We start from the raw sequence: 222,565 nt of genomic DNA, 5'->3' as shown, positions 1-222,565 counted from the left end.
CCAGCGCGGCCTATGCCAGCGCCGTCTCCGCCTCGCTGGTCAAGAGCCGCACCGACAACGAGCAGCTGCACCAGACCATCACCGGCCTGATCAACGGCCTGATCCAGGGCAAGCAAGGGGACCTCCGCCATGGCCGATGAGGTGCTGACCCGCATCCTCTATGTCGAGGACGACGCCGATATCCGTTCGGTCGCCGGTTTCGCGCTGGAGGCGGTGGGCGGCTTCGTCCTGGCCGCCTGCGCCTCGGGCGAGGAGGCGCTGGCCCAAGCCCCCGGATTCGCGCCGCAGCTGCTGCTGCTCGACGTGATGATGCCGGGCATGGATGGGCCGGAGACGCTGGCGGCGTTGCGGGCGCTGCCGGGGACCGCGGCGACGCCAGCGGTGTTCATGACCGCCAAGGTGCAGCCGCAGGAGGTGGCGCGCTACCGCGCCCTCGGCGCCATCGACGTCATCTCCAAGCCCTTCGACCCGATGACCCTGTCCGACGAGATCCGCGCCATCTGGGCCCGCAGCGACGGCCGGGGATCATGACCCAGGACGCGCTGCAGGCCCATCTCGACCGGCTGCGGGCGAAATTCGCGGCCGAGCTGCCGCAGAAGCTGGCGGAGGCCGACGCGCTGCTGGCGGCGCTGCGGGCCGGCGACGGCGAAGCGCTGAAGGGGCTGCGATTCATCGTGCACCGGCTGAACGGCACCGGCGGCACCATGGGTTTCGCCGCCCTGTCGGGCGCGGCGGCGGCGCTGGAGGCGCAGCTCGACTCCTGCCTCGCCGCCGGCGGCGTGGGACCGGAAGAGCTGACGGCGATTGCGGCCGGGCTGGCGGCAGTGAAGGCCGCCGCCTGAGCCGGCTCAGGCGGTCTCGACGACCTCGATCTCGGCGGTGATCTCGGCGACCTTGCCGAGCATGATCGAGGCCGAGCAGTACTTCTCCTTCGACAGCGCCACGGCCCGCTCGACCTTCATGCGGTCGAGGCCGCGGCCGGAGACGATGTAGCGCAGATGGATCCTGGTGAAGACCTTCGGGTCGGTCTCGGCGCGCTCGGCCTCGACCTCGACCCGGCAGTCGGCCACCGGCTCGCGCCCCTTCTCCAGGATCATCACGACGTCGAAAGCGGTGCAGCCGCCGAGGCCGAGCAGCAGCATCTCCATCGGCCGGACGCCGAGGTTGCGCCCGCCATGCTCCGGCGCGCCGTCCATGACCACGGCATGGCCGCTGCCGGATTCGCCGAGGAAGGTGCGGCCTTCGACCCAGGTGACGCGGGCTTTCATCTGAACTGCTCCAGGAACCGATTCGAAGCGGCACCCTAGCAGGGGTGCAAGGACCCGTCAGCCGGGCGGCGCCGCTTCGGCCGGCCGTTCGGCGATCTCCAGGATCAGCTTGCGCACCACCGCCTCGGTGAAGCGGGCATCGGCGTCGGCGGTGATGACGAAGGCGCCGGGGCCGCCGATCACCTGGTCGCGGAAGAAATCCTCCAGCGAGCCGCCGGCCCAGCCCGGCCGGCCGCTGCGCGACAGCACGGCGAGGCCGTTGATGGTGATGCCGGCGGCCAGCGCCTCGGCCCGCACCTCGGGCAGCGGCCGGCCGCCGCGCTGGCCGGCATCGGCCGAGACGTCGATCACCTTGCGCAGGCCCTGATGGGCATTGCCCTCGATCAACCGTTTCGACAAGTCGATGGCATTGCTGATCGAGTTCCAGCCGACCGCGCGCCTGGGCGCCGCCGCCAGGGCCGCGCCGAAGGCGGCGGCGCTGTCCGGCCCGTCGATCACGGTCCAGTCGACGATGACGTGCTGCGAGTCCGCCCCGCCCCATTCGACGAAGGCGACCGCGATCCGGCCGGTGACGCCGCCGCGGATCGCCTGCTGCACCCGCGAGTCGGCCAGGGCCTTGGCGTAGCCCTCGCGCTGCAGCCGCAGCTCCTCGTCGTCGATCGAGCCGGAGCCGTCGGTGGCGAAGACCAGCTCGACATCGACGTCGACCTCCTGCGCCGCCGCAGGGGCCGCGCACAGCGCCAGAGTCAGGGCGAGACCGCGATGCAGCACCGGCGCCTCCCGCTTCGATGGGACGCGCCAGCATTCCGGCCGGGGCCCGGCCTGTCAAACGCCAACGGGCCGCACCCCGAATCGGGGGGCCCCTGAATCCAGGCTTTGCATCGCCGTCGCTTTGCAGTATGGTCCGCGCCGCTTCGGGTCCTTGGGCCCGAGTCCATGGCCTGCACTCGTAGCTCAGCTGGATAGAGCGCCGCCCTCCGGAGGCGGAGGTCACAGGTTCGAATCCTGTCGAGTGCGCCATTCTTCCCGGTTCGTCACGACGCCGCGGATCGGCGGAAGGCCGGATGTCCTCCGTTCAATCCTTGTTCTGCGGAATGAAGATGCGCCGCGGGTCGTTCCCGCCGCGGTTGCCGCGGTCCCTGTCGCTATCGCCCGAGCTGCGGCGGACGTTTTCCCAGTTGCTGCGGTTCCGGTTATCGTCCCTGTCCCGCCCGTCAGCCCCGAACAGCCGCCAGAAGCGCTGCTCGGCGTTGCCATCGCTGCGCCGCCGGTCACGGCGCCGGTCGTCATCGTCGTCATCGTCCCGATCCCGGTAGCGATACCGGTCGCGATCGCGGTAGCGATACCGGTAGTCGTCGCGGTAGCGATACCGGTCGTAGCCCCAATAGCGATCGTCGTCATCGTACCAGCTGGAATAGCTGTCGCCGTAATAGCCGCCGCCGTAGTAGCCCGGCCCCGTCTGGCACGACGCCACCAGAGGAGCGGAGGCCGCCATGGCGACCGCGACCAGTCCCGTCCGGAACAGACCACTGCCGTATGCCACGACGCTCTCCCTCGTCGTTGATGCTCCCAGGATCAACACGTGACTTTGTGGCGAAATTCCGTCGCGCCAAGTGCCCCCGGTCAGGCGGCGTGGCGCGGGGCCGCGGCGCCGAACAGCCCGGCCACCACCTCCTCGGCGATGGCGAAGCCGGTGCTCATGCCGGTGCCGCTGGTCACCTGGACCACCCGCGTCGCCTCGTCCGGCGCCTCGGCGAAGGCCTCGGCCGGGCCGGAGGGATAGATGCCGATCCAGCGCTCGGTCACCACCGGATCCGGCACCCGCAGCAGCTCCGCCATGTGGCGCAGGATCAGCCCATCCACCGCCTGGGACGCGAAGGGGTCCGGCGAGTCGCCGTAGTGATGGGAGTCGCCGACCACCAGCGAGCCGTCGGCCGACTGCACTACGATCAGGTGGATGCCGTTGGCCAGCGTCTCCGGCACCTCGGCTGCCAGGCGCGCCTTCAGCGGCGACGCCTCCGGCAGGTCGGCAAAGCCATGGTACCGGCCGAGGCTGAGGTCGCCCATCACCGCCGCCGGCAGCTGCCAGCCCGGCGCGGCCAGCCGCAGCATCTGCAGCTTGCACAGGGTGGTGCGGCGTCGCGCCATGATCTCCGGGAACAGCGACTTCAGGTCCGGGCCGGGGCAGACCACGATGCGGTCGGCCAGGATCGGGCCGTCGCTGGTCTCGACCCGCGGCGCCTGCACCGCGCGCACCTGGACGCCGCGGTGGAAGGCGACGCCATGGGCCGCTTCCAGCCATGCGGCCAGGCGCGGGATCGCCTCGCGCGGCTCGATCCGCAGCTCATGCGGGCTCCAAAGCCCACCCAGCAGACCATCGGCCGCCATCGGCAGCCGCGCGGCCATGCCGGCGGCCGGCAGCAGATCGCAGCCCTCGCCCATCTCGGTGCGGGCAAAGGCCTCCAGCACGGCCACCCCTTCCGGGGTGCGGGCCAGGAGTGCGGTGCCGCGATGCAGCACCGGGATGCCGGCCTGCGGCGCCACCTCGGCCCAGACGTCGCGGCTGCGCATCGCCCGGCGCCAGGTCGGGCCGGCCGACTGGCCGGAAACGGTGACGAAGCCGAAATTGCGGATCGAGGCGCCGATGGCGCGCGCCTCGCGGTCGATCACCACCACCCGGCGGCCCTGCCGGGCGGCCGCGAGGGCATGGGCGAGGCCGAGGATGCCGGCGCCGACGACGGCGAGGTCGTAGCGGCTCACGGCACGTCCCCGGCGGCGATGCGGGCCTCGATCCGCTCGATCGCGGCCGGGACGTCGGCGATGCCGTCGACCACCTCATGCGCGCCGGCGGCCCACAGCCGGCCGGCGGCGGCGCGGCGCAGCTCCGTCTGCCGCTCCGCCGGCAGCGCCGCCCATTCCGCCGCGGTCAGGCCGACCTCGTTGCCGGTGACGGCCAGCGCGATGGTCCACATCCCGGCGTTCAGCCCCTCGGCCACGTCGACCTGCGTGTCGCCGACCTTGACCGCGGCCTGGACCGGATGGATGTCGAGCTCGATCAACGCCTTCAGCGCCATCGCCGGGCCGGGGCGGCCGGACGGGGTCTCGCCGGCGCAGACGATCACCTCCGGCGCGTAGCCCTGCCGTGCCGCTTCCGGGATCACCACCTGCATCACCGGGCGCGGGAAGCCGGTGGTGGTGCCGATGCGGATGCCGCGGGCCTCGAGCGCTGCCATGGTCTCGATCGTGCCGGGGATCAGCCCGGCATGCCGCCTTACCGCCGCGACCTGCAGCGGCAGGAAACGTTCGTAGAGGCCGTCGACATCGCCCGGCGCCGGCGCCCGGCCCTGCGCCCGTTCCCAGGCCGCCGCGACCTGCGGCATCTCCAGCAGCGCCCGGATATGGTCCCGCTTGGCCATGCCCATCGGCAACCGGGCGGTGGCCAGCGGCACCTCGACGCCCATGGCGGCGAAGGCCTCGACCAGCGAGGTGATCGGCGCCTGGCAGCCGAAATCGACCGTGGTGCCCGCCCAGTCGAAGATCGCGGCCCGGACCGGGCCGTCGTAGCGGCGGCGTGGGATGAAGCTCATGGCGCGCTCTCCGACATCGTGGATGGCCGGAGAAGGCCAGAGATTCTAATATTGATCCAATTCATATTCTCCATATGGATCATTGATGAGCTCAACGCTGAGCATCCAGCTCCGCGCCTTCCACGCGGTGGCGACCGAGGGCAGCTTCACCAAGGCCGCGCGGGCCGTCGGCGTGTCGCAATCGACCCTGTCGATCGAGGTCAAGGCGCTGGAGCAGCGCTACGGCGTGCAGCTGTTCCGCCGCTCCGGCCGCACCATCGAGCTGACGCTGCTGGGCGCCGAGTTGCTGACCTACACCAACCGCGCCTTCACCGCGCAGGCCGAGGCGGTGGAGCTGCTGCAGGGCACCAGCCGGGTGCCGACCGGCACGCTGCGCCTGGGCGCGGACGGGCCGTTCCACGCCATGCCGCTGATCGCCGCCTTCACCGCCCGGCACGGCGGGGCGCGGGTGCGGATGACGGTCGGTAACGCCCAGCGGGGGCTGGCCGACCTGGTCGACATCCGCCTCGACGTGGCGGTGCTGGCCCGGGGGCCGGGCGACCCGCAGCTGCACGCCCTGCCGCTGTGGCACGACCCGGTGCATGGGCTGCTGCCGCGCGCCCATCCCCTGGCCCGGATGCGCAGCGTGCCGGCGCCCCTGATCGCGCGGGAGCGGCTGGTGATGCGCGAGGCCGGGTCGATGACGCGGGAGACGGTGGAGCGCGCCTTCGCCGCGGTCGACCTGCCGCTGACGCCCTGGATGGAAGTGGAGGGGCGGGAGGCCTCGCGCGAGGCGATCGCCGCCGGCCTCGGCATCGGCTTCATGTCGGCCGGCGAGCTGACGCCGGACCCGCGGCTGGCCAGCCGCCCGATCGGCGGCTGCCGGGTGGAAATGGACGAATACGTCGTATGCCTGCGCGAACGCCAGCGCCTGGCCATCGTCCGCGCCTTCCTCGACATCGCCGCCGAGGCCAGCCGGGCGCGGCGCGAGGCGGCCGCGCCCGGGTAGGCATCAGCCCTGCTGACTGAAATCCGGCGGCGGCGTGCTGAAATCGACGAGCGGCCGCACCTCGACGAAGCCGATCCGGGCCAGCGGGTGCGTGGCCGCGACCTGCGCCGCCTCGTCGATGTCCCGTGCCTCGATCACCACGAAGCTGCCCAGGATCTCCTTGGTCTCCATGAAGGGACCGTCGACCGCCGAGGTCTTGCCCTCACGCACCTTGACGGTGCGGGCGCCGTCCGGCAGCTCCAGCGCCTCGCCGGCCACGTAGTGGCCGCTGGCCTTCAGCGTCTCGTCATGAGTGGCGCATCGCTCGAGCGCCGCATTGGCCTCGGGGCTGCCGCCGAACAGGGTCTGCGGATCGTAGTAGATGAGGCAGGCATAGCGCATGACGGGCTCCTTCTGCTTGCGCCGTGAATGCCCCTTATCGCCCGGTGCCGGCCGGATTCGACACGCCGCCGCGATTTTCTAGGCCAGGTGGCACGCGACCCTGTGACCGGCCTCCAGCTCCCGCATCTCCGGCGCCTCGGCGCGGCAGCGGTCGGTCGCCAGCGGGCAGCGTGTGTGGAAGCGGCAGCCGGCCGGCGGGTCGGCCGGGCTGGGCAGCTCGCCCTTCAGCACCGTGCGGTCGCGCGGCGTGTCCGGGTCGATCGCCGGGATCGCGGACAGCAGCGCCCGGGTATAGGGGTGCAGCGGCCGGTCGAACAGCGCGTCGCGGCCGGCGGTCTCGACGATCACGCCGAGATACATCACCGCGATCTCATCGCAGAGATGCTCCACCACCGCCAGGTCGTGCGAGATGAACAGGAAGGTGACGCCCCGCTGCTCCTTGAGATCGGAGAACAGGTTGATGATCTGCGCCTGGATCGAGACGTCGAGCGCCGAGACCGGCTCGTCGGCCACGATCAGCTCCGGCTTCAGCGCCAGGGCCCGGGCGATGCCGATGCGCTGGCGCTGGCCGCCGGAGAATTCATGCGGGTAGCGGGCATAATGGTAGGGCGCCAGGCCGCAGATCCGCATCACCTCCAGCACCGCGTCGCGCAGCTCGGCCCGGCGGACCAGGCCATGCGCCAAAAGGGCCTCGCCGATCGCGTCGCCGACCCTGACCCGCGGGTTGAGCGAGCCGTAGGGGTCCTGGAACACGAGCTGCATCTTCGGCCGCAGCGCCCGCCGCTCCCGGCGGCCGATGGCGTTGATGTCGCGGCCGTCGAATCGCACGGTGCCGGCGGTCGGCTCGTACAGCCCCAGCACGGTGCGGCCGAGCGTCGACTTGCCGCTGCCGGATTCGCCGACAAGGCCGAAGCTGGTGCCGCGGCGGATGCGGAGATCGACGCCGTCCACGGCGCGGACATGGCCGGTGACCTGGCCGAACACGCCGTCGCGGATCGGGAAATGGGTCTTGAGGCCCTCGACCTCGAGCAGCGGCGTGTCGCTCATATCGCCCCCGACTGCGCCAGGAAGCAGGCGGCGCGGTGCGGCACGCCGGCCGGCTCCAACCCCGGGATGCCGGTGCGGCAGACATCCGCCGCGGCGAAGCAGCGGTCGGCGAAGGCGCACCAGGCGGGCAGATGCGCCGGGCTGGGCACCTGGCCCGGGATCGACGGCAGCCGGCGCTGGCGCCGGCCCGGCACCGGGCGCGAGGCCAGCAGGCCGCGGGTATAGGGATGCTTCGGCCGCAGCAGGATGTCGCGCACCGGCCCGGTCTCGACCACCCGCCCGGCATACATCACCACCACCCGGTCGGCGAGCTCCGCCACCATGCCGAGGTCGTGGGTGATCAGCATCAGCGCCGTACCCTGCTCGCGCTTCAGCCGGCCCAGCAGCTCCAGGATCTGGGCCTGGATGGTGACGTCGAGCGCCGTGGTCGGCTCGTCGGCGATCAGGAGGCGCGGGCCGCAGCTGAGCGCGATCGCGATCATCACCCGCTGCAGCATCCCGCCCGACAGCTGGTGCGGATAGCCCTCGACGATCCTGTCCGCCCGGGCGATGCCGACCCGGGCCAGGAGATCGATCGCCTCGTCCCAGGCCGCCTTCGGCGCCAGGCCGCGATGCTCGACCAGCGGTTCGACGATCTGCTCGCCGATGGTCAGCACCGGGTTCAGCGCGCTCATCGGCTCCTGGAAGATCATGGCGATCTCGTTGCCGCGCAGGCCGCGCATCTCCTCCTGCTTCAACGCCAGCAGGTCGCGGCCGCGATAGAGGATGCGGCCACCCGCCACCCGGCCGGACGGGCGCGGCAAGAGGCCCATCAGCGACAAGGCGGTGACGCTCTTGCCGCAGCCGGATTCGCCGACCACACCGACGGTCTCGCCCTCGGCGATGCCGAAGCTGACCCCGGTCACCGCCCGGGCCGTGCCCTCCTCGGTGCGGAACTGGACCGACAGGTCCTGGAATTCGACCAGCATGGCGCTACCGCTTCATCCTGGGGTCGAGCGCATCGCGCAGCCCGTCGCCGAGGACGTTGATGGCGACCACCGTCAGGAAGATCGCGACGCCCGGCGGCACCCACAGCCAGGGCCGGCGCTGGAAGTCGACGAAGCTGTTGGCCGTGTCCATCATGTTGCCCCAGGACGGGGTCGGCGGCACCACGCCGAGGCCGAGATAGCTGAGATAGGCCTCGTTCAGGATCGCGTCGGCGACGCCAACGGTGGCGACCACGATCAGGATCGGCACGGTGTTCGGCAGCAGATGGTGGAACAGCCGGCGGTGCAGCGGCAGGCCCAGCACCTCGGTCGCCACCATGAAGTCGCGCTCGCGCAGCGACAGGATCTGCGACCGCACCAGCCGGGCGACGCGGATCCAGTTCGGCAGGCTGAGCATGACGACGACCAGGTAGATGCGCTGGTCCGGCGGTACCTTCAGCTCGGACAGCACGGCACCGAGGATGATCAGGAGCGGCAGGGTCGGGATCGTCATCACGATGTCGGCCACGCGCATGATCACCGCGTCGGCCAGCCCGCCGAGATAGCCCGCCACCGCACCGGCGATGTAGCCGACCACCACCGACAGCAGCACCGAAGCCAGGCCGACGGTCAGGGAGATCCGGCCCGCCGCCATCAGCCGGGCCAGGATGTCGCGGCCGAGGAAATCCGTGCCCAGCCAGTGCCGCAGGCTGGGCGGCCGGTTGGGGCTGAGCGCGTCGGTCGCGTTCAGGTCCCAGGGGCTGACCCAGGGCCCGACAACGCAGACCAGGACGATCAGCAGCAGCACCGCGGCGGCCACCATGGCGGTGCGGTTTCGGCGCAGCCGCCACAGCGCGTCGCCGAGCGGCGAGCGGGTGACGGCGAGGCGGCCGGCGAGCTCCACCAGCTCGGCCTCGCGCGCCCGGCGGCGGCGCAAGGGGTTCAACGAGGCGATCCCCATGGCCTAGCGCCGCCGCAGCCGGATCCGCGGGTCGGCCGCGGCATAGGCGATGTCGGCGATCAGGTTGCCGAGGATGGTCAGCGCCGCCAGCGCCATGGTGAAGCCCATCAGCACCGGATAGTCGCGCGCCGCCAGCGTGTCGATCTGGATGTGGCCGGCGCCCGGCCAGTTGAAGATCTTCTCGGTGACGATGGCGCCGGAGAACAGGCCCGGCAGCTCGAAGCCCAGCAGGGTGATGATCGGCAGCAGGGCGTTGCGCAGCGCGTGCTTCAGCACCACCGTACGCTCCTTCAGCCCCTTGGCCCGGGCGGTGCGGACGAAGTCCATCGCCAGGGCTTCCAGCATGCTGGCGCGGATGTAGCGGGTCAGACTGCCGGCCTGCAGCGCGGTCAGCACCAGCACCGGCAGCACCATGTGGGCGGCGATCTCGACCACCAGCGGCCAGCCGGTCGCCTCGCTGCCGGTGCTGATCATGCCGCCGACCGGCAGCCAGCGCAGGTCGACCGCAAACCATTTGATCAGCAAAAGGCACAGGAAGAAGACCGGGAAGGACATGGCGGCGAACACCGCCAGCGTCACCAGCCGGTCGTACCAGGAATACGGTTTCACCGCCGCCGTCACCCCGGCCAGCAGCGACAGGGTCCAGTAGAGCAGCATGGCCGTGCCGGCGAGGAGGAAGGAGTTCCAGACATACTGGTTCAGCAGGGTGCCGACCGGGATCTGGTACTGCATCGAATAGCCGAGATCGCCGGTCACGAGCCGGCCCAGCCAGTCGAGGTAGCGGTCCAGGACCGGCCGGTCGAGTCCGTACAGCGACTTCAGCTCCGCCGCCCGCTCCGGCGTCAGGTTGATGTTGCCGTCGACGAAATCGCCCGGGGTCAGGGCGAAGACGAAGAAGATCAGCGCCGACGCCCCCAGCAGCATCGGCACCGCCAGCAGCAGGCGGCGGATGACGAAGGTCCTCATGCCTCCCGGGCCGCCGTCTCTCCCAACCTCCCCCTCCCCTTGCGGGAGGGGGAAAGGGGGAGGGGCCTGCGCGCGTCCGCGCGCATATGAGTCAGGATCGTTTCCGTCATCACCGCGGCCTATGGACCGATACCGGCATTCGCCGAGAGAGCCCCCTCCCCCTACCCCCTCCCGCAAGGGGAGGGGGAGAAAAAAAGGGCAAGACCCGGCAGAAGCTCACTGCACGATCTTCAGCTTCGGCAGGCTGGCGATGATGCCGTTGTAGATGTCCGGCTTGAAGCCTTCCACCCGGGCATCGGTCGCCGACAGGATCTTCCGGTAGGCCAGGAAGATCACCGGCGGGTCGTCGGCCAGCGCCTTGTAGAGCTGGTGGTAGATCGGCTTGCGCTTCTCCGGGTCGAGTTCGGCGTTGCCCGCCAGGATCAGCCGGTCGACCTCGGCATTGCGGTAGCCGAGCCGGCCGACTTCGCCGGTTTCCGACAGGAACCGGTCGACCCCGTCATGCGGGTCGTTGATGGTCGAGGTGCGGAAGGTGGCGAGGTTGTAGTCGCCGGACTTGCGCTTGGCCAGGAGGGCGTTGAAGTCCGATACTTCGGGCACCAAGTCGACGCCGATCGCCTTCCAGTTCTCCTTGGCGATCGGAATCAGCGCGTCGTTGAACAGCGACTTGGTGGCCAGGAGGCGCAGCGACAGGCGCCGGCCGTCCTTGACCCGGATGCCGTCCGGCCCCGGCGTCCAGCCGGCCTCGTCCAGCAGCGCCGCGGCCTTGGCCGGGTCGTAGGCGAAGGGCTCGACCGCGCTGGCGTCATAGGCCCAGGAGATCGGCGCCACCGGCTGGGTCGCGACCTGGCCGTAGCCCTGATAGACCACAGTCACCAGGGTCTGGCGGTCGAGGCCGTAGGTCAGGGCGTGCCGCACCCGCACGTCCTTCAGCAGCGGATCCTTCGGATTGAACTCGATCATGCTGTAGTCGCTGGAGCCGTACAGGTTGATCGCGGCGAAGCCCAGGCTCTGCAGCGCGTCGACATTGTCCTGGCTGACCGTGAAGCCGTCATAGTCGGTCTCGCCGGTCTGGAACAGCTGCAGCTTGGTGGCGTCCGAGGTGATCCGGTAGATGAAATGCTCCACCCCAGGCTTGCCGGCGTAGTAGCGCGGATTGGCGTGGAACCGCACCTCCTGGCCGGGAATGAACTTGTCGAAGACATAGGGGCCTGCGCCCAGCGGGTCGCCGCCCAGGGCGCGGATGCCGTCGAGCTGGCCGCGGGCGAAACCCTTGCCGTAATGCGCCTTGGACAGCACCGGGCCGCCGATCAGGTAGAGCGTTTTGGCGCCGGGCTGAGTGGTGGTGACCTGGATGGTCTGCGGGTCGATCACCTTGATGCCGGCGATGCCGTCGGCCTTGCCGGCCTTGTACTCCGCCCCGCCGGCGATCGCGGCCGGCGTGATGTCGGTGTCGCTCTCCAGCGTCGGGTCGTGCAGCACGGTGAGGGTGAAGGCGACGTCCTCGGCGGTCAGCGGCGAGCCGTCGCTGAAGCTCAGGCCCGGCCGCAGCTTGATGGTGTAGACGAGGTTGTCCGGGCTGACCGTCCAGGACTCCGCCTGCTCCGGGATCAGCTTGCCCTGGCTGTCGTAGTTGACCAGCCGGCCGAAGATCACCTCGGTAACGTTCTCATCCCAGCCATTGCTGAAGAAATAGGGGTTGAACACGCCCTGCGGCGCGCTGATCGAGGCGACGACGGTATCCTTGCGGGCCTTCGCCGTGGCCGGGACCGCCGACGGGTCGGCGGCCGGGGTGATGCCGTCGGGCAGGATGTCCTGGGCCATTGCGGGCGGGCCGCCGGCGATGGCGAGCATCAGGGCCAGCGTGGCCAGTCGGGATGTGCGGTGGGAGCGCATCGAAGGGTGTCCTCCTCGGGCGGGAAGCTTCGACGTGACAGGGCGTGAAATGAAAGTCAACTACACAACTAAATAGATGAATTGCGGGCGAAACCGCCGGTGGTCAGCCCTTCGGGCCGCGCTCGATGCGCACCAGCCAGCGGGTCTCGCCGGCATCCTCGGGCTCCACCGACAGCACGCGATGGCCGCTTTCCGTCGCCGAGCGCGGAACATTGATCAGCGGCTCACCCGCATTCAGCCGTATTTCCGCCACCTCGCCGGGCTTCATATCTTCCAGCAGCAGCTTGGTTTTGACGAAAGTGAAAGGGCAGACTTCCGCCGTTACATCGAGAGTCCGGACCGGTGGCTGATTGCTCATGACGCTTTCTCGATTTTCATGTCGATTCGTGTTGCAGTCCAGTAGTGGGCGACTTATATACCCAACAATCGTGCCGCGGGAGTGTGAACATGAGCAATGAAACGCCGTCCAACGATTTGATGAACCTGACAAGCCAAATCGTCGCGGCACACGTAGGAAACAATACCGTTGCGATCTCGGACCTGCCGGGCCTGATCGAGCAAGTCTACCGCGCGCTGAACGGCCTCGGGACTGAGCCGACTCCGGTCGCGGAAAAGCCGCAGCCGGCGGTTCCCATCAAGAAGTCGGTCACGCCGGACTACATCATCTGTCTCGAGGACGGCAAGCAGCTGAAGATGCTGAAGCGTCATCTGAAGACGGCCTACAACATGACCCCGGACGAGTATCGCGAGCGCTGGGGCCTGCCGGCCGACTATCCGATGGTGGCGCCGAACTACGCCAAGCAGCGCAGCAAGCTGGCGAAGCAGATCGGCCTCGGCACCCGCGCCCGGCGGGACTGATCCCGAATCGCGGCGGTCCGTCACCCGGCGGACCGCCCGGTTCCGGCCCGGGCGAGGGGCCGGCGGTCCCGCCCGCGAAATCAGCGCACATTTGTAACCGTTCTGCTTTATAATTGGGCGGGCGCCTTGTGCGGTGACATGAGAATCGCCGCGCGGCGCCTCGGGAGAATTGGAGCGGACGGACGCAGCATGGCAGTCACAACCTTCGTCGATGACCACGGATTCAGCCTGCGCGCAGGCAATCTGGAGGTCCGGCTGGCCGAGACGGAGGAGGAGATTTGGGCGGCCCAGGAGCTGCGCTATGCCGTCTTCTATCAGGAGATGGCGGCCCAACCCTCGGCCGAGATGGCGGCCGCCCGCCGCGACTTCGACACCTATGACGATGTCGCCCACCACCTGCTGGTGATCGACCACGCGCGCGGCAAGGGCCCCCAGGGCGTGGTCGGCACCTATCGGCTGATCCAGCGCGACGGGGCGGCGAAGATCGGCGCCTTCTACTCCGCCAGCGAATACGACATCGCCAAGATCGAGGCCCATCCCGGCCAGATCCTGGAGCTCGGGCGGTCCTGCGTCGCCGGCCCCTATCGCTCCGGCGGCACCATGCAGCTGCTGTGGCGCGGCATCGCCGCCTATCTGTTCCAGCATGACATCGAGATCATGTTCGGCTGCGCCAGCCTGCCGGGGACCGACCCCGACGCGCTGAAGCTGCCGCTGTCCTATCTGTATCACTATCACCTGGCGCCGCCGGCACTGCGGCCCAAGGCCCTGCCCGAGCGCTACACCGACATGCGCCTGCTGCCGCTGGCCGAGATCGACCAGCGCGAGGCGATCGCGGCCCTGCCGCCGCTGATCAAGGGCTATCTCCGCCTCGGCGGCCATGTCGGCGACGGCGCGGTGATCGACCAGCAGTTCGGCACCACCGACGTGGCCATCATCGTCAAGACCGACCTGGTGACCGAGAAATACTTCAAGCACTACGAGCGGAAGCGCGACCAGGGACCGGTCCTGGCCTTTCGCAAGGACTGACCGGCGCGATGGCGGGTACGCGTCTCGGGTCGAAGCTCCGGGCGGTGGCCCGGCTCGCCGTCTATGTGCCCTGGACCGTCATGCTGATGCCGGTGCAGGCCCTGGCCGTGCGCTTCGGCTGGCGGCTGCAGACCAGCCTGCCGGTGTTCTACCACCGGACCTGCTGCCGCATTCTCGGCCTCGACGTCGAGACCCGGGGCACGATGTCGACCGCGGCGCCGACGCTGTTCGTCTCCAACCACCTGTCCTATCTCGACATCGAGGTGCTGGGGTCGCTGATCCCCGGCAGCTTCGTCGCCAAGACCGAGGTCGGCACCTGGCCGTTCTTCGGCGCCCTGGCGCGGCTGCAGCGCACCGTCTTCGTCGACCGGGCCAAGCGCGGGTCGGCCGACATCCAGCGCGACAGCCTGCAGGCGCGGCTCGAGGCCGGCGACAACCTGGTCCTGTTCCCCGAGGGCACGTCGAGCGACGGCAACCGCACCCTGCCGTTCAAGAGCGCGCTGTTCGCCGCCGCCGGGATGCGCATCGACGGCCGGCCGCTGACGGTGCAGCCGGTGTCGCTGGCCTGCACCACGCTGGACGGCATCCCGCTGGGCCGCCGCCTGCGCCCGATCTACGCCTGGTACGGCGACATGGACCTGATGCCTCACCTCTGGAACGTGGTGAAGCAGGGGCATCTGCGGATCACCGTGATCTTCCACCCGCCGGTGACGCTGGAGGATGTGCGGTCGCGCAAGGCCCTGGCGGACCATTGCTGGCGCGCCATCGCCGCCGGCGTGTCCGCCGCCAATGCCGGCCGGCTGCAGGCCCCGGCGGACGAAAGCATAGCCGATCAGCGCCGCGCGGCATGAGCCAAGGCTTGATTTCCGCGCGCGCCGCCGTGATCTATCATCGCAATTCCTCTGAGATCTGGACCCGATCGGACCCGCGCGCGTGACCACAGCCGCCAGCAAGAAGCTGTTCATCAAGACCTGGGGCTGCCAGATGAACGTCTACGACAGCGGTCGGATGGCGGACATCCTGGCGCCGCTCGGCTACGCCCTGGCCGACAGCCCGGAGGGGGCCGACATGGTCATCCTCAACACCTGCCACATCCGCGAGAAGGCGACGGAGAAGGTGTTCTCCGACCTCGGCCGGCTGCGCCCGCTGAAGGAGGCGAAGGCCGGGGACGAACCGATGATCGTCGCCGTGGCCGGTTGCGTCGCCCAGGCCGAGGGCGAGGAGATCGCCCATCGCGCCCCATGGGTCGACATGGTGTTCGGGCCGCAGACCTACCACCAGCTGCCGGAGATGGTGGCCCGCGCCCACCGCCAGGCCGGACGTCCGCTGGTCAACACCGACTTCCCGGTCGAGAGCAAGTTCGACCATCTGCCCGGCGAGCTCGGCGTCCAGGGCGCCTCGGCCTTCCTGTCGGTGCAGGAGGGCTGCGACAAGTTCTGCACCTTCTGCGTCGTGCCCTACACCCGCGGCGCCGAATATTCGCGGGATGTCGCCGGCATCCTGGGCGAGGCCCGGCGCCTGGTCGGGCTCGGCGCCCGCGAGATCACCCTTCTGGGCCAGAACGTCAACGCCTTCCATGGCGACGGGCCGGACGGGACCGTCTGGGGCCTGGGCCGGCTGATCCGCGCCCTGGCCGAGATCGACGGCCTTGACCGCATCCGCTACACCACCAGCCACCCGCGCGACGTCGACGACGAGCTGGTGGCGGCGCATCGCGACGTGCCGCAGCTGATGCCGTTCCTGCACCTGCCGGTGCAGAGCGGGTCGGACCGCATCCTGGCGGCGATGAACCGCAAGCACGACGCCTCGACGTACCGCCGGACCGTCGACCGGCTGCGCGCGGCACGGCCGGACCTGGCGCTGTCCTCCGACTTCATCGTCGGCTTCCCCGGCGAGACCGACCGCGACTTCGCCGACACGCTGAAGCTGGTCACCGAGATCGGCTTCGCCCAGGCCTACAGCTTCAAGTACAGCGCCCGGCCCGGCACCCCGGCCGCGGCGCTGGAGGACCAGCTGCCCGAGGCGGCGAAGGACGAGCGGCTGCAGGCGCTGCAGCAGCTGCTGTGGGAACAGCAGGCCGCCTTCAACCGGGGCATGGCCGGCCGGGTCGTGCCGGTGCTGCTGGACCGCCAGGGCCGCCGTCCCGGCCAGCTGCACGGCCGCAGCCCCTGGATGCAGTCGGTGCATCTCGACGCGCCGGCCCGGCTGCTCGGCACCGTCCAGCCCGTCCGCATCACCGAAGGCAAGCTGCTGAGCCTGACCGGCACCGTCGTGCTGGCGGATGCGGAGGAGGCGGCGTGACCGCCCGCGGCCCCGACGGCCCGGGCGTGATGCCGGCCCGGTCCAAGCCCGCGACCCAGCGTGCCGAGATCAGCTTCGACGACAACCGTCTGCTGCCGCTGCTGTATGGCGAGCACGACACGCATCTCCTGCGGATCGAGCACCAGCTCGGCGTGTCCCTCGCGTCGCGCGGCAACACCGTCACCATCAAGGGCCCGGCCGAGCCCGTGGAGCAGGCCCGGCTGGTGCTGGAGACGCTGTGGCAGCGGCTGTCCCAGGGCCAGGGCGTCACCGGCGCCGACATCGACGGCGTGATCCGGCTGGTGCGCGACGCGCCCGCCGCCGACGGGACGCCGCTGCGCAGCGCGCTCCTGAAATCCGACGGCGCCATCGTCACCCGGCGCAAGCGGATCGGCCCGCGCTCCCCGACCCAGGCGGAGTACATCGAGGCGCTGGCGCAGAGCGAGATGGTGTTCGGCGTCGGCCCGGCGGGCACCGGCAAGACCTATCTCGCCGTCGCCCAGGCGGTGTCGATGCTGATCGCCGGCCGGGTCGACCGCATCGTGCTGTCGCGCCCCGCGGTCGAGGCCGGCGAGCGGCTGGGCTTCCTGCCCGGCGACATGAAGGAGAAGGTCGACCCCTATCTCCGCCCGCTCTACGACGCTCTCTACGACCTGCTGCCGGCCGAGCAGGTGGCCAAGCACATGGAGACCGGCGTGATCGAGATCGCGCCGCTGGCCTTCATGCGCGGCCGCACCCTGGCCCATTCCTTCGTCATCCTGGACGAGGCGCAGAACACCACGGTGATGCAGATGCGCATGGCCCTGACCCGGATGGGCGAGGCCAGCCGCATGGTGGTCACCGGCGACATCAGCCAGGTCGACCTGCCGCGCGGCGAGAAGTCCGGCCTGGTCGACGCGCTGGAGATTCTGGACGGGGTCGAGGGCATCCGCGTCGTCCGCTTCAGCGACCGCGACGTGGTGCGCCACCCGCTGGTCGCGCGCATCGTGCGCGCCTACGAGGCGGCGGACCGCGCCCGGAAGCCGAAGCCGTGATCGACCTCACCGTCAGCATCGACGCGCCCGGCTGGTCGGCGTTGGGGCCCGGCTTTGCCGACGAGGACGCCCTTGCCGCCGCCATCGAGTCTCTGGTCGAGGCCACGGTCGCCGCGGGGGCGGGCTCAAGCGTCGCGATCGAGCCCGGCCGTCCGGCCGAGCTGTCGATCGTGTTCGCCGACGATGCCACGGTGCAGCGGCTGAACCGCGACTATCGCGGCAAGGACGCGCCGACCAACGTGCTGTCCTTCGCCCTGACCGAGGCTGATGAGCCCGACTTTCCCGGCGCTCCGCTGGTGCTGGGCGACGTCGTGCTGGCGCTCGAGACGGTGCTGGCCGAAGCCGAGCGCGACGGCAAGGCCCCTGTAGACCATGCCCGCCACTTGGTGGTTCATGGTATCCTGCATCTGCTGGGCCATGACCACATGACCGACGACGAGGCCGAGGCGATGGAGCGGATCGAGACCGCGATCCTGGCCCGCTTCGGCATCGCCGACCCCTATTCCGATCCCGCCTGAGGCCATGTCCGACACATCTTCCGGCCGACCTTCCCGCTCCTCCGACGCCAACCCGTTGCGCAGCTGGCTGCGAGGCCTGCTGCGCGGCAAGAGCGAGGAGGACTGGCGCGAGACCATCGAGGAGCTGATCGAGGACGGCGACGAGGGCGAGGACATGGCCTCGATCGCCCGGCACGAGCGCATGCTGCTGGGCAACATCCTGCGGCTGCGCGACCGCACGGCGATCGACGTGATGGTGCCGCGGGCCGACATCGTCGGGGTCGAGGTCGACACGCCCCTGCCCGGCGTGCTCGACATCCTGGCGCGCGAGGCGCACAGCCGGATGCCGGTCTATCGCGACAACCTGGACGACGCGCTGGGCATGATCCACGTCAAGGACGTGGTGGCGGCGCTGAGCCGAACCCGGGCCGGCGACGTCGACGCCCCGAAGTCGCTGACCGAGATCCTGCGCCCGGTCCAGATCGTCGCACCGTCGATGCCGGTGCTCGACCTCCTGCTGCAGATGCGCGAGAAGCGCCAGCACATGGCGCTGGTGATCGACGAGTTCGGCGGCATCGACGGTCTGATCACGATCGAGGATCTGGTCGAGGAGATCGTCGGCGAGATCGAGGACGAGCACGACATCGACGAGCCGCCGCAGCTGGTCGAGAAGCCGGACGGCACGCTGATCGCCGATGCCCGCCTGCCGATCGAGGCCTTCGAGGCCAAGGTCGGCACGGTGCTGGAGGAGGACGAGCGCGACGACATCGACACGCTCGGCGGCCTCGTCTTCGCGCTCGCCGGCCGGATTCCGGCGCGGGGCGAGCTGTTGACCCACCCCAAGGGGTTCGAGTTCGAGGTGATCGATGCCGATCCGCGCCGGATCAAACGCCTCCGCATCCGCCGCCGCGACGGCGCCGAGGCTGGCTGAGACAGCCGGGCCGCAGCCCGGCGGAATCCTCGATCGCATCGCCGCCCGCCTGATGGGGCTGAGCCGCTGGCGGCGCTTCGGGACCGCCATCGGCCTCGGCGTCCTGGCCAGCCTGTCGGTGCCGCCGCTCTACGCCGCGCCGGCGCTGTGGCTGGCCTTTCCCGGCCTGTTCTGGCTCCTGGCCGGCGCCCGCGGCGGCTGGTCCGCCTTCCTGACCGGCTGGGCCTTCGGCTTCGGCTTCTTCGTGCCCGGCCTGTACTGGGTGTCCTGGGCGCTGACCGTCGACCTGCCGCGCTTCTTCTGGATGATCCCCTTCGCCCTGGCCGGGCTGCCGGCGCTGCTGGGGATCTTCACCGGCCTCGCGGGACTCGGCTTCCATGGGCTGCGCCGCGCCGGCTGGGGCGGTCCCCTGGCCCTGGCCGCCGCCTGGGGCCTGGCGGAATGGCTGCGCGGCCATGTCCTGACCGGCTTCCCCTGGAACCTGATCGGCTACACCTGGGTCGGCTGGTTGCCGGTGCTGCAGGGCGTCTCGGTGATCGGCATCTACGGGCTGAGCGCGCTGACCGTGGCCGCCGCCACCCTGCCGGCGACGCTGGCCGGGCCGCGGCAGGGCTGGGCCGCCACCGCCGCCGGCATCGCCCTGTTCCTGGCGATCGGGGCCTGGGGCGCCGGGCGCCTGTCGGGCGACGACGGCGCCACGGTGCCCGGCGTCACCCTGCGCCTGGTGCAGCCGAACATCTCCCAGGCCGACAAATGGTCCGGCGACAAGCTGGTCGAGAACTTCAACAAGCAGCTGGCGATGTCGACCGGGCCGGGGATCGAGCGCGTCAGCGCCGTGATCTGGTCCGAGACCGCGGTGCCCTTCACCCTGTCCTGGGAGCCGGAGGCGCAGAAGGCGCTGGGGGCGATCCTGCCGCCCAGCGCCCTAGCCCTGGTCGGCGCCACCCGGGCCACGCCCTACGGCACCCAGCCGCTGCAGGCCTGGAACAGCATCTATGCGCTGGACCGTTCCGGCACGATCCTCGCCACCTATGACAAGGCGCATCTGGTGCCGTTCGGCGAGTACGTGCCGTTCCATGCCTTCCTGAAGCAGTTCGGCATCGAGAAGATCACCGCCGGGTCGCTCGACTTCTCCGCCGGGCCAGGGCCGCGCACCATCGACCTGCCCGGGCTGCCGCCGGTCAGCCCGCTGATCTGCTACGAGGCGATCTTCCCCGGCGCCGTGCTGGACCCCGCCGGTCCGCGGCCGGGCTGGCTGCTGAACGTCACCAATGACGGCTGGTACGGGCTGACCAGCGGGCCCCACCAGCATTTCGCCATCGCCCGGACCCGTGCGGTGGAGGAGGGGCTGCCGCTGGTGCGCGCCGCCAACACCGGCATCAGCGGCGTGGTCGACGCCTATGGCCGGGTCACGGGGGAGATCGCCCTCGGCACGGCCGGCATCCTCGATACCCCCCTGCCGGCGGCGCTGCCGGAGACGCCCTATGCCCGCTGGGGCGAGGCCGGCTTCTGGCTGCTGCTGGTCCTGGGCCTTCTGGCCGGACGGATCGGACGGCCGGCGCGACCGATCCCGCCTCCGTCCGCCGCCGGACTGCCTTGAAGTTGCCCGGCTTCGCGCATTAGGATGCGCGCCTCGCGAAATGATCGCACCCGGCCCCTTGCGAATTGCTGCGGAGTGATGCGTGGCCGCACCCGACGCCCCGAAACGGCCCCGCGGTCGTCCGCGGAATGACGAACCCAGCCCGCTCGACGTGCATATCGGCGGCCGCATCCGCCTGCGGCGGACCCTTCTCGGATATAGCCAGGCCAAGCTGGCGACGGCGATCGGCCTGACCTTCCAGCAGATCCAGAAATACGAGCACGGCTCGAACCGCATCGGCGCCAGCCGGCTGCACCAGCTGAGCCGGGTGCTGGAGGTGCCGGTCGACTTCTTCTTCGAGGATGCGCCCGCGGTCGACGGCCTGCCCGCGGCCGGCCTGGCCGAGGAGGCCGAACCCTACGACGCCGGCCCCGACCCGATGCAGCGGCGCGAGACGCTGGAGCTGATCCGCGCCTATTACCGGGTCGAGGACCAGGCGACCCGGCGGCGCGTTCTGGACCTGCTCAAGGCCATGTCGGGGACCCGTAGCGACGAGGGCGGCAGCGACGCCGCCTGAGCCCCGGACGGCGCCGTACTTGACCGCGCCTCTGGCCCTTGCGAAAAAGCCCGGTCGCCGCCGCACGATGCTTTCCACCATTTTCAGCGCAGCCAGGGGTTCGACGTGGCCAAAGGCAACTACATCTTCACCAGCGAATCGGTCTCGGAAGGGCACCCCGACAAGGTCTGCGACCGGATTTCCGATTCCATCGTCGATCTCTATCTCGGCGCCGATCCCGAGGCCCGGGTGGCGGTCGAGACCCTGGCCACCACCAACCGGGTGGTGATCGCCGGCGAGGTCCGCGGCCCGGCCTCGATCACCCCCGACCTGCTGGAGAGCACGGCCCGCCAGGCGGTGCGCGACATCGGCTACGAGCAGGACGGCTTCCATTGGCGCAACGCCCAGGTCGACGTGCTGGTGCACCAGCAGTCGGCCGACATCGCCGTCGGCGTCGACGCCGCCGGCAACAAGGACGAGGGCGCCGGCGACCAGGGCATCATGTTCGGCTACGCCTGCCGCGAGACCGAAGCGCTGATGCCGGCGCCGATCCAGTTCTCGCATCAGATCCTGAAGAAGCTGGCCGACGCCCGCCATTCCGGCAAGGCGCCGCAGTTCGGCCCCGACGCCAAGGCCCAGGTGTCGCTGCGCTACGAGAACGGCAAGCCGGTCGCCGCCACCTCGGTCGTGGTCTCGACCCAGCATGCCGACGGCCTGGACCAGGCCGAGGTGCGCGAGATCGTCCGCCCCTATGTGCTGTCGGTCCTGCCCGAGGGCTGGATGTGCGACGAGCCGCATTTCTACGTCAACCCGACCGGCCGCTTCGTCATCGGCGGCCCGGACGGCGATGCCGGCCTGACCGGCCGCAAGATCATCGTCGACACCTATGGCGGCGCGGCCCCGCATGGCGGCGGCGCCTTCTCCGGCAAGGACCCGACCAAGGTCGACCGCTCGGCCGCCTATGCCGCGCGCTACCTGGCCAAGAACGTGGTCGCCGCCGAGCTGGCCGACCGCTGCGTGATCCAGCTCAGCTACGCCATCGGCGTCGCCCATCCGCTGTCGGTCTATATCGACACCCAGGGCACCGGCCGGGTCGACGAGGACAAGCTGTCCGACGTGCTGCAGCAGCTGGTCAATCTCAGCCCGCGCGGCATCCGCACCCATCTCGGCCTGAACCGGCCGATCTACGCCCGCACCTCCTCCTACGGCCATTTCGGCCGCGCGCCGGAGGCCGATGGCGGCTTCTCCTGGGAGCGGACCGATCTGGTGGACGACCTGCGCTCGGCTTTCGCCTGACCCGATGACTGAACCGGACGGCGGCGCCGAGAAGCGCCGCCATTTCCACGGCCGGCGCCATGGGCGAAAGCTCCGCGCCGGCCGCGCCGCTTTGATCGAGACCCTGCTGCCGCGGCTGACCGTGGCGCTGCCCGAGGAGGGCGGCGCGCTGGACCCGGCCGCCCTGTTCCCGCGCCCGCCGCGCGAGCTGTGGGTCGAGATCGGCTTCGGCGCCGGCGAGCACCTGGCCTGGCAGGCGGCGCATCACCGCGATGTCGGCTTCATCGGCTGCGAGCCATTCATCAACGGCATGTCGACGCTGCTGGCGATGGTGGAGCGCGACGGCCTCGACATGGTGCGGGTCTGGCCCGACGACGCGCGGCCGCTGCTGGACCGGCTGCCGGACGGCTCGGTCGGCCGCCTGTTCCTGCTGTTCGCCGACCCCTGGCCGAAGCTGCGCCACCACAACCGCCGCTTCATCCAGGACGACACGGTGGCCGATCTGGCCCGGCTGCTGAAGGACGACGGCGAGCTGCGCATCGCCACCGACGACGCGCCGCTGCTGGACTGGTCGCTGGAGCGCGTCCGCCGCAACCCGGCCTTCGCCTGGACCGCGGAAGGCCCCTCCGACTGGCGCGAGCGGACGGCGGACTGGCCGCCGACCCGCTACGAGGAGAAGGCCCTGCACGGCCGGCCCTATTATCTGCGCTTCCGCCGCCGGCCGAGGGGATAGCAAGAGGTTGCGGCCTATATCCGTTTGGATATACTTTTCGAATGAAGCCGCTCCGCTTCCTGGGGGATTCGCTCGAAGAACTGCGTGCGTTCCCGGCCGAAGCCCGCCAGGACGCCGGCTATCAATTGGACAAGGTGCAACGCGGGCAGCAACCCGATGACTTCAAGTCGATGCCGTCGATCGGCAAAGGCGTCGAGGAAATCAGGGTGTGGGACGATTCCGGGACCTTCTGGGTGATCTACACCGCCCGGCGGGCCGAGGCGGTCTATGTGTTGCACTGCTTCCAGAAGAAGAAGACGCAGGCGACCAGCAGGCGCGACATCGAGTTGGCCCGATCCCGCTTCACCGATCTTGTGCGAGGTGCCCGATGACTGAATCCGAGACCTTCGCCAGCGTGTGGGACGCCATCGCCGACACGCCTGGGGAAGCGGCCAATCTGCGGACCCGGGCCGAGCTGATGATGAAGATCACCGAGATCATCCGAGAGAAGGGTTGGACGCAGATCGAGGCAGCCGCACATTGCGGCGTCACCCAGCCACGGATCAACGACCTGCTGCGGGGGCGAGTCTCCCGCTTTTCCCTGGATGCCCTGGTGAACATCGCGACGGCCCTCGGTCGGCGCGTCCATGTCGAGTTGGACGCCGCATAGCCGACGCCTACTCCTTCGTCGCCCCCGCCATCATGCCGCTCATGAAGAAGCGCTGCAGGGCGATGAACAGCACCAGGATCGGCAGGCTGGACAGCACGGCCATGGCCAGGAGCCGCGGCCAGTCGATATCCCACTGGCCGACATAGTTGGCGAGCGCCAGCTGCACGGTCCAGCGCGACTGGTCGTTCACCACCAGGAACGGCCACAGATAGTCGTTCCAGCGCCAGACGAAGGTGAAGGCGGCCAGCGTCGCGATCGCCGGCTTGCACAGCGGCACCACGATCCGCCACAGGATGCGCCATTCGCTGGTGCCGTCGATCCGCGCCGCCTCCAGGAGGCTGTCCGGGATGCCGCGCATGTATTGCCGCATCAGGAACACGCCGGTCGGCGTCGCCGCGGGCGGGATGATCAGCCCCCACAGGCTGTCCAGGAGGCCGAGCCCCTTCAGCACCATGAACATCGGGATCAGCACGACCTGCAGCGGGATCATCATGGTCGCCATGATCAGCATGAAGCACAGCCCGTCGCCCGGGAACCGGTACTTCGACAGGGCGAAGCCGGCCATGATGCTGATCACCACCGACAGGACGCTGGAGCCGACCGCGACCACCGCCGAGTTGGTGAAGAACAGGTCGAAGCGCGCGGCGCCGAGGGCGCTGGCGAAGTTGTCGAGCGTCCAGTGCTGCGGCAGCAGCGTCGGCGGCCAGGCGAAGATCTCCATCGGCGGCTTCAGCGAGCTCGCCACGATCCACAGCGGCGGGAACAGGAAGAACAGCAGGACCAGGGCGACCAGGCTGCCCCTGAGGCTTTTCGCGCCCATGCTCACCGCTCCTTCGCCATGCGCAGCTGCAGGACCGTCAGCGCCATCAGGATGGCGAACAGCGCCATCGACTGGGCGGCGGCGAAGCCGGCCGAAGCCGGCTTGGTGAAGCCGGTCTCGTAGATCGCCTGGATCAGGTAGACCGTCGCCCGGCCGGGACCGCCATGGGTCAGCGACACCACGACCTCATAGACCTTGAACGCCTCGACCGAGGCCAGGACCAGGGCGATCAGCATGGTCGGGCGCAAGAGCGGCAGGGTGATGCGGCGGAACATCCGCCAGGGCGACGCGGCGTCGATCGCCGCGGCCTCGTAATAGTCGCCGGGGATCATCATCAGCCCGGCGATGAAGATCATCATGTAGAAGCCGGCATTGGCCCAGACCCAGACGAAGACCAGCGCCGCCTGGGCCAACAGCTCGTTCTCCAGCCACGGCACCGGGGCGATGCCGGCGAGGTCGAGCATGAAGTTGATCAGGCCGGAGTTGTAGCCGAGCAGCCATTTCCAGACGATGCCGACGATCAGCAGGCTGGTCATGTAGGGGAAGAACACCACGGCGCGGATGGCGCCGACGCCGCGGAACGGTCGGGCCAGCAGCAGGGCGAGGGCCAGCGACACCGCGATCACCAGTGGCACCGCCACGCAGACGAAGCCGACGGTCTTGATCAGCGTGCCGGTGAATTCGGGGTCGCTCGCCAGCGCAAGGTAGTTGTCGAGCCCGACGAAGACCGGATGGGTGGCCGGGGCGCGCGGCGCCACCACCAGCCCGCGCTTGAAGAAGGAGGTCCAGAAGCCCTGGACCAGCGGGAACAGGGTGAAGACGGCGAGCAGCAGCAGGGTCGGCGCCACCAGCGCATAGGGGAACAGCCGCGCCCCCAGCCCGCGGCCCGCCGCGCCGGACCGGTCGGGCCGCGCCTCGCCCCGACCCGCCGTGTCTGCCGCGCTGGTCACTGCTCCGCCTTCAGCGAATCCTCGGCCGCCTTGGCGATCATGTCCATTGCCTGGGCCGAGGTGATCTGGCCGGCGACGCGCTGGATCACCGCCTGCTTGATCGGGTCCCAGACATACTGCATCGCCGGGTTGCCCTGGTCGGTGCCGGCATAGAGCGGGCTGTCCGCCAGCTCCTTCTGCAGCGCCGCCAGCGCGGCGCTGGCCTTGGCGTCGCCGTAGTCGATCGGGCCGGTCTTCAGGCTGGCCGGGATCATCATCAGCGGCGCCGCCCATTTGGCCTGCACCTCCGGGGTCGAGAACCAGCGCAGCACCTCGAGCGCCTCCTCGACATGCTCGCCGGTGTTGAAGGCAATGATGTAGTCGCCGCCGACCACGCTGGAGGCCACCTCGCCATGCGGCGTCGGCCCGGCCTGCCAGTCGAAACCGGCGTCCGAGACCAGGCTGCTGATCTGCCAGCTGCCCGACATCCAGGCGACGGCCTGGCCGTGCAGGAACAGCTGCTTCGGGTTCTCGGCGCTGGAGCCCTTCCACAGCCCGGGCGGCATGTGGGTCTCGGTGATCTTGACGAAGTCGTCGAGGATCTGGGCGCCGCGCGCCTTGTCCAGCACCACCTTGTAGGGCGGCGCCTCGCTGAAGACGTGCTGGCCGTTGTGGTAGAGATAGGTGATCCAGCGACTGGCCGAGACGTCCCAGACCAGCGGGTAGCGCACTCCCGCCTTCTCCGACACCGTCTTGGTCGCGGCCAGGAACTCGTCCCAGGTCCAGCCTTTGGCCGGGTCGGGGATCGCCACCCCGGCCTTCCGGAAGGCGTCGGCGTTGAGGAAGATGCCGGTCGCGGTGACGTCGAGCGGCGCGGCGATGATCTGGTCGCCCAGCTGTGCGCCGGTGGCCCAGGCCTTCACGAACTGGTCGAGATAGTCCTTGCCGAAATCCGGGGCCAGGTCGGTCAGGAAGGGCCGGATCACCGGCCGCATGCTGGTGGTCTTGGCGAGGTCCGGCGCGGTGCCGGAGGCCGCGCCCTGGGCCAGCTTCTGGTCGTAGCCGTCATAGGGGACGAGCTGCAGCTTGAAGGTGGTGTCGGGGTGCTGGGCCGTGTATTCGGCCAGAAGCCCGCGCAGCACCTGCTCCTCCTTGTCGCTGTTGGTGGTCCACATCACCGTCAGCTCCGCCGCCATGGCGGGGCCGGCCAGGGCCGCCAGCGCGGCGCCGGCCAGGAGCGCGGTGCGGATGGGTCGTGCGAGCGTCATGTCGATGGCCTCCCGTTGCGGCCGGTTCACGGCCTTTGGTGAGTCCCCGCCTGCCCGGCGAGGACCTGCGATGCGAATTCCAGCGCCACCCCGGCGGGAACGCCGCTCCAGCCCTGCAGCAGCGAGCCGCGGCCGAAGGGCGGGCTGAAATATTCGACGGCGCCGAGCCAGCCGTTCTCCAGGCAGCTCTCCCACCAGCGCAGCAGCGGGTAGCGCCAGCCCGGCAGGCCGCGGCGCAGCAGCTCGCGCGCCAGCACGCCGTCCCAGTAGGGCCAGTCGGAGCCGTTGTGGTAGCGGAAGGCGAAGGCCGATTTGCCCCGGGTGTCGCGCCGCCGCTTGTAGGGCGGGAAGGCGCAGAGCACGCCCCAATCGCCATAGGGCTGGTCGGCATTGGCGCCGCTGTACAGCCGGCGCTGCATCGCCTTCAGCGTCGCCTCGGCCCGGTCCGGCGGCAGCGCGTCGGCGCGCAGCAGGGTCAGGCTGTCGATGGCGAGGTGGTCCTCGGTGAAGCCGTCGTCGTTGCGGTATTCGGCGTACCAGCCGCGGTCCGCCAGCCACAGCCGTCGGTCGATCGCCTCGCGCGCCCGGGCTGCGATCTCCGCCGCCTCGGCGGCGAGATTCGGGTCCCGGTCGTGGCCCAGCCCGGCGATGGCGTCGAGCGCGCCGACCCACAGGCCGAGGTCATAGGCGACCAGCCCCTGGCGGTAGACGTTGTCGGCCCAGTCGCGCTCGTGGTTCGGCTTCACCGGCAGCCCGTCGCCGGCCGCGTCGAAGCCGCGATAACGGGTATAGATCGTACGGATCATCGGCCAGTGCCGCTCCGCCGGGCCGGCGTCGCCGGTGGCGCGGACATAGTCGGCGATCATCAGGATGAAGACCAGCGGGCTGTCGAAATGGTCGCTCCACCAGTCGCCCGGCCGCAGATGCTCCTTCGAGATGAAGGGGTCGGTGCGCCGGAACACCTCCCAGGCCGCCGATTGCTGCGGGCCGGACAGGATCACGGCGCTCGGAGCCTCCCCGTCGGGCTGGATCCCGGCCGCGAGCATGTCGATCTCGTCCCGCACCGCCTCCGGCGCCAGGGCCAGCAGCGGCTGCACCGTCCAGTAGCCGTCGCGGTAATAGGTCCGGGCCGGGGCGGAATAGGCCTGGCCGGCGGCGAGGCCGGCGAAGCGCCCGGCCGGGTCGCGGCGGATGCTGGACAGCGCCGCATGCGCCCCCTGCTGCACCATGCTGCGCAGCACCGGATCGGCCGTCGGCAGGCGGTCGGCGGCGCGGATATGGGCCTCGGCCTCGGCCATGATCGCCGCGGCCGGCAGCGCCAGCGCCGCCTCGGCCTCCGCCCGGTCGGCGCCGGCGGCGACGACCAGGTCGCCGCCGCGCGGCTGCAGCACCACGCAGCCCCAGGGCAGGTCGACGATGCGGCGCCCGTCCTCGCGCCGGACCGTCCCCGGCCGGCCGGCATCGCGGTGCCACCAGGCGCAGCGCGGCGCCGGCGTCACCCGTGCCGCGTCGGGCACGCCGCGCAGCAGCAGCGCCGGCGCGCTCTGCGCCACATGCAGCGACCAGCCGGCCCCCTCCGCCCGGTTCGGACCGTAGATCACCGGCCCGGGCAGCGCGCCGAGCGACAGCGTGGCGAGATGGCCGGCGCCCCAGATCGAGAGGCTGAGCCGACCGTCGGGCAGCAGGTCGCCCTGCAGCCGCGGTGCCATGAAGGGCAGATGCACTGACGTTTCGGCCCGCAGCAGGCCGCTGGCGAGCGGCGAGAGCGGGGCGGCCGGACGGTCGAGCTCAGCGGCGACCATGATCACGCCGCCTCCGCCAGGGGGGCCAGCGCGCGGCCGTCATCCTCACGGAAGACATGGCAGCGCCCGGGCGGCAGGGACAGCGGCAGCACCGATCCGATGGCGACCGAGAGCTGGTCCGGCACATGCAGGATAATGCTGTCGGCGGCGCCTTCGACCGTGCCGTAGACATAGGTCTCGGTGCCGACATTCTCGCTGTGCTGGACCAGCAGCCGCACCGGCCCGTCATCGCTGAGCCGCAGATGCGAGGGCCGGATCCCGACCGACACCGCGGCGCCCGGCGCCAGCCCGCCGGCATCGACCGGCAGCGCGACGGTGCCGAGTCCGGGCGCGTCGATCACCGCCCCCGCCTCCGACCGCCCCGCCAGCGTGCCAGCGAACATGTTGATCCGGGGCGAGCCGATGAAGCCGGCGACGAACTTGTTGGCCGGGCGATTGAACAGCTCCAGCGGCGGGCCGAACTGCTCCAGCTTCCCGTCGCGCAGCACGGCGATGCGGCCGGCCATGGTCATCGCCTCGACCTGGTCGTGGGTGACATAGATCATGGTGGTGCCCAGCTCGCGGTGCAGCTTGCTGATCTCGGCCCTCGTCTGCACCCGCAGCGCGGCGTCGAGGTTGGACAGCGGCTCGTCGAACAGGAACAGCGACGGGTTGCGGACGATCGACCGGCCGATGGCGACGCGCTGGCGCTGGCCGCCCGACAGCTCCTTCGGCCGGCGGTCGAGATAGGGCTCGATCGCCAGCATCTTCGCCGCCGCCAGGATGCGCCGGTCGATCTCCGCCCGCGCCATGCGCAGGTTCTCCAGCCCGAAGGACAGGTTCTGCCGCACCGTCATGTGCGGGTACAGGGCATAGGACTGGAACACCATGGCGATCTCGCGCGCCGCCGGGCTGGCCGCGGTGACGTCCTTGCCGCCGATGCGGATGGTGCCTTCGGTCGGCGTCTCCAGCCCCGCGATCAGCCGCAGCAGGGTGGACTTGCCGCAGCCCGAGGGACCGACGAAGACCACGAACTCGCCGTCGCGGATCTCGAGGTCCATGCCGTGGATCACCGGGACGGGACCGAAGGTCTTCTTGATGCGCTCGAGGGTCAGGGACGCCATTCCGTCAGCTCCGGCTGTCAGGGGCCAGGTCGGGGGTGATGGTCACGTGCCGCAGCACCATCGCCGCCCGGTTCCAGCCGGGCGGCAGCAGCGTCGGCCGCCGCAGCCGCAGCTGGGCCAGGCCGAGATCGTCGACATGCCGCGCGTAGAGCGCCGGCATGCCGCCCTCATAGGGCACCAGCCCGACGATCTTCCCATCGGCGCCGCGCACCCAGGCATTCTTGCGGCCCTCCTGCCCTGGCTCGGGCGCAAGGTCGGCGGTGGTCGGGCGCAGGTCGTAGTGCCCGACCGGGTCCAGCCGCCCCACCACCTGCCGCAGGTCGATATCGGCGAGGGTGACCGGGCCGACCGGCCGGTCCGGCAGGCCGACCAGCACCACGGCGCCTTCGGCCCGCCCGGACAGGCCGTCGACGACCACGTCTCGCACCGCGCCTGGCTCGACCCCGGGATGGCGGCGGGCGATGGTGATCGTCACCGGCTCGCCGCAGCCCCAGAAGCCCTCCGGCGTCTGGTGGCAGTCCACCGTCACCCCGCTCACGCGGATGCGCTCGATCACCCCGCCGTCGCGCGAGAAGATGCCGAACGCCCGGTTCGAGGCGGCGACCACGCAGTCGGCGAAGACCACGTCGCGGATGTCGGCCCAGGTCTCGGTGCCGATCTTCAGCGCGCAGCTCTCGCTCTCGATCACGCAGCCGGTGACCACGATCCGCTCGCAGGGGCGCAGCCGGGCGGGATCGCGGCGCGTCGTCTTCAGGCAGATGCCGTCATCCGCGGCGCTGATGAAGCAGCCCTCGATCCGGGCATCGGCGCAGCCGTCGAGGTTGATCCCGTCGGTGTTGGGCATGCGCTTGTCGTTGCGGATCTCGACATTGCGCACCACCGCCCGGCGGCAGCCGGCCAGGTGGATCGTCCACATCGGCGAATCCTCGATGCCGATATCGGCGATCTCGACCCGCTCGCAATCCTCGAACACCACCATGCGCGGCCGGCGCTCGACCGGCACATGTGTCCCCAGGCTGCCGGCCCCGGGGACGCGCCAGTGCCGGCTGTCGCCGATCAGGACGCCATGGCCGCCGATGCCGATGTCGCGGGCGCCCGAAGCCGCGATGAAGGCCCGGTCGGACTCCTCGGCGATGCTGTCGACCGCGGTCCCGGCATAGCGGTCCCAGCCCGGCGCCGCCGCCAGTCGGGCACCCGCCGGCAGATGCAGCCGCACCCCGTCGAGCAGGCGCAGCCCGCCGCTGGTCCAGTCGCCCGCCGGCACCGTCACCACGCCGCCGCCCCGGGCATGGGCCGCGGCGATGGCGGCGCGGATCGCCTCGGTCAGGTCGTTGCCGGCCTCGGGCGGGACGATCGCGACGGTGCCGGGGGTGGGGTCAGGCGGCATCGGTCAGCATCCTCAGGGTGACGGGCAGCGGCAGCTCGCCCGGCAGGTCATGGGCGCCGAACAGCGCGTTGTGCAGCCGGTTCAGCCCGACCGCGAGCGCCCCGATCAGCGTGGCGCGATTGCCCAGGCTGCTGCATTCGACCGGCGGCGGCTCGATCAGGCAGCGCTGCAGCGCCGGCTCGATCAGGTCCCGCATCTCGGGCCGGATGCCGATGCTGCCGCCCAGCACCACCCGCTCCGGATCGACCACGGCGCAGATCGCGGCGATGGCGAGGGCCAGGAGGCGCGCCGTCTCCGCCAGCGCGTCCCGGGCCGGGGCCTCGCCGGCGGCGGCGCGATCGAAGATGTCGCGCACCGACAGCCCGGCCTCCCCGCCCGCCGCCTCGTACCGGGCGACGATGCCGCCGGCGGCCGCGGCGGCCTCGAACACGCCCTTGGCCCGCAGCTCCGGATCGAAGGGGTCGCCGCCGAGCGGCAGGTAGGAAACCTCGCCCGCCGCGCCGCGGGCGCCGCGCAGCAGCTTGCCGTCGACCAGAACCCCGGCGCCGATGCCGGTGCCGATCGCCATGAACACCAGGGTGGCGGCGTCCCGGCCGCGGCCCTGCCAATGCTCGCCGATGACGCCGAGATTGACGTCGTTCTCGATCCGGACCGGACAGCCCAGCGCCGCCTCCAGCGCGCCGCGCACGTCGAAGCCGTCGAAATCCGGGATGTTGGGGGCGAGGCGGATCGCGCCGGAAGCCGGGTCGAGCACGCCGGGGCTGCCCAGCACCGCGACCTTGATGCGGCCGGAATCGATGCCGCTGCGGGCGACCAGCCGGTCCCGCAGCGCCACGATCTGGGCCAGGATGGCCTGGCCGCCGGAGAGGTCGGTGGGCTCCACCACCTCGTCGACGATGCTGCAGGCCAGGTCGGCCAGGGCGACGGCCACCTTGCTGCCGCCGAGATCGATGCCGAGGACGAAGGCGGCGTCGGGCCGGACCTCGTAGGTCACCGCGGCACGGCCGATCGCCCCGTGTGTCCGGCCGGTCTCGCGCACCCAGCCCGCCTCCTCCAGCACCCGCATGACCTCGGAGATCGTCTGCTTCGACAGCCCCGTCTCCCGCGCGATCTGGGAGCGCGAGATCGGCCCGCGATGAAGGACCGTCTCCATCACGGCGCGGAGGCTGAGCTGGCGCGTCAGCGGCACGGGGTTGTCGAGGCGTTGCATCGTCCCCATTTGTTCGGCAGGTTGACGAACTAAGCCTGACGCGAAAGACCGGACCCTGTCAACGATCGATTCGGGCCGGGCGGCAGAGGTCTGCCCGGCACGCCGCGGCAGCCGCGCCGAATCGCACCGCGGCCATCGAGGGCGAATCAGGTTGCGTATCGCTGGCGGATGGCTATATATCAGCGCAGTTACCCATAGCGTTTGACTTGACTATGGTTCGGTCAAACGATTGAGAGGGTGGGCTGCGGCCCGCCTTTTTTCGTTGTGGTGACGGCTTTCCAAGGCTCTGGACGCGGGGAATGCCGGAGAGGATGACGCAAGTGGATCAGGTGCGCGCGATCGTGGCGCCGTCGCTGGAGGCGATGGGCTATGAGGTCGTGCGCGTCCTCATGACCGGTGGCGAGCACCGGCCGCAGCTGCAGATCATGGCCGAGCGGATCGACCGCCGCGGCATGACCGTGGACGACTGCGCCGAGATCAGCCGCGCGGTGTCGGCGATCCTCGATGTCGAGGATCCGATCCCGACGGCCTACACGCTCGAGGTCTCCTCCCCCGGCATCGACCGCCCGCTGACCCGGCCCGCCGATTACGAGCGCTTCCTCGGCCACGAGGCGCGGCTCGAGACGCGAGTCCCGGTCGACGGCCGCAAGCGCTTCCGCGGTGTCCTGGCCGGGATCGAGGGCGAGACGGTGCTGCTGCGGTCCGAGGAGATCGGGGAGGAGCCGGTGCGGCTGCCCTTCGCCGAGATCCAGCGGGCGAAGCTGATCCTCACCGACGCCCTGATCGAAGCCGCCGCCGCAGAGGTCGAGCAGGCCGAGGCGGCGGCCGCAGCCGCCGCCCCGCAGCCCGACACCCCCCAGGCCGACGCCCAAGACGCATAGGAACGACCAAGGCTATGGAACTGCTGCACGTTGCCGATGTCGTGGCCCGCGAGAAGAGCATCGATCGCGACGAGGTGCTGACCGCGATGGAGCAGGCCATCCAGAAGGCCGGCCGCTCCAAATACGGCCACGAGCATGACATCCGCGCCCATATCAACCGCAAGTCGGGCGATATCGAGCTGCGCCGCTACCGCCAGATCGTCGAGGCGGTCGAGGACGAGGCCACCCAGCTGGACGCCAAGGATGCCGCCAAGCGCTGGCCGCATCTGAAGGTCGGCGACTTCGTTATCGACGACCTGCCGCCGATCGACTTCGGCCGCATCGCCGCCCAGACGGCGAAGCAGGTGATCGTGCAGAAGGTGCGCGAGGCCGAGCGCCACCGCCAGTTCGAGGAATACAAGGACCGGGTCGACGAGATCGTCAACGGCTCGGTCAAGCGCGTCGAATACGGCAACGTCACGGTCGACCTGGGCCGGGCCGAAGGCGTCATCCGCCGGGACGAGCTGCTGCCGCGCGAGCATTTCAAGGTGGGCGACCGCGTCCGCGCTTACATCTACGACGTGCGCGAGGAGCCGCGCGGGCCGCAGATCTTCCTGTCCCGCACCCACGGGCAGTTCATGGCCAAGCTGTTCGCGATGGAGGTGCCGGAGATCTATGACGGCATCATCGAGATCAAGGCCGTGGCCCGCGACCCGGGCAGCCGCGCCAAGATCGCGGTGATCTCCAAGGACAGCTCGATCGATCCGGTCGGCGCCTGCGTCGGCATGCGCGGCAGCCGCGTCCAGGCCGTGGTGGGCGAGCTGCAGGGCGAGAAGATCGACATCATCCCCTGGTCCTCGGACGCCGCCACCTTCGTGGTCAACGCGCTGGCCCCGGCCGAGGTGGCCAAGGTGGTGCTCGACGACACCCAGAACCGGATCGAGGTGGTGGTGCCGGACGACCAGCTGTCGCTGGCGATCGGCCGCCGCGGCCAGAACGTCCGCCTCGCCTCGATGCTGACCGGCTGGGACATCGACATCCTGACCGAGGCCGAGGAGAGCGAGCGTCGCCAGGAAGAGACCCGGCAGCGCAGCGAATTGTTCATGGAGGCCCTGGACGTCGACGACGTCATCGCCCATCTCCTGGTGGCCGAAGGCTTCCGTCAGGTCGAGGAGATCGCCTACACGCCGCTCGAGGAGCTGGCGGAGATCGAGGGCTTCGACGAGGGCGTGGCCGGCGAGCTGCAGGAGCGCGCGCTGCGCTGGCTCGAGGAGCGCGACCGCCAGCTGACCGAGCGGTATAAGGAGCTCGGTGTGGCCGACGACCTGGCGGCGCTGGAGGTGCTGACCCCGGCGATCCTGGTCAAGCTGGGCGAAAGCGGGGTCAAGACCCTGGACGATTTGGCGGATCTGGCCGGCGACGAGCTGGTCGAGATCCTCGGTGAGAAGACGATTTCCCTCGACGATGCCAACGCCCTGATCATGCAGGCGCGGGCCCATTGGTTCGAGGAGGAGGAGAAGGCCTGAGCGACCCGACTGCCATCACCCCTGAGGACGCAGACCTGCCCGAGGCCGCAGGGCCCGAGCGGCGCTGCATCGCGACCGGCGCCGTGCGGCCGAAGGCGGAGCTGATTCGCTTCGTCGCCGGCCCCGACGGTCAGGTCGTGCCCGATCTGGCGGAACGGCTGCCGGGCCGTGGCCTGTGGGTGAGCGCCGAGCGCGAGGCCATGCTTCGGGCCCAGGCCAAGGGCCTGTTCGCCAAGGCGGCGCGCCGGCCGGTCCGCGCCCCGGACGACCTGGTCGATCGGGTCGAAGCGCTCTTGCACAAGAGCTGCATCGATCTCATCGGGATGGCACGCCGGGCGGGACAGGCGGTGGCCGGATATGAGAAAGTGCATGCGTGGCTGGCCGAGGGCCGCGCCGCGGTGCTGCTGGCGGCATCGGACGGTGCGGCGGATGGTCGAGCCAAGCTGGCGGCTTTGGCCGCCGCGGTCCGGCCGGCGCCGGCACTCGTGGAGATCTTCTCCGCCGACGCGCTCGGGATGGCCTTTGCCCGGGACCGCATGGTACACGCTGCGATCGCTCGCGGCGGGCTGGCGGAGCGGCTGGTCGCGGAAGCGGCACGGCTGGACGGAATTCGTGGTCGAGCCGACCGGGTCGGACCGGCTGGACGTGGTGTGGTCGACGGGGCATCGGGTGCCGCGCCGGCCTTCTCTGTGCAGGGATAGCGGCGGATCACGCTGGACGATATGACGGATAGCAAGGAACAGGATCGCAAGACGCTGTCGCTGGGCAGTGCGAAGCCCAAGCTCACCCTCGGTGGGAAGCCGGCCGATTCATCAGGCCAGGTGCGCCAGCAGTTCAGCCACGGCCGCTCCAAGGCGGTGACCGTCGAGGTCAAGCGCCAGCGCGGCGGCACCAACACGGCCCTTGCCGATGGCGGCGCGGCTGCAAGGCGGGCGGCCGAGGGCCAGCCCGGCCGCAGCGCCCGCGGGGGCGGCGGCGGCATGCTGGGCGGACGGGTGCTCTCGCAGGCCGAGCGCGAAGCGCGGCAGCGCGCCCTGCAGGTCGCCCTGCGCGAGGAGGAGGCCCGCCGGCATCTGCCGGAGCCGGCCGAGCCCGAACCGGCGCCGGAACCCGAGGCCGTCGAGACTGCGCCGGAGCCGGCCGCGCCGCTCGACCCCGAGGCGCTGCGCCGGCGCGAGCTGGAGGAGCTGGCCGCGATCGAGAGCGAGGCCAAGCGCAAGGCCGAGGAGGAGCGTTTCCTGCTCGAGGAAGAGCAGAAGCGCCGCGACGCGGAGCGCGCCGCCGAGGACGCCCGCCGCAAGGCGGTCGCCGATCGCTCCGGCCAGGCCGCCGCGGCCCGGGCCCCGGCCGAGCCGGCCGGCCTGCGCGGCGTCCCGGCCACGGCCGACGACGAGGATGACGGCCGCCGTCGCGGCGGCGGCGGGCGCGGTGCGCCCGGCCGTGGCGCCCTGCCGGGCCGCGGCCCGGTCCCCGGCCCGGCCAAGCGCGCCCCCGGTGCCGGCAAGTCCGAGCCGAAGCGCCGGTCCGGCAAGATGACCGTGGTCCAGGCGCTGAGCGACGACGGCAGCGAGATCCGCGGCCGCAGCCTGGCGGCGATGCGCCGGGCCCGCGAGCGCGAGCGCTTGGCGATGCAGAGCCAGAACCAGGAGAAGATCGCCCGCGAGGTGATCATCCCCGAGGTCATCACCGTGCAGGAGCTGGCCAACCGCATGGCCGAGCGCGGCGGCGACGTGGTCAAGACGCTGATGCGCATGGGCGTGATGGCCACCATCACCCAGTCGATCGACGCCGACACCGCCGAGCTGGTGGTGGCGGAGTTCGGCCACAAGGTGAAGCGCGTCGCCGAATCCGACGTCGAGATCGGCCTGCGCGGCGAGGAGGATACGGCGGAGGAGCTGCAGCCGCGGCCCCCGGTCGTCACCATCATGGGCCATGTCGACCACGGCAAGACCTCGCTGCTCGACGCGCTGCGCCACACCAATGTCGTGTCCGGCGAGGCCGGCGGCATCACCCAGCACATCGGCGCCTATCAGGTGCAGGTGGAGTCGGGCGACCGCGTGACCTTCATCGACACGCCGGGCCACGCCGCCTTCACCGAGATGCGGGCCCGCGGCGCCAACACCACCGACATCGTCGTGCTGGTGGTGGCCGCCAATGACGGCGTCATGCCGCAGACGATCGAGGCGATCCGCCACGCCCGCGCGGCGGAGGTGCCGATCATCGTCGCCATCAACAAGATCGATCTGCCGGACGCCAAGCCGGAGCGCGTGCGCACCGAGTTGCTGCAGCACGAGATCGTGGTCGAGGAGATGGGCGGCGAGACGCTCGACGTCCCGGTCTCGGCCAAGACCGGCCAGGGCCTGGACAAGCTGGTCGAGGCGATCCTGCTGCAGGCGGAGGTGCTGGACCTCAAGGCCAACCCGAACCGCCCGGCGGAAGGCACCGTCGTCGAGGCCAAGCTGGAGCGCGGCCGCGGCTCGGTCGCGACCGTCCTGGTCCAGCGCGGCACGCTGAAGGTCGGCGACATCTTCGTCACCGGCGGCGAATGGGGCCGCGTGCGCGCCCTGCTCGACGACCGCGGCCAGACCCTGAAGTCGGCAGGCCCGGCCCAGCCGGTCGAAGTGCTCGGCCTCAACGGCACGCCGCTCGCCGGCGACGACTTCGTGGTCGTCGACAGCGAGGCCCGGGCCCGCGAGATCACCGAGTTCCGCAACCGCAAGCGGCGCGAGGCCTCCCATGTCGCCACCGCGCGCGGCTCGCTCGAGCAGATGTTCGAGAAGATCCGCGAGGGCGAGGCGAAGGAGCTGCCGGTCATCATCAAGGGCGACGTGCAGGGCTCGGTCGAAGCCATCGCCGGGTCGCTGGAGAAGGCCGCAGGCGACAATGTCGAGGTGAAGGTGCGGGTGCTGCACTCCGCGGTCGGCGCCATCACCGAGAGCGACGTCACCCTCGCCGCCTCGACCGGCGCCATGCTGATCGGCTTCAACGTCCGCGCCAACCCGCAGGCGCGGGAGATGGCCAAGCGCGACGGTGTGGAGATCCGCTACTACTCGATCATCTACAACGTGATCGACGACGTGAAGGCGGCCCTGACCGGCCTGCTGGCGCCGAAGATGCGCGAGAACTACATCGGCAACGCCGAGATCCGCGAGGTGTTCAACATCACCAAGGTCGGCAAGGTCGCCGGCTGCATGGTCACCAACGGCGTGGTCAAGCGCGGCGCCGGCGTCCGCCTGCTGCGCGACAACGTCGTGATCCACGAGGGCACGCTGAAGACCCTGAAGCGCTTCAAGGACGAGGTCCGCGAGGTGCGCGAGGGCTACGAATGCGGCATGGCCTTCGAGAACTACGACGACATCCGCGCCGGCGACGTCATCGAGTGCTTCGAGCTGGTCGAGGAGGTCCGCGCGCTCTAACGCCCGGTCCCTCCTGCCCCAGCGCCGCCGGGCTTCGGCCCGACGGCAGTTCCTTCCCCGGTCCGGCCGGGCGGCCTCCCCGCCCGCCGGACCGGCGCCGTTTCGAGTACAGACCATGCGACACACCCCTGCCAACGGCCCGAGCCAACGCCAGCTGCGCGTCGGCGAGGAGCTGCGCCACGCCCTGGCCGCGATCCTGATGCGCGATGAGCTGCACGACCCGGACCTGGCCGGCGTGTCGATCACCGTCTCCGAGGTCCGGCCGAGCCCGGACATGAAGCACGCCACCGTCTTCGTCACCACGCTGAACGGCGCCGGGATGGACACGGTGCTGCCGGCGCTGCGCCGCGCCGCGCCGTTCCTGCGCGGCCAGGTGGCCCGGGCGGTGCGGCTGCGCTACACGCCGCAGCTGAGCTTCCAGGCCGACACCAGCTTCGACTACGCGCAGAAGATCAACACCCTGATGCACCAGGACGCGGTCGCCCGCGACCTGGCCGAAGACAAGGACTCGGACGACGAAGATGGCGCGTAGGAAGCGCGGCCGCCCGGTCCATGGCTGGGTGGTGGTCGACAAGCCGGTCGGCGTCACCTCGACCCAGGTGGTCGGCCGCATCCGCCGGATCTTCGACGCCGAGAAGGCGGGCCACGCCGGCACGCTGGACCCGCTGGCCAGCGGCATCCTGCCGATCGCGCTGGGCGAGGCGACCAAGACCGTGCCCTACGCCATGGACGGCGAGAAGACCTACCGCTTCACCGTGCGCTGGGGCGAGGCGCGCGACACCGACGACGCCGAGGGCCGGATCACCGCGACCAGCGACGTCCGCCCCGAACCCGGCGCCATCGCCGCGGTGGTGCCGCGCTTCGTCGGCGAGATCAGACAGGTGCCGCCGGCCTTCTCCGCCATCAAGGTCGACGGCGAGCGCTCCTACGACCTGGCCCGCGCGGGCGAGGCGGTGCAGCTGGCGCCGCGGCTGATCCGGATCGACGACCTGAGCCTGGCCGAGATCCCGGACCGCGACCACGCCACCTTCGACGTGCAGTCCGGCAAGGGCGCCTATATGCGCGGCTTGGCCCGCGACATCGCCCTTGCGCTCGGCACGGTGGGACACATCGTCGCATTGCGCCGCACGCGAGTCGGTCCCTTCGGCCTTGACGACGCGGTTCGCTTGGAGCATATCGACGCGCTAGCCAAGCAGCCGGGGGCCGAGCAATCGGCCCTCGACGGCATTCTGCTTCCGGTCGAGACCCCGCTGGACGACATCCCGGCGGTGGCCCTGACGGAAGCCGAAGCGCAACGGATGCGGCACGGCCAGTCGGTCGCGCTGCTACGGCGCTCGGATCGGGAGCGGATCGCCGCCCTCGATCTCGATCCGGACAACCCGGACGCCATCGTTCTGGCCATCTGCGGGGACGCCCCCGTGGCCCTGGCCCGCATCGACGGCGGCGAGATCCGGCCGGTGCGCATCCTCAACCTCTGATTCAGGAGACCACGATGTCGATTACGCCGGAGCGCAAGCAGGAAGTCATTGGCACCTACGCCCCCAAGGCCGGGGACACCGGTTCGCCGGAGGTGCAGGTCGCGATCCTGTCCGAGCGCATCGCCAACCTGACCGAACACCTGAAGACCCACTCGAAGGACTTCCACAGCCGCCGGGGTCTTCTGATCATGGTCGGCCGCCGCCGCCGCCTGCTCGACTATCTCAAGCGCAAGAACGCCGCGCGCTACGAGGACATCGTCAAGCGTCTCGGCCTGCGTCGCTGATCACCCGCATGCCCGTCCGGTGTCTTTGCCCAGGTCCGTCGACGGTCGGACTCCGACCGTCCCGACGGACCGCCGCGGCAACGGGCTGCGCCGGACCCATGCGAATCAGCGGTTTCGTTTCGTGACATCGGCGCCGCCGGCCCCCCAGCCGGCGGCGCTTGTCGTATTTCGCCCCCGGGCCCGGCGTGGAGCGGCCCGACCCCGACAGGCCCCTGCGGCACGGGGTGTCCGATGAAGGAAAAAGCGATGTTCAACATCTATCGCAAAGAGATCAACTGGGGCGGCCGCAAGCTGGTCCTCGAGACGGGCAAGATCGCCCGCCAGGCCGACGGCGCCGTGCTCGTCACCTATGGCGAGAGCGTCGTGCTCTGCACCGCGGTCGGGTCGAAGCAGAAGTCGAAGTTCGACTTCTTCCCGCTGACCGTGAACTATCAGGAGAAGGCGTTCGCCGCCGGCAAGATCCCGGGCGGCTTCTTCAAGCGCGAAGGCCGCCCGTCCGAGAACGAGACGCTGGTCAGCCGCCTGATCGACCGTCCGATCCGCCCGCTGTTCCACCCCAGCTACCGCAACGAGACCCAGGTCGTCGCCACGGTGCTGAGCCATGACCTGGAGAACGATCCGGACATCGCGTCGATGATCGGCGCCTCGGCCGCGCTGACCATCTCCGGCATCCCGTTCCTGGGCCCGATCGGCGCCGCCCGCGTCGGCTACATCGACGGCCAGTACGTGCTGAACCCGACCCTGGCCCAGACCGCCGAGAGCCAGCTCGACCTCGTGGTCGCCGGCACCGACGAAGGCGTGCTGATGGTCGAGTCCGAGGCGCATGAGCTGACCGAGGAGGTCATGCTGGGCGCCGTCGCCTTCGGCCACGCCGCCGCCAAGCAGGTAATCCAGGCGATCATCGAGCTGGCCGAGATGTGCGCCAAGGAGCCCTGGGCGCTGAGCGAGGAGCCGGCCGAGGTCGCTTCCGTCAAGGCCAAGTTCCAGGCCGTCGCCGGCGAGCTGCGCGACGCCTACAAGATCGTCCGCAAGCAGGACCGCTACGCCGCGGTCGACGCGGTCAGGGAAAAGGCCATGGCCCTGCTCGAGGGCAACGAGGCCGAGCTGGCCGTCGGCCCGGGCGTGTTCAAGGACTTCGAGAGCGAGATCGTCCGCGGCAACATCCTGGACACCGGCCTGCGCATCGACGGTCGCGACACCAAGACGGTCCGCCCGATCGTCGCCGAGGTCGGCGTCCTGAAGCGGGCCCATGGCTCGGCCCTGTTCACCCGCGGCGAGACCCAGGCGCTGGTGGTCACCACCCTCGGCACCGGCCAGGACGAGCAGGTCATCGATGCGCTCGAGGGCGAGTACCGCGAGAACTTCATGCTGCACTACAACTTCCCGCCCTATTCGGTCGGTGAAGCGGGGCGCATGGGCAGCCCGGGCCGCCGCGAGATCGGCCACGGCAAGCTGGCCTGGCGCGCGGTGCACCCGATCCTGCCGTCGAAGGAGCAGTTCCCCTACACCATCCGCGTGGTGTCGGAGATCACCGAGTCGAATGGCTCGTCCTCGATGGCCACGGTCTGCGGCTCGTCGCTGGCGCTGATGGATGCCGGCGTGCCGCTGGCCAGCCCGGTGGCCGGCATCGCCATGGGCCTGATCAAGGAGGGCGACCGCTTCGCCATCCTGACCGACATCCTGGGCGACGAGGACCATCTCGGCGACATGGACTTCAAGGTGGCCGGCACCGAGCGCGGCGTCACCAGCCTGCAGATGGACATCAAGATCACCTCGATCACCGAGGAGATCATGAAGATCGCGCTGGAGCAGGCGCGCGAGGGCCGCATCCACATCCTGGGCGAGATGGCCAAGGCGCTGTCGGCGGCCCGCGGCGAGGTCAACAAGAACGCGCCGCGGATCACCACCTTCTCGATCCCGAAGGACAAGATCCGCGAAGTGATCGGCACCGGCGGCAAGGTGATCCGCGAGATCACCGAGACCACCGGCGCCAAGATCGACATCGAGGACGACGGCACCATCAAGGTGGCGGCGGTCGACGAGAGCGCGGCCGAGGCGGCGATCAACTGGATCAAGGGCATCGTCGCCGAGCCCGAGGTCGGCAAGATCTATAACGGCAAGGTGGTGAAGACCGTCGATTTCGGCGCCTTCGTCAACTTCCTGGGCAGCCGCGACGGCCTGGTCCACATCTCGGAGATGCGGCCCGGCCGCGTCGCCAAGGTGGCGGACGTCGTCAAGGTCGGCGACGAGGTCAAGGTCAAGGTCCTGGGCTTCGACGACCGCGGCAAGATCAAGCTGTCGATGAAGTTCATCGACCAGCAGACCGGCGCCGAGCTGCCGCGCGAAGAAGCGCAGCGCCAGACGGACGCCGCCAACTGAGGCATCGCCTCGGTGGAAGGGACAGGGCGGCCTTCGGGCCGCCCTTTTTCTTTGCGCCTACGCCGCCCGGGTGAAGCCGGCGGTGTCCAGCGGCAGCTTGCGGACCCGCTTGCCGGTGGCGGCGAAGACCGCGTTGCACAGCGCCGGGATCACCGGCGGCAGCGCCGGCTCGCCCAGGCCGGTCGGCGGGACGTCGCTGGCCACGAACTCGACCGCGATGTCCGGCGTGCCCGGGATCCGCGGCAGGGGGTAGGTGTCGAAGTTCTCCTGCTCGACCCGGCCGCCGGTCAGCCTGATCGACAGGCCGCCGAGCGCCTGGCCGAGCCCGTCGATCACCGATCCGCGCACCTGGTTCTCGGCGCCCGACGGGTTGACGATCTGGCTGCCGATGTCGCCGGCCACCCAGACCCGCGGCACCGTGATCGTGCCGTCCTGCGCCACCGCCGCCTCCACCACCTCGGCGAAATAGCCGAGATGGCAGAAGTAGAAGGCGAAGCCCTTGCCGCTGCCCGCCACCGGCCGGACCGGCCAGTTCGACATCGCCAGCGCCTTCTCGATCACGCCGCGGGCGCGGCCGGTGTGGAACTGCGCCTGCGATCCTGGCCGCGGCGGCAGCGCCCGGGGCTCGCCGAGCAGCCCGAGCAGCAGCGTCGGCAGGTCGGTGCCGGACGCCTGCGCCACCTCGTCGAGGAAGGACTGGTAGGCCCAGGCCAGACCGTTCGACCGCGGCGCCCGCATCGGCCCGGTCGGCACCACGCTGTCGATGCCGGACTGGGCGAACAGCAGGTTCGGCACCATCAGCGCCGGCAGCTCCTGAAAGTCGAACTCGCCGCCCGACACCGGCTTGCCGCCCCGGGTCAGGGTGACGAAATGGGCGGCGAAGGCGGTCGGCTTGCCGGCCGCGTCGAAGCCGGCGGTGAAGCGGTGCCAGCCGGCCGGGCGATAGAAATCGTGCTGGATGTCCTCGGTCCGCGACCACACCAGCTTGACCGGCGTGCCCGGCACCTGCCGCGCGATCGCCGCCGCCTGCATCACATAGTCGTTCATCAGCCGCCGGCCGAAGCCGCCGCCGATGCGCGGCATGTGCATGGTGATGGCCTCGGGCTTCAACCCCAGCGCCTCGGCCACCAGGCCGCGGCCGCGCTGCGGCATCTGGCTCGGCGCCCACAGCTCCAGCGTTCCGTCCTCGCGCCAGAGCGCGGTGCAGTTCTGCGGCTCCAGCGGCGCGTGCGACAGGTAGGGATAAGCGTAGTCCGCCGAGATCCGCCTGGCCGCCCCGGCCAGTGCGCCCTCGACATCGCCGGCGCGGAACAGCTCGACCTGCGGCGTGCCGTCGAACAGGGCCTTGGCCTGGGCGTCATAGCCGTCGCTGCTCTGGGCGGCGCCGGGCCCCTCGTCCCATTCGACCTTCAGCGCCTGCCGCGCCTGGTTGGCGAGCCACCAGTTGGTCGCCAGGATCGCGATGCCGTCGACCAGGCTCTCCGGCCGGCCGTTGCCCTTGACCGCGAACACCTGGCGCACGCCCGGCTGGCCGCGGGCGGCGTCGAGATCGGCGGATTTCAGGGTGCCGCCGAATACCGGGCAGCGCTCAAACACCGCGTACAGCATGCCCGGCAGCCGGGTGTCGATGCCGAAGATCGGTTCGCCCCGCACCACCTTCGGGCTGTCGCAGCCGCCGATCGGCTTGCCGATGACGCGGAACTCGGCCGGGTCCTTCAGCCGGACCTTGCCCGGATCGGGCATCGGCAGCGCCGCGGCCTCGGCCGCCACCTCTCCATAGCCCAGACTCCGCCCGCTGGCGTCATGCAGCAGCCGGCCCGACCGGGTGGTGATGCCGTCGGCCGGCACGCCCCAGCGCCGGGCCGCGGCGTCGACCAGCAGCGCCCGCGCCGCCGCGCCGGCCTGGCGCATCGGCATCCAGTTGGCCGGCGTGGCCCGGCTGCCGCCGGCGGTCTGCGGGCCGTAGGCGGCCTCGTTCACCATCGCCTGGGTCACGGTGACCTGGTCCCAGTCGACGTCCAGCTCGTCGGCGATGATCATCGGCAGCGACGTCTTGATGCCCTGGCCGATTTCCGGGTTCTTGCCGGTGATCGTGACCCGTCCGTCCGGCGCGATGGCGATGAAGGCGCCGAGCGTCCCGCCGCCCTCCCCCGTCGCCGCGCCGGCGGGAATGGGGAGGGTGGCGTCGATCAGCAGGCCGCCGCCGGCCAGCAGCGAGGCCTTGAGGAAGGCGCGCCGCCCCAGACTGCCGTTCATGGGGCCGGTGTCGGGAAGGATGTGTCCCATCAGCCGGCACTCCCTTCCGCCGCCTTCCGTTCGGCCGCCTTGTGGATGGCGGTGCGGATGCGGGTATAGGTGCCGCACCGGCAGAGATTGCCGGCCATGGCGGCATCGATGTCGTCGTCGCCGGGCGCCGGCGTGGTCGCCAGCAGCGCCGCGGCGGACATGATCTGTCCCGCCTGGCAGTAGCCGCACTGCATCACGTCGAAGGCCAGCCAGGCCTGCTGCAGCCGGGCGCCGATGTCAGTGGCGCCGATCGCCTCGATGGTGACGATCTTGCCGCTGCCGACATCGCCGATCGCGGTCTGGCAGGCGCGCACGGCGGCGCCGTCGAGATGCACGGTGCAGGCGCCGCACAGCCCGGCGCCGCAGCCGAATTTGGTGCCGACCAGCCCGAGCTCGTCGCGCAGCGCCCACAGGAGGGGCATCTCCGGCGGCGCGTCGATGCGCTCGGTCCGGCCATTGATGTTCAGTTCGACAGCCATGGACAGCTCCGTCTCTGCGACCGGCCATGCACGGCGGACCGCCGCCTGCGCGCCGGGTCCAGGAATCCGGGAAGGAGAAGGATACGATCCGTTTGTCGTACGACTGTGCCAGGGAATCCGGTGACCGTCCTATGCCGCCGGGCCACTGCGGCATCCGGTCCCATCCGGATGCTGGACCGGGTCTCGCGGGCCGGCGCCGTTCACCGCGCGATAGCGCGACGGGGCCATGCCGGCGACGCCCCGGAACACGCGGGCGAAATGGCTGGGGCTGACGAAGCCGCAGCACAGCGCGATCTCGGCCATCGAGCCGCCGCCGGTCTCCAGCAGCCGCATGGCGCGGCGGATCCGTCTGTCGTTGATGAAGGCCAGCGGCGTCTGCCCCGTCGTCGACCGGAACGCCCGGTGCAGTCCGCCGGGCGAGAGCCCGACGAGCTCGGCCAGATCGGCGATCCGGATCTCGGCGCCGAGATGGGCGTCGACATAGTCGGCGATGCGGCGCAGGCGCCAGGGCGGCAGCGCCCAGCGGCGCGGGCCGCCGGTGGACGTCACGCGGCCGTAGCGCCGGAGGAGGTGATGGGCCAGGGCCCAGGACATCGCCTCGCCATAGGCCCGGTCCAGCCCGCCCTCCGTGGCGAGACGCGCGGCCTCCGCCACCATGCCGGCCAGGAACGGCGCCTCCTGGTTGGTGAAGGCGGCGCCGTCCAGCGATCGCCCCGCCGGCTCGAACACCTCGTCCTGCAGCAGCGCGGGGTCGAGCGAAATCGAGGCCCATTCCGACTCGACCCCGCGCAGCCGCAGCCGGCGCTCGCAATCGGCCGGGACGAAGGACACCGCGCCCGGCCGGTCGCTGCCGACATAGCGGTGGCCGCAGGACGAGACCACCTCCTGATGGCGCGCCCCGCCGGCGAGGGTGACGAGCACCAGGTGATGCGGGATCAGGATCGTGCCCTCGACCGCCTCGGTGTAGGGCCGGCGCGCCGTATCGAAGACGCCGCCGGCCCAGGCGAAGCTGCGCCAGCCGGTGGCCCGCGGCTCGATCCTGCGCTCATAGGCCATGCGGTGCTCCGCTCTCGACCGACGCGCCGAGGATAGGCGCGGCTGCCTCGACTGTCAGTGTGCCCCGCCGACGCATCCCGCCCCCGCGGATCGGGTCAGGATCCAGCGCAGGCGGGTCAGGATCCGGCGCATCCCCCTCGGGGGCGGCCGCTAGAGTCCGCATCGCACATATCCGGAACGGATCACGGCGATGCGACAGGACCCTTTCCTCCCCACCGACCGGCGCGGCCTGATGCGTGGCGCGCTCGGCCTCTTCACCGCGGCGCCGGCGCTGCTCGGCTCCCCAGCCATCCGCGCCCAGCAGCCTGCGGCCGCAGACGGCATCATCACCCGCACCGTGCCGCGCACCGGTGAGGTGCTGCCGGCGATCGGCCTCGGCACCTTCCTCACCTTCGACACCCTGCCGGGCGCGCCGCGCGACCATCTGCGCGAGGTGCTGCGCCGGTATTGGGAGGGCGGCGCCCGGGTGGTCGACACCTCGCCCCTCTACGGCACCGCGGAGACCACGGTCGGCGATTTCGCCACCGCGCTCGGCATCGGCGACCGGATCTTTGTCGCCAACAAGATCTGGGCGACCGGCGACTTCCTGGCCGATGAGAGCCACGCCCTGCGCAGCCTGCGGCTGTCGGAGGACCGGCTGTGGCGCGGCCGGATCGACCTGATGCAGTGCCACAGCCTGGTCAATGTCGACGTCATCGTCCCCTATCTGCGTGCCTGGAAGAAGGAAGGGCGGATCCGCCTTCTCGGCGTCACCCATTACGAGAGCGCCTATCTCGAGCCACTGGCCGGCTGGGTCGAGCGCGGCGATCTCGATGTCGTCCAGGTCAACTACTCGATCTTCAACCGGCGCGCGGAGGAGCGGGTGCTGCCCGCCGCCGCCGACCGCGGCACCGCGGTCCTGACCAACATGCCGTTCGAGAAGGCGCGCCTGTTCAAGGTCGTCGAAGGCCGGGCCCTGCCCGATTTCGCTGCCGAGCTCGGCATCCGCAGCTGGGCGGCGTATTTCCTGAAATGGGTGATCGCGCACCCGGCCGTGACCTGCGCCCTGCCGGCGACCGCCGACCCGGACCACGCCGCCGAGAACATCGCCGCCCTGCGCGGCCCCCTGCCCGACGCGGAGATGCGCCGCCGCATGCTGCGGCACATGGAGACCATCCCCGGCTTCGACCGCATCGCCGCGATGCCGTGGTATCCGGACAAGCGCTATCCCGGTATCATCGGCCGCGCCCAGGCCGAGCTGCGCGCCCGCAGCTGAGGACGAGACTCCGGATTTTTAGCGGCCATCGGCAGAGAGCTCGCACGTCATTCTGTCTTTTGCATCTGCCCGGTCGCTTCGCTGCGTCATTTCGCGAAATTGGACGGAGATCAAATGTCAATCCTCGCAAGCTACCGCGCGATCCCATGAAATAGATCCGCGCCGCTTATTGTGTTATTGTTGTCGAGACGGGCTACAATTTGGAACTCTGCCCTTGGTGTTCATATCAGGTTGAAATTCCCTTTGGGGGATTATTTTGCCACCATGGCCGGAGAATCTTCCACGAGCATCCGCGAGCGATCAATCATGACACCGGCCGGCGCGCCGCCCGTCGTCCACGCCGTCTTCGACCCGCGGACCTGCAGCATGCAGTACGTCGTGGCCGATCCCGGGACCGGCGACTGCGCGATCATCGACCCCGTGCTGGACTTCGACCTGAAATCCGGCACCGTCTCGACCCGCAACGCGGACCTGATCCTCGACCATGTCGCGCGGTCCGGGCTGCGGGTCGCCTGGATCCTCGACACTCACCCGCATGCCGATCACTTCTCCGCGGCGGCCTATCTGAAGGAGAAGACCGGCGCGCCAACGGCGATCGGCAAGAAGGTCGCGGGCGTCCAGGCGCTGTGGCGCGAGATCTACAACCTGCCGGACCAGCCGGCCGACGGCTCGGGCTGGGACCGGCTGTTCCGCGACGGCGACCGATTCCGCATCGGGTCGCTGGAGGCGGAGGTAATGTTCTGCCCGGGCCACACGATGGCCTCGATCACCTACCTCGTCGGCGACGCCGCCTTCATCCACGACACCCTGTTCATGCCCGATGGCGGCACGGCCCGGGCCGACTTCCCCGGCGGCGACGCGCGCCAGCTCTGGGCCTCGATCCAGCGGATCCTGGCTCTGCCGGACGACACCCGCCTGTTCACCGGGCACGACTACCAGCCGGACGGGCGCGAGCCGCGCTGGCAGAGCACCGTCGCCGACCAGAAGGAGCGCAACATCCATGTCGCCGCGGTGTCGGAGGCCGAGTTCGTGGCGCTGCGCCGGGACCGCGACCGGACGCTGCCGCTGCCGGCGCTGATGCTGGCGGCGCTGCAGGTCAACATCCGCGGCGGCCGCCTGCCCGAGCCCGAGGGCGACGGCCGGCGCTACCTCAAGATCCCGCTCGACGCCTTCCCCGGCGCGCCGCAGGGGTGACCGGCCGGCCCGGCATGGGCTACCGCTTCAGAATGAGGGAACTTGCTGGCATGCTGCCGGGATGCCCCGCGTTCGGCGATACACCAGTCTGCTGACCGATCGAAAGAGCTCCGTCCTCCCGGAGGTGCTCCAGCAGCTCGTCCAGGAGATCTCCGCGAGACTCATTCGGAACGAGCCCATCAATGACGATGCCCGGCGCTTCAGCGAGATGACGGCCGCGGTGCTTCCGGCCGCCATCGCGAGCGCAGCGAGCGAAATCCCTCTGCTCGGCCGATTCTATTATCGGCAGCCGATCAGCCGGCGTTTCTGGCGGTCGGTCTCCCCCATCGGGATCGAGCGCGAGGCGTTGGACGCCACCCCTGGCCTGACTTGGCTCTACATCTTTCATGGCGACGGACGGCTGCGCGAAGCGGCTCTACACCGGATCGGCGATCCGCCGCCCACCGCCTTTCTGTTCGCCGCCCTCGCGTATCGCCTGAACGACTGGGCGGAGCCGGTGCGGATCGCCGCCCAGGCCTGCGCGCGGCGTGTCTTTCCTCGAACCCCGCCATCCGTTGTTGCGACCGCCGCCCTCTATCTCCTGACGCAAAGACAGCATTGGAAGCGCTGGGGTGCGGAAGCCGCCGCGCTCGACGTCGCCCTGTTCCGGCCGGATGTCGTGGACCAGCTCGCGTTGATCTTCCGGACCGAAGCCGCCGGCGCCCTAAGCAGCGCCATGAGACAGGCCCTGCGGTCGCCCGACATGGACCGACACCTCCCGGCCCTCCTCGAGACCGCGGTGCAACCGGCCATTCGGGCGATCGCCCTGCAGTCCCTGGTCGAGAGACGCGGGATCTGGCCGGTCGGCTTCAGGCAGGAATGGCTCGACAAGTCGCTGGGGCGCAGCCGGCGCGTCCTGGCGTTCGAGGAGCGGCCCATCGAGCACGCGGTCCCGCTGACCGATCTCGTCTCCGTCGGAGCGGCCGATCGGTCGGTCGTGGTCAGGAAGCTGGCCGCCGATGCTTTCATCAAGCATGCGGACGCGCTTGCGGGGCTGCAGGAGACGGCGAGCAGGATGCTGCACGATCCGTCGCCGGCCGTCCGGGAGCGCATGGATTTCTACATGCGCCGGACCAGGGGCGAGGTCGCCTGGACCGCGGCGGCGGCTACCAAGCCCTCCTAGTTGCGGCGCCCTTGCCGCCTTCCGGCCTTGATCTCCGGGCACTTTGCCGCGACGTTCACCGATTGATTCGGAAATCGCGGAGAAGGCCCATGTCGATGACCACGCGGATGGCGGTGCTGGCCGGGGTGGTGCTGCTGGCCGGCTGCCAGAGCTCGGGCCAGGGCCAGCCGGTGGTGCCGACCCCGACGCCCGGCGCCTCGGCGGCCTTCCCGGCCCAGTCCGAGGCGCAGGGATTCCAGCAATGGGTGGCGGCGTTCCGGGCCGAGGCCGCGGCGCGTGGCATCAGCCAGGCGACGCTGGCTACCGCCTTCGACACCGTGCAGTTCCTGCCCAGGGTGATCGATTCCGACCAGTCGCAGTCGGAATTCACCAAATCGGTCTGGACGTATCTCGACAGCGCCGTCTCGCCCGACCGCATCCGCAACGGCCAGGCGATGCTGGCGCAATGGTCCTCCACCGCCAATGCGGCGGAGCAGCGCTATGGCGTGCCGAAGGAGATCATCACCGCGATCTGGGGCATCGAGAGCAATTACGGCCAGAACTTCGGGTCGACCGAGGTGATCGACGCCCTGGCCACGCTGGGCTATGAGGGCCGCCGCCAGGACTGGGCCAAGGAGCAGCTGTTCGCCGCGCTGCAGATCCTGCAGCAGGGCGACATCAGCCGCGACCGCATGCTGGGCTCCTGGGCCGGCGCCATGGGCAACACCCAGTTCCTGCCCACGGTGTTCCTGAGCTCCGCCGTCGACGCCGATGGCGACGGCCGCCGCGACATCTGGGGCAGCATCCCCGACGTCATGGCCTCGACCGCCAACTACCTGGCCCAATCGGGCTGGCAGCGCGGCCAGCCCTGGGGCGTCGAGGTCACCCTGCCGCCCGGCTTCGACTATTCGGTGGCGGAGTTGAGCACCAGGCGGCCGGTGGCGCAATGGGCGGCGCTGGGCGTGAAGCCGGTCTCCGGCCGCAGCCTGCCGGCGCTGGGCGACGCTTCGGTGATCACCCCGGCGGGCGCCCGCGGCCCAGCCTTCCTGGTCGGCCCGAACTTCGGCGTCATCATGAAGTACAACAACTCCACCAGCTACGCGCTGGCGGTCGCCACGCTGTCCGACCGGCTGGCCGGCGGCGGGCCGATCGTCGGGTCCTGGCCGCGCGACGAACAGCCGCTGTCGCGCAGCGAGGTGATGGAGCTGCAGTCGCTGCTGGCGGCCCGGGGCTTCTCCACCGGCGGCAACCCGGACGGGCTGATCGGGCCGGCGACGCGCGGCGCGATCCGGGCCTGGCAGACCTCCAAGGGCCTGGTCCCGGACGGCTTCGCCACGACGACCCTGCTGCAGCAGGTGCGGGCGGGTTAGCCAATGCCGTAGGTTGGGTTCGCGTGCCGCGAACCCAACCTACATGGCCGCCAGGTCGATCATTCGCTGCATCAGCACCTGCACCGCCGGCCGGGCGCCGCCGGTGCGGGTCAGCAGGTGGTAGGCCAGCGGGCTCGGCGCCTCGTGCCCGCCCAGCCGTATCAGGCCGCCCGCCTCGACCGCGCGGTCGGAGAAGGGCGCCCGCGCCAGGGCGATGCCCAGCCCGGCCTGCGCCGCCGCCAGCACCAGCGTGTAGTCCTCGAAGCGCCGGTCCTGCGGCCGCGGCTTCAGCGTGATGCCGCAGGATCCGAACCAGGCGCGCCAGCCGGTCAGGTCGGAATCGTGCAGCAGCGGCGCCTGCAGCAGCCCCTCCGGCGACGGGCCGAACCGCCGCGCCAAGTCGGGACGGGCCACCGGATACAGCCGCTCGGGCAGCAGGCGGACGGCCTGGACGCCGGGCCAGGTGCCGGCGCCGTAGCGCACCGCCAGGTCGACCTCGCCGCCCTCGACATCGGCGTTGCGCCCCTCGACCGCGATCTCGACCCGCAGCGCCGGGTCGCCCTGCTCCAGCGCCGCCAGCCGCTCGAACAGCCAGAGCTTGGCGAAGCCCGGCACCACGCTGATCCGCACCACCTCCGGCCCGCGCCGGCGGCGCCAGCGCACCGCCGCCTCGTCGATCAGCCGGAACGCCGCCTCGACCCGCGACACGAAGCGCTGCCCGTCCGGGGTCGGGCGCACGCCGCGGCCGTGGCGCTCGAACAGGGCGGTGCCGAGCCAGGCCTCGACCGCGGCGACGCGCCGGCTGACCGCGCCATGGGTCAGGCCCAGCGCCTCGGCCGCCGCGCTGAAGGAATCGTGGCGGGCGACGACGCAGACGGTGTCGAGGCTGTCGAGCGGCGGGCGCTGTGGCGGCGAGCTGTGATCCATGCACACAGCTCGCGCTCGATCGGTGCCCTATGTCAACAACCCGGCCGGTGCCAGAACGGAAGCCTGCGTCGACCGAGGTGCCCTCCGTGTCCAGCCGAGCCCCCCTGGCCCCCTATGCCGCCGTGGCCGTCACCGTCCTGTCCTGGGCTGCGGCCTTCCCGGCGATCCGCCTGGCGCTGCGCGAGCTGCAGCCGGTGCCGCTGGCCGCCGCCCGCTTCGCCGTGGCGGCGCTGCTGGTGCTGGGCTGGCTGGCTTGGCGCCGGCCGCAGCGACCGGCGCTGCCCGACCTGCTGCGCTTCGCCCTGTGCGGGCTGATCGGCATCGCCGCCTACAACATCCTGCTGAACACCGGTCAGCGGACCGTCGCGGCCGGCGCCGCCAGCTTCATCGTCAACACCGCGCCGATCCTGACCGCGCTGCTGGCCCGGCTGGCGCTGGGCGAGCGCTTCGGCGCCCGCGGCTGGGCCGGCACGCTGGTCAGCTTCGCCGGGATCGCGCTGATCGCCTCGGCCCAGCCCGGCGGCTTGGCCTTCGGCGCCGGCGCCAGCCTGGTGCTGGGGTCGGCGCTGTGCATGGCCTGCTACGTCGTGCTGCAGAAGCCGCTGGTGGCGCGGCACGGCGCCCTGGCCTGCACGGCCTGGACGCTGCTGGCCGGCGCGCTGTGGCTGTCGCCCTGGCTGCCCGACGCCGCGGGCGAACTGCCGCAGGCCGGCGCAGCCACGGTCGCGACTGTGATCGGGCTCGGCGTGCTGCCGGCGGCGATCGGCTATGCCACCTGGACCACTGCGCTGGGCCATTTCGGCGCGGCGCGGGCGACCAACTTCCTCTACCTGGTGCCGCCGGTCGCGACCGCGATCGCCGTGCCATTGCTGGGCGAGACGCCGGGGCCGCAGACCCTGCTGGGCGGCGCCGTCGCCATCGCCGGAGTGGTCCTGGTCAATACCAGAGGACGGGCGGGATCGGCTTCGGCCGAGCCGCCGGCGCCGCGGCGCGTGCCCTCCTAGAGAAGCCCAAGCTGGTCGCGCGGCGGGCCGGGGAAGTCGGCGAAGGCCGGGGCGCCGTCGGGCGTGCCCAGCAGCTCGCGCACCGCCCGGGTGGCCTGGTCGATCGCCGAATGGACATAGGCATAAGCGCCGGAATCGGCGTTGGCGATCGCGACCCGGCCCCAGGGCTTGCGCGCCGCCACGATCGGCAGCGGGCCGTCCGGCCAGAAGGCATCCCAGGGCCGCATGTACTCATAGGCGTAGCCATGCGACCAGCGGTTCGCAGTGATCGCCTCGATGTCGCGCGCCGGGTCGAAGCCGCCGTCGGACAGGGCCCGGCCCAGCAGATCGCGGATCTGCCGCTCCATCTCCTCGAAGGTCAGCTGGGTCAGCTGGATGCGCCCGGCCAGGGACTGTTCGCGCGAGGACAGGCCGGGCTGCAGCGGGATCTTGCTGAGATGCAGCAGCACCGGGTCCTCCGGCGTGTCGGCGAAGCTGTAGCCGCCCATGCTGACTGGGAAGTCGATCTCCGCCCCCGACCAGAAATGGCCCGGCGCCTCGAAGCCGTCGATGCCGAGCTTCGAGAAGGCGGTCCAGTTGCGGATCAGCACATTGGTGTAGATCAGCGGCACCTTCTGCTGATCGCGCAGCGCCTCGATCTGCGCGGGCGGCAGCTCGTCGGTCAGGAACGGGATCACCCGGTGCCAGCAGGCCAGCACCACATGGCCGGCCTCGACCGTGCGCAGCCTGCCGTTCTGGACGTAGGACACCTCGACCGACTTGGCGGAGGCCGGATCGCCCCGGTGCTTTACCTTCACCACGGTGGAGCTGAGCCGGATCCGCACCGGCTGGCCGTCGACATCCAGCTGGCCGTAATCGGCCCGGGCGAGAACCAGATCCTCCATGGTATTGCCGGGGATGGCGGCCGGGATCAGCGACCGCACCAGCGCCCGGGCGACCCCGGCGTTGCCGTCCGGGAAGTGGTAGATGTAGTCGTCCGGGTCGGTGCGGGCCAGGCGGCCGCTGGGGCTCATGGTCCGATAGGCCCCGTCGCCCAGATCCATGCCGTCGAAGCCGGGATTGCCGTTGGCCCAGGCATCGACGCAGGTGACCGCGTCGATGCCGGCGCCGAAATAGGCCTCGGTCGAACCCTGGAAATAGGCGACCAGCTGCGGATCGGCCTTGACCAGATCGGTCAGGAACTGAGCGTAGGTGGTCTTCGACAGCCGGTCCAGCTTCTCCGCCCGCGACAGGCTCGGCAGGTAGTCGGCCGGCGAGTCGACCAGGGCGATCAGGTCCTGCTTGGCCTTGTCGGTCAACGGCGTCTGCGGCACCCAGTCGGCGGCGGCCTCGGCCTCCTTCACCAGCGCGTCGGCGCCGAACACCTCCTTCGGGAAGAACACGGCGCGGCCGAGGCCGCGCGCCTCGGCCCAGCCCTGGTCGTAATACTGCTCGAACCGCTTCGGCTCGATTCCGATATCGGCCAACAGCGCGTTCACCGCCGGGCTGAAATAGCTGGGGGTCTGCAGCGACTGCGACCCGCCATAGCCGAGGATCGTGCGGCCGCTCGCGCTGGTGAACTCGTTGCGCTTGGCGTGGCCGCCGAAATCGTCATGCGGCTCGATCACCAGGATCTTCGCATCCGCCCCAGCCTGCTGGCGGTACAGCACCGCGGCGGCGAGGCCGGAGATGCCGCCGCCGACCACCACCAGGTCGTAGCGCTCGCCGGTCGGCTCCGGCGCCCCGGCCTTGTCCCAGAAGGTGCCGTCGCGCACCGAGTGCATGACGGCGTAGGAGCCTTCGTGATGGCCGCGCAGGCCGGTTAGCTTCGGCGGATAGGCGGCCGGTCCGGCGGCGAAGGCGCTGCGCGCGAAAGGCCCGCCCAGCGCCGCCGCGCCCACGGTCAGGGCGACGCCGTCGAGAAAATCGCGCCGGCTGATCGGCCGGCCCATTCCCAGATCGCGATCGGATGACATGGTTGTTCCCCCTCCCTGGCTGGGTCCGATTCAGGGGGACCAAGGTGGCGGAATTGCGGTGCGAAGCGGGACGGATCAAGCCGCCGGCTTGATCCCGATCAGCCGAAAGATCTCTACCTCGCCGTTGCGGCCGCGGACCCGGCGCGGGCCCAGGCTCTCCATCTCGAATTCCGGGCCCAGCAGCGCCGCGGTCTCGGCGCTGATCAGGATCGTCGTCTCCTCGTCGCGCGACAGCACCTTGCCCAGCTGCTCCAGCCGGTTGCCGATGTTCACCGTGTCGCCGACGATGGTGTAGTTGGTCCGGCCCGGCGCGCCGATGTTGCCGACCACCACCGGGCCGCTGTGCAGGCCGATGCGCAGCTTCAGCCGCGGCCGGCCGGCAGCGGCACGGCGGTCGTTCTCGGCCTGCATCCCCGCGGCGATGGCCAGCGCCGCCCGGGCCGCCCGCGGCGCATGGTCCTTCAGCTTCTCCGGCGCGCCCCAGAACGCCATCAGGCAGTCGCCGATGAACTTGTCGATGGTGCCGGATTCGGCCTCGACGCAGCGCGCCAGCATGGCGAAATGCTCGTTCAGATAGGCCGCGATCCGCGCCGCCGGCAGCCGCTCCGCCGCCGCGCTGAAATTGGCGATGTCGGTGAACATCACCGTCATGATCCGCTCGATCGAGACCACGTCCTCGCCGTCGCCCTTGACGATCAGGCGGCGGACCAGGCTTTTCGGCACATAGGTCTCCAGCCAGCGCAGCCCCACCAGCATGGTGTTGAAGGCCTGGGCGCCCTCGTTCAGTTCCTTGAACACGCTGCCGGGCAGCGGCTTCAGCTGGCTGAACTCCAGCGTCCCCACCGCCCGCGCCTGGTCGGAGAAGGCGCGCACCGGCCGCGCGATCATGCGGCCGACGAAGACGCCGACGATGATCGCCAGCACCATCACCGCCAGGCCCGCCAGGCCGGCGCGGATCACCCGCCAGACCTCCGCGCCGATCGCGTCGCCCGGCACATGGATGCCGAGGATCAGCTGGGTCGGGCCGAAGCCGTAGATGGTGCGGTAGAGGAAGATCTCATCCTGGTCGCCGATCTGGACCTCGCGGATCCGCACCCGCGGATTGCGCACGGTGACCGGCGCCCCCTTGGTCCACAGCGCCGCGAGCAGGTCGTCGCCGACCTGGTCGAGCCGCGGCAGAGGCTCCTCCACCGAGGCCGGCGGCGGGTCGGCGGCCATGCGCGGATGGGCCAGGACCCGATCCTCGCCGTAGAGGATGAAGGGCACCTGCGACGGGTCGCTGGACACCCGCGCCAGGAACTTCGACAGGTCCTGCACCGTGACCACGGCGAACAGCACGCCGACCAGCTGGCCGTTCCGCCGCACCGGCTGGCGCAGGTTCATCACCGTCGCGTGCGGCCCGTCCCGCAGATACAGGATCTCGCCCCAATAGGCGTCGACCTTGCCGGCCGCCTCGGCCAGCGCCTCGTGGCTCTGCTCGGTCTCGTTTTGCTGGTCGAAGGTCTCGTAATTGCCGTCCTGCTGGCGGGTGACGCCGCGGATGCGCGCATCCTCGGTCAGATAGGCGATCGAGCGCACCTGCGGCGAAGCCGCCAGCGCGCCGGTGAGCATGGCCGAGAACTGCCCCGTGTCGCCGGGGTCGAGCCGCCCCTGCTGCAGCAGCAGGGCGAGGTTGCCCAGCTCGTTCGACACCGGCTCGAGATGCTGGCGCAGCTGCGCCTCGACCGAGGCCACGCCGATCTCGGCCTGGTTGGTCAGCAGGTCGAAGGTGGTGCGCGCCGCCGTGGTCCAGTAGATCGCGAGCACCGCCGCGACCGCGATCGCCACCAGGCCGCCGATGGCGACCGCGAGCGTCCGGGCCAGGGTGACGGTGCGCCGGCGCGGCCTGCCGGAACGGCTGGCCGGCGCCGAGGCCTCGGCGGAGACCGGCAGGGTCATGGGGCGATGGCGGGATCCAGCATGCGGCCGAGCGGCCGGCCGCCGAAGATGTGGATGTGCAGGTGCGGCACCTCCTGGTGCCCGTCGCCGCCGATATTCGACAGGATGCGGTAGCCGGGCGCGGCCAGGCCGAGGTCACGGGCGACCCGGCCGACCGCCCGGGTCAGGGCCGCGATCTCCGCATCGCTGGCGCGCTCCGAGAAATCGTCCATCGAGACATAGGCGCCCTTGGGGATGACCAGGACATGCACCGGCGCCTTCGGACCGATGTCGTGGAAGGCCAGGACGTGGTCGTCCTCATAGACCTTCCTGCATGGCAGCTCGCCGCGCAGGATGCGGGCGAAGACGTTGTTCGGATCATAGGCCATCGGTCGTCCTCTCCACGGTCTTCGCTGATGGATGATGACACATGCTGCTGAATCGGGGCGAAATTCAGCCGCCATCCAGCGACGCTTGTCATGCCGGCGGCGACGTGTTGTCGCGGCCCCTGTCCCGCACGGGCGGGCGCGGTCACTCCGTCGGCCGCGCCGCCTTCTCGGCGATGCCGCTGGTGCCCTCCCGCGCCTCCAGCACCGCCCAGACCGCTTCCGGCGCCACCCCGGCATCGGCCCACAGCACCAGCAGGTGGTAGAGCAGGTCGGCGCTCTCCGCGGCGATCGCGTCGGGGTCGCCGCGCATCGCCTCGATCACCGTCTCGACCGCCTCCTCGCCCAGCTTCTGGGCGATCTTCGGCCGGCCGCGGGCGAACAGCTTGGCGGTGTAGCTGGAGGCGGGGTCCGCGCCCCGCCGCGACCGGATTACGGCCGCGAGCCGGTCCAGCACCCGGGCGTCGACCGTGCTCATGCCGCCATCCGCACCGGCAGCCCGGCCTCGGCCAGGTGCCGCTTGGCCTGGGCGATCGAATAGGTGCCGAAATGGAAGATCGAGGCGGCCAGCAGCCCCGTCGCGCCGCCGACCAGCGCCCCGTCGGCCAGATGCTGCAGCGTGCCGACGCCGCCCGAGGCGATCACCGGGATGCCGACCACCTTGCGGATCGCCTTGAGCAGATCGAGGTCGAAGCCCTCCTTGGTGCCGTCGCGGTCCATCGAGGTCACCAGCAGCTCGCCGGCGCCGGCCTGGGCCATCCGGTCGGCCCAGCCGACCGCGTCGATGCCGGTGCCCTTGCGGCCGCCATGGGTGAAGATCTCCCACTTCCCCGGCGACACCTGCTTGGCGTCGATCGCCACCACCACGCATTGCCGGCCGAACTTGACCGCGGCCTCGGTCACCAGCTCCGGCCGGGCCACGGCGGCGGAGTTGATCGACACCTTGTCGGCCCCGGCCAGAAGCAGAGCCCGCACGTCGTCGACGCTGCGCACGCCGCCGCCCACGGTCAGCGGCATGAACACCTGCTCGGCGGTGCGGCGGACCACGTCGAACAGCACGCCGCGATTCTCGTTGGTCGCGGCGATGTCGAGATAGACCAGCTCGTCCGCGCCCTCGCGGTCATAGTGCCGGGCCTGCTCCACCGGGTCCCCGGCGTCGACCAGGTTCTCGAAGTTGACGCCCTTGACCACCCTTCCGTCCTTGACGTCGAGGCAGGGGATGACCCGGACCTTGAGCATGCCTCAGGCCTCCACCGGCACCGGACCGGACAGGATGGCCAGCGCCTGCTTCGGGTCGATCCGGCCGTCATAGAGGGCGCGGCCGCAGATCACCCCGGCGATGCCCGACTTCTCCTCGCGCTTGATCACCCTGAGGTCGTCGAGCGAGGAGGCGCCGCCCGAGGCGATCACCGGCGTGGTCAGGGCGAAGGCCAGGTCGGCCGTGGCCTCGACGTTCAGCCCGCCCATCGCGCCGTCGCGGTTGATGTCGGTGTAGATGATCGCGGCGACCCCGGAATCCTCGAAGCGCAGCGCCAGATCCAGCGCCTTGACGGTCGAGGTCTTGACCCAGCCCTCGATGGCGACGAAGCCTTCCCGCGCATCGATGCCGACGGCGATCCGGCCCGGCCAGCGGCGGCAGGCCTCGCGCACCAGCTCCGGGTCGCGCACCGCGACCGTGCCCAGCACCACCCGGGCGACGCCGCGTTCGAGCCAGAACTCGATCCGCTCCAGGTCGCGGATGCCGCCGCCCAGCTGCACCGGCAGCGAGGTGGCCTTGAGGATGCCGCCGATCGCCTCGGCATTCACCGGGTGTCCGGCGATGGCGCCGTTCAGGTCGACCACATGGATCCAGCTGAAGCCCTGCTCGGCGAAGGCCTTGGCCTGTTCCGCGGGATCCAGGTTGAACACCGTGGCTTCGCTCATCTCGCCGCGGACGAGACGGACACAGTGGCCGTCCTTCAGATCGATGGCCGGATAGAGGATCATGGCGTCGGGTCCAGCCCCGCCTCGGTCAGCGGGATCAGCGGTTTGTGGAAGTAGCAGCCGCCGATCAGGCGGCCGTTCACGCGGGCATAATACGGGTTCGTCGCCCAGCGGACGAATCCCAAGCGTCCGAACAGGTGGATCGCCGCGGTCTGGGTCTCGCGCACGTCCAGGGTCAGCAGGCGGTAGCCGCGCGCCCGCGCCTCGGCCTCCGCCGCCTCGGCCAGCATCCGCGCCAGCCCGTGGCCGCGGGCCCAGGGGGCGACGAACATGCCGGTGACGCCGGCGGCGAAGGACTGCGCCTCGTTGTTCGCCGGCGGCTCCACCAGCTGGATGGCGCCGGCGATGACCTCGTCCAGCCGGCCCACGAACAGGTGCCGGCCCGGCATCACCACCACGCCGCCCCAGTAGCGCTCCATGGTCTCGCGCGGCGGCGGCTTGACCCAGCCGAAGCCGCCGCCTTCGAGGATGGCGAGCTCGGCCGCGTCGCAGAGATCGTGCAGGTCGCTGCTGCGGAACCGCTCGAGCCGGCCGACCGACACTGCGGGCACGGAGGCGGCCGTGTCGGTCATGGCGTCCAGGTCACGAAATTGCCGAGCAGCCTGAGGCCGGCGGCCTGGCTCTTCTCCGGGTGGAACTGCACGCCGATCCAGTTGTCGCACCCGACCGCGGCGGTCTGCGGCCCGCCGTAATCGACCGTCGCCAGCACCTCGGCCGGGTCGGCCGGCACCATGACGTAGGAATGGGCGAAATAGACGTCCTGGCCGGCCAGCCCGTCCAGCACCGGATGCTCCTCCTCCACCGCCAGGCTGTTCCAGCCCATCTGCGGCACCACGAGATCCGGGTCGGCCGGGGCCAGCGGCACCACGGCGCCGTGGATCCAGTCGAGGCCGAGGAAGTCGCCATGCTCGTGGCCGACGCCGGCCATCACCTGCATGCCGACGCAGATGCCGAGGAACGGGACGCCGGCCTTCTTCACCCGTTCGTCCAGCACCTCGCGCATCCCCGGCAGGGCGCCCAGCGCCTGGCTGCAGTCACCGAAGGCGCCGACGCCCGGCAGCACCAGCCGGTCGGCCCGGCGCACCACCTCGGCATCGGCGGTGACGATGATCTCCTGCGCCGCCCCGCGCTCCGCCGCGGCGCGTTCCAGCGCCTTGGCGGCCGAGCGGAGATTGCCGGAGCCGTAGTCGATCACGGCGATGGCCATTGCGGGAGTCCCGGGGCTAGAGGGAACCGCCCAGCGTGCCCTTGGTCGAGGGCACGGCGTCCGGGCGGCGGCTGTCGATCTCGGTCGCGGCGCGCAGGGCCCGCGCCAGCGCCTTGAAGCAGCTTTCGACGATGTGGTGGTTGTTCTCGCCATACAGGTTGGCGACGTGCAGCGTCAGCCCGGCGTTCTGGGCAAAGGCGTGGAACCATTCGCGGAACAGCTCGGTGTCCATCTCGCCCAGCTTGTCGCGGGTGAAGCGGACGTCCCATACCAGGTACGGCCGGGCCGAGATGTCGACGGCGACGCGGGACAGCGCCTCGTCCATCGGCACATGCGCCTCGCCGTAGCGCTGGATGCCGCGGCGGTCGCCCAGCGCCTTGGCGAAGGCCTGGCCGAGGGTGATGCCGACATCCTCGGTGGTGTGGTGGAAGTCGATATGGAGGTCGCCCTCGGCCCGCACCGTGATGTCGAACAGGCCGTGCCGGGCCAGCTGGTCCAGCATGTGGTCGAGGAAGCCGACACCGGTCTGGATGTCGGAGCGGCCGGTGCCGTCGAGATCGACCGTGGCGCTGATCCGCGTCTCGCGGGTGGCGCGATCGATGGTGGCGGAGCGCGTTGGGGCCGAGCGGGTGGCCGCCGTCTGGCTGGGTTTCACAGGGGTTCCGTCCATGGCCCAGGTGTCTTATCAGGAAGCCCGGCGCATCGCCAGAGAAGGAGCCATGCCCGGAGGGCAGGGAACGGTCGCCGAGACTTGATCCCCCCGCCGGATGGCCCAATCTAGGCGGTGCGGGCCGGACGGCCCGTTCCAACTCCAGCGTTTCCGGATTTCTGCATGTCGTCTTCCGAGAGTGCCGCCTGGCACGGCACCACCATCCTCGCCGTGCGCAAGAACGGCCATGTCGTCATCGCCGGCGACGGCCAGGTCACCGCCGGCAACACCGTGATGAAGGGCACCGCCCGCAAGGTGCGGCGCCTGGGCGACGGCAGCGTCATCGCCGGCTTCGCCGGGGCCACCGCCGACGCCATGGCGCTGTTCGAGCGGCTCGAGGCCAAGCTGGAGAAGCATCCCGGCCAGCTGGCCCGCGCCTGCGTCGAGCTGGCCAAGGACTGGCGCACCGACCGCTACCTGCGCCGGCTGGAGGCGATGATGGCGGTGTGCGACCGCCAGGTCTCGCTGATCCTGACCGGCACCGGCGACGTGCTGGAGCCCGACGACGGGCTGATCGGCATCGGCTCCGGCGGGCCCTTCGCCCTGGCCGCCGCCCGGGCCTATATGGAGCACCCGGAATTCGACGCCGAGACCATCGCGCGCAAGGCGATGAAGATCGCCGGCGACATCTGCATCTACACCAACCACAACATCACGCTGGAAAGCCTGTGATCGCGGCCCTGCCCGCCGACCGACCCGAGGCCGCGAAGGACCCAAGATGACCGACACCGCCAATTTCAGCCCGCGCGAGATCGTCTCCGAGCTCGACCGCTTCATCGTCGGCCAGCACGACGCCAAGCGCGCCGTCGCCATTGCGCTGCGCAACCGCTGGCGCCGCCAGCAGCTGCCCGAGGCGCTGCGCGAGGAGGTGCTGCCGAAGAACATCCTGATGATCGGCCCGACCGGCGTCGGCAAGACCGAGATCGCGCGCCGCCTGGCGAAGCTGGCCAACGCGCCGTTCCTGAAGGTCGAGGCCACCAAGTTCACCGAGGTCGGCTATGTCGGCCGCGATGTCGAGCAGATCGTCCGCGATCTCTTGGAGATCGCGATCAAGATGACCCGCGACACGCTGCGCAAGGAGGTCGCGGCCAAGGCCGAGATCCGCGCCGAGGAGCGGGTGCTGGACGCGCTGGTGGGCGAGAGCGCCTCGGCCGAGACCCGGCAGAAGTTCCGCAAGATGCTGCGCGAGGGCCAGCTGAACGACCGCGAGATCGAGATCCAGGTCGCCGACACCGGGGGCGGGCTGCCGACCTTCGACATCCCGGGCATGCCGGGCGCCCAGATGGGGATGCTCAACCTCAACGACGTGTTCGGCAAGGCCTTCGGCACCCGCACCAAGCCGCGCCGCATGACGGTGCAGGAAAGCCACGCCGTGCTGATGGCGGAGGAGTCGGACAAGCTGCTGGACCAGGAGAAGGTGACCGCCGAGGCGATCCACCTGGTCGAGCAGAACGGCATCGTGTTCCTGGACGAGATCGACAAGATCACGGCGCGGTCGGAGCGGCAGGGCGCCGATGTCAGCCGCGAGGGCGTGCAGCGCGACCTGCTGCCGCTGATCGAGGGCACCCAGGTGGCGACCAAGCACGGCACGGTGCGCACCGACCACATCCTGTTCATCGCCTCGGGCGCCTTCCAGCTGGCCAAGCCGTCCGCCCTGCTGCCGGAGCTGCAGGGCCGCCTGCCGATCCGGGTCGAGCTGCAGCCCCTGTCGCGCGACGATTTCCGCCGCATCCTGACCGAACCGGAGCACAGCCTGATCAAGCAGTACAAGGCGCTGCTGGGCACCGAGGAGGTGACGCTGGACTTCGCCGAGGACGCGATCGATGCGCTGGCCGACCTGGCGGCGGAGATCAACCGGTCGGTCGAGAACATCGGCGCCCGCCGGCTGCACACGGTGCTGGAGCGGCTGCTGGACGAGGTCAGCTTCACCGCCTCCGACCGCTCCGGCGAGACGGTGCGGATCGATGCCGACTACGTCCGCGACCGCGTCGGCGTGCTGACCAAGAACGCCGATCTGAGCAAGTTCATCCTGTAATAGCAGACCACCGGTCTCGGCACCTTCCGCTCCGTCGTCGCCCGGCTACCCTGGCGATGATGGGGCGAGCCCGGGCGGGCAGACAGCCCCTCCGCCGCGAGGAACCGACATGTCCGCTGCTGCCAGGCGCTTCGGCCGTTATGACCTGACCGTGCTGCTCGACGGCATTTTTGAGGCCCCGAAGACCGTGCTGATCCATGCCGCCGGCGAGGACGCCAGCCGGCGCCTGATCGACGGCTGGCCCGGCGACAAGATCAGCATCGACGTGAACTGCTATCTGCTGCGGGGAGAGAACGGGGTCTCGCTGATCGATGCCGGCACGGGCGACCATTGGGGCCCGGCGCTCGGCAAGGCGCGCGCGGCCCTGGCCGCGGCGGGGGTGCAGCCCGAACAGGTCGACCGCGTGCTGCTGACCCATCCGCACGGCGACCACGCGCTCGGCCTGCTCGACGGCGACCAGGCCTGGCTGCCGCGGGCCGAGATCCTGTTCCCGGAAGGGGATTTCGCCTTCTTCAGTGATCCGGCCAAGGCCGAGACCTTTCCGCCGAACCGGCGCGGCAACTTCAAGGCCGTCGCCACCCTGACCCAGGCCTATGCCGGCCGCATCCGGACCATCGCGCCAGGGCCGGTGGACGGCATGCCGGGCGTCGAAGCCGTGCCGCTGCCCGGCCACACGCCCGGGCAGAGCGGCTATCTGATCGGCGAAGGCCGCGACGCCCTGCTGATCTGGGCCGATGCCATCCATCTCGGCGCACCCCAGATCGAGGACCCGGAGGTCGGCCTGACCTACGACCTCGACCCGGCGCTGGCGGTTCAGACCCGGCGGTCCCTGCTGGAGCAGGCGGCCACGCATGGCTGGCGGGTCACCGGCAGCCATGTCAGCCCGATCGGCCGGATCGAGGCGGGCGACCGGGGCTGGCGCTTCGTCGAGGGCTGAGCTCCGCCAACCCCCGCCTCCCTTCCTGTCATGCCCGGGCTTGACCTGGGCATCCAGGGACTATCGATGCCGCTCCGGGTGGCCCCTGGATCGCCGGGTCAAGCCCGGCGATGACAGAGGGGGATTGCGGAGCACCGCTTACTTCGCGTTCAGCAGTTCGGTGACCTTGAGCAGCACGAACTCCTCGTCGTCCTGCCGGTCGACCGCGCGGCCGGAGGAGAAGGGCAGGTTGTTGTCGTTGGCGACGATGATGTGGTCGGCGTCGACTCGCGCGACGTTCTCGATCGTCACGAAGGGGAAGCTCAGCACCCCGTCATGCCCGCCCTGGCGCGCCTTGTGGTCGGGGTCCTGGATCGCCAGCAGGTCGATCGAGCCGATCTTGCGCAGGAAACCGTCGGCGTCCGCATCGGCCAGGTCGACCAGGAAGACGCGCTTGAACCTGGCCGGGGTGGCGAAGCAGCCCGGCTTCGGCGCGCCCTGGCAGGCCTTGGCCGTATCGCCCTCGCCCTGGTCGCGCTCGATGATCAGGCCCCGGGTGCCGCCGATCAGGTTGAAGTCGCCGATCGAGTTGCCGTTGGCCTCGAGCCGGTACTTCCACGACTTGCCGGTGTAGCTCTTCGATGCGACGTCGAACTCGAGCACGCGGAGCACCTCATGGCCCTGGGCGTCGGTTTCCGGTGCGCCCTTGGCCGCGTTCCACAGCCCGCCTTCGAGCAGCGGGTACAGGGTCTTGCCGTCCTCCGACGCCGCCATGCCCTCGAAGCCCTTGCTGCGGCGCGATTCGAACGCCACCGGGCCGGGGGCGCCCGGCATGGTGATGTAGGGATTGTCGGGCGAGCGCACCGGCTTGCCGTCGACCGTGGTGTCGACGACGGTCAGCACCCGGCCGGCCGCGTCGGTCTCGATCAGGAAGGGGCCCAGCTCGTCGCCGAACCAGTAATGGTCGCCGGCCATCTGCACCGATTCGATGTCGAAATCGGCGCCGGTCAGATAGCGCTCCTTCGTCGCCTCGGTGACGATGCGGAACGGCACCTTCCTGTCCGGGTCGCTGAGGAACAGTGTGTTCAGCACCGAGACCCGCCCGGTCTGCCAGTCCGGCTTCACCCGGTGCACCATCAGCATCGCGTCCGGCGAGTTCGCCTTGGACCCGAAGCCGTTGTCGGTGATGATGACATATTCGCCGTTGCCGACCGGCTTGATGCCGCTGAAGCCCTGCACCGCCTGGCCGACGAAGGGGAACAGCACCCCGGTCTCGCGCACCGCGTCCTTGCTGCCGGTGGTGCCCACGGTGCTGAACGGCCGGTCGATCCGGGCCAGGGTCGGGCCGGCGAACTTGCCGGAGGTGGCGAACATCGCCGGCGCGTCGGCCGGCGGCGCCGCGAAGGTCATCGCCTGCAGCACGGCATGGCCGGCCAGCACCGCCGGATAGCTCTGCGGAGCCGGGTCGTCGGCGGCCAGGGCGCCGGCGGCGGACAGGGCCAGGACCAGCAGGGACGCGGCGGCGCTGCGGAACGGAAGCATGGATCCCCCTCTCGAACGGAAAGCGGCGAGAGAGTGGGGTTGGCCGATGACGGCCGGATGACAGCTGAGTGAAAGTCTCGGGTCGCCGGGAAGCTTCCAGTTTCCCCCAAACTGTCATGCCCGGGCTTGACCCGGGCATCCAGAGGCTGTCGAGACTTTCTGGATTGCCGGGTCAAGCCCGGCAATGACAATCAGAGTCAGGCAGCCACGGCCTCCGCCATCATCCGCGCCACCAGCCGGTCGATCTCCGCCTCCGCCGCCTGCAGCGACTGCCGGATCCGCTCGTCGGCGAACTCATCGTATTCCGCCGCGATCGACACCGTGTCGGTGATGCCGATGTAGCGGAACACCGTCTGAAGATGCGGCTCGACGTGGTTGAGGCCGGCGATGCGCCCGCCCGGGTCGTATCCCCAGTCGCCGCGGGCGCCGAGCAGCACCGCGCGCTTGCCCGACAGCATCGGCCAGTAGGGCTCGCCCGGCCGGCTGCGGTCGAAGCCGAAGGGGCGGCCGACCCGGACGATGTTGTCGACCCAGGCCTTCATCTGCGCCGGCAGGCCGAAATTGTACATCGGCACGCCGGCGACGATCAGGTCCGCGCGCTCCAGCTCGTCCACCAGCGCGTCGCTGACCGCCAGGGTCGCGCGCATCTCCGGCGTCCGCCGCTCCGGCTTGGTGAAGGCGGCGGCGATCCAGGCCTCGGTCACCGGGGGCGGCGGCTCCAGCCCGACATCGCGGCGGATCACCGTGTCGTCCGGCCGGCGGGCCAGCCAGGCCTCGATGAAACGGGCGGACAGGCGGCGCGTGTGAGAGCGGCCAAGGCGGGCGCTGGAATCGATGTGCAGGATCGTGGTCATGGCTGAGCTCTGTACTGTTTCCGGCCCAGGAGATGTGCGCTTTCCGGCTTGCAGACAAAGGCAAATCCCTCATCTTATGGCTGAGGTCAATTCATCTGTATGGACCGCCATGCGCCGCCTTCCTCCGCTCGCCGCCCTGCGCGCCTTCGAGGCCGCCGCCCGCCATCTCAGCTTCAAGCGCGCCGCCGAGGAGCTGCTGGTGACACCGACGGCCGTGAGCCACCAGATCCGCCTGCTGGAGGAGACGATGGGGCTGCGGCTGTTCGAGCGGCGGACCCGGCAGGTGGTGATGACCGAGGCGGCGCAGCGCCTGTACCCGGTGCTGCGCGACGGTTTCGACGCCTTCGCCCGCGCCATCGACGGGCTGTCCGCCAAGGCCCGGCCGAGCACCGTGCCCCTGCCCGCCCCCCGCGCCTTCCCCGCCCGCCTCTTGGTGCCGCGCGTCGCGTCGTTCCAGGAGCGGCGGCCGGACGTCACCCTGCGCCTGCTGGCGGCGGACGAGCCGGTGGACCTGGCCGCCGGCACCGCCGACCTGGCCATCCGCTACGGCGGCGGCGCGTATCCGGGGCTGCGGTCGGAGTTGCTGGGCACCGACCGGCTGGCGCCGGTGGCGCACCCCTCCCTCGGCCTGACCGCGCCGGAGCAGCTGGCGCAGCACCGGCTCATCCATTTCGAGTGGCGCGTGCCGCATCCGGAGAAGCCGTCCTGGCCGCGCTGGTTCGCCGCCGCCGGGCTGCCGGAGCGCGCCGCCTCGGCCCTGCACTACACCGACGAGAGCCACGCCATCCAGGCGGTGGCGGCCGGCCACGGCGTCGGCCTCCTGAGCCTGACCCTGGTGGCGGCGGAGTTGGCGGCCGGGACGCTGGTGCAGCCCTTCGGTCCGGTGATCGAAGGCATGGGCTTCCACCTGGTCCGACGCCCGGGCCCGGAGAGCGAAGCTGTGGCGGCGGTGCGGGAGTGGATCCTGGCGGAGTTCGGGACGATCAGTCGCGCCGGCTGACCCACGGCTTGCCGGCTTTGCGATCGATTTTCGGTTCCTTCCCCGTCATGGCGAGGCGCGCAGCGCCGTGGCCATCCAGGGATCGGTGCCGCTGGATGGCCACGCCCCTTCGGGGCTTGCCATGACAAGTGAATGTTTCGGCCGTTACCGTCGATCCGAACCGCCTACCCCTCCCGCCGCCGCTTGAGCACGATGTAGAGCGCGCCGGAGCCGCCGTCGCGGGGATGGGCCGGGGTGATGGCCAGGATCTTGTCGCGCAGCGGCGGTTCGTTCAGCCACAGCGGCACGTTGGCGCGCAGCACGCTGTCGCCGTTCGAGAAGCTGCCCTTGCCGGTGATCACCAGCAGCGTCTTCTTGCCCGCCCGCTGGGCCGAGGCGACGAAGCCGATCAGCGCGTCATGCGCCTCGACCTGGCGCATGCCGTGCAGGTCGAGCCGGCCCTCGATCCCCTCCTTGCCGCGGCGCAGCCGGTCGGCGCGGTGGCCGTCGATGCCGGTCAGGTCGCCGCTGCGCAGCCGCTTCGGCGCCGCCGGCGGGACGGCCGGCTTCGGCGCGGCCACGGCAGGCCGCTGGCCGGGCGGCGCCGGGCGCGGCGGCGGCGGGGATGGCGCGGGGTCAGGCGGAGGCGGCGGAGGCAGGGGATCGCGCGGCCGCAGCGGCACGACGTCCTGCATCACGAGACGCCAGAGGCGGCGCTCTTCCTCGCTCGGTTTGCGGGTCTTGGCCATGCCGGATCAGCGGTCGGCATCCTCGGCCGAACGGCCGCGGCCCGGACAGGGCCGGGCCGGACGGGTCAGGAGCGACGGCATCGGCGGGTCAGTGGGATTCGCGGGTCTCGACCAGCGCCCAGTTCGGGTCGGTGGCGCGAGTGTTGCGGGCGAAGGTCCAGATGTCGGTGACCTCGACCGTCTGGTCCGGGCTGCCCTCGATCACCTTGCCGTCGGCGTCGCGCAGCACGCTCTTCTGGCGCGAGGCGAGGCGCACGGTGACGAAGGCGGTGCGCCCGTCCATCCGGGCGTCGACGATCTCGGCGCGGTCGACCGATTCCACCGTCTCCTCCAGCACATGGCCGGCGGCCAGGCGGTCGCGGATCGCCCCGCTGAATTCGTCATACAGCTCGTCGGACAGGAGCGGGCGCAGCGTCGCGGTGTCGCCGCGGGCGAAGGCCTCGACGATCATCTTGAAGGCGGCGCGGGCGCCGCCGAGGAAGCTGCTTTCGCTGAAGCTGCGGTCGGCGATCTTGATCTGGGTCAGGCCGCCGGCCGGGCTGGAATCGCCGTTGCCGGCGGCACGCGGCCGCTCCGGCATGCTGACGACATTGTCGGGCGAGCGCGCCTCGGGCCGCGCCGGCTGCTGGGCGATCGGGTTCGGCCGCCGCTGCTCCGTCCCCGTCCGCCGGCCGAGCACGCTGCGCAGCCGCAGGATCAGGAACCCGGCGATCACCGCCAGAACCAGGATATCGAGGAAAGAGCCTTCGCCCATCGCTCCCTTCACTTGTCGCGCGCCCGTGCCGGCGCCGAATGCATCGCTCTGGACCCGGGCGCCGCGCGACACTACCTCTTGGTCGGCCCGTCCGGATGAAGCGAACCTTCGGCGGACGGCCGCCCGGGCCAGGATGCGCGGTCAGGAACGACGCCTGCCCCCGACAGATAGGCTGCCGCCCCCCAAACGGCAAGGGAAACCGATGCCCCTCCTCGCCCTGCTGCTTCTTGTCCCGGTCCTGGCCGAGATCACGGTGTTCATCGTGGTCGGCCGCTGGATCGGCGTGCTCGCCACCCTGGCGCTGTTCATCGCGATCGGCGTGATCGGCTCGCTGCTCTTGAAGCGGCAGGGGATGCGGGCGCTGCGCGAGATGCAGGCGGCGCTGGCCCGCGGCGAGCCGCCGGCCGAGCCGGTGGCGCATGCCGCCCCGCTGGTGCTGGCCGCGCTGCTGCTGGTCTTCCCCGGCTTCCCCAGCGACCTGATGGCGCTGCCGCTGCTGGTGCCGACGGTGCGGCGGATGGTCATTCGCTGGCTCGGCGTCCAGGCCAAGCGGCGCGGCGGCTTCACCGTCTGGCCCGGCGGGCGCAGCCCCGCCGGGGGCACGGTAATCGACGCCGACTACACCGAGGTGAAGCCCGAGGGCGGCCGCGACCCGTCGCTGCCGCGGATCGAGGATTCGCGCTGGGGCGGTCCCGACCAAGGCGACGGCCGCCGGCCGTCCTGACGGCTGGTCCTGCCCGGTTGTGGCCGCCACGAGTTCCGTGCTAGCGAGACCCCCGTCTTTCGCCGGCCAGCACAGCCAGAGTTTCCAGGGAGATTTTTCATGTCGGACGACAACCAGCAGCCCGACGCCGCCCAGCAGTTGCAGCCCTCGCTGCAGATCTCGGCGCAGTACGTCAAGGACCTGTCCTTCGAGAACCCGAACGCGCCGCGCAGCCTGACCCAGCAGGCGACGCCGCCGCAGGTGACGGTCAATGTCGACGTCCGCACCCAGCAGCTGGCCGAGAACGCCTTCGAGGTGGTGCTGCACATCAAGGCCGAGGCCAAGACCGGCGACGCCGCCACCTTCCTGTGCGAGCTGAGCTATGGCGGCGTGGTCGCCCTGGCGAATGTGACCAAGGAGCAGACGGCGCCGCTGCTGCTGATCGAGGCGCCGCGCCTCCTGTTCCCCTTCGCCCGGTCGGTGATCGCCGAGGCGACACGCAACGGCGGCTTCCCGCCGCTGCTGATCCAGCCGATCGACTTCACCGAGCTGTTCCGCCGCCAGCTGGCCGCCCTGCGCGCCCGCTCCGAGGCCGAGGGCCAGCCGAGCGTGAACTGAGGGGCTCCGCCCCTCCCTGTCATTGCCGGGCTTGACCCGGCAATCCAGAGAGCGTCGAGACCTTCTGGATGCCCGGGTCAAGCCCGGGCATGACAGTTTATGGGGCTGGATTTCGCGGCGACGGCGGCAGCCCGTCCAGATAGGCCACGATCCGGTCCGCCGCCCGCTCCGGCGCGAGGCGGGTGTTGTCGACGACCATCCAATCCTCGGCGTCATCGACGATCAGGTGGTACTCGCTGCGCCAAGCGATCAGAGGCTCCGGATCCGTCAGCTTGCGGTTGTCGGCGCGGCCGGCACCGCTGATGCGGACGACGTTCTCGTCGAGATCGCAGTCCAGCGTCACGGCGACCAATCGGTCCCCGCGGCTGGCCGCGAGATCCTTGATCCGGCCCCAGGCCTCGACGTCGCGGGGCGTCTCTCGCAGGAAGGCGTTGGTCATCACCAGGACCGCGTCCGGCGGCAGGACGCGGATGCGCTCATAGGCCAGATCCCGCACCTGCCCGTACAACGACCAGTACGCATCGGTGCCGCGGTCGCAGAGGGCGGCCGCCACATTGTGCAGCGTATGGTTGTCGAGCAGCCTGGCCCCGAGCTTCCGGGCAAGCACCCGCGCCACCGTCAGCTTTCCCGCCCCGGGCCAGCCGTTCAAATGGATGATCACGCGGCGCCCTTTTCGGCCGCCTCGGCCTCCTTCAGCCAGAGCGGGTCGGTCAGGCCCTTGATGAAGGCGAGATGGGCCGCCAGCTCCGCCTCGGTCGGCGCGTGCGGCCGGGCCGGGCGGGCGACGCGTTCGACCACCACCGTGGTCTCGGTGACCTCGACCGTGGTGGTGATGGCGAGCCCGGGCTCGCGGCCACCGCACATCTCCAGCCAGACCTCGGCCAGCAGCTGGGCGTCGAGCAGCGCCCCGTGCAGCGTGCGGCCGGAATTGTCGATGCCGAAGCGGCGGCACAGCGCGTCGAGCGAGGCCTGGGCGCCGGGCCAGCGCCGCCGGGCCAGCGCCACCGTGTCGATCGCCCGCGCCATCGGGATCGGCGGCAGGCCGAGCCGCCCGAGCTCCGCATTCAGGAAGCCCATGTCGAACTCGGCGTTGTGGATGACCAGCTTGGCGTCGCCGATGAAGTCGAGGAAGCCGCCCGCCACCTCGGCGAAGACCGGCTTGTCGGCCAGGAACTCGTCGGTCAGCCCGTGCACCCGCTGGGCCTCCATCGGCACCGGCCGCTCGGGGTTGATGTAGACGTGGTAATGCGCCCCGGTGGGCACATGGTTGATCATCTCGACCCCGCCGATCTCGACCAGGCGGTCGCCGCCCATCGCATGCAGGCCGGTGGTCTCGGTGTCCAGGACGATCTCGCGCATCACACCACCTTCAATGAGGGCCGCCAGCGCCGTCCCGGCCGGGCCAGAACCTGCCGGCGCAGCGCCCGCAGGGCCAGCCGCGTCGGCCGGCGGCCGAGGCCGGTCGGCACCACATGATCCGCCCGCCGCCGCTTCTCGCGGTCGGGCATCTGCGCCGCCAGGATCGCGGCGAACTTCTCCCGGGTCATCCCCGGCCGGGCCAGCACCCGCTGCCGCTGCAGCAGGCGCGGCGCGCTGACCACCGCGACGGCGTCGCAGAAGCGCTCGCCGCCGGTCTCGAACAGCAGCGGGATGTCCAGCACCACCAGCTTGTCGCCGCGCCGCCCGGCCTGCTGCAGGAACCGGCGCATGCGGCGGCGCACCAGCGGGTGCAGGATGGCCCCGAGCCGGCGCAGCGCCTCGGGCCTGCCGAACACCAAGGCGCCCAGCGCCTTGCGGTCGACCGCGCCGCCGTGCACCGCCTCCGGGAACGCCTTCGCCACCGCCGGCACCGCGGCGCCGCCCCGGCGCAGCAGGTCGTGCACCGCGGCGTCGGCGTCGTGCACGGCGATGCCGTCGCGCCGGAACATCGCCGCGGCGGTCGACTTGCCCATGCCGATCGAGCCGGTGAGGCCCAGGATCCGCATCAACCGCCCCCCAGCACCGCGGAGCGGAGGGCGGCATCGACCGTCGGCGCCACGCCGAACCAGGCCTCGAAGCCCGGCCGGGCCTGGTGCAGCAGCATGCCGAGGCCATCCACCACGGGGTTGCCGCGCGCCCGCGCCACGGCCAGCAGCGGCGTCTCCAGCGGCGCATAGACGATGTCGTTGACCAGCGCGTCCGCCGGCAGCGCGTCGAGCGGCATGTCCAGCGCCGGCCGGCCGACCATGCCCTCGGTCGTGGTGTTGACCAGCAGGGCGGCGCCGTCCAGCGCCGCGGCGCGGTCGGCCCAATCGACAACCGTGATCGGGCCGCCCAGCTCCGCCGCCCCCAATTCTGCTGCCAACTTCTCGGCCCGGGCCCGGGTGCGGTTGGCCAGGCGGATCTCCGGCGCGCCGGCATCGGCCAAGGCGACGATCACCGCCCGGGCCGCGCCGCCGGCGCCCACCACCACCGCCGGGCCGCTTCCCGCCGACCAGCCGGGCGCGCCGGCCTGGAGGTTGGCCAGGAAGCCGAAGCCGTCGGTGTTGGTGCCGAACAGGCTGCCATCCTCGCGTACCACGATGGTGTTCACCGCGGCGATACGCCGGGCCGGCGGGTCGAGCTCGTCGACCAGCGCCATCGCCGCCTCCTTGTGCGGCACGGTGACGTTGCAGCCGCGGAAGCCCAGGGCGGCCAGGCCGCGCAAGGCCGCCTCCAGCCGCTCGGGCGGCACCGCCATCGGCACATAGGCGCCGTCGATGGCGTAGCGGGCCAGCCAGTGGCCGTGCAGCTGCGGCGAGCGGGAATGCCCGATCGGCCAGCCGATCACCCCGGCCAGGCGGCCCTTCGCGGTCAAGGTCACGACGGCAGCACCCCGTGGTCTCGCAGGAAGCCGAGCAGCGGCAGCAGCGGCAGGCCCAGCACGGTGAAATGGTCGCCCTCGACCTTGGCGAAGAGCTGCGCCCCGAGGCCCTCCAGCTGGTAGCCGCCGACCGAGGACAGCACCGCGTCGCCGACGGCGTCGAGATAGGATTCGAGGAAGACGTGGCTGAAGGACCGCATGGTCAGCTTCGCCCGGTCGGTCGCGTGCCACACCCGCTGGCCGTCGCGCACCGCGACCGCAGTCGAGGTCAGGGTGTGGGTGCGGCCGCGCAGCGCCAGCAGCTGGTCGCGGGCCGCCGCGCGGTCGGCCGGCTTGTCGTACCAGACGCCGTCGCAATCCAGCATCTGGTCGGCGCCGATCACCAGATCGCCGGCGAAGCGGCGCGAGACGCGCTGCGCCTTCAGCACCGCCAGCGCCTCGGCGACATCGGCCGGGGTCGCGCCCTCGGCCTGCATCGACGCCTTGACCTCGGCCTCGTCCACTGCGGCCGGGCTGGGAATGACAGGGACGCCGGCGGCGGCGAGCATGGCCCGCCGCGTGGCGCTGCCGGAGGCGAGGATCACCCGGGTCACGGTCGGAGCTCCCTCAAGGCAGGCCGGCGCTGCGGCCCCGCCGGGCCAGCAGCGACAGGATCTCCGCCGCCGTCTCCTCGATGGCGCGGCGGGTGACGTCGAGCACCGGCCAGCGGTGCTTGGCGAAGTAGCGCCGGGCCTCCGCCACCTCCGACCGCACCTGCTCGGGGTCGACATAGTCGGTGGTCTGGGCCTGGTTCAGCATCTGCATGCGGTTGCGGCGCAGCTGGATCAGCCGTTCCGGATCCTTGGTCAGCCCGACGATCAGCGGCCGGCTGATCTTGTGCAGGTCGTCCGGCAGGGGCAGGCCGGGAACGAAGGGCACGTTCGCCGCCTTCACCCCGCGATTGGCCAGGTAGAGGCAGGTCGGCGTCTTCGAGGTGCGGGACACCCCGACCAGGATGACATCGGCCTGGTGCAGCTCGCCCGTCAGATGGCCGTCGTCATGCGCCAGGGCATAGTCCATCGCCTCGATGCGGTGGAAATAGGCGGCGTCCATCGCGTGCTGCCGGCCCGGCCGGCCGTGCCCCGCCATGCCGAGCTGCTGGGCCAGCGCCGCCATGATCGGGTCGAGCACCGAGATGCAGGGCACGCCGAGCGTGCCGCAGACATCCATCAGCCGGTGGCGCAGCCCGTCATCGACCAGGGTGAAGACGACGACGCCGGGATGGTCGCGGATCTCCTCGACCACCATGTCGAGCTGGCGGTTGGTCCGCACCAGGTTCCAGAAATGCTCGATCGGCTCCGCCCCCTCGAACTGCGCGAGGCAGGCCCGTGCGACGCTATGAATGGTGTCGCCGGTCGAATCCGAAACGAGATGTAGGTGAAACGTCTTCGTCTGCGCCATGCCTTCCTTGTATCGCGGAGGCATGGGGATTGTCTGTGGGCAAATTCGGGATGAGGGACGGATTCGTGAGGCTTGACGCGATCTGTGCCCGGACCGCGGGTGAGTCGTCGACTCTTCCGTCCGGCTGGGGACGAGAGTCCCGTCCTCGACAGCGCGGCGGCGAGGCCCGACGATGCGACCCCGAGTCCTCCCGCCCGTTATGGACAGGGGCGATGGCGAGGGTGTAGCGAGTCGGGCGCGTCTTCCCCGCTTTCCACAGGGAGGGGCGGGCCGCCGGGCAAAACCCTGTGGATGGATTGGGGAAGAGTCACAATCCCCGTTATCCACAGCGATTCACCACATCCTCCAAACAAGGATTCCTTTTCATGGTTAGGGATGGTCAGAGCCGGGAAGAGACGACAGCGACGCCGGCGAAGCCGTTCCTGCGCGCCCTGGCCGGCGAGACCCTGGCCCGGCCGCCGGTCTGGCTGATGCGCCAGGCCGGGCGCTACCTGCCGGAATACCGCGCCGTCCGGGCCCGGGCCGGCAGTTTCCTGGATCTCTGCTACAACCCGGAGCTGGCGGCCGAGGTGACGCTGCAGCCGATCCGCCGCTATGGGCTGGACGCGGCGATCCTGTTCTCGGACATCCTGGTGGTGCCCCACGCGCTGGGCCAGGCGCTGGACTATGTCGAGGGCGAGGGCCCGAAGCTGGAGCCGGTGACCGACGCGGCCGGCATCGCCCGCCTGTCCGCCGGCCGGCTGCACGAGGTGCTGGGGCCTGTCTACGAGACGGTCGCACGGGTGGCGGCAGCCCTGCCGCCCGAGACCGCGCTGATCGGCTTCGCGGGGGCGCCCTGGACCGTCGCGACCTATATGGTCGAGGGCGGCGGCAGCAAGGAGTACGGCGTGGTCAAGCGGCTGGCCTATGGGGAGCCGGAGACCTTCCGCCGGCTGGTCGATCTGCTGGTCGAGGCGACATCCGCCTATCTGCTGCGCCAGATCCAGGCAGGCGCCCAGGCGGTGCAGCTGTTCGACAGCTGGGCCGGGGTGCTGCCGGAGGTGGAGTTCGAGCGGTGGGTGATCGCGCCCACCAAACGCATCGTCGACGCGGTGCGGGTCGGGGCGCCCGAAGTGCCGGTGATCGGCTTCCCGCGCGGCGCCGGGCTGCTGTACGAGCGCTATCTCGCCGGCACGGGGGTGGACGCGGTCGGGCTGGACACCACCGTGCCGCCGGGCTGGGCCGCGACGGCCCTTCAGCCCAAGGCCGCGGTGCAGGGCAATCTCGACCCGGTGCTGCTGCTGACCGGGGGCGAGCCGATGATCCGGGCCGCCGATGCGATCACGGGCGCCCTGGGGCGCGGCCCCTTCGTGTTCAACCTGGGCCACGGCGTGCTGCAGAAGACGCCGCCCGAGCATGTCGCGGCCCTGGTCCGCCATCTGCGCGGAGACACGGCATGAGCCGGCGGATCGCCGTCGTCCTGTTCAACCTGGGCGGCCCCGACAATCCGGATGCGATCCGGCCCTTCCTGTTCAACCTGTTCGCCGACCCGGCGATCATCCGCATCCCGAACCCGGCGCGGGTGATCCTGGCCTGGGCCATCGCCAGGAAGCGGACCCGCCAGGCCAAGGACATCTATGCCGAGATCGGCGGCGGCTCGCCGCTCTTGCCCAACACCGAGGCGCAGGCGCGGGCGCTGGAGGCGGCGCTGGCCGATCTGGGCGAGGTGAAGGTGTTCATCGCCATGCGCTACTGGCACCCGATGAGCCAGGAGACGGCGATGCTGGTGAAGGATTTCGCCCCGGACGAGGCGATCCTGCTGCCGCTGTACCCGCAGTTCTCCACCACCACGACGGCGTCGTCGCTGCGGGTATGGCGCGACGCCTGCAGGATCGCCCGGCTGGACGCGCCGACCCGGATCGTCTGCTGCTACCCGACCGAGGACCGCTTCATCGCCACGATGGCCGCGGGGCTGCGAGCGGCGCATGAGGAGGCGGCGCGCTACGGCCGGCCCCGCGTTCTGTTCTCGGCGCACGGCCTGCCGGAGAAGATCGTCAAGGCCGGCGACCCCTATCAGTGGCAGTGCGAGCGCACCGCCGCGGCCTTGGCCGAGGCCTCCGGCATTCGCGATCTCGACTGGGTCTCGACCTATCAGAGCCGGGTCGGCCGGCTGAAATGGATCGAGCCGTCGACCGAGGCGGTGATCCATGAGGCGGCCCATGCGAAGCGGCCGATCGTGGTGGTGCCGATCGCCTTCGTCTCCGAGCATTCCGAGACGCTGGTCGAGCTCGACATCGAATACCGTAAGCTGGCTGACGAATCGGGCGCGCCGTGCTACCTGCGGGTGCCCACCGTCGGCGCCGAGGCGGGCTTCATCGCCGGCCTGGCGGATCTGGTGCGGGCCGGCCATCGGCGCGGCACCGCCTGCGAGGCGGGCGACGGCGGCCGGATCTGCCCGGCGGCGTTCACGGGGTGTCCCAGCAAAGCGGCTTAGAGCGAGGACGGAATGGCGGCTCTCTACCCCTGGATCAAGGCCCTCCACGTCTTCTTCGTGATCTCCTGGATGGCGGGGCTGCTGTACCTGCCGCGGCTGTTCGTCTACCACTCCCAGACCACGCCGGGGACGCCGGAATACGAGCGGTTCGCGGTGATGGAGCGGCGGCTGATGCGCGGCATCATGCTGCCTTCGGCGGTGCTGACCTGGGTGTTCGGCATCGCCATGCTGTGGCTGACCGACTGGGCCTTCTTCGCCGAGGGCTGGTTGCATGTGAAGCTGACGGGGGTTGTCATCCTGACCGTGCTGCACCACATGTGCATCCGGTGGCGCCGCGGTTTCGCCGAGGGCCGCAATCCCCACAGCGAGCGCTTCTACCGCATCGTCAACGAAGTGCCGGCGCTGCTGCTGCTGGTGATCCTGATCATGGTGATCGTGCGGCCGTTCTGAACGGGTGGGGCTCTTCTTGGCTGTCTACTGGCGGGCTTGACAGTGGAGTGGAGGGGCTTTCTTCACCCGGAAGCCTCAAAGCCGCCAGCCACGATTGACTTGCGGCAAGTCATTCGATAACCATCTCGTGTTCTCAGCGGTCATCCGGGGCTCATTCGAAGCGCCGGCGCGGTCGAGCCCTTCGTGCCGTGGACCGAGGCTTCCAGCGAGACACCAATCCAAAGACGCCGCGCCGCCGGCGCTCTGCCCACGCCCATCAGGGTCCCCATGCATCTGCAAGAACTGAAAGAGAAGTCTCCCAGCGAGCTTCTCGCCTATGCCGAAGAGCTCGAGGTCGAAAACGCGAGCATGCTGCGCAAGCAGGACATGATGTTCGCCATCCTCAAGCAACTGGCTGAAAACGACGTCGCTATTTTTGGATCGGGTGTGCTCGAAGTGCTGCCCGACGGGTTCGGATTTCTGCGGTCACCGGAATCGAATTACCTTCCCGGACCTGACGACATCTACGTCTCGCCGCAGCAGATCCGCCGCTTCGGCGTCCGAACCGGCGACACCATCGAGGGCGAGATCCGCGCCCCGAAGGACAATGAGCGCTATTTCGCGCTGACCAAGGTCAACAAGATCAATTTCGAGGAGCCGGAGACGGTCCGGCACCGGGTCACCTTCGACAACCTGACCCCGCTCTATCCCGACGAAGCGCTGCGGATGGAGCTGATCGACCCGACCAAGAAGAACATGACCGGCCGGATCATCGATCTGGTCTCGCCCCTCGGCAAGGGCCAGCGCGCCCTGATCGTGGCGCCGCCGCGCACCGGCAAGACGGTGATGCTGCAGAACATCGCCAACTCGATCGCCGAGAACCACCCGGACGCCTTCCTGATCGTGCTGCTGATCGACGAGCGGCCGGAGGAAGTGACCGACATGGACCGGTCGGTGAAGGGCGAGGTCATCTCCTCGACCTTCGACGAACCGGCCACGCGCCACGTCCAGGTGGCCGAGATGGTGATCGAGAAGGCCAAGCGCCTGGTCGAGCACAAGAAGGATGTGGTCATCCTGCTCGACAGCATCACCCGCCTGGCGCGCGCCTACAACACCGTGGTGCCGTCCTCCGGCAAGGTGCTGACCGGCGGTGTCGACGCCAACGCGCTGCAGCGGCCGAAGCGCTTCTTCGGCGCCGCCCGCAACATCGAGGAAGGCGGCAGCCTGACCATCATCGCCACCGCGCTGATCGACACCGGCAGCCGGATGGACGAGGTGATCTTCGAAGAGTTCAAGGGCACCGGCAACTCCGAGATCATCCTCGACCGCAAGCTGTCCGACCGCCGCACCTTCCCGGCGATCGACATCGGCAAGTCCGGCACCCGCAAGGAGGAACTGCTGGTCGACAAGGCCACCATGTCGAAGATGTGGGTGCTGCGCCGCATCCTGATGCCGATGGGCCCGACGGATGCGATGGAGTTCCTGATGGACAAGCTGAAGCACAGCAAGTCGAACGCGGATTTCTTCGAGAGCATGAACCAATAGCGCCTCGGGGCATCGTCAGGCGAAGGGCCGCCGGTCGCAGGACCGGCGGCCCTTTCCGTTTCTCAGGTTGAGGCCGGCGCTACGCTGCGGCCCGGTTGACCGGGCGCGCCGGAACCACCATTTCGCTGGCGAAACCAGCATGGGGATCGGCATGGCCAAGCTTCATTCCAGCCTCGCCCTCGTCCTGTCGCTGTCGGGCTGCGCCGGTCTGGTCCCGCCCTCGGCAACGCCCGATCCGGCGCTGGCCGAGAAGGTCCGCACCCAGATGGGAAACGACGCCTGCTCCGGCCGCGTCGCCGGCGCGCTCGCGGCCTATCACCTCACGGCGGGCGGCATCTCCAGCATCGACATCGCGCCGGTGACGCCCGGCTCTCCGACCGAGTACAGCCTGGCGGCGCGCCAAGCCTGGGTCCGGCAGCCGGGCCAGCCCGGCGCGATCGTGGTCCAGTACGATCCGCGGGGCTGCCGGATCGCCCAGGTCTATGCCCGGGACGGCGCGGCGCTGCCCGCGATCTGACGTTCAGTGCCCGCCACCACCGCCGCCGGGTCCGGCCGGCTTCGGCGCGCGCAAGAGCGGCATCAGCAGCAGCCCGGCATAGAACAGGAGCGCCATCAAGAGGAAGCAGTCGGCGAAGGTCAGAACCTGCGCCTGCTTCAGCACCATGTTGTCCAGCATCTTCACCGCGGCGAGATCCGGGTTGCCGAGGCCGGCCGAGGTGAACATCTGGCTGAAATTGTCGACCGTCGCCTGCACCTGCGGGTTGGTCAGGGTGACGTGCTCGGCGATGCGCGAGCCGTGCAGCGCCGCGCGGTCGATCATCACCGTGTTGATGCCGGCCAAGCCGAAGGCGCCGCCGAGATTGCGCATCAGGTTGTAGAGGCCCGACGCGTTCTTGATCTTGTCGGGCGGCAGGGTGCCGAGTGCCAGTGTGTTGATCGGCAGGAAGAGCAGCATCAGCGACACGCCGCGGACCGCCTGCGGCCAGAACAGCTCCCAGAAGCTCCAGTCGGCGGTGATCCAGGTCATCATGTAGACCCCGGTGCCGAAGGCGACGAGGCCGATGGCGAGCATCAGCCGCAGGTCCAGCTTCCTCGACAACGCGCCGGCCAGCGGTGCCGAGATGAACTGGAACACGCCGGTGACGAACATGATCTCGCCGATCTGCAGGCTGTTCAGGCCGCGCACCCGGGCGAGGAACAGGGGCACGATGTAGACCGCGCCGTAGAGGCCGACGCCGATGATCAGGCTGTACAGGCAGCCGAGCGAGAAGTTGCGGTCGGCGAAGGCGCGCAGGTCGACGATCGGGTTCCGCGCGCTCAGCACCCGGGCGAAGAAGCCTAGCCCGGCGATCGTCCCGATCACCGCGAAGGTGAAGATCGACCGGTCCTCGAACCAGTCCCAGCGCGGCCCTTCCTCGAACACGTATTCGAGGCTGCCGAGGAACAGCGCCATCAGCGCCAGCCCGGCGAAGTCGAAGCCCTTGAGCAGCTCGAGATTCGGCCTGTCGAATTTGACCAGGAACCACACGCCGGTGGTCACCAGCACGCCCGGCACGATGTTGATCAGGAACAGCCAGTGCCAGGAGAAGGCCTGGGTCAGATAGCCGCCCAGCGTCGGCCCGATGGTCGGCGCCATGGTCGCGACCAGGCCGATCAGCACCGAGATGCCGGCCCTCCGCTCAGGCGGGAACAGGATGAAGGAGGCGGCGAAGACGGTCGGGATCATCGCCCCGCCCAGGAAGCCCTGCAGCGCCCGGAACACGATCATGGATTCGATGTTCCAGGCCAGGGCGCAGGCCAGGCTGGACAGGGTGAAGCTGGCCGCGGAGATTGCGTAGAGGATCCGGGTCGACAGCAGGCGGGAGAGGAACCCCGAGAGCGGGATCATCACCACCTCGGCGATCAGATAGGCGGTCTGCACCCAGCTGATCTCGTCCGGGCTGGCGGCGAGCCCGGCCTGTATCTCGCTGATCGAGCTGGAGACGATCTGGATGTCCAGGATCGCCATGAACATGCCGACGACCATGGTGAAGAACCCGATCGTCTCGCGCGTGCCGGCGCCGGCGCGCTTCGGCGCCGCCGGGCCAGCGGCTGAGGCCGGGGCCGGGGCCGGCAGCGCGTCGGCGGTGGTGGTGCTCACCGTCGGAACTCGGCAGCCATGGCGGCGCCGAAGATGCCGCTGGCCAGCAGCGGGCCCGTGCCCTCCTCGCGCGTGTCGACCGCGACGCCGACCGACAGGCCGGGCCGCAGCAGGCCGCTCAGCTGGTTGTCGGCCGGCACCGCGATGCGCACCGGCACGCGCTGCACGATCTTGGTGAAGTTGCCGGTCGCGTTCTCCGGCGGCAGCAGGCTGAACTCGGCGCCGCTGGCCGGGGCGAAGCTCTCGACCTTGCCGGTCAGGGTCTTGCCCGGAAAGGCGTCGATCGACATCGTCACCGTCTGGCCGACCCGCATCTCGGACAGCTGCGTCTCCTTGAAGTTGGCGACGACGTAGACGCTGGGCAGCGGCACGATCGACAGCAGCTGCGTGCCGGGCCGGACATACTGCCCGACCTCGACCCCCTTGTTGCCGACGACGCCGGCGACCGGCGCGTGGATCACGGTGCGGTCGAGGCTGATCTGGGCGAGATCGACCGCGGCGGTCAGCCGCTCGATCTGGGCCTCGGCCTGCCGGCGCGAGGCCTGCAGGATTGCGGTCTGGCCCTGCTGGTTGGTTAGGGCCGCCCGGGCGCTGGCCAGCGCCGCCTCGGCACGCTTGTGGTCGGTGTCGGCGGTCTCGAAAGCCTGCTGGCTGCCGTTGCGCGTTTCCCACAGCCGGCGCGCCCGCTCCAGGTCGTTGCCGGACTGGGTCAGGGTCGCCTCCGCCTGGTCGACGCTGGCCTTGGCCTGGGCGATCAGCGCGTCCTGCAGCGCCAGCTGCTGCTCGATCGAGGCCAGCGCCGCCTGCTGCGCCGACAGCTCCGCCTTCGCCTGCGCCAACTGGGCGCGGTAGTCGCGGTCGTCGATCCGTACCAACGGGTCGCCCGCCTTGACCATCTGGTTGTCGGTGACCAGAACCGCCGTCACCGCGCCCTCGACCTGCGGGCTGAGCGTGGTGGTGTCGCTCTGCACATAGGCGTTGTCGGTGGTCTCGAAGAACCGGTCGACGGTCCACCACCGGTAGCCGAAAAAGCCGGCGGCAGCGATGGCGGCCACGGCCGCGACGACGATGATGGGCTTGCGCATGGGGGCAACCGAGGGTGAACTGAACCGTTCAGTCTTGTTGCCGGAAGGTGCGATTTGCCCTATCTCTTGTCAAGACGAAACTGAACGGTTCAGTTTAGCTCAAACCTCCCGTATCCATGTGCCGATGACCTGCCCCTTCACCGAGATGCTTCCGCCGCCAGCCGCCGCCGGCCGGAAGCCGGACCAGATCCTGAAGGCGGCGTATGGCGTCTTCCTGGAGCAGGGCTACGGCGCGGCCAGCATGGATGCGATCGCGCGCGAGGCCGGCGTGTCCAAGGCCACGCTCTACGCCCATTTCGCCAGCAAGGAGGAACTGTTCGCGGCCATCGTCGGCAGCGCCTGCCGCGCCTTCGAGCGACTGGCGGCGATGTCGCCGCCGCCGGACGACCTGCGGGCCGCGCTGATGGAGGCCGGCGGCACGCTGCTGCGCTTCATCCTGCACCCGGACGTGATCAAGGTGTATCGCAACGTGCTGGCGGAGGCCGCCCGGTTCCCGGAGCTCGGCCGGGCGATGTACGAGGCCGGCCCGGGCCAGGGCAAGGCGCATCTGACGACGTTCTTCGCCGCCGCCAATGCGCGCGGCGTGCTGGCGATACCGGACCCGGAGCTGGCGGCCGAGCAGTTCGGCGCGATGATCCTCGGCCACATGAAGATGCGGCTCGAGCTCGGCATCGAGATCCCGAGCGAGGAGCGGATCGAGCGCGGCCTCAGGAGCGGCGTCGACGCCTTCCTGCGTGCCTACGCCGTCCCGGCCGCGCCGACGGTGTGAGGAGATCGGCTAGGACTTTGCCCAATCGAGGCGATGCCTGGACCGAATTCCCGCGGGAGAAGCGCCCTGAAGCACCTGTATCGGCCGAACGGATGACGCGCGCCCCGACACGAATGTGGATGATCTAGTGCCCGGCGCCAGACGCGGACTTTCCCGACTGGATGGAAGCCGCGGTCACCGAGGAGATTCACATGCCGTGGGGACCGATCATCGATTCACAGATACTCGCCATTCACGCTGCGCTGGTGGCAACGGAGGACGTCGGAGGTCGTCGCCCGCGGAGAGGTGGAGAGATTCTCTATTTCGGTGGCGATCAGCACTGGCAGCAGAACAACATCGAGCATCTGGTCGATGCATCTCGCTGTTTTGCCTGTGATGCACCGAACGGACAACATGCGATCGATTATGTGAAATCCCCGACAGACGATGTGTTCTGCTCGGGCCACGCTTTCCTGGCGGATGGCCGGCTCATGGTCTGCGGCGGGACACAGCTATTCCCGCCCGATGCGGTCGGAGGTCCGCACGGCCATGGCGAAGCGAACCATTTCCCCGGCCATCGCCATTGCTGGGTTTACGACCCGCAATCGCGAAAGTTCGCAGAGGTCGCATCACTCAATCCGCAATTCGATGGCCGACACCTCAAGCCGGGAGCATGGGTATCACCGGTCTTCGAGCAGAGCCCCGGCGTCTTCGCCGCGCTGACGATAGACAAGCTTGGCGCGATGAACGTGGTCTGGTTGGACACGACCGCCGAGCCCGTCGGTTGGAACGGCCCGGTTGCATTCGGCGGCCGGGACCTTGTCCCCGGCGCGTGGGTGACCCCAGTGTTCGAGCAGAGCCCGGGCGTGTTCGCTGCACTGACGATTGGCCGTCGCGGTACGATGAACGTGGTGTGGCTGGATATGAATGTTCAGCCTCTGCGCTGGCAGGGACCGGTGTCCTTTGGCGACAACCATCTCCAGCCGGGGGGATGGGTGTCCCATGTCTTCGAGCAGAGCCCGGGCGTGTTCGCCGCGCTGACGGTGGACAAGCGCGGCGTGATGAACGTGGTGTGGCTGGATACGAACGTCCAGCCTGTCGGATGGCAAGGACCGGTCGGGTTCGGCGGCCGGCACCTGATGCCCGGGGCGCCGATATCGCCGGTGTTCGAGCAGGCTCCTGGCGTGTTTGCCGCCCTGACGGTGGGCAGGCGCGGTGCCATGAACGTGGTGTGGCTCGAGATGAACGCCCAGCCGGTCGGATGGAAGGGCCCCGTCGGCTTCGGCGACCAGCATCTGGTTCCCGGGTCGCACATGTCGCCGGTGTTCGAGCAGGCCCCAGGCGTGTTCACCGCGCTGACGGTGGACCAGCGGGGCGTGATGAACGTGGTGTGGCTGGACACGAACGTCCAGCCTGTCGGATGGAAAGGTCCGGTCGGGTTCGGCGGCCGGCATCTGGTCCCCGGAGCGCCTGTGTCGCCGGTGTTCGAGCAGAGCCCCGGCGTGTTCGCCGCCCTGATGGTGGGCAAGCGCGGCGCCATGAACGTGGTCTGGCTGGACATGAACGTCGAGCCGATCGGATGGAAGGGCCCCGTGGGCTTCGGCGACGAACATCTGGTTCCCGGAGCGCATGTATCGCCCACCTTCAAGCAGAGCCCCGGCGTGTTCGCCGCGCTGACGGTGGACCAGCGGGGCGTGATGAACGTGGCGTGGCTGGACACGAATGTTCAGCCTGTCGGGTGGAAAGGTCCGGTTGGCTTCGGTGGCCCGCACTTGGTGGCCGGAGCCCCGGTATCGCAGGTTTTTGAGCAGAGCTCCGGCGTGTTCGCCGCGCTGGCGGCAGGCAGGAGCGGCGCCATGAACGTGGTCTGGCTGGATATGAATATCGAGCCCGTCGGATGGAGAGGTCCGGTCGGCTTTGGTGCCCTGGGGGGAGGGCGATGGTATCCGACGCTCGTGACATTGCCTTCGGGTGAGCTGTTCGTCTATGCGGGGCACCCTCGAAACGACGATAGTCGGCACAACCCGGGCACGTCGGAGCGATATGATCCGATCACCGACTCCTGGGCTTTGCTGACGCCCACCAATGGGGCCGGTGAGGGTTTCCCCGACCTCTATCCGCGATTGTTTCTTCTGCCGAATGGGCGCGTGTTCAGCGCATCTGCTCTCGCCGGCTACAGCCGCTGCGTGCACTTCGATGCATCGACCGGCAGTGCGGCAGAGACGGTCGTACTTCCTGACAGCCACTATCACGGCTTCAGCGCCCCTGCCGTGATGCTCCCCCTTCTTCCCAATGACGGCTACCGGCCGCGTGTATTGGTGTGTGGCGGTGTCACGGCCCAATACGTCAATCTGGAACCTGCTGCCGGCACCTCCCCATCCTGGCGATCGGCCGGCATCCGGCAAGGATCCGCTGCCGGAAGAATCCGACGCCATGCTTGCGCCGTTCTTCTTCCAACGGGCCAAGTTCTGATGACGGGAGGCGTGGAGGATCCGCCTTCTGACGAAGTGGGTGTCAACGAACCGGAAATATACACTCCACCGATAGACTGGGTACTGCCAATAGTCGGCCCAATGAACACGAGATCCGCTGGGATCTACCTGGACATCGCCGATAGTAAGCAAACGGGGAGTTGGGTGACGATCGAGGAGCCGTCACCGGTTGTTCGGAACTACCATTCGACGGCGCTGCTGATGCCGGATGGGCGCGTGTGGACCGCGGGCTCGAGCATCAAAGGTGCGCCGGGCGACCCAGCAACCCAAGGTCAACTCAAGATCGCGATTTTTACTCCGCCCTACCCCGCCGGAAGACGGCCCAGGCTGACGAAGGCCCCGCGCAATGTAGGGTATGGACAGCCATTCGAGATCGAGACACCAGACGCTGTCGGCATTGCCCGCATCGCCCTCATCCGCTGTGGATCCGTTACTCACGCCTTCGACGCGGATCAGCGATACATCGGCCTTTCCTTTATGCGAGTTGGTCGAAACAAGCTGCAGGTGCAGTCGCCACCGACACCTTCAGTCGCTCCGCCGGGAGAATACATGCTCTTTCTGATTGACAGGAAAGGACGCCCTTGTATCTACGCCAAGTTTATTCGGCTTCATCGAAGCTAGAGCTGTCCTGAGGAGAGGTGCGGCTTTCGGGAGCCGGAGTGCAAGGGACATGGAGGTCCGCAGGCGCCGGACGCGCCGAGAGCCGCACCAGATGGCGAGTTCTACGGCAGCAGCACCGTCGACCCCGTGGTCTTCCGCGCCTCCAGGTCGCGATGGGCCTGGGCGGCCTCGCGCAGCGGGTAGGTCTGGGCGATCGAGATCTTCACCGCGCCCTTCGCCACCACGTCGAACAGCTCCGTCGCCGCAGCCTCGTATTCCGGCCGGGTGGCGATGTAGCTGCCGAGCGTCGGCCGGGTCAGGTACAGCGAGCCCTTCTGCGACAGCACCAGTGGGCTGATCGGTGCCACCGGACCGGAGGCGTTGCCGAAGGTCACCATCATGCCGCGCGGCGACAGGCAGTCGAGCGACCCCTCGAAGGTGGTCTTGCCGACGCCGTCATAGACCACCGGCACGCCCTTGCCGCCGGTGATGGCGCGGACGCGGGACACGAAGTCCTCGGTCGAATAGTCGATCACATGGTCGCAGCCGGCGGCGCGGGCCAGCGCCACCTTCTCCGGCCCGCCGGCGGTGCCGATCACGGTGGCGCCGAGATGCTTGGCCCATTGCGCCGCGATCTGGCCGACGCCGCCGGCCGCGGCGTGGAACAGGATGGTCTGGCCCGGCTGCACCGGGAAGGTGCGGCGCAGGAGGTACCAGGCGGTGAGGCCCTTCAGCAGGATCGCGGCCGCGGTGCGGTCGGTGACGCCGTCCGGGATCTTCACCACCTTGTCGGCCGGGATCACCCGTTCCTCGGCATAGCCGCCGGTCGGGCCGTTGCCGTAGCCGACCCGGTCGCCGGGCTTGAAGTCGGTGACGTCCGGGCCGACCGCGACGACCTCGCCGGCCGCCTCCTGGCCCAGGACCAGCGGCAGCTGCGCCTTGTAGAGGCCGCCGCGGATATAGGTGTCGATGTAGTTCAGGCCGATGGCAGTGTGGCGGATCCGGATCTCGCCGGGGCCAGGCGCCGGCACCTCGACGGCCTCCCAGCGCATTGTCTCGGGGCCGCCGTTCTCATGGATGCGGATGGCGTGGACCATGGGGGCTCCCTCAGCCGAGATGGGTTTTCAGGAAGGCGGCGGTGCGGTCGTTCGCCAGCGTGGCGCCGGCCGCGTCGTAATGCTCGCCGCCGATGCGGGCGAAGGCGTGGTCGAGGCCGGGATAGGCGTGCACCGTGACCGTCGGCAGCGACGCCATGCGGGCACGGATCTCGGCCTGGGCCTCCGGCGGCACGAAACGGTCCTTCTCGGCGATGTGCAGCATCAGCGGCCGGGTGATCGCGCTGGCCTCGCCGAGCAGCTTGTCGATGCCGACGCCGTAATAGCTGACGGCGCAGTCGGCGTCGGAGCGCGTGGCCATCAGGAAGGCCAGGCGGCCGCCCAGGCAGTAGCCCAGCGCCCCGGCGCGGCCGGTGCATTCCGGCAGGTCGCGCAGCGCGGCCAGCGAGGCGATCAGGTCCTCGACGCCGGCGGTCTCGTTGAAGCCGTTGAACAGGGCGAAGGCCTTGTCCCACTCCGCCTGAGACTTGTCGGTGATGTCGACGCCCGGCTCCTGCCGCCAGAACAGGTCGGGGCACAGCGCGACATAGCCCTGGGAGGCGAGGTCGTCGCAGATCTGGCGCATCACCGCGTTGACGCCGAAGATCTCCTGGATGACGAGGATGCCCGGCCCGGAGCCCGAGGCCGGCCGCGCGAGATACGCGTTGAAGCGGCCGCCATCGGCAGCGGTGATGGTGACTGTCGCCATGGAGTCGCTCTCCCTCGAGCGTTGCGGTGGACGAAGCAATCGAAGCAAGGGCTGGACGATAACCGGAGCCCGGCGGGCTTGTCACGGCGGCCGAACAGCCTTTGCGAGGCGGCTGTTGGATCGATTCAATTCGCCGAGAATTTGCCTGGATATCCCTCGAATTCCAGCAGCCTGCGCTTGCGCTCCAGGCCGGAGGCGCTGCCATAGCCGCCGAGGGTGCCGCCGGCGCCGATGACGCGGTGGCAGGGCACCAGCAGCACCAGGTCGTTGCGGCCGCAGGCCTGGCCGACGGCGCGGGGGCCGCTGTTCAGGATATGCGCCACGCCGCCATAGGACGCCGCCTCGCCATAGGGGATGTCTATGATCGCCTGCCGCACCCGGGCCTGGAACGGGCTGGCGGCCGGCGCCATCGGCAGGTCGAAGCGGCGCCGCTTGCCGGCGAAGTATTCCTCGATCTGCCGGACCGCCCGGCGCAGCAGCTTGTCCTTCGGCAGCGCTTCGTCGGGCGGGTCCTGGACATGGTCGACCGCGGCCACAACCCCGCCGGCGACGGTGATCCGCACCGGGCCGACCGGCGTGTCGATGGTGGCGGTGGCCCGGTCCACCGGGATACGGTTTCGGGCGGTCACGATCCGATCAGCTCCAGCAGCGCCTGCGGCGTGGTGACCGGGGCCTGGCACACCGGCCCGCGGCAGAGATAGGCGGTCGGCTGGCCGTCCAGCATCGCCTTGCCGGCGGCGGGGTGCTCGTCCGGCAGCGCCGCGCCGGGGTCGAGCCGCAGCAGCATCCGGCCGGGCAGGGAGCGGCCATGCACCGCCCGCAGCAGCGCCCGGGTGGCGGGATCGTCCCTTGGACCGATGATCACGATTTGCAGCGGCTCCATCCGGTCCTCGGCCCGGTTCAGCCAGGTGGCGAGCGGGATGAAGTTGCGCTGCAGCTCGCCGGTGAAGGCGGCGATCAGGGAATCGGCGCGCAGCGCATACAGCCGGTCGCCGGTCAGATGGTGCAGCCGCGTCAGCACCCCCAGCATGATGCCGTTGCCGGACGGGACCGCGGCGTCATAGGCGCTCTTGGTGCGGACGATCAGGGCCTCGCCGTCATCCGCGGTCAGGAAGTAGCCGCCGCGGCCGCCATCCCAGAAGTGCCGGTCGAGCACCACGGTCCACAGCTTGGCGTGCTCGAGATAGGCCGTGGTCTCGGTCGCCTCGTGCAGCGCCAGCGCCGCCGCCGCCATGTCGGCATAGTCCTCGAGCAGACCGGGCGCGGTCGCCTTGCCGCGCCGCCAGGCATGCGCCAGGCGGTCGCCGTGGCCGAGCTGCCGGACCACGGCGGCGAAGGCGGTCTCGGCCAGCCTGATCCATGCTGGCCGGTCGAAGGCCTGGCCGGCATGGGCCAGGGCTGCGATCATCAGCCCGTTCCAGTCGGCCAGCACCTTGTCGTCCCAGCCAGGCCGTACGCGTCCGGCCCGACGTTCGAGGAGTACGGCCCGGCCCGCCGCCAGCGCCGCCTCGGTCCCGGCATCTCGCAGCACTGGGTCGCGGCGGCGGTTGAGGATGGTCTTGCCCTCCCAGTTGCCGCCCGGCGTGACGTCGTACGCCTGCTTGAACGCGGCCGAATGCTCGCCGAGTACGGCGTCGATCTCGGCCTCGCTCCAGACGTAGAAGCGGCCCTCCTCGCCCTCGCTGTCGGCATCCAGCGTCGCGGCGAAGGCGCCGCCCTCGGCGATCATCTCGCGCTCGATCCAGGCGACCGTCTCCTCGACCCGGGCGGCGTACAGGGGATCGCGGGTCTCCTGCCAGGCCAGGGTCAGCAACTCGATCAGCTGGGCGTTGTCGTACAGCATCTTCTCGAAATGCGGCGCCAGCCACTCCTCGTCGGTGGAGTAGCGGGCGAAGCCGCCGCCGAGATGGTCGTAGATCCCACCCTGGCTCATCGCGGTGAGCGTACGCAGGACGGCATCGCGCCACGGCGTACGCCGCGACCGGCGCCAGCCGCGCCACAGCAGCTCCAGGAGTCCCGGCTGCGGGAATTTCGGCGCGCCGCGCAACCCGCCCCACACCGGGTCGAACTGCCCGGCCAGTCGTTCCGCCACCTGGTCCAGCACCTCCAGGCTCAGCCCGGCGCCCGGCTGGTTCTCGGACTGCTTGGCCAGGGCCTCGGCGAGGGCGGCGACGTTGCTGGTCACCTTCTCCGGCTCGTCGGCATAGGCGGCGGACAGGGCGCGCAGCACGTCGGTAAAACCTGGACGGCCCCAGCGGCTGGTCGGCGGGAAATAGGTGCCGCCCCAGAACGGCGCGCCGTCCGGGGTCAGGAACATGGTCAGCGGCCAGCCGCCCTGCTGGCCCAGCATCGCCAGCGCCGACTGGTAGATGGTGTCGACATCCGGCCGTTCCTCGCGGTCGACCTTGATCGCCACGAACAGCTCGTTCATCACCGCCGCGGTAGCGGGGTCCTCGAAGCTCTCATGCGCCATCACATGGCACCAATGGCAGGCGGCGTAGCCGACCGACAGCAGCACCGGCTTGTTCTCGGCCCGGGCCCGGGCGAAAGCCTCCGGGCCCCAGGGCTGCCAGTCCACCGGGTTGTCGGCGTGCTGCAGCAGATAGGGGCTGGTCTCCTGGGCGAGGCGGTTCGGCATCTCGATATCCCGGTTTGTGTTGGGACCGCGGCCAGCGGCTATACTCTTCTCGACACGATAACGCCGCCGGAGGATCCCGATGAAGGTTTCGATCGATATCGACTGCACGCCGGAGGAGGCGCGCGCCTTCTTCGGCCTGCCGGATGTCGGCCCGATGCAGCAGGCGCTGCTGAAGGATCTGGAGGACCGGATGCGCGCCAACCTGGCGGCGATGGAGCCGGAGGCGATGCTGAAGGCCTGGCTGCCGGCCAGCATCGAGGGCTTCGAGACGCTGCAGCGCGCCTTCTGGCAAGGCATGACCGGCGGCAAGGGAGGCAAGAGCTAAGCGTGCACGTTTCACGTGAAACACCGCCCACCCCCTTTGTTCCATGACTAGCCGTGACACCATATTCGCCCCGGCGACCCCTGCCGGACGTGGCGGAGTGGCGGTGCTGCGGATCTCCGGCCCCGGCGCCGGGACGGCGCTGCGGGCGCTGACCGGCCGCCCCCTCCCCGTCCCTCGCCTGGCGACGCTGGCGGAGCTGCGCGACCCCGCCGACGGCGCGCCGCTCGACCGCGGCCTCGTTCTCTGGTTCTCCGGTCCCGCCAGCTACACCGGCGAGGACGTCGTCGAGCTGCATCTGCATGGCGGCCGGGCCGTGACCCGGGGCATGGTCGAGGCGCTGTCCCGGATGCCGGGGCTGCGCCCGGCCGAACCGGGAGAGTTCACCAGGCGCGCCTTCCTCGCCGGCAAGCTCGACCTGACCGAGGCCGAGGCGGTGGCCGATCTGGTCGATGCCGAGACGCGGGCCCAGCGGCTGCAGGCGCTGCGCCAGCTCGGCGGGGCCCTCGGCGCGCTCTATGAAGGCTGGCGCTCGGCCCTGATGCGGGCGCTGGCGATGACCGAGGCGGCGCTCGACTTCCCCGACGAGGGCCTGCCGCCGGACCTCGCGGCGGAGGCCGAGCGGATCGTGGCCGAGGTCTCGGCGGCGATCGCCGTCCATCTCGACGACGCCGGCCGCGGCGAGCGGCTGCGCGAAGGCGTGCACATTGCGATCCTGGGCCCGGTCAATGCCGGCAAGTCGAGCCTGCTGAACGTCCTGGCGCGGCGCGACGCCGCCATCGTCTCGGACCGGCCGGGCACCACGCGGGACGTGGTCGAGGTCGCGCTCGACCTGCGCGGCTTTCCTGTGGTGCTGGCCGATACGGCTGGCCTGCGCGAGACCTTCGATGAGATCGAGGCCGAAGGCATCCGCCGCTCCCACCGGCGTGCGGCCGAGGCCGATCTGCGCCTGGTGATTCGCGACGCCGCCGATCCGGCCTCCGGCGACCCGGCTCTCGGCCCCGGCCCGGATACGATCCGCGTGGTCAACAAGATCGACCGGTCGCCCGACGCGCCGCGGGCGGAGGACGAGATCCCGATCTCCGTCCGCACCGGCGCCGGGCTCGACCGGTTGCTCGACGTGCTCGCCGGGGCTGTGGAGCGGCGGCTGACCGGCGACGGCTCCCCTGCCCTCACCCGCGCCCGCCACCGCGCGGCGCTGGAGGATGCACGCGATGCCCTCGCCCGGGTCCCGTCCGCGCCGCTGCCGGAGTTGGCGGCGGAGGATCTACGCCTAGCCCTGCGCGCGATCGGCCGGATCACCGGCCGGGTCGATGTCGAGGACATGCTCGACGTGCTGTTCGGCAGCTTCTGCATCGGCAAGTGAGCTGTTTCACGTGAAACAACGCTCAGTTGAAGCGGTCCAGCACCGCGTCGGCCAGCGATCGGCCGGATGAAGTCCGCCCGGCGCTCAGCAGGAGCGCGAGGTCGTTGGCCTCGGCAGCGGTCATCGAGCCGCTGATCTGGACCCGGCCGCCGAGGATGGGCTCGCGGATGATCGGGGCTGTGATCAGCGTCTCGTCCACCAGCACGGCCAGGATTCGGCCGACATTGTCGGTGGTGGCCCGAGCCAGGCGATCGCGGCCGGCCAAGGTCAGTGTCAGCTCGACGACCGGGGTCGCCGAGACGGGATCGGTCCGGGCCGTGGCCGAGGCGATGTCGGGGGTGGACAGCACAGCCTCCGGCCGGAGATAGAGAACCCGCCCGGCCGCATCCTCGAATCGGGTCAGGCCTGGTTTCGGGTCGCTCTCGGCGAAACGCAGCTGTACATCCGGCGCGGCAGCCTGAGCTGCCGACGGCGTCTCTATCGGCGTCGTCATCGCGGTGGCCACAACTGCCGCGGCCGCGGCGAGGGTCGAGACGATAGAGAGCACGATCGACTCCTTCCTCCAGCCGCATGTTTCACGTGAAACACCGGGTTTCGTGAGCCCGCATTTGACCCTGCCCCCTCGCCTCCGTAAAGTCCGCCGCCATGGAGCAGTATGACGTCATCGTGGTCGGCGGCGGCCATGCCGGATGCGAAGCGGCCGCAGCCGCGGCGCGGTTCGGCGCGCGCACCGCGCTGGTCACCCAGCGGCTCGACTCGATCGGCGAGATGTCCTGCAACCCGGCCATCGGCGGCCTCGGCAAGGGCCATCTGGTGCGCGAGATCGACGCGCTGGACGGCATCATGGGCCGGGTGATCGACCGCGCCGGTATCCAGTTCCGCATCCTCAACCGCAGCAAAGGCCCGGCCGTGCGGGGGCCGCGCGCCCAGGCGGACCGCAAGCTGTACCGGCAGGCGATGCAGGCGGTGCTGGCCGAGCAGCCGGATCTCGCCCTCGTCGCCGGCTCGGTCGAGGACCTGGTCTTCGATTCGGCCGGCGCCGCCTCCGGCGTCGTCCTGGCCGATGGCCGAACGCTGCGGGCGGGCGCCGTGGTCCTGACCACCGGCACCTTCCTCAACGGGCTGATCCATATCGGCGAGGAGCAGCGCCCCGCCGGCCGGGTCGGCGACGCACCGTCGATCGGCCTGGCCGCGACGCTGCACAGGCTCGGCCTCAGCCTCGGCCGGCTGAAGACCGGCACGCCGCCGCGGCTCGACGGCCGCACCATCGACTGGGCGGGGCTGGAGGAGCAGAAGGGCGACGACCCGCCGGTGCCCTTCTCCGACCTCACCGACCGGATCACGGTGCCGCAGGTCTCCTGCTTCATCACCTACACGACGCCGGCGGCGCACGCGCTGATCCGCGCCAACCTGCACCGGGCGCCGATGTATTCCGGGCAGATCGACAGCGTCGGCCCGCGTTACTGCCCCTCGATTGAGGACAAGGTGGTGCGCTTCGCCGATAAGGAGCGGCACCAGATCTTCCTCGAGCCCGAGGGGCTGGACGACCCGACGGTGTATCCGAACGGCATCTCCACCTCCTTGCCCCGCGACGTGCAGGAAGATCTGGTGCGCGGCATCCCAGGGCTGGAGAAGGCCGTGATCCTGCGCCCCGGCTATGCCATCGAATACGACTTCGTCGATCCGCGGCAGCTCGACCGGTCGCTGATGCTGCGGGCGGTGCCGCGGCTGTTCCTGGCGGGGCAGATCAACGGCACCACCGGTTATGAGGAGGCGGCGGCCCAGGGGCTGATGGCCGGGCTGAACGCCGCCCGCGCCGTCGCCGGCAACGACCCGCTGCTGCTCGACCGCGCCGAGGCCTATGCCGGCGTGATGATCGACGACTTGGTCACCCGCGGCGCGCCCGAGCCGTACCGCATGTTCACGTCGCGCGCCGAGTACCGGCTGGTGCTGCGCGCCGACAACGCCGACCAGCGCCTGACCGCCCGCGGCATTGCCGCCGGCTGCGTCGGGGCGGATCGGCAGGATCTCTTCGCCCGCAAGTCGGCGGCGCTGGAGGCGGCGCGGCGGAGGATCCGGTCCTTGTCGCTGACCCCGACCGAGGCGCGCCGCCATGGCTTGGCGGTGAACCAGGACGGGGTGCGCCGCGACGGCCTGGACCTGCTGCGCTACCCGGGAATCGACCTGGCCGCCCTTGCCGCCATCTGGCCCGAGCTGGCCGAGTGGCCGGAGGCGGTGGCGGAGCAGATCGAGACCGAGGCGAAATACGCCGGCTATCTCGACCGGCAGGAGGCCGACATCCGGGCCTTCCGCCGCGATGAGGGGCTGGCCCTGCCGGCGGAGTTGGATTTCGACGCGATCGGCAGCCTGTCGACCGAGATCCGGCAGATCCTGAAGCGGTCACGGCCGCCGACCTTGGGCGCCGCGGCGCGGCTGCCGGGCGTGACCCCGGCGGCGCTGGTCGCCCTGTTGAAGCATGTCCGGCGTGAAGGAGACGGGGGCGCGCGTGCCATCGCCTGAGGCGGCCTTCCCCTCGCCCCCGGATCTCTCGGAAAAGCTCGACCGTTATGAGGCGCTGCTGTGGAAGTGGCAGGGAGCGATCAATCTGATTGCGCCCTCGACCCTGCCGGAGCTGCGGCGCCGGCATTTCGAGGATTCGCTGCAGCTGGTGCCGCTGATCCCGGCTGGCGCCAGGACGCTGGTCGATCTCGGCAGCGGCGCCGGCTTCCCTGGGCTGGTGCTGGCGCTGGCCACCGGGCTGGAGGCGCATCTGGTCGAAAGCGACCAGCGCAAGGCCGAGTTCCTGCGGGCTGTTTCACGTGAAACACAGGCGCCGGTGACGGTGCATGCGAAACGGATCGAGCAGGTGCCGCCCTTCCCCGCCGATGTGGTGACAGCCCGGGCGCTGGCCGCCCTGCCCGTCCTGCTCGGCTACGCCGCCCGATTCGCCGGCCCTCGCACCGTCGCGCTCTTTCCGAAGGGCCGCGCGGCCGAGGCCGAATTGACCACCTTGCCCCCATCGCCGAAGATGACCATCGACCTCCATCCGAGCCGGACCGATCCCGACGCCGTGCTCATCCGCATCGAGGGGTTCGCCCGTGGCTGACGACGCCCAGTTGACAAGCTTGAGCGCGGCGGACGACACGCCCCGCGTCACCCGCACAATCGCCATCGCCAACCAGAAGGGCGGCGTCGGCAAGACCACCACGGCGATCAACCTGGCCACGGCGCTCGCCGCCGTGCGCAAGCGCGTGCTGGTGATCGACCTGGACCCGCAGGGCAACGCCTCGACCGGCTTCGGCCTGCCGCGGGCGAAACGCGGCGTCGGTTCCTATGACCTCTTGTTCGGCACCACCACCGTGGCCGAATCGGCGGTGGCGACCGAGGTTCCGGGGCTGGACCTGATCCCGGCCTCGGTCGACCTGGCCGGCGCCGAGGTGCAGCTGGTCGAGGCGGTGCGGCGCGAATACCGGCTGCGCAGCGCCCTCAGGCCCCATGCCGACGGCTACGACTATGTGCTGATCGACTGCCCGCCTTCGCTCGGCCTCCTCACCCTCAACGCGCTGACTGCGGCCGATGCCGTGCTGGTGCCGCTGCAATGCGAGTTCTATGCGCTGGAGGGGCTCAGCCACCTGATGCGGACGATCGAGCGCGTCCGCAAGGCCTTCAACCCGGCGCTCGAGATGCAGGGGATCGTGCTGACCATGTATGACCGGCGGAACAACCTCTCCGACATGGTGGCGCGCGACGTGCGCCAGCATCTCGGGGCCAAGGTGTACGAGACGGTGATCCCGCGGAACGTCCGCGTCTCCGAGGCGCCGTCGCATGGCAAGCCGGTCCTGGTCTACGATCTCGCCTCCTCCGGCGCCCAGGCCTATGTCCATCTCGCTTCGGAAATGCTGAAGCGCGAAGAGCAGAGGAGCGCTGCATGAGCGCGGCCGAGAGCAGCTCCCGCCGCCGCCCCAGCCTGGGCCGCGGCCTCGACGCCCTGTTCGGCGAGGCTGACGAGGCCGACATCGCCGCCGCCGGCGAAGGTGGCGAGCCACGGGCGCCGCGCAGCCTGCCGATCGAGTTCCTGAGCCCGGGTCCGTTCCAGCCGCGGCGGAAATTCGACGAGACCGAAATGGACCGGCTGGTCGAGTCGATCCGCACCCAGGGCGTGCTGCAGCCGATCCTGGTGCGTCCGGTCGAGGGCAAGGCCGACCGCTACCACATCATCGCCGGCGAGCGCCGCTGGCGCGCGGCGCAGAAGGCCAAGCTGCACGAGGTCCCGGTCGTGGTCCGGCCGATGTCGGACCGCGACGCGCTGCAGATCGCGATCATCGAGAACGTGCAGCGCCAGGACCTGACGGCGCTGGAGGAGGCCGAGGGCTATCAGCGGCTGCTGACCGAGTTCAGCCTGACGCAGGAGGATGTGGCCCAGGCGGTGGGCAAGAGCCGCAGCCACATCGCCAACACGCTGCGCCTCCTGGACCTGCCGCCGACGGTGCTGGCCCAGCTGCAGGAAGGCCTTCTGACCGCCGGCCATGCCCGGGCGCTGCTGGGCTGCCCGGATCCGGAGGCGGCGGCGAAAATCGTGATCTCCCGCGGGCTGAACGTCCGCCAGACCGAGCAGCTGGCCCGCGAGGTTCGCGAGGCGCCCGCCCCCACCCGTCCGTCGGCGCGCGACCCGAACATCGTGGCGCTGGAGCAGGACATCGAGACCCGGCTGGGCTTCAAGGTGAAGATCGACACCCGCGACAACAGCAGCGGCACGATCCACATCCAGTACAGCAACCTCGACCAGTTCAGCGCCGTGCTGAAGCGGCTGCAAGGTACGAAGGAGAGGTGGTAGGAGGCACGGCCGCAGGCCCCCTTCCCCTCGTTGTCATGCCCGGGCTTGACCCGGGCATCCAGACGGTCTCGAGACTCTCTGGATTGCCGGGTCAAGCCCGGCAAATGACAAAAAAGATATGCAAAATCCTCGTAACCGGCTGAAAACGCTCAGTTTTTCCGCGCCACCGCCCGCGCGATGCGCAGCAGTGTCGCGGCGCAGACGGTCTCCGGCGGACGGCCGGTACGCTTGCATTCGGCCTCGGCCTCGATCAGGCGGCGCAGCGCCTCGCCGATTTGGGCCTGGTTCCAGCGGCGGACCTGGCCGCGGATCGCCGCCTTGGCCTTGAAGAACACCGGCGGCCGCAGCGCCGCCATGGCGGCGTCCGGCGCGTCGCCGCTGTCGATCATCACCGCCAGCTGGTGCAGCCGCAGGAAGTGGCGCTGCACCGCGCGCAGGATGCCGATCGCCTCGCCCCCCTCCGACAGCAGCCGGTTCAGCGCGCGGTCGAGCCCCGGCAGGTCGCCGTCGGCCACCGCCATGGCCAGGTCGTCCAGCGACCGCTCGGTGGCGTCGCCGATGCAGGCGCGCACCGCCTCGAGATCGACGCGGCCCCCCTCCCCCACGTAGGAAATCAGCTTCTCGACCTCGCGCCGCGCGATCTGGCGGTCGCCCACCAGCGACGCGGCCAGCAACTGCTCGGCCTCGCCGTCCGCCGAGATCTTGGCTTCGGAAAGCAGGCGGTGGATGAAGCGGCCGATCGCCTCCTCGTCCGGCATGTAGCAGGCGATGGCGGCCGCGCCCTCCGCCCCTTCCGCCAGCTTGCGCAGGGCCGAGCGCGGCGTCAGCTCATCCGCCTCCAGCACCACCAGCGTGTCGGTCTCCCCGCCCGCCAGCACGGCCTCCAGCGCCGGCGCGACCGCATCGGTGGCGTCGCGCACCCGCACCAGGCGGCGGCCGCCGGTCAGCGACAGGGCGAAGACCTCGTCGACCAGCCGGGCCGGGTCGCGGCCGATCTCGACCGATGCCATCTCGGCGACGCGGAACGGGTCGGTCGGCGGGTCGATCACGCCGCGGGCCAGCGTGTCGGCGTAGTCGCGCACGGCGCCGGCATCCGGGCCGTACAGCAGCACCGCGCGGATGCCGGGATCGGGCCGCCGGACGAAGCTGTCGATCCGGTTCGGCGGCAGCTTCACGGATGCCGGTCGAAATAGAGCGCGAGGCGGGTGCGGATGTCCTCGCCGAGCGACCGCAGCGCCCGCTCGCGGGCGTCGCGCTCGCCCACCAGGGTCGTGTACTGGTCGGCCAGGATGTTGAAGCTGGTGATCTCGCTGACCGAATCGGAGAAGACCGGCTGGCCGGTCTTGCGGTCGGTCAGCACGAAGCTGGCCGTCATCGTCAGGTTCTTGCGGGTCGTGGTCAGGTCGCTGATAAGGTTCACGTCCTGCTGCGATTCGGCGAGCGTCACGCCCAGGTCGTAGGCCGGCTGGGCAGGCCGGCCCTGCGGGTTGAGCGTGCGGATCAGCTCGGTCCGCAGGATCTGGCCCGACCGGTCGCCGATGATGCCGACATTGACCTGCGCCAACCGGTCGGACATCGCCGTGCCGACCGAGTTGGTGCCGTAGAGCGGCCGCAGCCCGCAGGCCCCGAGCGCGAGGATCAGCAGCAGCGGCGCAGTCCGTTTAACCCACGACATTGACGATCCTGTTCGGGACGACGATGACCTTGCGGACGGTGCGGCCCTCCAGCGCGCGGGCGACATTGGCGTCGGCCAGCGCGGCCTCGCGCGCGGTCGTCTCGTCCGCGTCGCGCGGCAGCACGATGGTGGCGCGCAGCTTGCCGTTGACCTGGACCGCGACGGTCGCGGTGTCCTCGACCAGCAGCGCCGGGTCGGCCTTCGGCCAGGGCGCGTCGGCCAGCAGCCCGTCATGGCCGAGATGCTGCCACAGCGCCTCGCCGATATGCGGCACCATCGGACCGATCAGCCGGACCACGCCGTCGAACGCCTCACGCAGCGCCCAGGCCTCGCCCTGCCCTGCCCCATCCACCTTGCCGATCAGGTTGGTCAGCTCGCGGATGCGGGCCACGGCCTTGTTGAAGTGGAACCGCTCCAGGTCTTCTCCGACCCCGGCGATGGTCTTGTGCAGCGCCCGGCGCAGCCCCTCGGCCGCGGGGCTGAAGCCGTTCGGCGGCGGCGACCCGGCCGCGGGCAGCGCCGCCGGGGTCTCGGTGACCAAGCGCCACAGCTGCTGCAGATAGCGCCAGGCGCCCTCGATGCCGGCCTCGGTCCACTCCATGTCGCGGTCCGGCGGGCTGTCCGACAGGATGAACAGCCGCGCCGCGTCGGCGCCGTAGGTGTCGATGATCACCTGCGGGTCGACCGTGTTGCGCTTGGACTTCGACATCTTCTCGATACGGCCGGCGGTGACCGGCGCGCCGTCGGACAGCTTCGTCCAGTTGCCCTGGTCGTCGCGGCTGACCTCGGTCGGGTACAGCCAGGCGCCGTGGGCGTCGCGGTAGGTCTGGTGCGTGACCATGCCTTGGGTGAACAGCCCGGCGAAGGGCTCGTCGATGCCCAGATAGCCGCAGCGCTTCAGCGCCCGGACGAAGAAGCGCGAATACAGCAGGTGCAGCACCGCATGCTCGATGCCGCCGACATACTGGTCCACCGGCAGCCAGCGGTCCACCGCGGCGCGGTCGAAGGCCCCGGCGCTGCGCGGCGAGCAGAAGCGTGCGAAGTACCAGGAGGATTCGAAGAAGGTGTCGAAGGTGTCGGTCTCGCGCCGGGCCTCGCCGCCGCAGCTCGGGCAGGCGACGTGCTTCCAGGTCGGGTGCCGGTCCAGCGGGTTGCCCGGCTGGTCGAAGGTCACGTCCTCCGGCAGCGTCACCGGCAGCTGGTCCTCCGGCACCGGGACGATGCCGCAGGTCTCGCAATGGATGATCGGGATCGGGCAGCCCCAGTAGCGCTGGCGCGACACGCCCCAGTCGCGCAGCCGGTAGCGCACCGTCCCCTCCCCCGCCTGGCGCTGCTGCAGGGCGGCGATGGCGATGTCCTTGGCCTCGTCGACCGAGACCGGGCGATCCGGCGTCAGGGGGCCCAGATCGTAGGCGTAGGCGCCGTCGGTCAGGACCATCGCCTCGGCCAGGGCGGCGCCGTCGGGCCGGTCCCCGCCGGCCGGCCACAGCACCGGCGTGATCGGCAGGCCGTAGGCGCGGGCGAAGTCGAAGTCGCGCTGGTCGTGCGCCGGGCAGCCGAAGATGGCGCCGGTGCCGTATTCCATCAGCACGAAATTGGCGACATAGACCGGGACGGTGAAGTTCGGGTCCAGCGGATGGACGGCGCGCAGCCCGGTGTCGATGCCGCGCTTCTCCTGCGTCTCGATCGCCGCCTCGCTGGTGCCGCTGCGGCGGCATTCGGCGACGAACTCGGCCACCGCCGGGTTGGCGCGGCCGATCTCGTCGGCCAGCGGGTGGTCGGGCGAGACGGCGCAGAAGCTGGCGCCGAACAGCGTGTCCGGCCGGGTGGTGAAGATCTCCAGCCCGTCGTCCCGGCCCTGCAGCGGGAAGGTGACGCGGGCGCCGACCGACCGGCCGATCCAGTTCTCCTGCATCAGCCGCACGCGCTCGGGCCAGCGCTCCAGCGTCGGCAGCGCCGCCAGCAGGTCGTCGGCGTATTCGGTGATGCGCAGGAACCACTGGTTCAGGCGGCGCCGCTCGACCGGCGCGCCGGAGCGCCAGCCGCGGCCGTCGATCACCTGCTCATTGGCCAGGACGGTGTTCTCGACCGGGTCCCAGTTGACCCAGGATTCCTTGCGGTAGGCCAGGCCCGCCGCCAGGAAGTCCAGGAACATCTTCTGCTCGTGCCGGTAGTACTCCGGGTGGCAGGTCGCGATCTCGCGGCTCCAGTCCAGCGACAGGCCCATGGACTGCAGCTGGCCGCGCATCGCCGCGATGTTCTCGTAGGTCCAGGCCGCCGGATGGGCGCCGCGCTCGATCGCCGCATTCTCCGCCGGCAGGCCGAAGGCGTCCCAGCCCATCGGGTGCAGCACGTCGAAACCCAGGGCCCGGCGATGCCGGGCCACCACGTCGCCCAGCGTGTAGTTGCGGACATGGCCCATATGGATGCGCCCCGACGGATAGGGGAACATCTCCAGCACGTAGTATTTCGGCCGGTCGCCGAGCGTCTCGAGCCGGAAGGTGCCGCGCTCCCGCCACACGGCCTGCCAGTGCGCTTCGGTCTCTCGGTGGTTGTAGCGGGACATCTCGGTCTCTGTGCCTGCGAACCCAGGCATTTACAGGGAAAGGGCGCCGGGGATCAATCCCGCGGCGCCCGGAAGGACAGCAGGTCTGACCGCCGGCAGGCGCCCTACTGCGCCGTCTCGGTCTGCAGCCCGGTGATGCGCAGCTGCCGCGCCTTGGTCAGGATGGTGTCCTCCAGCGCGCTCGCCATGGTGGCGGGGGCCGGCGAATCCGCCCAGCCGCCCCGGCCCTGGACCTGGCGGAACACGCTGACCCGGACGCCGTCAGAGCGCAGCTCGCGGCCGAGGATGTAGACGTTCAGCTTGTAGCGCTCATTGGGCGCGTTCGGCGCCGTGTACCAGTCGGTGACGATGGTGCCGCCGAACGGGTCGGCGCTGGTGATCGGCATGAAGGACACGGTGTCGAGGCTGGCGCGCCACAGATAGGCGTTGACGCCGAGGACCGCGCCCTCGCCCAGGTCCTTATTCTCGCCGGCGCCGGCGCCGAAGCTCAGGCCGCGGTCGCCGAAGATGCTCTGGGTCGGGGTCCGCTCGCGGGACGGGCCCAGCTCCGGGCTCGGTCCGACCTTGACGCCGTCGTCGGAACAGGCGGCAATGGAAAGGGCAACCGTCGTCAGGGCGATCAGGACTCTCGGCGGCATGGGCGGGGCCAGATAGAAAAAGGGAGCGGCATGATAGCCGCTCCCTTCTCGAAGGCTAGCTTTTTATCGGATCGATCAGAACGAGACCGAGACGCCGGTCAGGAACGTCGCCTGTTCCCACTCCTTGTCTTCCTCGATGAAGAGTCCCCCGCCGATATCCTGCTTGCGGAAGTTCTGGATCTCGTAGATCACTTCGGCGTAGGTGTTCAGGCCCGGCGCCAGCGTGTAGTTCACGGTCGCGGTGGCGATATGGTTGTCCTTCAGGTCGAAGGCATTGCCGGCCGCATCCTGGGTCAGGTCGTTGTTCTTGTCGGCCCAGGTGTAGGCGTAGCCGAGGCCGAAGTTCAGGGCGCCCAGGCTGTAGCCGAGGCCGAGGCCGACCGTGTTGAAGGCCTTGTCGGTCGCACCGGTGCCGAAGCCGCTCGGCGTGCCGACCCAGACCACGCTGGCGACGATGCCGCCGAAGCCGACTTGGCCGCCGGCGCTGTAGGTCTCGAGGTCGAAGTGGTTGTCGACGCCGTTGGCATAGCTGGCGGTGCCGCGGACCTTGACGCTGGTGCCGTCGAACTCGCCCTCGTAGCCGATGCCGCCACTGATGGCGTTCTCGTAGACCTGGCCGCCGTTGAACAGGTCGGCCCGGCCTTGGGTGCCGTTGCTGAGGTTCTTGTCGTCGGAGATCACCGGGGTGAAGCCGACGGCGAAGATGAAGCCGCCGATGCTCGGCGAGGAGTACTTGATGCTGGTGCTCTTATCCAGGCCCGACTGGTAGGTCGGGTCGAGCGAGAAGAAGTTGCCGCCGCCGTAGCGGTAGTTGCCGTCCAGGCCGTCGCCGTAGCCGCCCTGCGCGTTGAGGATGTCGTCGGGCGCGAAGAAGTAGCCGAAGTCACCGGCCACCTGCGGCGAATCGCCGAGGGTCAGGGTGCCGAACTCGCCCTTCAAATAGACGTACTGGCGGTCGACCGTGACGTCCTGGCGCCGGTTGACGTTGTTCATACGGATGCGGGCGCCGTATTCCAGGCCGGAATCCGTGACGTTCTTGATGTCGAACTGCAGACGGCCGTTCGAGTTGAAGTCGTACTCGCGGTCGCGGCCGTCGTCGCTCGAGCCGATGATCAGGCCGGCTTCCCAAGCCACGAAACCGGTGATGTTGATGCTCAGACCGGACGTCACCGGCTTCTCGTCCGCAGACGCCGGCGCCGCGGCCGCGAGCGCGGCGGCGACCAACGCCGTCCCACCCAGCAGAATCTTCTTCATTCCTAACCTCCTAACGCGGCCGAGCGGCCGGATGTCCCTTAGAAGTCCCCTCGAAGACGACACCACCAGCCAGGGTGCGAATGGCATCGATCTGCAGGTTATACGGGGCAGCCATGCCAGCCGACAATGCGCAAGTTGCACAGAAGTCACAAAAGCTCGGACGTGTGCCGCAATTGCAACATGCCGCTGAAGCGGCCTTCCACGGAATCTCTGGCGAGGGCTCTCGATGGCCTCGAACGCGGACAAATCGGTGAATGCCGGGCGGCTTCTCCACTGCACTGTCCGCGGCCAGCGGTCGCGGTGCAGGCGACGATGCGGAGCGGGGCGTTGCAATCTCGCATCGTTGTGCCGGATTGTCGCAGTATGACGGTCGTCACACCTGCCGGATCCGCCGTCCGGCTCCGGTCGCGGATCGAGGCCGTCGGCCATGACGTCGGACAGCGCCCGTGCCGCGGGCGTTGCAATCCGACCTCGTCGTGCGGGATTCTCGCGGCATGACGACGCTCGCCGATTCCATCGCCTCGCTCCGATCGCGGATCGGGGCCGCTGCCCGGGCCGCCGGCCGGGACCCCGCCGCGGTCACCCTTGTGGCCGTCTCCAAGGTCCAGCCGGAGGACCGCATCGAGGCCGCGCTCGCCGCCGGCCAGCGGGTGTTCGGCGAGAACCGGGTGCAGGAGGCCGAGCGCCGCTGGGCGGAGCGCCGCGCCGCCTGGCGGGACCTGCAACTGCGACTGATCGGGCCCTTGCAGACCAACAAGGCCAAGGACGCGGTGCGGCTGTTCGACGTGATCGAGACGGTCGACCGGCCGAAGCTGGCGCGCAGCCTGGCCGAGGCGATGGCGGCGACCGGCCGCACGCTCGACTGCCTGATCCAGGTCAACACCGGCGAGGAGCCGCAGAAGGCCGGCGTGGCGCCGCGCGAGGCCGAAGCTTTCTATCGCCTGTGCACCGAGGAATGCGGCCTCGCGATCCGCGGCCTGATGTGCATCCCGCCGGTCGAGGAACCGCCGGCCCTGCATTTCGCGCTGCTGGCCGACTTGGCCGGAAAGCTTGGCCTGCCGGTGCTGAGCATGGGCATGAGCGACGATTTCGAGACGGCGGTGCGCTACGGCGCCACCCATGTCCGCGTCGGCACCGCCCTGTTCGGCGCCCGGGTCAGCCCGGAACGGCCGCCGGCCCCCTGACCACCAGCGTGTCCCCGGGCGCGGCGGCGGCCAGGAGGTCGAGCATGTCGGCCCGGGACAGGGCGACGCAGCCCTCGGTCGGGCCCCAGTCCGGCCGCGCCAGATGGATGAAGACGGCGCTGCCCAGGCCGGCCACCGGCGGGCCGTCGTTGTGGCCGATCACGATCACCAGGTCGTACAGCGCATCGTCCCGCCACATCCGCTCGTGCCGGGCGGGGTGGGGCAGGCGGACCGGCCGGTTGTAGGCCGGGTCCGCCGGGTCGTCGCACCAGCCGTCCTCGGGAGCGATCGCGGCGCAGGGCAGGGAGGTCGCGGGGGCGGGGCCGCGGTCCGGCCGGTACAGGGCCCGGCGCAGCGGGAGCCGCCCGGCCGGCGTCGCCCCGTCGCCCTCGCGCTTGTCCGCCCGCACGCCGCCCTTGCCCAGGGCGCAGCGCCTCCGGCCGGCGCCCCAGTCGACCCACCCCTCCGCCGAGACCACCACCTCCACCGCTTCGCCTCCTCTCGGTCGCCATCTCCGCCGGCCGTGCTAGATTGCCCGCCCATGGCCATCGCATCCGACACGCCCGACGTCAGAAAACGGCTTCTTCTCGCCTGCGGCAACAGCGCGCTGCGCGCGCTGCTGGGCGAGCAGTTCGCGGCGTCGGCCGATTTCGTCCCCACGGCGGTGGCAGTGGCGGCGGCCGCCGAGGCCGCCGTCGCCCGGGCTGCGGCCAGCGGGGGCGAGTTCGCCGCCGCGATCATCGATGATGCCATCCTCGACGGGGCGGAGGACGACGGTGGGCCGGCGCCGGAGACGCTGTGCGGCCGGCTGCGCTCTTCCGGACTGGCCGGGCCGATCCTGGCCATCGGCGACCGGGCCGACCGCTTCGCCGACGCCGATGCGACGCTGCGCCCGCCGATCCGGATCGGCGTGCTGCTGACCAGCCTGCGGGCTGCCCTGGCGCGGCGCGGCCAGGCCCGGCCGGATCCGGATCTCGGACCGTACCGCTTCGACCCCACCGGCCTGCGCCTGGTCCATGCCGGCGACGGCCGGGAGATCCGCTTGACCGCCAAGGAGGCGGAGATCCTGCGCCATCTGCGGCGGCAGAACGGCGCGACGGTGTCGCGCGACGCCCTGCTCGACGCCGTCTGGGGCTACGCCTCAGGGGTCGCCACTCACACGGTGGAGACCCATATCTATCGTCTGCGGCGCAAGATCGAGGCCGACCCGGCGCGGCCGGCGCTGCTGCTGACCGTCCCTGGCGGCTATGCCCTGGGCGGCCCGGCGCCGGGCGAGGAGAACGGGCAGTGAAGCCGGCGGCGCATCCTGTGACGGGCGACACAGACGCGGGGCGCTGGCCGTGGTTCACCATCAACATGTCGAAAAAACCTTTTTTCTCGACTCGTGCGACTCGGTGCGCGACAGTTTCCTCCGCCGGCGTCCTCGGACGTGACGGATGGTTTCCCGCGCGCCGAGAGTCAGACTGACGCGCCTATGGCGAAGACGAGCGACCTTATGCTCCGGTTCTGGGGTGTTCGCGGCAGCATCGCCTGCCCGGCCTCCTGCAACATGCGCTACGGCGGGAACACGAGCTGTATCGAGATCCGGCGCGGCGACGACCTGCTGGTCATCGACGGCGGCACCGGCCTGCGCGACCTCGGCCATCGGCTGATGGAGGAGGGGCGGCCGGATGTCGACGTGTTCTTCACCCACACCCATTGGGACCATGTCTGCGGCGTGCCGTTCTTCAAGCCGGCCTACGCCAAGGGCCGCAAGGTGCGGTTTTGGGCGGGCCACCTGAAACCGCAGAACAAATCGATCTATTCGGTGTTGTGCGAGACGATGATGGCGCCGCTGTTCCCGGTGCCGATCGGCGTCTTCCAGGACTGCGAGTATCACGATTTCGACTGCGGCACCCCGATGGAGCCCTTCCCGGGCATCACGCTCAACACCTGCTGGCTCAACCACCCGAACCTCGCCTGCGGCTACCGCATCGATGTCGGGGGCAAGAGCATCTGCATCATCACCGACACCGAGCACCGGCCGGACGGGGTGGACCAGGTCATCGCCGATTTCGTTCGCGGCGCCGACATCATGGTGTATGACGCCATGTTCACGGATGAGGAGTATCCGAGATTTGTCGGCTGGGGCCATTCGACCTGGCAGGAGGCACTCAAGCTCGCGGATGCGGCGGATGTCGGCCGGGTCGTGCTGTTCCACCACGATCCCAATCACGATGACGCGTTCCTGGACCGGATCGCGGATGCCGCCGACCGCCGGCGTCCCGGGACGCTGGTCGCGCATGAAGGCATGACGTTGCACCCTTGAGCTCGAACACCGTTCCCCCTGATTTCGGCCGCCGCCTGCGACGCTGGCGCCTGGGCCTCGCCACCCTGTTCGGCCGCCAGCCGAAGGGCTTCTTCATCCCCTGCAGCTACGCCGACGAGGTGCCGGACACGCTCCTGCCCTATGCCGGGCACGAGGCGCTGTTCCGCACCTCCGAGCCGGTGTTCCAGGCCGTGCTCGACGTCATCGACTCCTATCGCGACGCGCTCCTGAAGATCGGCGCCACCGAGCGCGAATCGCCGCCGCCGCAGCCGCGCTGGGACCAGGGCTGGTTCGCCCGGCTCGACGCCGCAGCGGCCTATGCCATGGTGCGGGCGCGGCAGCCGGCCCGGATCGTCGAGGTCGGCTCCGGCCACTCCACCCGCTTCATGATCCGGGCGGCGGTCGACGGCGACCTGGCGCTGGAGTTCACCGCCATCGACCCCGCGCCGCGGGCGGCGATCGCCGAGCTCGGCATCACCCATCTCGAGCAGACGGTGCAGGAGGCCGGGACCGAGCCGTACCGCGACCTGGCCGAAGGCGACATCCTGTTCATCGATTCCAGCCACATCGCCATGCCCGGCACCGATGTGGACTTCCTGATGAACCAGGTGCTGCCCTGCCTGCCGCCGGGCGTGCTGGTGCATATCCACGACATCTGCCTGCCCGACCCCTATCCGGACGAATGGGGCTGGCGCGGCTACAACGAGCAGCAGGTGGTGGCGCCGTTGCTGACCGCCGGCGGCTTCAAGCCGGTCTTCGCCAGCCACTATGCGGCGACGCGGATGGCGGAGAAGGTGGCGGCCACGGTGGTCGGCCAGCTGCCGCTGCGCGACGGCACGCCCGAGACCAGCCTGTGGCTGGAGAAGGCGGCGCAGCCGCTGGCTTACTTGTGAGGGCCCGCACGGTCAGCTGATTCGTGCTATGGTGCGCCTGCCATGACCGACCAATCCGACAATCTCGTCGTCGAAATCCTGCGCTCGATCCAAGCTCAGCTCGGCGAGATTCGCGCTGAGCAGCGGGAACAGCGTGTCGGCCTGGCCGCCATCGAGCAGCATGTCGCCCATATCGAGCGCGAGAGCGCGGAATTTCGCGCCGAGATCGGCGGCCGCTTTGATCGGGTGCACGACCGTCTCGATCGGATCGAGACCCGGCTTGGACTGATCGAAGTGTAACGCATTACGGCTCTGCTCCGCCCCTCGCCGCACTCCTCACGCCGTCCCGTCGCCGATCGCTGCGGCGACCCTACCGGTACGGGTCCGCGGCGTCGCGCAGGCCGTCGCCGAAGAACTGGAAGGCCAGCACCACGATGATCACCGGCAGCACAGGCATCAAGAGCCAGGGGTAGAGCGCGACGACGTTGATGTTCTGCGCCTCGTTCAGCAGCACGCCCCAGCTGGTGACCGGGGGTCGGAGGCCGAGATTGAGGAAGCTGAGAGCGGTCTCGCCCAGGATCATGCCCGGGATGGTCAGCGTGGCCGAGGCGATCAGGTGGCTCATGAAGCTCGGCAGCAGGTGGCGGAAGATGATCCGCCGCGGCCGCGCACCCATCAGCTGGGCGGCGACGCAGAAATCCTCCTCGCGCAGGGCCAGCAGCTTCGACCGCACCGACCGCGCCAGCCCGGTCCACTCCACCAGGCCGAGGATGATGGTGATGCCCATGAACACCAGGATCGGGCTCCAGGTCACCGGCAGCGCGGCCGACAGCGCCATCCACAGCGGCAGCTGCGGGAAGCTCTGGATCACCTCGATCAGCCGGTTGACGACGTTGTCGATCCAGCCGCCGTAATAGCCGGCCAGGCCGCCGATGACGATGCCCAGCACGAAGCTGACGGTGATGCCGAGCAGGCCGACGGTCAGCGAGATCCGGGCGCCGTAGAGGATGCGGCTCAGCATGTCGCGGCCCAGCCGGTCGGTGCCGAGCAGGAAGAAGGTGCCGCGCTCCGGCGGGCAGACCAGGTGGAAGTCGGCCTCGAACATCCCCCAGAACCGATAGCCGTCGCCGCGGCAGAAGAAGCGCAGCTTCTGCGGCTGCGACCGGTCCTCGGTGTAGACCCGCCGCATCGACTCCATGTCGAGGGAATACTGGTAGCCGTAGACGAAGGGGCCGACGAAGCTGCCCTCGTGGAAGAACCGCACCTGCTGCGGCGGCGCGTAGATGTGGCCGGTGTGGCGGCTGTCGAGGCCGTAGGGCGCCAGGACCTCGCTGACCAGGATCGAGAGATAGGCCAGGAGCAGCACCACGCCGGAGATCGCGGCCAGGCGGTGGCGCTTCAGCTTCCACCACATGATCCGCCATTGCGAGGCCAGGAAATAGCGCTCCTGCTGGGCCGTCAGCGGCGCCTCGAGATAGGGGTCCCAGGGCGCGGGGTTGACGTAGTGCCGGGGCTCGCGGGGAACGTCGCTCACTTCACGGCCCCTCCCGACAGGCGGATGCGGGGATCGAGCGCCGCCAGCGCCAGGTCCGAGACCAGCGTGCCGATCACCGTCAGAACCGCCAGCCACAGCACGAAGGAGCCCGCGAGGTACATGTCCTGACTCTGCAGCGCCGACAGCAGCAGCGGGCCGGCGGTGGGCAGGTTCAGCACCACCGAGACGATGGTGGCGCCGGAGATCAGATGCGGCAGGATGTTGCCGATATCGGCGATGAACGGGTTCAGCGCCATGCGCAGCGGGTATTTCAGCAGTGCCCGGTTCCGCTTCATGCCCTTGGCCAGGGCGGTGACGTAGTACTGCTTCTGCAGCTCGTCCAGCAGGTTGGCGCGCAGCCGCCGGATCATCGCCGCGGTGCCGGAGGTGCCGATCACGATCACCGGCACCCAGAGATGGCCCAGCACCGAGACGAACTTGGCCCAGCTCATCGGCTGGTCCAGGTATTTCGGGTCCATCAGCCCGCCGATCGAGATGCCGAACCACTGGTTGGCGAGGTACAGCAGCACCAGGGCCAGCAGGAAGTTCGGCGTCGCCAGGCCGAGGAACCCCAGGAAGGTCAGCCCGTAGTCGCCGAGGCTGTACTGGTGGGTCGCCGAATAGATCCCGATCGGGAACGACACCACCCAGATGAACAGCGTGGTGGCGAAGGTCAAAAGGATGGTCAGGAACATGCGGTCGCCGACCACCGCGGTCACCGGCATGTTGTATTCGAACGACCAGCCGAAATCGCCGCGCAGCGCGTTGCCCAGCCAGGCCAGGTACTGCAGCAGGAAGGGCTGGTCGAGCCCGTAGTTCTGCCGCAGGAACTGCAGCTGGTTAGGGTCCAGCGACTCGCCGCGGCTGCGCAGCTCGTTGACCATGGTGGTCAGGTAGTCGCCAGGCGGCAGCTGGATGATGGCGAAGCTGATGAAGCTGATCGCGAGCAGAGTCGGGATCATCACCAGGATGCGCCGGGCGATGTAGCTCAGCATGGCGTCATCGCCCGGATCATCTCCGTCCCCGCCATCATGGGTCCACCCAGAACGTGTCGGGGTGATAGATGCCGAAATGCGCGCCCGGGTCCCAGGACAGGATCCCCTTCTCCGGCACGTTGTGCAGCCGGTTCTTGACCACCACCGGGGCCAGCACGCCCTGCACCGTGCCGATCGAGGTCACCTGGTCCGACTGGATCCGGATCATCTCGCGGATGATGGCGTCGCGACGGTCCTTGTCGGCGGTGCTGCGCCATTCGCCGTACAGCGCCATCAGCTGTTCGGCGAAGGGCTCGTCCGGCTTCTCCCCGGCGGTCCCCCGGGTCTGCTCGTACTGGCCCCATTTCGGGTATTGCAGCCAGTTCTGGTCGACCGGCGCCAGGCCCGACGGCACCGTCGTCGGCGTCACCAGCGCGTTGTCGATGCCGGTCCACACGGACATCACCGCGTCGCCGGAGAAGATCCGCTGCAGGAACACGTCGCGTTGCGATGTCGTGGTGTAGAGGGCGACGCCGATCTTGGCCCATGTGTCCCGGATCAGCTGCAGGATGTCGGCCTCGAGGCTGCGCTCGCCGTTGCTTTCGATGACGATCTCCAGCCGGCGGCCGTTCGGCATCAGCCGGATGCCGTCGCTGTCGCGCTTCGACAGGCCGGCCTCGTCGAGCAGGGCGTTGGCCTTGGCCAGGTCGAACTGGGTCCACTCCGTCGCCAGCGCCGGGTCGTAGAAGGGCGATTCCGGCAGCACCGTGTTCTGGCTCGGCCGGGCCAGGCCGAAGAACACCACCTGGTTGATCTCGTCGCGGTTGATCGCCAGCGACAAGGCGCGGCGGAAGCGGACGTCCCGGTTCAGCGCCCGCCAGTCCCTGTCGTTGCAGTTCATGTTCGGATAGAGGGCGACCTCGGACCCCAGCGCCGTGGTCCACAGCCGCACCTTGTACTGGCCGGCGGCCTGGCCGGCCTTGAGGAAGCTGATATTGTCGAAACGCAGGCCGCGCTGCTGCAGGTCGGCGTCGCCGGCGCCGGCCTTGGCCGGGATCAGCGAGCCCTCGACCACATTGACGATGACCCGGTCGAGATAGGGCAGCTGCCGGCCCTGGCTGTCGACCCGGTGGTAATAGGGGTTGCGGACGAAGACGAAGCGGTCGGCCGGCGCCTTGGTGGTGTTCACCCAGGGCTCCAGCTGCGGCAGGTCAGGATTGGCGGCGTCGATCAGCTTGCTGCGCAGGTTGAACAGCGCCACCCAGTTCCGCATGCCCGACTCCTTGACCAGCGCCTCCAGGGCCTTGGGGTCGGCGTATGCCTTGTGGAACTGCTTCAGGTAGTGTGCCGGTGCGAACAGGTAGAGCGGCGCGGGACCGGCGAGCGCCGGCAGGAACTCCGGATTCGGCCTGGACCAGGAGAAGCGGACGGTCTGCGCATCCGGATACTCGACCTTCGGCGGCTCGCCCTCGACCAGCAGCCGGGTGTCCGGGCCATAGGGCGAGAGCTCCTTGTTCAGCTCCATGTCCTCCCAGGAGAAGCGGAAATCCTCGCTGGTGAAGGGCTGGCCGTCGGACCATCTGTGGCCGGGCCGCAGATGCAGGGTGAACACCTTCTCGCCCTCGACATCGACCGACTGCAGGATGTCCGGGTGCAGCTTGAAGTCGGGGCCGTAGCCGACCAGCCGGGCATAGGCGTAGGTGTTCATGATCCGGATGTCGCGGGATCGCGCGACCATCCAGGCGATCTCGCCGCCCTGGCGGCCCGGCTGCTTGCCCTCCGCCGCCATGTCGACCACCGACGGCGCCTGCGGCACGCGCTGCGCCACCGGCGGCAGCTTGCCCGCGGCGACGTCCTGCACATACATCGGCGTCTCGACCAGCGCCGGGCCGGCCGCCGCGGGCAGGGCCGGGGCGAGGCCGAGGAGGATCGCGAGAAGGCCAAGCCACCGGGTCATGACGCCACCAGCTCCAGCGCCGGCGCTTCGGTGGCGCGGACGAAATGGCCCTTGTCGACCTCGACCAGGCGCCCCGGCCGGTCGGGTCCCAGGGTGAAGGGCGCGGGCCACGCGCCGGGGTCGGAGGCGCGGCCGCCCATCAGCGCCGCGAAATCCAGGCGACGCGCCGGGTCCGGGGCGGGCACGGCGGCCAGCAGCGCCTTGGTGTAGGGATGCACCGGCCGGGCGAACAGCGAGGCGCGCGGCGCCATCTCCACCACCCGGCCGCGGCACATCACCATGATCCGGTCGGCGATGTAGTCGACCACCGCCAGGTTGTGGCTGATGAACAGATAGGTCAGGCCGAGGCGGTCCTTGAGGTCCTTCAGCAGGTTCAGGATCTGGGCCTGGATCGAGACGTCGAGCGCCGAGACCGGCTCGTCGCAGATGATCAGGTCGGGGCGCAGCGCCAGCGCCCGGGCGATGCCGATGCGCTGGCGCTGGCCGCCGGAGAAGCTGTGCGGATAGCGCTGCAGGTGACGGATGTCGAGCCCGACCAGCCCCATCAGCTCCTTGGCGATCGCCTTGCGTTCGGCCGCGGTGCCGATGCCGTGGATGGTCAGGGGCTCGGTCAGGATGTCGAACACCGTCATCCGCGGGTTCAGCGAGCTGAACGGGTCCTGGAAGATGAACTGCATGCGCGGGCGGAAGGCCTTGAGATCCTCGCCCTCGAGATCCAGCACGTCGACCGGCTTGCCGTGGTCGTTGAAGCGGATGCTGCCCTCATCCGGCGTCAGCGCCCGCATCAGGATCTTCGACAGGGTGGTCTTGCCGCAGCCGGATTCGCCGACGAGGCCCAGGCACTCGCCCCGGCGGATGGCGAAGGAGACGTCGTCGACCGCCTTGATCCGCTCCTCCTGGCCGCCGCCGAACAGGCCGCTGTTGCGGATGGCGAAGGTCTTCGACACGCCTTCGACCTTGAGCAGCGGGCCGGCCGCCTCCGCCGCCTCGGTCCAGGCCTTCTTGCCGGTTCCCATCATGTGGCCGTCGGCCTGGCGGATCTCGCGGATCGGCATCAGCCGCTCATGCCCCATGTCGAAGCGCGGCACCGCCCGCAGCAGCGCCTTCAGATAGGGGTGGCCGGGATCGGTGAAGATCGGGCCGATCGGGCCGGATTCCATCACCTCGCCGCGATACATCACCACCACCTCGTCGGCGATGTTGGCGACGATGCCGAGGTCGTGGGTGATGATCATGATCGCCATCCCCAGCTCGGCCTGCAGGTCCAGCATCAGCTTCAGGATCTGGGCCTGGATGGTGACGTCGAGCGCGGTGGTCGGCTCGTCGGCAATCAGGAGCGCGGGGCGGCAGACCAGCGCCATGGCGATCATGGCGCGCTGGCGCAGGCCACCCGACAGCTCGAACGGATAGGTCTTCAGCGCCCGGGCGGGGTTGGGGAATCCCGTCAGCCGCAGCATCTCGCGGGCCAGGTCGCTCGCCTCGGCGGGTCCGACCGGCCGGTGCAGCCGCACCGCCTCGACGATCTGGTTGCCGACCGTGTGCAGCGGCGACAGCGAGGTCATCGGCTCCTGGAAGATCATCGAGATCCGGCCGCCGCGGATGTCGCGATATTCAGGGCTTTCCTGCGGCAGCTTCGCCAGGTCGACGACCGTGCCCGGCTTGTCCGGGTCGCTGAACAGGATCCTGCCGCCGGTGACCCGGCCGTTGCTGGGCAGGATGCCCATCACCGACTGGGCCAGCACCGACTTGCCGGAGCCGCTCTCGCCGACCACGGCGACGGTCTTGCCGGCCGGCACCCGCAGCGACACGCCGCGCACGGCTTCGAGCGTGCCGCCGGGCACGGCGAAGCCGATGCGCAGGTCGTGCAGGCGCAGGATGTCGGTCACCGCGCCCTCATTCCTCGGGCCCATCGGCGGCTGGGCGAACGCCCCAGCGCTCGGCCAGCCCGGCCTGGGGCGCGATGACGCCGAGAGACATCAGGTTGGCCTGGCTCGAATCGTCGATCGGCAGCCCCTTGGCCGCCGCCGCATCATGCGCCCGCGACACGATCTCGTCGAAGCCGCTGATGGTGGATTCAACCCGGAGGCGCCGGCCGCCGCCGCGCAGGTCCAGCTGCATCCAGCCGCGCTGGCGGTCGCGCCGGACCGAGAAGTAGCGCAGCCGGAATCCCGTCAGGTCGCGCCAGGCGATGCGGACGCCGAGCGGGCCGTGGGCGACGATGCCCTGGTCGTCGGCCTCGATCACGCTCCGGTGCCGCAGCCAGGTGCGCAGCAGGAAGGCCAGGAACACCAGCGCCGCGGCGGCGAAGGCGACGGCGACGATCCAGTGCATCGGCAGCAGGATCAGCGGCAGCGCCGTCAGCGCCAGCCCGGCCCCGCCGCGCGCATAGTCGCCTCCCAGCTCGGCCATGGCATAGCGGTGGGCGGTCATGTCCGGGCTCCGAACAGGCTGTCGGGGTCCGGCCAGGCCGCGGCCGGATGCCGACTCAACAGGGAGAACAGGGCGTCGAGGAAGATCCATCCTTCGTCGTCATGCGCCAGATGGTGGGTCAGGATGCCGGTCGGCTCCTCCGGGTCGGCGGCGCCGCCGCGGCGGTCGGCCAAGTGGCGCAGGATCGGCGCCAGCGCCCGGTCGATGCCGGCGAAGCCGCGGCCGCCGCGCCAGTCGATCGGATCGGCATGGGTGTTGAGCTGCGCCGGGCCGGGCGCCGCGTCGCGGGCGCCGAAGCCGGACAGGATGTCGAGGCCGGCCTGGCCCAGCCGGGCGCGCAACGCCGGGCCGATGCGGTTCCAGGGCGGCGCCAGCACCGGGCGGAATCGGTCGCCGAACAGCGCCTGCAGCCGCTCGCGGCCGGCGACGAGCTCGGCCAGGACGGTCTCCGCCGGGCGATGGTCGCCCAGTTCGGCATTCTTCTCGCCCGCCGGCGCATGCGACCGGTGCGCCCAGCCATGCTGGATCACCACGGCGGGCGTGCCGGCGAGGCGATCGGCCAGCGCCGGCTCGGCCCCGGCCGGTATGACCGCGAGCGCGACCCAGCGGCCGTGGCGCGCGGCCAGGGACAACAGCCTGTCCAGCGCCGGGCTCGGCGCCACCGCGTCGTCATCGCGCCACCAGAACGTCGCGCGGCGGCCGGAAGCGGCCCACCGGTCCAGCTCGGCCCGCAGCTCGGTCCAGGAATCGGGCAGGGGCGGGGCAGGGGGCGCGGTCATGGATCGGAAGGGGCCGGACGAAAGGGGCACTATAGCCGCAGGCCGCAGCCGGCCGGCAAGCCCCGCATCCCTGACGTCCTGGTCCGGCATCCTCCTCACGCGGCGCTCCGTCTCTCCGCGGCGTCGCGCAGCAGGGCCGCCGCGGTCCGGGCGCCGTCCAGGGCCAGCGCCGCGCGCGGCGGCGGGGGCGCGGCCATGGCGTCGTCCACCGCCCGGGCCAGCCGCTCCGGCGTCAGCCCGGCCTCCGGCACCACGAGGCAATGGCCGCGGGCGGCCAGAAGCTCCGCCCGCCGGGTCTGCTCGGTCTCGCCGGCCGCCGCGAAGGGCACGAAGACGGCACGGCAGCCGGCCCGCACCACATCCATCACCGTGTTGTAGCCGGCCTGGCTGACCGACAGGCGGCAGCGCGCCAGCAGGCTCGGGAAATCCGGCCGGGCCGGCTCGACGATCACCCCCTCCGGCGCCGCCGCGGTCAGCTCGGCGACGGTGCCGGCGGGCAGGTCCGGCCCGGCCAGCAGCCGCCAGCGCGCTTCGCTCTGGCCGGAAAGGGCGCGGGCGGCGAGGGCGGTGCGCAGCAACTCAGCACCGACCGCGCCGCCGCCGACCGAGACGATCACCTCGTCGACGCCGTCGCCGGGCGGCGCCTCCCGGGTCGATGGCGCGCCGACATAGCCGGTGTAGCGGATCAGCCCGGCCACCCGCGGGGCGGGCGGGAAGCTGGCCTCGAACGGGATCACCGCCGGGTCGCCGTGGACCAGCACCAGGTCGAACAGGGCCAGCGCGGTGTCGGCCATGGCCTCGACCTTGGCCGGGTCCTTCTTGTCCACCAGGATGTCGCGGACCGAGCAGGCGACCAGCGGCCGCGGGCTGGCGCGGCGCGCGATCTCCAGCATCGGCACCAGCTCGAAGGCGAAGGCGCGGCGGCCGAAGGGGAAGGTCTCGACCAGCAGGATGTCGGGCCTGGTCCGGGCCAGCAGGGCCAGCAGCTCGGCGGCGCGGCGCTTCTTCCAGCCGGTGTCGATCGGCTTGTCCTCGGCATCGAGCAGGGTGCGGAAGCCGGTGTCGGCCGACCGCACCGGCGGCAGCGGCACCACCTCGGCGCCGCCCCAGTCGGTGCCCGGCACGGAAAAACCGCCCTGGGCCACGGTCACGGCGAATCCGGCCTCGGTCAGGGCACGGGCGATCGCCGCGGCCCGCCGGACATGGCCGATGCCGAGCAGATGCTGAACGTGGAAAAGGACCTTCATGCTGCCAAAGCGATGTTCAGCCGCTCGATCACCGGCGCCCCCAAATCGTCCAGCCGGAACAGGTGTGCGCAGCCCCACTGCAGCCCGTCCGGCGCGTCGCCGATCATGGTCCAATCGGCGGCGCAGGCATAGAGCGCCAGGATGACGCCGCGATGACAAACGGCCACGGTGTCGCGCCCCGCGGCGGCCAGCCGCAGCAGCAGCGGCGCCAGCCGGGCCTGCAGCTCGCGGTAGGACTCGCCGCCGGGGGCGCGGAAATCCAGACCCAGCGCCTCGCGCCGGGCCAGCTCCGCCGGGTCGATCCGGGTCTTGTCGGACAGTCGCAGCCCCTCCCAGGCGCCCCAGTCCAGCTCGGTCAGCGCCGGTTCCGGTACCGGGTCGAGGCCGAGCAGCCGCGCCGTCTCCAGGGCGCGGGACAGCGGGCTGGCCAGCGCCTGCCAGCCGGCAACCCAGTCGGGCAGGCGCCACTGCGCCGCCGCGGCGCGCCCGGCCTCCGACAGCGGGATGTCGGCCCGGCCCTGGATGCGGCGCCCGGCGTTCCACTCGGTCGGTGCGTGGCGCAGGACGAGGAGGCGGGTCATGCCGGCACCTGCCCGGCGGCGACCCGCGCCAGGGTGCGGTCGAGGATCGCGGCGGCGGCGGCAATGTCGTGTCGGGCCAGGACATTGGCGCGGGCGGCCTCGCCCATGGCGCGGCGCCGGGCCGGGTCGTCCAGCAGGGCCGCGACGGCATCGGCGAAGGCGCCGGCATTGTCCGGCGGCACCAGCAACCCGGTCCCGCCATCGCGCAGGATCGCGGCCACGCCGCCGCTCTCGCCCCCCGCCGCGCCAGCCACCGCCGGCAGGCCGGCCGCCTGCGCCTCCAGGAGCGCCATGCCGAAGGCCTCGTTGATCGCGGGCCAGACGAAGAGATCGGTCTCGGCCATCACCTCCGGCAGCGATTCGGGCGGCACCGCGCCGCGGAAGACGGTGCGGGCCGGGTCGTAGAGCCGCTCGATCCGGGACCGGGCCGGGCCATCGCCGACCACGGTCAGAGTCCAGGGCCGGTCGCCGAGCCGCCGCAGCGCGTCCGCCAGCAGGGCATAGGACCGCTCCTTGTCGCCCTCCCGCATCATGCCGATGGCGATCAGGCGCGGCGGGTCGGCCGGCCGGCGGGTCAGGGCGGCGAAGGGGGCGGCGTCTAAGAAGGGCGGCAGCCGCACGATGCGCTCCGCCGGCACCAGGGCCGACAGTCCGGCCGCGTCCCGGTCGCTGAAGGTGACCAGCGCCGCCGCCCGGCGGATCGCCGCCTCCGCCGCCCGGTGTCCGGCCGCCCAGGGCCCCTCCGCCCGGCGCGGCGCATGCGAGGCCTCGGCGGCGACATAGGGGATGCCGAGCGCCGCGGCCACCGGCGGCCCCAGCCAGTCCGGCGCCTTGTGGTACAGGTGGTAGGTGAACCAGATGTCGGGCCGGTCGCCCCCCCGCCATCGCCGGATCAGCCGTTCGGCGATGCGGGCGCCCAGCGCCTCGATCCGGGCCGGCCGGGCCGGGTCAACCCCGGGATCCCAGCTGCGCAGCCGGCTGGCCAGGCGGACCTCGTGCCCGCCGCGCCGCAGCGCCTCGATCAGCGGCCGCGCCATGCGCCGGTCGCCGGACGGCACCGGATGGCCCGGCGGCTTCATCGGCGCGTAGAAGGCGATCTTCATCCCGGTTGCGGCAATCCGAAGCGGCGGGCCAGCTTGCCCAGGCCGGCGGCGAAGCCGAAATCGCGCCGCACCCGCGCGGCCCCGGCGGCGCCCAGCCTGGCGCGGCGGGCCGGGTCGGCGATCAGGCCGGACAGCGCGTCGGCCGCCGCCGGCACGTCGTCCGGCGGCACCAGCACGCCGGTCTCGCCGTCCAGGATCAGCTCCGGGATCGCCGAGACCGACGTCGCGAGGCAGCACAGGCCGGTGGCCTGCGCCTCCATCAGCACGTTCGGCAGCCCGTCGCGGTCGCCGTCGGCGGCGATGCGCGCGGTCAGCACGAACAGGTCCGACTCCAGCAGCGCCGCCAGCACCGCATCCTGGGTCTGGGCGCCGCGCCATTCGATCCGGTCGGCGAGGCCGAGCCGCATCGCCTGGGCCCGCAGATCCTTCAGCAGCGCGCCGCCGCCGATATGGGTCCAGTGCCAGGCCTGGGCCGATGGCAGCACCGCGAAGGCGTCGAGCAGCCGGTCGAAGCCCTTCTTCTCGACCGCGCGGCCGACCGAGATCAGCCGCACCGGGTCGTTGGGGTCGCGCCCGTCGCGGCGGGGCCGGGCGATCGGGTCGGGGAAGCGGCCGAAATCGAGGCCGTGATGCACCAGCGACACCCGCGCCGGCTCCGGCGCCAGCGTCGCCAGATGGGCGTGGTTTACCGCGGTGCAGGTGACGGCCCAGCGGGCCTCGGCCAGCTTCTCGCGCAGCTCCCAGTCCGGCGTCGTCCAGATGTCCTTGGCGTGGGCCGAGACGCTCCAGGGCAGGCCGCGGATCAGCGCGGCGTAGCGGCCGACCGAGGCCGGGGTGTGCAGGTAATGGACGTAGATCCAGGACGTCTCCGGCGGCAGCTCCCGCGCCAGCACGCAGGCCTGGCCGAAACGGCGCCAGCGGTTCGGCGTCGGGTCGCGCCGGTAGTCGCGGCGGAAGGCGGCGTAGGCGGCCGCGTATCCCGGCTGGCGCCGGGCCCAGTCGCGCGCCGCCGCCACCCGCGGCTGCTCCTGGTACAGGTACTCCGGCAGGTACAGCACCGGCGCGGTGATGCGGCGGTTCAGCTCGTGCACCCGGGGGTCGGTGGGGGGCCGCAGCGACACGATCAGCTGGCGCTGGCCAAGCTGCTGCAGGCCCAGGATCTCCTGCGCGATGAAGGTCTCCGACAGCCGCGGATACCCCTTGACCACGATGGCGGTCAGGCCGTCGCTCTGCGCTCTCTCGGTCATGGGATGCTCAGGCCGTGGCGCGGATCGAGGCGGGCGGGTCGATGGCGTCCATCGCCAGCCGGTCGACGGCGTCGAGCCCGTCGAGCAGCCCGGGCGGGAAGCGGGTCGAGGGCAGCGGCTGGTCGGGCAGGGCCCGCAGCGCCCGCACCATCACCGCGGGATCCCCCGGTCCGTCCTGGTCGAGCATGCTGACCAGGCCGAGTTCGGCGGCGCGCGAGGCCCGGATGTGCTGCTCCAGCCGCGGCCGCACCCGGGGCACCAGCAGCGCCCGCTTGTCGAAGGACAGGATCTCGCAGAAGGTGTTGTAGCCGCCCATGGCGACGACGCCGGCGGCGCGGACCATCAGATGCTCGATCCGGGCGTCGAAGGTGATGACCTCGACATCGTCCAGCCTGGCGGCCCGGGCCATGAACTCGGCCTGGCGCTCGCGCTGCATGAACGGGCCCAGCACGATCAGCGCGGCGCAGGGCATGGTCCGGTCCAGCTCATAGGCCGACAGCACCCAGTCGACCAGGTCCTCGCCGTCGCCGCCGCCGCCGGGCGTAACCAGGATATAGGGGTCGCGCAGCGGCGCCGCCTCGGCCGGAACGTTGGTCGGGGCCCGCCGGCGCAGATAGCCGGTGTAGGTCATGCGGGCGCGCACCGAATCCGGCAGCTCGATGTCGGCCAGCGGGTCGCAGATCTCCGGCAGGCCATAGATCCAGAGCTGGTCGTACAGATGCTCCAGCGCCGGGACGACGTTCTTGCGCTCCCATTCCGGGGCCAGAAGCGACGGCTCGTCCATCACGTCGCGCAGGCCCAGCACGGTGCGGGTGCCGCGGTCGCGCAGCATCTCCAGGGTCTGCTTGACCTCGCCGCGCAGGCCCAGCGGCTCCTTGTCGACGATGAACAGGTCGGGGTCGAAGATCGCCGCGGTGTGCTCGATGATCGAGGCGCGCATCGCCAGCGTCTCCTCGATGTCGATGTGCAGCGACAGCGAGGTGTAGTCGCCGTTGCGCAGCTTGATCACGCCGGGGATGCGGACGAAGTCGACCCGGCTGCGGAAGTCGAAGCTGCCGATGATCGGCGAGCCTGACAGGATCATCACCGACAGGTCGCTGTGCCGCGCCACCAGGGCGTGCGCGATGGTGCGGCAGCGGCGCAGATGGCCGAGCCCGAAGCTGTCGTGGCTGTAGATCAGGATCCTGGCCTGAGCGGTGCGCTTCGCCATGCAGCCTTGCCGCCTGGAGACCCGGGACGGGCCGACACGGGCGGCCCCTGCCGCCCGGCGCGCTTTTAGCACGAAGGCTTCCGACCCGTCACCCGCGACGCCGGTCCGCCGATTCTCCAAAACATTGGGCGATTCACGCCGCCTAGGAATTTAACCGAATCGAGGTGATCGACGGTGTCATCCCTGGTTATGATGCGGTTTGCTGGGAGGCCTGTCCCAACAAAGGGGCGGGCTGTCTCGGCCGGGATGGAGCCGCGAGAAGATCTGCCCATGTCGCCTTACGATTACGTCGGTTCTCTGACCCAGTCGGGCCGCCTGCTGGCGATCCGGACGCCGCTCGGGGAGGATGTGTTCCTGCTCGAGGCGATGGAGGGGGTGGAGGAGGTCTGCGAGCTCTTCTCCTTCCGGCTGCGGGTGCGGTCGAAGCGGACGGACGTCAAGGCGGACGAGCTGGTCGGCCGGCCGGTCTCCTGGAGCCTGGAGCTGCCGGGTGGCGAGCGGCGGTGGTGGTCCGGCGTGGTCGGGGCGCTGGAGGTCGGGCACCCGGTCGGCGACGGCCTGCGCAGCTACAGCCTGGTCGTGCATCCCTGGCTCTGGCTGTTCGGCCACACCAGCGACTGCCGGATCTTCCAGAACCAGACCACCCAGCAGATCCTGGAGACGATCTTCCAGGAGGCCGGCATCCGCGACTGGGACTTCGGCGCCGTGACCGGGCCGAAGGCGGTGCGGCCGTATTGCGTGCAGTACAACGAGACCGACCTCGCCTTCGTCTTCCGCCTGCTGGAGGAGGAGGGCTGGGCCTGGTGGTTCCGGCACGAGGCGGGGGAGGACGGGGCCGGGGCGCGGCAAGTGCTGGTGGTGTCCGACGGCGCCCATGCCTGGACGGAGGACGAGGCCGAGCCCGAGATCCGCTACACCTCGACCGGGACGGACCTGAACGACGTCAAAAGCTGGGCCCGGCACTACGCCTTCAAGCCGGGGCGGGTGGCGGAGGCGGAGTGGAACTTCGAGACGCCGAGCGCGCCGGTGCTGCGGGACCAGCCCTCGACGGCGCCGATCGCGACCGGCGAGCCGTTCGAGATGTACCGCTGGGGCGGCCGGTTCCTGGACAAGGAGCGGGCGGACCACGTGACCCGGCGGCGGATCGAGACGCATGAGGCCGGGTTCGAGACGATCGAGGCGACGAGCGGCAACCGGCGCATCCATCCGGGCCGGCGCTTCCGCCTGTACGGCCATCCGCTGGCGGAGGAGAACGGGGAGTATGCTGTGACTGCGGTGCGGCACCGGGCGGTGGACACCACCTATGTCGGGGCCGGCGGGCAGTCGGCGCCGACCTACGAGAACGGCTTCGCCGTGGTGCCGGCGAAGACGCGCTGGGTGCCGGAGCAGAGGACGCCGCATCCGCGGATCGACGGGGTGCAGTCGGCGGTGGTGGTGGGGCCGCCGGGGGAGGAGATCTTCACCGACCCGTACGGCCGCATCCAGGTGCGCTTCCCCTGGGACCGGCGGGCCAAGGGCCGGGACGGCGACAGCTGCTGGCTGCGCGTGAGCCAGCCCTGGGGCGGCCGCGGCTGGGGCGCGCAGACCATCCCGCGCATCGGCATGGAGGTGCTGGTCGCCTATTACGAGGGCGACCCGGACAAGCCGATGGTGGTCGGCGTCGTGCCGAACCCGGACAAGAATGTCCCCTATGAGCTGCCGGCCAACAAGACGAAGTCCGTGTTCCGCACCAACACCCACAAGGGCACGGGCTTCAATGAACTCACCTTCGAGGATGAGAAGGGGCGCGAAGACGTCTATCTGCACGCGCAGAAGGATTTCACCACAAAGATCCGGAATCACAAGACGGAGCGGGTGGATGCCAACCACGTCCAGTCGGTGGGGGGCGCGTCGGTGCGTGAGGTTCAGCGGTCCGACGTCCACAATGTCGGCCAGAACATGAGCGTCAATGTCGGCACGGGGCCGGCCGGCGATCTGGTGCGGGGGGCGCTGGCCCAGCACGTGTTCGGCGTGCGCTCGGCAGGCTACTTCATCGACAGCATGCTGCCGCTGATGAACGGCTTCGGGAACTATACGGTGAACGCTTCCTCCGCCATCTCGTTCAACGCCATCGGCGGATCGTTCCACACGACCGGGGGGCCGAGCGTCGTCACCGTCGGGCTCGATCAGGTCACCACGGTCGGCGGCACCGTTCGGGTCTCGGCCGGCGAGGACTCCCATGAAATCGCCTCCAAGCGGAAGGTGCTCGAAGCCCATCAGGAGGTGCTGATCCGTTGCGGCAAGTCCGAGTTGCGGATGACGCCGGACGGCACGATCGTGTTGAAGGGGACCAATCTGATCGTGGAGGAAGAGCAGAAGATGAAGGTCACCGCGCCGCGCATCGAGCTGAATTGACGATGAAGGCGGTCGGCTTCATCGGCTTGGGAGTTGCCGCAGCCGTGGCGGTCGCGGCTTATGCTGCGCTCAATGGCGGATTTTCTCTTGCCGAGGACCGAAAGGATGGCGTCATGAAAGCACAACTGACGATCTACGTCGCTCCCCCTCTGCTCCAGACGGGTGGTACGGTCATCGTCGTCGCGGCGCCGATATCCCGCCGGGAATGGGAGAGCCTCGCCCCAGGGCCGAACCCGGCCAGGGACGATCGCCGCAATCCCAAGCACAACGAGCTTCGCGGCGGTGACCGGCTGTTCGGGGTCGAGGCCTCAGCCAAGGTCAGCATCGTCGAATTCGTGTTCCCTGAGGATGGGACCTACGGCTACAACTTTGTCGCGTCGGATCGCGCCGGCGGCGTTCAGCCGCCGCTCAGGACGAAGCAGATTCTCGTCGGCAGCCAAAGGGATCTGAGCGAAGGGCCCGCAGCCAAGGACGAGGATGTGTCCGTCATCCACGTCGATGGTCCCGAAGCCTCCGAAGGCGATAGTCGTGCGGCCAGTGCGAGCCAGCCCCGCATTGAACGGATGAATCCTCAGAGAACGGTTTACGAAGGCGCCCAGGTCATGTCGCCGACGGACGAGCAAGTTTATGAGGCGATACATTACAAGAAGCCGGCAGCCGCCGAGCAGAGGAAATGAGCATGCTCACTCTTTACACGCGCTCGTTTCATCCTGACGAGGCATTCGGTCTCGGCGGGCTCGGATTCAAGGGCGACAATAGGGGGTTTAGCTCCAGCCTGAGCGCTACATCCAGAATAGATCATTTTATCGAAATCGATTTGATGGCAGCCCAATTTCGCAGGGCGATATGCCGTTCCGATCCGAGCGCGAATTGGGCGCTGGCGCAGGTCGGGATCGATATGAGCAATGACTATTCCCAGGCGAGGAAGAAGCCACGCCATTCCGAAGATCCCAAAAGCATCACCCCCTACCGCGTGGACGGCGATCAGAGCGTCAATGTCCGGGTGAAATATGCGGGCAAGAACTTCGCCTTCTTCCTTTCGGACACGGATTTGGGGCATGGCTTCTTCGGCGGGCAGGTCTCGGATGGCGGGCGCGACACCAACTCCGGCAGCTTCATCCCGTTCGGGGTGCAGAGCCCGGTCACCCGAGGCGATGACGGATCGCTCCAGCTCAGAAGCCCGGTCACCGTCGAGGACAGGTGGAGCGGCGTCGTTCCCGATCTCGACGTGACCAACGAGGTCATGCTGCGCATCAATCGGGTCGATCGCAAGGCCACGGTGACCTGTTCGGTCTCCGGCGACGGCTTCCCCAATTGCGAGAGCTTCCTGATCGACGGCTCCGGCAATGTCCTGTTCCTGGCGAGCCACGTCCGCATCGGCACGGCGGCGACCCAACTCCCGAACGGACGGGCGGTGGCCATGTTCCGCACGATGCTGGAGGTGGAATGGACCCCTGACGACAGCTTCGGCAACCGGGTGTCCGTTCACTTCGCGCATGACTACACGGGCACCGGCACCCCGAACGTGCTCGCCTCCGGCGCGATGGACCGCGCCGCCTGGAACGCCGTCCACACCGGCCGGGACGCCAGCGGCCCCCTCAGCCGTCAGGTCAGGGACAATATTCCGCTCCCCGAATCCGAGTATCTCGATGGAGCCATCAATTGGACCGGCAGGAACGTGGGAGAGGCCGCCGAATGGATCGGCCGACGGCTGGGCCTCTGACTCGCCGGCTGCACGCTGACACATCGGACGGTATCTGACATGCCCGGACTCATCCGCGAAGGCGACATCGGCTCCGGCCACGACTGCCACTTCCCGCCGACCTCGGCGATCGAGGGCAGCCCGGACGTATCGGTCGACGGACGGCCCGCGATGCGCGTGGGAGATGCTTATGACGCACATGGCTGCCCGAGCTGCCCCGCGCCGTCTCACGATCGGCGACTCGCGGCGGGGTCGCCAACGGTCTTCATCAACGGCCGCCCCGCCGGGCGGATCGGTGACGCCATTTCCTGCGGGGGCAGGGCCGTGACCGGGTCCGGCACCGTCGTCCTGGACGAAGCCTGAGAGCCGGGCCGGGCCGCCCCTGGGGAATGAGGTGGTCCGACCGCGACGGGCCGTGACCGCCGTCACATGCTTTGCGCCATGCAAAGTTCACGCTATGGTCCTGCCCGTGCCCGGCGAGGCTGGACCTGGATCGCGATGGATTCCAACATCTTCAAGTTCATCTTGCGGCACAGCAGCCGCGAGCAGGTCTATATCCTCATCGTCACGCTGATTTCGTTTCCTTTTGTCTATTATTCGTTGGATCTGCCGAAGCAGATCGTCAACGGCGCCATCGACGACAAGGCGGCGGGTGATTTCCCGAAGGTGATCTTCGGATTCCAGTTCGACCGGATCGAATACCTGCTGCTGCTGTCGTTCCTGTTCCTGGCGCTGGTGTTCATCAACGGCGGCTTCAAGCTCTACATCAACATCTACAAGGGCAAGCTGGGCGAGCGCATGCTGCGCCGGCTGCGCTACGAGCTGTACTGCCGGATCCTGCGCTTCCCGCTGCCGCATTTCCGCAAGACCTCGCAGGGCGAGATGATCCCGATGATCACCTCGGAGGTCGAGCCGTTGGGCGGCTTCATCGGCGACGCCTTCGTCCAGCCGATCTGGTCGGCCGGGACGCTCCTGGTCTACATCTACTTCATCTTCGTCCAGGACCCGATCCTGGGCGCGGCGGCGGTGTCGCTGTACCCGCTGCAGGGCTGGCTGATCCCGCGGCTGCAGAAGCGCGTGAACCAGCTGGGCAAGGAGCGGGTGCGCACGGTGCGCAAGCTGGCCGACCGGATCGGCGAATCCGTCTCGGGCATCACCGACATGCATGCCAACGACGCCACCGCGGTGCATCTGGCGGATTTCTCCGACCGGCTGGGGACGATCTACGACATCCGGTTCGAGATCTACAACCGCAAGTTCTTCATCAAGTTCCTGAACAACTTCATCAACCAGCTGACGCCGTTCTTCTTCTACTCGATCGGCGGTTACCTGGTGATCCGCGGCGACATCCAGCTCGGCGCGCTGGTGGCGGTGCTGGCCGCCTACAAGGACCTGGCCGCGCCGTGGAAGGACCTGCTCGACTACTACCAGACCCAGGCCGACATCCGGATCAAGTACGAGCAGGTGGTGGAGCAGTTCCAGCCGCCCGAGCTGCTGCCGATGGAGCGGATCACCGGCGACCAGGCGATCGACGGTCCGCTGCCCAAGGAGCTCAGCTTCTCCGCCGTCTCGCTGGTCGACGACAGCGGCATGACGGTGATCGAGGGGCTGACCGCCGTGTTCCCGACCGACGGCCATGTCGCGGTGGTCGGCGCCGGGGTCGGCAAGGACGAGCTGATGCTGATGATGGCCCGGCTGATCTCGCCGACCAGCGGCAAGATCCGGCTCGGCGAGCACGACTACGAGACCTTGAGCGAGGCGGTGATCGGCCGCCGCATCGCCTATGTCGGCGCCCACAGCTACATGTTCACCGGCACGCTGCGCCAGAACCTGTATTATGGCCTGTCGCACCGGCCGCTGCGCGAGGCGCAGTATCCCGACGACGCGGCCAAGCGCCGCCGGGCGCGGCGGGCGTCCGAGGCGCAGGCGGCCGGCAACACCGATTTCGACATCAACGCCGACTGGATCGACTACCAGGCGGCGGGGGCGGACGGGCCGGAGGCGCTGCAGGACAAGGCGCTGGAGATCCTGCAGGCGATCGACATGGAGCAGGATGTCTACCGCATCGGGCTGAACGGCACGATCGACGCGGACAAGGCGCCGGAGATCGCCGACCGGGTGCTGGCGGCGCGGGTGTCGGTGCGCAAGACCCTGGCCGAGACCGATCTCGGCGACCTGGTCGAGCTGTACGACGCCGACCGCTTCAACACCTCCGCCTCGGTGGCCGAGAACCTGCTGTTCGGCACCCCGGTCGGGCCGGTCTTCGCCTATGACGCCCTGGCCGAGAACGAGTATGTGCTGTCGGTGCTGCAGCGCACGGGCCTGATGGAGGAGTTCATCCAGGTCGGCGCCCAGATGGCCGAGACCATGGTCGAGCTGTTCGCCGACCTGCCGCCCGGCCACGAGTTCTTCGAGCAGTTCAGCTTCATCGGTTCGGAGGACCTGCCCGAGTTCCAGCCGATCGTGATGCGGGCGAAGAAGGAGGGCACGGCGGCGCTGCGGCCGGCCGACCGCACCCGCCTCCTGTCGCTGCCGTTCAAGCTGGTGCCGTCCCGCCACCGCCTGGGCGTGTTCGAGGCCGACCTGCAGCAGCGGCTGCTCGAGGCCCGCAAGGTGTTCGCGGCCGAGCTGCCGGAGGATCTGCGCCCCTTCATCGAGTTCTTCGACGCCGAGCGGTTCAACGAGGCGGCGTCGCTGCAGGACAACATCCTGTTCGGCAAGATCCGCTACGGCCGGCCGGACGCGGCGGAGCGGGTGCAGACCCTGATCCAGACCGTGGTCGACGAGGTCGACCTGCGCGACAGCGTGATCGCGGTCGGGCTCGACTTCTCGGTCGGCGTCGCCGGCAGCCGGCTGTCCGCGGTGCAGCGGCAGAAGGTCGGGCTCGGCCGCGCCCTGCTCAAGAACGCCGACCTCCTGCTGCTGAACGAGGCCACCTCGGCGCTCGACGGGGTGGCGCAGAGCCGGGTCCACCGCACCATCCGCGAGTTGCGGAACGGCCGCGGCTTGATCTGGGGCGTGCATCGGCCCAGCATGGCGCGGGAGTTCGCCGACATCGTCGTGATGCGGCACGGCCGCATCGTCGAGAGGGGCGACTTCCAGGCGCTGAACCGCAATGGCAGCGTGCTGCACGAATTGCTGGAAGCGGAGTAGAATGCGAACAGGGAGTCGGAGGACAGATCGGTGAGCCTTGCGGAAGAAGTCGAGTTGCTGAAGCGGATCCCGCTCTTCGCCAATATCGACACGTCGAAGCTGAAGCTGCTGGCCTTCACCAGCGAGCGCGTCCGCTTCCCCGCGGGGCAGGTGCTGTGCCGGCAGGGGGAGATCGGCCGCGCCGCCTTCATCATCATCGACGGCGAGGCCGACGTGATCGTGGACGCCGAGACCGGCCCCCTGACCGTCGCCTCGGTCGGCCGCAACGACTTCGTCGGCGAGATCGCCATCCTCTGCGACGTGCCGCGCACCGCAACGGTGCAGGCGCGCACCGACGTCACCGCCCTCGTCATCGCCAAGGACCAGTTCTTCCGCATGATCACCGAATTCCCGCAGATGGCGATCGAGATCATGCGCGTGCTGGCGCTCCGTCTCGAACGGACCACCAAGGAAGCGGCCCGCGCCCGCCAGACGGCCTGAACCGGATCGTGAGCCGCCTCGACAGCTTCATCCGCCGGATGCAGGCGCAGCGCGCCTGCCTCGACTGGGCGGCGCGCGCCATCGCCGGCCTGCCCGGCGACGTCATGGAACTCGGCCTCGGCAACGGCCGCACCTACGACCATCTGCGCGAGAGGCTGCCGGACCGCGCGATCTGGGTGTTCGACCGCCAGATCGCGGCGCATCCCGGCTGCATCCCGCCGCGCGACCGCATGGTGCTGGGCGAGGTTCTGGAGACGATGCCGGGCTTCGTGGCGGCGCATCGCGGCGGCATGGCGCTGATCCACGCCGATCTCGGCACCGGCGATGACCTGGCCAACCGGGCGCTGGCGGCGGCGCTGGCCCCCCTCCTGGGGCCGGTGCTGGCCCCGGGCGGCGTGGTCGTCGCCAATATCGGCTTCGCCGGGACGGGATGGGAGGAGCTGCCCGAGCCCGACGGCGTCTCGCCCGGGCGCTACTACCTGTACCGGCGGCCTTTGGCGGGGTGACTCCTGGGTTTGGAGAGGCCGGGCCTCAGAGACCGTTTCGAAATGCGCTGGTGTGAGTCGGCTGGTGGTGGTCTCGAGAACCGGAGCGCAGCGCACATTGGTGCGTGAGCACCGGAAGCTTCGAGTCCGCCATCAGACGGCCGCACCAGTAGCATTTCCAAACGGTCTCACACCTCGACGTCGACCACCACCGGCACATGGTCGCTCGGCTTCGGCTCCCAGCCGCGGGCCTCGCGCAGGGTGCGGTGGGCCTTCAGGCCCGCGGCCAGAGGCGGGGTGACCCAGATGTGGTCCAGGCGCCGGCCGCGGTCGGACAGCTGCCAGTCGGCGGCGCGGTAGCTCCACCACGTGTACAGCTTCTGGTCCGGCGGCACGAAGGTGCGGGCGCTGTCGACCCAGCCCAGGGTCGACTGCATCGCCCCCAGCTTCTCGACCTCGATCGGGGTGTGGCTGACCACGTCCAAGAGCTGCTTGTGCGACCAGACGTCGTTCTCCAGCGGCGCGATGTTCAGGTCGCCGACCAGGATCATCTTCTGGTCGCGCCGCCGGTTCTCCGGCCACCAGGCTGTCATCTCGTCCAGGAACTGCAGCTTGTGGGCGAACTTCTCGTTCTCCGCCGGGTCCGGGATGTCGCCGCCGGCCGGGATGTACAGGTTGTGCACCTCGAGGCCGTCCGGCAGGCGGATGGCGATGTGGCGGCAATCCTCCTTGCCGCACCAGTGCCGGATCTCGTGGCTCTCGAAGGGCAGGCGGGAGATCACGGCGACGCCGTTGTAGCCCTTCATGCCGGCGATCGCGATGTGGCGGTAGCCGAGGTCGACGAAGGGCTGGTGCGGGAAGCTGTGGTCCGGGGTCTTGGTCTCCTGCAGGCAGACGATGTCGGGCGCGGTCTCGTCGATCAGGCGCAGCACCAGCTCCTGGCGCAGGCGGACGGAGTTGATGTTCCAGGTGGCGATGCGCATGGGCCCTCTCTGCGATGCGGCCCGCGACCCTAGAGCAGTTCCGGCCGGGAGGGAATCACCGGCTCTTCTGCGCCTCAGGCACGTCCTCGCAGTCATCATAGCCCGGCTCGGCCTCGGCCTCGTCCTCGGGTCGGATGCGGGGGTCCAGCTCGGCCGGGGCGGGGCTGGATCCGGCGGCCAGGCCGACGAAATGCTCGGCCTCCCCGGCCGCGACCCGGCCGCGCCGGGCCATGCGCCACAGCACGAATCCGGCGAAGGCGCCGACCAGCAGGGCGACATAGACGAACAGCGCGTCCGGCCCGAACCGCTCCATAGCCACCGTCGCGGCCAAGGGCCCGGCGGAGGAGCCGATCGACCACAGGATCAAGAGCGTCCCGGCCAGCGGCACGTAGTCCTGCGGCCTGGCGTGGTCGTTGGCATGGGCGACCGACAGCGGATAGATCGCCTCGGCCATGCCGCCCCACAGCGCGAACAGCACCACCAGCAGGCCGAAGCTGCCCGCGGCGATGCTGCCGACGGCGGCGACGATGGTGCAGGCGGCCGCGCCCAGGATCACCCAGCGCCGGTCGATCCGGTCCGACAGCCAGCCCAGCGGCCACTGGCACAAGAGCCCGCCGATCTGGGTCGCTGCCATCAGCGTCGCGATCTCGGCGGTGGAGAAGCCGCGGTGCACGCCCCAGACCGGGGCCACGCCCTGCAGCGTCGCCGCCACCAGCCCGACCACGACGCAGCCGACCGCGCCGACCGGCGAGTTGCGGTAGGCCTTGCGCAGGATCGGCCGGATCCGGTGCGGCACGCTGGGGTGGCGCGACCGGGTCAGCGTCACCGGGATCAGCGCCAGGGTGAAGGCGGCCGAGGCCAGGACGAAGGGCAGCACGTCGCGTGTGTCGACGACGGTCAGCAGGGCCTGGCCGGCGCCCAGCGCCAGCATCACCACGACCACGTAGCTGGTCAGGATGCGGCCGCGCAGATGCCGCGGCGTCAGCTCGTTCAGCCAGCTCTCGGTGATCATGAACAGCCCGGCCGAGCAGAAGCCCATGGCCAGACGCAGCAGGAACCAGCCGGGCAGGCCGACGGTCCAGGGCAGGGCGAGGCCGGCCAGGCAGGAGGCGGCGGCGAAGGCGGAGAAGGCGCGGATGTGCCCGACCAGCCGGATCACCCGGCCGACCACCAGGCAGCCGGCCAGGAAGCCGACGGCGCTGGCCGCGACCACCAGCCCGACCCGGTCGGCCGGCAGCCCGGCCTCGGTCAGCCGCACCGGCACCAGCGTGGCGAACACCCCCTGGCCGAGCGAGACGATGGTGATGCCGGCGAGGATCGCCGCGACGGCCAGGAGCGGGCTGAGCATGACCGACTCTAGCCTGCCGAAGCGGGCCGCCGCCAGCGCCGCCGGAGCGGTTCCGGAGGCCGGGCCGGGCGCCGGGCGCGAATGCCGCGGCGCAGGCCGGTTTTGTCGCCTTGACGCGGCACCGGAGCGTCACTAAGGTGCGCGCCGCTTGAGGTGGGGGTGGCCGCCGCCCGAAAGGGTGTCCGACGAAGTGACCCAGAACGACCAAAACCCGCCGCCGCTCTCGGATTTCGACCGTCGCCTGCAGCAGGCGAAGGCGAAGCTGCCGGGGGCGGGGCGCGAGGCGAAGGGCGGAGATGATGGGCGCGATGTCGGCCGTGCTGGCATGGCCGCCGGCTTCCGCATCGCGGTCGAGCTGCTCGCCGCGATCGTGGTCGGCGCCGGAATCGGCTGGGGTCTCGACCAATGGCTCGGCACGCGGCCCTGGTTGTTGATTCTGTTCTTCATCCTGGGTGCGGTGGCCGGCTTGATGAATGTCTACCGGACCGGCGTCGAGCTGGACCGGGCGGCGAAGGCGAAGCGGGCCGCCGAGCAGGCGGAGCGAAACCGGGGCGGGAGATAGGGCGTGGCGTCGCCAACCGAGCAGTTCCAGATCCAGAAGATCCTGCACGTCGACATCGGCGGCCTGGATCTCTCCTTCACCAACTCGTCGCTCTTCATGGTGATCGCCGCGGTCGTCGCGTCGGCGATCCTGTTCCTCGGCGGCAGCCGCGGCGCCCTGGTGCCGGGCCGGCTGCAATCCTTCGCCGAGATGCTGTACGAGCTTGTCGCCAACATGATACGCGACAACGCCGGCAAGGAAGGGTTGAAGTACTTCCCCTTCATCTTCACGCTGTTCATCTTCATCCTGTTCGGCAACGTGATCGGGATCATTCCCGGCACCTTCACCTTCACCAGCCACATCATCGTCACCTTCGCCCTCGCCTTCGTGGTGTTCCTGGGCGTGACGGTGATCGGCTTCGCGCGGCACGGCGCCGGCTACCTGCGGATGTTCTTCCCGCACGGCGCGCCCCTGTGGACCGCGGTGATCCTGGTGCCGGTCGAGCTGATCTCCTATCTGTCGCGGCCGATCAGCCTCTCCGTCCGTCTCTTCGCCAACATGACGGTCGGCCACGTGCTGCTGAAGGTCATCGGCGGCTTCGTCATCGCGCTCGGGATCGGCGGCATCGTGCCCTTCGCCTTCCTGGTCCCGCTGACGATGCTCGAGCTCTTCATCGCCGTGCTGCAGGCCTACATCTTCACCATCCTCAGCTGCGTCTACCTGCATGACGCGCTGCACCTCCACTGACGGATCGCAGCCCGCGAACCGTTCCGGTCCAACCATCCAGACCTATCCACGAAGGAAGAGAAAATGGAACTCGAAGCTGCCAAGTTCATCGGCGCGGGCCTCGCTGCGATCGGCATGATCGGCGCCGGCATCGGCGTGGGCAACGTGTGGGCCAGCTACATCGGCGCGCTCGCCCGCAACCCAGCGGCCAAGGAAGAGATCGGCGCCAGCATCTGGATCGGCTTCGCCGTGACGGAAGCCATCGCGCTGTTCGCGCTGATCGTCGCGCTGATCGCGCTGTTCGCCTGACGATCTCGCTGCCTAACGTCATGGGCCGGCCGCAGCTCTAGGGGCTCGGGGCCGGCCCGGCAGGGGGAGTCGGATGCCACAGTTCAATCCCGAGTGGTTTGCGTCGCAGCTGTTCTGGCTCGCGGTCGTCTTCATCGCTCTGTACTGGCTCTTGTCGCGCCGGCTGCTGCCGCGGCTGGCGGAGACGATCGACCAGCGCGCCGCGAAGATCGCCGGCGACCTGGAGCGGGCCGAGGCTGCGCGCGGCGAGACCGAGGCCGTCAGCCAGGCCTATGAGGCCGCGCTGGCCAAGGCCCGCGGCGAGGCCCAGGCCGCCATGGCCGCGGCGAATCAGGAGATCGCGGAGCTGACGGCGCGCCGCCAGGCCGCCTTCGCCGCCGAGCTCGCGACGCGGACCGCCGAGGCCGAGGCCCGGATCGGCAAGATCCGCGCCGACCTCAAGGCCGACGCCCGCGACATCGCCACCGAGGTGGCCGGCGTGCTGGCCGCCAAGCTGACCGGCGCCGCGCCGGACCAGGCCGCGGTGACCGCCGCGGTCGATGGCGCGCTGGGAGGGGCCCGATGAGCGTTCTCGACACCATCGCGAACGAGGTCTTCATCGGCGCCGCCCACGCCCAGGACGCGGTCCAGACCGAAGCGGCCCACACCGAGGCCAATCTCGAGCATGTCGAGCATGCCGAGGCGGACTCGCACGGCGCGGTCGAATGGGTGCTGGCCGCGGCGCTGATCGTCCTGATCGTCCTGCTGGCGATCAAGGCCCGCGGCGCCATCCTCGGCGTGCTCGACAAGCGCACCGAGAAGATCCGCGAGGATCTGGCCGAGGCCGAGCGGCTGCGCAGCGAGGCCGAGGGCCATCTCGCCCAGGCGCAGGCGCGCCAGCGCGAGGCGGCGGCCGAGGCCGCGGCGATCATCGAGCGCGCCAAGCACGATGCCCAGCGTCATCGCGAGAAGGCGGCGGTGGACATCGAAGAGGCGATGAAGCGGCGCGAGGCCATGGCGCTGGAGCGCATCGCCCAGGCCGAGGCCCAGGCGCTGGCCGAAGTGCGGTCGACCGCCGTCAACGTCGCCGTCTCGGCGGCCCGCGAGCTGGTCGGCCGGCAGATCGCCTCCGACCCGGCCAAGGGCTCGGCGCTGATCGACGAGGCGATCGCGGATCTCGGCGGCAAGCTGCACTGATCCCTGCCAAGTCACCGACACGGACGGGCCCGGTTTCGACCGGGCCCTTTCGCTTTGGGCCCGCTGCCCTTATGGTCCGGGCCGATCACGTCTCCAGGCGCATCCGATGAGCACTCCCCAGGACCATATCCGCAACTTCTCGATCATCGCCCATATCGACCACGGCAAATCGACCCTGGCGGACCGGCTGATCGAGCGGTGCGGCGGCATCGAGCAGCGCGAGATGAAGGCGCAGCTGCTGGATTCGATGGACATCGAGCGGGAGCGCGGCATCACCATCAAGGCGCAGACCGTGCGCCTGACCTATGCCGCCCGGGACGGCGAGACCTATCAGCTGAACCTGATGGACACGCCCGGCCATGTCGACTTCGCCTATGAGGTCAGCCGGTCGCTCGCCGCCTGCGAGGGGTCGCTGCTGGTGGTCGACGCCTCGCAGGGCGTCGAGGCGCAGACGCTGGCCAATGTCTACCAGGCGATCGACGCCAACCACGAGGTGGTGCCGGTCCTCAACAAGATCGACCTGCCGGCGGCCGAGCCCGACCGGGTGAAGCAGCAGATCGAGGACGTGATCGGCCTCGACGCGTCGGACGCGGTGCCGATCTCGGCCAAGACCGGCCTCGGCATCGACGAGGTGCTGGAGGCGATCGTCCACCGCCTGCCGCCGCCGAAGCAGGCCGACCCGAACGCGCCCTTGAAGGCGCTGCTGATCGACAGCTGGTACGACCCCTATCTCGGCGTCGTCATCCTGGTGCGGGTGGTCGAGGGCACGCTGAAGGTCGGCCAGAAGGTCCGCTTCATGGCCACGGGCGCAGCGCGCGAGCTGGACCGCGTCGGCTACTTCACGCCCAAGGCGGTGCAGGTGCGCGAGCTCGGGCCCGGCGAGGTCGGCTTCGTCACCGCCGGGATCAAGGAGATCGTCGAGACCAAGGTCGGCGACACCATCACCGAGGACCGCCGCCCGGCCGAGGCGCCGCTGCCGGGCTTCAAGCCCTCGGTCCCCGTGGTCTGGTGCGGCCTGTTCCCGACCGATTCCGGGGATTTCGAGCGGCTGCGCGATTCCTTGGGCAAGCTCGCCCTCAACGACGCCAGCTTCCATTTCGAGGCCGAGACCTCGGCGGCGCTGGGCTTCGGCTTCCGCTGCGGCTTCCTGGGCCTGCTGCATCTCGAGATCATCCAGGAGCGGCTGGAGCGCGAGTTCGACCTCGACCTGATCACCACCGCGCCGTCGGTGGTCTACAAGCTGCACCTCACCGACGGGTCGGTGATGGACCTGCACAACCCGGCCGACATGCCGGACGTGATGAAGATCGACCGGATCGAGGAGCCCTGGATCAAGGCCACGATCATGCTGCCGGACGAGTATCTCGGCGGCATCCTGCAGCTGTGCACCGAGCGGCGCGGCGAGCAGGTGGAGATGACCTATGTCGGCGGCCGGGCCATGCTGGTCTACCGCCTGCCGCTGAACGAGGTGGTGTTCGACTTCTACGACCGCCTCAAGTCGATCAGCCGCGGCTACGCCAGCTTCGACTACCAGATCGACAGCTACCGCGAGGGCGACCTGGTGAAGCTGTCGATCCTGGTGAACCAGGAGCCGGTGGACGCCCTGGCGATGATCGTCCACCGGAGCCAGGCCGACCGCCGCGGCCGGCATCTGTGCGAGCGGCTGAAGGACCTGATCCCGAAGCAGCTGTTCAAGATCGCCATCCAGGCGGCGATCGGCGGCAAGGTGATTGCCCGCGAATCGATCTCCGCCCTGCGGAAGGACGTGCTGGCCAAGTGCTATGGCGGCGACGTCAGCCGCAAGCGCAAGCTCCTGGACAAGCAGAAGGAAGGCAAGAAGCGGATGCGCCAGTTCGGCGAGGTCGAGATCCCGCAGAGCGCCTTCATCGCCGCGCTGAAGATGGGCGACCAGTAACGACTAGCCTTTTCCCCTTCCTGTCATTGCCGGGCTTGACCCGGCAATCCAGAAGGTCTCGACGCTCCCTGGATGCCCGGGTCAAGCCCGGGCATGACGAAAGGGGGGAGGGCGTTCCTTCCTCCCTTTGTCTCGGCAACGGAACCGTTGTCCCGCACCGCTGTTGCATTCAGGCATCCCTCGCGATGCACGCCGCAACTCTCCGGGAGGGCCCGCCATGGCGACCGAGATCGAGCCGGTGATCGTCTATGAGGAGGACGGGCGGCAGAAGCTGTTCAGCCGCGCCGACGAGCTGGTGGACTGGCTCGGCGCCCTGTTCCAGGGCGTCTCCGATGACCACAGCGTCGAGCACGAGCGGGCAGGGCTGAAGCGCGAGGAATTGCTCGGCCGGATCGACGCGGTGCTGAGGGACCTCAAGGCCGACATCGCCGCCGGCAAGCCGCGGATCAGCCTGGCGACGCGCACCGAGGCCGCCGGCCTGGTCGCCGCCTTCCGCACGGTGCATCCGCCCACCGGCAAGCTGCCTTGAGAGCCCGTCCGACAATCCCGATTGTCGGCACGTCCGTCACGATCTCATGCCGGGCCGCCGTCGTGTGAAGCTTGTCGTCCAGAGGCCGAAACCCGCGCCGACGACCTGCAACATTGGCAAAAGGCCGCCATAACGGAGCGGCCTTTGCCAATGATCCGGCTACAGGGAGAAATCGCCGGTGGCCAGTGAGATCGCGCCGGTGAGGCGAATCTGCGCATCGGCCGTGCCGTCACCATCGACGTCGATGTAAACGTTGGTTGCGCCGCCACCCGTCTCGGCCCGGACCTCATTGGCGTGATGGCCGAAGGCTGCCGAGCCGATGAAGCCGCCGGCGCCGCCGGTGATCCCAGACAGGTCGATCTTGTCGCCCTGGCTCTTGGAAAAATCGGTGATCCGGTCGGCCGCAGCGCCGAGACCGGTGTCCCCGGAGGATGAGAAGACGAAGGTGTCCGCACCGGCGCCGCCGGTCAAGGTGTCGGTGCCAGCGCCGCCGTCGAGCTTGTCATTGCCCTCGATGCCGTCGAGCCTGTTGCCACCGGTATCGCCGATCAAGGTGTCGGCGAAGGCGGAGCCGACAATGTTTTCGACACCAGCGTAATGGTCGCCGCCGGCCTCTCCGGTATTCAAGCTCTCGTTGAGAAGACTTACCGTGACCCCAGTGGCCGCGGAGTCGTAGACGACGGTGTCATTGCCCTCCCAACCATAGAGACCGTCGGCCCCGGCGCCGCCGTCGAGTCGGTCATCGCCGCCACGGCTGCCGCTGAGATGGTCGTTGCCGCCGCCTCCGCTCAGCGCAGAGCCGCCGCTGCTGCTGATCAGCAGGTCGTCGAAATTGCCACCCACGACCTTCTCGATCCCGAACAGCCTGTCGCCCTCGGCTTCGAACGAGTGCCCCACGCCGGTCCGCAGATCGATCCACACGCCACCCGAAGCGTCGACATAATTCGCCGTGTCGTACCCGGCACCGCCTTCCAGCGCATCCGCGCCGGCACCGCCTAGAAGGAGATCATAGCCATCGCCGCCGTGCAGCACGTCGGCTCCCGCCCCGCCCAGAAGCCGGTCGGTCCCGCCGCCGCCTTCGATCGTGTCGTTACCGTCGCCGCCATCCAGCACATTGGCGACAGCACTGCCGCGCAACCAGTCGCCGAGGGCACTGCCGGCCAGGTTCTCGATGCCGTACAGTTTGTCGCCGCTGGCGTCGCCCGAGAACCCCTTGCCAAGGGCCAGACTGACGTTCACGGGAGTGGCCGAGCCGGAATACGACGCCGTGTCGATGCCGGCACCGCCCTCCAGCGCATCTGCCCCGGTACCGCCCACCAGAATATCGTTGCCACCGTCGCCGTGCAGCACGTCCGCCCCTGCCCCGCCCAGCAGCCGGTCGGCTCCGCCGCCCCCCTCGATCGTGTCGTTGCCGGCATCACCATCCAGCCAGTTGGCATTGATGTTGCCGCGCAGCCAGTCGCCGAAGGCGCTGCCTCTCAGATCCTCGATCCCTATCAGCGTGTCGCCCCTGGCATCGCCGGTATAGCCGGCGCCGTAAGCGAGGCTGACATTCACGGCCCTGGCGGAACCAGTATAGGACGCAAGGTCGAGCCCAGCGCCGCCATCAAGAGCATCGGCCCCGCTTCCGCCGATAAGGTAGTCATTGCCGCCGAGGCCAAAGAGCCGATCGTTACCGTCGCCGCCATCGAGAACATCGTTGGTATTGGCGCCGCTCAGCACGTCGTCGCCGTCGGTGGCGTTGCCCAAGGCGGCCGAGATCTGCGCTGAGGGCGCAGGTGCACTGGCGCCCGGCAAAACGAGATACGCCAGCTTGGCCGGAAAGAGCCCGGGATCGTCATTCGAATTTTCGGTATTCTCATCGATCAATGACTTTACAGTGTAGGTCATAACATTTCCTTTTTATTAAGTTCGAGACAAATTCTTCGCATCCAGCGCCAACTCGCCGACTGTCAGGACATCATCCATGATGGAATTGGTGCGCCGCTTCAATCTTACGAAAAGTTAATCTTAAGCTGCGGTTCCGCACAAGCCCTGCCTGAAGATTTTCCTGTCGCTGCCATGATCGGTCCCTTGGGGAAGGAAGGGCTCCACACCCGCGGCCAATAATGCGGCCTTCGATCGGGCACGGGCCACCGGGCTGAGCGATGATTGCGCTCCCGATTCGTTTCCGCTGCGTTCGCGCTGCGTTTCGGTTAGGCTCTCCGGGACCGGTCCATCGCGACTCACCCGGAGACCTCCATGCCGCTCGACCGCCGCCGTTTCCTGGCCTCGGCCCTCGCCGCCCCGGCGCTGCCCCTGCTCGGTTCCCTGCCCGCCCTGGCCCGGGCGGTTCCGGCCGCCGGGCCGGTCCCCGGTCTGTACCGCTTCAAGGTCGGCGCCTTCGAGGTGACGTCGATCAATGACGGGATGATCAGCCTGACGCTCGACCAGTTCCCCGCCGCCGACCGTGCGGGGGCCGAGGCGCTGCTGCAGCGCGCCTTCCAGCCGCCCGCGGCGATCCCGACCGCGGTCAACGCCTATCTGGTCAACACCGGCGACCGGCTGGTGCTGATCGACACCGGCACCGCCACGGCGATGGGCCCCTCGCTCGGCAAGGTCGGCGCCAACCTCAGGGCCGCCGGCGTCGACCCCGCCGATGTCGACCTGGTGGTGCTGACCCATATGCATCCGGACCACGCCAACGGTCTGATCGACCCCGCCGGCGCCGCGGTCTTCGGCAAGGCGCAGCTGGCGGTGGCCGAAGCGGAATACGCCTTCTGGACCGATGACGGCATCCTGTCCCAGGCCCCGGCCGGGGTGCAGCCCTTCTTCCACATGGCCCGGGCGGCGGTGAAGCCCTATGCCGGGCCGGACCGCCTGAGCCGCTTCGGCAAGGAAGCCGAGATCATCCCCGGCATCCGCGTCCTGGCCGCGCCGGGCCACACCCCCGGCCACAGCATGGTCGAGGTCACCTCCGGCACCGACCGGCTGCTGATCTGGGGCGACATCGTGCACGCCGCGTCGCTGCAATTCGCCAAGCCGGACTGGGCGATCAACTTCGATGTCGACCAGCAGGCCGCGATCGCCAGCCGCAAGCGGGTGCTGGACCAGGTCGCTTCCGACCGGGTGCTGATCGCGGGCGCGCATCTCGCTTTCCCCGGCATCGGCCATGTCGGCCGGGCGGCCGAGGGCTACGAGTTCGTGCCGGCCTTCTGGCAGCCCTGAGGGTACGGTTCCTGTTGCCGTCATCGCGAGCCTCTACGGGGCTCGCGATGACGATGGAGGGAAGTCCTCGACCCTCCCGGGCCTGCGACCAATTGCGCCGTCCCGGCTGATACGCCTCGGCTGCATTGGTGTGACGTGGCGCCGGTCGCGATGATGCCGCCCATCGAAGAGGATCCCGATGGACGCGATCGCGAAAACGGCACGAACGGTGCCGCCGGCGGACGGGCTGCCGGTGCCGCGCCGCTACGGCGCGGTGCTGACCCTGTCGATCGCCATCGCCATGGCGGTGCTGGACACCGCCATCGCCAACACCGCCTTGCCCACCATCGCCGCCGACCTGCAGGCCAGCCCGGCCGCATCGGTCTGGGTGGTCAACGCCTATCAGCTGGCGGTGGTGGTCTCGCTGCTGCCGCTGGCGGCGCTGGGCGAGATCGTCGGCTACCGCACCATCTACATCGCCGGCCTGGCCCTGTTCACCGTGGCGTCGCTGGTCTGCGCCGCCGCCTGGTCGCTGCCCAGCCTGACCGCGGCGCGGGTGCTGCAGGGCTTCGGCGCCAGCGGCATCATGAGCGTGAACGCGGCGCTGATCCGCTTCAGCTATCCCAGCCGCTCGCTCGGCCGCGGCATCGGCTTCAACACCCTGGTGGTGGCGGTGTCCTCGGCCCTCGGCCCCACCGTCGCCGCCGGCATCCTGTCGGTCGCGCCCTGGCCCTGGCTGTTCGCGGTCAACGTGCCGCTCGGCATCGTCGCGCTGATCGTCGCGGTGCCGACCCTGCCGCACACCGCGCGCTCGGCCCACCGCTTCGACGTGGTCAGCGCTATCCTCAACGCCGGCGCTTTCGGCCTGCTGATCGTCGCGATCGGCGAGGGCGCGCATCAGGCTGGGCCGCTGGAGATCGGGGGCGCCCTGGCCGCCGCCCTCGTCTTCGGCGTGGCGCTGGTGCGCCGGCAGGCGGCGCATCCGGCGCCGATGCTGCCGCTCGACCTGTTCCGCCGGCCGATCTTCGCCCTGTCGGCGGTCACCGCCGCCTGCTCCTTCGCCGCCCAGGGCCTCGCCTTCGTCGCGCTGCCCTTCTACTTCCAGACCACGCTGGGCCGCAGCGAGGTCGAGACCGGCCTGCTGATGACCCCCTGGCCGGTGGTGGTGGCGATCATGGCGCCGATCGCCGGCTGGCTGTCCGACCGCTATTCGGCCGGCGTCCTCGGCGGCATCGGCCTGTTCATCCTCTGCCTCGGCCTGGCGCTGCTGGCCCTGCTGCCGCCGGATCCCGGCGTGTTCGACATCTGCTGGCGCATGGCGCTGTGCGGCTGGGGCTTCGGCTTCTTCCAGGCGCCGAACCAGAAGGCGCTGCTGGCCTCGGCCCCTCCGCACCGCGCCGGCGGCGCCAGCGGCATCGTCGCCCAGGCCCGGCTGATGGGGCAGACCACCGGCGCCGCGCTGGTGGCGCTGTGCTTCGGCCTGGCGGCGGCGCAGGGGCCGGCCCTGGCCCTGGCGCTGGGCGCGGTCTTCGCCGGCCTGGCCGGCATCGCCAGCTGGGCGCGCCTCTTGCCCGACGACCCGAGCCGCCGGCCGCGGCCGGTGGATCGGCAGTGATCCCGGCAGGGAGATCCGAGCCCCTCACCCTCCCGCCGCCTTCGGCATCGGGCTCTCCCTCTCCCGCAAGGGGAGGGCATCTACGCATTGTCGAGCGGTATCGGCGAGCATGCGAACAGATTGCCTCTCCCGCTTGCGGGAGAGGTCGGAACCGCGGCAGCGGTTCCGGGTGAGGGCGTCTTCGATCCGCAAGAGCACGCCTTCGAGACTCTGTAGGACGTCGTTGTTTCAGAAGCGCAGGACCGTGAAGCCTTCGGCCTCCAGGGCGGCGGTGCGCTGCGCGTCACGAGCCGGCCCGTGCTGGCTCCCGTCGACCTCGACGATCAGCATCGCTTCGAGGCAGCACAGATCGGCGACATACGGGCCCACCGGGTGCTGGCGTCGGAATTTGGCCCCGGCGAATCCGCGGTTGCGCAGATGCCGCCAAAGCACCCCCTCCGCCAGCGTGCTGTCCCGGCGAAGCCTGCGTGCCTGCTTGATCCGTGCCCCTCCCTCACCCGGGCATCCTGCGGATGTCCGACCTCTCCCGCAAGCGGGAGAGGCAAAGGAAACAACGCCGCAAGGATCTGTAGATGCCCTAGCTCTCCCCAAGGAGAGAGAAGCGGAGCCGCGCTCTTACACCTCTCCTTGGGGAGAGGTCGAAATCGCGCAGCGATTTCGGGTGAGGGGGCGACTCGGGTCCATCCGCATCGCGGACCGTCCTTGTTACCGCTCCGACGCGAAGACGAAGGGTGCCGGCAGGCGCAGGGCCACCGGGTCGCCGACCGACAGCGCCGGCAGGTCCGGGCTGTAGCGGTCGGCCTCGATCCGGATCGGGTCGGCGGACAGCGGCGTCTCCGCCTCCACCGTCACCGTGGTGGCGCTGTGCAGCACCCGCCGGGCGGTGCCGGGCACCAGCCCGTCGCCTGAGGTCCCGGCCGGCAGCAGCCGGATGGCGCGCGGCCGGATGTCGGCGATGGCCCGGCTGCCGGCGGCCAGGCCGCGGGTGTCGGCCGGCAGGCGCAGGCCGGCGACCTCCACCGCATCCGGCCCCGCCACCGTGCAGGGCAGGCGGTTGACGTCGCCGAGGAAGCTGGAGACGAAGGCCGTGGCCGGGTTGTCGACCAGCGCCGCCGGGTCGCCCTGCTGCTCGATCCGGCCGTCGCGCAGCACCACCACCCGGTCGGCCAGTTCCAGCGCCTCCTCCTGGTCGTGGGTGACGAACAGGCTGGTCAGGCCGGTGCGGTCGTGCAGCTCGCGCAGCCACACCCGCAGCTCCTTCCGCACCTTGGCGTCGAGCGCGCCGAAGGGCTCGTCCAGCAGCAGCAATTTGGGCTCGATCGCCAGCGCCCGGGCCAGGGCGACGCGCTGGCGCTGGCCGCCCGACAGCTGGCGCGGATAGCGCCGCGACAGGCCGGGCAGCTGCACCAGCTCCAGCAGCTCCTCGACCCGGCGCGCGATCTCGGCCTTGGGCGGACGGGTGGGGCCGGGCCGCACCTGCAGGCCGAAGGCGATGTTGCCGAACACGGTCATGTGCCGGAACAGGGCGTAGTGCTGGAACACGAAGCCGATCCGCCGCTGCCGCGGCTTGACCGCGGCGATGTCGGCGCCGTCGACCAGGATGTGCCCGGCATCCGCCCGCTCCAGCCCCGCCACGATGCGCAGCAGCGTGGTCTTGCCCGAGCCGGAGGGGCCGAGCAGGGCGACGAAGGCGCGGTCCGGCACCTCCAGCTCGATCTCGTTCAGCGCATAGACCGGGCCGAAGCGCTTGGTCAGGCCTTGGATGGCGATCGGCATCAGCTCTCCGCGGGATCCGTGCGGTCCGAGCGGAACCGCCATTCGAGCAGGGTCTTCAGCACCAGCGTCACCAGCGCCAGCCCGGCCAGCAGCGAGGCCACGGCGAAGGCGCCGACGAAATTGTACTCGTTGTAGAGGATCTCGACCTGCAGCGGCATGGTGTTGGTCTGGCCGCGGATGTGGCCGGAGACGACCGAGACGGCGCCGAACTCGCCCATCGCCCGGGCGTTGCACAGCAGCACGCCGTACAAGAGCGCCCATTTGACGTTGGGCAGCGTCACCCGGAAGAAGGTCTGCCAGCCGCTGGCGCCCAGCAGCACCGCCGCTTCCTCCTCGTCGGTGCCCTGCTCCTGCATCAGCGGGATCAGCTCGCGCGCCACGAAGGGCAGGGTGACGAAGATGGTGGCGATGACTAGGCCGGTGACGGTGAAGATCACCCGGATGCCGTGCGCCTCGAGGAACGGGCCGAACCAGCCGTTGGCGCCGAACAGCAGCACGTAGATCAGGCCCGAGATCACCGGCGAGACCGAGAAGGGCAGGTCGACGAAGGTGGTCAGAAGGCTCTTGCCCGGGAACTCGAACTTGGCGATCGCCCAGGCGGTGGCCAGGCCGAACACCGTGTTCAGCGGCACGGCGATGGCGGCGACGGTCAGGGTCAGGCGGATCGCCGCCAGCGAATCGCCGCTGCCGATGCCCTCGAGATAGGCGTCGATCCCCTTGCGCAGCGCCTCGGTCAGCACCACGGCCAGCGGCAGCACCAGGAACAGGCCGAGGAAGACCACGGCGATGGCGATCAGGGCCAGGCGGATGCCGAACGGCTCCTCCCACGGCCGGTCGGCGGGCTTCAGCCGGGTGCGCGCGGCTGCCAGCGTGCGGGTCAGTCCGCCCATTTGCGGCTCCAGCGCTGCAGCAGGTTGATCACCAGGATGATGAGGAAGGCGGCCAGCAGCATCACCGCCCCGATCGTGGCGGCGCCGGCATAGTCGTACTCCTCCAGCCGGATCACGATCAGCAGCGGCGCGATCTCGGACACGCCGGGGATGTTGCCGGCGATGAAGATGACCGATCCGTATTCGCCGACCGCCCGGGCGAAGGCCAGGATGAAGCCGGTCAGGATCGCCGGCGACAAGAGCGGCAGCACCACCCGCCACACCACCTGCCAGCGCCGGGCGCCGAGGGTGGCGGCGGCCTCCTCGATCTCGCGGTCCAGGTCCTCCAGCACCGGCTCGACCGTGCGCACCACGAAGGGCAGGCCGATGAAGACCAGGGCGATGAAGATGCCGGGCGGGCCGAAGGCGGCCTTGATGCCGATCTGCATCAAGGGGCCGCCGAGCCATCCCTTGGGCGAATAGAGGGCGGCCAGCGCGATGCCCGCCACCGCCGTCGGCAGGGCGAAGGGCAGGTCGATCAGCGCGTTCATCAGCGGCCGGCCCCAGAAGCGGTAGCGCGTCACCACCCAGGCGACCAGCGTGCCGAAGACGACGTTCACCGCCGCGGCCAGCAGCGCCAGGCCGAAGCTGACCTTGAGCGCCGCCACGGTGCGCGGCGACGACACCACCCGCCAGATGCCGTCGATCCCGAGCTCCCAGGGCCGGATGACCAGCGCCGCCAGCGGCAGCAGGACCAGGAGGGCCAGATAGGTGAGGGAGAAGCCGAGGGTCAGCCCGAATCCCGGCAGCACGCCGACATGGCGCGCCGCCGGGGGCGGGGTGTCTCTAGCCCTTTCGGTAGATCTGATCGAAGGTGCCGCCATCCGAGAAGTGTGCCTGCTGGGCCTTCTGCCAGCCACCGAAGACATCATCGATGGTGAACAGGTTGACGGCCGGGAAAGTGTCCTTGTACTTCGCCGCCACCTCCGCCGACCGCGGCCGGTAGAAGTTCTTGGCGGCCAGCTCCTGCCCCTCGGGCGAGTACAGGAACTCGAGATAGGCCTGGGCCACGGCGCGGGTGCCGCGGGCGTCGACCACCTTGTCGACCACCGCGACGGTCGGCTCGGCCAGGATCGAGACCGAGGGCACGACGATGTCGAATTCGTCGGGGCCCAGCTCCTTCACCGCCAGGAACGCCTCGTTCTCCCAGGCGATCAGCACGTCGCCGATGCCGCGCTGGACGAAGGTGGTGGTCGAGCCGCGAGCGCCGGTGTCCAGCACCGGGACGTTGGCGAAGATCTTCTGCACGAAGTCCTTGGCCGTCTGGTCGTTGCCGCCGGGCTGCTTCAGGGCATAGCCCCAGGCGGCGAGGTAGTTCCAGCGCGCCCCGCCCGAGGTCTTCGGGTTCGGGGTGATCACCTGGACGCCTTCCTTGGCCAGGTCGGGCCAGTCCTTGATCCCCAGCGGGTTGCCCTTGCGCACCAGGAACACGATGGTCGAGGTGTAGGGCGCGCTGTTGTCCGGCAGCCGCTTCTGCCAGGCCTTGTCGATCAGCCCCTTGCTGGCGATGGCGTCGACGTCGTAGGCCAGCGCCAGGGTGACGACGTCGGCCTGCAGCCCGTCGATCACCGAGCGCGCCTGGGCGCCGGAGCCGCCATGCGAGGCCTCGATGGTGAGATTGTCGCCGGACTTCGCCTTCCACTGCTCGGCAAAGGCGGCGTTGACCTGCTTGTACAGCTCGCGCGTCGGGTCATAGGAGACGTTGAGCAGCTTGATGTCGGCCGCATGCGCCGTGGCCGCAGCCAGCGCGATGGCCGCCGCGGCCAGCAGCCGAGTGGTCATGAACCGCATGACTTCGACCTCCGATGTTCCTTGGGTTGGTGCATGTGGCGGCGTCGCGCACAGTAAGGCGGGGAACCGCGACGAACGCAATCTCTATTTCACATAAAATACCATGGACCATGCGGCCGTATTTTACAATCATGGATAGATATTATGATGGTGGGGCACGACACGGAAGTGGCCGGATTGTCCGGTTCGTGAGGCCGGGAACCAGGCTGCGAGCAGGGACGCGATCCGCCGCCGCGGCGTCGCCCTCTCCGATCGTTCGGGGCATCATCGCGGCCTCGAGGGCATGGCCTCCTGTTCCGTCAGCGGTCAGTGCGGCGCTGTCCGGATCAGGTCCGTTTGACGGATCGCGACCCGAATTACCGCCCTTGGCGCCCGTCGGCCCGGGCCGGCCGGAAAGGGTGATATGCGGCCATCGCGCCGGGCTCCCGCGAGCGGACATAGCCGGATTCGACCCTCGGCGGTCATGAGGCGCAGCGAGAGGCCATGACGTTTGCGTGGTCCGCAGTCGGCTCTTTGCGGATGGTCGCCAGCCCTCCGGCTTCCCCGGAACGGACATTGCCAGCGACCCATCTCTCCCCGCAACCGGACCTAGCGCACCGAAGGGTCGAACATCATCGATCCCTTCTGCGGACGTGAGTAACCGGGGAAGGTTGCCTTACGACGACTCATGGCCAGATCCGTTCGGGCAGAGCCCAGCTTGCTACGATCCTAAGTCGCGCTGCTGCCGATACCACTCGATCCACCAACTCGCAAAGTAACGTACGATTAACCCTATTAGGGCCGCGCCCAGGCCAACCGCAAGAAATATGCCGCCGTCACCGCGACCGCCCAGCAATAGCAGAGTACCATAAAAACAAAAAATCACTGCAAAAACTATCGCGGTGCATGCCCAGTAATACATTACTTTCACAATTATAAATCTATAGCTGCGGCGATATGACCAATTATCGCCTCTCCTCGACAGGTAAACGATATAGGCGGATCCGAATATCAATCCGAAAAATAATACATTTACCAAAATGTGCATCCACATGAAGTTCATCCGATGCCCGAATTGGATGGTCGTCCGAGAATATGCCTCAGAAGCTTTCCCCAGCACAAAGTGGATCCACGGGGTGCGTGTCGCGATGAGAAGTCACGCTCCCCGGATATAGAAGGAGCTTGCTAAACTGTCCCGCTGATCAAGGGACGCTGCAAAGCGGCCGTCCTGGTCGACTCCAGAAAGCGGACAGGGCTCGACTCGACCCAGAGGCGACGTTCACGATCCGCGGTCAAAATTGCAGCCGCGCGTCTTGACGCCGCCATCCCATTGAGGATCAGGTCCCTATCACTCGAGCCAGCGGTCCATCAGCACATGCTGCAGCAGACTGGCCGGGCTTATCCCCTGGAGCCAGGATTCCTCCGAGCACTTCATCAATGTAAATTCTCGCCATCGAGACGCCTTCATCTTTCTCCCAGTGGACCTTGAAGGCATCTGACGAATTTGGAATCACATAAGGCAGATTCGTTTTTGAAAGCTTTGCGGGATTCGCAAATGGCGCTCTCTCCGGATTATCCCATTCTGGCTCACTTGGTGCGGCGCCGCGGTTATACAGCCAAACGTCCCCAATGATCCCATCCGGAGAGATCAGATATCCGTAGCACACCCTTCCATCATCCTCGATGACGAGCCGAAGGCCCGACACGTCGTCGGAGAATTCGGCAAGGAATCCGGCAGGATTAGCCATTCACTCCATCCGCTTCGATAATGCCGTTTGGGTCCCCACCTCCTTCAAGTCTAATACGTCGGTGACTGTCGCTCCAAGCAGCCGCAGGTCCGCTTTCCGCCCATCTCAGCCGGCCAGGCCGAATCGAGGTCGCACAAAAAGCGGCCGTAGCGCTCGGCGCTAGAGAGCGGACATGGCCACACGCGACCCGAAGCTGACGGTTGTCATAGAGGCTGCAGCCTAATGTGTCGGTCGGCCGATTTCGCCCTCGTACGAACTTGAAGGCTCTATAAAATAGTCGTACCGGGATCAGCCAGCTAGCAATGCGGCCGCCACTTACGATACTTCTATCCCATGAAGCAGAACTTCGAAAGTGTAACATTTCCAGAAAGGATGAAGACCGAGCCAGTGGCAAAGCTTGGATGAGCAATGCCGCCAAACACCACTCGACAATCCTTGTCTGAATTGATGAACTTGGCTGCGGAATCCAAGTTTGCTAGATCGAAATATATCTTAAGTGGAGTGTCATTCGATCGACCCCGCATCAGTCGGGAGTCGGTCGCAGAGCCATAAGGAAGAGCCAAAGAAAACTCATCCTCCACAAGAGATCGCAGGCAAAACCCAAGATCATCAGTGCTGCACCGCCATGGCTTCATGACAATTGCGTAGTAGTCCAGGCGGCAGAACCCAAACGCCTCAGATATCGACACCTCGTAGGTCGGCGTCTCATATGGATTATGAACGTCAGTTTCGAGTCCTATGATTTCGGACGCCTTCCGGCACTCCTCGGCGGTCTCGCGGTAAGTCAACAGTTGGTCGATGATGGGTTCTTCGCCGCGCTTTGGGGGATGTGAAGGGTTGAACGTCTTTGTCCGACCGTCAGGCGTTGTCATTCTGATAATTGTTCCATCGGCCCGCAGCAACTCGGGAGCCAGCATGCCGAACATGGCGACGAACGCGAAGAGGATGAACCGTTTGGCCATGGGGCGCGCACTGGTGGCGTATTGTCCCAACCAATGTGCAGGCTTCTATAGCCCGATGTCCACTTTCCGCCCTTCCCGATCGGCCAAGCCAACCGGAGGGCACCCGAAAGCGACCATCGCACCGGGCTCCGGGAAAGGGACATGACCCGATTCGGCCCGAAGCGGACCTTCATGGTCAGAGGGTGCAGTGCTACTGCTCATAAGGTCGGTAGAAGTGCCGGCAGAGCACGATAATTGGACGGATCGCTACAGTGGCCGAAGACATAAGTGGCATACTAGAATCGATTATCGATCGCTTTCCTCCAGGAGGAGAGCTAGCGGAGTCCGATCGAGCCTACCTTCGAGATAAGCTGAGGCGTCGAGAAGGTCCGCTCGACGCAATCATTTACACACTCGGAAGAGCTGGAAATCCTGATGATCGTGACCTGATCAGGGAATTCGTCACCTATAGCGGCGATGTATATCTCCCTGCCAGAGCTCTACGAATGTTATGTTTTTGGATCGATAGTTGGCAGCCTTACGCGAACCATATCATCCAGGGGATCAAAGGAGAGCCTTGGGATGCAGGAGGCTCACACAAACTCGCGTGCATCAGAATAGCCTCTGACATTCTGATCGATCAGTATGAGCAACGGCTGGTAGATTTGATCATTCAGGAATTTCACAGGACAACGGATATTGCTACAAAGCAATCTTGCTTTGAGGCGCTGCGAAATGCAGACGGGCGTTCTCAGAAAGAGGCGCTCTTGGAAACCATGAGAGACAGGAATATTTTTGATCTGTCCTTGTTGCAGCGGCTCGCCGTGGGCAATCATCATCGATCAACCGACTAGTCGAAGTTCGGTTCTCTGACCACGCTCATATCTTGGGCGGTGTCCGCTTTCCGCCCATCTCGGACGATCTGACCGGACGGATCGGGCTCAAAGCCGTCGCGGGGTGGTTTACCTCTGACATTCGCGCGCTGGCCGCCGGAACGGGATCGATGACGACCCGATCCTTCCCTGTGTCGTGTCCGCTTTCGGGCAAGATTGGATCGCCGGAATGTCCGCTCTGGGGAAGCCGGCAGGGCCGGCGATGGTCCGCACCGAGCCGACAGCAGACCCCTGCCGGGACGGTGCAGCATGATGAGAGCGTTGGCACCCGTCCGCCCAACGGCCGTTTGACGGCCAGCCGGCAATTTGTCCGCCAATCCACCTTGACGATGGCTTTCCGGACAAGTGGTTTGCCGGACGAGTTTTCGGACAAGGGCCGGCGCGAGATAGCGGCAATCGGCTAAGCTGGGGTTTCAGCGGCCGACCAGGATCCGGCACCGCAGTCGACGCTTTGCCAAGGCCGGTTATGCCCGAGTGTTCCAGGACGAGGCGTCCGGCGGCAAAGCTGACCGGCCGGGTCCGATGGCTGCCCTCACCTTCGTGCGCGAGGGCGACATTCCGGTGGTGTGAAAGCTGGGCCGCCTCGTCGTTCCCTGCCGCACCTGATCGAGACCGTGAACGCATTGGAGACTCGGGGTGTCGGCTTCCGCTCCTTGACGGAGGCGAGAGCGGACAATCTGATCGCTTTCGTGTCGTGGTCCCATGCTCGCCTGCCTTCGCTTTCGCACATGCGAAGGACGCCGCGGGGTCGGATCCTGCGCATTTGCCGCGAATTCCGATTGCATCGGAACGGCGGCGCAGGCAGATTTTCGTTTGCGAAGATCGAAAGCGGCGCGGCCGCAAACAGAGGCGGGAAACGTGGCTGAGGTGCTGTACGACCTCCTGGTCATCGGCGGCGGCGTCAACGGCGTCGGCATCGCGCGCGATGCGGCGGGGCGCGGCCTGTCCGTCCTGCTCTGCGAAAAGGCCGACCTGGCCGGGGCCACCTCCTCGGCCTCGACCAAGCTGATCCATGGCGGCCTGCGCTATCTCGAATATTACGAGTTCCGCCTGGTCCGCGAAGCGCTGATGGAGCGCGAGGTGCTGCTGCGCGCGGCGCCGCACATCATCTGGCCGCTGCGGTTCGTGCTGCCGCACGACCGGTCGATGCGGCCGGCCTGGATGGTGCGGCTCGGCCTGTTCCTCTACGACCATCTCGGCGGCCGCAAGAAGCTGCCGGCCAGCCACGGGCTGAAGCTGCGCGGCGGCGCCATCGGCCGGGTCCTGCGGCCGCATCTGACGCGCGGTTTCGAATATTCCGACTGCTGGGTCGACGACGCCCGCATGGTGGCGCTGGCGGCGCTGGACGCGAAGGAGCGCGGCGCCGAGATCCTGACCCGCACCGAATGCGTCGCGGCGACGCGCGAGGCCGGCCGCTGGACCGCGACGCTGCGCGCCGCCGACGGCCGCGAGCGGCGGGTCTTGGCGCGCGGCCTGGTCAATGCCGGCGGCCCCTGGGTCAAGCATGTGCTGAACGACACGGTGGGCCTGCCGGGCGCCTCCAGCGTGCGGCTGGTCAAGGGCAGCCACATCGTGGTGCCGCGGCTCTATGACGGGCCCGAGGCCTTCATCCTGCAGAACGCCGACCGGCGCATCGTCTTCGTCATCCCCTATGAGGGGAAGTTCTCGCTGATCGGCACCACCGACCTCGACTACCAGGGCGACCCGGCCGGCGTCGGCATCACGCCGGAGGAGACGGCCTATCTGTGCGAGGCGGTCGGCCGCTGCTTCTCCGCCGGCCCGACCCCGGACGACGTGGTCTGGAGCTATGCCGGCGTGCGGCCGCTCTATGACGACGGCTCGTCCAGCGCGTCGGAGGCCACGCGCGACTACGTGCTGGAGCTGGACGCGCCCGAGGGCGAGGCGCCGGCCCTGTCGGTGTTCGGCGGCAAGATCACCACCTTCCGCCGCCTGTCCGAGCATGCGCTGGAGAAGCTGGCGCCGGTGATGGGCATCGCCGGCAAGCCCTGGACCGCGACGGCGGCGCTGCCCGGCGGCGACATCCCGGACGCCGATTTCGACGGCTTCCTGGCCAGGCTGCGCGCCGCCCGGCCCTGGCTGCCGGAGCCGCTGGCCCGCCGCCTGGCCCGCGCCTACGGCACCCGCGTCGACCGGCTGCTGGGGGAGGCCCGGAGCCTGGAGGACCTCGGCCGCGACTTCGGCGCCGGGCTGACCGAGGCCGAGCTCGACTACCTGGTCGACCAGGAATGGGCACGCACCGCCGAGGACGTGCTGTGGCGCCGGTCGAAGCTGGGGCTGCACATCCCGGCCGAGGCGCATGGCGCGATCGCCGACTGGCTCAGGGCCCGCAACTCCCGTCCCGAGGAAAGGGCCGCGTCGTGACGCTCGTTCTCGAAAGCGTGACCCGGGAGGTCGGGGCGGAGACCCACATCCATCCGCTCGACCTGACGCTCGAGCCCGGCACGCTGACCGTGCTGCTGGGCCGCACCCAGGCCGGCAAGACCACGCTGATGCGGCTGATGGCGGGGCTGGAGCGGCCGAGCCGCGGCCGCGTCCTGGCCGACGGCCGCGACGTCACCGGCATCTCGGTGCGGAACCGCGACGTCGCCATGGTCTACCAGCAGTTCATCAACTATCCGTCGAAGACGGTCTACGACAACATCGCCTCGCCGCTGCGCCTCAAGGGCCTCGGCCGGGCCGAGATCGACCGCAAGGTGCGCGAGACCGCGGCGATGCTGCGGATCGACCGGTTCCTGGAACGGCTGCCCGGCGAGCTGTCGGGCGGCCAGCAGCAGCGCACCGCGATCGCCCGCGCCCTGGTCAAGGACGCCGGGCTGCTGCTGCTGGACGAACCGCTGGTCAATCTCGACTACAAGCTGCGCGAGGAGCTGCGGGCCGAGCTGTCGGAGATCTTCCGCCGCGGCAAGGCGATCGTGGTCTATGCCACCACCGAGCCGGCCGAGGCGCTGATCCTGGGCGGCCGCACCGCGGTGCTGGACGAGGGCCGGCTGCTGCAGGAAGGGCCGACGGTCGAGGTGTTCCAGCACCCGGCCTCGACCCGGGTGGCCGAGGCGTTCAGCGACCCGCCGATGAATCTCGGCCCTGCCGAGGTGGCGGACGGGGCCCTGCGCCTGTTCGACGGCGTCGCCGTGCCGCTGGCCGGGCACCTGGCCGGGCTGGCGGCGGGGCCCTGCACCGTCGGGGTGCGGCCGGGCCACATCCGCCTCGGCGCCGGCGGTCCGGGCGAGGCCTCGGTGACCACCCGGGTCGAGCTGGCCGAGATCAGCGGCTCCGAGACCTATGTCCATTTCCATTTCGGCGACCGGCCCTGGGTGGCGCAGCAGCCCGGGGTGCACAAGCACCCGCTGGGCGAGCCGCTGACGGTCGCGATCGATCCCGCCCGGATCTACGTCTTCGACCCGGCCGGGCGGCTCGCCGCCGCGCCGGCCCGGACCAGGTGAAGCATGGCCCGCATCGAGCTCAAGTCCCTGGCCCACAGCTACCGCCCGAATCCGGCGGATCCGGCGGACTACGCGCTGCGGCCGATGGACATGGTCTGGCAGAGCGGCCGGGCCTACGCCCTGCTGGGGCCGTCCGGCTGCGGCAAGACCACGCTGCTCAACATCATCTCCGGCCTGGTGACGCCGAGCCAGGGCCAGGTGCTGTTCGACGGCCGCGACGTCACCCAGGCCTCGCCGGAGCAGCGCAACATCGCCCAGGTGTTCCAGTTCCCGGTGGTCTACGACACCATGACGGTGGCGGAGAACCTGGCCTTCCCGCTGCGCAACCGCAGGCTGCCGAAGCCGGAGATCGAGGCCCGAGTCGCCGAGGTGGCGGCGATGCTGGAGCTGACGCCTGTCCTGAAGCGCCGGGCCCGCGGCCTGGACGCCGACCAGAAGCAGAAGATCTCGCTCGGGCGGGGCCTGGTGCGCAAGGACGTCGCCGCGATCCTGTTCGACGAGCCGCTGACCGTCATCGACCCGCACCTCAAATGGCAGCTGCGGCGCAAGCTGAAGCAGGTGCACGAGCAGGTGCGGACCAGCCTGATCTACGTCACCCACGACCAGCTCGAGGCGCTGACCTTCGCCGACGAGGTGATCGTGATGTATGACGGCCAGGTGGTGCAGCTCGGCACCCCGCAGGACCTGTTCGAGCGGCCGGCCCACACCTTCGTCGGCTACTTCATCGGCAGCCCGGGCATCAACCTGCTGCCCTGCATCGTCGACGAGGGCGATGCGGTGATCGACGGCGCCCGCATCCCGCTGTCGGAGTCGGCGCGGCAGGGGGCGGCGGCGTTCCTGGCCGGCGGCGCCGGCACGCTCGAGCTCGGCATCCGGCCGGAGTTCCTGGAGATCGCCGACAGCGGCATCCCGGCGGCGGTGACCGGGGTCGAGGATCTCGGCACCCATCTGATCGTCACGCTGCGGCTCGGCGCCGCGACGGTGAAGGCCAAGCTGGCCGAGGGCCGCGGCGTCCCGGCCGGCACCGCGCATCTGCGCTTCCCGCCGCAGCGCACCCTTCTTTACGCCGACGGCAAGCTGGTGGGTTGAGATGGAAAAGACCCCAAACAACGCCGCCTGGTTCCTGGTCGTCCCGGTCGTGCTGCTGGTCGCGTTCAGCGCCATCATCCCGCTGATGACGGTCGTGAACTACTCGGTGCAGGACATCTTCGGCCCCGGCCAGGGCGTCTTCGTCGGCACCGAATGGTTCGAGCAGGTGCTGCAGGACGACCGGCTGCAGGCGGCGCTCGGCCGGCAGCTGATCTTCAGCTTCTGCGTGCTGGCGATCGAGATCCCGCTCGGGGTGCTGGTGGCGCTGTGCATGCCCGCGCGGGGCTGGGCCGTGTCCGTCACGCTCGTGGTGCTGGCGCTGCCGCTGCTGATCCCCTGGAACGTGGTCGGCACGATCTGGCAGATCTTCGCCCGGCCGGACATCGGCCTGGCCGGCGTTCTGATCAACCGCCTGGGCCTCGACTACAACTACACCGCCGACACCTTCGACGCCTGGATCACCGTGCTGGTGATGGACATCTGGCACTGGACATCGCTGGTGGCGCTGCTCGGCTATGCGGGCTTGCGCTCGATCCCGGATGCCTTCTACCAGGCGGCGCGGATCGACGGCGCCTCGCGCTGGGCGGTGTTCCGCTACATCCAGCTGCCGAAGATGTCGGGCGTGCTGCTGATCGCGGTGCTGCTGCGTTTCATGGACAGCTTCATGATCTACACCGAGCCCTTCGTCCTGACCGGTGGCGGGCCCGGCAACGCCACGACCTTCCTGAGCCAGGAGCTGACCCGCATGGCGGTCGGCCAGTTCGACCTCGGGCCCGCGGCGGCGTTCTCGATCATCTACTTCCTGATCATCCTGCTGTTCTCCTGGCTGTTCTACACGGTCATCACCAACATCGGGAAAGCCGACGCGTCATGAACCGCCGCACCCGCGCCGTCATCCTGATCCTGTACATGCTGTTCCTGCTGCTGCCGATCTACTGGCTGGTCAGCATGTCGCTGAAGGAGAACCGCGAGATCCTGTCCGGGTTCACACTGTTCCCGCAGACCCTGACCTTCGCCAACTACGCCACCATCTTCACCGACCGGTCCTGGTATTCGGGCTACATCCATTCGATCACCTATGTGCTGATGAACATGGTGATCTCGGTGCTGGTGGCGCTGCCGGCGGCCTATGCCTTCAGCCGGTACCGCTTCGTCGGCGACCGGCACATGTTCTTCTGGCTGCTGTCGAACCGGATGTCGCCGCCGGCGGTGTTCCTGCTGCCCTTCTTCCAGCTCTATTCCGCCTTCGGGCTGATCGACACGCCCTACGCCGTGGCCCTCGCGCATTGCCTGTTCAACGTGCCGCTGGCGGTGTGGATCCTGGAGGGCTTCATGTCCGGCGTGCCGAAGGAGATCGACGAGACCGCCTATATCGACGGCTACTCCTTCCCGCGCTTCTTCCTGACCATCTTCGTGCCGCTGATCCGCGGCGGCATCGGCGTCACCGCCTTCTTCTGCTTCATGTTCTCCTGGGTCGAGTTGCTGCTGGCCCGGACCCTGACCTCGGTCGAGGCCAAGCCGATCGCCGCCACCATGACCCGCACGGTCAGCGCCGCCGGCATGGACTGGTCGCTGCTGGCCGCCGCCGGCGTGCTGACCATCGTGCCCGGCGCGATCGTGATCTGGTTCGTCCGCAACTACATCGCCAAGGGCTTCGCCCTGGGCCGGGTGTGAGGAGGCCGCGCCATGACCTTGGACTGGATGGCCTGGACGCCGCCCACCGCTTGGTTCTTCGGCGGCATCGCGGCGCTCCTGGCGGCGATGACGGTGTGGCAGTTCGTGTCGCCTTCGGTGCCGCGGCGGGGTTTCCTGCCGTTGACGACCACCCGCGGCGACCGGCTGTTCATCGGCCTGCTCGGCGCCGCCTACATCCATCTCGCCTGGATCGGGCTGGCCTCGGGCAGCCTCTGGTACGGCTTCGCGATCGCCGTGGCTTGGATGATCGCGGTGATGCGGTTCGGATGAGCTGACGCGGGTTCCGGACCGGCCCCGGCCAACGGGGTGGTTTCAACATCTGTCTAGACGGGGAGAGATCATGACCAAGATGCTGCACGGGCCGGGCGGGTTCCCGGTCCACCGCCGGGACCTGCTGCGCGGCGCCTCCGCTCTCGGCGCCGCCATCGCGGTGCCGGGCTTCGCCCGCCGCGCCTTCGCCCAGGGCGCCGACCAGCTGGTCGCCAACGCGAAGAAATGGATCGACACCGAGTTCCAGCCTTCGACTCTGTCCAAGGACGAGCAGCTGAAGGAGATGGAGTTCTTCATCAAGGCGGCGGAGCCGTTCCGCGGCATGGACATCAACGTGGTGTCGGAGACGATCACCTCCCATGAGTACGAGGCCAAGACGCTGGCCCGCGCTTTCTCCGAGATCACCGGCATCAACCTGAAGCACGACCTGATTCAGGAAGGCGACGTGATCGAGAAGCTGCAGACGCAGATGCAGTCGGGCCAGAACATCTACGACGCCTACGTCAACGACAGCGATCTGATCGGCACCCATTTCCGCTACGGCCAGGCGGTGCCGCTGTCCGACTTCATGGCGGGCGACGGCAAGGATTTCACCCTGCCGACGCTCGACATCGACGACTTCATGGGCAAGAGCTTCACCACCGGCCCGGACGGCAAGCTGTACCAGATCCCGGACCAGCAGTTCGCGAACCTCTACTGGTTCCGCTACGACTGGTTCACCGATCCGAAGCTGCAGGAGCAGTTCAAGGCGGCCTACGGCTACGATCTGGGCGTTCCGCTGAACTGGTCGGCCTATGAGGACATCGCCGACTTCTTCACCAACAAGGTGAAGGAAATCAACGGCATCCGCGTCTGGGGCCACATGGACTACGGCAAGAAGGACCCGTCGCTGGGCTGGCGCTTCACCGACGCCTGGCTGTCGATGGCCGGCGGCGGCGACAAGGGCATCCCGAACGGCCTGCCGGTCGACGAATGGGGCATCCGGGTCGAGGGCTGCCGCCCGGCCGGCTCCAGCGTCACCCGCGGCGGTGACGTCAATGGTCCGGCGGCGGTGTACGCGCTGACCAAGTACATCGAGTGGCTGAAGAAGTACGCCCCGCCCGAGGCGGCCGGCATGACCTTCTCCGAGGCCGGACCGGTGCCGGGCCAGGGCAACATCGCCCAGCAGATCTTCTGGTACACCGCCTTCACCGCCGACCTCGCGAAGCCCGGCCTGCCGGTGGTCAACGAGGACGGCACGCCGAAATGGCGCATGGCGCCTTCGCCGCACGGCCCGTACTGGGAGGAGGGGATGAAGCTGGGCTACCAGGATTGCGGCTCCTGGACCCTGTTGAAGAGCACCCCTAAGGAGCGGCAGCAGGCGGCCTGGCTGTACGCCCAGTTCTGCATCTGCAAGTCGACCTCGCTGAAGAAGTTGCAGGTCGGCCTGACGCCGATCCGCGACAGCGACATCCGTTCCAAGGCGATGGACGAGATGGCGCCGAAGCTGGGCGGTCTGGTCGAGTTCTACCGCAGCCCCGCGCGGGTGGCGTGGACTCCCACCGGCACCAATGTGCCCGACTATCCGCGCCTGGCGCAGCTGTGGTGGCAGAACGTGGCCGAGGCGGTGACCGGCGAGGTCACGCCGCAGCAGGCCATGGACAACCTTGCCAAGCAGCAGGACCAGGTGCTGGCGCGGCTGGAGCGGGCCGGCAATCTCGGCGACTGTGGACCGAAGCTGAACGAGGAGAAGGACGCCCAGTACTGGTTCGACCAGCCCGGCGCGCCGAAGCCGAAGCTGGAGAACGAGAAGGAGAAGGGCCAGACCGTGGCCTATGACAGCCTGCTGCAGGCCTGGAAGGAAGGGAAGGTGCGGTAGGCCTCCATCCCCCTGCCGTCGTCGCCGGGCTCGACCCGGCGATCCGGAGAACGTCGAACGTTCTGCATGCCCGGGTCTCAAGCCCGGGCATGACAGCTTGTGAGGGTGCGATGGCCGGGTGGGAAGGATCCGGCTGACGGATGGCGCAATAACGTGATCGCATGAGAAAGACCAGGAATCCGTCGTATCAATTCATGAACGCGATGGACATCCGGAGCGATCATTATGCCCAAAGTCAGACCCAAGCTCCGCCATTGGCTTCGCAATCTGACCGGTGCTGCATTGGAATCGCCGGATGACGGGCCGGGCGAATCCAGCACTGCGCCTGGAGCGGAGAGCGACGAGGACTATGCCGGGATCGTTCTGGACAGGCTGCAGGCCTGGCAGGCGGAGGCCCGGGCCTTCGTCTCCCTTGATATCTCGGATCTCGACCTGGACCGGCTGCCCGACGAGATCCTTCTCGAGCTCCAGGCGGCCAAGCTGGAGGGGTACGAGATCCAGTACGCCCGGCTGAAGAACATGATCGAGCAGGGCAACGGCAACGAGGCCTGTACGGCTCTGTTCTCCGCGAGGAATGCGCTGCTCGACGCCAATGCCTTGTTCCAGAAGATTTCGAGGGAGGCTTCCAACGCCGGATCCCGATCGGGCTGGGCGGGCGCGCAAAACCCGTTCGTGTCGAAGGAGATGTCCGCCCTCAACCTGTTCGAGGACTATGTCAGCCCCATCATCGAGAGACTCGAGGGTCGGATTGGCGTTCTGCGCGAGAGATACAGAATCATTGTCGATCTCGTCGACAGGACCACGGACGATATGGATCGTTCGAACATGGCGGTCATGAAGGACAAGGAGACCCTCGACCGGGTCCGAAAGGCCTTCAATATCGCCGAACAGACCTTCGTCGGCATGAAGGCGATGACCGACAACCTTCCGGATCGCGGGCAGTTGCGCAGGGTGTTTCCGATGCTGGCCGACCGGTACAACACGGTCCACGAGGCCTTCAACGAGTGCGATCTCAGGGAGGTTGCGAGCCGGATCAAGCAGGAGATCAATCCCGACATCAGCCTCGGGATCTGAATGTCCTCTGGATTGTCTCGGAGGGTCGCAACGACATCGACCGAAAGAAAAACGAGTTCCCTTTCCCCTCGCGGGAGGGGAAAGGGGAAGGGGGCGTGCCGCCAAAACCGACCCGAAGTCCGGTGACCCGGCCTGCCCTCCCCCGTGCTCTATATTCCCGGGTCGAAGCCGCGCCGGGCAGGGGGCGGCACGGCGTCGCCGTCCAGCATCGCCGCCGCCACCTCGGCGCATTGCCTGCGGATGTCCGGGACCGCCGTAATCTCCCAGAAGGCGCCGCGAGTCGGCGGGCCCAGCGCGTAGAGCCGGGGCGAGGGCTGGCCGTCATGGCCAATCAGCCGGCCCCCGGAATCGACGTCGAGGCCGAGCCGCAGCCGGTCCGGCCGCGCCGCGCCGCCGGCGATCAGCGACCGCAGCAGCGGGTCGTCGGTGCGGGCCGGGTCGGTCTCCGGCCCGCTGGCCAGGACCAGGCGGCAGATCGCACGCGTCTCATCCACGGCGGCGCCGCGGCGGCGCAGCGTCACCGACAGCCCGTCCTCCAGCGCCGTCACCGTCCGCAGCCGTCCGGCCAGCACCTGCAGTTGGCCCGAGGCGATCATCGCCCCGACCCGGTCGGCGATGGCCGGCGCCACCCGGTGCCGGTGCACTTCCCACCAGGGCCGCAGATGGCGCAGGAAGCGCCCGGCCTGGGTCTCGTCCCAGCCCCGCCACAGCGCCTGGGTGAAGGGCCGCAGCCCGTCGATCACCGCCCGCCAGTCGCCGCCCGCCGCCTCGGCCTCGCGGCACAGGGCGCGGATCCGGCGTAGCACCGCCAGGGTCGGCCGGCCGACGAACTCCGCCGGATCGAGCGCGGCCGGCTTGCTGGCGACGTCGCGGTGCGGCCGGGGCAGGAGGCCGCGCCGCGACAGCGCCAGGACGCGGCCGCGATGCTCCTGCGCCGCCAGGCCGGCGGCGATGTCGATCATGGTCAGGCCGGTGCCGAGGATCAGCACCGTTTCGTCCGGCAGGATCGAGGGCAGGCACGCATCCTCCGGCCCGACCAGGATCCGCCCCGGCGCGTCCGGCAGCGGCACCGGGGCCGAGGGCGGAGCGTTGCCGATGCACAGTGCCGCGATGTCGGCCGGCTCGGTCCGGCCGGAGGCGAGGCGCACGGTCACCCCGTCGGCATGGTGGTCTAGCCCCACCGCGCCGTCCGCCAGCATGGTCAGGCCGCCGGGAAAGTCGCGCCCGGCGGCCGCCAGGGTCTCGCCGACATAGTCGCCGTAGAAGCGGCGCGGCAGGTAGGGCTCGTCGCCGGCGCCATGCGCCCGAGCCCAGCTCTGGAAATCCTCCGGCTGGTCCGGGAAGGCGCTCATATTCGCGGTCCGCACGTTCAGCAGATGCGCCGGATGCGGCGTGCCGTAAGCCATGCCGCGGCCGGGCGGGCCGCCGCGCTCGATCAGCACGACCTTCGCCGCCCCGGCCGAGCGGCGCAGGAGCTGGACCGCGAGCAGGCAGCCGGTGAACCCGGCCCCGATGATGGCGATGCGCATGATCCTCCAGCCGCTGCTTCGTCGGGCGGCATGGTAGCCATCTCCTCCCGCTCCGGCCAACCGCCGGATCGAAGCGAGGCGGGAATGCCGCCTCGCCGTTGCCATCGCCTCGCCCTATGCTGCGCGCGGGACGGAGACGGGACGAAGGGGACGATGCGGTTCGTTGCTGTGGTGGCCTGTGTGGCCCTGGCGGGGGTGGCGGCGGGGTGCGTGCCGTCGCGCGACAAGGTCGAGCTGCCCGATTCGGTGCCGGTGGACCGGGGGCTCTCGGCCGATATCCGCTATGTCTTCTTCCTGCCCGGCAAGGCCGGGCTGGCCCCGGACGGCACGGCCGCCATCGCCGCCGCGGTGGTCGAGGATGCGCGGCGCCGCGCCAAGGGACCGGCACCGCGCCTGATCGTCACCGGCCACGCCGATGCCGGTGGCGATCCGGCGGCGGCGCAGCGCCTGTCGCTGCGGCGGGCCAGGCTGGTGGCGGAGCGGCTGAAGGCGGCCGGGATCCCGCCGGGGCGGATCACGGTCGCCGGCGCCGGTGCGGCCGATCCGCTGCTGCCGGCGCCGCCGGGGCAGGCGGAACCGGCCAATGACCGGGTCGAGATCGGATTCGAATCGCCGACGGCGTCGCGATTGGACGCGACGCCGCAGCGTCCCATATAGTCTGATCGGGAGTTCCGGCGCGAAGGCGCCGCCATCGGATCGACGAGATGTACACTGCGGAAACCCGGGCGATCGAGGTGTCGGTCGAGCCGACCTATCTCGAGGACCAGTCCTCGCCCGACGAGAACCACTACGTCTGGGCCTATCATGTCCGCATCGTCAATCACGGGCGCGAGCGGGTGCAACTGCGCAGCCGCTACTGGCGGATCACCGACGAGTACGGCCGGGTGCAGGAGGTGCGCGGTCCCGGCGTCGTCGGGGTCGAGCCGGTGATCGAGCCCGGGAAGGACTTCCAGTACACCAGCGGCGCGCCGATCGCCACGCCGTCCGGCATCATGGTCGGCACCTATCAGATGGAAACCCCGTCGGGCGAGCGCTTCGACGTGGCGATCCCGGCCTTTTCGCTGGACAGCCCGCATCGTACGATCCGGTTGAACTGACGTGACAGACCACTTTCCTAGAGTCCAGGCAGCCCCGGTCCGGGCTGCAGCGCCGAATCGCACCGCCAACGACAATCGCCCGGAGAAGCCGGCATCATGACCCGCAACCCCTTCACCCCCGTGGCGGCCAACGTCGCAGCACAGCCTGCGCGCGCGGTCGAGCAGCGCCCGAGCCGCTCCGAGGCCGAGGAGGCGGTGCGCGTGCTGCTGCGCTGGGCCGGCGAGGATGTCGCCCGCGAGGGCCTGCGCGACACGCCGAAGCGGGTGGTGAAGGCCTATGAGGAATTCTTCCGCGGCTATGACCAGGATCCGGTCGAGCTCTTGTCCCGCACCTTCGAGGAGGTCGAGGGCTACGACGAGATGGTGCTGCTGCGCGACATCGACTTCGAGTCGCATTGCGAGCACCACATGGTGCCGATCATCGGCAAGGCGCATGTCGCCTATCTGCCGGACCGCCGGGTGGTCGGCATCTCGAAGCTGGCGCGCGTGGTCGACGCCTATGCCAAGCGGCTGCAGATCCAGGAGCGGCTGACGGCGCAGATCGCCTCGGCGATCGACCAGGTGCTGAAGCCGCGCGGCGTGGCGGTGATGGTGTCGTCGCAGCACCACTGCATGACCACGCGCGGGGTGCACAAGCACGGCACCCAGATGGTGACCAGCTGCATGGTCGGCGCCTTCCGCGACGATCCGCAGCTGCGGCGCGAGTTCCAGATGATGATCGGAATGCCGGTGTAACCGGCGCCGATCCGGGCAGATTTGCCCCTCGCCGACCGAGGTTCCGCCGAATCATTTCGGCATGACGGTGGACGAGAGGGCGTCCGACCGGTTATCTCAGCCGGCATTATGCCTTCTTCCCACAGCGAAGAGACGGACGAACCTCCGTCTAGCGGCCGCCGATGATCGTCGAACTCGTCATCGTCGTCCTTCTCATCCTGCTCAACGCCTTTTTCGCGATGTCGGAACTGGCGCTGGTCTCCGCCCGCCGCGTCCGGCTGCAGGGCATGGCCGACCAGGGCCATCGCGGCGCCCGGGCCGCCCTCGCCCTGGCCGAGGACCCGAACCGCCTCCTGTCGACCGTGCAGGTCGGCATCACCCTGATCGGCATCTTCGCCGGCGCCTTCGGCGGCGCCACCCTGTCGGCGCGGCTGCGCGACTGGCTCGTCACCCTGCCGGTGATCGGCCCCTGGGCCGACAGCGTGTCCTTCGCCCTGGTGGTGGTCGCCATCACCTATCTCTCGCTCATCGTCGGCGAGCTGGTGCCGAAGCGGATCGCGCTGAACCATGCCGAGGGCATCGCCGCCCGCGTCGCCCGGCCGATGCAGATGGTCGCGGCCATCGGCGCGCCGATCGTCTGGCTGCTGCAGCGCTCGACCGAGCTGGCGCTGCGCCTGCTCGGCGTCTCCGCCGTTCCCGCCCAGACGGTGACGGAAGAGGAGGTCAAGACGCTGATCGCCGAGGGCACCGAGGCCGGCGTCTTCGTCGAGGCCGAGCGCGAGATGATCGACGGCGTGCTGCGCCTGGCTGACCGGTCGGTGCGGTCGATCATGACGCCGCGGCACGAGATGGTCTGGATCGACCTCGAGGACAGCCCGGACGAGATCCGCAGGACCATCGCCGAGAGCGGCTGCAGCCGCTTCCCGGTGGCGCGCGGCGAGCTCGACGAGCTCGAGGGCGTGATCCAGACCAAGGACATGCTCGACCGCATGCTGCAGGGCGGCCCGTTCGACGTGGCCGAGACCATGCGGCCGCCGCTGGTGGTGCCGGACGGCACCCCGGCGCTGAAGCTGCTGCAGACCTTCCGCAGTGCGCCGATCCACCTCGCCGTGGTGGTCGACGAATACGGCAGCGTCGAGGGGCTGGTGACGCCGAGCGACATCCTGGCGGCGATCGCCGGCGAGGTCGCCGACCTGACCGACGTCGCCGGCGGCTACTCGATCGTCCGGCGCGAGGACGGCAGCTGGCTGGTCGACGCCATGATCCCGATCGACGAGGTCGAGCGCCTCCTGCGCCTGCGCGGCCTGCGCTCGGAGGACGGCGACTACCAGACTCTTGCAGGCTTCGTGCTCTGGCATCTCGGCCACCTGCCGAAGGTGGCGGAGAGCTTCGTCGAGAACGGCGTGCGCTACGAGGTTCTCGATCTCGACGGCAACCGCATCGACAAGGTGCTGATCAAGGTGGACCAGACGGAGCCGTAAGGCCCGCAAACTCCCCATCCGTCATTGCCGGGCTTGACCCGGCAATCCAGGAGGTTTCGACATCTTCTGGATGCCCGGGTCAAGCCCGGGCATGACGGAGATGGGTGAAAGTGGTTCTCTGCTCATTGCCCAGAGCGCGCGTCCTCTCGGGCATCAGCCGATGGAGCATCCGATGCAGGCACTGTATCTGCAGCCAAGGCCCGCCTGTCCAAGCTTGTCGACGCGGCACTGGCGGGCGAGCAGGTCGTGATCGCCAGGCGCGGACGGCCCGTGGCAAGGCTGGTCCCGGTTCCGCACAGGGAGTTCCGCATCGGCCTGCTGTCGGACCAGCTCAGCGGCCCGGTGCCGGACTTCTTCGAACCCCTGGAGGAGGATGACCTCTCAGCCTGGGAAGGCGGCAGGTAGCGACGACGTCGGCCGTCCTCTAAACCGCCAGCTCCTGCTGGTGCGGCTGGGCGTGGCGGATGGCCTGTTCGAGGTCGACCGAGACCAGCTGGCTGACGCCGCGCTCGATCATGGTCACGCCGTAGAGCCGGTTCACCCGCGCCATGGTCATGCGGTGATGGGTGATGATCAGGAAGCGGGTGCGGCCGCCCTCCGCCAGCTCGGTCAGGAGGGTGCAGAGGCGGTCGACATTGGCGTCGTCGAGCGGCGCGTCGACCTCGTCCAGCACGCAGATCGGCGCCGGGTTGGTCAGGAACACGGCGAAGATCAGCGCCGCCGCCGTCAGCGCCTGCTCACCGCCCGACAGCAGCGACAGATGCTGCAGCTTCTTGCCCGGCGGGCTGGCGAAGATCTCCAGCCCCGCCTCCAGCGGGTCCTCGGTGTCGGTCAGCGCCAGCTGCGCCTTGCCGCCGCCGAACAGCCGGGTGAACAGCGCCCGGAAATGCCCGTCCACCACGTCGAAGCTGGCCACCAGCCGCTCCCGCGCCTCGCGGTTCAGCGAGGCGATGCCCTGGCGCAGCTTGGCGATGGCGGCGGTCAGGTCTTCCTTCTCCGCCGACAGCCGCGTGTGCTGGGACTCGATCTCGACGATCTCGACCTCGGCCCGAAGGTTGACCGGACCCATGCCCTCGCGCTCGCGGTTCAGCCGGTCGAGCTTGCGGGCGGTGTCCTCCTGATCCGGCAGCGGCGCCTCCGGAGGCAGCCCGGCCAGGCCGGCCACCGCCTCGGGCGCGCAGTCGAGGCGCTCGGCGATGCGGGTGCGCAGCCCCTCGACCGCGGTCTGGGCCGCGACCACCGCCGCCTCGCCGCGCACCCGGGCCTCGCGCGATTCGGCCAGGGCGGCTTCGGCCGCGCGCAGGGCGCGGTCCGCCGCCTCCTGGCGCTGCTCGCCCACCGCCAGCGCGTCGGCGGCCATGCGGCGGCGGCGCTCGGCCTCGTCGATCTGGCCGATCAGCGTCTCGCGCCGGGCGGCGATCTCGGCCGGCCGGGCGTCCAGCTCCAGCAGCGCCGCCTGCCCCCCCCCCAGCCGCGCTCCCAGCTCGGCCAGCCGGTCGGCACTGCCTCTCGCGCGGCTGCCCCAGCCCTGGACCTCGCTCTCGACCGCGCGCAGCCGCCCGCGGCGGCCACCCGCCTCGCGCTGCAGCCGCTCCAGCGCCGATTGCCGGGCGCCCAGCCCCGACCGCGCCTCGGCCAGGGCCGAGCGGATCTCGCTGACGGCGCGGCGCTGGTCCTCGCCATCGGGCAGCGCCGCGATCTCGCCGGCGATCTCCTCGCGCTCGCGCATCGCGTCGTCGCGGTCGGCGGCCAGGCGCTCGCCCTGGGCGGTCAGCGCCGCCAGCCGGCTGCGCCGCGCCGCCTCGGCCTGGGCCGCCTTGCTCTGCGCCTCGCGCGCGCGGCCGACGGCGGCGACGGCGTCCTGCTGGCTGCGCCGCGCCGCCCGGTCGGCCTCCTGCGCCGCCTGCGCCGCCTGGCGCGCCGCGTCGGCAGCACGCCGCGCCGTCTCGGCCGCCTCGGCCGCGGTTGCCAGCTGCGCCTCCAGCTGCTCCAGCCGGTTGCGCTGCTGCAGCCGGGCCGCGGCGGGGGAGGGGGCGCCCGGCCGGGCCACCAGCCCGTCCCAGCGCCAGCGGCCGCCGGCCTTCGTCACCAGCGCCTGGCCGGGCCTGAGGGCCGGCTGCAGCGCCTCGGCCGCCGTCGCATCGTCGACCACGCCGATATGGGCCAGCCGGCGGGCCAGGGCCGCCGGGGCGGTGACATGGCCGGCCAGGGGCTCGGCTCCGGCCGGCAGCGGCGCCGTGCCGTCATAGCCGGGTAGCTCGGCCCAGTGCAGCGGCGCCGACCGGTCGGCCGGCACCGAGGCCTCGTCGCCGAGGGCCGCGCCCAGCGCCGCCTCCCAGCCGGGTTCGACCCGCAGCTGGTCCAGGATCGGGGCGCGGGCGGCATCGCCGCCCTTGCCGCTGCCCAGGGCGGCGCGCAGGCCGTCGGCCTCGGCCTTCAGCCGGGTGGCGGCGCCCTCGGCCGCCTGGGCGGCCTCACGGGCGCCGGAGAAGGCCGAATCGGCGGCCTGGCGGCGGCTCTCCGCCGCCTCGACCGCTTCCTGCGCCGCCTCCAGCCGCGCCTCGGCCTCGGCCAGAGCCAGGGCGGCCGCCTCGGCGCCGTCGGCGCCGGCCAGCTCGGCCTCGACCTGGGCGATCTGGCGCAGCGCGTCCTCGTGCCGGCGGGCCAGATCCAGGAGGCGGCCCTCCAGCTCACGCTGGCGCTTGGCCAGGCTCTGCCGCCGGGCCTCGTCGCCGGCTGCGGCCTCGGTGAGCGCGGTCAGCTTTCCGTCCAGCCCGTCGACGATCTCGCGCTGCGTGTCGATCGCCGCCCGTGCCTGGGCCTCGGCCTCGGCCTCGCCGGCGCTCTGCCGCTCGATCCGCTCGCGCTCCTCCTGCAGCTTCGCCAGGGCTTGGGCGGCATCGGCGCCCAGCGAGCGCTCGCGCACCAGGTCGCCCTTCACCTGCTCCAGCCGGCGGTTGGTCTCCAGGATCGACTGGCTCAGCCGGCCGGCCTCGGCCTCCAGCGTCTCGCGCTCGACCAGATGGCGCTGCAGCGCCACGGCCGAGTCGCTGTCGGCCTTGCGCAGGGCCGGCAGGGCGGCGGCGGCCTCGGCCTGCTCGGTGGTGCCGCGCGTCGCCGCGATCATGCGCTCGCGCACCACCTGCTCATTGGCGTCGTAGGCACGCCGGGATTCGGCCAGGGCCGTGACCGCCGCGGTCCATTGCAGGTGCAGCAGCGTCGCCTCGACCTGGCGGATCTGCTCCGAGATCGTGCGGTAGCGTGCCGCCTGCCGCGCCTGCTTGCGCAGGCCGCCCAGCTGGGCGTCGAGCTGCACCAGCACGTCGTCCAGGCGGACCAGGTTCTCCTCGGCCGAGCGCAGCCGCAGCTCGGCCTCATGCCGGCGGCTGTGCAGGCCGGTGATGCCGGCCGCCTCCTCCAGGATCTGCCGCCGCTCGGCCGGGCGGGCGGAGATCATGGCCGCGATCCGGCCCTGGCTGACCAGGGCGGGGGAGGCGGGGCCGGAGGCATTGTCCTGGAACAGCAGCTGGACGTCGCGGGCGCGCACCGGCTTGCCGTTGATGCGGTAGTCCGATCCGGTGCCGCGCTCGATCCGGCGGCTGACCTCGATGGTGTCGGCCTGGTCCCAGCCGGGCGCGGTGCGGTCGCTGTTGTCCAGCGTGATCGTCACCTCGGCCAGGTTGCGTGCCGCCCGGCCGGTGGTGCCGCCGAAGATGACGTCGTCCATCTCCTGGCCGCGCATGCGCCGGGCGGAATTCTCGCCCATCGCCCAGCGCAGCGCCTCGACCAGGTTGGACTTGCCGCAGCCGTTCGGCCCGACCACGCCGGTCAGGCCGGGCTCGATGGCCACGTCCGTCGGATCGACGAAGGATTTGAAGCCCGACAGGCGGAGCCGGGCGAAGTGCACGGCGGCGCGCTCCTGGCCGGTCAGTTGGTGGCGACGCCCTTCTCGGCGAGCTTCCGGTCGAAGATCGCCTTGAAGGAGTCGAAGCTGTTCTCGCCCGCCACCTTCTCGCCCTCGATGACGAAGGTCGGGGTGGCGTCGACCTGGTATTCCGTCTGCGCCGCCTGCATGCCGTTGACGATGCCGTCGGCGACGCTGTTGTCGGCCAGGCAGGCGTCGAACTTGTCCTTCGGCAGCCCGGCCATGCCGCCGATCTGCGCCAGGGCGCCGATCGGGTCGCTGGCCATGGCCCAGCTCTGCTGGGTCTGGAACAGCACCTTGGCGATGTTGAAATACTGCTCGCGCGGGGCGCAGCGCGCCATCATCCCGGCCCGCAGGTCCAGACCGTTCAGCGGGAACTGGCGGAACACGATCTTGACCTTGCCGGTGTCGACATAGGCCTTCTCGATCTGCGGCAGCACGTCGTTGCTGAAGGCGGCGCAGTGCGGGCAGGTGAAGGAGGCGAATTCCAGCATCGTCACCGGCGCGTCGGCCTTGCCGAGCACGTAGTCGGTGTCGGTGATCTTCGGATCCCAGGCCTTCCCAGTGTCCTGGGCCGAGGCCGATCCGGCCATGAACGTCGCGGCGGCCAGGGCCAAGCCGGCGAGCAGGGTCTTCAGCATCGGGTGATCTCCATGGGATCCGGGCCTCGTCGCACCGATTTCAGCATCATCGCGCCCGACTTCATCGCGGTGGCGTCCGGGCATAGAGCGCCCGGCCGAAGGCCGCAAGTCGGGATTTCCACTCGGGGTCGTCCACCGCTTCCAGCGGCCCTTCCAGCATCGCCTCTTCCGCCGGGGTCAGGGAACGGCGGCGCGGTGTCGCGGGCTGGCGGGCCAAGGGGGCCTGCACCAGCTTGATCCGGGTGATCGCGGCATAGCCGAAATGGCCGTTGATCCGCTCGATCAGCCGGTCCTGATCGTGCTGCAGCAGCAGGGCGTCGGCCGGGTCGACCCTGAGCGCCAACGTGCCGCCGTCGCGCTTCCCGGCCGGGAAGCTCAGCCTCTCCGGCACCGCCCGGTCGGCCCAGTGCTCGCCGACCACCGACGGCCAGTCCGCGAACAGGCTGCCGATGGCGCTGCGCCCGCCGCCCAGCGCCTTGCGGGCGAGGGCGGGGACCAGGGCGGCCATGGATCTCGGATAGCTCATCGGCAGCTGCAGGATCGGATCGAATTGCGGGACTCGGGTGCCTATAGTGGCGCAATGCACCCCCGAGCGGCAACGCGAGCCATGCCCGACACAGCCACGTCCGCCGAATTCACCCCTGCCGACTTCGCCCCGTCGCTCCTGGCCTGGTACGACCGGCACCGCCGCGTCCTGCCCTGGCGGGCGCCGCCGGGGCAGCGGGCGGACCCGTACCGGGTCTGGCTCAGCGAGATCATGCTGCAGCAGACCACCGTGGCGGCGGTGAAGGACTATTTCCTCGACTTCACCCGGCGCTGGCCGACCGTGGCCGACCTGGCCGCGGCGCCGGTGGAGGAGGTCCTGCGCGCCTGGGCGGGGCTCGGCTACTACGCCCGGGCCCGGAACATGCATCGCTGCGCCGTCCTGGTGGTGGAACGCCATGGCGGAGTGTTCCCGTCGGAGGAGGCGGAATTGCGGCAGCTGCCGGGGATCGGCGACTACACCGCGGCGGCGATCGCGGCGATCGCCTTCGACCGGCCGGCCGCGGTGATGGACGGCAATGTCGAGCGGGTGATGGCCCGGATCTTCGCGGTGGAGACGCCGCTGCCGCCGGCCAAGCCGATCCTGAAGACCCACGCCGCCGCCCTGACCCCGATCCTTCGGCCGGGCGACTACGCCCAGGCGGTGATGGATCTCGGCGCCACCATCTGCCCCCCGCGCAGCCCGAAATGCATCCTCTGCCCCTGGTCCGCGCCCTGCCGGGCCCGGAAGCGCGGCACCGCCGAGGCCCTGCCGGCCAAGCGGGCCAAGGCGGCCAAGCCGACCCGCCGCGCCGTGGCCTTCTGGCTGACCGATGCGCGCGGCCAGGTGCTGCTGCGCCGCCGGCCGCCCAAGGGGATGCTGGGCGGGATGATGGAGGTGCCGTCCTCCGCCTGGCTCGAGCAGCCGATGCCGGATCTCGCCGCGGTGCTGGCCGAGGCGCCGGGCGGCAGCGGCTGGCGCCTGCTGCCCGGCCTGGTGCGGCACGGCTTCACCCATTTCGACTTCGAGCTGACGGTGGCGGCCGGCCGCCTCGACGCGCCGGTCGAAGGCGGAATCCTTGTGCCGCCGGATCGGCTGGGCGAGGCCGGGCTGCCGACCGCGATGTGGAAGATCGCCCGCCACGCCCTGCGACATCTTGAATGACCGGGCCGGGCGCCACAAATCAGCCGTAATCACCGCCCCCTATCCGACCTCGTCGGGACGGTGAGGTTGCGCGAGCAACGGTCCGGACGGTCGGCCGCAACTGGCGCGCGACTCTGTCGTGCCCGGTTTCGTCTTGATCTTCCTGGCCGTCGTCTTCACCCTGCCGGCGCCGCGGCCATGAGGGCCGGGCATATCGAAGGAACCGTGTCCATGTTCATCCAGACCGAGCAGACACCCAACCCGGCGAGCCTGAAGTTCCTGCCGGGCCGCGCGGTGATGGATGCGGGCACCGCCAACTTCCCGTCGCCGGAGACGGCGGCGCGGTCGCCCCTGGCGCAGCGCCTGTTCGAGATCGAGGGCGTCACCGGCGTGTTTCTCGGCACCGATTTCGTGACCGTGAGCAAGGCCGACACCCTTGACTGGTACGTGCTGAAGCCTTCGATCCTCGGCGTGATCATGGAGCATTTCACCGCGGGCCGGCCGGTCATCCTGGCCGAGACGGCGGCGGAGGGCTCCCAGTCGGCCGAGGAGTCCGAGATCGAAGCCCAGATCCGGGAGCTGATCGACACCCGCGTCCGGCCTGCCGTGGCCCAGGACGGGGGCGACATCATCTTCCAGGGCTACGAGCACGGCGTGGTGTATCTGCACATGCAGGGCTCCTGCTCCGGCTGCCCCAGCTCGACCATGACGCTGAAGGCCGGCATCGAGAACATGCTGCGCCACTACATCCCCGAAGTGACGGAGGTGCGCGCCGTCGCCTGACGGCGGGCTGCGCTCCACCCGGCGGCGCCCCGGTTCGAGGGGCGCCCGCGGACCCGGTCGTGCCGATAGGCGGGGCGCCCGGGACCGCTGGCCCGGGCGCAACCAAGAACGAGGTCCATGCAGTTCCGTGTGTTTCGACCGGCCGCCGCCTTGGCCGGCCTTTTGCTGATCGTGCCCTTCGCCGCCCTGGCTGAGCCGGCGGCACCCTCCCCGATCACCACCGATCAACCGCAAGCCGAGCTGCAGGTGGCGGATCTGCCGCCGCAGCAGGAACAGGTTCTGCCTGCCTCGGCCGTGCCGCCGATCGACAAGACCTCGGACATCGTCCTCAAGGTCGACAGCGCGGGCAAGCTCAGCGACATCTTCGACAGCGCAGACTACACTCTCACCGAGGTGCGCGACGGCGAGGCCGAGGTGCCGCGCCTGCTGGTCGAGGCGATGCCCGCCGACCTGCGCCGGCTGAATTCGACCGATCTGCGCAAGGATCTGTTCTTCAACGCCCTGCTGCCGCTGGTGCTGCGGGTCAACGAGGACATCCGCCACGACCGCGACCGGCTGCTGGCGTTGCAGGGGCTGCAGCATCTCGGCCTGGCGCCCTCGGCGGATTCACGGGCCTGGCTGGCGGAGCTGGGCGAGCGCTACGGCGTGGCCGACGGCGACATCGACGAGCTGCTGCTGCGGGTCGACGTGGTGCCGCCGTCCCTGGCCCTGGCCCAGGCCGCGGTCGAATCGGGCTGGGGCACCTCCTACAGCGCCCAGCGCCGCAACGCCCTGTTCGGCCAGACGGCGGGATCGGCGGTGCGCTACGCCGCCTTCGACCGGCTGATCGACGGCGTCGCCTCCTATGCCCGCAACCTCAACACCCATCCGGCCTATGCCGGCTTCCGCGCCCGCCGCGCGGATCTCCGAGCTGCGCGGCAGAAGCTTGACGGCTATGACCTGGCGTCGACCCTCCTGCGCTATTCCACGCGCGGAACGGCCTATATCCGCGATGTCCGGGCCATGATCCGTGGGAACGATCTCGTCGAGCTCGATTCCGCGCGGCTTGCCGCGGATCGCGGGTTGGGCTTACCTGCCGCCAGCTGAGACTTTCTGCGGCAGACGGCCATGGCGCTCGACAAGATCGCGCTCGACACGCTGTTCCGGGAGGCCCGCACCCGATGCGCCTTCCTCGACGAGGCGATCCCGGAGGCGACGCTCCGAGCGGTCTATGACCTGATGAAGCGGGGGCCGACCAGCGCCAATTCCTGTCCGGCGCGGATCGTCTTCGTCACCTCCGAGCCCGGCAAGGCGGCGCTGCGGCCCGCGGTCGATCCGGAGGTGCTGGGTGCGACGCTGCAGGCGCCGGTGACCGCGATCGTGGCCTATGATTCGGCCTTCCACGAGCATCTGCCGAAGCTGCTGCCGGACGAGCCGGAGACGGCGATCCGCTTCGCCGCCCGGCCCGACCTGGCGCAGGAGACGGCGCATCGCGACGCGGCGATGCAGGCCGCCTATCTGATCATGGCGGCGCGCGGCCTCGGCCTCGGCTGCTGGCTGGTGGGCGAGTTCGACCGCGCCAAGGTCGACGCGGCCTTCCTTTCCGGCACGCGTTGGCGCTCCAGCCTCCTGGTCGATATCGGCTATGTCGACCGCAGCAAGGAATTCCCCCGCCGTCCGCGCCTGGCCTTCGAGGAAGCCTGCCGGATCGTGTGAGAGCGTGTACGGACCGGATTTCACTATGAACAGCGCCCGAATGTCCGCGGCATGTGCAGGAGCCGGCGCGTGATCGTGCTCGGGCTCGATGCGGCCGGCGCCGGCTGCGGCGTGGCGGTGCGGCGTAACGGGCGGGTGCTGGCCGCGCGGACCGAGGCGATGGCCCAGGGCCACGCGGCCCGGCTGATGCCGCTGGTGCTGGAGGTGCTGGACGAGGCCGGGGTCGCGCCCGGGGAGATCGAGCTGTTCGGCGTCACCACCGGTCCCGGATCCTTCACCGGGCTCCGGGTCGGGCTCGCCGCGGTCGGCGGCCTGGCGCTCGGGACCGGCCGCGGGATCGTCGGCATCCCCAGCTTCGACGCCGTGCTGGCCGATCTCGGCCCGGTCGCCGCGGGCACGATCCTGGTGGCGCTGGACGGGCGTCGGGCCGAGCCCTTCGCCCGGCTGTTCGACGCCGCGGGCACTCCGCTGGGTGAGCCGCTGTGCCTGCCCGCCGCCGAGCTGGCGGCTCTGATTCCGCCCGGTCCCGTGACCGTCGCCGGCGACGGCGCCCATCTGGTGCTGCCCGCGCTGGCCGGCCGGCCGGATATCCGCCGCGCCGGTTCCGCCGCGATCGATCCGGCCACCGTGGCCCGGATGGCCGAGGACCGCGCGGACCAGGCCCGCGAGGGGCCGCCGCCGCCGATTTACGTCCGGCCGCCCGACGCGGTGCCCCTGGCCGCGCCGGTGCCCAAGCCGTGATGCGCATCGTCGAGGCCGGCCCGGCCGAGGCCGCGGTGCTGTCGGCCCTGTACGAATCCGCCTTCGCCGAGGCCTGGGCGCCGGAGCAGCTGGCGCAGCTTCTGGCCGGCCCCGGCGTGCTGACGCTGATCGCTCTGGACGAGGCGGGAGAGCCGGCCGGCTATGCCCTGGGCCGGGTGGCGGCGGACGAAGCGGAGCTGCTGTCGATCGGGCTGCTGCCCGGCCGGCGCCGCCGGGGCGGCGGGCGCCTGCTGCTCGATGCGCTGGTCGACCGCTGCGCGTCGGCGGGCGCGAAGGCCTTGTTCCTCGAGGTCGCGACCGACAATGCGGCGGCGCTCGCGCTCTATCGAGGCGCCGGCTTCCGCGAGGCCGGCATCCGCAAGGGCTACTACAAGGTCGGCGCCGCCGCGGTCGACGCCATCGTCATGAAGCGGGATCTTTTGCCCGCGGCCGCGGGTTGACCGCATCGAACGACAGCAAGGGGGAGCAAGACGTTCGATGTGTCGGAGTCTGACTCTGCACCGCCGCAAGGTCCTCGTCGCCCTGGTGGGCGCGACCGGCACCCTGGTCGTCGGCTGCGTGCCCGGCGGCGAGGGCGGGGATTTCATCCTGGTCTCGCCGCAGCAGGAAGCGGAACTGGGCCAGCAGACCTGGTCCAAGCTCCGTGCCGAGCGGGCGGCGTCCGGCAATGCGGAGATGAACCGGATGCTGGCTCAGGTGGCGGGCCGGCTGGTCTCGGCCACCGGCGGCAACCCGGCGGAATGGGAGTTCGTGGTCTTCCAGGGTCATGAGATGAACGCCTTCGCGGTGCCCGGCAACAAGGTCGGGGTCTATGAGGGCATGTTCTCCGTGGCCGGCAGCGACGCGCAGCTGGCCGCCGTGGTCGGGCACGAGATCAGCCATGTCCACGCCCGGCATGGCGCCCGGCGGATCAGCCGCAGCATGGCGGCGGAGATCGGCATGCAGGCGTTGATGGCGGCAATGCAGGCCGGCGACATGGCGGCCACGGACCAGATCGCCGGCCTGCTCGGCGCCGGCGTGCAGTATGGGGTGATCCTGCCCTATTCACGCGACCAGGAGCTGGAGGCCGACCGGCTCGGGGTCCAGGCGATGGCACGGGCCGGCTACGACCCCCAGGAAGCCGTACGCTTCTGGGAGGCGATGGCCCAGGCCGAGGGCCGCGGCGCGCCGCCGGAATTCATGTCGACCCACCCCGCCGATTCCACCCGGATCCAGGCGCTGCAGGCCGAGCTGCCCGCTGCCATGGCGCTGTATCGGGGGCAAGGATAAGGCGGCGCTATTGACGCACCGGCCGCTCGACGGTCCCCAGCGCCTCGGCCAGAGAGCGGGTGGCGCTACCGCGCGGGCGGGGCTGCTGCTGGCTCTCATGCGGCGCCCAGCCGGCCAGGAACAGCACCTCGAAGCTGGCCGGGATGCGCCCGTCCGCCTCGGCGAAGCGCTCGGCATAGCGGGCGGCGACGGTGGGCCAGAAGGCGTGCGGCGGCGTCGCCGGGTTGCGGTTCAGCCCGGCATTGGTCTCGCCCATGCCGCGCAGGTCGGCGAACAGGCGGAAGGCGTCCTCGTAGGTCACCGTGACCGTCTCGGCATCCGCGACCGGCAAGGCGAAGCCGGCGCGCTGCAGCAGGCCGGCGGCGTCGCGCAGATCGGCGAAGGGGGACAGGCGCGGGCTGGCGCCGCCCATCAGCTCGGTCTCCGCCTCGACCAGGACCGCGCGCAGCTCGGCCAGCGTGCCGGCGCCCAGCATCGCCGCCAGGAACAGCCCGTCCGGCCGCAGCGCCCGGCGGATCTGCAGCAGGGCGCCGGGCAGGTCGTTGACCCAGTGCAGCGACAGGTTGCTCAGCACCAGGTCCAGCGTGCCCTCGCCGAAAGGCAGCAGTTCCTCGTCGCAGGCCAGGGTCGGCCGGCCGTTGGCGGCGGCGCTTCGGGCGAAGGCGGGAGACAGGTCGGCCTGGACCAGCGTGTCGACCCGGCCGCTGCCGTCCAGCGCCCGAGCCAGGGCGCCGTCGTGGCAGCCGAGGTCGAGCGCCACCGGGAAGCGGCGGGTGACGGCGAGCAGCCGGTCGGCCAGCATCGCCGCCACATGCTCGAACAGGAAATTGTGTCCGGCCAGGCCCGGCGCCGCGCGGTCGCGCCGCCGGCGCACCAGCGCCCGGTCGAACACCATCATGCTGTCGGAATCAATCATGACGCGCACTATAGGGGCTGCGGAGGACCACCGCACCGCCCTTGGTGGCGCGAAGGACGACAGCGAAGGACACGATCATGACCGCAGCGGACCGGCCGGTGGCGCTGGTGACGGGATCGACCTCCGGGATCGGCGCCGCGGTGGCGCGGCGGCTGGCCGCCGAAGGCTGGGCCGTGGCGCTGCATTCGCGCGCCTCGATCGAGACCGGCGAGGCGCTGGCGGCGGAGCTGGGCGGCGGCGCCGGCCACACCGCCGCCGACCTGGCGACCGATGACGGGCCGCCGGCCCTGGTGCAGGCGGTGCTGGCGCGGCACGGCCGGATCGACGCGCTGGTCAACAGCGCCGGCATCACCGCCACGGTGCCGCATGCCGACCTGAAGACGGCGACGCCGGATCTCTGGCGCCGGCTGCACCAGGTCAACGTCATCGCCCCCTGGCTCTTGGTGGCGGAGGCCGAGGCGGCGCTGCGGCAATCGGCATCGGCGCGGGGCCGGCCGGCCGCGGTGGTCAATATCGGCTCCCACGCCGGGGCCCGGCCGCGCGGCGCCTCGGTGCCCTATGCCGCCACCAAGGCGGCGCTGCACCACGTCACCCGCCTGCTGGCCAAGGCGCTGGCGCCGGCGATCCGGGTGAATGCCGTCGCCCCCGGCCTGGTCGACACGCCGATGACCGCCGACTGGGCCGAAGCGCAGCAACTCTGGGCCACCGCGGCGCCGATGCGCCGCCCGGCGCAGCCGGCGGACGTGGCCGAGGTGGTGCTCGGGCTGATCCGCTCGGACTATGTGACCGGCGAGATCGTGATGCTGGACGGCGGCCTCAACCTGACCTGACGACGCGGAAGGGCCTGCCTCCCAGACGGGGGATTGGGAACCGGCCGTCGCCGTGGAATACTCCCTTATGCGGATTTCGCGAAATCTGCCGGGGGGAGAGGATGCGGTGCACCGTAGGGCGGGCCTTGCTTCTGGGCGGCACGGTCGGCGCCGGCCTGCTGTTCGGGGCGGGCGCGGCCCGGTCGGATTCGCCGCCCGAAGGCACGGCTTCCGTCGTCGCGAGCCAGGTTGCGCCCGCCCGCCCGGCCGAGCCCGCGGTCCGCGCCAAGCAGTTCATGGTGGCGGCGACCAATCCGGTGGCGGCCTGGGCCGGCTACGACGTGCTGGCGGAAAACGGCACAGCGGTGGACGCCATGATCACGGTGCAGCTGGTGCTCAACCTGGTCGAGCCGCAGTCGAGCGGCATCGGCGGCGGGGCGCTGCTGCTGCACTATGACGGGCGGTCGGGCCGGCTGACCTCTCTCGACGGGCTCGAGACGGCGCCGCGGGCGGCGGATGGCAGCATGTTCCTCGGCCCGGACGGCCGGCCGATGCCGTTCGGCGCCGCGGCGGTCGGCGGCCGGGCGGTCGGCACGCCCGGCACGCTGAAGCTGCTGCTTGAGGCGCATCGGCGCTGGGGCAGGCTGCCGCTCGACCGGCTGTTCCGGCCGGCGATCGAATTGGCCGCCAAGGGCTTCGCCGTGTCGCCGCGGCTGGCCGGCCTTCTCGTCGGCGACACGGCGGAGCGGCTGAAGCGGGATCCGCGGGCGCGAGACTATTTCTTTCCCGACGGCCAGCCGCTTCAGGCCGGCCAGACGCTGCGCAACCCGGCCTTCGCCGACACGCTGCGCTTCATCCTGAGCGACGGCGACAGGCCCTTATATCTGGGCCCGATCGGCGCCGACATCGTCGCCGCGGTCCAGGGCGCGTCCGGCAATCCCGGCCGGCTGGAAGCGATTGATCTGGAGATCTACCGGGTGGTGGAGCGCCAGCCCGTCTGCGTCCCCTACCGCGCCTGGCGGATCTGCGGCATGGGGCCGCCGAGCGCCGGGGGCATCGGGGTCGGCCAGATCCTCGGCCTGCTCGAGCATTTCGACATGCCGGCGCTGAGCCCCGACGCGGCCGAGACGTGGCACCTGTTCGCCGAGGCCGGCAAGCTGGCCACTGCCGACCGCGACCGCTATCTCGCCGATGCGGATTTCGTCCTGGTGCCGGCATCGGGCCTTGTCGACAACGCCTACCTGACCACCCGGGCGCAGACGATCTCGGCCGGCTGGGCCGCGCCCGTGCCGGCGCCGCCGGGCAACCCGTCGCGGCGCATCGGGCAGGAGTGGAGCTCCGACACCTCGGCCGAATCCTCCGACACCAGCCATGTCTCGATCGTCGATGCCGAGGGCAGCGTCGTGTCGCTGACCACGACGATCGAGGGCGCCTTCGGCTCGCATCTGATGGTGCGCGGCTTCATGCTCAACAACGAGCTGGCCGAGTTCTCCTTCCTGCCCTTTGCCGGCGGCCGGCCGGTGGCGAACCGGGTCGAGCCCGGCAAGCGGCCGCGCAGCTCGATGGCGCCGACCATCGTGCTGGACCGGGACGGCAAGCCGGTGCTGGTGATCGGGTCGCCCGGCGGTGCCCGTATCATCCCCTATGTCGCCCAGGCTATCATCGGGGTGCTGGACTGGGGGCTGAACGTGCAGCGGGCGATCGAGCTGGGCCATGTCGTCAACCTCAATGGTCGGACCGAGCTCGAGGCCGGAACGGAAGCAGCCGCGCTGCAGGACGCCCTGGCTACGCGCGGCCACGACGTGGCGGTGACCGAACAGGTCAGCGGGCTGCAGGGCATCCAGATCGGCCCGGACGGACTGGTCGGCGGGGCCGATACGCGGCGCGAGGGCGTCGCGCTCGGCCGATAGGGCGTCTTGCGCACGCTCCTCGCCCCGTGGATCAGACGCGCCGGCATGGCCCTGCTCGACGCGGTGCTGCCGCAGCGCTGCCTGTCCTGCGGCGCCGAGATCATGGCGCCGGGGGCGCGGTGCGCCGCCTGCGGGGCCGGGCTCGCCTTCCTCGGCCCGCCGCAATGCCGCCGCTGCGGCCTGCCCTTCGACCATGCGGCGGCGGCAGGGGCGGGCGACGACCCGGTCTGCGCCAACTGCCCCGCCACTCCCCCGCTGTGGGACCGGGCCCGTGCCGCCTTCCTCTACGACGATCTCAGCCGCAAGCTGATCCTGGCGTTCAAGCATGGCGACCAGACCCATGCGGCGCCGGCCTTCGGCCGCCTGCTGCAGGGGGCGGCGGCGCCGTTCCTGGCCGAGGCCGATGTGATCGCGCCGGTGCCGCTGCACCGATGGCGCCTTCTGCGCCGGCGCTACAACCAGGCGGCGCTGCTCGCGCTCGCGCTCGGCCGCGAAGCCGGCCGGCCGGTGGCGCCGGACCTGCTGGTCCGCCGCCGGCCGACGCCCAGCCAGGGCGGGCAGGACCGTAAGGCGCGGCGGCGCAATGTCGCCGGCGCCTTCGCCGTGCGGCCCGGCCGCGAGGCGCTGGTCGAAGGCCGCCGCGTGCTGCTGGTCGACGACGTGCTGACCACCGGTGCCACCATCGACGAATGCGCCCGGGCGCTGCGGCGCAAGGGGGCGGCCGGCATCGATGTCGTCACCCTGGCCCGGGTGCCGCCGCCCGGCAGCTGAGGCGCTGCGGGTCCCGCTCAGGACATGGGCGCCATTCCACGGGTGCAGACCCCTGGCATCGGCCGCGGAATGACCTCATATTCGAGGAACTCGTCGGAGGATCCGCATGCCACCGGTCACCGTCTACTCCAGCCCGTTCTGCCCCTATTGCTACATGGCCAAGAAGCTCCTGACCCAGAAGGGCGTCAGCTTCGAGGAGATCGATGTGGTGGCCGAGCCGTCGCGGCGGGAGGAGATGCGGCAGCGCGCCAACGGCCGCAACACCGTGCCCCAGATCTTCATCGGCGCCACCCATGTCGGCGGCAATGACGACCTCCAGGCGCTGGAGCGCGCCGGCAGGCTCGATCCGCTCCTGGCCGAATCCGCGCCGGCCTGATCCTTCTCCTTGTCCGAGGACGATGGCATGACCCGCTTCACCGCCGCCTGCGTCCAGCTCAATGTCGGCACCGAGATCGAGCCGAATCTGCGGGACGCGGGGGTGCTGATCCGGCGGGCCCGCGACGCCGGGGCGACGCTGATCGCCACGCCGGAGAACACCGGCTTCATCGTCCAGGGCCGTGAGCCCGTCCTCGAGCGCGCCTTGCCGGAGGAGCGGCATCCCGGCCTCCCCTTCTTCGCCGATCTGGCGCGCGAGACCGGGGCGACCCTGCTGATCGGGTCGCTCTCCATCGGCCTGCCCGACGGCAAGGCCGCCAACCGCTCTTACCTGTTCGCGCCGTCGGGCGAGATCCTGGCGCGCTACGACAAGATCCACATGTTCGACGTCGATCTGGCCGGCGGCGAGCGCTACCGCGAGAGCGCCACCTTCGGCCCGGGCGACCAGGCGGTGGTGGCGCCGCTGCCCACGGGCGGCGTGCTGGGCCTGACCGTCTGCTACGACCTGCGCTTCGCCTATCTGTACCGGGCGCTGGCCCAGGCCGGGGCCGACATCCTCAGCGTGCCGGCCGCCTTCACCCGCAAGACCGGGCAGGCGCATTGGCATGTGCTGCAGCGCGCCCGGGCGATCGAGACCGGCAGCTTCGTCATCGCCCCGGCCCAGACCGGCACCCATGACAAGGGCCGCCAGACCTACGGCCATTCGCTGATCGTGGCGCCCTGGGGCGAGGTCCTGGCCGATGCCGGCGAGGAGGTCGGCTTCGTCACCGCCGAGATCGACCTGGCGCGGGTGGAGGAGGCGCGCAACGCCGTGCCGGCGCTGCGCCACGACCGCCGCGTCACGCCGCCCGGCCCGCCGCTGCGCGCGGCCGGGGAATAGCCCGCGGAGAATGGCGCTCGAGCGCTATGCGGTGCTCAAGGGGCGCCCGACCGACCGCCGCCTCGCCGCCGAGGGGTCGACCCACTACCACATCCGCGTCGATGACGATGGCGGCCGCGACCACCGGGTGGCGGTCAACGTCCAGGGTTCGTCCTGGCCGTCGGCGGTCGAATATGTGCTCGACGCCGATTTCGACCATCCGGTGACCGCGCGGCTGGCGGCGCTGGTGCCGGGCCTCACCGCGATCCCCAGGGGCCAGGGGCTGGACTACGTCCGCGACGGGCTGTTCGACCGGTCGCACATGCGGCCGCTGCCGGCCACTCGGCCGGGGCCGGACAACGACCTGAACGAGAAGATCGACCGCATCGTCGCCCGCGCGATCGCCGAGCCCGCCGCGATGCTCTACGTGTTCGGCGAGCCCTTCGGGCCGGACCCGGTGGCCGATCACGGCTTCGGCTTCATGCCGTCGCGCGGCATGCACAACATCCACATGAACCAGGGCAGCCCGGAGGAGCGCTTCCGCGGCGACAACGGCACCGGCCAGGACGGCGCGCTGCTGATCGCCTTCCCGCAGGGTCGCTGGGCGGCGCTGTTCCTGAAGTTCCAGTCTCAGGCCTGGCAGACCGACGACGCCACCGGCCACCCGCGCCAGCCGGTGCAGGCCCGGCGGCGGCGGATGCGGGTGTGACCGCCGGCGGTCCGCCGGGTTGCTTGAAAGCCGCGGCTGGCTTATGGTGCGCCGCCGACCGATGCCAGGAGGGCAAGATGACGACCTTCATGTCCGAGAAGAAAGGAGTTCCCGCCCCTCGCAAGGACATGAAGCTTCATGTTGTCCCGAATCCGGAGGTCGCCGGCGCATCGAGACGCCGCCTCTAGCGATCTCGCTCTCCAACCGCGCAGCCCGGCTGCCGCGGTCGATGCTTCCCGCTTCCAGCCTGTTCCCGCGCCGTCGCCCCTGCGGTCCGGCCATGACGTGCCGCGCGCCGTGGCCTGGGCGCGGATGCGCAAGTTCCTGTCCGCCTACCGGCCGCACCTGCCGCTGCTGGCGGCCGACCTGCTCTGCGCCGTCGTCGTCTCCGCCACGGCGCTGATCCTGCCGCTCGGCGCCAATATCGTCACCAAGCGGCTCACCGGCCTGGGCGACAGCCCCGGGGCGCTCGACGAGGTCTATCTCCTCGGCGCGGCCATGCTCGCCGTGGTCCTGCTGCAGGCGCTCGCCAACCTGTTCGTCGACTACCAGGGCCATGTCATGGGCGCGAAGATGGAAAGCGCCCTGCGCCGCGAGCTGTTCGAGCATCTGCAGAAGCTGTCCTTCGGCTTCTACGACCGCGAGCGCACCGGCCAGCTGATGAGCCGGATCACCAACGACCTGTTCTCGCTCGGCGAGCTCTACCACCACGGGCCCGAGGACCTGGCGATCGCGGTGCTGAAATTCGCCGGGGCGATCGCCATCCTGGCCTGGCTCGACCTGCCGCTGGCGCTGATGATCCTGGCGGTGCTGCCCTTCGCGGTCGCCTATGCGCTGCACTTCAACCGCCGGATGAACCGGGCGCTCTTGCTCAGCCGCGAGCGGATCGCGGCGGTCAACGAGCGGGTGGAGGATTCGCTCGCCGGCATCCGCGTGGTGCAGTCCTTCGCCAACGAGGATGTCGAGAACCGTCGCTTCGAGGCACAGAACACGGCCTTCCTGGACAGCCGCCGCGCCGGCTACCGCAGCGAGGCCTTCTTCTCGATGGGGACGGAGACCTTCCCGCAGCTGATCACCGTGATCATCATCGTCGCCGGCGCTGTCCGGGTCGCCGAAGGGCAGCTCGCCGTCGCCGACATGCTGACCTTCCTGCTCTGCGTCGCGGCGCTGGTCGACCCGGTGAAGCGGCTGGCGAACTTCGCCCGGCTCTGGCAGGAGGGCTACACCGGCTTCACCCGGATGATGGAGATCCTGGAGGTCGAGCCGGACATCCGGGACCGGGCCGGCGCCGTCGAGCTGGCCCGGCCCCGCGGCGCGATCAGCTTCCGGGACGTCGGCTTCCGCTACGAGGACGACCGGCCGCTGGTGTTCCGCGACCTGTCGCTGGATATCCGGCCGGGCGAGTTCGTCGCGCTGGTCGGCGCCTCGGGCGCCGGCAAGAGCACGCTCTGCGCCCTGGTCCCGCGCTTCTACGAGGTGACCGAAGGCCGGATCCTGATCGACGGCATCGACATCCGCGACGTCACCCTGGCCTCGCTGCGGCGAGCCGTCGGGGTGGTGCAGCAGGATGTCTATCTGTTCGCCGGGTCCGTGGCGGAGAATCTGCGCTACGGCCGGCCGGACGCGACGCGGGAGGAGATCGTCGCGGCGGCCCGGGCGGCCAATGCGCACGACTTCATCATGGCGCTGCCGGACGGCTACGACACCGATGTCGGCCAGCGCGGCGTCAAGCTGTCCGGCGGGCAGAAGCAGCGGCTGACCATCGCCCGTGCCTTCCTGAAGGATCCGGCGATCCTGATCTTCGACGAGGCCACCAGCGCCCTCGACAACGAGAGCGAGCGGGCGGTGCAGCAGGCGCTTCTGGATCTGGCGCGGGACCGCACGACGCTGGTGATCGCCCACCGGCTGTCGACGGTGCGGCAGGCCGACCGCATCCTGGTCCTGACCGACCAGGGCATCGCAGAGCAGGGCACGCATGAGCAGCTGCTGGCCGCCGGCGGCGCCTATGCCGCCCTCTACCGGGTGCAGGCCAGCTTCTGAACGGCATCGGGGCGCGACGGTGCCGTCGCGCCCCGAATCCGCTGCTGGTCGAGCTCACCGTGCTCAGTCGAACGGGCGGAAGCCCTGCCGGGCGAGGGCGAGGTCGTGCTCGTCGACCACGCCGTTGCCGTCGACGTCCAGATTGGTCGACTCCCAGTTCCCGGTCGGCCCCGCGCCGGGCTTCACCGAAGCGATCCGCTCGGCAAGCTCGTCCTCCAGGGCGTCGATCACACGCGGATCGGTGGTCGGGTCCGCCTTGAGCGCCGCGATCCGGTCCTCCAGGGCCCGGATGCCGGTTTCCTCCGGCGTGCCGAAATTGGCCTGCATGGCGCCGACACGCGCGCCGTAGCCCAGCTCCTTGGACAGCGCGACCGAGGTGGAAACCCGGGCGCCATGGTTCGGGAACGCCCCGGTCCCGGCCTTACGGGCCCGGCCCGGGCGGCTCACGTCAACGCCGGTGTCGTCGTCGACAGCAGTATCGCCCGCTGCGGCGGACGTCCGCCCGCGGGAGCTGTCGGTGCTGCTGCCGCGGTCGTCTCCGGCATCGCTCCTGCCGCCACCATTGCCGCCGCCGTTACCGCCTCCATTGCCCCCGCCGTTTCCACCTCCGTTGCCGCCCCCGTGCCCGCCGCCGTTCCCGTCCTTGACGGTGATCAGCATCGGGTCCGTCGACGGGCCGGCCAGAGTCCAAGTCGCTGCGGTGGCGCCGGACGCGTAGAGCAGGCCGAGCGCCAGGGCGAAGGGAAGGGGCGCGCGCGAAGAACGGCGCATCGGGGATCTCCGGGTTGTGATGCGGGCGGTCAGGCCGCCCGGCTCACACGACAAGACGTCCCGGGGGCCGCGTTCATTCCCGATATCTGCGGATCGGCCAGTTCAACCCGGCTCGATCGTCGTGATCCGGCGCCGCAGCGCCTCCAGCCCGTGGTCGCGGATGCCCAGCTCGACCAGATGGTCGAGGGTCGAGCGGAAATACTCCTGGCAGCTGCCCAGCTGGCCGTGGGCCCGGGCCAGCACCCGCGCCGTCTCCTCCTCGCTCAGCCGGCCGGCATAGCGCGGCTGGTCGCGGTTGATGGTGAAGGCGATCGCCCGCACCGGCCCCTCGGACGTCGCCGCCGTGACCCAGCGCGGGGTGTAGGAGGCGGTCACCATCTCGCGCCGCCAGATCAGGTCCAGCTCCTCCTCCACCGCCGCGGCGGCGATCCGGAACACGACGCCGCGGCAGGTGCCGCCGCGGTCGAGGCCCAGCACCAGCCCTGGCCGCTCCGGCGTGCCGCGGCCCAGCGAGGTCCACAGGCAGAAGCGGCGGTGCCAGCCATGAATCAGCCCGGTGCGCCGCTCGACGAAATGGAAGGCCGGGTTCCAGATCAGCGAGCCGTAGCCGAACACCCAGACATCGCCGCCGGCCGCGCCCTCCGCCGCCAGCAGCGCCCGGCGCGACTCCGCCAGCGCCTCGAAGGACAGCACCTCCGCGGTCGGGTCGCCGGCCGCGATCATGCGCTGCAGCACGCCGTTCTTCAGCGATTCGCGGGTGATGGCGGTCGGTTCGGCGACCGTCGGCACCTCGCTCACGGCGTCTCCCACCGGCCTGTGTGGGCGGAGCGGAAGACCGCGTCGATCACCTGCATGTTGGCCAGCGTGTTTTCCAGCGGCACCGGCTGCTCGCCGCCCGTCAGGATCGCCTCGGCGAAGGCCGCGGCGGCGACCCCGTACTGATCGCAGACCGGGATCTCGACCGGCTTGATGCCCTCGCCGAACAGGCTCGACCCGTCGTCCACCAGCAGGCGGCAGGGCCGGTCGTTCGGCGCGTTGAACGGGATCTCCACCTCGATCCGGCCCTTGGTGCCCAGGAACTGCATGCGCTGGTAGCCGGGGATCTGGGTGGAGTAGACGAAGCTGGCCTGCACCCCGTCATAGTCGAGGAGGACGCTGCCCAGCCGGTCGACCTTGAACACCGGGTCGCGGTCCAGCAGCGACACCACCCGGCGCGGCTCGCGCCCGGTGACGAAGCGCGAGGTGGTGATCGGATAGCAGCCGATGTCCAGCAGGCCGCCGCCGCCGATGTCGGCCTTGTTGCGGATGTTGTTCGGGTCGATGTTGCGATAGGTGAAGGCGCCGGCGATGGCGCGCAGCTCGCCGATCGTCCCGTCCTGCACCAGCTCCCGCACCTTCAGCCACTGCGGATGGGTGCGAACCATGAAGGCTTCCTGGATGCGCCGGCCGCCCTTGTCGCGCGCCGCGATCAGCTGCCGGGCCTGTTCGGCGTTCAGCCCGATCGGCTTCTCGCACAGCACATGCTTGCCGGCCTCGACCGCCTTCAGGGTCCATTCGACATGAAGATGGTTCGGCAGCGGGATGTAGACCGCGTCGATCTCCGGGTCGGCCAGCAGCGCCTCGTAGCTGTCATAGGCCACAGGCAGGCCGTATTTCGCCGCCGCGGCCGCGGATTTCTCCGCCGAGCGCGAGGCGATGGCCTTGACCCGGCAGTGCCGGGCCCGGGTCATCGGCGGGACGACCTTGTCGTTGATCTTGGCGGCGCCCAGCACGCCCCAGACGATCGTTCCTTCGGCCACGCCTGTCTCCTCCTGACTGCAAAAGCCGGACGTTTTCGCAAATCCCGGCGATCCTAGAGGCTTTGGTCGCGGATGAGGAGCGTTCAGGGCGCGGGCAGGGGATGCGGTTCGGGCGACCCGTCCAGCGCCGGCACTGGCGTCCGGTCGGCAATCGCGCAGATCCGCTGCACCACCGCGGCGCGGGGCGAGGCGACCTCGCCATGCTCGTAGGCGATGACCTGCAGCCGTCCCGCCACCGTGTCCAGCAACTCTCCCGCCTTCAGCAGATAGGCGGGGGTGGAGGGGCGGCCGAAGCGCTGGTTGCCCTGGGCGAAGGTCTCGTAGATCAGCACGCCGCCCGGGGCCAGCGCCTCGACGACCACCGGCAGAAGCGGCCGGTGCAGGTAGTTGGCGACGACGATGCCGGAGAAGCGGCGCCCGGCGAAGGGCCAGGGGCCGGCTTCGATGTCCGCCCGCAGGATCTCGACCCCGTCGGCCCCGGCCAGATCCGCCACGCCCTGCAGGTCGACATCGACGCCGACGACGGCATGGCCGCGGGACCGGAAGTGACGCAGATGGCGGCCGCTGCCGCAGGCGAGGTCGAGCACCGGCCCGGTCTTCGGAACCAGCGGCGCGAATCGCGAGACCCACGCGGACACAGGGGGGATATGCGGCATCGGCGGAATCTGAGACGTCATTTTCTTTGCGGCCCGTGACGGACCATCGTATGACGAAAGCGGAGCACGGAATGCGATGATCCTGTACGAATTGCGATGCGAGGCCGGCCACGGCTTCGAGGCCTGGTTCCGGAACAGCGGCACCTATGACACGCAGGTGGCGGCCGGTGAGGTCAACTGCCCGGTGTGCGGCAGCAGCTCGGTCGAGAAGGCGCTGATGGCGCCGGCGATCGCCAAGCGCCCGCCCAAGGACGTCCAGGCCGAGGACGGCCGCCGGACCCACACCACCATGGCCGAGGCGCGTCGCCAGCTCGAGGCGCTGCGCCGCAAGATCGAGGAGAGCTGCGAGTATGTCGGCGACCGTTTCGCCGACGAGGCGCGCAAGATCCACTACGAGGAATCCGAGCATCGCGACATCTACGGCGAGGCCACCGAAGCCGAGGCGCGCGAGCTGGAGGAGGAAGGCATCGGCGTCGCCCGCATTCCCTGGGTGTCGCGCACCGATTCCTGACGGGCGCCGGCTCGCCGGTCCCGCCGCCGGCCTTCCGCCCGGTTGATCCGGGCGTCGATTTCTTCTCGCCGTCCGTGCGGTTCGGCTTGTCACCGCCCCCGCTTTGCGGCTACTGGGTTATGTGCCGGTGGCCGTCGGATCGAGCCATTCCGTCGCCGGCAGCGTGCCCCTGATCCATGGCGCGGAAATAATGAATATATGTCTTTTGTCCAATAATTACCGGACGATGTTCTTCGAAAGGATCGGGCGCGGTCTCGAGCGGAAGGGGATCGGGGTCTTCTGGATCGCGGCCAGCCGGCGATGGGCGGATGCGCTGATCAAGGAAGGCTGGCGCCGCGACAGGATCCTCTGCCTCGCCGATTTCAAGGATGAGTGGCGCCGGGGCGCGCCGCCGGACCCGGCCGATCCGGCACTGACCGAGCTGGAGGCCGGCGGGCTGGCCGCCAACGAAGTCATCCTGATGGATCGCGAGCTGTGCAAGCGGGCCCACGGCAAGGCCTATCTGGCCGTGGCCGCACGGGAAATCTCGCGCTTCCTCCGGGCCCACGACATACGCGCCGCCTTCGGCGAGCAGACCTGGGCGTTCGAACTGGCCACGGCGCTGCTGTGCAAGGCCCAGGGGCGGTCCTACTTCGCCCCCTCCACCGTCCGGGTGCCGTCCGACCGCTTCGGCTTCTTCACCGACCTGAACCAGGCCGAGATCTTCGAGATCCGCAAGCCGGACCGGTCGGACCGCGCGGCCGCCGACGCCATCCTCGAGGCGCTGCGCGGCCGCGCCTACCGGCCCTACTACTTTCATCTCAACAACAAGATCCGGTTTTTCCGCCGCCACTGGCTCGGCGAATCCGTGGTGCAGGCCCTGTCCAACGCCACCGACGGCGACGAGACCCTGCCGACCCTCGCGCATCGCGCGCGCTGGCGCTTCAGCCGGATCGTCAACACCTACCGCGTCCGCTGGCGGAAGCCGTTCGAGCGCGACGGCATCCCGGGCCAACGCCCCTTCGTTCTGGTGACGCTGCATATGCAGCCGGAAGCGTCGATCGACGTCTTCGCCCACCGCAACGCGAACCAGATCGAGAATGTCCGCGCCCTGTCGCGGGTGATCCCGCATGGCTGGGAGATCTACGTCAAGGAGCATTCCAACGCGATCGGCTTCCGCGCGCCGCGCTACTATGACGAGCTGCGGCGGATCCCGGGCGTGCGCCTGATCGACCCCCATGCCGACACCTTCAGGTTGATGGAAGCGGCGAAACTGGTCCTGTCGCCCTCGGGCACGGTCTGTCTCGAAGCCGGCCTGCTCGGTCTCAAGGCCGGGACCTTCGCGCCGATGTACTTCGCCCCGGTGATGTCGCCGGGCACGATCGACCTGACGACGCTGACCCGCGCCGGCTTCGAGCGTCTGCTGCAGCGGGACGACCGCGACGGCCGGGCCGAGCCGGCAGCCTTCCTGAGCTGGCTCCATGCCCAGTCCTTCCTCGGCCGGGTCGCCGATCCGGTGCACGACCCGGACTGCATGACGGAGGAGAACGTCGCGACCGTGGTCGATGGCTTCATGACGCTGCTCCGGACCCTGGAGACGCGCCGGCAACCGAATGTGAGCGCAGCATGAGCCTCGCCGGCGAGCATATCCTCGGCCCCGTGCCGAAAACCGCCGAAACGACGGTGATCGAGAACCGCACGGACGCCACGATCGCCCAGGATCTGATCGCGTCCGGCTGGCGCCACCGCTGGCTGGTCGCGCTGGTCGTCCTGGTGGCGCTGGCCCTCGGTGTGGCCTGGATCATGGTGTCGCCGACGCGCTACACCTCGCGGCTCGTGGTCATGCCGACCGAGGCGTCGCAGCAGCTGTCGGACCTGCTGCGCAACGCCGGCTCCTCGGTGATCGCCAGCTCCCTCGGCAGCCTGACAGGCACCGAGCAGATCACCTATTTCGACCGTTTCTCCAAGCAGTTGACCGCGGTGAGCACGGCGGCGGCGCTGAAGGAGCATCCAAACCTGGTCGAAAGCCTGATGGGGCTGCGCTGGAACGACGAGCGGAAGATCTGGGAAGGCGATTCGGTGCTGACCCAGATCAAGGCGGCCCTGGGGCTCGACACCAGTGCCGACACCAGCGCCCAGGCGGTCGCCGAGTTCCTGCGCCGCAACCTCATCCAGGAGCAGGACCGGAACTCGCCGATCACCACCCTGTCGCTCGACGCCGCCGATGCCGAGGTGGCGCGGCAGACGCTGGGCTATCTGCACCGGTACAGCGACGACCAGATCAAGCAGGCGATCTACCAGCAGACCCAGAGCAAGCTCGAATACCTGCAGCGGCGGCTGCAGAGCGTCACGGTCAATGACTATCGCCAGACCCTGATCGGCCTGATCCTGGATCAGGAGAAGATCCTGATGCTGATCCAGCCGAATCTGCCTTTCGCGGCGGAGGCGCTGGAGAAGCCGGAGATCCTGATCGAGCCGAGTTCGCCGAAGAAGGGCCGCATCCTCGTCGTGGCCCTGCTGGTCGGCCTCCTGATCGGCGGCGTCATCGCCTATCGCCTCGACCGGAAGCGCCGGCGCTGAGGCCGGAGGGCCGCCGGCCCCAACCGATGGACCAGGGCGACCGGGCCCGGCGGCGGATGCGTGAATTCAGGCGATCTTGGACAAGGGGCGGGACTCGGTCCCGAAGCTCCGCTGCACCAGGTCGCGCAAACCCTCCTCGAGCGACCATTTCGGGGCCCAGCCCAGCGCCGAACGGATCTTGGCGGTGTCGGCCGAGAGCGACGGCCGGTCGAACTTCCGGAACTGCCTCTTGTCCTCGACCACCGGCCGGGGGTCGCCGACCAGGCGCCGGATGGTCTCGACGACGTCGCGCACCGGCGTCGGCACCGAGGAGGCGACGTTGAACACCTCGAACCGTCCCGTGTCCTGGAACAGGGCGGCGATGGCCGCGTCGGCGATGTCGGAGACGTGGATGAAGTCGCGCGTGGCGCCGAGATAGCCCATGCGGATCTCCGGCTGTGACCGGTCGCGCATGCGCTTCAGGGCATCGGGGATCAGATGCGGGTTGGTCTCGCCCGGGCCGAAGGCGTTGGCGAAGCGCAGGGCCACGCCGGACAGCCGGTCGTTGGTGCGGGTGGCATAGGCGAGCAGATCCTCGCCCAGCAGCTTCGACAGGCCGTAGGCGTTGACCGGGGCCGCCGGGTCGGTCTCGCGATGGACCCGGTCGACCGGCGCGTAGACGTCCATGGTCGAGGCGAAGACCACCTTGCGCGCCGGCGTCCGCTCGAGCGAGCGCAGCACCAGTTCGGTCCCCCGGACATTGGTGGCGAAGGTCTCGTCCGGATGGGCCATGCAATAGGGGATGAAGTGGATCGCGGCGAAGTGGATCGCGCCATCCGGCTGGAACTCCTCGACCAATTCCAGGAGCTCGGTGCTGCCGCAGGTGCCGATGTTGAGGCGCCGGAACACGGCCTCCTGCGGCAGCGAGCTCTCGCGGCCGAAGGACAGGTTGTCGATCGCCAGGATCTCATTGCCGTCGCGGGCCAGGCGCCGGGTGATCTGGCTGCCGATGAAACCGGCCGCGCCCGTCATCAAAATGCGCATGAATCCTGAACCTTCATTTTCGAAATATCGGCCACGGCCCGGCCCTCGATCTGCTCGGCGAGCGCCTGCCAATCCAGCTCGTCGGCGCGCTCCAGGCTTCGCCGGGACAGATCCTCCCATCGGTCGGCGGCGGCGGCCAGGCCGTCGGTGAAGGCATCGACATCCGGGTCGGTGACGACGCCGCAGCCGTAATGGTCGACGACGTCGCGGGTGCCGTTCTCGGGAAAGCGCGCCGTCACCGTCGGCAGGCCGCTGGCCATGGCCTCGGCGACGATGCGGGGGAAGCCCTCGCGCCGGCTGGTGATCGCCAGCAGCCTGGCCGTGCCCAGCAGCTCGATCTTCTGCTGCTCGCTGACCGTCCCCAGGATCCGGATCTGGCCCGCGGCCAGCGAGCCGGCGGCATGGGCGCGAAGCGCCGGCAGCTCCGGCCCGTCCCCGGCGATCACCAACTCGTCCCCGCCGAGCGCCCCCAGCCGGTTGTGGCCGGCGGACTTCAGCCGGGCGAAGGCGTCGATCAGGAAGGCCAGGTTCTTGTGGGCGGTGATGCGGCCGAGATAGAGGATGTCGCGGCGTTCCGCGGCCGGCAGGCTGCGATAGGCGGACCGGCGAATCCCGCTCGGCAAGTAGAAGACCGGCCGTCCGGAGGCGGTGCCGATCCGCTCGCACACCGCCGGGCCGACCCCCATGTTCTGCCCGCTCAGGCGGGGCAGCATCCACTGCATCAGCCGGTAGAAGCGGGCGTCGCGCACCTCGCACCAGTCGACCACTGAGCGCTTCCGGGCGCCGTGGGGGGCAAAGGCGATATGGGCCAGCGGCCACTGGTTGAACAGGTTGAGATCGAAGCTGCGCGCCTTCAGCACGCCTCGCACCCAGGTTGCATACTTCAGTATGGTAATCGGATTCCGAGGCAACAGGCGCGATTGCGGCCTCTGGTAATGCTCGTCCACGGGAAACCGATGGACTTCAATACCACCCAGGATTTCATGACGCGGCAAATCTCGCTTATGGGCAATACAATATACTGAGACACTATGACCGCGCTCCCGAAACACTTGTGCGAGTTCGGCAAAGCGAATTTCCTGCCCACCAATGCTCGGAGGATACAATTCGGTAAAAATTCCGATGTTCATCCCGGCTCACCAATGGCGCGCATAATATACCATGCGCCTATGTTCTTGTATCAGTAACGAAGATTAGATAGCACGGGCCGGAGTGGCGGCAAGAAAAATTCTGGAGACAAAGTCCGGGCTCAGGCCCGGGCCGGGGCGCTCTCGGACCGGCGCGGCCAGGCATCGAGCCAGAGCTGTTCGGCCAGGGCTTCGCGGAAATTGTGCTGGGGGGCATAGCCGATGGCCCGGCGCGCCGCGTCGATCGCGATCACCCGGTCGATCGATGCCGGCAGCCGCCAGCCGAGCTGCCGGTAGGCGCCTTCGACGAAGGGGTGGTGGCGGCGGAGCGCCGGCAGCGGGTCGCGCCGCAGCTGTCCGCATTCCCCGGGCGTGAACGGGCTGGCGGCGGCGATGTTCAGCACGAGCGCGCCGCTGCCCGGACGCTCCGCCGCCAGGATATGCGCCGTCGCAGCGTCGCGCGGGTCGACGCCGCGGTACAGCCGGTCGTTGACCGCCTCGTTCGGCGGCGTCGGGAAGAACCGGCCGCAGCGCAGGATGAGGCAGCCCTCCGGAAACGATCCCGCGGCCGCCAGGACCAGGGCCTCGGCGTCGCGCTTGCTCTCCTCATACGGCGTCTCCGGCGCCGCCGGCAGATCCTCGGTGACCCAGGCCGCGGCCTCGGCGCCGCGGATCGCGCCGCCATAGAGCGCGGTGGTGCTGGTCAGCACCAGCCGCCGCACCCCGGCCTCGCGCGCCGCCGCGATCACCGCCTCGGTGCCGCCGACATTGACCCGACGAACCTCTCCGGCCGGCACCGGCGTGCCGGGGCCGCCATTCAGCCCGGCGGTGTGGATGACGGCGCGGGCGCCATGGAAGGCGCGGCGCAGGGTGACGCCGTCCAGGATGTCGGCGCGGTGGGTCACGGTCGGCGCCTCGACCCGGTCGACCCCGGCCACCGGCCCGGCCCCCGCGATCGAGCCGCACAGCAGCGAAGCGGCGATGCGGGAGCCGAGATAGCCGGCGCTGCCCGTGACGACGATCATCCGGCGCCCGGCCGGGCCGCCGCAAGGATGTAGTTCACCCCCAGCCGGTGCGGCGCCAGCCGCCACCCGCCGCTCGGGTCCGGGACCATTCCGGCGACGTCCTGGACCTCGAGCCCGGCCCGGCGCAGGGCGGCCGCCAGCTCGTGCGGCTTCAGGAACTTGCGCCACTCATGGGTGCCGCGCGGGATGATGCGCAGCAGGTGCTCGGCGCCGAGGATGGCGACGGCCCAGCTGCGGCGGGTGCGGTTCAGGGTCGACATCACCAGCGTCCCCCCCGGCCGCAGCAGCCCCGCCAGGGCGCCGCAGAAGGCCTCGACATCGGCGACATGCTCGACGATCTCCAGGGCCAGCACGGCGTCGAAGCGGACGCCGGAGGCGGCGAGGTCCTCGGCGCTGGCGCAGCGATAGTCGATGGCCAGGCCGGATTCGGCGGCGTGGGCGCGGGCGACGCCGATCGCCTCGGCCCCCGCATCGACCCCGGTGACCGTGGCGCCCAGCCGGGCCATCGGCTCGGACAGCAGGCCGCCGCCGCAGCCGATGTCGAGGATCCTGAGGCCGGACAGCGGCTTCGGCGCCAGCGGGTCGCGGCCCAGCCGGGCGCAGATCCGGTCGCGGATATAGCCGATGCGCAGCGGGTTCATCCGGTGCAGCGGACGGAACTTGCCGTCCGGGTCCCACCAGTCCGCCGCCATCGCCTCGAAACGGGCGATCTCGGCGGAATCGATCGTCGCCGCCGGGCTTTGCGCCATGAACAAGGGTCCTCGTCTTTCGGTTGCGCCAACCTTGCGTCGCGAGACGTTGCGTCGGTCTCGGCGACGCAGTATGGGTAGCGGGCCTCGCGGCCGCAATGCCGGCATTCCGGCCCGCGGCGCCCCTGTCACTTCAAACCCGCGGCGGCCGATGGCGCGCATTGTTCAGAAGTTTGGCGGCACGTCGGTCGCCGATGTCGAGCGGATCAAGAACGTCGCCCGTCGGGTGCAGGCGGAGGTCGCGCGCGGCAACCAGGTCTCGGTCGTGGTGTCGGCGATGTCCGGCGTCACCAACCAGCTGGTGAAGTACTGCAACGACATCTCGCCGCTGCACGATCCGCGCGAATACGACGCGGTCGTGGCCTCGGGCGAGCAGGTCACCTCCGGCCTCCTGGCGCTGGCGCTGCAGGAGATCGGCCTGCCGGCGCGGTCGTTCCAGGGCTGGCAGGTCGCGGTGCACACCGACGGCTCGCACGCCAAGGCGCGGATCCTCGACATCGACCCGCAGCAGCTCGAGGACTCGCTGGCGCGCGGCGAGGTGCCGGTGATCGCCGGCTTCCAGGGCGTCGCCGCCTCCGGCCGCATCACCACGCTGGGCCGCGGCGGCTCCGACACCTCGGCGGTGGCGCTGGCCGCCGCGCTGAAGGCGGACCGCTGCGACATCTACACCGATGTCGACGGCGTCTACACCTGCGATCCGCGGATCGTGCGCAAGGCGCGCAAGCTCGATAAGATCACTTACGAAGAGATGCTGGAGATGGCGTCGCTCGGCGCCAAGGTGCTGCAGACCCGCTCGGTCGAGATGGCGATGAACCATCGGGTCCGGGTGCAGGTGCTGTCCAGCTTCGAGGATGTGCCAGGGACCCTGGTGGTGGACGAGGACGAGATCGTGGAGAAAGAGGTCGTCAGCGGGATCGCGTACAGCCGGGACGAGGCCAAGATCACCGTGGTCCGCGTGCCGGACCGGCCGGGCGTGGCGGCGGCGATCTTCGGGCCGCTGACCGACGCCAACATCAATGTCGACATGATCGTCCAGAACATCTCCGAGGACGGCCAGGCGACGGATCTCACCTTCACCGTCGGCAAGGCGGATCTGGAGCGCGCGGTCAAGGTGCTGTCCCAGCACAAGGAGACGCTGGGCTACAGCCACCTGATCCCGGACGAGAACGTGGTCAAGATCTCGGTGATCGGCGTCGGCATGCGCAGCCATGCCGGCGTCGCCCAGCGCATGTTCAAGGCGCTGGCCGAGAACGGCATCAACATCCAGGTGATCTCGACCTCCGAGATCAAGATCAGCGTCCTGGTGGCCGAGCAGTACACCGAGCTGGCGGTCCGCGCCCTGCACACCGCCTACGGCCTGGACAAGGCCTGATGGAGAAGGCCTGATGACCCGGCCGGCGGGCGGGCCCGCCCCGGGCATCGGGCCGTCACGTCGCCTCCTCGCCCGGCTGCGCGACGTCATGGCGGGGTCGGGGACGGCGCAGTCGCGCCTCGACAAGATCGTCACCCTGATCGCGGCCGAGATGGTGGCCGAGGTCTGCTCCTGCTACGTCTCCCGCCCGGGCGACGTGCTGGAGCTGTTCGCCACCATCGGCCTGAACCCCGACGCGGTGCACCGCACCCGCCTCCGGGTCGGCGAGGGCCTAGTGGGCGAGGTCGCGGCGACGGCGCGGCCCCTGGCCATCGCCAACGCGCCCTCCCATCCGAAGTTCGCCTACCGGCCGGAGACCGGCGAGGACCCGTACGAATCCTGGATGGGCGTGCCGATCCTGCGCGGCGGCAAGGTGCGCGGCGTGCTGATCATCCAGAACCAGATGAAGCGCAACTACTCCGAGGACGAGGTCGAGACGCTCGAGACCATCGCCATGGTGGTGGCCGAGCTGATCGTCGGCGGCGAGATCGCCCGGCCGGAGGAGGTGGCGAGCCCGACCGCCGTGTCGCTGCCGGCCCGGCTGCACGGCATCGCGCTGAACGGCGGCCTGGCCCAGGGCCTCGCGGTGCTGCACCGGACCCAGATCACCGTGCGCCAGATGGTGGCCGACGACCCGGCGGTGGAGCTGGAGCGCTTCCGCCAGGCGGTCGAGCACATGCACCGGTCGATCGACGACCTGGTGGCCGACCACCGCGCCGGCGGCATCGGCGAGGGCGGCGAGATCCTCGAGACCTACCGCATGTTCGCCGAGGACCGCGGCTGGCTGAGCCGGATCCACGAGGCGATCGACACCGGCCTGTCGGCCGAGGCCGCGGTGCAGCGCGTGCAGAACGACATGGCCGCGCGCATGGCCCGGGTCACCGACCCCTATCTGCGCGAGCGCCTGGCCGATTTCGACGACCTCGCCAACCGCCTGCTGCTGCATCTCGCCGGCCGCACCTCGGCCGCCGCGCTCGGCACTCTGCCGGACGACATGGTGCTGGTGGCCCGCGCCATCGGCCCGGCCGAGCTCTTGGACTACGATCGGCGCAAGCTGCGCGGCCTGGTGCTGGAGGAGGGATCGGCCCCCAGCCATGTCGCCATCATCGCCCGGGCGCTGGACATCCCGGTGGTCGGCCGCTGCGTCGAGGCGATGCGGCTGATCGAGCCCCTGGACCCGATCGTGGTCGACGGCGACCACGGCAACGTCTTCGTCCGTCCGTCCGAGGACGTGATCGAGACCATCACCAAGGCGATCCAGGTCCAGGCCGGGCAGCGCAAGCTCTACGCCGAGGAGGCGCGGCTGCCGGCGGTGACGCGCGACGGCACCTCGGTCTCGCTGATGCTGAACGCCGGCCTGCTCTCCGACATGCCGCATCTCGACGCGGTCGGCGCCGACGGCATCGGCCTGTACCGCACCGAGATCCCGTTCATGGTGCGGTCGGAATATCCCAGCGTCGCCACCCAGACCGACCTTTACGCCCGGGTGATCGACCTGGCCGAGGGCCGGCCGGTGGTGTTCCGCACCCTCGATGTCGGCGGCGACAAGCGGCTGCCCTATTTCGCCGAGATCGATGAGGACAATCCGGCGCTGGGCTGGCGCGCGGTGCGCATCGGCCTCGACCGGCCGGCGATGCTGCGCCAGCAGCTGCGCGCCCTGATCCAGGGTGCCGCCGGGCGGCCCTTCGGGGTGATGTTCCCGATGGTGTCCGAGGTGACCGAGCTGGACGCCGCCCGGGATCTCTTCGACCGCGAGGTGGCGCGGGCCGCGGCCCAGGACGTGCCGGTCTCGGACGAGATCCGCGTCGGGGTGATGCTCGAGGTGCCGTCGCTGCTGTGGCAGCTCGACCAGGTGCTGCGCACCGCCGATTTCGTCGCCGTCGGCTCGAACGACCTGATGCAGTATCTCTACGCCGCCGACCGCACCAACACCCGGGTGGCGCAGCGCTACGACACGCTGTCGCCCGGGCTGATCGCCGCCCTGGCCGAGGCGGTGTCGCGCTGCGACGCCGCCGGTCGCAGGATCAGCCTGTGCGGCGAGATGGCGTCGCGGCCGATCGAGGCGATGACCCTGCTGGGCCTGGGATTCCGCACCCTGTCGATGCCGGCGACCGCGATCGGCGCGGTCAGGACCATGGTCCGCAGCCTGGACCTCGGCCATTTCTCGCGCTGGTTGTCCCAGGTCCGAACCAATGCCCGCGGTTCGCTTCGTCCCGCCATCCGCGCCTATGCCCGCGACCATGATGTTGCAATATAGTGTGGCGAATCTCGGATTCGTTTTGCTGTACGGACGGAATCGTCTAAATAAAGACAGTCGTCTCGGTCGTGGGGGAGTGGGCCTCGACATCATGACAGGGCGGCGTGCCGGCTTTCATCTGTAACACTTTCGGTCAGCACAAAGCGGCTCGAACGATATGGCCCAGAGCAATCGCAAACACCTCGCCGTGGTGCACGAGGCCGCGGACTCCCCAGACAACCCTCTCGATGCCGGGGCGGTGGATCACGTGATCGACATGAACGCGCCGGTCGGCCGCATCCTTGCGCAGGCGCGCGAGATCGCCGGCTACAGCCTCTACGACGTGGCTGCGGCGCTGCGCATCCGCCACGGCCTGCTGCAGGCGATCGAGGACGGCCGCAACCAGGACCTGCCCGGTCCGGTCTACGCCATCGGCTTCGTCCGCACCTATGCCGAGTTCCTCGGCTTCGACGGCGACCAGATGGTGGCCCGCTTTAAGCGCGAATCCGCCGCGGTCGAGAAGAAGCCCGACCTGGTGTTCCCGGCGCCGGTGCCGGAAGGCAGCCGCGTCCCGGGCGGCGCGATCCTGATGATCGCGGTCCTGATCGGCGGCCTGGCCTATGCCGGCTGGTATTACCTGTCCTCGGCCAACCGCGACGTGGCGGCCGAGATCGCGGCCCTGCCGGCGCGCTTCGCGGCGCTGCTCGACGGCGCCCCGCAGACCGAGCCGAACCCCGGCCCGGTGGTGCAGCCCGCCGCCCCGAACAGCGGCCCCAGCCTGCAGACGGCCGCCCCCGTGGCCGAACCCGGCCCCGGCGAGCGCATGACCGCGGGCCCGATCGTGCCGGGCCCGACCGCGCCCGCCGGCACACCGGCCCTGCCGTCGGTCGCGGCCCCGGCCGCGCCGGCCCAGACCACGCCCACCCAGACCGCGGCGATCCCGGCACCGCCCGCCGTCCCGGCCGCGCCGCAGGTCGCGGTGCCCCAGGCCCAGCCGGCGGCGCAGCCGCAGCTGCCGGCCGCCATGGCCCTGGCCGACCGCCCGCTCGGCGCCGCCCTGGCGAACGAGCCGCCGGCGCCGCAGGTGCCGGGTCCCGGCGACAGCCGCATCATGCTGCGCGCCAGCGCCGACAGCTGGGTCCAGATCCGCGATCGCCAGGGCGGGCTGGTGATGACCCGGGTGATGGCGGCGGGCGAGACCTACGCGGTGCCGCCGCAGGAGGGCCAGCGCCTGACCACCGGCAATGCCGGCGGGCTGCAGGTCGAGGTCGATGGCCAGCCGGTGGCGTCGCTCGGCGGTCCCGGCCAGGTCGTGCGCAACGTCGCGCTCGACCCGCAGAAGCTGCGCGACCGGGCGGCGGCAAACTGAGCGGGCTCCTCCGTCGCACATGGTCGCAATGCCCCCTGCCGGATTGCAGGATCGGCGCGAAAGGGCCATGTTGTCGCGCAACGAACGCCGCATCACCCAAGGTCCCGTCATGAGCGCCGTCCGCGCCTATCGCCAGATCCAACGCCGGAAATCCCGCCTGATCCATGTCGGCAAGGTTCCGGTCGGCGGCGATTCGCCGATCACCGTCCAGTCGATGACCAACACCCGGACGACGGACATCCAGGCGACGATCGACCAGATCCGGCAGCTCGAGATCGCCGGCGCCGACATCGTCCGCGTGTCCTGCCCGGACGAGGAATCGAGCGCGGCCTTGAAGCACATCGTGCCGGAAGTGACCGTGCCGATCGTCGCGGACATCCATTTCCACTACAAGCGCGGCATCGAGGCGGCCCAGAACGGCGCCGCCTGCCTGCGCATCAACCCCGGCAACATCGGCTCGAAGGAGCGGGTGGCCGAGGTGGTGAAGGCGGCCAAGGACCATGGCTGCTCGATGCGGATCGGCGTCAATGCCGGCTCGCTGGAGCGCGAGCTCTTGGAGAAGTACGGCGAGCCCTGCCCGGAGGCGATGGTCGAATCGGCGCTGAACCACATCCGGATCCTCGAGGACCACGACTTCTTCGACTTCAAGATCTCGTGCAAGGCGTCGGACGTGTTCCTGGCCGTCGCCGCCTACCAGGCGCTGGCCGAAGCCTGCGACTACCCGCTGCACATCGGCGTCACCGAGGCCGGCGGCCTGCGCAGCGGCACGGTGAAGTCGTCGATCGGCCTCGGCATGCTGCTGTGGTCCGGCATCGGCGACACGGTGCGCGTCTCGCTCTCCGCCGATCCGGTGGAGGAGGTCAAGGTCGGCTTCGACCTGCTGAAGTCGCTGGGCCTGCGCCACCGCGGCGTCAACATCGTGTCGTGCCCGTCCTGCGCCCGGCAGCAGTTCGACGTGATCAAAACCGTCGAGGTGCTGGAGCAGCGCCTGGCCCACATCACCACGCCGATGACCGTCTCGGTGATCGGCTGCGTGGTCAACGGCCCGGGCGAGGCGACGATGACCGATATCGGCTTCACCGGCGGCGGCAAGGGCACGCACCAGGTCTATATCAACGGCCTGCCCGACCACCGGCTGAAGGACGAGGGCATTGTCGACCACCTGGTCGCGCTGGTCGAGGACAAGGCCAGGCAGATCGAGGCCGAGCGCGCCGCTGCCGAGGCGGCCTCGGCCCAGGCCGCGGAATGAGCGTGCGCCTGTCCGGCCGCTAGCGGGCCTCGGTGGATCATCATCCGACCGACCGGCCCGTTCTCCTGATTTGAGCCTTCCGTGCAACTCGACGAAAACCTGAACCGTGTCCTGTCCCGCGTGGCCGAGCTGCGCGACGGCATGGGCTCCGGCAAGCTATCGCCGGACCAGTTCACCGCCTATTCCAAGGAATATTCCGAGCTCGAGCCGATCGCGGACGAGATCGCGGCGCTGCATCGCGGCCGGGCCGAGCTGGCCCAGCTCGAGGCCATGGTGGCGGCCGAGACCGATCCGGAGATGAAGGCCCTGGCGCAGGAGGAGCTGTTCGCCCTCCGGGACTCGCTGCCGGCCTTGGAGCGGCGGGTGCAGGTGCTGCTGCTGCCGAAGGACGAGGCCGACGACCGCAACGCCATCCTCGAGGTCCGCGCCGGCACCGGCGGCGACGAGGCGGCGCTGTTCGCCGCCGACCTGTTCCGCATGTACCAGCGCTATGCCGCGATCCGCGGCTGGCGCTTCGAGGTGATGGACATCGCCGACACGCCGCTCGGCGGGTACAAGGAGGCCTCGGCCGAGATCAGCGGCCGCGGCGTCTTCGCCCGGCTGAAGTTCGAGAGCGGGGCCCACCGCGTCCAGCGGGTGCCGGAGACCGAGGCCCAGGGCCGCATCCATACCTCCGCCGCCACCGTGGCGGTGCTGCCGGAGGCGGAGGAGGTCGACGTCCAGATCGACGACAAGGACCTGCGGGTCGACGTGTTCCGGGCGCAGGGCGCCGGCGGCCAGCACGTCAACAAGACCGAGAGCGCGGTCCGCATCACCCATCTGCCGACCGGCATCGTGGTGGTGATGCAGGACGAGAAGTCGCAGCACAAGAACCGCGCCAAGGCGATGAAGATCCTGCGCGCCCGCCTGTACGAGGCCGAGCGCGCGGCCAAGGACGCGGCCCGGGCGGCCGACCGGCGCAGCCAGGTCGGCTCCGGCGACCGGTCGGAACGGATCCGCACCTACAACTTCCCGCAGGGGCGGGTCACCGACCACCGCATCAACCTGACGCTCTACAAGATCGACCGGGTGATGGCGGGGGAGGCGCTGGACGAGCTGATCGAGGCGCTGATCGCCGAGGATGAGGCGGCCCGCCTCGCCGCCCTCGCCGACCAGCCGTGATCTCCGTCTTGCCCGCGGGGGCGTTTCGCGACCGCTCGATCGCGTTGCCTCTCCCGCTTGCGGGAGAGGTCGGAGACGCGAAGCGGCTCCGGGTGAGGGCCAGCCGGCCTCGAGTCCGGGATGATCACTTCAGGATGGGGCGGATCGCGTGCACTCGCCCGGAAAGGGTTGCGGGTGCGGTGGCACCGCTTGGCCCTCACCCGGTCGTCCTGCGGACGCCCGACCTCTCCCGCAAGCGGGAGAGGCAACGCGTTTCCACCTTCGTGACCGCTCTTCGCCGGAGGACGGTCAGGCTATGACCCCCCGCGCGCCCAAAATCGCCGAGGCGCTGCGCGACGGCACGGCGCGGCTGGCTGCGGCCGGCATCGACAGCGCCCTGTCCGACGCCCGGCTGCTGCTGATGCACGCTTTGGGCTGCGACCGCACCGGGCTGCTGTCGCGCGCGGCCGAGGCGATGCCGGCGGAGGCCGCCGCGCGCTACGCCGGCTACATGGCCCGCCGGGAAGCGCGCGAGCCGGTGTCGCGCATCCTCGGGCGGCGCGAGTTCTGGAGCCTCGATTTCGCGCTGGGCCCCGCGACGCTGGACCCGCGGCCGGACAGCGAGACGCTGGTCGAGGCGGCGCTGGCCGCCGTGCCGGACCGGCCGCCCTCCGACCGGCCGCTGCGCGTGCTCGACCTCGGCACCGGCACCGGCTGCCTGCTGCTCGCCGTCCTGCACGAACGCGCCGCCGCCTTCGGCATCGGCGTCGACCGCAGCGAGGCCGCGGCGCGGACGGCGCGGGACAATGCGCGCGCCCTGGGCCTGGCGGATCGAGCCTCTTTCCTGGTCGGCGACTGGGCGGCGGCGCTGGCCGGCCGCTTCGACCTGGTCCTGTCCAACCCGCCCTATATCCCGGACGCCGACATCGCGGCGCTGGACCCCGAGGTGCGGGAGCACGAGCCGCTTCTCGCCCTGTCCGGCGGTGCCGACGGGCTCGACGCCTATCGCGCCCTGGCCGCGGCGTTGCCGGATCTGCTGGCGCGGGGCGGCACGGCGGTGGTCGAGCTCGGCATCGGCCAGGCGGCGGACGTGGCGGGGCTGTTCCGTGCGGCGGGCCTTGACATCGTCGGCACGCCGCCCGATCTGGCAGGCATACCGCGTTGTGTCGTGGTGAAAAAAGCATTTGGCCCGACGGCGGATTGCCGTTAGGGTCCCTTTATTCCGTCATTTCCGGGCTTGACCGCTTGAGGCGGCCGCCATTCCGGCGCTGGAAGCGACGATGACGCTGGGCCCGGTCGCGTCAGGCGGCGGCGAGGGACGGCAGCGCGGAAACAGCGATCTGCAGAAGCAAGGCTGATGAGACCAGGACCGAATTCGCGGCGTGCGCGCGGCAGGAACGGCGGCGGTGGTGGCGGCGGTGGCGGCCAGCAGCGCCGGCCGAACGCGCTGCCCAACCGCAACCAGACCATCGACAGCAACGGGCCGGACATCCGTATCCGCGGCAACGTCTTCCAGGTCTACGACAAGTACATGGGGCTGGCGCGCGACGCCCAGGCGTCGGGCGACCGCGTCATGGCCGAGAACTACCAGCAGCATGCGGAGCACTATGTCCGCATCATCAACGCCATGAACGAGGCCTACGGCCAGCCGCACCAGCAGCAGGGCGGCCAGGACAGCAGCCGCGAGCAGCCGGGCGTCGATGCCGATTACGACCCGCTGACCAGCCCGCCGCCGCAGCGCCGCGAATTCGAGGCGCGCAACGACGGCGGCGACCGGCAGCAGCGCCGCGACTTCGAGCCGCGTGAGGGCGGCGACCGGCCGCGCCGGGAGTTCGAGGGCCGTGGCGAAGGCGGCGACCGGCTGCCGCGCCGGGAGTACGAAGGCCGCGGCGACGGCGATCGCCAGAACCAGGGCTTCCGCGACCGGGATCAGGGGTTCCGCGAAAACCGCCCGCCGCGCGACCAGGGCTTCCGCGACCAGAATCGCGACCGCGACCAGGGCCAGCGCGGCGACCGCTTCGGCGGCCAGCGCGAAGGCCGTCCGGACTACCGCAGCGAGCGGCCGCAGCCGCCCGCGGCACCGGATCTGAACGCGCCGCAGCCGCATATCCCGAGCCCGCTCGATCCGGCGCCGGTCGATCTCGCCCCGTCTTCGGCCAGCTTCGGCGCGGACCCGCGGGACCAGGAGGACAGCGGCCTCGACACCGAGCTCGCCCTGCCGGCCTCGATCATCGCCCGGCCGCGCCGTGGCCGTCCGCCGCGGGCCGCCGCGCCGGCCGAGGCTGCGCCGCCGTCGGACCAGCCGGCGCCCGCCGCACCGGCGCCGGCGCCCGCCCAGCCGCCCCAGCCCGAGGCCTCGGCGCAGCCGGGCCTGCCCGGCGTGGCGGCGGAGGAGGCCCCGGCCCCCGCGCCGAAGCGCCGGCCCGGACGGCCGCGCAAGGTGAAGGCGGCGGAGGAGACCCCCGCCACCGAACCGTCGAGCGGCGAGTAAGGTTTCCGATCCGAACCGAAAGCCCGGCGCTTCGCCGGGCTTTCGTCGTTTCGGGGAACCGCGCCCCGGAACCTCCTGTTGCCCAGGTATCTCCATGAGATCCTCGACGAAAGGAGGACCGATCATGCGCAAGACCCTGATGGCGGCTGCTTCCGCCGTCGCCCTGCTGGCCCTGCCGGCCATGGCGCAGACGACGACCCAGCAGCCTCCCGCCGACACCACAGCCCCCTCCACGACCGCCCCGTCCACGACGGCCCCCTCGGCGGCGACTCCGGGCAGCACGGTCCCGGAGGGTCAGCAGCAGCTTCCGGACACGCATATCCTCGGTTCGGACCTGATCGGCGCCAGCGTCACCAACGCCAACGGCGATTCGATCGGCAAGACCTCGGACGTGCTGGTCGACAAGGACAGCAAGGCCGTGGATGCCGTGGTCATCGATGTCGGGGGTTTCCTCGGCATCGGCTCGAAATCCGTGGCGATTCCGCTCGACAAGCTGACCATCGGCGCCCGGCCCGACGAGGGCGTGAAGACCGCCATGACCAAGGAGCAGCTGGAAGCGCTGCCCGCCTTCGAGGGCCGCAAGGCCGAGGAGCCGCCGCCGGCCGCGCCGGCCACCGGCACGACGGGCGGCACCACCGGCACCACCGGTTCGGGCGGCTAGCACGCCCGGCTGATTCGCCGCCGGCAGGGGCGGCGAAAGGGACCACCCCGAGCGGCCGGACATCCCGGCCGGCGGGGTGGTTTCGTTTGAAAGACTGCCCCGAGACTCACCTCCGACGGCCATCTGACGCGGTTTTCTCCGCTTCCGGCGCTCACGGACGTCCTGTCCGCTGCGCTCCGGTTCTCGAAAACCACGCCAGCTGACTCGTCGGAGCGAGTTCGGAACGGCCTTTCAGCAGACCGTTCAACGCACCCGGAACAGCGGCACCAGCGGCTCGCAGCGCAGCTCGGCGCGCACCCGCTGCTGGCCGATGGCGGCCGAGAGCAGGGCGAAGACCTCGTCATAGACGGCCAGCACGCGGTCGACATCGGCCGGGCTGTGGGCATAGCTCATGTTGTGGCTGCCGAGCGACAGCACGCCGCGGGCGAAGATCTCCTGCAGCCACAGCGTCTTGATCTCGAAGGCGCCGGCGTCCGGCTGGTCCTTGATCAGAAGGAAGGTCCAGGACGGGTGGCCGGACAGCGACAGAACCTCGCCCAGCCGGTGCCGCTCGATCAGCGCCGCGGTGCCGTCGCGCAGGCTCGTGCCCAGCTCGGCCATGTGCCGGGTCACCGGCTCGCGCACCACCTTGTCCAGCGTCGCCCGGGCCGCGGCCAGCGACAGCGTCTCGCCGCCCATGGTGAAGGAGAAGAAGATCTCCTCCATCTCCATCATCAGGTCGCGCCGGCCGCACACCGCCGACAGCGGATAGCCGTTGGCGATGCCCTTGCCCAGCGTGGTCAGGTCCGGCATGACGCCGAACAGCTCCTGCGCCCCGCCATTGGCGACGCGGAAGCCGGTGATGGTCTCGTCGAACACCAGGACGGCGCCGTGCTTCGTCGCCCGCTCGCGCACCCCTTCCAGATAGCCTTCGGCCGGGAAGGCGACGTTCATCGGCTCCATCACGATCGCGGCCACCTGGCCGGCGTGCTCGTCCAGCAGCCGGTCCAGCGCCGCCGGGTCGTTGTAGGGGAAGGTGTGGGTCAGCGCCCGGGTCGCTTCCGGCACGCCGCGGTGCCGGGCGGTGGCGCCGATATACCAGTCCTGCCAGCCGTGATAGCCGCAGACCAGCACATGGTCGCGGCCGGTATAGGCGCGGGCGACGCGGACCGCTCCGGCGGTGGCGTCCGACCCGTTCTTGCCGAAGCGCACCATCTCGGCGGAAGGCACGATCGCCACCAACCGCTCCGCCACCTCGGCCTCCAGCGGGCTCGACAGGCTGAAGATGGTGCCGTCCCCGACCTGCGCCTTGACCGCGGCAGTCACGTCCGGGTCGTTGTAGCCCAGCGTCACCGAGGCCAGGCCGTTGATGAAATCGATGTACTCGTTGCCGTCGACGTCCCACAGCCGGCTGCCCTGGCCGCGGGCGGCGAAATAGGGCGACACGCCGAGCGGATACTGCGTGATGCTCTTGCTGAAGGTCTGGGCGCCCAGCGGGATGGTCTGCCGGGCCCGGTCGAGCATCGCCTCGGATGCCGCATAGCGTTCTGACACTTTGGTCCTCACGATCTGGCCAAGTCTTGTCGGGCGGCGGCGTCCTGAGCGAGCGAGCGCTCCAGGCCCTCGTTCCGCCGGTGGACGCGGTTGAGCGCGGCGATCTCCGGATGCGCCGCCAGGAACTGCAGGATGTCCCCGGTGCCGAAGGCCGGGTTCTTCGGGTACAGCGCGGCGTAGACCGCTCGCACCAGGGCCAGGTCCTCCGGCGTGTCGACGGTCCAGCGCTGGTCCGACAGGTCGGTCTCGCCGACCAGGCTGCCCAGGCGGAACCGCTCCGGCCGGGTGTAGATGAAGCGGGTGACGTGCTCGCGCTCGGACGGCAGCGCCGCCTCGCGCCACGCCGCCTCCAGCACCTCGGCGCGCATCGCCTCGGCGTCCAGCCCGTCGGGCCAGCGCGGCGTCAGCGTGTTGCAGGAATAGTCGTAGCCGCCGGCGACATGCATCGCGACCAGGGCGTCGATGAGATCCGGGTCGGCCAGCGGGCAGTCGGCGGTCAGCCGCACGATCTGCTCCGCGCCGCTGCCCGAAGCGGCGGCATGGAAGCGGTCCAGCACGTCGTCCAGGCTGCCGCGGAAGCAGTCGACGCCGATCCGGGCGCAGAGGTCCACCAGGGCGTCGTCGGCGGCCTCGGTGCTGGTCGCGACCAGCAGCGTGTCGAGCCTCCGGCAGCGCCGCAGCCGCTCGACCTGGCGCGCCAGCATCGGCTCGCCCAGCAGATCTGCCATCACCTTGCCGGGCAGCCGCGACGAGGACATCCGCGCCTGCAGGATCGCCAGCACCGTCATGTCCGCTCCCAATAGCTCTTGCCGTCCAGGATGAGGCGCCCTCCGGCCGCGGTCCAGCCGGCACGGGCGAAGGGGCCCGCCTCAGCGGCGGTCAGGCGGCGCAACCCCAGCTGCTCGAAGGCCAGCCGGGCGGTCAGCGCCACCGCCTCGTCCTGCCAAGCGGCGGGCATTCCCCCCGCGTTCTCCAAGGCGACCGCCGCCTCGCCGGCGGCGCGGTCGACTGGGCCGAGCCGGATGGTGCCGAGGGCGTCGCCGCCCTCCTTCGGCAGCACCGCAAGCACCGCCGTCTCGCCGGACGCCGTCGGCCGCAGCGCCACGGCGGCGCCGGTCAGGATCGCGGCCGGGCGGTCGCCGGACGGCCACAGCGCCGGGTTCAGCACCAGGTCGTCGACCGACTGCACCGGCGCGGCCGGCGGCGGCGCGGCGGCGACGGCCCGCAGGATGCCGGCCAGCTCCTCCGGCCGGGTCACGCCGACCAGGGCGGTGCCGATCTCCGGCCGGCCGATCACGGCGCCCAGCGCCGCGGCCAGCGGCTCGGTCCCCGCCGCGGCGACGGCGCCGCGCCAGCGCCCGACCAGGGCCTCGGCCTCGGGCGACACCCGGGCGGCATGGGCGGGCGGGGCCAGCAGCAGCCCCTGCAGAAAGACCGACCGGGCGTGCAGCTCGATCCCCCGCTCGGCCATCGCCGCGAGGAGCGGCGGGCCGATGCGGCCATCCACGGCATTCCAGGGCAGCTGCACGATGTCCAGCGGATAGCGCGCCAGCACGGCGGCGAGCTGCCCGGCGCTGTAGACCGAGGCGCCGATGCGCTCGACCTCGCCGGCCCGCTTCAGATCCTCCATCGCCGCCCACAGCCCCGGGCCGCCGGGCCGCAGCAGGTCGTTGGCGTTGTGGGTCAGAAGGCCGGCCAGCCGGTCGCGGCGCAGCTTCGTCCGCGACGCCGCGAAGGCGTCGTGCACCGCACGGCCGATGTCGTCGGCATGGCGCAGCCCGGCCAGATGCGGCGTCTTGGTGACGATGCGGAAGCGGTGCGCCGCCGGCAGCACCTCGCCCAGCACCTGCTCGGCGGTGCCGTAGGCCGGGGCGGTGTCCAGCACGCCGATGCCGGACGCGGCCGCCGTCTCCAGGATCGCCGCCACCTCCCCGGGCGGGCAGAGGCCGCGGTCGTTGGCGATGCCGTAGTCGAGCCCGAACTGGGCGGTGCCGAGGCCAAGCGCCGCGGCGCCGCGCCAGGGCGGCGAGGAGACGGGGACAGGCGTCGCGGCGATCAAGATTCGCGCGGCCCCAGCGTCCGTCGCTCGAAGGCCTCGATCTCCGCCTTGTGGCGCGGCAGCTCGCGCTCCTGGAAATCGCGCAGCCTGGCGGCGAACCCCTGCTCGGGCAGCGCTGCGATCAGCCGCAGCATGGCCTCGTTCCCGGGCCAGCAGGTGCCGCCGCGCCGGGCCGCCAGCGCGGCATAGTCCTCATAGAGGCAGGAGATCATCACGGCGTTGCCGACCGTCTCCCGCCCCTTGGCGAAGCCGCGCCGCAGCATGCCGTCGGTGAAGAAGCCCAGCAGCTCCAGCCGCCGGTTGTAGCGCTCCAGCGCCGGCCAGGCCTGGCCGGCCCAGATCCGCTCCAGCCCCATCCGGCGGAAGCCGTGATCGGTGACCCGGGCCCAGGCTTCGAGCTGGATCTGCAGCCCTTCGGGCGGCCGCCGGCCGACGACGATCGAGATCTGGGCCGAGCGGGCGACCCAGTCGATCGTCGACAGCGAGACGGTGCCGTACAGCGGGCCGCCGCCCTTGCCGCAGATCATGACGGCGAAGCGGTCGCGCCGGCGCAGCGATGCCAGGAACTCGTGCTGATCCTCGGCATGGTGCGGGAAGACGCCCTGGTTCAGCCAGCGCGTCGTCTTCTCGTCGTTGAACCAGTCGGCCCAGCCCTCCTCGATCGCGGCGGCGGAGGGCACGCAGAGATCCAGCGTCTCGCCCTTGATGAAGACGGAATGGCGCGGCGTCTCATCCGGCATCCGGACGCATCCTCCTGCTGCCCTGCGGTCGCGCGTGCAACCCGGCCCGGCGCCTTCCGGAAACTTCTTCGCCCTGGCGCGGCACAATGTGCAAATCGGCGATCCGCAATCGGTGGTCGAAAACGCCCTAGCAGCGGACAACCGGCTGGTCCTGTCAAGGGGAACCGGATGGCGGCCGGTCCTATCCCGCTATGGACTCTCCGGCAGCAAAAAGGCGCATCCCGAGGGATGCGCCTTCCGCGTCTTGAGCGATGGATCCGGCGGCCGTCTCAGGCCTTCTTCAGCTCGGCCTCGAGCTCCGGGATCACCTTGAACAGGTCGCCGACCAGGCCGTAATCGGCGACCTGGAAGATCGGCGCCTCCTCGTCCTTGTTGATGGCGACGATGACCTTGCTGTCCTTCATGCCGGCCAGGTGCTGGATCGCGCCGGAGATGCCGACGGCGATGTACAGGTCCGGCGCCACCACCTTGCCGGTCTGACCGACCTGGTAGTCGTTCGGCACGTAGCCGGCGTCGACCGCGGCGCGGCTGGCGCCGATGGCGGCGCCGAGATGGTCGGCGATGCCCTCGAGGATCTTGAAGTTCTCGGAGGAGCCGAGGGCGCGGCCGCCGGAGATCACGATCCGGGCCGAGGTCAGCTCCGGCCGCTCGGACTTGCTCAGCTCCTGGCCGACGAAGCTCGACAGCCCGGCGTCCGGCTTGGCCTCGACCGCCTCGATCGCGGCCGAGCCGCCCTCGGCGGCGGCCGCCTCGAAGGCGGTGCCGCGCACCGTGATCACCTTGATCGGGTCGGCCGACTGCACCGTGGCGATGGCGTTGCCGGCATAGATCGGCCGCTCGAAGGTGTCCGGGCCGTCGACCGCGGTGATCTCGGAGATCTGCTGCACGTCGAGCAGCGCCGCGACGCGCGGCAGCAGGTTCTTGCCGGCGCTGGTCGCGGTGGCCAGCACATGGCTGTATCCCTTGGCCAGGTCGGCGACGAGCGGCGCCACGGTTTCGGCCAGCTGATGCTCCAGCGCCGGGGCCTCGGCCAGCAGCACCTTGGCGACGCCGGCCACCTTGGCTGCGGCCTCGGCCGCCGGACGGGCGCCGGACCCTGCGACCAGGACATGGATGTCGCCGCCGATCTTCTGCGCCGCGGTGACGGCGTGCAGCGTGGCGGGCTTCAGGGTGGCGTTGTCGTGGTCGGCAACGATCAGGATCGACATGGCTTGGTCCCCCGCCCTCAGATCACGCGCGCTTCGGTCTTCAGCTTGGCCACCAGCTCCTGCACGCTGGCGACCTTGACGCCGCCCTTGCGCTTCGGCGGCTCGGCCACCTTCAGCGTCTTCAGCCGCGGCGCCGGGTCGACGCCAAGATCGGCCGGGGTCACGGTGTCGAGCTGCTTCTTCTTCGCCTTCATGATGTTCGGCAGCGAGGCGTAGCGCGGCTCGTTCAGGCGCAGGTCGGTGGTGACGATCGCCGGCAGCTTGACCCGGATGGTCTCGAGGCCGCCGTCGACCTCGCGGGTCACCAGCGCGGCGCCGTCCTCGATCACCAGCTTCGAGGCGAAGGTCGCCTGGCCCCAGCCCAGCAGGGCCGCCAGTGCCTGGCCGGTCTGGTTGGCGTCGTCGTCGATCGCCTGCTTGCCCAGGATCACCAACTGCGGCTGCTCCTTCTCGACCAGGGCCTTCAGGATCTTGGCCACGGCCAGCGGCTGCAGCTCGACATCGGTCTGCACCAGGAGGCCGCGGTCGGCGCCCATCGCCAGGGCGGTGCGGATCGTCTCCTGCGCCTGGGCCGGGCCGATCGACACGGCCACCACCTCGGTCGCCTTGCCCGCCTCCTTGATGCGGATCGCCTCCTCGACCGAGATCTCGTCGAAGGGGTTCATCGACATCTTGACGTTCGCCAGGTCGACGCCGGACCCGTCGGCCTTGACCCGGACCTTGACGTTGAAGTCGATCACCCGTTTGACCGGGACCAGGATCTTCATCGGCTCGCACTCCATGGGACGGCGCTTTTCGCGCTGCAGTATGACGCTTTTAGTGCCCAAGGGCGGGATCGGCAACCGGCCTGGGGCGGATAGCGAACAGAGGCCCGGATTCCAGGCTCCGGGTCCATCCGATCCGCGACGGTTTGTGCTCCGCCGCCGACGGCGGGCCGGGTTCCGCCGTCAGGGCGCGGGCTGGCCGGGGTCGAAGGTCGGCCCGCCCATGCAGGGCGCCACGATGTCGGAGCACTGGGCGGTGCGGAAATAGCCGCCCGAGGTGCGGTAGCGGACCTCGGCGACCCGGCCGTCGACCAGGGTGAAGGTCGCCTCGCAATAGTTCGGGTCCAGCGCGCTGGTGCCGATCTTCTGGCCGACGCCGGCATTGACCGGGCTGATGCCCATGTCGGTCCCGGCCGAGCCGCCGAAGCCGCCGAGGCCGGCGGCCTGGTCCGCGGCCATTCCCGCGCTCTGATAGGTCAGGTACCGGGTGTTGCCGGTGCTGCGGCTGCGGGCGGGCGTGCCGGCGCAGGACAGGAGCCGCGCCTCGCTCAGCCCGACCAGCTCGTTCTGGGCCGTCAGCGCCTGCTGCTGCCGGGCCTCGCGCTCGGAGCAGCCGTTGAGGACGAGGAAGGCGATCCCGGCCAGGGCGGCGTGGCGAAGGGTCATGGGGCGACTCCGAGAACGAAAGGCAGGATCGGGCCACGATAGCACGCCGGGCAGGATCGCAACCCGGTTCGTGTCCCGTCAGAGCTGCTTGGACAGCCGCTGGGCCATGTCCTGCGGCGACAGCTGCGGCGGCAGGATGTCCAGCACCTGCCAGTCCGGCCCCATCAGATAGACGAAGGCTGAATGGTCCATGGAATAGGCGCCGTCCTGCTGCGGCGCCTTCTGGTAGTAGACGCGGAAGGCCTTGGCCGCCTTGGCGATCTGCTCCGCCGTGCCGGTCAGCCCGACCATGCGGGGATGGAAGGCCTCGGCGTACCGGCCGACCACCTCGGGCGTGTCGCGCTCCGGATCCACGGTGATGAACACCGGCACCACCCCGTCGGCCTTCGGGCCCAGCGTGTCCAGCGCCGCCGCCATGGTCGACAGCTCGGTCGGGCAGACGTCCGGGCAGTTGGTGAAGCCGAAGAAGATCAGCGCGTCCTTGCCGGCGAAGTCCTTCTCGGTCACCGGCTTGCCGGCCTGGTCGACCAGCGCGATCGGGCCGCCGACCGAGCCGAAGCCCTGGCCGACGCCGCCGCGGCTGCCGGGCGGCCCCAGCCAGAAGGCCACGGCCGCCGCGATGGCGATCGCCGGCACCGCCAGCGCCAGGATCCGCAGGACCCGCTTCGTCCACATCTCGACCGGCCTTCCTCCGTGAGTCATGCTCCGTCGTCATAGGCCCTGCGCCCTCCCGACGGAAGCGTGCGCGGCGTCGCAGAATGGACGGACGATATCATGGCGGACAGGGCGCAGCCCGGCGCGGCCGGCGGCGATGCGGATGCGGAAAGCGGCTCGGTCGGCGACGACAACCGCGGCCGGGCCCTGGTGGCGCTGGAGGTGATGCGCCGGCGCGGCCTGATCGACCCGGCTACTTACGAGGTGCGGCGAAAGGAGATCGAGGGAGAGTAGGAGTCACGGACGCGGGTTCGGCTCTGTGACCAATTCCCCCTGTTGTCATTGCCGGGCTTGACCCGGCAATCCAGAAGATGTCGACGCTCTCTGGATGCCCGGGTCAAGCCCGGGCATGACAATGTGGGGTACGAAATCCACCCGCGCGAACCCGACCTACGCCATCAGGACCGCCAGCAGCACCGGCAGGGTCAGCAGGCTGATGATGGTGCCGACCACCACGGCGCCGGCCACCTCCTCCACCGGGCCGCCGTAGCGGGCGGCGAACAGGTAGTTGAACACCGCCGGCGGCATCGCCGACTGCAGGATCAGCACCGCCGCGGTCGGGTGCGGAATGGCGAACAGCCAGACCACGCCGTATCCGGCGGCGAGGCCGAGCACGAGGCGCAGCCCCGCCAGCCACAGCGCGTGGCCGAGATTGGCGATGCGCAGGCTGGCCAGCGACACGCCGAGCGCGATCAGCATCAGCGGCAGGGTGACGCCGCCCAGGAGCTCGGTGGCGTTGGCCAGCCAGCGCGGCGTCTCGATGCCGCCGGCGGCGAAGGCGATCGCCAGCAGGATGGCGTAGATCGTCGGCGTCTTCACGATCTCGGTCCACCGGCTGTGGCCGGAAGCGCAGGAGACGCCGACGGTGAACTGCAGCAGCGTCATGGCGGCGGAGAATGGCAGGGCCAGCGCCAGCCCTTCATCGCCGAAGGCGAAGTACGAGATCGGCAGGCCGAGATTGCCGGCATTGGGCAGCATCACCGTCGGCAGCAGCGGCCGCACCTTGCGGCCCGACAGGTGCAGCGCCAGCCCGCCGACCAGGCCGCAGGCGAAGACCGACAGCATGGCGAGGCCGGCCTGGCCGACGATCTCCCCGGCCGGGACGTGGAACTTCGTCAGGGTCGAGAACACCAGGCAGGGCGAGCCGACATAGGTCACCAGCCGGGTGACGAAGCCGAGGTCGAAGGGGTGGCGCGACCGGGCCCAGACGTAGCCGACGGCAGCGGAGGCGATCACCGGCGCCAGCACCGGGATCAGAGCGGCGACGAGTTCCATCATCGCGCGATCGCCACCGGGCCGCCGGTCGCCTCCAGGCAGCGGCGCACGGCCAGGGCCACGACCGCGCCCAGCCAAGCGCCGGCGACGATGTCGGCCGGGTAGTGCGAGGTGACCACGACCCGGCTCAGCGCCACCAGCCCGCCCAGCAGGCCGAAGGCCCAGCCCCAGCGCGGGAACAGGATCCACAGCGCGGTCATGGCCGTCGCCATGGTCTGGGCGTGGCCGGACGGGAAGCTGTTCGAGAACAGGTCCCAGCCGAAGGGATGCGGCGCGAAGGCGTCCTGCCGGAACAGGTGGCGCGGCCGCGGCCGGCCGATCACGGCCTTCAGCAGCCAGTTGGTCAGCGTCGTCGTCACCAGCGCTGCCAGCATGAAGCCGAAGCCGCGGGCCCGTTTCAGGCGCTGCGCCCGGACATCGCCATGGGCGGCCAGGAAGGCGGCGAAGCGGAAGCCCAGCCAGCCGAGGATCGCCAGCGCGTACCACCAGACGCCGAGGCCGAGATCGGTGAACAGCTTGACCGCGGCGATGACGCCCGAGCCGCGATGCGCCTCGAACCACAGCGCCGCAGGGCGGTCGGCAAAGGCTACCAGCAGCGCGCACAGCACGCCGACGGCAAGGCCGCTGGCCAGCACCGGCCGGCAGGCGAGGACGCGTCTCGACGCCGAAATGATTTCCGATGGACCCACTGCCCCTCCGATAGGTCCGTCGTTTACGACGGAACGGCGCGATCTTGAAGCGGCGTTCCGGTCATCCGAGGGTCCCGGATCTGCAATGACTGACCGCTGAAGTCATTCAGCAGCATTCATCGACGTCTTTTTGGATGAAGGCCGTTGTCGCGGCGTGACGCGGGTGACGGTCCCCCGCGACCAGCTGTCCCTTGCCCTATCCCCTCCGGGAGGATAGGGTCTGCCCATGAGCCATGCCAACAATCCCGAGATCCTGGGCCGGCTGAAGCGGGCCCAGGGGCATCTCGCCGCCACGCTGCGCATGGTCGAGGCCGGCGAGGACGGTCTCGCCATCGCCCAGCAGCTCCAGGCCGTGGTCAAGGCGGTGGAGAAGGCGAAGACCATGCTGATCCTCGACCATGTCGACCATTGCATCGCGCATCTCTCCAACGGCGCGGCCGAGGGCCGGGAGGCCCGGCTGGCCTCGCTGCGCGAGATCACCAAGTATCTCTAGAGGCCAACGAGACCATCATGTGCTGTCGCGTCGCCGTCGAACGGGTCTATCGCGAGCTCTGCGCCCGGGCCGAACCGCCGGAATGGGCCTTCGAGGCCGCGCTGACCCTGTACCGCCACAACCATCCGGATGTGCCGGTCGCGGTCGCCACGCGGGACGTCCGCGACTGGACCGGCCATCCGGCCCAGCTCCTTCTCCACTGAACCCTGGAGGCGGCGATGCACAGCCATTCCCTCGACGACTGGCGGCACGACCACCTTTTTCTTGGCGCCGACCACGCCCGCAACGAGCGCCGCACCCGCTGGGTGGTGGCGCTGACCGCGGCGATGATGGTGGCCGAGATCCTCGGCGGCCTCGCCTTCGGCTCGATGGCGCTCCTGGCCGACGGGCTGCACATGGCCACCCATGCCGGGGCGCTCGGCGTCGCCGCGCTGGCCTATCGCTATGCCCGCCGCCATGCCCGCGACCCGCGCTTCGCCTTCGGCACCGGCAAGCTGGGCGACCTCGCCGGCTTCGCCAGCGCCCTGGTGCTGGCGGTGGTGTCGGTCGGCATCGGCTGGGAATCGGTGCTGCGCCTGCTGAACCCGGTCGCCATCGCCTATGACGAGGCGATCGTCATCGCCGCGGTCGGCCTCGCCGTCAACATCGCCAGCGCCTGGCTGCTGCACGACGACGACCACCATCATCACGATCACGGTCACCACCATGATCACGATCACCACCACGCCCACGGGCATCACGACCGCGACCACAATCTGCGGGCGGCCTATTTCCATGTGCTGGCCGATGCCGTGACCTCGGTCGGCGCCATCCTCGGCCTGCTCGCCGGCCGCATCTACGGCTGGGCCTGGATGGACGCGCTGATGGGCATCGTCGGCGGCGTCATGATCGCGCGCTGGTCCTGGGGCCTGCTGCGCGATTCCGGCGCGGTGCTGCTCGACACCGTGCCCGATCCGGGCCTGGCCGAGTCGATCCGTGATCGGCTCGAGACCGGGGGCGACCGCATCGCCGACCTGCATCTCTGGCGCGTCGGCCCCGGCCACGCGGCCGCGATCGTCGCTCTGGTCAGCGATCGGCCGCTGCCGCCGGCGCAGTACAAGGCCCGGCTCGGCGGGCTGGCCGGCCTGTCGCATGTCACCGTCGAAGTGAACCGCTGCGAGCACCACGCGGCGGCGTCGTGATCTATCCCCACGCCGCTTCCGCAGCCCGCAGGAAGTTGCCGCCGAGGATGCCCAGCACATCGGCCTCGCCGTAGCCGCGGCGCAGCAGGATCTCCGCCACCTCCGGCAGCTGCTCGGGCTGCACCAGGGCGATGGCGCTGTGGGCGCTGCCGTAGCCGGCCTCGGGCGGCCACCAATAGTCGCGGTCGCGGCCGGGCGGCGCGTCGTCGACGTCCGGCGCGAACAGGAAGTCGAGACCGATGCCGGCATGGGCGGCGCCGACCAGCTGGGCGATATGGTCGATGTGCCGGGCCACGGTCTCGCTCCTCGCATCGCCCAGGAACAGGCTGATGCCGTTGATGCCGACCACCCCGCCGGTGGCGGCGCAGGCGCGGATCTGCTCGTCGGTGATGTTGCGCGGATGGTCGATCAGGGCGCGCGGATTGGCGTGGCTGAACACCACCGGCCGGGTCGAGGCCGCCATGATGTCCAGGCTGCTGCAGTGCCCGGTGTGCGAGCAGTCGAGCAGCATGCCGATGCGGTTGATCTCTGCCACCAGGTCGCGGCCGAACGCGGGCAGGGGGATGTCCCGGTCATGGCAGCCGCCCGCCGCCAGGTTGTTGCGATTATAGGCGAAGTGGATCTGGCGGACCCCGAGATCGTGGTATAGGCCGACCATCGCCAGGTCGCCCATCAGCGGCAGCGCTCCCTCCAGGTCGAAGCTGACGGCCAGGCGCCCGGCGGCCTTGGCGGCGCGGATCTCGGCGACGCCGCCGGCCAGCACGTAGTCCTCCGGATGGCGGCGGATCCAGTCGCGGAAACGGGCGGTGGTGCGGATCACCGTCTCCAGCGGCGTCATGTCCATGCCGATGTTGATCGAGACGTAGTCGATCCCGGCCGCCTTGTGCCGGGCCAGCAGCGACACGTCCGCGTCAGGGACCAGCGGCAGGCAGCTATGCGCGTCCCAGACCAGGGCGCGGTCGTACAGGGTGGGCATGGCGGGTCTCCGGTCGGGCCAGATGCTCCAGCCCAGCCCGCTCCGCCGCCGCGGGCAAGCCCTCCTGCGGCGGATTGCCGTGGCGCCTTCCGGCGGCTATGCAGCCCTCCTGCGCCGTGCCGCCCCCGGCCGGTTGCGGCCGGCCCGAGATGATACGGCCCGCCGCAATGAGGAGATGATGGTACGCCGCCTGCCGATCGTCGCCGCCGCTGCGGCCCTGGCGCTGACCGCGCCGCTCGCCCTGGTGCGGGCCGAGGTCGCGGCCGGCCAGGAGGCCGGCGCCGCCGCCCTGTCCGACCGGCTGGCGCTGACCGCGCTGGTGCAGTCGCTGCGCGCCGGGCTCGGCGCCACCGACAGCGCCACCCTGTTCCTGGAGGAGTGGTGCGGCCGCTACGGGCTGGCCGCCGCGGCCAAGATCGTGGCGAAACGCGTGCCCGGCGACGTGCCGCTGACCGCCCAGCAGCGCCGGGAGCTGGAGATCCCCGCCCCCGCCGAGCCGGTGGTCTATCGCCGGGTCCGGCTGGTCTGCGGCGACCAGGTGCTGTCCGAAGCCGACAACTGGTACCTGCCGAACCGGCTGACGCCGGAGATCAACACGGTGCTGACCGGGACCGACACGCCCTTCGGCCGCGCCATCCGGCCGCTCGGGCCGTCGCGCCGCACCCTGTCCTCCACCGTGCTGTGGCAGGCCCTGCCGGAGGGGTGGGAGCGGATGCCGGCGGACCGGCTGGCCGCCTGGGCCGCCGGGGCGCCGGCCCCGACCTATGATCCGGCGGCCTCGCTGTTCGAGAACCGCGCCCTGGTGCTGCGCCAGGACGGCAAGCCGATCTCCGAGGTGCGCGAGACCTACAAGATGCCGCTGATCGCCTTCCGCTTCCGCTGAAACGCAGAAGCCCGGCCACAGGGGCCGGGCTTCTTCTCGATCTGGATCAGTTCCAGTGACCTCGAATTGTCATGCCCAGGCTTGACCCGGGCATCCAGAGACTGTCGAGACCTTCTCTTATTGGGCGTCGGCCGCGACCTGCAGCTTGACGATCGTGTCCGGGTTGGCCGGCGGCTCGCCGCGCTTGATCTTGTCGACGAACTCCATGCCCTCGACCACCTGGCCCCACACCGTGTACTGGCCGTTCAGGAAGTCGCCATTGGCGAACATGATGAAGAACTGGCTGTCGGCGCTGTTCGGGCTCTGCGCCCGGGCCATGCCGACGGTGCCGCGCTTGAACGGCTCCTGGCTGAACTCGGCGTCGATCTTCTGGCCGGAGCCGCCCATGCCGGTGCCGGTCGGGTCGCCGGTCTGGGCCATGAAGCCCTCGATCACGCGGTGGAACTTGATGCCGTTATAGAAGCCCTGCCGCACGAGCTCCTTGATTCGGGCGACATGCTTCGGCGCCAGGTCGGGGCGCAGCTCGATCACCACCCGGCCGTAGGTCAGGTCGAGATAGAGCGTGTTTTCGAGGTCGCGGGCCGAAGCCCCTTGGGTGATGGCCATGGCGAGGAGAAGACTCCCGAGAAGTTGGAAGAAACGCGTCATGCGCTGGGCGCTCCGGACGGGTCGCGAGAAGTGGCGAGAAACAAGCACGGGTCGCGCCCGGGCACAACCCGGTGCGGCATGCGGCCCTCCTCAGGGTGCGGGCGGCAGCGGCAGGCGGCGGCTGTCCTTGATGGTGTCGAGCACGATGCGCGAGCGGATGGCGGAGACGCCGTCGATCCGCATCAGGCTGTCCATGATGAAGCGCGACAGGTCCTTCAGGTCGGGGGCAACCACGCGCAGCTCGTAATCGGCGTCGCCGGTCACGGCGCAGCATTCGACGATCTCGGGATGGCGCTGCACCGCCTCGCGGAAGGCCTCGGCGGTGAAGGCGCCGTGCTTCTCCAGCGTGATCGAGATGTAGGCGGCCACCGACAGGCCGATGCGGTCGGGGTCCAGCAACGCCGCATAGCCGCGGATCACCCCGGCCTCCTCCAGCCGCTGCAGCCGCCGGGCGCATTGCGACGGCGACAGCAGGACGCGTTCGGCCAGGGCGATGTTGCTCATCCGTGCGTCGTCCTGCAGGGCGGCCAGGATCCGCCAGTCGAAGCCATCCAGCGCGTCCGTCGCCATGTCCGGGCATCCTCGCCGTGGTCGCTGCGCGAATCGCGCATGCCGCGGCCGGACGATACGCCGGAACCGCCGCCTTCGTCAGCCGGCGGGTGGGCTGTCGTTGTTCCCCTTGGGTTCTCCTCCCGGCATGCCCACATCTTGGCAAACGGGGCGCACCGGCTGGCGCCGCCTCTTCCGCTCCCAAGGTCCTGCCATGCCCGGCTACGAAACCCGCTTCCTCCTCGACGCCCCGGCGCCGGGGCCCGAGGCTTCGACCCTGTCCGCCGCCCCTGCAGGGGCCGACGCGCTCGACGCCTATTCCCGCACCGTGATCGACGCCGTGCGCGCCGCCGCGCCCTCGGTCGTGCATCTCCGCGTCTCCGGCAAGGGGCCGGACGGCGCGCCGGTGCCGCAGGGCAGCGGGTCGGGCGTGATCTTCACCCCGGACGGCTTCGTCCTGACCAACAGCCATGTGGTGCACGGCGCGGTGTCGATCACCGCCACGCTCAGCGACGGCCGCAGCGTCGTGGCCTGGCCGGTCGGCGAGGACCCGGACACCGATCTCGCGGTCCTGCGCCTGCACGACAGCGTGCCCGGCTGGGCGCCGCTCGGCTCCTCCGCCGCGCTGCAGGTCGGCCAGCTGGTGGTCGCGATCGGCAACCCGCTCGGCTTCGAGGCGACGGTGACGGCCGGCGTGGTCAGCGCCCTCGGCCGGTCGCTGCGCGGCCGGTCCGGCCGCCTGATCGACGGCGTGTTGCAGACCGACGCTGCGCTGAACCCCGGCAACAGCGGCGGTCCGCTGGTCGACGCGCTGGGCCGGGTGGTCGGCATCAACACCGCGATGATCGCCGGCGCCCAGGGGCTGTGCTTCGCCATCGGCAGCGACACCGCCCTGCTGGTGGCGTCGGAGATCATCCGCCACGGCCGGGTGCGGCGCGCCTCGCTCGGCATCGCCGCGCAGACGGTGCGGCTGCCGCGGCCGATGCAGCTGGCGCTCGGCCTGCCGGCCGCCGGCGGCGTGCGGGTGGCGGAGCTGCTGCAAGGCGGCGCCGGTGCCGCGGCGCTGCGCGTCGGCGACGTGATCCTGGCGATCGACGGCCATCCGGTCGACGGCGTCGACGCGCTGCACCGGCTGCTCGGGTCCGAGCGGGTCGGCGTGGCTACCGTCCTGCGCCTGCTGCGCGACGGCCGGGTGCGGGAGGTGTCGGTGACGCCGCGCGAGCGGGCGGGCTGAGTCTACTGGCGGCGGCTATTCGAACTTGGTCGCCATGCTGGCGCCGTAGCCGATGATGCCGCCGCCGGTCAGCGCCACCGCCGGGATGTCGTGGGCCTCGATGTTCCCGAAATCCTTCTCCCGGGTGTAGAAGCCGCCGAGCGCATACTGCGCGTCGTAGAACGCGCCCAGCCGCTTGGCGTAAGCCAGCTGCTCCGGCCCGTCGGTCGGCTGCTTCGTCTGGGCCTGGATGTAGCTCTGCAGCGCGACATTGACCTCGCGCTGCGAGGCGATGGCCGTGCCGGGATACAGCTTCACCCGCTCGGCCATGAAGCCGGCGGCCTTGGCCTCGGCCGCGTCGTTCTGCTGGGCCGACACCCGCTTCAGCCCGTCCCAGGCGTCAGCCAGGTCCGGCCAGGCCATCCCGGCCTGGCGGTACAGGCTCTTGGCCTCGCCGGGGTTGCGGGCCTCGGCGGCCCTGGCCTGGGCCAGCAGCGCCTCGCCGCGGCTCCGGTCGAACCCGGCTTCGCCCTGGACGGCGCCGCTTTGCAGCACATCGGGCGGCAGCGCGGGCTGGTGCGGCTCGGCGGCACAGGCGGCGAGGGCGAACAGGGCCAGGGGGGCGAGGAGTCGCGGATGCATGGCCCATCCTTAGCGCAAAGCGGCGCGCGCCGCCACGGACGCGTCGATCAGCCGCCGCGTGGCGGCTTCAGGCCGCAGCCGCGCAGGATCAGGCCGGTGACGTGCCGGCCGGCGACCAGGAACACGTCGTCGTCCATCGCCTCGCGCCCCAGCACGGCCCGGATCTGGGCCTCGAAATCGGCATAGGTCTGGGTCGCGGCCCATAGGGTGAAGACCAGGTGCCGCGGGTCGACCGGCGCCATCCGGCCGGCGGCGATCCAGCCCTCGATCACCCGCGCCTTCTCGTCGATCGTCCGCTTCAGCTTGCCCGACAGGTAGTCGGCGACCTGCGGCGCGCCGTGGATGATCTCGTTGGCGAACACCTTCGACGCCAGCGGCCGGCTGCGCGACCAGCGCATCTTGTCGCGGATGTAGGCGGCCAGCGCCTCCGCCGGGTCGCGCTCCGGCACCAGATGGTCGAAGGCGTCGACCCAGAGGTCGAGGATGCGGGCCAGCACGGCGCGGTACAGCGCCTCCTTGGTGCCGAAATAGTAATGGACATTGGCCTTGGGCAGGCCGGCGCGCTCGGCGATGCCTTGCATGGTGGCGCCGGAGAAGCCGGCCTCGGCGAACACGCCCTCGGCGGCGTCCAGGATCTGCGCCTCGCGGGCCCGGCGCAGGCGGCTGCCCGCGCTCGGCCGCGGCGTGTCCAGGGCGGCGCCGGCGTCCTCCGGCGAATCCAGCATCTCGGCGTCGGTCATGCCGGCATCATCGGCCGGAAGGCCGGCGCCGTCGATAGCTCAGCGTGCCGGTTCCGCAGCCCCCGGCCGGGCCGGCGCGGCCGGTTCGGCCTCGCCCCGGCCGGCCAGGACGATGCCGGCGACGATGAAGACGCTGCCGATCAGGGCGACGGCCTGCGGCGCCTGGCCGAGGATCGGCCAGGCCAGCAGCGTCGCCACCACCGGCTGGCCGTAGCCGGCGATGGCGGAGAAGCCGGCGTCGAGCGTGCGCAGCGCGCGGGCGACCAGGATCTGGGCGGCGAAGGCGATCAGCGCCTGGGCCGCCAGGTTCAGCCAGCCGGAGGGATCCTGCGGCAGGATCCGGTCCTGCAGCAGCGCCACCGGCAGGGCGCCCAGCGTGGCCCCGACCAGGGTCCAGAGGGTGACGGCGGCGGCATCCTGCCGCCGGCACAGCGTCGCCGAAATCAGGAAGCAGACGGCGTAGAACAGGGCGGCCAGCAGCGCCATGCCGTTGCCCAGCAGGTCGCCGCCGGCCGTGCCGCGGGCCCCGGCCAGGACGGCGATGCCGAGGAAGGCGACCAGGCCGCCGCCGACCACCTGGCGGTCCGGGCGGCGGCGCAGCCACAGCGCCGGCAGCAGCGCCACCAGCAGCGGATAGATCATCACCAGCAGCGTCGCCTCGAGCACGCTGGTGCGCACGATCGAGGCGTTCCACAGCACCAGGTCGGCCGCCAGCATCACCCCGGCCAGCAGGGCCAGGCCGATGTCCCCCGCCGGCATGCCGGGCGACCGCCAGGCCGTCACAGCAGCCGGAATGCAGCTCAGCGTCAGGCGCCAGAAGGCGGTGGCCGCCGGGTCGACCGGACTGAGGCGGATCAGGATCGGCCCGATCCCCGACAGGCCGACGCCGGCGTAAAGCTGGCCGAGGGCGTTCCAGCGCATCGTAACCACCTTTTTGACGTTTGCCGGTAACAATATAGGTCTCGCTGAAACCTGTCAAAGTGGCTATGCTGGTTTCATGTCCTCCGAGCAGCCCCCTCCGCCCGAGCTGCCCCTGGTCGGCGGCTTCGCCTGCCTGGACTTCTGCAACACCCTGTCCGGATGGGGCGGGCCGGGGCCGCGGGAGCGGGCCGGCGACCCCGCCGCGCTGGCCGCCTGGTGTGCGCAGGCCTTCGGGCAGACGCCGCGGATCGACCGGGAGGAATGGTCGCGGCTGATCCGGCTGCGCGAGGCCTTGCACGCGGTGTTCGACGCGATCGCGATCCAGGCCGACCCGCCGGCGGACGCGGTCGCCCTGCTGCAGGCCGAAGTGGCGGAGGCCGCATCCCGCCGCCGCCTGACCGGCAGCGCGGCCGGGGGCGCCTGGCGGGACGAGCCGCCCGGCGACGGGACGGCGGGGCGGCACCGCCTGGCCATGGACGCGCTCGACCTGTTGCTCGGGGGCGAGCCGGCACGGCTGAAGCGCTGCGCCGGCCACGATTGCGCCTGGCTGTTCTACGACCGCAGCAAGAACGCCAGCCGCCGCTGGTGCCTGATGAGCGATTGCGGAACCGCGGACAAGGTGCGCCGCTTCCGCCAGCGGCGGCGATCAGGACCCGAAGCCCGGGATCGGTAGAGGCGCGCGACGGCGCCTACTGCATCAGGCGGTCGATCTCGGCCTTGAGCTCGGGATCGTCCGGCATGCGGCCGGCCGAGGCCAGCACCGCGGCGCGCAGGAGCAGGGCCTGGGCCGCCAGCTCGTCGACGCCGTCCTGCGCCTGGGCCATCACCTGCTCGATCTGGTCCAGCCGCTCGGCCATGCGGTCGGCGGTGGTGCCGTCCAGCGGCTTGGCGCCGGCCGCCTCGATCGCCTCCAGCAGGTCGGCGGCGACGATGCGCAGCCCCAGCCAGGCCGTCGCCGCCTCCAGCGACTGCCGCGACCGCCGGCTTTCGCCGCTGCCCAGCCGTCCGATCAGCGGCGCCGCCGCGGTCAGACTGCGGCGGGCCTCGTCGCGCGCGTCGAGGGCCTGGGCCGCCTGCACCAGCAGCAGGTCGGCGTCCAGCATCTGCGTCGATTCGGCGCCGTGCTCGAGCAGCGCCATGCCGACCAGCTCGTAGCGGCCGGCCTGCACCGCCTGCATCTCGCCATTCGCGGCGTGGCCGCGCATCCGGCCGTAGAACTCGGCGAAGGGGTCCGACGCCGCGGCCGCGTCCGGCGCGGGCGGCACGGTCACCACCGGGGGCTGCGGCCACCGGCGCAGCGCTTCGATCAGCTTTGCGGTGACCCGGGCGGAGGGGGCGGCGTTCGGATCGGCCGTCGCCTCGGGCTGGGTCGGCGCGATCGGCGCGGCCGGTGCTGGTTCCGCCGGCGATGGAGGCGGAGTCGTGTCGGTGGCCGGCGGCACGGACGCCGCGGCCGGAGGCGCTTCGGGGGCAGGCGCCGGAGGTGGCGCCGCCGGGTCGGCGGCGGCCGCCGCGGCCCTGCCGGCCCTCGAAGTTGCGGTTCGAGGTCGAGGCGCAGCGCTCGCCCGGCGACAGCTTGTCGGCGTTCATGGCCAGGCACAT

At 70.2% G+C, this 222,565-nt stretch carries 221 protein-coding genes, 1 tRNA gene and 2 pseudogenes (1 of these 224 cut by a window edge); 117 read left to right on the top strand and 107 right to left on the bottom strand.

Annotation, left to right across the window (positions count from 1 at the left end; genetic code table 11):
• The 3 genes in view from LG391_RS23235 to LG391_RS23225 are tightly spaced (each overlapping or abutting the next) and all read left to right on the top strand, a layout consistent with a single transcriptional unit that may run on beyond the window.
• Positions 1 to 140, top strand: partial view of a response regulator gene (locus tag LG391_RS23235; protein ID WP_225770424.1) — the 3' portion only. The gene continues 2,371 nt to the left of window position 1, outside the view; only the last 140 of its 2,511 coding nucleotides appear in the window; its start codon lies off the left edge, out of view; it ends in the stop codon at positions 138 to 140.
• Positions 130 to 531 (top strand): response regulator, encoded by a 402-nt coding sequence (locus LG391_RS23230; protein WP_225770423.1) that lies wholly within the window; start codon positions 130 to 132, stop codon positions 529 to 531. The genes LG391_RS23235 and LG391_RS23230 overlap by 11 nt, the downstream gene beginning before the upstream one ends.
• Positions 528 to 842, top strand: a complete 315-nt coding sequence (locus tag LG391_RS23225) for an Hpt domain-containing protein (RefSeq protein ID WP_225770422.1) — start codon at positions 528 to 530, stop codon at positions 840 to 842. Before LG391_RS23230 ends, LG391_RS23225 begins: the two co-directional genes overlap by 4 nt.
• 6 nt (positions 843 to 848) lie before the next feature.
• Here LG391_RS23225 and LG391_RS23220 read toward each other — a convergent pair whose 3' ends face one another.
• Positions 849 to 1,268, bottom strand: a complete 420-nt coding sequence (locus LG391_RS23220) for an OsmC family protein (RefSeq protein ID WP_225770421.1) — start codon at positions 1,266 to 1,268, stop codon at positions 849 to 851.
• Between the two features lie 57 nt (positions 1,269 to 1,325).
• Entirely contained in the window at positions 1,326 to 2,039 is a 714-nt protein-coding gene (locus tag LG391_RS23215) for a DUF1194 domain-containing protein (RefSeq protein WP_225770420.1), read from the bottom strand.
• A gap of 172 nt (positions 2,040 to 2,211) precedes the next feature.
• Here LG391_RS23215 and LG391_RS23210 point away from each other — a divergent pair.
• Positions 2,212 to 2,288: transfer RNA gene (locus LG391_RS23210), tRNA-Arg, on the top strand.
• A gap of 55 nt (positions 2,289 to 2,343) precedes the next feature.
• On the opposite strand, the gene LG391_RS23205 is transcribed toward LG391_RS23210, so the two are convergent.
• The 3 genes from LG391_RS23205 to phnX form a co-directional block, all read right to left on the bottom strand.
• On the bottom strand, positions 2,344 to 2,811 hold the full coding sequence (locus LG391_RS23205) for a hypothetical protein (protein ID WP_225770419.1): 468 nt from the start codon (positions 2,809 to 2,811) through the stop codon (positions 2,344 to 2,346).
• Between the two features lie 80 nt (positions 2,812 to 2,891).
• Positions 2,892 to 4,028: a TIGR03364 family FAD-dependent oxidoreductase gene (locus LG391_RS23200; RefSeq protein WP_225770418.1), complete on the bottom strand. Its 1,137-nt coding sequence runs from the start codon at positions 4,026 to 4,028 to the stop codon at positions 2,892 to 2,894.
• Positions 4,025 to 4,855: a phosphonoacetaldehyde hydrolase gene (phnX, locus tag LG391_RS23195; RefSeq protein ID WP_225770417.1), complete on the bottom strand. Its 831-nt coding sequence runs from the start codon at positions 4,853 to 4,855 to the stop codon at positions 4,025 to 4,027. Before phnX ends, LG391_RS23200 begins: the two co-directional genes overlap by 4 nt.
• Positions 4,856 to 4,940: 85 nt before the next feature.
• On the opposite strand from phnX, the gene LG391_RS23190 reads away from it, so the two are divergent.
• Entirely contained in the window at positions 4,941 to 5,843 is a 903-nt protein-coding gene (locus LG391_RS23190; RefSeq protein WP_225770416.1) for a LysR substrate-binding domain-containing protein, read from the top strand.
• Between the two features lie 3 nt (positions 5,844 to 5,846).
• On the opposite strand, the gene LG391_RS23185 is transcribed toward LG391_RS23190, so the two are convergent.
• The 7 genes from LG391_RS23185 to LG391_RS23155 form a co-directional block, all read right to left on the bottom strand.
• Positions 5,847 to 6,224 (bottom strand): YciI family protein, encoded by a 378-nt coding sequence (locus LG391_RS23185; protein ID WP_225770415.1) that lies wholly within the window; start codon positions 6,222 to 6,224, stop codon positions 5,847 to 5,849.
• 78 nt (positions 6,225 to 6,302) lie between these two features.
• The gene (locus LG391_RS23180) at positions 6,303 to 7,271 is read right to left on the bottom strand and encodes an ABC transporter ATP-binding protein (protein ID WP_225770414.1); all 969 of its coding nucleotides are present in this window, start codon (positions 7,269 to 7,271) and stop codon (positions 6,303 to 6,305) included.
• On the bottom strand, positions 7,268 to 8,239 hold the full coding sequence (locus tag LG391_RS23175) for an ABC transporter ATP-binding protein (protein WP_225770413.1): 972 nt from the start codon (positions 8,237 to 8,239) through the stop codon (positions 7,268 to 7,270). Before LG391_RS23175 ends, LG391_RS23180 begins: the two co-directional genes overlap by 4 nt.
• A gap of 4 nt (positions 8,240 to 8,243) precedes the next feature.
• Positions 8,244 to 9,182 carry an ABC transporter permease gene (locus LG391_RS23170; RefSeq protein ID WP_225770412.1) on the bottom strand — a complete coding sequence of 313 codons (939 nt, stop codon included), beginning with the start codon at positions 9,180 to 9,182 and terminating at the stop codon, positions 8,244 to 8,246.
• Positions 9,183 to 9,200: 18 nt separating this feature from the next.
• Complete coding sequence (locus LG391_RS23165) at positions 9,201 to 10,163, bottom strand: ABC transporter permease (RefSeq protein ID WP_225770411.1); 963 nt, start codon at positions 10,161 to 10,163, stop codon at positions 9,201 to 9,203.
• A gap of 216 nt (positions 10,164 to 10,379) precedes the next feature.
• Positions 10,380 to 12,059, bottom strand: coding sequence for an ABC transporter substrate-binding protein (locus LG391_RS23160; RefSeq protein ID WP_225770410.1), 1,680 nt, complete (start codon positions 12,057 to 12,059; stop codon positions 10,380 to 10,382).
• A 103-nt stretch (positions 12,060 to 12,162) separates the two neighbouring features.
• Positions 12,163 to 12,417 carry a sulfurtransferase TusA family protein gene (locus tag LG391_RS23155; RefSeq protein WP_225770409.1) on the bottom strand — a complete coding sequence of 85 codons (255 nt, stop codon included), beginning with the start codon at positions 12,415 to 12,417 and terminating at the stop codon, positions 12,163 to 12,165.
• Between the two features lie 89 nt (positions 12,418 to 12,506).
• Between LG391_RS23155 and LG391_RS23150 the strand changes: the two genes are divergently transcribed.
• From LG391_RS23150 to LG391_RS23090, 13 genes are all read left to right on the top strand, one after another.
• Positions 12,507 to 12,917 (top strand): MucR family transcriptional regulator, encoded by a 411-nt coding sequence (locus LG391_RS23150; protein WP_034843559.1) that lies wholly within the window; start codon positions 12,507 to 12,509, stop codon positions 12,915 to 12,917.
• A gap of 189 nt (positions 12,918 to 13,106) precedes the next feature.
• A complete protein-coding gene (locus LG391_RS23145) occupies positions 13,107 to 13,943 on the top strand; it encodes a GNAT family N-acetyltransferase (protein WP_225770408.1) in 837 nt (278 codons plus the stop codon).
• Positions 13,944 to 13,951: 8 nt separating this feature from the next.
• Positions 13,952 to 14,794, top strand: a complete 843-nt coding sequence (locus tag LG391_RS23140) for a 1-acyl-sn-glycerol-3-phosphate acyltransferase (RefSeq protein ID WP_225770407.1) — start codon at positions 13,952 to 13,954, stop codon at positions 14,792 to 14,794.
• 133 nt (positions 14,795 to 14,927) lie between these two features.
• On the top strand, positions 14,928 to 16,244 hold the full coding sequence (gene miaB / locus LG391_RS23135) for a tRNA (N6-isopentenyl adenosine(37)-C2)-methylthiotransferase MiaB (RefSeq protein ID WP_374200773.1): 1,317 nt from the start codon (positions 14,928 to 14,930) through the stop codon (positions 16,242 to 16,244).
• Between the two features lie 29 nt (positions 16,245 to 16,273).
• Positions 16,274 to 17,278 (top strand): PhoH family protein, encoded by a 1,005-nt coding sequence (locus LG391_RS23130; protein ID WP_225770554.1) that lies wholly within the window; start codon positions 16,274 to 16,276, stop codon positions 17,276 to 17,278.
• Positions 17,275 to 17,796 carry an rRNA maturation RNase YbeY gene (gene ybeY / locus LG391_RS23125; RefSeq protein ID WP_308013065.1) on the top strand — a complete coding sequence of 174 codons (522 nt, stop codon included), beginning with the start codon at positions 17,275 to 17,277 and terminating at the stop codon, positions 17,794 to 17,796. Before LG391_RS23130 ends, ybeY begins: the two co-directional genes overlap by 4 nt.
• 4 nt (positions 17,797 to 17,800) lie before the next feature.
• Positions 17,801 to 18,706, top strand: a complete 906-nt coding sequence (locus LG391_RS23120) for a hemolysin family protein (RefSeq protein ID WP_225770405.1) — start codon at positions 17,801 to 17,803, stop codon at positions 18,704 to 18,706.
• Positions 18,642 to 20,306 (top strand): apolipoprotein N-acyltransferase, encoded by a 1,665-nt coding sequence (gene lnt, locus LG391_RS23115; protein WP_225770404.1) that lies wholly within the window; start codon positions 18,642 to 18,644, stop codon positions 20,304 to 20,306. Before LG391_RS23120 ends, lnt begins: the two co-directional genes overlap by 65 nt.
• Positions 20,307 to 20,388: 82 nt before the next feature.
• Positions 20,389 to 20,862 (top strand): helix-turn-helix domain-containing protein, encoded by a 474-nt coding sequence (locus LG391_RS23110; RefSeq protein ID WP_225770403.1) that lies wholly within the window; start codon positions 20,389 to 20,391, stop codon positions 20,860 to 20,862.
• Positions 20,863 to 20,967: 105 nt separating this feature from the next.
• Positions 20,968 to 22,137 (top strand): methionine adenosyltransferase, encoded by a 1,170-nt coding sequence (gene metK / locus LG391_RS23105; protein WP_225770402.1) that lies wholly within the window; start codon positions 20,968 to 20,970, stop codon positions 22,135 to 22,137.
• A gap of 4 nt (positions 22,138 to 22,141) precedes the next feature.
• Complete coding sequence (locus LG391_RS23100) at positions 22,142 to 22,849, top strand: tRNA (guanosine(46)-N(7))-methyltransferase TrmB (protein WP_225770401.1); 708 nt, start codon at positions 22,142 to 22,144, stop codon at positions 22,847 to 22,849.
• 41 nt (positions 22,850 to 22,890) lie between these two features.
• Positions 22,891 to 23,220, top strand: a complete 330-nt coding sequence (locus tag LG391_RS23095; RefSeq protein WP_225770400.1) for a type II toxin-antitoxin system RelE/ParE family toxin — start codon at positions 22,891 to 22,893, stop codon at positions 23,218 to 23,220.
• Complete coding sequence (locus tag LG391_RS23090; RefSeq protein ID WP_225770399.1) at positions 23,217 to 23,498, top strand: helix-turn-helix domain-containing protein; 282 nt, start codon at positions 23,217 to 23,219, stop codon at positions 23,496 to 23,498. The genes LG391_RS23095 and LG391_RS23090 overlap by 4 nt, the downstream gene beginning before the upstream one ends.
• 7 nt (positions 23,499 to 23,505) lie before the next feature.
• On the opposite strand, the gene LG391_RS23085 is transcribed toward LG391_RS23090, so the two are convergent.
• The 7 genes from LG391_RS23085 to LG391_RS23055 are packed head-to-tail and all read right to left on the bottom strand — an operon-like array spanning position 23,506 to position 32,017.
• A complete protein-coding gene (locus LG391_RS23085; protein WP_225770398.1) occupies positions 23,506 to 24,318 on the bottom strand; it encodes a carbohydrate ABC transporter permease in 813 nt (270 codons plus the stop codon).
• A gap of 2 nt (positions 24,319 to 24,320) precedes the next feature.
• Complete coding sequence (locus LG391_RS23080; protein WP_225770397.1) at positions 24,321 to 25,268, bottom strand: carbohydrate ABC transporter permease; 948 nt, start codon at positions 25,266 to 25,268, stop codon at positions 24,321 to 24,323.
• Positions 25,265 to 26,515, bottom strand: coding sequence for an ABC transporter substrate-binding protein (locus LG391_RS23075; RefSeq protein ID WP_225770396.1), 1,251 nt, complete (start codon positions 26,513 to 26,515; stop codon positions 25,265 to 25,267). Before LG391_RS23075 ends, LG391_RS23080 begins: the two co-directional genes overlap by 4 nt.
• A gap of 26 nt (positions 26,516 to 26,541) precedes the next feature.
• Entirely contained in the window at positions 26,542 to 28,317 is a 1,776-nt protein-coding gene (locus LG391_RS23070; protein WP_225770395.1) for a GH116 family glycosyl hydrolase, read from the bottom strand.
• 2 nt (positions 28,318 to 28,319) lie between these two features.
• Positions 28,320 to 29,420 carry an ABC transporter ATP-binding protein gene (locus tag LG391_RS23065; RefSeq protein ID WP_225770394.1) on the bottom strand — a complete coding sequence of 367 codons (1,101 nt, stop codon included), beginning with the start codon at positions 29,418 to 29,420 and terminating at the stop codon, positions 28,320 to 28,322.
• A gap of 4 nt (positions 29,421 to 29,424) precedes the next feature.
• Entirely contained in the window at positions 29,425 to 30,807 is a 1,383-nt protein-coding gene (locus LG391_RS23060; RefSeq protein ID WP_225770393.1) for a glycoside hydrolase family 28 protein, read from the bottom strand.
• Positions 30,797 to 32,017, bottom strand: a complete 1,221-nt coding sequence (locus LG391_RS23055) for an ROK family transcriptional regulator (protein ID WP_225770392.1) — start codon at positions 32,015 to 32,017, stop codon at positions 30,797 to 30,799. Before LG391_RS23055 ends, LG391_RS23060 begins: the two co-directional genes overlap by 11 nt.
• A gap of 311 nt (positions 32,018 to 32,328) precedes the next feature.
• On the opposite strand from LG391_RS23055, the gene rimP reads away from it, so the two are divergent.
• The 8 genes from rimP to pnp all read left to right on the top strand — a co-directional run bounded on the left by rimP (position 32,329) and on the right by pnp (position 41,960).
• The gene (rimP, locus tag LG391_RS23050; RefSeq protein ID WP_225770391.1) at positions 32,329 to 32,898 is read left to right on the top strand and encodes a ribosome maturation factor RimP; all 570 of its coding nucleotides are present in this window, start codon (positions 32,329 to 32,331) and stop codon (positions 32,896 to 32,898) included.
• A 14-nt stretch (positions 32,899 to 32,912) separates the two neighbouring features.
• A complete protein-coding gene (nusA, locus tag LG391_RS23045; RefSeq protein ID WP_225770390.1) occupies positions 32,913 to 34,403 on the top strand; it encodes a transcription termination factor NusA in 1,491 nt (496 codons plus the stop codon).
• Positions 34,376 to 35,104 (top strand): RNA-binding protein, encoded by a 729-nt coding sequence (locus LG391_RS23040; RefSeq protein ID WP_225770389.1) that lies wholly within the window; start codon positions 34,376 to 34,378, stop codon positions 35,102 to 35,104. The genes nusA and LG391_RS23040 overlap by 28 nt, the downstream gene beginning before the upstream one ends.
• A 21-nt stretch (positions 35,105 to 35,125) precedes the next feature.
• Entirely contained in the window at positions 35,126 to 37,819 is a 2,694-nt protein-coding gene (gene infB / locus LG391_RS23035; RefSeq protein WP_225770388.1) for a translation initiation factor IF-2, read from the top strand.
• A gap of 115 nt (positions 37,820 to 37,934) precedes the next feature.
• Entirely contained in the window at positions 37,935 to 38,351 is a 417-nt protein-coding gene (rbfA, locus tag LG391_RS23030) for a 30S ribosome-binding factor RbfA (protein ID WP_225770387.1), read from the top strand.
• The gene (gene truB, locus LG391_RS23025) at positions 38,341 to 39,297 is read left to right on the top strand and encodes a tRNA pseudouridine(55) synthase TruB (protein ID WP_225770386.1); all 957 of its coding nucleotides are present in this window, start codon (positions 38,341 to 38,343) and stop codon (positions 39,295 to 39,297) included. The genes rbfA and truB overlap by 11 nt, the downstream gene beginning before the upstream one ends.
• A 14-nt stretch (positions 39,298 to 39,311) precedes the next feature.
• Positions 39,312 to 39,581: a 30S ribosomal protein S15 gene (gene rpsO / locus LG391_RS23020; protein WP_034842350.1), complete on the top strand. Its 270-nt coding sequence runs from the start codon at positions 39,312 to 39,314 to the stop codon at positions 39,579 to 39,581.
• A 231-nt stretch (positions 39,582 to 39,812) separates the two neighbouring features.
• Positions 39,813 to 41,960 (top strand): polyribonucleotide nucleotidyltransferase, encoded by a 2,148-nt coding sequence (gene pnp, locus LG391_RS23015; protein WP_225770385.1) that lies wholly within the window; start codon positions 39,813 to 39,815, stop codon positions 41,958 to 41,960.
• Positions 41,961 to 42,017: 57 nt separating this feature from the next.
• On the opposite strand, the gene LG391_RS23010 is transcribed toward pnp, so the two are convergent.
• From LG391_RS23010 to LG391_RS23000, 3 genes are all read right to left on the bottom strand, one after another.
• The gene (locus tag LG391_RS23010; RefSeq protein ID WP_225770384.1) at positions 42,018 to 44,246 is read right to left on the bottom strand and encodes a molybdopterin cofactor-binding domain-containing protein; all 2,229 of its coding nucleotides are present in this window, start codon (positions 44,244 to 44,246) and stop codon (positions 42,018 to 42,020) included.
• Positions 44,246 to 44,725 (bottom strand): (2Fe-2S)-binding protein, encoded by a 480-nt coding sequence (locus LG391_RS23005; RefSeq protein WP_225770383.1) that lies wholly within the window; start codon positions 44,723 to 44,725, stop codon positions 44,246 to 44,248. Before LG391_RS23005 ends, LG391_RS23010 begins: the two co-directional genes overlap by 1 nt.
• Positions 44,726 to 44,854: 129 nt before the next feature.
• Positions 44,855 to 45,781 (bottom strand): AraC family transcriptional regulator, encoded by a 927-nt coding sequence (locus LG391_RS23000; protein ID WP_225770382.1) that lies wholly within the window; start codon positions 45,779 to 45,781, stop codon positions 44,855 to 44,857.
• Between the two features lie 190 nt (positions 45,782 to 45,971).
• On the opposite strand from LG391_RS23000, the gene LG391_RS22995 reads away from it, so the two are divergent.
• The 4 genes from LG391_RS22995 (at position 45,972) to LG391_RS22980 (ending at position 50,741) form a co-directional block, all read left to right on the top strand.
• Positions 45,972 to 47,036, top strand: a complete 1,065-nt coding sequence (locus tag LG391_RS22995; protein ID WP_225770381.1) for an aldo/keto reductase — start codon at positions 45,972 to 45,974, stop codon at positions 47,034 to 47,036.
• A 306-nt stretch (positions 47,037 to 47,342) separates the two neighbouring features.
• Complete coding sequence (locus LG391_RS22990) at positions 47,343 to 48,230, top strand: MBL fold metallo-hydrolase (protein WP_225770380.1); 888 nt, start codon at positions 47,343 to 47,345, stop codon at positions 48,228 to 48,230.
• A 124-nt stretch (positions 48,231 to 48,354) separates the two neighbouring features.
• Positions 48,355 to 49,392 (top strand): hypothetical protein, encoded by a 1,038-nt coding sequence (locus LG391_RS22985; protein ID WP_225770379.1) that lies wholly within the window; start codon positions 48,355 to 48,357, stop codon positions 49,390 to 49,392.
• Positions 49,393 to 49,481: 89 nt separating this feature from the next.
• Positions 49,482 to 50,741 (top strand): lytic murein transglycosylase, encoded by a 1,260-nt coding sequence (locus tag LG391_RS22980; RefSeq protein ID WP_225770378.1) that lies wholly within the window; start codon positions 49,482 to 49,484, stop codon positions 50,739 to 50,741.
• Positions 50,742 to 50,780: 39 nt separating this feature from the next.
• Here the strand turns inward: LG391_RS22980 and LG391_RS22975 are convergent, their stop codons facing one another.
• Complete coding sequence (locus LG391_RS22975; protein WP_225770377.1) at positions 50,781 to 51,668, bottom strand: LysR substrate-binding domain-containing protein; 888 nt, start codon at positions 51,666 to 51,668, stop codon at positions 50,781 to 50,783.
• An 86-nt stretch (positions 51,669 to 51,754) separates the two neighbouring features.
• Here LG391_RS22975 and LG391_RS22970 point away from each other — a divergent pair, with 86 nt between their 5' ends.
• The gene (locus LG391_RS22970) at positions 51,755 to 52,672 is read left to right on the top strand and encodes a DMT family transporter (RefSeq protein WP_225770376.1); all 918 of its coding nucleotides are present in this window, start codon (positions 51,755 to 51,757) and stop codon (positions 52,670 to 52,672) included.
• On the opposite strand, the gene LG391_RS22965 is transcribed toward LG391_RS22970, so the two are convergent.
• From LG391_RS22965 to hisB, 9 genes are all read right to left on the bottom strand, one after another.
• Complete coding sequence (locus tag LG391_RS22965; protein WP_225770375.1) at positions 52,669 to 54,627, bottom strand: NAD(P)-binding protein; 1,959 nt, start codon at positions 54,625 to 54,627, stop codon at positions 52,669 to 52,671. The two genes, LG391_RS22970 and LG391_RS22965, sit on opposite strands and share 4 nt — an antisense overlap.
• Before the next feature lie 75 nt (positions 54,628 to 54,702).
• Positions 54,703 to 56,565, bottom strand: a complete 1,863-nt coding sequence (locus LG391_RS22960) for an adenylate/guanylate cyclase domain-containing protein (RefSeq protein WP_225770374.1) — start codon at positions 56,563 to 56,565, stop codon at positions 54,703 to 54,705.
• Positions 56,562 to 56,933 carry a histidine triad nucleotide-binding protein gene (locus LG391_RS22955; RefSeq protein ID WP_225770373.1) on the bottom strand — a complete coding sequence of 124 codons (372 nt, stop codon included), beginning with the start codon at positions 56,931 to 56,933 and terminating at the stop codon, positions 56,562 to 56,564. Before LG391_RS22955 ends, LG391_RS22960 begins: the two co-directional genes overlap by 4 nt.
• Before the next feature lie 142 nt (positions 56,934 to 57,075).
• On the bottom strand, positions 57,076 to 57,408 hold the full coding sequence (locus LG391_RS22950; RefSeq protein WP_225770372.1) for a phosphoribosyl-ATP diphosphatase: 333 nt from the start codon (positions 57,406 to 57,408) through the stop codon (positions 57,076 to 57,078).
• Positions 57,405 to 58,169 carry an imidazole glycerol phosphate synthase subunit HisF gene (gene hisF / locus LG391_RS22945; protein ID WP_225770371.1) on the bottom strand — a complete coding sequence of 255 codons (765 nt, stop codon included), beginning with the start codon at positions 58,167 to 58,169 and terminating at the stop codon, positions 57,405 to 57,407. The genes LG391_RS22950 and hisF overlap by 4 nt, the downstream gene beginning before the upstream one ends.
• Positions 58,170 to 58,172: 3 nt before the next feature.
• The gene (gene hisA, locus LG391_RS22940; RefSeq protein ID WP_225770370.1) at positions 58,173 to 58,916 is read right to left on the bottom strand and encodes a 1-(5-phosphoribosyl)-5-[(5-phosphoribosylamino)methylideneamino]imidazole-4-carboxamide isomerase; all 744 of its coding nucleotides are present in this window, start codon (positions 58,914 to 58,916) and stop codon (positions 58,173 to 58,175) included.
• Positions 58,913 to 59,485, bottom strand: coding sequence for a GNAT family N-acetyltransferase (locus LG391_RS22935; protein ID WP_225770369.1), 573 nt, complete (start codon positions 59,483 to 59,485; stop codon positions 58,913 to 58,915). Before LG391_RS22935 ends, hisA begins: the two co-directional genes overlap by 4 nt.
• Positions 59,482 to 60,120 carry an imidazole glycerol phosphate synthase subunit HisH gene (hisH, locus tag LG391_RS22930; RefSeq protein WP_225770368.1) on the bottom strand — a complete coding sequence of 213 codons (639 nt, stop codon included), beginning with the start codon at positions 60,118 to 60,120 and terminating at the stop codon, positions 59,482 to 59,484. The genes LG391_RS22935 and hisH overlap by 4 nt, the downstream gene beginning before the upstream one ends.
• Before the next feature lie 16 nt (positions 60,121 to 60,136).
• Complete coding sequence (gene hisB, locus LG391_RS22925; RefSeq protein ID WP_225770367.1) at positions 60,137 to 60,790, bottom strand: imidazoleglycerol-phosphate dehydratase HisB; 654 nt, start codon at positions 60,788 to 60,790, stop codon at positions 60,137 to 60,139.
• Between the two features lie 162 nt (positions 60,791 to 60,952).
• Here hisB and hslV point away from each other — a divergent pair, with 162 nt between their 5' ends.
• The 3 genes from hslV to LG391_RS22910 all read left to right on the top strand — a co-directional run bounded on the left by hslV (position 60,953) and on the right by LG391_RS22910 (position 63,801).
• Positions 60,953 to 61,501, top strand: coding sequence for an ATP-dependent protease subunit HslV (gene hslV, locus LG391_RS22920; RefSeq protein WP_225770366.1), 549 nt, complete (start codon positions 60,953 to 60,955; stop codon positions 61,499 to 61,501).
• Positions 61,502 to 61,547: 46 nt separating this feature from the next.
• A complete protein-coding gene (gene hslU / locus LG391_RS22915; protein ID WP_225770365.1) occupies positions 61,548 to 62,864 on the top strand; it encodes an ATP-dependent protease ATPase subunit HslU in 1,317 nt (438 codons plus the stop codon).
• 109 nt (positions 62,865 to 62,973) lie between these two features.
• A complete protein-coding gene (locus LG391_RS22910) occupies positions 62,974 to 63,801 on the top strand; it encodes an MBL fold metallo-hydrolase (RefSeq protein ID WP_225770364.1) in 828 nt (275 codons plus the stop codon).
• A 138-nt stretch (positions 63,802 to 63,939) separates the two neighbouring features.
• Here LG391_RS22910 and LG391_RS22905 read toward each other — a convergent pair whose 3' ends face one another.
• Positions 63,940 to 65,322, bottom strand: coding sequence for an esterase-like activity of phytase family protein (locus LG391_RS22905; protein WP_225770363.1), 1,383 nt, complete (start codon positions 65,320 to 65,322; stop codon positions 63,940 to 63,942).
• A gap of 197 nt (positions 65,323 to 65,519) precedes the next feature.
• Positions 65,520 to 66,176 carry an FMN-dependent NADH-azoreductase gene (locus LG391_RS22900; protein WP_225770362.1) on the bottom strand — a complete coding sequence of 219 codons (657 nt, stop codon included), beginning with the start codon at positions 66,174 to 66,176 and terminating at the stop codon, positions 65,520 to 65,522.
• A 109-nt stretch (positions 66,177 to 66,285) separates the two neighbouring features.
• Between LG391_RS22900 and LG391_RS22895 the strand changes: the two genes are divergently transcribed.
• Positions 66,286 to 67,176 (top strand): LysR substrate-binding domain-containing protein, encoded by an 891-nt coding sequence (locus LG391_RS22895; RefSeq protein ID WP_225770361.1) that lies wholly within the window; start codon positions 66,286 to 66,288, stop codon positions 67,174 to 67,176.
• A gap of 164 nt (positions 67,177 to 67,340) precedes the next feature.
• On the opposite strand, the gene LG391_RS22890 is transcribed toward LG391_RS22895, so the two are convergent.
• Positions 67,341 to 67,736, bottom strand: coding sequence for a Smr/MutS family protein (locus LG391_RS22890; protein WP_225770360.1), 396 nt, complete (start codon positions 67,734 to 67,736; stop codon positions 67,341 to 67,343).
• 256 nt (positions 67,737 to 67,992) lie between these two features.
• A complete protein-coding gene (locus tag LG391_RS22885) occupies positions 67,993 to 68,658 on the bottom strand; it encodes a Tim44/TimA family putative adaptor protein (protein WP_225770359.1) in 666 nt (221 codons plus the stop codon).
• A gap of 202 nt (positions 68,659 to 68,860) precedes the next feature.
• On the opposite strand from LG391_RS22885, the gene LG391_RS22880 reads away from it, so the two are divergent.
• Positions 68,861 to 69,382 (top strand): FxsA family protein, encoded by a 522-nt coding sequence (locus LG391_RS22880; protein ID WP_225770358.1) that lies wholly within the window; start codon positions 68,861 to 68,863, stop codon positions 69,380 to 69,382.
• A gap of 99 nt (positions 69,383 to 69,481) precedes the next feature.
• On the top strand, positions 69,482 to 69,979 hold the full coding sequence (secB, locus tag LG391_RS22875) for a protein-export chaperone SecB (protein ID WP_225770357.1): 498 nt from the start codon (positions 69,482 to 69,484) through the stop codon (positions 69,977 to 69,979).
• Between the two features lie 97 nt (positions 69,980 to 70,076).
• Here the strand turns inward: secB and LG391_RS22870 are convergent, their stop codons facing one another.
• The 6 genes from LG391_RS22870 to LG391_RS22845 are packed head-to-tail and all read right to left on the bottom strand — an operon-like array spanning position 70,077 to position 74,261.
• Entirely contained in the window at positions 70,077 to 70,640 is a 564-nt protein-coding gene (locus LG391_RS22870) for an ATP-binding protein (RefSeq protein WP_225770356.1), read from the bottom strand.
• Positions 70,637 to 71,338, bottom strand: coding sequence for a DNA polymerase III subunit epsilon (dnaQ, locus tag LG391_RS22865; RefSeq protein WP_225770355.1), 702 nt, complete (start codon positions 71,336 to 71,338; stop codon positions 70,637 to 70,639). Before dnaQ ends, LG391_RS22870 begins: the two co-directional genes overlap by 4 nt.
• Positions 71,338 to 71,964 carry a dephospho-CoA kinase gene (gene coaE / locus LG391_RS22860; protein WP_225770354.1) on the bottom strand — a complete coding sequence of 209 codons (627 nt, stop codon included), beginning with the start codon at positions 71,962 to 71,964 and terminating at the stop codon, positions 71,338 to 71,340. The genes dnaQ and coaE overlap by 1 nt, the downstream gene beginning before the upstream one ends.
• Positions 71,964 to 72,821 (bottom strand): shikimate dehydrogenase, encoded by an 858-nt coding sequence (locus tag LG391_RS22855; RefSeq protein WP_225770353.1) that lies wholly within the window; start codon positions 72,819 to 72,821, stop codon positions 71,964 to 71,966. The genes coaE and LG391_RS22855 overlap by 1 nt, the downstream gene beginning before the upstream one ends.
• Positions 72,818 to 73,414 (bottom strand): nucleoside triphosphate pyrophosphatase, encoded by a 597-nt coding sequence (locus LG391_RS22850; protein WP_225770352.1) that lies wholly within the window; start codon positions 73,412 to 73,414, stop codon positions 72,818 to 72,820. Before LG391_RS22850 ends, LG391_RS22855 begins: the two co-directional genes overlap by 4 nt.
• A gap of 13 nt (positions 73,415 to 73,427) precedes the next feature.
• Positions 73,428 to 74,261 carry a pyruvate, water dikinase regulatory protein gene (locus LG391_RS22845; protein ID WP_225770351.1) on the bottom strand — a complete coding sequence of 278 codons (834 nt, stop codon included), beginning with the start codon at positions 74,259 to 74,261 and terminating at the stop codon, positions 73,428 to 73,430.
• Positions 74,262 to 74,626: 365 nt separating this feature from the next.
• On the opposite strand from LG391_RS22845, the gene hemE reads away from it, so the two are divergent.
• From hemE to LG391_RS22820, 5 genes are all read left to right on the top strand, one after another.
• Positions 74,627 to 75,700, top strand: a complete 1,074-nt coding sequence (gene hemE / locus LG391_RS22840) for a uroporphyrinogen decarboxylase (protein ID WP_225770350.1) — start codon at positions 74,627 to 74,629, stop codon at positions 75,698 to 75,700.
• Positions 75,697 to 76,734, top strand: coding sequence for a ferrochelatase (hemH, locus tag LG391_RS22835; protein WP_225770349.1), 1,038 nt, complete (start codon positions 75,697 to 75,699; stop codon positions 76,732 to 76,734). The genes hemE and hemH overlap by 4 nt, the downstream gene beginning before the upstream one ends.
• Before the next feature lie 12 nt (positions 76,735 to 76,746).
• Complete coding sequence (gene hemJ, locus LG391_RS22830) at positions 76,747 to 77,184, top strand: protoporphyrinogen oxidase HemJ (RefSeq protein ID WP_225770348.1); 438 nt, start codon at positions 76,747 to 76,749, stop codon at positions 77,182 to 77,184.
• 267 nt (positions 77,185 to 77,451) lie between these two features.
• A complete protein-coding gene (gene rho, locus LG391_RS22825) occupies positions 77,452 to 78,708 on the top strand; it encodes a transcription termination factor Rho (protein WP_225770347.1) in 1,257 nt (418 codons plus the stop codon).
• Between the two features lie 151 nt (positions 78,709 to 78,859).
• Positions 78,860 to 79,225, top strand: a complete 366-nt coding sequence (locus LG391_RS22820) for a hypothetical protein (RefSeq protein WP_225770346.1) — start codon at positions 78,860 to 78,862, stop codon at positions 79,223 to 79,225.
• A 3-nt stretch (positions 79,226 to 79,228) separates the two neighbouring features.
• Here LG391_RS22820 and LG391_RS22815 read toward each other — a convergent pair whose 3' ends face one another.
• Both LG391_RS22815 and LG391_RS22810 read right to left on the bottom strand, forming a co-directional pair.
• Positions 79,229 to 80,848 carry a DHA2 family efflux MFS transporter permease subunit gene (locus LG391_RS22815; RefSeq protein WP_225770345.1) on the bottom strand — a complete coding sequence of 540 codons (1,620 nt, stop codon included), beginning with the start codon at positions 80,846 to 80,848 and terminating at the stop codon, positions 79,229 to 79,231.
• On the bottom strand, positions 80,845 to 81,933 hold the full coding sequence (locus LG391_RS22810) for an HlyD family secretion protein (RefSeq protein ID WP_225770344.1): 1,089 nt from the start codon (positions 81,931 to 81,933) through the stop codon (positions 80,845 to 80,847). Before LG391_RS22810 ends, LG391_RS22815 begins: the two co-directional genes overlap by 4 nt.
• Before the next feature lie 124 nt (positions 81,934 to 82,057).
• Between LG391_RS22810 and LG391_RS22805 the strand changes: the two genes are divergently transcribed.
• The gene (locus tag LG391_RS22805; protein ID WP_225770343.1) at positions 82,058 to 82,702 is read left to right on the top strand and encodes a TetR/AcrR family transcriptional regulator; all 645 of its coding nucleotides are present in this window, start codon (positions 82,058 to 82,060) and stop codon (positions 82,700 to 82,702) included.
• Positions 82,703 to 82,863: 161 nt separating this feature from the next.
• Complete coding sequence (locus tag LG391_RS22800; protein WP_225770342.1) at positions 82,864 to 85,794, top strand: glyoxal oxidase; 2,931 nt, start codon at positions 82,864 to 82,866, stop codon at positions 85,792 to 85,794.
• Between the two features lie 101 nt (positions 85,795 to 85,895).
• Here the strand turns inward: LG391_RS22800 and LG391_RS22795 are convergent, their stop codons facing one another.
• The 4 genes from LG391_RS22795 to LG391_RS22780 form a co-directional block, all read right to left on the bottom strand.
• Complete coding sequence (locus LG391_RS22795; RefSeq protein ID WP_225770341.1) at positions 85,896 to 86,870, bottom strand: quinone oxidoreductase; 975 nt, start codon at positions 86,868 to 86,870, stop codon at positions 85,896 to 85,898.
• A gap of 10 nt (positions 86,871 to 86,880) precedes the next feature.
• A complete protein-coding gene (locus tag LG391_RS22790; RefSeq protein ID WP_225770340.1) occupies positions 86,881 to 87,576 on the bottom strand; it encodes a dienelactone hydrolase family protein in 696 nt (231 codons plus the stop codon).
• 125 nt (positions 87,577 to 87,701) lie between these two features.
• Complete coding sequence (locus LG391_RS22785; RefSeq protein WP_225770339.1) at positions 87,702 to 88,205, bottom strand: methylated-DNA--[protein]-cysteine S-methyltransferase; 504 nt, start codon at positions 88,203 to 88,205, stop codon at positions 87,702 to 87,704.
• Complete coding sequence (locus LG391_RS22780; RefSeq protein ID WP_225770338.1) at positions 88,202 to 90,214, bottom strand: thioredoxin domain-containing protein; 2,013 nt, start codon at positions 90,212 to 90,214, stop codon at positions 88,202 to 88,204. The genes LG391_RS22785 and LG391_RS22780 overlap by 4 nt, the downstream gene beginning before the upstream one ends.
• A 79-nt stretch (positions 90,215 to 90,293) precedes the next feature.
• Between LG391_RS22780 and LG391_RS22775 the strand changes: the two genes are divergently transcribed.
• Positions 90,294 to 90,539, top strand: a complete 246-nt coding sequence (locus LG391_RS22775; RefSeq protein WP_225770337.1) for a DUF6489 family protein — start codon at positions 90,294 to 90,296, stop codon at positions 90,537 to 90,539.
• Positions 90,540 to 90,582: 43 nt separating this feature from the next.
• Entirely contained in the window at positions 90,583 to 91,902 is a 1,320-nt protein-coding gene (gene mnmE / locus LG391_RS22770) for a tRNA uridine-5-carboxymethylaminomethyl(34) synthesis GTPase MnmE (protein ID WP_225770336.1), read from the top strand.
• Between the two features lie 22 nt (positions 91,903 to 91,924).
• On the opposite strand, the gene LG391_RS34960 is transcribed toward mnmE, so the two are convergent.
• The gene (locus LG391_RS34960; protein ID WP_308013064.1) at positions 91,925 to 92,449 is read right to left on the bottom strand and encodes a hypothetical protein; all 525 of its coding nucleotides are present in this window, start codon (positions 92,447 to 92,449) and stop codon (positions 91,925 to 91,927) included.
• Positions 92,450 to 92,547: 98 nt separating this feature from the next.
• Here LG391_RS34960 and mnmG point away from each other — a divergent pair, with 98 nt between their 5' ends.
• The 4 genes from mnmG to LG391_RS22745 are packed head-to-tail and all read left to right on the top strand — an operon-like array spanning position 92,548 to position 96,736.
• Positions 92,548 to 94,422 carry a tRNA uridine-5-carboxymethylaminomethyl(34) synthesis enzyme MnmG gene (gene mnmG / locus LG391_RS22760; protein WP_225770335.1) on the top strand — a complete coding sequence of 625 codons (1,875 nt, stop codon included), beginning with the start codon at positions 92,548 to 92,550 and terminating at the stop codon, positions 94,420 to 94,422.
• The gene (rsmG, locus tag LG391_RS22755) at positions 94,409 to 95,008 is read left to right on the top strand and encodes a 16S rRNA (guanine(527)-N(7))-methyltransferase RsmG (protein WP_225770334.1); all 600 of its coding nucleotides are present in this window, start codon (positions 94,409 to 94,411) and stop codon (positions 95,006 to 95,008) included. Before mnmG ends, rsmG begins: the two co-directional genes overlap by 14 nt.
• A gap of 19 nt (positions 95,009 to 95,027) precedes the next feature.
• The gene (locus tag LG391_RS22750) at positions 95,028 to 95,834 is read left to right on the top strand and encodes an AAA family ATPase (RefSeq protein ID WP_225770553.1); all 807 of its coding nucleotides are present in this window, start codon (positions 95,028 to 95,030) and stop codon (positions 95,832 to 95,834) included.
• Positions 95,831 to 96,736, top strand: a complete 906-nt coding sequence (locus LG391_RS22745; RefSeq protein WP_225770333.1) for a ParB/RepB/Spo0J family partition protein — start codon at positions 95,831 to 95,833, stop codon at positions 96,734 to 96,736. Before LG391_RS22750 ends, LG391_RS22745 begins: the two co-directional genes overlap by 4 nt.
• Before the next feature lie 149 nt (positions 96,737 to 96,885).
• Here the strand turns inward: LG391_RS22745 and holA are convergent, their stop codons facing one another.
• The 5 genes from holA to LG391_RS22720 all read right to left on the bottom strand — a co-directional run bounded on the left by holA (position 96,886) and on the right by LG391_RS22720 (position 102,869).
• Positions 96,886 to 97,911 (bottom strand): DNA polymerase III subunit delta, encoded by a 1,026-nt coding sequence (gene holA, locus LG391_RS22740; protein WP_225770332.1) that lies wholly within the window; start codon positions 97,909 to 97,911, stop codon positions 96,886 to 96,888.
• On the bottom strand, positions 97,908 to 98,411 hold the full coding sequence (lptE, locus tag LG391_RS22735) for an LPS assembly lipoprotein LptE (RefSeq protein WP_225770331.1): 504 nt from the start codon (positions 98,409 to 98,411) through the stop codon (positions 97,908 to 97,910). The genes holA and lptE overlap by 4 nt, the downstream gene beginning before the upstream one ends.
• Positions 98,398 to 100,977, bottom strand: coding sequence for a leucine--tRNA ligase (gene leuS / locus LG391_RS22730; RefSeq protein ID WP_225770330.1), 2,580 nt, complete (start codon positions 100,975 to 100,977; stop codon positions 98,398 to 98,400). Before leuS ends, lptE begins: the two co-directional genes overlap by 14 nt.
• A 104-nt stretch (positions 100,978 to 101,081) precedes the next feature.
• Positions 101,082 to 101,615, bottom strand: coding sequence for a DUF3576 domain-containing protein (locus tag LG391_RS22725; protein ID WP_225770329.1), 534 nt, complete (start codon positions 101,613 to 101,615; stop codon positions 101,082 to 101,084).
• Positions 101,616 to 101,690: 75 nt separating this feature from the next.
• Positions 101,691 to 102,869, bottom strand: a complete 1,179-nt coding sequence (locus LG391_RS22720; RefSeq protein WP_225770328.1) for a porin — start codon at positions 102,867 to 102,869, stop codon at positions 101,691 to 101,693.
• A gap of 494 nt (positions 102,870 to 103,363) precedes the next feature.
• Here LG391_RS22720 and LG391_RS22715 point away from each other — a divergent pair, with 494 nt between their 5' ends.
• Positions 103,364 to 104,053 carry a YggS family pyridoxal phosphate-dependent enzyme gene (locus tag LG391_RS22715; RefSeq protein WP_225770327.1) on the top strand — a complete coding sequence of 230 codons (690 nt, stop codon included), beginning with the start codon at positions 103,364 to 103,366 and terminating at the stop codon, positions 104,051 to 104,053.
• Here LG391_RS22715 and LG391_RS22710 read toward each other — a convergent pair.
• Complete coding sequence (locus tag LG391_RS22710) at positions 104,025 to 104,540, bottom strand: L,D-transpeptidase (RefSeq protein ID WP_225770326.1); 516 nt, start codon at positions 104,538 to 104,540, stop codon at positions 104,025 to 104,027. The genes LG391_RS22715 and LG391_RS22710 overlap by 29 nt on opposite strands.
• 54 nt (positions 104,541 to 104,594) lie before the next feature.
• Between LG391_RS22710 and LG391_RS22705 the strand changes: the two genes are divergently transcribed.
• The 4 genes from LG391_RS22705 to LG391_RS22690 all read left to right on the top strand — a co-directional run bounded on the left by LG391_RS22705 (position 104,595) and on the right by LG391_RS22690 (position 107,533).
• On the top strand, positions 104,595 to 105,344 hold the full coding sequence (locus LG391_RS22705; protein WP_225770325.1) for a response regulator transcription factor: 750 nt from the start codon (positions 104,595 to 104,597) through the stop codon (positions 105,342 to 105,344).
• A 204-nt stretch (positions 105,345 to 105,548) separates the two neighbouring features.
• Positions 105,549 to 106,361 (top strand): MBL fold metallo-hydrolase, encoded by an 813-nt coding sequence (locus LG391_RS22700; RefSeq protein WP_225770324.1) that lies wholly within the window; start codon positions 105,549 to 105,551, stop codon positions 106,359 to 106,361.
• The gene (locus LG391_RS22695; RefSeq protein ID WP_225770323.1) at positions 106,358 to 107,254 is read left to right on the top strand and encodes a class I SAM-dependent methyltransferase; all 897 of its coding nucleotides are present in this window, start codon (positions 106,358 to 106,360) and stop codon (positions 107,252 to 107,254) included. The genes LG391_RS22700 and LG391_RS22695 overlap by 4 nt, the downstream gene beginning before the upstream one ends.
• A 42-nt stretch (positions 107,255 to 107,296) precedes the next feature.
• Positions 107,297 to 107,533 carry a hypothetical protein gene (locus LG391_RS22690; RefSeq protein WP_225770322.1) on the top strand — a complete coding sequence of 79 codons (237 nt, stop codon included), beginning with the start codon at positions 107,297 to 107,299 and terminating at the stop codon, positions 107,531 to 107,533.
• A gap of 70 nt (positions 107,534 to 107,603) precedes the next feature.
• Here the strand turns inward: LG391_RS22690 and LG391_RS22685 are convergent, their stop codons facing one another.
• From LG391_RS22685 to LG391_RS22635, 11 genes are all read right to left on the bottom strand, one after another.
• A complete protein-coding gene (locus tag LG391_RS22685; protein WP_225770321.1) occupies positions 107,604 to 108,767 on the bottom strand; it encodes an ABC transporter permease in 1,164 nt (387 codons plus the stop codon).
• Positions 108,764 to 109,762: an ABC transporter permease gene (locus LG391_RS22680; protein ID WP_225770320.1), complete on the bottom strand. Its 999-nt coding sequence runs from the start codon at positions 109,760 to 109,762 to the stop codon at positions 108,764 to 108,766. Before LG391_RS22680 ends, LG391_RS22685 begins: the two co-directional genes overlap by 4 nt.
• Before the next feature lie 34 nt (positions 109,763 to 109,796).
• Positions 109,797 to 111,698, bottom strand: a complete 1,902-nt coding sequence (locus LG391_RS22675) for an ABC transporter substrate-binding protein (protein WP_225770319.1) — start codon at positions 111,696 to 111,698, stop codon at positions 109,797 to 109,799.
• On the bottom strand, positions 111,695 to 113,584 hold the full coding sequence (locus LG391_RS22670; protein WP_225770318.1) for an ABC transporter ATP-binding protein: 1,890 nt from the start codon (positions 113,582 to 113,584) through the stop codon (positions 111,695 to 111,697). Before LG391_RS22670 ends, LG391_RS22675 begins: the two co-directional genes overlap by 4 nt.
• Before the next feature lie 7 nt (positions 113,585 to 113,591).
• The gene (locus tag LG391_RS22665; protein WP_225770317.1) at positions 113,592 to 114,128 is read right to left on the bottom strand and encodes a hypothetical protein; all 537 of its coding nucleotides are present in this window, start codon (positions 114,126 to 114,128) and stop codon (positions 113,592 to 113,594) included.
• Positions 114,125 to 114,907 (bottom strand): polysaccharide deacetylase family protein, encoded by a 783-nt coding sequence (locus LG391_RS22660; RefSeq protein WP_225770316.1) that lies wholly within the window; start codon positions 114,905 to 114,907, stop codon positions 114,125 to 114,127. The genes LG391_RS22665 and LG391_RS22660 overlap by 4 nt, the downstream gene beginning before the upstream one ends.
• Positions 114,908 to 115,002: 95 nt before the next feature.
• Positions 115,003 to 116,154: a glycosyltransferase family protein gene (locus LG391_RS22655; protein ID WP_225770315.1), complete on the bottom strand. Its 1,152-nt coding sequence runs from the start codon at positions 116,152 to 116,154 to the stop codon at positions 115,003 to 115,005.
• Entirely contained in the window at positions 116,151 to 116,735 is a 585-nt protein-coding gene (locus tag LG391_RS22650; protein ID WP_225770314.1) for a histidine phosphatase family protein, read from the bottom strand. Before LG391_RS22650 ends, LG391_RS22655 begins: the two co-directional genes overlap by 4 nt.
• Positions 116,732 to 117,838, bottom strand: coding sequence for a glycosyltransferase family 4 protein (locus tag LG391_RS22645; RefSeq protein WP_225770313.1), 1,107 nt, complete (start codon positions 117,836 to 117,838; stop codon positions 116,732 to 116,734). Before LG391_RS22645 ends, LG391_RS22650 begins: the two co-directional genes overlap by 4 nt.
• Positions 117,835 to 119,085 (bottom strand): glycosyltransferase family 4 protein, encoded by a 1,251-nt coding sequence (locus tag LG391_RS22640; protein WP_225770312.1) that lies wholly within the window; start codon positions 119,083 to 119,085, stop codon positions 117,835 to 117,837. Before LG391_RS22640 ends, LG391_RS22645 begins: the two co-directional genes overlap by 4 nt.
• Positions 119,086 to 119,092: 7 nt before the next feature.
• Entirely contained in the window at positions 119,093 to 120,295 is a 1,203-nt protein-coding gene (locus tag LG391_RS22635; RefSeq protein WP_225770311.1) for a glycosyltransferase family protein, read from the bottom strand.
• Positions 120,296 to 120,565: 270 nt separating this feature from the next.
• Here LG391_RS22635 and LG391_RS22630 point away from each other — a divergent pair, with 270 nt between their 5' ends.
• From LG391_RS22630 to LG391_RS22600, 7 genes are all read left to right on the top strand, one after another.
• Positions 120,566 to 122,689 carry a type VI secretion system Vgr family protein gene (locus LG391_RS22630; protein WP_225770310.1) on the top strand — a complete coding sequence of 708 codons (2,124 nt, stop codon included), beginning with the start codon at positions 120,566 to 120,568 and terminating at the stop codon, positions 122,687 to 122,689.
• A gap of 2 nt (positions 122,690 to 122,691) precedes the next feature.
• Complete coding sequence (locus LG391_RS22625; RefSeq protein WP_225770309.1) at positions 122,692 to 123,366, top strand: hypothetical protein; 675 nt, start codon at positions 122,692 to 122,694, stop codon at positions 123,364 to 123,366.
• Positions 123,367 to 123,368: 2 nt separating this feature from the next.
• Positions 123,369 to 124,412 carry a hypothetical protein gene (locus tag LG391_RS22620; protein WP_225770308.1) on the top strand — a complete coding sequence of 348 codons (1,044 nt, stop codon included), beginning with the start codon at positions 123,369 to 123,371 and terminating at the stop codon, positions 124,410 to 124,412.
• A gap of 39 nt (positions 124,413 to 124,451) precedes the next feature.
• The gene (locus LG391_RS22615; protein WP_225770307.1) at positions 124,452 to 124,754 is read left to right on the top strand and encodes a PAAR domain-containing protein; all 303 of its coding nucleotides are present in this window, start codon (positions 124,452 to 124,454) and stop codon (positions 124,752 to 124,754) included.
• A 135-nt stretch (positions 124,755 to 124,889) separates the two neighbouring features.
• The gene (locus tag LG391_RS22610) at positions 124,890 to 127,544 is read left to right on the top strand and encodes an ABC transporter transmembrane domain-containing protein (RefSeq protein WP_225770306.1); all 2,655 of its coding nucleotides are present in this window, start codon (positions 124,890 to 124,892) and stop codon (positions 127,542 to 127,544) included.
• A gap of 30 nt (positions 127,545 to 127,574) precedes the next feature.
• The gene (locus LG391_RS22605) at positions 127,575 to 128,024 is read left to right on the top strand and encodes a cyclic nucleotide-binding domain-containing protein (RefSeq protein WP_026873225.1); all 450 of its coding nucleotides are present in this window, start codon (positions 127,575 to 127,577) and stop codon (positions 128,022 to 128,024) included.
• 8 nt (positions 128,025 to 128,032) lie between these two features.
• The gene (locus tag LG391_RS22600; protein ID WP_225770305.1) at positions 128,033 to 128,530 is read left to right on the top strand and encodes a class I SAM-dependent methyltransferase; all 498 of its coding nucleotides are present in this window, start codon (positions 128,033 to 128,035) and stop codon (positions 128,528 to 128,530) included.
• A gap of 167 nt (positions 128,531 to 128,697) precedes the next feature.
• On the opposite strand, the gene LG391_RS22595 is transcribed toward LG391_RS22600, so the two are convergent.
• Positions 128,698 to 129,492 (bottom strand): exodeoxyribonuclease III, encoded by a 795-nt coding sequence (locus tag LG391_RS22595; protein ID WP_225770304.1) that lies wholly within the window; start codon positions 129,490 to 129,492, stop codon positions 128,698 to 128,700.
• 55 nt (positions 129,493 to 129,547) lie between these two features.
• A complete protein-coding gene (locus LG391_RS22590) occupies positions 129,548 to 130,840 on the bottom strand; it encodes an MFS transporter (protein WP_225770303.1) in 1,293 nt (430 codons plus the stop codon).
• A 190-nt stretch (positions 130,841 to 131,030) separates the two neighbouring features.
• On the opposite strand from LG391_RS22590, the gene LG391_RS22585 reads away from it, so the two are divergent.
• The 7 genes from LG391_RS22585 to LG391_RS22555 all read left to right on the top strand — a co-directional run bounded on the left by LG391_RS22585 (position 131,031) and on the right by LG391_RS22555 (position 136,036).
• Entirely contained in the window at positions 131,031 to 131,402 is a 372-nt protein-coding gene (locus tag LG391_RS22585; protein WP_225770302.1) for an AtpZ/AtpI family protein, read from the top strand.
• Between the two features lie 3 nt (positions 131,403 to 131,405).
• Entirely contained in the window at positions 131,406 to 132,128 is a 723-nt protein-coding gene (locus LG391_RS22580; protein ID WP_225770301.1) for a F0F1 ATP synthase subunit A, read from the top strand.
• 63 nt (positions 132,129 to 132,191) lie between these two features.
• The gene (locus LG391_RS22575) at positions 132,192 to 132,416 is read left to right on the top strand and encodes a F0F1 ATP synthase subunit C (RefSeq protein ID WP_026873218.1); all 225 of its coding nucleotides are present in this window, start codon (positions 132,192 to 132,194) and stop codon (positions 132,414 to 132,416) included.
• 73 nt (positions 132,417 to 132,489) lie between these two features.
• On the top strand, positions 132,490 to 132,981 hold the full coding sequence (locus LG391_RS22570) for a F0F1 ATP synthase subunit B' (protein WP_225770300.1): 492 nt from the start codon (positions 132,490 to 132,492) through the stop codon (positions 132,979 to 132,981).
• The gene (locus LG391_RS22565) at positions 132,978 to 133,592 is read left to right on the top strand and encodes a F0F1 ATP synthase subunit B (protein WP_225770299.1); all 615 of its coding nucleotides are present in this window, start codon (positions 132,978 to 132,980) and stop codon (positions 133,590 to 133,592) included. The genes LG391_RS22570 and LG391_RS22565 overlap by 4 nt, the downstream gene beginning before the upstream one ends.
• Before the next feature lie 106 nt (positions 133,593 to 133,698).
• Positions 133,699 to 135,507, top strand: coding sequence for a translation elongation factor 4 (gene lepA, locus LG391_RS22560; RefSeq protein WP_225770298.1), 1,809 nt, complete (start codon positions 133,699 to 133,701; stop codon positions 135,505 to 135,507).
• Between the two features lie 217 nt (positions 135,508 to 135,724).
• Positions 135,725 to 136,036 carry a hypothetical protein gene (locus tag LG391_RS22555; RefSeq protein ID WP_225770297.1) on the top strand — a complete coding sequence of 104 codons (312 nt, stop codon included), beginning with the start codon at positions 135,725 to 135,727 and terminating at the stop codon, positions 136,034 to 136,036.
• A 159-nt stretch (positions 136,037 to 136,195) separates the two neighbouring features.
• Here LG391_RS22555 and LG391_RS34880 read toward each other — a convergent pair whose 3' ends face one another.
• Positions 136,196 to 137,926: a calcium-binding protein gene (locus LG391_RS34880; protein ID WP_304608554.1), complete on the bottom strand. Its 1,731-nt coding sequence runs from the start codon at positions 137,924 to 137,926 to the stop codon at positions 136,196 to 136,198.
• Positions 137,927 to 138,277: 351 nt separating this feature from the next.
• On the opposite strand from LG391_RS34880, the gene LG391_RS22535 reads away from it, so the two are divergent.
• Positions 138,278 to 139,243, top strand: coding sequence for an MBL fold metallo-hydrolase (locus tag LG391_RS22535; RefSeq protein ID WP_225770296.1), 966 nt, complete (start codon positions 138,278 to 138,280; stop codon positions 139,241 to 139,243).
• Between the two features lie 178 nt (positions 139,244 to 139,421).
• On the top strand, positions 139,422 to 140,837 hold the full coding sequence (locus LG391_RS22530; protein WP_225770295.1) for an MFS transporter: 1,416 nt from the start codon (positions 139,422 to 139,424) through the stop codon (positions 140,835 to 140,837).
• Between the two features lie 228 nt (positions 140,838 to 141,065).
• On the opposite strand, the gene LG391_RS34760 is transcribed toward LG391_RS22530, so the two are convergent.
• The 7 genes from LG391_RS34760 to LG391_RS22495 all read right to left on the bottom strand — a co-directional run bounded on the left by LG391_RS34760 (position 141,066) and on the right by LG391_RS22495 (position 148,022).
• The gene (locus tag LG391_RS34760; protein WP_255646806.1) at positions 141,066 to 141,269 is read right to left on the bottom strand and encodes an endonuclease domain-containing protein; all 204 of its coding nucleotides are present in this window, start codon (positions 141,267 to 141,269) and stop codon (positions 141,066 to 141,068) included.
• Positions 141,270 to 141,542: 273 nt separating this feature from the next.
• Positions 141,543 to 142,613, bottom strand: coding sequence for a sulfate/molybdate ABC transporter ATP-binding protein (locus LG391_RS22520; protein ID WP_225770293.1), 1,071 nt, complete (start codon positions 142,611 to 142,613; stop codon positions 141,543 to 141,545).
• Positions 142,613 to 143,503: a sulfate ABC transporter permease subunit CysW gene (gene cysW / locus LG391_RS22515; RefSeq protein WP_225770292.1), complete on the bottom strand. Its 891-nt coding sequence runs from the start codon at positions 143,501 to 143,503 to the stop codon at positions 142,613 to 142,615. Before cysW ends, LG391_RS22520 begins: the two co-directional genes overlap by 1 nt.
• Positions 143,491 to 144,366: a sulfate ABC transporter permease subunit CysT gene (cysT, locus tag LG391_RS22510; protein WP_225770291.1), complete on the bottom strand. Its 876-nt coding sequence runs from the start codon at positions 144,364 to 144,366 to the stop codon at positions 143,491 to 143,493. Before cysT ends, cysW begins: the two co-directional genes overlap by 13 nt.
• A complete protein-coding gene (locus LG391_RS22505) occupies positions 144,329 to 145,333 on the bottom strand; it encodes a sulfate ABC transporter substrate-binding protein (RefSeq protein WP_374200763.1) in 1,005 nt (334 codons plus the stop codon). Before LG391_RS22505 ends, cysT begins: the two co-directional genes overlap by 38 nt.
• 1,316 nt (positions 145,334 to 146,649) lie before the next feature.
• Positions 146,650 to 147,060, bottom strand: a complete 411-nt coding sequence (locus LG391_RS22500) for a hypothetical protein (RefSeq protein ID WP_225770290.1) — start codon at positions 147,058 to 147,060, stop codon at positions 146,650 to 146,652.
• A 326-nt stretch (positions 147,061 to 147,386) separates the two neighbouring features.
• On the bottom strand, positions 147,387 to 148,022 hold the full coding sequence (locus LG391_RS22495; RefSeq protein ID WP_225770289.1) for a hypothetical protein: 636 nt from the start codon (positions 148,020 to 148,022) through the stop codon (positions 147,387 to 147,389).
• Positions 148,023 to 148,273: 251 nt separating this feature from the next.
• Here LG391_RS22495 and LG391_RS22490 point away from each other — a divergent pair, with 251 nt between their 5' ends.
• From LG391_RS22490 to LG391_RS22445, 9 genes are all read left to right on the top strand, one after another.
• The gene (locus tag LG391_RS22490) at positions 148,274 to 148,855 is read left to right on the top strand and encodes a hypothetical protein (protein WP_225770288.1); all 582 of its coding nucleotides are present in this window, start codon (positions 148,274 to 148,276) and stop codon (positions 148,853 to 148,855) included.
• A gap of 897 nt (positions 148,856 to 149,752) precedes the next feature.
• Positions 149,753 to 151,276 carry a glycerol-3-phosphate dehydrogenase gene (gene glpD / locus LG391_RS22480; protein WP_225770287.1) on the top strand — a complete coding sequence of 508 codons (1,524 nt, stop codon included), beginning with the start codon at positions 149,753 to 149,755 and terminating at the stop codon, positions 151,274 to 151,276.
• Positions 151,273 to 152,355 (top strand): ABC transporter ATP-binding protein, encoded by a 1,083-nt coding sequence (locus LG391_RS22475; RefSeq protein WP_225770286.1) that lies wholly within the window; start codon positions 151,273 to 151,275, stop codon positions 152,353 to 152,355. The genes glpD and LG391_RS22475 overlap by 4 nt, the downstream gene beginning before the upstream one ends.
• 3 nt (positions 152,356 to 152,358) lie before the next feature.
• Complete coding sequence (locus tag LG391_RS22470) at positions 152,359 to 153,444, top strand: ABC transporter ATP-binding protein (protein ID WP_225770285.1); 1,086 nt, start codon at positions 152,359 to 152,361, stop codon at positions 153,442 to 153,444.
• A gap of 1 nt (position 153,445) precedes the next feature.
• On the top strand, positions 153,446 to 154,318 hold the full coding sequence (locus tag LG391_RS22465; RefSeq protein ID WP_225770284.1) for a carbohydrate ABC transporter permease: 873 nt from the start codon (positions 153,446 to 153,448) through the stop codon (positions 154,316 to 154,318).
• The gene (locus LG391_RS22460; protein WP_225770283.1) at positions 154,315 to 155,118 is read left to right on the top strand and encodes a carbohydrate ABC transporter permease; all 804 of its coding nucleotides are present in this window, start codon (positions 154,315 to 154,317) and stop codon (positions 155,116 to 155,118) included. The genes LG391_RS22465 and LG391_RS22460 overlap by 4 nt, the downstream gene beginning before the upstream one ends.
• A gap of 12 nt (positions 155,119 to 155,130) precedes the next feature.
• Entirely contained in the window at positions 155,131 to 155,409 is a 279-nt protein-coding gene (locus tag LG391_RS22455; RefSeq protein WP_225770282.1) for a DUF2160 domain-containing protein, read from the top strand.
• 79 nt (positions 155,410 to 155,488) lie between these two features.
• Complete coding sequence (locus tag LG391_RS22450; protein WP_374200772.1) at positions 155,489 to 157,267, top strand: extracellular solute-binding protein; 1,779 nt, start codon at positions 155,489 to 155,491, stop codon at positions 157,265 to 157,267.
• A 225-nt stretch (positions 157,268 to 157,492) separates the two neighbouring features.
• Positions 157,493 to 158,341 carry a hypothetical protein gene (locus tag LG391_RS22445; protein ID WP_225770280.1) on the top strand — a complete coding sequence of 283 codons (849 nt, stop codon included), beginning with the start codon at positions 157,493 to 157,495 and terminating at the stop codon, positions 158,339 to 158,341.
• 149 nt (positions 158,342 to 158,490) lie between these two features.
• On the opposite strand, the gene LG391_RS22440 is transcribed toward LG391_RS22445, so the two are convergent.
• Positions 158,491 to 159,870: an FAD/NAD(P)-binding protein gene (locus LG391_RS22440; RefSeq protein WP_225770279.1), complete on the bottom strand. Its 1,380-nt coding sequence runs from the start codon at positions 159,868 to 159,870 to the stop codon at positions 158,491 to 158,493.
• A 153-nt stretch (positions 159,871 to 160,023) separates the two neighbouring features.
• On the opposite strand from LG391_RS22440, the gene LG391_RS22435 reads away from it, so the two are divergent.
• From LG391_RS22435 to LG391_RS22415, 5 genes and pseudogenes are all read left to right on the top strand, one after another.
• The gene (locus LG391_RS22435) at positions 160,024 to 160,527 is read left to right on the top strand and encodes an OmpA family protein (protein ID WP_225770278.1); all 504 of its coding nucleotides are present in this window, start codon (positions 160,024 to 160,026) and stop codon (positions 160,525 to 160,527) included.
• 47 nt (positions 160,528 to 160,574) lie between these two features.
• The gene (gene apaG / locus LG391_RS22430) at positions 160,575 to 160,967 is read left to right on the top strand and encodes a Co2+/Mg2+ efflux protein ApaG (protein ID WP_225770277.1); all 393 of its coding nucleotides are present in this window, start codon (positions 160,575 to 160,577) and stop codon (positions 160,965 to 160,967) included.
• A gap of 96 nt (positions 160,968 to 161,063) precedes the next feature.
• A complete protein-coding gene (gene folE, locus LG391_RS22425; RefSeq protein WP_225770276.1) occupies positions 161,064 to 161,702 on the top strand; it encodes a GTP cyclohydrolase I FolE in 639 nt (212 codons plus the stop codon).
• Positions 161,703 to 161,863: 161 nt separating this feature from the next.
• Positions 161,864 to 163,162, top strand: a complete 1,299-nt coding sequence (locus LG391_RS22420) for a hemolysin family protein (RefSeq protein WP_225770275.1) — start codon at positions 161,864 to 161,866, stop codon at positions 163,160 to 163,162.
• A gap of 192 nt (positions 163,163 to 163,354) precedes the next feature.
• Positions 163,355 to 163,567 (top strand): annotated as a pseudogene (locus LG391_RS22415) (type II toxin-antitoxin system Phd/YefM family antitoxin); the annotation flags it as partial.
• 19 nt (positions 163,568 to 163,586) lie between these two features.
• Here LG391_RS22415 and LG391_RS22410 read toward each other — a convergent pair.
• From LG391_RS22410 to LG391_RS22400, 3 genes are all read right to left on the bottom strand, one after another.
• Positions 163,587 to 167,069 (bottom strand): chromosome segregation SMC family protein, encoded by a 3,483-nt coding sequence (locus LG391_RS22410; protein ID WP_225770274.1) that lies wholly within the window; start codon positions 167,067 to 167,069, stop codon positions 163,587 to 163,589.
• Positions 167,070 to 167,089: 20 nt separating this feature from the next.
• Entirely contained in the window at positions 167,090 to 167,728 is a 639-nt protein-coding gene (locus LG391_RS22405; protein WP_225770273.1) for a DsbA family protein, read from the bottom strand.
• 61 nt (positions 167,729 to 167,789) lie between these two features.
• On the bottom strand, positions 167,790 to 168,254 hold the full coding sequence (locus LG391_RS22400; protein WP_225770272.1) for a DUF721 domain-containing protein: 465 nt from the start codon (positions 168,252 to 168,254) through the stop codon (positions 167,790 to 167,792).
• An 81-nt stretch (positions 168,255 to 168,335) separates the two neighbouring features.
• Here LG391_RS22400 and mutY point away from each other — a divergent pair, with 81 nt between their 5' ends.
• From mutY to LG391_RS22365, 7 genes are all read left to right on the top strand, one after another.
• Positions 168,336 to 169,415, top strand: coding sequence for an A/G-specific adenine glycosylase (mutY, locus tag LG391_RS22395; RefSeq protein WP_225770271.1), 1,080 nt, complete (start codon positions 168,336 to 168,338; stop codon positions 169,413 to 169,415).
• Between the two features lie 210 nt (positions 169,416 to 169,625).
• Positions 169,626 to 170,177 (top strand): NifU family protein, encoded by a 552-nt coding sequence (locus LG391_RS22390; protein ID WP_225770270.1) that lies wholly within the window; start codon positions 169,626 to 169,628, stop codon positions 170,175 to 170,177.
• 117 nt (positions 170,178 to 170,294) lie between these two features.
• Entirely contained in the window at positions 170,295 to 171,263 is a 969-nt protein-coding gene (locus LG391_RS22385; protein WP_225770269.1) for a glucosaminidase domain-containing protein, read from the top strand.
• A gap of 21 nt (positions 171,264 to 171,284) precedes the next feature.
• The gene (locus LG391_RS22380) at positions 171,285 to 171,872 is read left to right on the top strand and encodes a malonic semialdehyde reductase (protein ID WP_225770268.1); all 588 of its coding nucleotides are present in this window, start codon (positions 171,285 to 171,287) and stop codon (positions 171,870 to 171,872) included.
• Between the two features lie 69 nt (positions 171,873 to 171,941).
• Positions 171,942 to 172,613, top strand: a complete 672-nt coding sequence (tsaB, locus tag LG391_RS22375; RefSeq protein WP_225770267.1) for a tRNA (adenosine(37)-N6)-threonylcarbamoyltransferase complex dimerization subunit type 1 TsaB — start codon at positions 171,942 to 171,944, stop codon at positions 172,611 to 172,613.
• Positions 172,613 to 173,074 carry a ribosomal protein S18-alanine N-acetyltransferase gene (gene rimI / locus LG391_RS22370; protein WP_225770549.1) on the top strand — a complete coding sequence of 154 codons (462 nt, stop codon included), beginning with the start codon at positions 172,613 to 172,615 and terminating at the stop codon, positions 173,072 to 173,074. Before tsaB ends, rimI begins: the two co-directional genes overlap by 1 nt.
• 37 nt (positions 173,075 to 173,111) lie before the next feature.
• Positions 173,112 to 173,903 carry a M48 family metallopeptidase gene (locus LG391_RS22365; RefSeq protein ID WP_225770266.1) on the top strand — a complete coding sequence of 264 codons (792 nt, stop codon included), beginning with the start codon at positions 173,112 to 173,114 and terminating at the stop codon, positions 173,901 to 173,903.
• 7 nt (positions 173,904 to 173,910) lie between these two features.
• On the opposite strand, the gene LG391_RS22360 is transcribed toward LG391_RS22365, so the two are convergent.
• Entirely contained in the window at positions 173,911 to 174,819 is a 909-nt protein-coding gene (locus LG391_RS22360) for a methyltransferase domain-containing protein (protein ID WP_225770265.1), read from the bottom strand.
• A gap of 77 nt (positions 174,820 to 174,896) precedes the next feature.
• Here LG391_RS22360 and LG391_RS22355 point away from each other — a divergent pair, with 77 nt between their 5' ends.
• The 7 genes from LG391_RS22355 (at position 174,897) to LG391_RS22325 (ending at position 182,292) form a co-directional block, all read left to right on the top strand.
• Complete coding sequence (locus LG391_RS22355) at positions 174,897 to 175,649, top strand: SDR family NAD(P)-dependent oxidoreductase (RefSeq protein ID WP_225770264.1); 753 nt, start codon at positions 174,897 to 174,899, stop codon at positions 175,647 to 175,649.
• A 101-nt stretch (positions 175,650 to 175,750) separates the two neighbouring features.
• Positions 175,751 to 177,538 carry a gamma-glutamyltransferase gene (gene ggt, locus LG391_RS22350; protein ID WP_225770263.1) on the top strand — a complete coding sequence of 596 codons (1,788 nt, stop codon included), beginning with the start codon at positions 175,751 to 175,753 and terminating at the stop codon, positions 177,536 to 177,538.
• A gap of 45 nt (positions 177,539 to 177,583) precedes the next feature.
• Complete coding sequence (locus LG391_RS22345) at positions 177,584 to 178,309, top strand: ComF family protein (RefSeq protein WP_225770262.1); 726 nt, start codon at positions 177,584 to 177,586, stop codon at positions 178,307 to 178,309.
• Positions 178,310 to 178,415: 106 nt separating this feature from the next.
• Positions 178,416 to 178,685, top strand: a complete 270-nt coding sequence (gene grxC, locus LG391_RS22340) for a glutaredoxin 3 (protein WP_225770261.1) — start codon at positions 178,416 to 178,418, stop codon at positions 178,683 to 178,685.
• Positions 178,686 to 178,712: 27 nt separating this feature from the next.
• Positions 178,713 to 179,564 carry a carbon-nitrogen hydrolase family protein gene (locus LG391_RS22335; RefSeq protein WP_225770260.1) on the top strand — a complete coding sequence of 284 codons (852 nt, stop codon included), beginning with the start codon at positions 178,713 to 178,715 and terminating at the stop codon, positions 179,562 to 179,564.
• Between the two features lie 10 nt (positions 179,565 to 179,574).
• Positions 179,575 to 180,252: a YukJ family protein gene (locus tag LG391_RS22330; protein ID WP_225770259.1), complete on the top strand. Its 678-nt coding sequence runs from the start codon at positions 179,575 to 179,577 to the stop codon at positions 180,250 to 180,252.
• 285 nt (positions 180,253 to 180,537) lie between these two features.
• Complete coding sequence (locus LG391_RS22325) at positions 180,538 to 182,292, top strand: ABC transporter ATP-binding protein (RefSeq protein ID WP_225770258.1); 1,755 nt, start codon at positions 180,538 to 180,540, stop codon at positions 182,290 to 182,292.
• 63 nt (positions 182,293 to 182,355) lie between these two features.
• Here the strand turns inward: LG391_RS22325 and LG391_RS22320 are convergent, their stop codons facing one another.
• From LG391_RS22320 to LG391_RS22305, 4 genes are all read right to left on the bottom strand, one after another.
• Entirely contained in the window at positions 182,356 to 183,063 is a 708-nt protein-coding gene (locus tag LG391_RS22320) for a hypothetical protein (RefSeq protein WP_225770257.1), read from the bottom strand.
• A gap of 102 nt (positions 183,064 to 183,165) precedes the next feature.
• Positions 183,166 to 183,861, bottom strand: a complete 696-nt coding sequence (locus LG391_RS22315; RefSeq protein WP_225770256.1) for a gamma-glutamylcyclotransferase — start codon at positions 183,859 to 183,861, stop codon at positions 183,166 to 183,168.
• Positions 183,858 to 184,862 carry a Gfo/Idh/MocA family protein gene (locus tag LG391_RS22310; RefSeq protein ID WP_225770255.1) on the bottom strand — a complete coding sequence of 335 codons (1,005 nt, stop codon included), beginning with the start codon at positions 184,860 to 184,862 and terminating at the stop codon, positions 183,858 to 183,860. The genes LG391_RS22315 and LG391_RS22310 overlap by 4 nt, the downstream gene beginning before the upstream one ends.
• Positions 184,863 to 184,945: 83 nt before the next feature.
• Entirely contained in the window at positions 184,946 to 185,500 is a 555-nt protein-coding gene (locus LG391_RS22305) for a class I SAM-dependent methyltransferase (RefSeq protein ID WP_308013063.1), read from the bottom strand.
• A gap of 94 nt (positions 185,501 to 185,594) precedes the next feature.
• On the opposite strand from LG391_RS22305, the gene LG391_RS22300 reads away from it, so the two are divergent.
• The 3 genes from LG391_RS22300 to LG391_RS22290 all read left to right on the top strand — a co-directional run bounded on the left by LG391_RS22300 (position 185,595) and on the right by LG391_RS22290 (position 188,588).
• Complete coding sequence (locus tag LG391_RS22300; protein WP_225770253.1) at positions 185,595 to 186,029, top strand: DUF1178 family protein; 435 nt, start codon at positions 185,595 to 185,597, stop codon at positions 186,027 to 186,029.
• 127 nt (positions 186,030 to 186,156) lie between these two features.
• The gene (locus tag LG391_RS22295) at positions 186,157 to 187,638 is read left to right on the top strand and encodes a hypothetical protein (protein WP_225770252.1); all 1,482 of its coding nucleotides are present in this window, start codon (positions 186,157 to 186,159) and stop codon (positions 187,636 to 187,638) included.
• Positions 187,635 to 188,588 (top strand): Wzz/FepE/Etk N-terminal domain-containing protein, encoded by a 954-nt coding sequence (locus LG391_RS22290; RefSeq protein WP_225770251.1) that lies wholly within the window; start codon positions 187,635 to 187,637, stop codon positions 188,586 to 188,588. Before LG391_RS22295 ends, LG391_RS22290 begins: the two co-directional genes overlap by 4 nt.
• A gap of 66 nt (positions 188,589 to 188,654) precedes the next feature.
• Here LG391_RS22290 and LG391_RS22285 read toward each other — a convergent pair whose 3' ends face one another.
• The 4 genes from LG391_RS22285 to ubiG form a co-directional block, all read right to left on the bottom strand.
• A complete protein-coding gene (locus LG391_RS22285) occupies positions 188,655 to 189,599 on the bottom strand; it encodes an NAD(P)-dependent oxidoreductase (RefSeq protein ID WP_225770250.1) in 945 nt (314 codons plus the stop codon).
• Entirely contained in the window at positions 189,599 to 190,741 is a 1,143-nt protein-coding gene (locus LG391_RS22280) for a glycosyltransferase family 4 protein (RefSeq protein ID WP_225770249.1), read from the bottom strand. The genes LG391_RS22285 and LG391_RS22280 overlap by 1 nt, the downstream gene beginning before the upstream one ends.
• Before the next feature lie 119 nt (positions 190,742 to 190,860).
• Complete coding sequence (locus tag LG391_RS22275) at positions 190,861 to 191,763, bottom strand: NAD(P)-dependent oxidoreductase (RefSeq protein ID WP_225770248.1); 903 nt, start codon at positions 191,761 to 191,763, stop codon at positions 190,861 to 190,863.
• Positions 191,760 to 192,512, bottom strand: coding sequence for a bifunctional 2-polyprenyl-6-hydroxyphenol methylase/3-demethylubiquinol 3-O-methyltransferase UbiG (gene ubiG, locus LG391_RS22270; RefSeq protein ID WP_225770247.1), 753 nt, complete (start codon positions 192,510 to 192,512; stop codon positions 191,760 to 191,762). The genes LG391_RS22275 and ubiG overlap by 4 nt, the downstream gene beginning before the upstream one ends.
• A gap of 151 nt (positions 192,513 to 192,663) precedes the next feature.
• Between ubiG and LG391_RS22265 the strand changes: the two genes are divergently transcribed.
• The 8 genes from LG391_RS22265 to LG391_RS22230 all read left to right on the top strand — a co-directional run bounded on the left by LG391_RS22265 (position 192,664) and on the right by LG391_RS22230 (position 203,069).
• Positions 192,664 to 193,884, top strand: a complete 1,221-nt coding sequence (locus tag LG391_RS22265) for an aspartate kinase (protein ID WP_225770246.1) — start codon at positions 192,664 to 192,666, stop codon at positions 193,882 to 193,884.
• A gap of 13 nt (positions 193,885 to 193,897) precedes the next feature.
• A complete protein-coding gene (gene ptsP / locus LG391_RS22260; RefSeq protein WP_225770245.1) occupies positions 193,898 to 196,180 on the top strand; it encodes a phosphoenolpyruvate--protein phosphotransferase in 2,283 nt (760 codons plus the stop codon).
• A 157-nt stretch (positions 196,181 to 196,337) separates the two neighbouring features.
• Positions 196,338 to 197,528 carry a helix-turn-helix domain-containing protein gene (locus tag LG391_RS22255; protein WP_225770244.1) on the top strand — a complete coding sequence of 397 codons (1,191 nt, stop codon included), beginning with the start codon at positions 196,338 to 196,340 and terminating at the stop codon, positions 197,526 to 197,528.
• A gap of 109 nt (positions 197,529 to 197,637) precedes the next feature.
• A complete protein-coding gene (ispG, locus tag LG391_RS22250; RefSeq protein ID WP_225770243.1) occupies positions 197,638 to 198,777 on the top strand; it encodes a flavodoxin-dependent (E)-4-hydroxy-3-methylbut-2-enyl-diphosphate synthase in 1,140 nt (379 codons plus the stop codon).
• Positions 198,778 to 198,858: 81 nt separating this feature from the next.
• Positions 198,859 to 199,938 carry a peptide chain release factor 1 gene (gene prfA, locus LG391_RS22245; RefSeq protein ID WP_225770242.1) on the top strand — a complete coding sequence of 360 codons (1,080 nt, stop codon included), beginning with the start codon at positions 198,859 to 198,861 and terminating at the stop codon, positions 199,936 to 199,938.
• Between the two features lie 295 nt (positions 199,939 to 200,233).
• Entirely contained in the window at positions 200,234 to 201,127 is an 894-nt protein-coding gene (prmC, locus tag LG391_RS22240; protein WP_225770241.1) for a peptide chain release factor N(5)-glutamine methyltransferase, read from the top strand.
• Positions 201,128 to 201,274: 147 nt separating this feature from the next.
• Positions 201,275 to 202,408 carry a DUF4167 domain-containing protein gene (locus LG391_RS34955; RefSeq protein ID WP_308013062.1) on the top strand — a complete coding sequence of 378 codons (1,134 nt, stop codon included), beginning with the start codon at positions 201,275 to 201,277 and terminating at the stop codon, positions 202,406 to 202,408.
• A gap of 124 nt (positions 202,409 to 202,532) precedes the next feature.
• Positions 202,533 to 203,069, top strand: a complete 537-nt coding sequence (locus tag LG391_RS22230) for a PRC-barrel domain-containing protein (protein ID WP_225770240.1) — start codon at positions 202,533 to 202,535, stop codon at positions 203,067 to 203,069.
• Between the two features lie 243 nt (positions 203,070 to 203,312).
• On the opposite strand, the gene LG391_RS22225 is transcribed toward LG391_RS22230, so the two are convergent.
• From LG391_RS22225 to LG391_RS22190, 8 genes are all read right to left on the bottom strand, one after another.
• A complete protein-coding gene (locus LG391_RS22225) occupies positions 203,313 to 204,602 on the bottom strand; it encodes an aminotransferase class III-fold pyridoxal phosphate-dependent enzyme (protein ID WP_225770239.1) in 1,290 nt (429 codons plus the stop codon).
• 8 nt (positions 204,603 to 204,610) lie between these two features.
• A complete protein-coding gene (locus LG391_RS22220; protein WP_225770238.1) occupies positions 204,611 to 205,390 on the bottom strand; it encodes a cytidylyltransferase domain-containing protein in 780 nt (259 codons plus the stop codon).
• Entirely contained in the window at positions 205,387 to 206,661 is a 1,275-nt protein-coding gene (locus LG391_RS22215; protein ID WP_225770237.1) for an aldo/keto reductase, read from the bottom strand. The genes LG391_RS22220 and LG391_RS22215 overlap by 4 nt, the downstream gene beginning before the upstream one ends.
• Entirely contained in the window at positions 206,658 to 207,401 is a 744-nt protein-coding gene (locus LG391_RS22210; RefSeq protein ID WP_225770236.1) for a GNAT family N-acetyltransferase, read from the bottom strand. The genes LG391_RS22215 and LG391_RS22210 overlap by 4 nt, the downstream gene beginning before the upstream one ends.
• 269 nt (positions 207,402 to 207,670) lie before the next feature.
• A complete protein-coding gene (locus tag LG391_RS22205) occupies positions 207,671 to 208,609 on the bottom strand; it encodes an electron transfer flavoprotein subunit alpha/FixB family protein (RefSeq protein WP_225770235.1) in 939 nt (312 codons plus the stop codon).
• Between the two features lie 17 nt (positions 208,610 to 208,626).
• A complete protein-coding gene (locus tag LG391_RS22200) occupies positions 208,627 to 209,376 on the bottom strand; it encodes an electron transfer flavoprotein subunit beta/FixA family protein (RefSeq protein WP_225770234.1) in 750 nt (249 codons plus the stop codon).
• Between the two features lie 180 nt (positions 209,377 to 209,556).
• The gene (locus LG391_RS22195) at positions 209,557 to 210,039 is read right to left on the bottom strand and encodes a hypothetical protein (protein ID WP_225770233.1); all 483 of its coding nucleotides are present in this window, start codon (positions 210,037 to 210,039) and stop codon (positions 209,557 to 209,559) included.
• A 78-nt stretch (positions 210,040 to 210,117) separates the two neighbouring features.
• Complete coding sequence (locus tag LG391_RS22190; protein ID WP_225770232.1) at positions 210,118 to 210,714, bottom strand: SCO family protein; 597 nt, start codon at positions 210,712 to 210,714, stop codon at positions 210,118 to 210,120.
• A 99-nt stretch (positions 210,715 to 210,813) separates the two neighbouring features.
• On the opposite strand from LG391_RS22190, the gene LG391_RS22185 reads away from it, so the two are divergent.
• Complete coding sequence (locus LG391_RS22185) at positions 210,814 to 210,987, top strand: hypothetical protein (protein ID WP_225770231.1); 174 nt, start codon at positions 210,814 to 210,816, stop codon at positions 210,985 to 210,987.
• Positions 210,988 to 211,143: 156 nt separating this feature from the next.
• Here the strand turns inward: LG391_RS22185 and LG391_RS22180 are convergent, their stop codons facing one another.
• Positions 211,144 to 212,031 carry an AEC family transporter gene (locus LG391_RS22180; RefSeq protein ID WP_225770230.1) on the bottom strand — a complete coding sequence of 296 codons (888 nt, stop codon included), beginning with the start codon at positions 212,029 to 212,031 and terminating at the stop codon, positions 211,144 to 211,146.
• A complete protein-coding gene (locus LG391_RS22175) occupies positions 212,028 to 212,717 on the bottom strand; it encodes a phosphatase PAP2 family protein (protein ID WP_225770229.1) in 690 nt (229 codons plus the stop codon). The genes LG391_RS22180 and LG391_RS22175 overlap by 4 nt, the downstream gene beginning before the upstream one ends.
• Before the next feature lie 226 nt (positions 212,718 to 212,943).
• On the opposite strand from LG391_RS22175, the gene LG391_RS22170 reads away from it, so the two are divergent.
• From LG391_RS22170 to dmeF, 3 genes are read left to right on the top strand one after another with little or no spacing between them, the layout of a single operon-like run.
• Entirely contained in the window at positions 212,944 to 213,210 is a 267-nt protein-coding gene (locus LG391_RS22170) for a metal-sensing transcriptional repressor (protein WP_225770228.1), read from the top strand.
• 17 nt (positions 213,211 to 213,227) lie between these two features.
• Positions 213,228 to 213,413, top strand: a complete 186-nt coding sequence (locus LG391_RS22165; RefSeq protein WP_225770227.1) for a hypothetical protein — start codon at positions 213,228 to 213,230, stop codon at positions 213,411 to 213,413.
• A 15-nt stretch (positions 213,414 to 213,428) separates the two neighbouring features.
• The gene (dmeF, locus tag LG391_RS22160; RefSeq protein WP_225770226.1) at positions 213,429 to 214,391 is read left to right on the top strand and encodes a CDF family Co(II)/Ni(II) efflux transporter DmeF; all 963 of its coding nucleotides are present in this window, start codon (positions 213,429 to 213,431) and stop codon (positions 214,389 to 214,391) included.
• 1 nt (position 214,392) lies between these two features.
• Here dmeF and LG391_RS22155 read toward each other — a convergent pair whose 3' ends face one another.
• Complete coding sequence (locus LG391_RS22155) at positions 214,393 to 215,367, bottom strand: dipeptidase (protein WP_225770225.1); 975 nt, start codon at positions 215,365 to 215,367, stop codon at positions 214,393 to 214,395.
• Positions 215,368 to 215,545: 178 nt separating this feature from the next.
• Between LG391_RS22155 and LG391_RS22150 the strand changes: the two genes are divergently transcribed.
• Complete coding sequence (locus tag LG391_RS22150; RefSeq protein ID WP_225770224.1) at positions 215,546 to 216,250, top strand: hypothetical protein; 705 nt, start codon at positions 215,546 to 215,548, stop codon at positions 216,248 to 216,250.
• Between the two features lie 117 nt (positions 216,251 to 216,367).
• On the opposite strand, the gene LG391_RS22145 is transcribed toward LG391_RS22150, so the two are convergent.
• Together LG391_RS22145 and LG391_RS22140 are read right to left on the bottom strand one after the other, a co-directional pair.
• Positions 216,368 to 216,898, bottom strand: a complete 531-nt coding sequence (locus LG391_RS22145; RefSeq protein WP_225770223.1) for a peptidylprolyl isomerase — start codon at positions 216,896 to 216,898, stop codon at positions 216,368 to 216,370.
• A gap of 90 nt (positions 216,899 to 216,988) precedes the next feature.
• Complete coding sequence (locus LG391_RS22140) at positions 216,989 to 217,468, bottom strand: Lrp/AsnC family transcriptional regulator (RefSeq protein ID WP_225770222.1); 480 nt, start codon at positions 217,466 to 217,468, stop codon at positions 216,989 to 216,991.
• 193 nt (positions 217,469 to 217,661) lie between these two features.
• On the opposite strand from LG391_RS22140, the gene LG391_RS22135 reads away from it, so the two are divergent.
• Positions 217,662 to 218,681, top strand: coding sequence for a S1C family serine protease (locus LG391_RS22135; protein WP_225770221.1), 1,020 nt, complete (start codon positions 217,662 to 217,664; stop codon positions 218,679 to 218,681).
• Positions 218,682 to 218,696: 15 nt separating this feature from the next.
• On the opposite strand, the gene LG391_RS22130 is transcribed toward LG391_RS22135, so the two are convergent.
• From LG391_RS22130 to LG391_RS22120, 3 genes are read right to left on the bottom strand one after another with little or no spacing between them, the layout of a single operon-like run.
• Entirely contained in the window at positions 218,697 to 219,302 is a 606-nt protein-coding gene (locus LG391_RS22130; RefSeq protein ID WP_225770220.1) for a hypothetical protein, read from the bottom strand.
• 47 nt (positions 219,303 to 219,349) lie between these two features.
• Positions 219,350 to 220,042 (bottom strand): TetR/AcrR family transcriptional regulator, encoded by a 693-nt coding sequence (locus tag LG391_RS22125; protein ID WP_225770219.1) that lies wholly within the window; start codon positions 220,040 to 220,042, stop codon positions 219,350 to 219,352.
• 39 nt (positions 220,043 to 220,081) lie between these two features.
• On the bottom strand, positions 220,082 to 220,963 hold the full coding sequence (locus LG391_RS22120) for a DMT family transporter (RefSeq protein WP_225770218.1): 882 nt from the start codon (positions 220,961 to 220,963) through the stop codon (positions 220,082 to 220,084).
• 76 nt (positions 220,964 to 221,039) lie between these two features.
• Between LG391_RS22120 and LG391_RS22115 the strand changes: the two genes are divergently transcribed.
• Positions 221,040 to 221,636 (top strand): ABATE domain-containing protein, encoded by a 597-nt coding sequence (locus LG391_RS22115; protein WP_225770217.1) that lies wholly within the window; start codon positions 221,040 to 221,042, stop codon positions 221,634 to 221,636.
• Between the two features lie 16 nt (positions 221,637 to 221,652).
• Here LG391_RS22115 and LG391_RS22110 read toward each other — a convergent pair whose 3' ends face one another.
• Complete coding sequence (locus tag LG391_RS22110) at positions 221,653 to 222,405, bottom strand: hypothetical protein (RefSeq protein WP_225770216.1); 753 nt, start codon at positions 222,403 to 222,405, stop codon at positions 221,653 to 221,655.
• 61 nt (positions 222,406 to 222,466) lie between these two features.
• Positions 222,467 to 222,565: pseudogene (locus tag LG391_RS34755) on the bottom strand (aconitase family protein); the annotation flags it as partial.

Origin of the sequence: Inquilinus sp. Marseille-Q2685 (assembly GCF_916619195.1) — a bacterium.
Taxonomy (GTDB): Bacteria; Pseudomonadota; Alphaproteobacteria; order DSM-16000; family Inquilinaceae; genus Inquilinus.
Note: the sequence above shows the minus strand (reverse complement) of the source record. Positions and strands in the feature narration are given on the sequence as shown.

Bases quoted from the DNA above. Each gene is read 5' to 3' on its own strand.
- LG391_RS23230 (WP_225770423.1), top strand. From the start codon at position 130: ATGGCCGATGAGGTGCTGACCCGCATCCTCTATGTCGAGGACGACGCC.
- LG391_RS23225 (WP_225770422.1), top strand. From the start codon at position 528: ATGACCCAGGACGCGCTGCAGGCCCATCTCGACCGGCTGCGGGCGAAA.
- LG391_RS23220 (WP_225770421.1), bottom strand. From the start codon at position 1,268: ATGAAAGCCCGCGTCACCTGGGTCGAAGGCCGCACCTTCCTCGGCGAA.
- phnX (WP_225770417.1), bottom strand. From the start codon at position 4,855: ATGAGCTTCATCCCACGCCGCCGCTACGACGGCCCGGTCCGGGCCGCG.
- LG391_RS23190 (WP_225770416.1), top strand. From the start codon at position 4,941: ATGAGCTCAACGCTGAGCATCCAGCTCCGCGCCTTCCACGCGGTGGCG.
- LG391_RS23185 (WP_225770415.1), bottom strand. From the start codon at position 6,224: ATGCGCTATGCCTGCCTCATCTACTACGATCCGCAGACCCTGTTCGGC.
- LG391_RS23180 (WP_225770414.1), bottom strand. From the start codon at position 7,271: ATGAGCGACACGCCGCTGCTCGAGGTCGAGGGCCTCAAGACCCATTTC.
- LG391_RS23175 (WP_225770413.1), bottom strand. From the start codon at position 8,239: ATGCTGGTCGAATTCCAGGACCTGTCGGTCCAGTTCCGCACCGAGGAG.
- LG391_RS23165 (WP_225770411.1), bottom strand. From the start codon at position 10,163: ATGAGGACCTTCGTCATCCGCCGCCTGCTGCTGGCGGTGCCGATGCTG.
- LG391_RS23160 (WP_225770410.1), bottom strand. From the start codon at position 12,059: ATGCGCTCCCACCGCACATCCCGACTGGCCACGCTGGCCCTGATGCTC.
- LG391_RS23155 (WP_225770409.1), bottom strand. From the start codon at position 12,417: ATGAGCAATCAGCCACCGGTCCGGACTCTCGATGTAACGGCGGAAGTC.
- LG391_RS23150 (WP_034843559.1), top strand. From the start codon at position 12,507: ATGAGCAATGAAACGCCGTCCAACGATTTGATGAACCTGACAAGCCAA.
- LG391_RS23145 (WP_225770408.1), top strand. From the start codon at position 13,107: ATGGCAGTCACAACCTTCGTCGATGACCACGGATTCAGCCTGCGCGCA.
- LG391_RS23140 (WP_225770407.1), top strand. From the start codon at position 13,952: ATGGCGGGTACGCGTCTCGGGTCGAAGCTCCGGGCGGTGGCCCGGCTC.
- miaB (WP_374200773.1), top strand. From the start codon at position 14,928: ATGAACGTCTACGACAGCGGTCGGATGGCGGACATCCTGGCGCCGCTC.
- LG391_RS23130 (WP_225770554.1), top strand. From the start codon at position 16,274: ATGCCGGCCCGGTCCAAGCCCGCGACCCAGCGTGCCGAGATCAGCTTC.
- LG391_RS23120 (WP_225770405.1), top strand. From the start codon at position 17,801: ATGTCCGACACATCTTCCGGCCGACCTTCCCGCTCCTCCGACGCCAAC.
- lnt (WP_225770404.1), top strand. From the start codon at position 18,642: ATGCCGATCCGCGCCGGATCAAACGCCTCCGCATCCGCCGCCGCGACG.
- LG391_RS23100 (WP_225770401.1), top strand. From the start codon at position 22,142: ATGACTGAACCGGACGGCGGCGCCGAGAAGCGCCGCCATTTCCACGGC.
- LG391_RS23095 (WP_225770400.1), top strand. From the start codon at position 22,891: ATGAAGCCGCTCCGCTTCCTGGGGGATTCGCTCGAAGAACTGCGTGCG.
- LG391_RS23090 (WP_225770399.1), top strand. From the start codon at position 23,217: ATGACTGAATCCGAGACCTTCGCCAGCGTGTGGGACGCCATCGCCGAC.
- LG391_RS23085 (WP_225770398.1), bottom strand. From the start codon at position 24,318: ATGGGCGCGAAAAGCCTCAGGGGCAGCCTGGTCGCCCTGGTCCTGCTG.
- LG391_RS23075 (WP_225770396.1), bottom strand. From the start codon at position 26,515: ATGACGCTCGCACGACCCATCCGCACCGCGCTCCTGGCCGGCGCCGCG.
- LG391_RS23070 (WP_225770395.1), bottom strand. From the start codon at position 28,317: ATGGTCGCCGCTGAGCTCGACCGTCCGGCCGCCCCGCTCTCGCCGCTC.
- LG391_RS23065 (WP_225770394.1), bottom strand. From the start codon at position 29,420: ATGGCGTCCCTGACCCTCGAGCGCATCAAGAAGACCTTCGGTCCCGTC.
- LG391_RS23060 (WP_225770393.1), bottom strand. From the start codon at position 30,807: ATGCCGCCTGACCCCACCCCCGGCACCGTCGCGATCGTCCCGCCCGAG.
- LG391_RS23055 (WP_225770392.1), bottom strand. From the start codon at position 32,017: ATGCAACGCCTCGACAACCCCGTGCCGCTGACGCGCCAGCTCAGCCTC.
- rimP (WP_225770391.1), top strand. From the start codon at position 32,329: ATGACGCAAGTGGATCAGGTGCGCGCGATCGTGGCGCCGTCGCTGGAG.
- nusA (WP_225770390.1), top strand. From the start codon at position 32,913: ATGGAACTGCTGCACGTTGCCGATGTCGTGGCCCGCGAGAAGAGCATC.
- infB (WP_225770388.1), top strand. From the start codon at position 35,126: ATGACGGATAGCAAGGAACAGGATCGCAAGACGCTGTCGCTGGGCAGT.
- rbfA (WP_225770387.1), top strand. From the start codon at position 37,935: ATGCGACACACCCCTGCCAACGGCCCGAGCCAACGCCAGCTGCGCGTC.
- truB (WP_225770386.1), top strand. From the start codon at position 38,341: ATGGCGCGTAGGAAGCGCGGCCGCCCGGTCCATGGCTGGGTGGTGGTC.
- rpsO (WP_034842350.1), top strand. From the start codon at position 39,312: ATGTCGATTACGCCGGAGCGCAAGCAGGAAGTCATTGGCACCTACGCC.
- pnp (WP_225770385.1), top strand. From the start codon at position 39,813: ATGAAGGAAAAAGCGATGTTCAACATCTATCGCAAAGAGATCAACTGG.
- LG391_RS23010 (WP_225770384.1), bottom strand. From the start codon at position 44,246: ATGGGACACATCCTTCCCGACACCGGCCCCATGAACGGCAGTCTGGGG.
- LG391_RS23005 (WP_225770383.1), bottom strand. From the start codon at position 44,725: ATGGCTGTCGAACTGAACATCAATGGCCGGACCGAGCGCATCGACGCG.
- LG391_RS23000 (WP_225770382.1), bottom strand. From the start codon at position 45,781: ATGGCCTATGAGCGCAGGATCGAGCCGCGGGCCACCGGCTGGCGCAGC.
- LG391_RS22995 (WP_225770381.1), top strand. From the start codon at position 45,972: ATGCGACAGGACCCTTTCCTCCCCACCGACCGGCGCGGCCTGATGCGT.
- LG391_RS22990 (WP_225770380.1), top strand. From the start codon at position 47,343: ATGACACCGGCCGGCGCGCCGCCCGTCGTCCACGCCGTCTTCGACCCG.
- LG391_RS22980 (WP_225770378.1), top strand. From the start codon at position 49,482: ATGTCGATGACCACGCGGATGGCGGTGCTGGCCGGGGTGGTGCTGCTG.
- LG391_RS22975 (WP_225770377.1), bottom strand. From the start codon at position 51,668: ATGGATCACAGCTCGCCGCCACAGCGCCCGCCGCTCGACAGCCTCGAC.
- LG391_RS22965 (WP_225770375.1), bottom strand. From the start codon at position 54,627: ATGTCATCCGATCGCGATCTGGGAATGGGCCGGCCGATCAGCCGGCGC.
- LG391_RS22960 (WP_225770374.1), bottom strand. From the start codon at position 56,565: ATGACCCTGCCGGTCTCCGCCGAGGCCTCGGCGCCGGCCAGCCGTTCC.
- LG391_RS22955 (WP_225770373.1), bottom strand. From the start codon at position 56,933: ATGGCCTATGATCCGAACAACGTCTTCGCCCGCATCCTGCGCGGCGAG.
- LG391_RS22950 (WP_225770372.1), bottom strand. From the start codon at position 57,408: ATGAGCACGGTCGACGCCCGGGTGCTGGACCGGCTCGCGGCCGTAATC.
- hisF (WP_225770371.1), bottom strand. From the start codon at position 58,169: ATGCTCAAGGTCCGGGTCATCCCCTGCCTCGACGTCAAGGACGGAAGG.
- hisA (WP_225770370.1), bottom strand. From the start codon at position 58,916: ATGATCCTCTATCCGGCCATCGATCTGAAGGACGGCCACTGTGTCCGT.
- LG391_RS22935 (WP_225770369.1), bottom strand. From the start codon at position 59,485: ATGACCGACACGGCCGCCTCCGTGCCCGCAGTGTCGGTCGGCCGGCTC.
- hisH (WP_225770368.1), bottom strand. From the start codon at position 60,120: ATGGCCATCGCCGTGATCGACTACGGCTCCGGCAATCTCCGCTCGGCC.
- hisB (WP_225770367.1), bottom strand. From the start codon at position 60,790: ATGGACGGAACCCCTGTGAAACCCAGCCAGACGGCGGCCACCCGCTCG.
- hslV (WP_225770366.1), top strand. From the start codon at position 60,953: ATGTCGTCTTCCGAGAGTGCCGCCTGGCACGGCACCACCATCCTCGCC.
- hslU (WP_225770365.1), top strand. From the start codon at position 61,548: ATGACCGACACCGCCAATTTCAGCCCGCGCGAGATCGTCTCCGAGCTC.
- LG391_RS22910 (WP_225770364.1), top strand. From the start codon at position 62,974: ATGTCCGCTGCTGCCAGGCGCTTCGGCCGTTATGACCTGACCGTGCTG.
- LG391_RS22905 (WP_225770363.1), bottom strand. From the start codon at position 65,322: ATGCTTCCGTTCCGCAGCGCCGCCGCGTCCCTGCTGGTCCTGGCCCTG.
- LG391_RS22900 (WP_225770362.1), bottom strand. From the start codon at position 66,176: ATGACCACGATCCTGCACATCGATTCCAGCGCCCGCCTTGGCCGCTCT.
- LG391_RS22895 (WP_225770361.1), top strand. From the start codon at position 66,286: ATGCGCCGCCTTCCTCCGCTCGCCGCCCTGCGCGCCTTCGAGGCCGCC.
- LG391_RS22885 (WP_225770359.1), bottom strand. From the start codon at position 68,658: ATGGGCGAAGGCTCTTTCCTCGATATCCTGGTTCTGGCGGTGATCGCC.
- LG391_RS22880 (WP_225770358.1), top strand. From the start codon at position 68,861: ATGCCCCTCCTCGCCCTGCTGCTTCTTGTCCCGGTCCTGGCCGAGATC.
- secB (WP_225770357.1), top strand. From the start codon at position 69,482: ATGTCGGACGACAACCAGCAGCCCGACGCCGCCCAGCAGTTGCAGCCC.
- dnaQ (WP_225770355.1), bottom strand. From the start codon at position 71,338: ATGCGCGAGATCGTCCTGGACACCGAGACCACCGGCCTGCATGCGATG.
- coaE (WP_225770354.1), bottom strand. From the start codon at position 71,964: ATGCGGATCCTGGGCCTCACCGGCTCGATCGGCATGGGCAAGTCGACC.
- LG391_RS22845 (WP_225770351.1), bottom strand. From the start codon at position 74,261: ATGGCGCAGACGAAGACGTTTCACCTACATCTCGTTTCGGATTCGACC.
- hemE (WP_225770350.1), top strand. From the start codon at position 74,627: ATGGTTAGGGATGGTCAGAGCCGGGAAGAGACGACAGCGACGCCGGCG.
- hemH (WP_225770349.1), top strand. From the start codon at position 75,697: ATGAGCCGGCGGATCGCCGTCGTCCTGTTCAACCTGGGCGGCCCCGAC.
- hemJ (WP_225770348.1), top strand. From the start codon at position 76,747: ATGGCGGCTCTCTACCCCTGGATCAAGGCCCTCCACGTCTTCTTCGTG.
- rho (WP_225770347.1), top strand. From the start codon at position 77,452: ATGCATCTGCAAGAACTGAAAGAGAAGTCTCCCAGCGAGCTTCTCGCC.
- LG391_RS22820 (WP_225770346.1), top strand. From the start codon at position 78,860: ATGGCCAAGCTTCATTCCAGCCTCGCCCTCGTCCTGTCGCTGTCGGGC.
- LG391_RS22810 (WP_225770344.1), bottom strand. From the start codon at position 81,933: ATGCGCAAGCCCATCATCGTCGTCGCGGCCGTGGCCGCCATCGCTGCC.
- LG391_RS22805 (WP_225770343.1), top strand. From the start codon at position 82,058: ATGACCTGCCCCTTCACCGAGATGCTTCCGCCGCCAGCCGCCGCCGGC.
- LG391_RS22800 (WP_225770342.1), top strand. From the start codon at position 82,864: ATGGAAGCCGCGGTCACCGAGGAGATTCACATGCCGTGGGGACCGATC.
- LG391_RS22795 (WP_225770341.1), bottom strand. From the start codon at position 86,870: ATGGTCCACGCCATCCGCATCCATGAGAACGGCGGCCCCGAGACAATG.
- LG391_RS22790 (WP_225770340.1), bottom strand. From the start codon at position 87,576: ATGGCGACAGTCACCATCACCGCTGCCGATGGCGGCCGCTTCAACGCG.
- LG391_RS22780 (WP_225770338.1), bottom strand. From the start codon at position 90,214: ATGCCGAACCGCCTCGCCCAGGAGACCAGCCCCTATCTGCTGCAGCAC.
- LG391_RS22775 (WP_225770337.1), top strand. From the start codon at position 90,294: ATGAAGGTTTCGATCGATATCGACTGCACGCCGGAGGAGGCGCGCGCC.
- mnmE (WP_225770336.1), top strand. From the start codon at position 90,583: ATGACTAGCCGTGACACCATATTCGCCCCGGCGACCCCTGCCGGACGT.
- mnmG (WP_225770335.1), top strand. From the start codon at position 92,548: ATGGAGCAGTATGACGTCATCGTGGTCGGCGGCGGCCATGCCGGATGC.
- LG391_RS22745 (WP_225770333.1), top strand. From the start codon at position 95,831: ATGAGCGCGGCCGAGAGCAGCTCCCGCCGCCGCCCCAGCCTGGGCCGC.
- lptE (WP_225770331.1), bottom strand. From the start codon at position 98,411: ATGTCGTGGGTTAAACGGACTGCGCCGCTGCTGCTGATCCTCGCGCTC.
- leuS (WP_225770330.1), bottom strand. From the start codon at position 100,977: ATGTCCCGCTACAACCACCGAGAGACCGAAGCGCACTGGCAGGCCGTG.
- LG391_RS22725 (WP_225770329.1), bottom strand. From the start codon at position 101,615: ATGCCGCCGAGAGTCCTGATCGCCCTGACGACGGTTGCCCTTTCCATT.
- LG391_RS22720 (WP_225770328.1), bottom strand. From the start codon at position 102,869: ATGAAGAAGATTCTGCTGGGTGGGACGGCGTTGGTCGCCGCCGCGCTC.
- LG391_RS22715 (WP_225770327.1), top strand. From the start codon at position 103,364: ATGACGACGCTCGCCGATTCCATCGCCTCGCTCCGATCGCGGATCGGG.
- LG391_RS22705 (WP_225770325.1), top strand. From the start codon at position 104,595: ATGGCCATCGCATCCGACACGCCCGACGTCAGAAAACGGCTTCTTCTC.
- LG391_RS22700 (WP_225770324.1), top strand. From the start codon at position 105,549: ATGCTCCGGTTCTGGGGTGTTCGCGGCAGCATCGCCTGCCCGGCCTCC.
- LG391_RS22690 (WP_225770322.1), top strand. From the start codon at position 107,297: ATGACCGACCAATCCGACAATCTCGTCGTCGAAATCCTGCGCTCGATC.
- LG391_RS22680 (WP_225770320.1), bottom strand. From the start codon at position 109,762: ATGCTGAGCTACATCGCCCGGCGCATCCTGGTGATGATCCCGACTCTG.
- LG391_RS22675 (WP_225770319.1), bottom strand. From the start codon at position 111,698: ATGACCCGGTGGCTTGGCCTTCTCGCGATCCTCCTCGGCCTCGCCCCG.
- LG391_RS22665 (WP_225770317.1), bottom strand. From the start codon at position 114,128: ATGACCGCCCACCGCTATGCCATGGCCGAGCTGGGAGGCGACTATGCG.
- LG391_RS22660 (WP_225770316.1), bottom strand. From the start codon at position 114,907: ATGACCGCGCCCCCTGCCCCGCCCCTGCCCGATTCCTGGACCGAGCTG.
- LG391_RS22655 (WP_225770315.1), bottom strand. From the start codon at position 116,154: ATGAAGGTCCTTTTCCACGTTCAGCATCTGCTCGGCATCGGCCATGTC.
- LG391_RS22650 (WP_225770314.1), bottom strand. From the start codon at position 116,735: ATGACCCGCCTCCTCGTCCTGCGCCACGCACCGACCGAGTGGAACGCC.
- LG391_RS22645 (WP_225770313.1), bottom strand. From the start codon at position 117,838: ATGAAGATCGCCTTCTACGCGCCGATGAAGCCGCCGGGCCATCCGGTG.
- LG391_RS22640 (WP_225770312.1), bottom strand. From the start codon at position 119,085: ATGACCGAGAGAGCGCAGAGCGACGGCCTGACCGCCATCGTGGTCAAG.
- LG391_RS22635 (WP_225770311.1), bottom strand. From the start codon at position 120,295: ATGGCGAAGCGCACCGCTCAGGCCAGGATCCTGATCTACAGCCACGAC.
- LG391_RS22630 (WP_225770310.1), top strand. From the start codon at position 120,566: ATGTCGCCTTACGATTACGTCGGTTCTCTGACCCAGTCGGGCCGCCTG.
- LG391_RS22625 (WP_225770309.1), top strand. From the start codon at position 122,692: ATGAAGGCGGTCGGCTTCATCGGCTTGGGAGTTGCCGCAGCCGTGGCG.
- LG391_RS22620 (WP_225770308.1), top strand. From the start codon at position 123,369: ATGCTCACTCTTTACACGCGCTCGTTTCATCCTGACGAGGCATTCGGT.
- LG391_RS22615 (WP_225770307.1), top strand. From the start codon at position 124,452: ATGCCCGGACTCATCCGCGAAGGCGACATCGGCTCCGGCCACGACTGC.
- LG391_RS22610 (WP_225770306.1), top strand. From the start codon at position 124,890: ATGGATTCCAACATCTTCAAGTTCATCTTGCGGCACAGCAGCCGCGAG.
- LG391_RS22595 (WP_225770304.1), bottom strand. From the start codon at position 129,492: ATGCGCATCGCCACCTGGAACATCAACTCCGTCCGCCTGCGCCAGGAG.
- LG391_RS22590 (WP_225770303.1), bottom strand. From the start codon at position 130,840: ATGCTCAGCCCGCTCCTGGCCGTCGCGGCGATCCTCGCCGGCATCACC.
- LG391_RS22575 (WP_026873218.1), top strand. From the start codon at position 132,192: ATGGAACTCGAAGCTGCCAAGTTCATCGGCGCGGGCCTCGCTGCGATC.
- LG391_RS22570 (WP_225770300.1), top strand. From the start codon at position 132,490: ATGCCACAGTTCAATCCCGAGTGGTTTGCGTCGCAGCTGTTCTGGCTC.
- LG391_RS22565 (WP_225770299.1), top strand. From the start codon at position 132,978: ATGAGCGTTCTCGACACCATCGCGAACGAGGTCTTCATCGGCGCCGCC.
- lepA (WP_225770298.1), top strand. From the start codon at position 133,699: ATGAGCACTCCCCAGGACCATATCCGCAACTTCTCGATCATCGCCCAT.
- LG391_RS22555 (WP_225770297.1), top strand. From the start codon at position 135,725: ATGGCGACCGAGATCGAGCCGGTGATCGTCTATGAGGAGGACGGGCGG.
- LG391_RS34880 (WP_304608554.1), bottom strand. From the start codon at position 137,926: ATGACCTACACTGTAAAGTCATTGATCGATGAGAATACCGAAAATTCG.
- LG391_RS22535 (WP_225770296.1), top strand. From the start codon at position 138,278: ATGCCGCTCGACCGCCGCCGTTTCCTGGCCTCGGCCCTCGCCGCCCCG.
- LG391_RS22530 (WP_225770295.1), top strand. From the start codon at position 139,422: ATGGACGCGATCGCGAAAACGGCACGAACGGTGCCGCCGGCGGACGGG.
- LG391_RS22520 (WP_225770293.1), bottom strand. From the start codon at position 142,613: ATGCCGATCGCCATCCAAGGCCTGACCAAGCGCTTCGGCCCGGTCTAT.
- cysW (WP_225770292.1), bottom strand. From the start codon at position 143,503: ATGGGCGGACTGACCCGCACGCTGGCAGCCGCGCGCACCCGGCTGAAG.
- cysT (WP_225770291.1), bottom strand. From the start codon at position 144,366: ATGGCGGCACCTTCGATCAGATCTACCGAAAGGGCTAGAGACACCCCG.
- LG391_RS22505 (WP_374200763.1), bottom strand. From the start codon at position 145,333: ATGCGGTTCATGACCACTCGGCTGCTGGCCGCGGCGGCCATCGCGCTG.
- LG391_RS22500 (WP_225770290.1), bottom strand. From the start codon at position 147,060: ATGGCTAATCCTGCCGGATTCCTTGCCGAATTCTCCGACGACGTGTCG.
- LG391_RS22495 (WP_225770289.1), bottom strand. From the start codon at position 148,022: ATGGCCAAACGGTTCATCCTCTTCGCGTTCGTCGCCATGTTCGGCATG.
- LG391_RS22470 (WP_225770285.1), top strand. From the start codon at position 152,359: ATGGCCCGCATCGAGCTCAAGTCCCTGGCCCACAGCTACCGCCCGAAT.
- LG391_RS22465 (WP_225770284.1), top strand. From the start codon at position 153,446: ATGGAAAAGACCCCAAACAACGCCGCCTGGTTCCTGGTCGTCCCGGTC.
- LG391_RS22460 (WP_225770283.1), top strand. From the start codon at position 154,315: ATGAACCGCCGCACCCGCGCCGTCATCCTGATCCTGTACATGCTGTTC.
- LG391_RS22455 (WP_225770282.1), top strand. From the start codon at position 155,131: ATGACCTTGGACTGGATGGCCTGGACGCCGCCCACCGCTTGGTTCTTC.
- LG391_RS22450 (WP_374200772.1), top strand. From the start codon at position 155,489: ATGCTGCACGGGCCGGGCGGGTTCCCGGTCCACCGCCGGGACCTGCTG.
- LG391_RS22445 (WP_225770280.1), top strand. From the start codon at position 157,493: ATGCCCAAAGTCAGACCCAAGCTCCGCCATTGGCTTCGCAATCTGACC.
- LG391_RS22440 (WP_225770279.1), bottom strand. From the start codon at position 159,870: ATGCGCATCGCCATCATCGGGGCCGGGTTCACCGGCTGCCTGCTCGCG.
- LG391_RS22435 (WP_225770278.1), top strand. From the start codon at position 160,024: ATGCGGTTCGTTGCTGTGGTGGCCTGTGTGGCCCTGGCGGGGGTGGCG.
- apaG (WP_225770277.1), top strand. From the start codon at position 160,575: ATGTACACTGCGGAAACCCGGGCGATCGAGGTGTCGGTCGAGCCGACC.
- folE (WP_225770276.1), top strand. From the start codon at position 161,064: ATGACCCGCAACCCCTTCACCCCCGTGGCGGCCAACGTCGCAGCACAG.
- LG391_RS22420 (WP_225770275.1), top strand. From the start codon at position 161,864: ATGATCGTCGAACTCGTCATCGTCGTCCTTCTCATCCTGCTCAACGCC.
- LG391_RS22405 (WP_225770273.1), bottom strand. From the start codon at position 167,728: ATGCTGAAGACCCTGCTCGCCGGCTTGGCCCTGGCCGCCGCGACGTTC.
- LG391_RS22400 (WP_225770272.1), bottom strand. From the start codon at position 168,254: ATGAGCTATCCGAGATCCATGGCCGCCCTGGTCCCCGCCCTCGCCCGC.
- mutY (WP_225770271.1), top strand. From the start codon at position 168,336: ATGCCCGACACAGCCACGTCCGCCGAATTCACCCCTGCCGACTTCGCC.
- LG391_RS22390 (WP_225770270.1), top strand. From the start codon at position 169,626: ATGTTCATCCAGACCGAGCAGACACCCAACCCGGCGAGCCTGAAGTTC.
- LG391_RS22385 (WP_225770269.1), top strand. From the start codon at position 170,295: ATGCAGTTCCGTGTGTTTCGACCGGCCGCCGCCTTGGCCGGCCTTTTG.
- LG391_RS22380 (WP_225770268.1), top strand. From the start codon at position 171,285: ATGGCGCTCGACAAGATCGCGCTCGACACGCTGTTCCGGGAGGCCCGC.
- rimI (WP_225770549.1), top strand. From the start codon at position 172,613: ATGCGCATCGTCGAGGCCGGCCCGGCCGAGGCCGCGGTGCTGTCGGCC.
- LG391_RS22365 (WP_225770266.1), top strand. From the start codon at position 173,112: ATGTGTCGGAGTCTGACTCTGCACCGCCGCAAGGTCCTCGTCGCCCTG.
- LG391_RS22360 (WP_225770265.1), bottom strand. From the start codon at position 174,819: ATGATTGATTCCGACAGCATGATGGTGTTCGACCGGGCGCTGGTGCGC.
- LG391_RS22355 (WP_225770264.1), top strand. From the start codon at position 174,897: ATGACCGCAGCGGACCGGCCGGTGGCGCTGGTGACGGGATCGACCTCC.
- ggt (WP_225770263.1), top strand. From the start codon at position 175,751: ATGCGGTGCACCGTAGGGCGGGCCTTGCTTCTGGGCGGCACGGTCGGC.
- LG391_RS22345 (WP_225770262.1), top strand. From the start codon at position 177,584: ATGGCCCTGCTCGACGCGGTGCTGCCGCAGCGCTGCCTGTCCTGCGGC.
- grxC (WP_225770261.1), top strand. From the start codon at position 178,416: ATGCCACCGGTCACCGTCTACTCCAGCCCGTTCTGCCCCTATTGCTAC.
- LG391_RS22335 (WP_225770260.1), top strand. From the start codon at position 178,713: ATGACCCGCTTCACCGCCGCCTGCGTCCAGCTCAATGTCGGCACCGAG.
- LG391_RS22330 (WP_225770259.1), top strand. From the start codon at position 179,575: ATGGCGCTCGAGCGCTATGCGGTGCTCAAGGGGCGCCCGACCGACCGC.
- LG391_RS22320 (WP_225770257.1), bottom strand. From the start codon at position 183,063: ATGCGCCGTTCTTCGCGCGCGCCCCTTCCCTTCGCCCTGGCGCTCGGC.
- LG391_RS22300 (WP_225770253.1), top strand. From the start codon at position 185,595: ATGATCCTGTACGAATTGCGATGCGAGGCCGGCCACGGCTTCGAGGCC.
- LG391_RS22290 (WP_225770251.1), top strand. From the start codon at position 187,635: ATGAGCCTCGCCGGCGAGCATATCCTCGGCCCCGTGCCGAAAACCGCC.
- LG391_RS22285 (WP_225770250.1), bottom strand. From the start codon at position 189,599: ATGACGGGCGCGGCCGGTTTCATCGGCAGCCAGATCACCCGGCGCCTG.
- LG391_RS22280 (WP_225770249.1), bottom strand. From the start codon at position 190,741: ATGAACATCGGAATTTTTACCGAATTGTATCCTCCGAGCATTGGTGGG.
- LG391_RS22275 (WP_225770248.1), bottom strand. From the start codon at position 191,763: ATGATCGTCGTCACGGGCAGCGCCGGCTATCTCGGCTCCCGCATCGCC.
- ubiG (WP_225770247.1), bottom strand. From the start codon at position 192,512: ATGGCGCAAAGCCCGGCGGCGACGATCGATTCCGCCGAGATCGCCCGT.
- LG391_RS22265 (WP_225770246.1), top strand. From the start codon at position 192,664: ATGGCGCGCATTGTTCAGAAGTTTGGCGGCACGTCGGTCGCCGATGTC.
- ptsP (WP_225770245.1), top strand. From the start codon at position 193,898: ATGACCCGGCCGGCGGGCGGGCCCGCCCCGGGCATCGGGCCGTCACGT.
- LG391_RS22255 (WP_225770244.1), top strand. From the start codon at position 196,338: ATGGCCCAGAGCAATCGCAAACACCTCGCCGTGGTGCACGAGGCCGCG.
- ispG (WP_225770243.1), top strand. From the start codon at position 197,638: ATGAGCGCCGTCCGCGCCTATCGCCAGATCCAACGCCGGAAATCCCGC.
- prmC (WP_225770241.1), top strand. From the start codon at position 200,234: ATGACCCCCCGCGCGCCCAAAATCGCCGAGGCGCTGCGCGACGGCACG.
- LG391_RS34955 (WP_308013062.1), top strand. From the start codon at position 201,275: ATGAGACCAGGACCGAATTCGCGGCGTGCGCGCGGCAGGAACGGCGGC.
- LG391_RS22230 (WP_225770240.1), top strand. From the start codon at position 202,533: ATGCGCAAGACCCTGATGGCGGCTGCTTCCGCCGTCGCCCTGCTGGCC.
- LG391_RS22220 (WP_225770238.1), bottom strand. From the start codon at position 205,390: ATGACGGTGCTGGCGATCCTGCAGGCGCGGATGTCCTCGTCGCGGCTG.
- LG391_RS22210 (WP_225770236.1), bottom strand. From the start codon at position 207,401: ATGCCGGATGAGACGCCGCGCCATTCCGTCTTCATCAAGGGCGAGACG.
- LG391_RS22205 (WP_225770235.1), bottom strand. From the start codon at position 208,609: ATGTCGATCCTGATCGTTGCCGACCACGACAACGCCACCCTGAAGCCC.
- LG391_RS22200 (WP_225770234.1), bottom strand. From the start codon at position 209,376: ATGAAGATCCTGGTCCCGGTCAAACGGGTGATCGACTTCAACGTCAAG.
- LG391_RS22195 (WP_225770233.1), bottom strand. From the start codon at position 210,039: ATGACCCTTCGCCACGCCGCCCTGGCCGGGATCGCCTTCCTCGTCCTC.
- LG391_RS22190 (WP_225770232.1), bottom strand. From the start codon at position 210,714: ATGTGGACGAAGCGGGTCCTGCGGATCCTGGCGCTGGCGGTGCCGGCG.
- LG391_RS22185 (WP_225770231.1), top strand. From the start codon at position 210,814: ATGGCGGACAGGGCGCAGCCCGGCGCGGCCGGCGGCGATGCGGATGCG.
- LG391_RS22180 (WP_225770230.1), bottom strand. From the start codon at position 212,031: ATGATGGAACTCGTCGCCGCTCTGATCCCGGTGCTGGCGCCGGTGATC.
- LG391_RS22170 (WP_225770228.1), top strand. From the start codon at position 212,944: ATGAGCCATGCCAACAATCCCGAGATCCTGGGCCGGCTGAAGCGGGCC.
- LG391_RS22165 (WP_225770227.1), top strand. From the start codon at position 213,228: ATGTGCTGTCGCGTCGCCGTCGAACGGGTCTATCGCGAGCTCTGCGCC.
- dmeF (WP_225770226.1), top strand. From the start codon at position 213,429: ATGCACAGCCATTCCCTCGACGACTGGCGGCACGACCACCTTTTTCTT.
- LG391_RS22155 (WP_225770225.1), bottom strand. From the start codon at position 215,367: ATGCCCACCCTGTACGACCGCGCCCTGGTCTGGGACGCGCATAGCTGC.
- LG391_RS22150 (WP_225770224.1), top strand. From the start codon at position 215,546: ATGGTACGCCGCCTGCCGATCGTCGCCGCCGCTGCGGCCCTGGCGCTG.
- LG391_RS22145 (WP_225770223.1), bottom strand. From the start codon at position 216,898: ATGACGCGTTTCTTCCAACTTCTCGGGAGTCTTCTCCTCGCCATGGCC.
- LG391_RS22140 (WP_225770222.1), bottom strand. From the start codon at position 217,468: ATGGCGACGGACGCGCTGGATGGCTTCGACTGGCGGATCCTGGCCGCC.
- LG391_RS22135 (WP_225770221.1), top strand. From the start codon at position 217,662: ATGCCCGGCTACGAAACCCGCTTCCTCCTCGACGCCCCGGCGCCGGGG.
- LG391_RS22130 (WP_225770220.1), bottom strand. From the start codon at position 219,302: ATGCATCCGCGACTCCTCGCCCCCCTGGCCCTGTTCGCCCTCGCCGCC.
- LG391_RS22125 (WP_225770219.1), bottom strand. From the start codon at position 220,042: ATGACCGACGCCGAGATGCTGGATTCGCCGGAGGACGCCGGCGCCGCC.
- LG391_RS22120 (WP_225770218.1), bottom strand. From the start codon at position 220,963: ATGCGCTGGAACGCCCTCGGCCAGCTTTACGCCGGCGTCGGCCTGTCG.
- LG391_RS22115 (WP_225770217.1), top strand. From the start codon at position 221,040: ATGTCCTCCGAGCAGCCCCCTCCGCCCGAGCTGCCCCTGGTCGGCGGC.